Source organism: Treponema sp. OMZ 799 (assembly GCF_024181365.1).
Lineage (GTDB): Bacteria > Spirochaetota > Spirochaetia > Treponematales > Treponemataceae > Treponema_B.
The window spans coordinates 1,672,472-1,903,157 of record NZ_CP051301.1; the positions used below are offsets into that span (position 1 = coordinate 1,672,472).

The following is a 230,686-nucleotide window of genomic DNA, read 5'->3' on the forward strand; positions in this document are numbered from 1 at the left end:
AAATCTTGGGGAAGTTCCATAATGTATTTTTCGACAACGAATTCTTTTTCCGCCATATCACTGCCTGTACTGCCGATTCCGTACAGAGTTATGGGAAGACTTTTTACGCTTTCGTCAAAATAGGGAATGTATTGAGCATTGGAAACCTCATCTTCAAAATTTTTGCGGACAGAGTTAAGCACCACAATTCCGCTGTAATCGCTGTGCCCCGTTAACTTTTTAAAATCATCGGGCAAAAGGCCGGTAAAAAACACCGAGATAACCGCCTTACCGTTTTCTCTTTTAACAAGTTTACCTTCCGCCTTTTTATAAAAACCTTTCTTTTTAAATTCGTCCGACAAAAAAGTTTCGGGATACATAAACGCATATTTTTGCGTGTAAATTAAATAATCTTTTTTATCGAGCTTGTCTTGCAGGCGCTGAAAGGGCTCGGGGATTCCTTTTCTGTGGGTGCGCAAAAAAAGATAAAAATTATAGACGCTCTCAGTTTTCCAATAATTGCGCTCTACATGAAGTCCCGTTTCCATAAGCAAAATAAAAAAGATGAGGCTAAGCGAAAAGGTAACAAGGGCGGTACTCGCCTTAAAAAGAGTAAAGTTGTTTTTGCGCAATTCTTTTTCAAGGCTTTTTGCCTGCCTTTTCCGTTTCTCTTTTTTAAGCTCAAAGCCGCCTTTTAGTGCTTCGATAATGTCCATGCGGGAAAGCTTACGGGCGGGAAGGCTCGCCGAAAGCGCAACACAGATAAAAACAAAGACTCCTGCAATAAGATTCATCGTTATACTGAAATTATAGCTCGAAACAATTTGATGTTGAGCGTTTTTCTCTGTCCCCTTTATAAACTCGATAATAAGAAACGAAAGGATATTGCCCGGAATAAGGCTGAAGAAGGCCGCAGGCAGGGCTTGCTTTAAGGCTTCTTTTACCACGAGTTTTTTGAGCTGTTTACGAGAGGAGCCTATACTCTTATACATTGCAAGCGTCCGTATCTTATTGAAGGCCCAAATGCCGTAAATATTTTTAAGCATCAGCACAAAGACGAGAACCGTTCCCACCGCAAGATAGAGAGGAAAAAGCATTACCGTAAGGATTTGCTCAATAGAAATTTCATTTCGGTCAAAGGCTCCGTAAACGGAAAGAAGAAGATCGTTTACAAAAAAGATGTCGCGGTAGTCTTCGGTTTCAGGTTCTATTAAAGAAGCGAGGTCTTTTACGGTTTTATAGCCCTTCCATTTGTTTGCAAAAACAAAGGCTATGTTTGCGCTCTTTCCGTCCTCAAATGCATCGCCTAAGGCCCGTGTTTTCACAACAGGGTTTGCCGCGACGGTAGTCCTGTTATTTTTAAAAATACCGGTAATGGTAAAGGAGCGCTCTCCTTCAGGACGGAAGACTTCGCCTTTTGCAGGATATTCTCCCGCAGGCACAATCCGCTCATTACCTTCTTCGGTGCCGGTTTCGCCGGAAGTTTCGCTTTCGGCTGCCTTTCCCCCTTCCTTTAACCGCACAATGCGCTTCCCCGCGGTTACGCTCACTGTATCGCCTATTCCAAGACCGAACCTTTCTTTAAATTCCACGGAAATTATCAGCTCCGTGTTGTCTTTCGGAAAGTTTCCCTCAATCAGAGCATCGCGGGTGAGCATACTGCCTTCCGCTTCTTCAAGTGCGCATAAAACACCCTCATGCTGAATCGAAATCAAATCCCGAATGATGTAGGTTTCCTTGACGTTTTTATGGGCTGCAATGAGGCTCCGCACCTCCTGCTTATAAGACTTGCGTGTAACCGCATCGTAGGGAAAGCGTTCTTTAAAATAAGCAATCCTGTTTGAATATGAGGAGTAAGCTATATTTACAAAGAGCGAAAAAAATATGCCCGTCATCGTAACGGCGAGGAGGACTGCCCCGTTTTTTTTCATATCGCAGTTTTTTATACCGAATCTTTTCATACAGCCTCGTCCTTTACAATTTTTCCGTCCGACAACTCCACAATCCGCGATGCGGAAAGGGCGAGCCTTTCATCGTGAGTTACCATCAAAACGGTTTGATTATATGTTTTATTTGCATATTGAAGGAGGCTCATAATTTCATCGGTGTTTTTGCGGTCAAGGTTTCCCGTAGGTTCGTCCGCCAAAAGGAGGGCGGGAGAATAAATGAGGCTCCGCGCAATCGCCGCCCGCTGCTGTTGTCCTCCTGAAAGTTCGTGCGGAAAATTATTTAGCTTATTTTGTATGCCGAGCTTTTCGGTAAGATTTATCAGCCTATCCTTATCGATTTTTTGCTTGTCAAGCACAAGCGGCAAACTTATGTTTTTTTCGATGGAAAGGTTCGGAATAAGGTTATAAAACTGGTACACAAGCCCGACCTTCCGCCTCCTAAAAAGAGCAAGTTCATCTTCAGAGTACTTCGAAATATCTTCGCCTTGAATAAAAATCTTCCCCGAATCGGGCGAATCCACCCCGCCCAAAATATGAAGGAGGGTACTTTTCCCGCTCCCGGAAGAACCGACAATCGCAACAAACTCACCCCTGTCAACCGAAAGACTCACATCATCAAGGGCTTTTACCAGCGTATCGCCCGTACCGTAGGTCTTACACACATGTTCAATCCGTATAATTTCCATAAAAACCTCACAATAAAAATAATAAAAATTTCTTTTTTCGGTTAAGACAATAACATAGAAACCTTACATTTATGTGACATTTTTAAAGATCTCTATTAACTTGACAGTTGCATATTTTTATTATAGTATAAGTCAATATTTTTTGTATCTTAAACAATATATCATTATGACTAAAACTAATTTTGAGCCTGTTGACGGCTTATGTCTGACTCGTTATCCTCTTTTTTTTATTCACGGTATCGGCTTTAAAGATAATTCGAAATATTATTCTTATTGGGGTAGAATAACCGATTGCCTGCAAAATCACGGGGCTAAGGTATTTTTCAGTAACCATGACCGTATAGGAACAATACATGATAATGCCGTAAAAATTAAGGAAAAACTTGATTATATTATTAAAACCGAACACCTTGAAAAGGTGAATATTATAGCTCATTCAAAAGGAGGAATTGAAGCCCGGTATCTTATTTCTACTCTTGGAGCTGCAAAGTATACGGCTTCACTGACAACCTTTGCAAGCCCTCATCATGGGATTAAGGCTATAGATGCTGCCTGCCGCATACCCCTTTTGATGTCTGCTTTTAATCCCTTTGTTAATGTATGTTTTAAATTATGGGGTGATAAAAATCCACAATTTAAAAAGACTGTAAAAGAATTAGGCGCCGAAGATATGGAAAAGTTTAATGCCGAAAATAAAGACAATCCGCATGTACTGTATTTCAGTTATGCTGCAAAAATGAAAAATGCTTTAAGCGATCTTATATTTTTGTTGAGTTATCCGATAGTTAAATTTACGGATGGGAATAGCGACGGGCTTATCCCTGTCGAATCCGCAAAATGGGGTATTTTTAAGGGAATAATAGAAAGTGAAGGAGGAAGAGGGGTTTCACATTCCGATGTGGTAGACATCCGCCGCTCTCCGATTGGTAATCTGGATATTACCGATATCTATGTAGAACATGTACACGAACTAAAAGAGCTCGGGTTTTAGTTTATTTCTTTTGTTAGGTGTTCGCAATTGTAATATTTTACATATCCAGATAAAGCCCCAAGGCTGTCCCCTTTTCTATTATATCAAGGGCAAAGGTCCAAAGTTCCTCAGAAAAGTCTTTTATAAACTCTTTTTTATCGATGATTTGGGATTTTTTTAAATTCTTTTTGATGATATTTCGGTTATTGGTATAATAATGATTTAAAAGAGGCTGTAGGTTATCCAAGACTGCCGCATATTGGGCTTCCGGTGTTTTGCGCTCTTCGAATTCCAGCCAAGTGTTCATAAAGTCTTCTTTTTGGTCGTCAGGCAAAAGAGAAAAAATTTTATCTGCAGCTATTTTTTCATTGGTCTTAGCTTCTTCTCTTTTTTGACTATCGTACAAAAAGGTATCGCCTGCATAAACTTCAACTATGTCGTGAATTAAAAGCATCTTGAGGGTGTGAAGAAGGTCGACTTTTTCCTTACAGTATTCCGCAAGGAGAAGAGCCATAACGGCAATATGCCAAGAATGTTCGGCACTATTTTCCTGTCTTACTCCTCCGATTATACCGTTTTGCCTGTAAACGATTTTTAATTTTTCAAGCTCAAAAACGAAGCTCATCTGTTTTTCCAATCGTGAAACACTCATTTTGTTGCCTTACAATAAAAATAGCCTTAAAACTTTTTTTAATTATCCGAAATAAATTCCCTGTATTTGTCGGGATTAACCCTAAAGGCTACTATAGGGTCATCGTTATTCTTTATCGCCCTGTGTACCGCTGCCTGAGCTTCTTCTATCATCCTTCCGGAAGAAATAAGGCGTGAAGTTCTAGTGGTAATTCCTATCGAAACCGATTTCGATATATCGTATTCGGTTAAAATACTCTTCGTGCCCTTATATATTTCCTCAGCCTTTTTCATAGCCTCGTCCAAATTTGTATCTTGAAGGATGGCTGCAAAACCGTTGCTGTCAAATTCAAAAATCATATCTCTAAATTTGATAAAGTCTATTAAAAGAGCTGCAATCTTTTTTCCTATCATGCTTTCGAGGCTGAAATCATCAAGTTTCATAATAACCAAGGCTATATCCTGTTCTGATGATGCTGCCCGCCGTAATTCCGATTCCAGATATTCGGGTAAATATTCCTGCCAGCTTATTCCGGTAATGGGGGAGTAAAGACCTCTAACCTTTTCTATAGCTTCCGGATTTACAGCATCGAATGCTGATGTATTTTGAATGTCCGTATATTCTTCAGAATCGGAGCTTATATAGGCAATATCTTTTTCTTCCTTGTAATTAGATCCTGTTCCGGACTCATAAGGAAATTGCTGTGTAATTTTTAAATTATCCAGATCTTCAAGGCCGTATACTTCCTCATCTCCTGCGGTTTTAATATCTTCCATAGATGTTAAACCAGCTTCATCCTTTTCTTTTGGTTCGATGTAATCATGAGGATAAACTTCTTCTCTCAGTTCTGAATAATATTTATTTTCTGATGCTTTAGGACTTAAGTCTTCTTCATCTTGAATACGGTCTTCAAAGGTTCTTGTATTTATATCTGCATATACCCTGTCTTGAACATGAGAAAGATTTGTAAAAAGAATTATGATTATTGTTAAAATTGTTACGGCTAATATTATAAAAAAAGCACTTCTTATTCTCAAATAGATTACTGCCGGTTTTAATGTCGGGATAGAGGCAGTCAATACAAGCTCGGTATCATAGCTTTTCATTGTTTTTACATTTATTTTTCCGCTATGATTTTTTATAAATAATGAGGCCGGTTTTATAATAAAATTACCGCTTTCATCATAGCTTATCAGGTTAGAATCCTTGGGCCAAGAAATTACAATACTTTTATTAGGTTTGGAAATAACAAAGGCTTTAATTTCCAGCTCATCCGCAAGTGAATACAATCTTTGATTATATTCACTTTGGGCAAAGTTTTCTTTTTCAGACGAGATTATAATTTGTTTCGCAAAATAAGCAAATGCGGATTTTGCTTCCTCTGCACCGGTATCGGAATCCTTTATAATCCCATACACAAACCATGAAAATGTTCCTACTATAATTAATAAAGCTATTGCGGCATATATGCCAATATACATCTTTTTCATTAACTTACAGTATACTCCAGAATTTGAGATAGTACAAGTTCTAAATCGGCAAAATCCGAGATATTTTTAGATAATCTTTTACTTAAATATGCAAAATAAGGTAAAAGAGCCGTTGTTAACATTTTCTTATCCTTCAAAGCCGATTTTTTTAACCGGCTTATAAAATCTTCATATGGAAATATTGAAAACTCCTCGTTTTTCCATTGAGGGGTTGCCGAACGGCAAGGCGAATGGGCTGCCGAATTAAGGTTGATTGCCGCTTCAAAAAAATCCTTATATCCGTCTAAAAGAGCTGTCGTATAAGTGATTTTTCCGTTTTTTTCCGTTTTTTTTACCTCTGTCCTAAACATCAGCTCACAAAATTTTGTTTCTAAGGATGAAGTTTTAAAAGAACTTTTTTCAAATTGATTGGAAAGATATGTTCCGTTTGCATAAGCCTTGCCTTCCGTATAAGCAAAGTCCAAGCCTAAGAATTCTAAATCTTCAAATCCGAGCGAAAGGGCTGCCGACCTTGCCGCAAGGGCAACCGTACCGCTTGAAGTTTCCATATAAGGGAATGGAGAAAAAAATGAGGCATATTGAGCAAAGGGATGGGCACTTTTTGTAAAGAAAAAAGAGTTGCCGTTTTTTAAGAATTCCCTCGCAAGAATCGGGTTCGAGCAAAGGTCAAATATACCTACGGCGTTTTGTGTAAAAGGCTTAAAGCAATGAGCGTAAGAAATATTTTGCGGGTCCATGCTTACAAAAAAATCGGCTTCTATTCCTGCTGAATTTAAAACAGGAAACGCCGTATCTGAAGCAAAAAGAACAAGTGAATCCCTGTATTTTTTTATATTTTCCAAGGCCGGCTCAAGACCGGGGCCGGCTCCTAAAACATAGGCTTTTTTACAGGGATCTGTTTTAGGGATTATCGGGTTTATCAGAGATGCTGTCTTTAAATTCTGCATAATGTTCCGCATCCATATCTTACCGAAGGCTGCCTGCGTCGAAATATCTGCCTGTATCTTTTCTAATGAGGTTTGAATTTTATTTTCGAATTTTTTTGTTTTATCTTTGTAAAAATCTTCCCAAGGCCTTAAAATTCTTATCTCAAAATTGCCGTGTATGACAGGAATATAGGTATTGATAAATTCTTTTTCAAAATTTTCCGATTCCAATGGAGGTAAAAAAGATAGGTTATTATTTAGAATAAGACGTGAAAAATCTATTAGTTTAAATAAGCTTTTAAAATTTGAAAAACTTGCTTCGGTTACGGCACAGTGCTTTAGCTGAAAATTGTTTAAAAAAAACTCTATGTGAATGCCTGCCCCCAATCCGCAAAAAAGCACAAAATTTTCGTTTCCCGTAAAAAACCTTGATGCTTCTTTTGCCGGATCATATTTTGAATGAAGGAGTTTTCCGTTTTTTAACAAGGGAAGAGAATGGCCGGTTTTGGATATCTCCGTATCGGAAGAGTAATCCGAGCTTTCAGTGGAATTGATAATATCTTCTGCAAGTTTTAAATTTATTTTTTTTAATGCTTCTATATTTTTATCAAACAAATTCATGGTTTAAGCCTTCTAATTTGGTTTTCTAAAAAGGAGCTTATTTCGTTTTCAAGCTTTAGTTTAATTTCAGCTTCATTGCACGTATCTTTTTCTTTTAAAAATATCATATAATTTTGAAAAGAAATAAATTCGCATAGTTCTTTTTGGGGACTGTTTAATTCTTTTTCCTTTGCGCTTATTTTTATTTTATCGAAAAAGGTCTCAGTTTTTATTTCCTCTTTTATGTTTTGGTAAATCTCCGAAAGCAGGGCTTTTTTTTCGTTGAGAGATTTAAATCTCAAAGTTTTTGATTGCTTTGCCTGAATATTTTTTTTATTTGCATTTTCTTGAGTTCCTACCTGAGCCTTAAAATCTTCCCCGTCTATTGATTTTATATTCCCTATGGGAGAAAGGTTTTGTCCTATTCTAAAAAGCCGTTCAGCCCTCGGCTTAGGGAGCCGGCTAAACCATTTTTCGTAAGTTTTTAATGAGCGCAGATCAAAATTCGATATGGCTGCAAAATTGGATACAGGATCTAAGCGGCTTGCTTTAATTTCTTTTTGTTTTTGACTTTCATGGGGTGAACAATGAGAAAAGCCCTTTGATTCCTTTAAATCCAAGCCTGCAATAAAAATTTTTCCTCTCGTGTTGTCTAAGAGAAGCTCTATTGCCGTACCTGATACCGTTCCGTTTCTTTTTGCAGGAAGAGGCTCAATACCTAAGCTTGCAAAAAAAAGACTTTCAAGGGCTGAGCCGTAACTTAAAAAAAGCGAGTTATTGTTTTTTAGAATGTGGTAAGGAATTTTTGCTTCCAATGGGAAGGCTAAGGCGGTTTCTTTAAACCTCTTATCATTTAAATATTTTAAATGATTGGCAGCCCAAAATCCGCCGTCAGTCGATATACATAGATCAAGCCTCATATTGCGGCTTAAGACAGCCGGCAGTGCAGATGCTGCCGCCATGTTAAATATTCCGTTTATATTTTCAGAGTAATTATCCAATACCTCATCTAAGCTTGGGCCGGCCCCTGCAAAAAAGCAAGGTACCTCATGTCCTAAATTCCTTTCTTGGAAAAAATCCCTGTTCACAATTCTTTCGGAATATATAAAGTTATCGCCCATGTTTTTCAGCCATCTTTTTCCGAAAAAGCTTCTTGTAGCTATTACGCTTTGTATTATCTTTACGGCTTCGGATATTTCCTTCCATACCCAAGAAGCCGAATCAGGCCAAACCTTTTCTGCCGGCTTCCAAGGCAAAAACAAGGTAGACGATAAAAATTCATCGGGAATATTATTAACCAAAAAAAAAGACGGATTTCCTGAAGCGGGTCTCCAAACCCTGTCCCAAAGTTTATCCGAGTCCAAAAAATAATTATCCGTGTACCTCATTGCAATCAATTTAGCTTTAGTAAATTTTTTACGTAAAGCCGAGGCAAGATAGGATTCGCCCGGTTCCGTGATAACGATAATTTTCGGACTTCCCTGTATTGTATCTGAAAACCTCTCTGCCTCTTTTTGAGGGTTATAAGAAGAGTGTAATTTAACTTGCTTTATCATTTATCACGGCCTTAAAAAAATCTTTTATCTCGTTTATATTTTTTGAGGTTCCTGTGTAGTCCATCAAAATTTTAGAACAGATGTCTTCTCCATAAATCTTAGATAAGCTTGCCGTTATTTTTTTTGTGTAAATATCCATAGGCAGGGTTTCTGAAGAGAATATAGATGCATAAAGACAATTGTCCATACCCAAAATTGCCATATTGGATTTACCTATCAGGTTAAGAATTTTATTTATTATCGAATAATAAAGGCTTAGTTTATTTAAATCGCTTTGCAGTGTTATCCTGTCAGGAAAAACATGAAAAAATGCGATTGTCAGTAAATGGGCCGTATTATTAAGGTTTAGGGCAGATTTTATTTTAAGCATTATTGTATCTGTGCCGTATTGAAAGGGATATACAGGTCTTGCCGTTTCTATAATCTGTTTATATTGATCATAGTATGGTAAAAAATCGCTTACAAGCTTATCTGCTTTTTTAAAATCAAAGGATTCCCTATAAACATCTTTTTGCGATTTAATTAAAAATAAAAAACTTCTATTTTCTTCAACCTGATATAAAATAATGTCTGTGATACTTATATACTCCTGAGAAGAAAAGAAATTCTTTATCGATTTTAAATCCTTAGTTGTAAGGGAATACCGGTTATCTTGCTTAAAATCAAACCCGTCTATAATGCTTGAAGGTATCATGCACCTGTGAAAAGTAGTTATATCCACATTTTCGACAAAACACAGATTATAAAAATCTTCATTGGTTTTTACCAAAAATCCGCCCTTTTCTATATGAAGATTTTTAAGCAGAGAGTGAAAATTATTTTTTGCATCAAAAAAAGGTGAATGAGGCCTTTCAGTCGGTGCTCTTGGGGGCTGATAAGCTTTTATGCTTACAGCCTCCGCCTTCTGCCTCAATCCCATTAGGATATCCCCAGCTCGTCAAAAAGTCTTTTATAAGTATCAAAGTATTCCGACTTTGCAAACTCTTCAATTTTTTCTTCAGGCAGGCTTTCCAAGAGCTGATCCATATAAGTTAGAACAGACTTGATCTCATCTTTTAAATGAATAGGTAAGGTCTCTGTTTGTACTTTTTGCTCTTCGGCTGCACTCTCATCAAGTTCAAGTCTAGGGATATCCTGAGCCGCTAAATCAAGTTCTTCCGGTGAAAATACTGCATCTTCATGGTGTTCGCTTATTGTTTCAGAGATATCCTCTGATATCGACATATCTTCAACGTCTTCAGTTTCGGTTTCCACGGCTTCGGAAGATAAGGAACTGTCCTCCCAAAGAATTTCATCGGATTTTTGAATATCTTTCTCTATTGCGTTTTCAGATTCTATATCTTCAAAATCCAAAGCCTCATCATGGCCTTCTTCAATATTTTCTGTAATGGCTTCAAAACCGCTGTATTCATCACCTAAAGGAATGCTTTGTCCGTCAGGAAGTTCAAGTTCGGTGATTTTGAGGTCAAAGTCTTCTATGCCGTCTGCTTCTTCGGTATTTGAGTTTTCTAAATCAGATTCATCTAAGACTTCTTCTTCTAATTCTAAAACAGGGGTTTCCGTTATATCATCCGACATAAAGTCTTCAACTTGAATAATTTCTTCGTTTTCTTCATCCGGTTCATCTTCAATGTTTAGCTCTACATCTTCGTCAAGATAGCTGATATCATCCGTCAAATCATTGATATGCTCAGGTTCTACAGCGTTTAATAGGTCCTCGTCGGCAAAAATTTCATCATCATCTTGACTTTTTTCCTCTTTATCATCATCGAAAAAGGCTTCATCGATTTCGTCCAATGTTTCAGGAATTTCATAATCTTTTTCCGTGTTTTCTTCCGTGAAATCAGCCGTTATCAATATATTATTAAGCTCATCACCTGTAAGGGCGATTGTTTCATCTCCGTCATCATCATTAAAGAATCCGTTTTTATCGCTCTCTGCTACATCATTTAAAATGCTATCGGTTACGGTATTTTCTTGAGACTCTGAGCTGTTTGACTCTTCCAATTTTTGTTGGGTTTGAGCCATTTCAAATTTCATATTTGCGAGTTCATTTTTGATGTTTACTAATTCGCTTGCAATTTGGATTAAGATTTCGGTAGCCTTATCGTTTGCAAGAACATTGGATTGTGATGCTGCCGGTTGAGGCTTTTCTATAAATTCTTCCGGTATTTCATGATTTCCTGAGTCTAAAAGATCATTTTCAAGGGCTTCAATATCGTCAAAAAACATATCGCTGTTTTCTTCAACAACTTCCTCTATCTTTTCTTCCGGCTCTGCCGTCTCTCCCATAACACTATCCAGCATTGAGTCAAAATCATCAGCGGCTTCAACCTCTTCCATTTTTTCTTCCATCTCTGCCGGAGAAGAGTTGGCCATAATTTTTTGATTTTCTTTTCGGATTTCGTCTATATTACCGGCTTCTATTATGGTGCTCTCTATAACTAAGCCGTCATCATCTTTTTTTTCTTCTTCCGTATTTTCAGCATCTTCTGCTTCTTCAAATTCGGAAATATCGCTGAATATTTCGACATCTTCTAAGTCTTCATCCGTTCCCATAGTTTTACCTGCAAGAGATGTTATATCCGAGTATTCGTCTATGGTAATGTTAAGAGGAATTTCATCAGTTAGTTCTTCTACTTCTTCTGCATTATTTTCATCATTAGCTTCAAGTTCGTCTAAAATGTCATCAAAGTCGGAAATATCTTCAATTGTCCTTTCAGGTAAATTTTCAATATCTGAAGTTTTATTTTCTGTTGAGATTTCGCTTGCATCAGGTTCATCTGAACTTATTTCAAAGCTTTCGTTTCCTTCAAAATCTATGGCATCGCTTTCCTTTGTTTCCAAATAGTCTTCGTCAAAAGAAAGATCAAGTTTTATATTGTTATCAGGTTCAAGGTTTCCGTCTTCGTTTTTATCCTCAGTTTCATCATCCGATTCAAGGGCTTCAGCATCGCTTAGGAAGTCGTCTAAATCGAGAGTTTCAAAGTCATTTATATCGGATGTTATTTCTTCAGATTCAGTTTCTTCTTCGGCTTTCGGCATTACATCAAGACCGGTACCAAAACTATCATTTTCTTCTTCATCAATTACTACAGCATCAGATTCATCAAAAATATCGAATTCATCCCCAAAAATATCGTCATCAGAAGTAACACTTAAATCTTCAATAGGTTCTTCAGATTTATTGCTTTCTTCATTTTCGATAGTTTCAAAATTATTCAATGTTGTTAATTCTTCGAACTCTAAGGCATCATCCGGATTATCTAAATTTATGATATCATGGTCGTCAAATTCCAATACGTCTTCTTCAAAAGGATCCTCAGCAGTGTCATTTTCTATAGGCAGCATACTTTCATAACTGTCTTTATGTTCAGGTCTTTTTTTTACCCATACACCATACATATCAAGATTTGAATCATCTTCAAGTTTTACCGGAAAAACCGAATCATCCGGTTCTTCAATTTTGTTAAAATCTAATGCCATGCTATTCTCCCGTATAACTTATATCTATAATTATACTATATATCGACAGAATTTGTAAATAACCTAAATTATTTAGTCGAAATAAATTGCCAAAAAATTCAAGAAAAAAACATAAAATGCCGTTATATATTTTAGACTATGAAAATCTATTTTAGAGTGCTTATTCCCATTTTTATTACTGTTTTTGCTTACACTGTTTTGACTGTGTTTTTAGGCCCTAAGGGAATATATGCACAGCGGTTTATAGAGGTTCAGCGGGATACTCTTGTAAGCCATGTCCGCTCTCTTAGGCAAACGGGAGAGGATTTGGACAGCCTGATAAGAAATTTAACCTATGATCCTGAAACAATTGCTATTTATGCCCATGAACTGGGTTATATATATGATAATGAGGGAATAATTAAGCTTGTGAATTTTAATTCAGGCTTTGGGAAGGGGCTAAATCCGGGGACAATCTTAAAAATTGAAGCTCCGTATTTTCTTTCAGATTACATATGCAAAACAATAGCGGCATCTTTAGGGCTAATTGTTATTATTTTTCAGATGCTGGCGGTAAGAAAAGATGCTTATTTTAAAAAAAGATCCTAAATCTTTAGAAATAGCAGCCTCGTCCTTAAAAAAGGGCGAAATTATAATAGTTCCTACCGATACCGTTTACGGTTTTTCGGGTATAATGCCTTTTACAAAAGAAAAAATCATTAAAATCAAAAAAAGAGGGGCTGAAAAGAGTTTTATCAGCCTCATTGAAAAACCGCAAGATATTTTTAAATATACGGATACCTCCATTCCTCAGTTCCTATTAAATCTTTGGCCTGCTCCTTTAAGCATAATAGTAAGAGATAAAGAGGGCGGGGGTACTTCGGCTTTTAGATGCCCTGATGATGCATGGCTTAGAAATCTAATAGGAAGGACGGGTTTTCCTATTTATTCTACCAGCGTAAACTACTCAGGAGAGCCTGTTTTAAGCGATATCAGGGATATAATAAGGGAGTTTGAAGATAAGGTTTCATTGATAATTGATGGAGGAGAGCAAAAGGGCTTATCGTCTACAATCGTCAGCTTAATTGATAAGGAGCCTTGCATAATAAGACAAGGTGCTTTAAAGATAAGTTTTTAATTTTTTACCCAGCGTACTTTTTTTATAACTTCATTTACCGAAACAAGGGTGTTTCCATGATAGACTATTTCGATGTCTATTTTTTCTCCGACTAAAATCTTATTGTCTGATGAAACAAGGAATTTCCATGAGGGGGTTTTACCCATCTCTGCAGCCTTTTTGGCTATCTCATCAGGTAAATTGATAAATTGTCTTGGCAGCGGTTTCCCTGATTGATTTATTGTCAAATAGCCTTCATTCACCCTTATTTGGAGCAAGATGGTTATCCCGCTTGAAAGGAGGGCAATTCCTCTTCCTCCCCTCATAATCTCGACCCTTTCAAGTCCCTCTTCTCCCTGCCATGAGCCTGAAAGGATATCGATATTTTTAACCTCTTCTACCTCTGCATCCTCCTTAGGAGCTGAGTCCTCCAAATTATAGGTAACCGATAAATTAACCGATTTATCAAAAATATCCGATACAAGAACTCGTGAGTCCAATAGGATTAAATTAACACTTTGATAAATTTTAGATATACGTCTTGTTATTTTATCCGAAGAATTTTTCAGCATAAGTTCAAGCTGTATTCCGTTTTCCAGTCCCGTAATCTTGCCCGCAAAAACATAATCGAAACGCTGCTGGGCATCCGTTTCGGTAACCGGAGTAGAACGCATATCTACAATATCATATTTTTTTAATTCTTTTACAAAGCTGAAAATAGCATTACTGATTGTTGCTGTTGTTTGTTCCGTTATATTTTTAGATTCAAGTTTAAAAACTCCGACTGTGGGCGCCGCATATATCGCAGTTCCTATGCTGAAAGCCAGTATAGGCAGTCTTAAAAGTAAAAATCTTAAAAATCCGTAAAACGTTTTTATCTTCATTATTTACCTCTTATTTTTATCTCCCTTTGCATATCTCTTTTTATGTCTCTATCTTTTATGTCTGCCCGTTTATCAAAGGTCTTTTTACCCTTACAAACACCTAAGAGAACCTTAACGATACCGTTTTTAAAGTAAAATTCCAATGGAATAAGGGTATAACCTTTTTCCTCCACCTTTCGTTTTAATCTCTTTATTTCGTCCTTTTTTAAAAGGAGTTTTTTGGGCCTTTCAGGATCATGATTAAATATGGAAGAGTAAATATACTCCGAAATATGAAAATTTTTTACCCAGACCTCATTATCTTTAATTTCGGCAAAGGCATCCGGAAAAGAGATTCTTCCTTCTCTGAGAGATTTGACTTCCGTACCCTTTAAGACTAGACCGCATTCTATTTTTTCTTCAACGGTGTAATTAAAAAAAGCCTTTTTGTTTTTTGCTATGATTTTTACAGGTGTTTTCTCCATATCCCTATTATATTCATAGATTAGACACTTGTCAACGATAACGGAAAATGATATTATGCATTGAGGATTAATAATGACAGCAAAATACAGAAATTTTTCATATACGGCAAAGAGAGAGTACCGAAACAAGGTATTGTTTATTATTTTTTTGGTTCTTTTTGCTTTTCTTTCATATATACTCATAACATCATATCTGTTAAAAACTTATAGATTACAAACCGATACTATGTTTCCTGAAATTTCTAAGGGGGATATGGTTTTGGTTACACCCATCTATGCTCCGGCTTCAGCTAAAAGGGGGGACCTGGTTATTATCGACGGCGCATCATCGCAAAATAAGCCTTTTTTTAAATCTGCTGTAAATGCCGTTGTCGGCTTTTTTACTTTTCATCTTGTAAGACCCTTTGATTTGCAGAGTGCAGATGCTTATTCCATAAGGAGAATTGTAGGCTTGCCCGGAGATACCTTGTATATGGAAAATTTTGTATTGCACATAAAAACTAAAGATTCTAGTCATTTTTTGACCGAATTTGAGTTAGCTCAAAAAAATTATGATATTGAAGTTAAGGATCTGCCTGCTCATTGGGATTCATCCTTACCTTTTTCAGGAGCATATCCTAAGACGGTTCTAAAAGAAGGAGAATATTTTGTATTATGCGATAATAGGATAATCACTGATGATTCCCGTCTTTGGGGGGCTGTAAAAGGAGATAAAAAAATATGCGGCAAAATTATTTTAAAATATTGGCCGCTTAAAGAGTTTAAGACCTATTGATGAAAAAGGCCGGGCTTTATATCCACATACCTTTTTGCCTCCAAAAATGTAATTATTGCGATTTTTTTTCCGTTCGGGCTGACCGGTTCAAGAATATATTATCAGCTGCTTTAAGTCCCTTTGTTTTACGATTGGCTGAAGATATAAAAATTCAAGCAGATAAGTTCTCCATAAGTGAATGGGATACCGTTTATATAGGAGGCGGAACTCCGTCTCTTTTATCTCCTGATGATCTTTTTTACCTTTCATCGCAAATATTGGCCGCTCAAAGAAATTCTCCTAAAGAATTTACGGTTGAAATTAATCCTGAAGATTTAAATAAAGAATTTTTATCTGCAGCAGCCCAAGGAGGAGTTAATAGGTTTTCGGTAGGAATTCAGTCCCTTAATGATGAGGTTTTAAGAGCTTGTAAGAGGAGGGGAGAAAGAAAATTAAGCCTTTCAGCTCTTGAACTTTTGCGCACTAAAAAAGACCTAATCCTTTCTTGTGATCTAATCGCAGGACTAAATAAGCAGACCTTTGATATTCTAAAAGATGACATAGAAACCTTATTGGCTTTCAAACCTGAGCATTTTTCTTTGTACGCCCTTTGTTCAAATACAAGGGTTTCAGCCGAGAAAGATGATGAAATAGCCGAGTTATGGAGCTATGGTAAGAATATTTTAGAGAAAAATAGCTATAATAAGTATGAAGTGTCTAATTTTTCATACAAAAATTCATATAAAAGTATACATAATGAGAAATATTGGAGGTTGGAGGATTATATCGGGGTCGGTCCCGGTGCCTTCGGTTCAATTTTTTTTAATAAAGAAGCCCTCCCTGCTTCTGTAAATGCCGATGCCCATGAACATGCTTACTTACATTCACATGCTCACGCATTGAGATTTTCTGCAATTAAAAATATAGATAAATGGATGACTGCAAAAAACAGAGATGATGTTTATGAATATGAAACCATTGATGAAAAAGAATTTATTGAAGAAGCCTTTATGATGGGCTTAAGGCTAACCGAGGGGATTGACAGGTCTTTTTTTAAATCAAGATTCGGTAAGGATATTACGGTATTTGCAGGAAAAACTATTTCAAAATGGCTCAATAGGAAAGAGGCCGTTTTAACGGAAAAAAGATTTTATTTAACTGAAAAAGGTTTTCTTTATTTAAATTTATTTTTGCAGGATCTATTTCAAGAAATTGATACCTTATTTTAAAAATTTATCCGGCCTGACTTTGGTCCTTATTTTGTTCCCATATATAATTAAATTCTTTGTGTATACTTTCGAAAGCTTCAATCAGGGTAGGGTCAAAGTGTCCTCCGGATCCGTTTGCAATATGTATAACAGTTTCCTTGTGAGGAATTCCTTCTTTGTAAGACCTTTTCATTCTAAGGGCATCGTAAACATCGGCTATAGCCACTATACGCGCCGATAGAGGAATCATTTCACCTGCAAGTCTATAAGGATAGCCCCTTCCGTCCCATCTCTCATGATGGCTAAGGGTGATTTCTTTTGCCATAGGGATAGGGTAGTTTGCAAGGATTAGGGTTCCGTTAATAGTATGCTCTCTCATAACAGCCCATTCCACGTCATTAAGGGAACCTTTTTTTTGTAAGATATAATCGGGTGTTCCTATTTTTCCTATATCGTGTATAGCTGCGAGAGAAGAAATATTATCTATAAAATCGGCATCTATTTGAGGAAACAAATTCTCCTTAAACAAGACTTCGGCAAGGGCTTTCGAATAATAATTAAGCCTTTCATTATGAAAGCCTGTATCATTATCCTTTAATTTTGAGGCATTTAATAGACTTTCCATCATACCCTTATATTGGCTTAAATAAGAATTGCTTATATCTTCAAACATAACCCAGTACCCGTTGAGAGTATTATTATCAAATAAGGGAAATATGTTTGTCTTTGTATACATAGTCTTACGGTATCTTGTTTTATGCTTTAAAACTCCTGACCATGAGTAGCCTCTATTAGGGCTCCTTAATTTTGTTAAAAGGTCATCAAGGGAGGACTTTTCAAGAGTGCTTCCGAATATGTTAAAAAACGGTTTTTTTTCTATATTGTGATAACCTTCAAAAAGATGGTTTACTGCATCGCTTATGTATAGTATCAAAAAATTTTTATCCAATAGTAATGAGCAAACGGTGGGAGTAGCAAGCAGGTCTACAGCTGTTTTTAAAACCTCGGTTTTGATTTCTTGATTGTTAAAATTTATCGGATGATGCAGACTGTCAGGATCGTCTTGATAAAGGTCATCATCGAGCTCTTCCAATTCTTCTTCTACTTCATCAAGCATTTCTACTTCATCAAGAGTGAGAAAATTTTTTTCATGAATCCCTATTTCAGATTTATCTTTGTTTTTATTTTTTATCATAGGCCAAAATCCTTTAATTTCAAATAACTAATATTCTGCATCGCTCTTCCTTATATATACAGGACCCTCATGATCTTCCACTTTTTTACAGGCTTGATTTTTGATAAAACAATCAAGTAAAATTTTTGAGAAAGCTTCTTTGTCTGCTTCTATCAAGGTAATATTATTTGCATCAATAGACGCTCCGGCTTCTTCATTAAATTTTTCGGTACCAAAACCGCAAATAATCGTTTTTTTGTTTTTATCGATCAGTTTAAGAGCTTCTTGTGCGCTTATATCAAAAGCTTCCGAGACCGGTTTTTTGTTTTCAAATGCCTGCACATAAAAACAATCTCGTTTTGCATCAATAACCGATAAAAATTGATTTTTACCGCCGTATTTACAACAAAGAGCTTCCAAAATAGAAACACAAAAAAAACGGGCATTAGTTTGCAGCTGAATTGCCTTTGCCGTTGAGTAAGCAAGCCTTAAACCGGTAAAGCCTCCCGGCCCCTGAGGACATACTAAAATATCGGTTTCGTTTATAGAAAAACCTGCCTGTTGTACTGCTGTTTCTATTGCCGGAATAATCACAGCAGAATGTCTGGCTTTAGCCGGTGTAAAAACAGAGGTAAATGTACCGGCATTTCCTTGAGCGGTTATTGCAATAGATGTCCAACTTGTATCGATGCAAACGATATTCATAGATCCTCACCAAAGTCTTTGTCATTGATGATAATTTTTCTGGAATTATCATCATTTACAGTTATACCGATATAAATAGTGTTTTTGGGCAAGGCTTCTTTTACCTTTTTACTCCATTCAACCACACAAACTCCGTCTCCATATAACATTTCTTCGGTACCCAAGTCTAAAAAATCCTCAACTCCTTCAATTCTGTATACATCCATATGATATAGATGCAGCCGTCCTGAGTATTCTGATATTAATGTAAAGGTCGGGCTTGTAATGTCCTCTTCAATGTCTAAGCCTTGTGCTATACCCTTTGTAAGATAGGTTTTTCCAGCTGCCAAAGAACCGTCAAGGGCTATTACATCTCCTTTTTTTAATTTTTTTCCTATCTTTTTTCCTAAATTAATAGTGTCTTCTTCAGTCTTTGTTATAAATTCCATATTACGGTAATTTCCTTGTTTCAACTAAACGGCGGACACAGGCTTTTAACTCCATCATTATTTGTAATACAGGATAGTCTATCTTGTCTATCATCTGTACCTGTATTTCGGTTTCACCTGTAGGTTTATGTTCTACAAAAAATTCAACCTTTCCGTTTTGTTCTTTACCTAATATTGTATATACCGCCGTTCCGGCATATTTTTGCCTGTAATATATATGTGTATCTTCTTTTTCAATATTTTTTATTTCAGAAACAATCATTTTAATCTCCGGTTATTGTTCTTATTGATAATAAACCATTTCCGAGCTTTTTTACAAGCGGTGCCAGTTCATATTCGGCAATATCCGAAATTTCTACCGTATCCGTATCTTCAATAGCATTAATAATAGCATCTAAATTAGACGATATTTCGCTTTGGTATTCTCTGAGGGTCATCTCTCCTAATTTTAGATCTTCGGGGATCTCTGCAATATCGAATAATTTAGCTGTTTCATATAATTTTGCAAGGTTAACGGAAAAATCTTCGATTGCTTTGATAACTTCAACATCGTTTCCTGTTTGGACCTTGATAGGAATTTTCTCGATTTCTTCCGAATTTTTTATAAATTCATCACCAAGCCCTTTTAAAAGGCTGCGTATATCCTCTCCGCTTGTTGTAAACAGCTCAATGTCTATTTCTATTTGATGGGGATCTTGAAAAAGCTCATCAAGCTCGCTTAAAGTCAATTCTTTTCCGTTCACGCAAACTTGAGTTATAGTACTTTTTTGGTTTCGGCATTCTTGTTCTATATTTCCAAGAACATCGCCTATAGTTATTTCTTTTTCAAGTTTTAATTCAATTTCTTGTCCGTTTAATTTTACTTTCATCTTTATTCCTTATTTATTTTGATTTTGAAGTTGTTTGTTAAAATTATCCATTGTCTGAGATTGTTTTTGTAAACTTTTTAAGGTTCCATCCATTATTCCATATTTCCTCTTAAGTGCTAATTCTTTTTCGGCTAATTTTTTGTCGTAGTTTTCGATTCTTTTTTGAGAAGAGTCCATCTTTAGTTTTAAAGCGTCGGTTTTTACACCAAAGATACCGCCTCTTTGCGTATACGGATTAATGTACTCGTATACTGCATGGGCAAGTCCGGAATCTATTAAAATATCTCCGTCAGAATCAAAACCGAAAAAAAGTCTTACCTCTTCCATATTGTTGTTTAAAGCTTCATCAAGTTTTTTTTCGTCAATTTCAAGATATCCGCGAAGGCGGGACATGTCTATGCCGCCTGCATTATCGGATTTTGTAGAAACACCCAATTGAGCAAGCATAAATATTTTTGAATCATCAGCGGCCTTATATGGAGTATTTATTTTTTGTCTTAAATTGGATTTTAAAGACATCAAAGTAGAGTCGCCATACATAAGCCCCAATTTTTTTTGAGCATCTTCAACCTCCGCTTCTGAAAGATAGGTCAGCTCTTCTATAATTTCGGGCTTATTTTGCGTTAATATGTTTATTTGAGCAAAAACGCGATTATATTTGGCCACTAGTTCAATAATGGCATTTTTTACTGCTTCTACATCAGGCTTTATGGTTAGTTTTTCCTGTTTTTCCGATGATTCATGTGTATGAAGGGTTACTCCGGGAATTAAATCGTCAATGTCGTTTTTATCCCTTTTAATTTGAATACCTTCAAAATTTATTATAGCATCTTGTGCTGTCGAAACAGGGTTTACCGGAACATAATCTCCCGCAGCCTTAGGATCGAATATTTTGATGTTTTCGATAAAAACAGCCTTTTCGGTATTATTATTGTTTATTGCAAGAGCTTTTACATCCCCGTATTCAGCCAAAGGAATCGTAATTGTTTGTGTTTCGGTATTTTCAGAAAGGGGGGGCAGGGGAATAAGCACTCCTCGTGTTGATTCTAAGGCTAAAATATTCATATCAACTTTTCGATGATCTGAGGCTTCCTTAGGTTCCATTTTAGTTTTTTCAAGGCCGTCGTTTGAAGGTTCATTTTGTATAACAATACCCCTATATGAGATTGAGCCTATTTGTTCGTAAGTTTTTTCTCCCGTTTCTTCTTTTTGTGCAGAAGCTTTTGACGGTTCCTTAATTGAAACTGTAAGCTCCATGACATATTGACCTTTAGCTCTTACAGATTCTGAAAAATCTATTTTTTGAGAGGACTCAGGTCCGGTTTCAATGGAAGTAACTGAAGTTTTTATGGCAGATGTATCATTTTTTTTGATAAGTCCCATCTCAAGAGCCATCGATAGGGCATCATCGGCAAATTCCAACCTGTTTTTTGCCCCTGTTATATTGGATGAAAAGAGCAGGGATTTTGTTTCTGGTGTTATTTTTATTTCGCTGATATTTAAAATTTCTTTTGCCCTTGAGTTTACAAGGTCGATAAAACCCTTATATTTCCCTCCCTTCCAGTTTACTGATATGTTTTTTTCTCCTACCTTAAAAGTATATACCCCTTTTTTTATTTCAATATCTTTATTTACTTCTTTGGTTAAAAATTTATCTGCTTCTGCGATTTGGACAACATTAATTTTTACGTTTTGATCCTTGGCTCCTCTGGAAGCTGTCGCGGTAAAGGATCTTTCATTTGAGGATTCTGCTATTTTTTCTACAAAGGGATTATTAAAAGAATATAGGTCTCTTGCAGCATTGCGTACTTCAAGAGAAAATTTATTGACCTGTCTCCACGAATCATCCTGCAATTTTAGACGTTCGAGTTTTTCGGCTTCTCTGTCGCGAGGAATTCTTTCCTTTTTCATCAAAGCTTCAACAAGCTTTTCGTATGTACTGTTGACTCCCGGTATACTTAAATCGGACATTTAAACCCCTATTTTTCTTACTACCTAAAAAAGGGAAAATTTCCGACTAGATTGATTCATCGAATAAAAGGCCGACTGTTTCAAGTATTCTTGCCTGCAGCCGTTGTATTGCTTCAGATGGAATTTCCCTTATTACCTTGTCGGTATTTGCATCTATTACCTTAACAACAATGCGGTTTGTTTCTTTGTTTACTCTAAATTGCAATTTACGATCACACATGTCGCATAATTTTTGGATTTGTGCAACCGCTTTTGAGATTTCATTCGGGTCCACCAGCGTCTTTTGATTTTCGGCTTGTTCGGCAGCTTCCTTTTGTACTATTACATCCGATGCAGCTCTCATCGAGCCGTTAATCACTGTATCACGTTTTTGTTGTAATGCTGCTTGGTGCCCTATGCCGTTTATTTCTATACTCATAAAAACCTCCTTGGCTTTAAATAGACATCATCCGTGACATCTAAATATAGTTATAACGTTTTAAGCATCAACTCTTAGCAGTAAAAAAAAGGAAGAAGAAGGGCGCATCTTCTTTCTTCCTAAAGATTCTAAAGGCCTTTAATTTTAAGAGATGACATCCGGTTATCTCTTTTTTTATCGGCCCTTACAAGATCTGCTTCGTTATTGAAGAAGCCTGACAACAGCCTGAGGCTGTGCATTGGCCTGTGCCAACATAGCAGTTCCTGATTGGATCAAGATCTGATTCTTTGTATAGTCAACAATCTCTTTAGCCATGTCTGCGTCTCGGATTCTTGATTCGGCAGCCTGCATATTTTCGGCAGCAATTGCTATACCGTTATATGCCATTTCAAACCTATTCTGGTATGCACCAAGGTCTGCGCGCTGCTTGTTAATCTGCTTAAGAGCATTATCAAGGGCTCCCAATGCCATGTTTGCACCGTCTACAGAAGACATTGAAATCATCTTGTCTTCTCCGCCCTGTTGTGCTCCTATAATACCGAGTGCTGTAGCTGTCATTGTTCCTATGTAGATCTTTTCTCTTTGGTCCATATTTGCACCGACATGGAGCTGCATAGGTCCCGATACGGAATCTTGAGCGAAACGGCCTGTAAGGATATTCATTCCGTTGAACTGAGCATGGCTTGCGATTCTGTCTACTTCGTCAACAAGCTGTGAAACTTCAACTTGAATCTGCATCCTGTCTTCGGCTGAATAAATGCCGTTTGAGGCCTGTATAGCCAACTCTCTTAATCTCTGTATTATATCTGTCGTTTCACCTAAGTAACCTTCTGTTGCTTGAATGAAAGAAACACCGTTTTGAATATTCTGTCCGGCCTGGTTTAAACCTCTGATCTGGCTGCGCATCTTTTCGGATACGGCTAAACCTGAAGCATCGTCACCTGCACGGTTGATTCTTTCCGCACTGGAAAGCTTTTCGATGTTTTTTGCGAGATGAAGTTCGTTGACTCCTCCCTGTCGCTGTGCAAACATTGCACTCATATTGTGATTAATAATCATATGACCCTCCCTGAAGTCCTATAGTTCAGCATCCTTTGCTGAAAAATACTCCTGTATTTTATAATATTGTATAAAATTTTGCGCCTTTTACACAAATTATAAAGACAGTATTATTAACAATTTTATTCAAACTGTTAATAATACTGTAATACAGGGCTTCATAAGGGCCGCCAATCAAGGGCATTTTTTCAAAGATCGTTTAAGCGTGCAGGGGATTTCCCCTTCACGCCTAACACATTATACTCTTATAATTAAAAAAATACAAGAGTATTTTACAAATTTGTTACCTTAAAAGAGACATTACAAGCTGGCTGTTGTTATTAGCCTGAGCAAGCATTGCGATACCGGTATTTGACAAGATTTGGTTCTTGGTATATTCTACCATTTGTTTTGCCATATCTGCATCACGGATTCTTGACTCTGCAGCTTGGAGGTTTTCGGCTGCGATATCAATACCTACAACCGTCAATTCCATTCTGTTCTGGTAACCGCCAAGATCGGCTCTTTGCTTGTTGATCTTTTTTAGACCTTCATCAATGATTCCGATTCCTCGGTTAGCGGCATCTGCGGTTTCAATCGTCATAATTTTTTCGTCGCCGATATTTCGGATACCGAGGGCGGCAGCCGACATTGTGCCGATATAAACGCGCATTCTCTGATCCATGTTTGCTCCGATATGGAACCACATAGAACCGGTAACAACATTTTCACCTGTTTCGCGTGCAAAGCGGCCTGTAAGCATATTCATACCGTTAAATTGGGCTGAACTTGCAATTCGGTCAACTTCGGCAACCAACTGAGAAACTTCAACCTGAATCTGCATTCTGTCTTCAGCAGAGTAGATACCGTTTGAAGACTGAACAGCCAACTCTCTGATTCTCTGCATGATGTCGGTTGTTTCCTGCAAGAAAGCTTCGGCTACTTGAATAAAGTTAATGCCGTTTGAAGCGTTTGCAGAAGCTTGGTTTAAACCTCGAATCTGACTTCTCATTTTCTCGGAAACTGCAAGACCGGAAGCGTCATCGCCTGCACGGTTAATGCGTAAACCGGATGAAAGCTTTTCGATGTCTTTACCGATGCGTACATTGGTAACACCCTGCGTTCTCTGTGCGAACATCGCACTCATGTTGTGATTAATAATCATAAGATATTCCTCCCTGGAATAATGTGTTTATAAAGCATCCTTGCTTTATTTTGAGGATAGAAAACCCTCATTATCTATGATCGGTTTCCTGTTTCTAAAACTTTAGGCCTTTTTTAAAAAAAAAATCGAAAAAAAGATATAAATTTACTATTCATCTTCTATATCAGCGGGATCTTTTAGTATGTTTGAATCAAAAAGACGGGAAAGCTCCCTTTCCGAATACCGTTTTGATATTGAAAAATTATCTCTTACAATTTCAATGGTTTCCTTATCAAGTATTAGCTTTTTTTCATCTCTAAGATAGACAGCAAAATCTTCAAAAACGGAAAGAGGCAGCCAAGGAAAAGCTATTTCAAAGATATTAAACCATTGGCAATAGGGAAGGGTTGTCTCTCTATTTATAAGGATACCCTGATCTTTTAGTTTATCGCGTTCTTCAGGTTTAAGGGTAAACATTTTTTGATTTAGGAGTTCACAATATTCTTGAGTAGAAAAAAGAGCTCCTACCTTCCTTATTAAATCCATTTTATAAACTGAGGGTATATCCGCTAAAATAGATGCCGTAACTACGTTCATACCTTCAGATACAATTTCAAAAGGTTTTTTGCTCTCATTAGAGGCCATCTCCATAGTACGTTTGATATCGCCTTTTTCCAATAGCGGAAACAAAATTTCATCATTGTTCAAAGCTCATTCTCCCATAAACAATTTAATTATAAAAAATATTTTACCACATTATCTTAAAAAAAACAATGTAAAATTTACATTTGAGTTCCAAAGGCTTCAACAAACTTTGGAATCAAATCATCAAATTTTCCTTCTATGTACAAGCCTGATGCCTGTTTATGCCCGCCGCCGCCGAAGGAGGAGGCTATCTTGCTTACATCAATCTTATCCAAGGATCTAAATCCCACTGAACAATGGCTTGGAGATTCTTGGCGTACTATGCAGATAGCTTCAACCCCTTCCACCGTCTGAATCAGCTGGTACAATATATCGGAATCTCTGCCTTCAAGGCCGAATTCCATTAAATCATCATAAGTTTCATATGAAATAACAAGCTTTCCGTCATAATAGGTCTTCATTCTGTTTAGGATTCGAGAAATAAGGAGGCGCGATTCAAATTTTTTGCCTCCATTCATTTTCATAAAGGTTTGTTTTGGATTGGCTCCGGCTTCAATAAGCCGGGAGGCATGGGCAAAAACTTGAGCACTTCTTTCATCCAAATGTCTAAAAAATCCTGTATCTGTACAAAGACCGAAAAACAAGGCATCTGCTTCTTCCTTTGTCAATTTTTCTCCCATTTCTTCAATTATTGACTGAATTAGATAGGTTGTAGAAGGTGCATCCGGCATTATAAGAGAGGTATCGGACTTTTCCGTATTGGTAGCATGATGATCGATTATGATATACTTAAAACTTCTGATAAGATCTGCTATTTCACCTACGCGGTCAAAGCCTGAGCAGTCAAGGATTATCAGCCCTGTAGTTTGAGGGTTTATCTTATCGGAAATTTCCAGTTTATCGGTAAAAAGATTTTCATATTCCTTTATTTCGATACGCTTAAAAGGACCTGCCGACATTAAAATACAATTTTTATTTTTTCTCTTCAAAAAGAAAGACATTGCAAGACAGCTTCCAATACAGTCACCATCTGGCTCTTTATGACCTGCAATTATAAAATTCTCATATGTATTTAAAAATTCCAGCAATTTTTGCGGAACTAAAGGTTTGCTGATTGTTGAGCTGTTATTGTTATGCATGTATTCCTCATAAAATTCCTCTAAGGTACACACCTTAGAGGATATAGATAGCTTAGGTTGTGTTAGATGTTAAAATTTTAGTTCAAGACTTTCTACGCCGTCAAATTTACCGTCATATTGGTTTGGCGCTTTTAATGCACCCCATATCGGGCTTCCCAAGTCTCTGGGAGCTGCTATTTTGATGTGATCAAATTTTCCGTCTTTAAGATAAAAAGATAAATATGGGTTAACTCTGGTGTTTACCAATTCCATTTTAGCTCTACCATCTTGAGGTTCAAGCCAAGATTTCGGAATAAAGACTTCTGCATGTTTTAATCCGGCTCTTCGGTAAATAACATAAAACCCCTTTGAATGTGCAAAGATTTTTAAAATTTGCACATTTACATAGTAAACGTCTGCTTCATCAACCTTTTGTGAAAAAGCCGGGGCAATGGTAAAAAGTGAAAAAATTAGAACTAAAAAGACCAAGCTTAGTATTGATTTCTTCATATATTCCTCCAGTTACAACATTATACACATAAGTTATGAATTTTGCAAGTGTAAAATTGTAAAAACTTACAATATTGACAAAGACTTAAAAAAAATGTTATTTTCTTACTTTAATTAATAAAAATAAATTCGGGAAAAAATTATGGATAAAATTGTTTTACTTGAAGTTAATAATTCAAAACTATTGAATGAATTTGCTCTTTTACCTTTTGAGTTGTATAAGAATGATAGTTCATGGATACCGCCTATTATAAGCGAGTATAAAAAATATGTGTCGGGAACCGATAATTCTTTATGTGATGCAGGACCTCACGTAAAGATAGTTGCTCAAATCGACGGAAAAACAGTAGGCCGTATTTTGTACGGAATTGACGGTAAATTGAATGAATATAAAAAAATTCGGGTCGGTTATATTTCGCAATTTGAGTGTATTGAAGATTATGCCGTCGCCGAAAAAATGCTTGATGCTGCAAAAAAATGGTTTTTGGAAAAAGGTATGGATAGAATTAAAGGACCTCTTTCTCTTCCGGGAGGGGAAGATAACCGGGGATTTATTACCGATAATTTTGAAAACCGCACATATATAATGAATACCTATAACAAAAAATATTATAACGACTTTTTTATAAGGTTCGGGTTCGAAAAATATTGGGATTGCTATGCTTATCATGCCCGTTTTGATGATGTCGATGCAAGCCGATATGTACGATTAGCTCCTTTGGTAGAAAAGCGCTATGGTTTTCATGTAGATCATATTGACTTAAAAAAGAATGTTAAGCGGGATATAGGAGATGTTCACACAATTCTTTTAAATTCCGAACCTGAAGAATGGGAAGACTTTATGCCCATGACCCGTAAAGAAATTGATATGGTTTTAAAACAGCTGATATCTTTCGCCGATGAGGAATTGATTTTTATTGCGAGAACAGCTGATGGCAGTCCCATAGGTTTTAATGTTACTCTTCCCGATTATAATGATGTATTGAAGCACCTCAAAGGTAAGCTTTTTCCCTTAGGTATTTTTAAATTCCTTTATTATAAACGTAAAATGAGACGTCTTAGAACTTTTGTTTTATTTGTTGATCCTAAATATCGTAATAAAGGCGTTTCGGCCGCCATTTATTCACGCCTTTATCAGGCTGCAATAAAAAAAGGATATTTGGAAGGAGAAGGTTCTACTATTTGGGAATACAATATTCCCATGATTACCGACATCGAAAAAACAGGGGCAAAGAGGGATATAGTTTATAGAATTTATCAATATCATTTGAACCGATAAACGTTTTATTAAATTTACATAGTAAATGGTTTACATATTAAAAGGCTTTACATAAAATATAAATAGTATTATACTCTCAAGACATAAAATTATATTTTAAAGGATGGTTTATATGAATATACGAGATAGAGTTGCCGCTCTAAGGCAAAAAATGAAGGAGCATTCTTTAAGTGCTTATTTGATCCCTTCTTCCGATCCTCATCAGAGTGAATATTTACCCGAAAACTATAAAACACGCGAGTTTATTTCGGGTTTTACGGGATCTGCAGGAACCGTTCTTGTTACCAAGGATAAGGCTATTTTATGGACGGACGGCCGTTACTTTTTACAGGCTGAAAAGCAGCTTGAAGGATCCGGAATTGAACTTTATAAAATGATGGAGCCGGGGGTTCCCACCGTAAACGAGTTTTTAAAATCCGCTTTAAAACCGGGTGAAAAACTCGGAATGGATGGTAAGGTTGTATCTGTTTACAGCTTTGATTCTATGCAAAAAGAGCTTGGTGGTATTGAACTTGTTACAGATATCGACCTAATAGGCGAAATCTGGAAAGACCGTCCTCAGGCTGTTTTAAGTGAAGCTTTTATCTTAGAGGAAAAATACACAGGAAAATCCGCAAAAGAAAAGATTGAAGAAGTCCGCTACATGCTTACCGAAAAAAAAGCCGATTCTACGGTTATCGGAGCCCTTGAAGATGTCTGCTATCTTTTTAATGTCCGCGGAAGAGATGTAAGATGTAATCCTGTTGTTACCGCTTATGCAATAGTCGATAAAACTAGGGCAATTATTTTTATTTCGTCGAAACAGTTAACCGACGAGGTTAAATCATACTTTGCTTCTCAAGGGGTTACGGTAATGGGGTATGAAGATGTCTTTGCAGAAGCCGCAAAACTTACAGGAAAAGTTTACATAGATCCTTCAAGAACAAATGTGTATTTGTACAGCCAAATCAAAGCAAATGTTGAAAAAGGTTTAAATCTAACCTCAACGCTTAAAGCAATAAAAAATGCCGTTGAGCTTAAAAACTTCGATGACGCTATGGAAAAAGACGGCGCCGCAATGGTAAAAATCCTAAAATGGGTAGAGGAAAATGCAGGAAAAGGTATTACAGAATGGGATGTAAGCGAAAAACTCTTAAAATTCAGGGCAGAAGGCAAGGACTTTTTAGAAGAAAGTTTTGAGACCATCTCAGGCTACGGCCCCAACGGTGCCATCATTCACTATGCGCCTTCCCCTGCCGAATCTGCAAAACTTCAACCTAAGAGTTTCTTGCTTTTGGACAGCGGAGGACAGTATCTAAACGGTACAACAGATATTACTAGAACCATAAAACTTGGAGAGCTTACAGAGCAGGAAAAAACGGACTATACACTTGTTTTAAAAGCCCATATTTCTCTTGCCCGTGCCAAATTTAAGGCCGGAACTACAGGCCATGCTATCGATACCATTCCAAGAGAACACCTTTGGGCTAGAGGACGTGATTACAAACACGGTACAGGCCACGGGGTAGGTTATGTGCTTTCCGTACATGAGGGACCTCAATCGATTTCAAGCCGCTTTTTAGATGTTCCTATGAAACTTGGTATGGTAACCTCCAATGAACCCGGGCTCTATGTTGCAGGAAGTCACGGGATTCGCATTGAAAGCTTGATCGTTACTACCGAATTTGCAAAAACAGATGACGGAGAGTTCTATCAGTTTAAGACAATTACCCTCTGTCCTATTGATACGAGACCCATTGTCCCCGGAATTCTATCGGATGAGGATATTAATTGGCTAAACGAATATCACAAAGAAGTTCGTGAAAGGCTTAGTCCCTATTTGGATGAAGCCCATAAGGCCTTTTTAGTAGATAGAACTAAGGCTATTTAAGAGATTTTCTTTTAAATTTAAAAAAATCGTTTTTTTTACTCGACAAAGTATGAAAAATGATATAGAATGTTATATATTGATATAAACGATATAAGGAGTATTATTATGAAAACATTAAATTGTGATATTTGTAGAAAAGAGCTGGTAAATCCTATCACAGAAAGGACTTATTGGCATATCCGCGAATATGATGTATGTGAAGCTTGCAAAGATGCTATTGAGTTCAAATTAAGGCCTGTAGTCCGCAAGCACTTTCCTTATTCACAAGATTGGTATGAACATGAGTTCATGGCTCTGGTTGAAAAGGGAATTGCCGCAAGACGCCCATAAGAGTGCTGATTAAAAAAAGACCCGATTACATATCGGGTCTTTTTTTTCATAGCTCCATTGACATATTTTGCTTTTTTGTGTAATATTAATCTCTATTTTTTTATAAAAGAGTAAGGAGTTTTCATGTCAGGACATAGTAAATGGGCTACAATTAAACATGCCAAAGGTGCAGCTGATGCTAAAAGAGGTCAGTTGTTTACTAAATTTATCAAAGAAATTTCAATTGCTGCAAAAATGGGAGGCGGAGATCCTGCTACCAACCCGCGGCTTAGAACAGCTGTTTTAAAAGCTCGTGCTGCAAACATGCCTAAAGACAACATAGAAAGAGCAATTAAAAAGGGTACCGGAGAACTTGGTGCCGTAAACTATGAAGAGCTTTTGTACGAAGGCTACGGCCCGGGCGGAGTTGCCGTTTTGGTTGAAGTTCTAACGGACAATAAAAACAGAACAGCAGCCAGTGTTCGAAATATTTTTACAAAGAGCGGCGGAAACTTGGGAGCAACAGGTTCCGTAGCTTATATGTTTAACCGAAAAGGTGTTATAGAATACGATGCCGAAGTGGTAAGCGAAGAAGCCATCATGGAAGCAGCTCTTGAAGCCGGTGCAGAAGACATTGCGGCTGAAGACGGCGTTATTACCGTTACGACAGATCCCAACGACTTTGCCTCTGTTCTTGAAGCCTTACAGGAAAAGGGCTTTGAATCGGTGTCTGCTGCCGTTTCGATGGTTCCCGATACCTATGTAGCCTTGGATGCCGATACAACGCAAAAAGCCTTAAAAATGATCGATAAGTTGGAAGAAGATGATGATGTTCAAACCGTTTCTTCAAATATCGAAATCCCCGAAGGCTTTGAGATGCCGGAATAAGCTTTAAAAACTCTTATAAGAGAAAAGCCCTTGCAGCTTAAACGAAAATTGCAAGGGCTTTTTTATTTTACTTTAATTTTAACGGATTTTTACTTTGTTATAAATTTAAGTAAATCTATTACTCTGTTGGAATAACCCCACTCATTATCATACCACGAAACAAGTTTAAAGAATCTCTTTTCACCGGGAAGGTTGTTTTGTAAGGTTGCCTTGCTGTCATAGATTGAAGAATGAGCATCATGGATAATGTCTGTAGAAACAATTTCTTCATCACAATAGGCTAAAACACCCTTTAGATAGCTTTCTGAAGCTTTTTTGATAGCTGCATCGATTTCTTCGATGGAGGTATCTTTTTCGGTACGTATTGTTAAGTCAACAACAGAACCTGTGGGGGTAGGAACCCTAAAGGACATGCCGGTCAGCTTTCCCTTTGTAGTCGGCAGAACTTCTCCTACAGCCTTTGCCGCCCCTGTGGTTGAGGGGATAATATTTACGGCTGCAGCCCGTCCGCCTCTCCAGTCTTTGAGAGAAACTCCGTCTACCGTCTTTTGAGTTGCCGTGTAGGCGTGGATGGTTGTCATAAGACCTGTTTCAATGCCGAAGCCTTCTTTTAAAAGCACATGAACTACGGGAGCCAAGCAGTTTGTTGTACAGCTTGCATTTGAAACTACATGATGCTCTGATGCCTTGTACTCGTTTTCGTTGACGCCCATAACAAAGGTTTTAATGGGTTTTGAAGGATCTTTACTTTTTCCGGGAGCGGAAATAATAACTTTTTTTGCTCCGGCTTCAATATGCTCATAGGCCTTTTCATTTGTGTAAATACCGGTACTTTCAATTACTACCTCTATTCCGAGTTCTTTCCACGGTAATTGTGCAGGAGTCAAACCTTTTCCCGATATACATTTAATTTTGTGTCCGTTTACTACAAGCACATCATCTCCGTCAGTGCCTATTTCGGCATTCATTTTGCCTTGAACCGAATCATATTTTAGTTGATAGGCAAAATACTTTGCATCCGTTGAAAGATCAACAACTGCAACAACATCGAATTTGTCTTTCCCAAGCAAATTTTGATTTACCAAGGCTTGAAAAACAAGTCTTCCGATTCTTCCGAATCCGTTGATAGCTACTTTCATAAAAAACTCCTCATTTTTTATTTTTTTTATATTAACCTATATTAGGTCATATGTCAACTTTATTTAGGTTCATTTTGTTCAAGACCCCTTAATTAAAGTTTAATATAATACCGGCTTCAGCATTGAAAAAAAACTTTTTTACCCGGCTGCCGGCCTTTGTTAAAGAAAAAGAAAATACCGAAGCTCCAAAATTAACGAACCACTCAATATCGCTGGAAACAGAATGATTTACCCCTGTTTCCAATACAATATCGGCTATTTTTTCGTTTATTGATCCGGTCTTTTGAAAATGATCTACTCTATAAATTATATTTAAAGGGATTCTTATTCCGGACGGTTTTGAATAGGAAACCGTATAAAATCCTATATCGGATATTGAAATATGTGTTTCGTCCAAATCTTCAACAATACTCTTGTTTTTTTGACTCAACTTTATGGATGCAATTATGTTTGGAAATCTCCAGCCCAAATCAAAGTATCCGTCTTGCAAGTATACATTTTTAGTTTTTACCGATGCTAAAGGAATCGAAAAATTTGTATCCAAAGAGGTAAAAAATCCTATTGGTAATTTAAAGGATAAGGATGTTCCCAAGCCTGGCTGAAAGATGGTGCTTACATTTTTATTGTCAAATCCTGCGTTAAATACGCTCAAGGTTGGTCCTATCGAGATATTTATCATATCGGTTGTATAAGCTATTCTTCCCCAGATTATGTTCCCGATACCTAAATATCTTTGAACAGCTAATTTTCCGTTTACATTTTTACCCAGATCTTCATTTAAAATCAACTTAAAGCCGAAGTCAGGTATTTTTCCTGTAGGACCCTTTGAGTTAAAGGGTGTGTTTCCTACGTTTATAGATGCCGTAACATCAAGAGAAAACAAAATACTCACGCATGTAAAAAAAACTAAAATACCTAGTATCTTTTTCATTAGTACACCGCCTTTATTGATATTTGTGCCGTTATCATTTTTGATATATCTTTATAAAGCAAGGGATTTACAGGAAGACGAAAATCCAGTGTAAAGCCGTCTGCCCTTAGGGTATAAAAAGGACTGATTAAAAATGAGAATGGGGTTATCATTGTGGGTTTTAAGGGGTTTACCGTTCCCATCATATTGATTCCGCCTTCCATATTTTTTGTTTCAAGATTTCCAAGGCTTACATCAGCACTTAAACCGGTAAAAAAAGAATCTTTTAATGAGGGATCATTGATGCTTTGAGGAAGTAAAAAGATGGGAGACACAAAACAGGCTATGCTTGATCTTATAAAATCTTTTTTTATTCTTGCCTCGAATGATGCATAGAAGTTGGAAGTAAAGTCTTTAACATTAATATTTTCAATCTTTATTTCTGCTATACCTGATTCGGTAAAAAAGTCATAACTGTCATCTGCCTGAAAAAGCATTGCAATACCTGTTCTAAATTTTGTTTTTACCGCATTTTTTGGAAAGGATGCTCCTGCAAAAAAATCAAAGGCAAAAAAGTCAAAGGCTCCGCCTATTCTAAAATCCGACTTGATCTGAAGTTTATCTTCCAGTTTTTCATTCCAAGACAGGTATGTTCCAAGATAAAAACCTGAAAAAAAGGCTCCATAAATTCCGAACCCTGTTCCTTGTACAAAATTGCGCGGGCGGAAAGCCGAAGCAGGATGATAGCGTCTAAATTTGGGATCCGGCATCTTTACTTTAAGGTGCTCTTGTAAAATGGAGTCTGAGCCTAAGGTATCATATATTCCTGTAAATATTGCAAGAGAAAGAGGCAAATTTTGTATTTTAGGGAAATTGAGGGAAGCTCCCAAAAAGCGGAAATTTCCGTTGAATTTCGGATCTTGCGCAGGATAAAGAAAATCTATGAGCCTGTCAATGTTTGCATCAATGTTCATATCAAAGTAAAATTTATTAGACGGTTCCATCCTGAGTTTGACCAGCAGAATAGAGTCGGCTGTCATGTATGGTTTGGTAGTTAAACTGTAAAAAGTATTGGTGTTTTCAAAATAAGGAACCGAAAACCCTTGGGAAAAAACAAGGGAAGTTTTTATTAAAAAGAAGAACAATAAAAATTGTATTTTTTTACCTTTGATACTCATATTTGCATATTTTACAATAAATTTTAAAAAAAATCTAGTTAAGTTTTAAAAAAAGCTCTTATAAATAAAAAAACCGAAAAAAAGCAATTTTCTTCTTGACTAATATTGTAAATAGTATAGAATATATTGTATGAGTGATTATCTTGACATCAATAACGAAGAACTTTTAAAAGATTTTTTCAGTGAAGCTGAACAACAGGTCGAAATACTTGAAAGTAATGTTTTAGTTATAGAACAAAATCCCGAAGACCGTAATGCCGTCGATGAGATATTTAGAGCTGCTCATACTTTAAAGGGCGGATCTGCTACTGTAGAGATGACTGAACTGTCTAAATTTACGCACGCAATGGAAGATCTTCTTGATGAGATTAGAAGCGGTTCCGTTAGGGTAACTGAAGAAACGGTAGATTTGCTTTTAAAGTCCATAGATATAATTAAGCTTATGTTGGATGCCAGGGCTTCAGGTTCAATATACTCGGATGATGTGTCCGGTATTGTAAATCAATTAAGATCATTTATACCTGAAAAGACTGATAAAAAGAGCAGTAAGGCTTCAGCTCTTAAGGTTTCCGTTCCTACTTCCGCACCTCCCGTTGCTTCACCTAAAGCTCAGACTCCGGCTTCAAGTTTGGATGTCAAAGATTATTTTTCGGAATATGAAATTCTTGAATTGGCAGAGACTATTCAAAAAGGTGAAGACCTATATGCAGTCATCGTAAAATTCGATGAATCAAATTTAATGAATTCGGTAGGCGGTATTCAGGTTTTTGCTGCATTAAAAGACTACGGCAGTGTTTTAAAAACGGTTCCGGACTTTGATGCCTTATATGAAGACGAATTCCATGAAACAGTAATTTATTTTTTATCTTCGGCATCGGACAGCAAAATATTGGAAAAGGCTGCCTTTATAGGAGATGTTACTCTCTCTGCAAGTGCCGAAAGACTTCAAATCAAAGAGGAAGCTCACGAAACTTATAAGCCTGCACAGTCTGCTCCTGCAAAGGCTCCCGATGCGAGTGTTTCCGGAATAAAAGTTTCCGAAAAGGCAGAGGAAAAAGCTGTTGAAGAAGCTCAGGACCAGCCTTCTAAATCCGTAGAAAAAACTGAGAAAAAACAATCTCAACCAAGCGCTCAAGGAAGCGGACATTCTTCATCGGGTTCCATATTGCGTGTAGATGCAAACAGAATAGATTATCTTTTGAACTTGGTAAGTGAGACAGTTATAACTAAGGCTTCTTTAAATCAAAGTACAATTGAATTTACCGAACTCTACGATAAATTTCAAAATTCCAGTACAATTTACAAGGATAAAACGAGAAGACTATTGGATAAGATGCCCGAATATCTTGAAAAGATTCAGCAGGGCTATGATATTAATTCTATAAAGCAGGATGTTTTAAACGAGTACTCAAGCCTTTTGGAAGTATTCGGAGATTTTGATTCTTCAATGAAGGCAGCCGTTACAAAGTTTAAGTCTTCGTCGCAAAACTTAGGCCGTATTTCCGGCGAGCTTCAAGAAGGGGTTATGAAGATCCGAATGGTTCCCATCAGTCAGATTTTCAGCCGCTTCCCGCGTGTAGTTCGAGATCTTTCAAGAGATTTAAATAAAAATGTTCAGCTGGTTATTGAAGGTGAAGATACCGAACTTGATAAGTCGGTTGTTGAAGACCTGCTTGATCCTATAATGCACTGTGTAAGAAACTCTCTTGATCACGGTGTTGAATCTCCTGAGGTAAGAAAAAGCCTCGGTAAGTCTGAGCAAGGCATCCTTCTTCTTAAAGCCAGCAACGAAGGTAATATGATAGTTATCGAAGTTGCCGATGACGGTCATGGAATTGATGTTGAAGCCGTAAAACAAAAAGCTGTTGAACGAGGTATTTTACATCCGAATAAGACTCTTACCGATATTGAAGCCTTCCAGTTGGTTTTTGCACCCGGTTTTTCGACAAGTAAAACTATTTCGAGCGTATCAGGCCGCGGTGTAGGTCTTGATGTAGTTAAGACCCATATAGAAAAATTAAACGGAACGGTTATGGTGGAGTCCGAACCCAATGTCGGAACCCGCTTTATCATAAAACTTCCCTTGACATTGGCTATTATACAAGGGCTTTTAATTAGGGTAGGAGACGAGGTTTATTCGATTCCGATTACTTCGGTTATAGAAAGTCATAGGGTAAAACCGGATGAAATTAACCGCATAGATAATTATGAAGTTTTTAACGTCCGCGATGAGGTATACAGCCTGTTAAGGCTTAACCGCCTGTTCGGTATTACATCGGCAGAAACCGATGATGACGGGTATAATTATATAGTTGTTGTCGGAACCGAAGAGAAAAAAGTAGGTCTTATGGTAGACAGCTTGATTGGTGAAGAAGCTGTTGTAATAAAACCATTGAAAGATCAATTTACTAATTCTCCGGGAATTGCCGGTGCTTCTATTTTAGGCGACGGCTCCGTTTCGTTGATTATAGATGTTGCACAGCTGCTTGAGCTCGGCTTAAAGCAGGAAATGCAGGCTAGGGAGCGCCGCGAGGCTTCAATTTGGTAGGTTAAGGAAAGACATTATGGAAGAAATGAAAGAACTAAAGGTAAATGCAGGCTTAGGCATAGGAGATACGGATTCTCTACATGATCAGATGATTGTCGTAGATTTTAAGATGGTAACTTTTTCCCTAGCCGGTAAGGACTATGCAATAGATATTATGCGTGTTAAGGAAATAGCAAAGGCCGGAAACTTTACCTATGTACCCAATACTTCTCCATTTGTATTGGGTGTATACAACCTCCGGGGCGATATAATTCCGATAATTGATTTGCGTATTTTCTTTAATATTCCGGTACCTGCTCGCAAAAAAAATCAGCCTGAAAGTATGGTTATAATAAATGTTCAAGATCAGACCTTCGGCGTTGTAGTAGACTTTATCGATAAGGTAGTGGGTGTATCCAGCAGTACCATTCAGCCACCGCATCCTATCTTCGGTGATATAAATATCAAATATATTCACGGTGTTGTAGAAAACGGAGGCCGCTTATATATTCTGCTTGATGTAGATAAGATATTTGCCTCACGTCAACAAAAAGAAGAAGTTAAGGAAGATTTGACTCCTGTTGCGGCGAGTGTGGTAAGGGAACCTGTAAAGCTTCAGGTGGGCCAGTCTTCAGAAAATTTGGATATAAAATTCATAGGCGATACCTTATCCGCTATGGGTAAATTCTATATTTCTGCCGTTAATGAAAATTGGGTCAAGGAGAGATATTTAGAGTGGAAGGATATGCGTCCTTCAGGGAACTTGCAAATTCAATCGGAAAACGATGCCGGAGAATTTTTATCGTCTTTCTTGTCGCCTTTTACAAAACGTTTTTGGAGCGAGGCCTATATAAATGCTTATTATAAAATGCTCCCCGAAAATACTTCTTCAGTAATTAATGTTTGGTGTATAGGATGCGGTCAGGGGTACGAAGCATACAGTCTTGCTGTTTTATTAAGAATGCGTTATCCGCGTGCACATATAAAGATTTTTGCAAATGATTCGGATTTGTTGGCTATTTCGAATGCTCCTATGCTTTCGGTTCCTGATGAGGTTGCTTCCGGTATTTATGAGCCCTATATTACAAAGACTGCTTCCGGAAGTTTGACATTTTCAAAAGAGATAAAGGATATGATTCTTTTTGAGTACCATGATTGTACTCATCAAAATGCCGTTCCCGATATAGATATAATTGTTGCAAGGGATGTCTTGTCGTTTATGAATCCCAATGTTCAGAGAACCATGATAGAAGAATTTAGGGAAAAACTAAAAAATTCGGGGCTTATAATTCTGGGGCATAATGAGGCAATGCCCAAGCAGGACGGTTGGCTGCGAAACAGCTCCGGTGATATTGTAATTTTTACAAAAGAATAAATATAAAAGGATAAGGAGAAATAAATGCGTGTAGAGTATATTAATCCGTTTAGCGAAGCTGCTTACAATATCCTGTCACAAGTTTTAAGTGAGGATATAAAACGCGGCGACTTGTACCTAAAATCGACTTGTATGCCGGTTATGGGTGTCGCAGCTATTGTCGGTCTTGCCGGGGATGTTGAGGGCCGGGTTATATTTGATATGACCTTGGACACAGCTTTAAAGATTGCCTCTGCAATGAATAACGAAGAGTTGACAGAATTTGATGAGCTTGCCCGCGCAACGATTACGGAATTGGCTAATCTTATTACGGCACAAGCTGTAACAAAGCTTCATGATTTAGGATTTAAGTTTGACCTAACTCCTCCGGCTTTGTTCACAGGCGATAATATGAAGATATCCAATAACGATATTGAGGCTTTAATAGTTCCGATGACTGCCCCTCAGGGTAAAGTAGAAATCAACGTTGCAATTCGTGATCGAGTATAAGAAAATTAAAGGAGTTTTATTATGATATCAAAACAGGACTTTCCCAATATTAACGAGAGGGCACCTGAAGGGAAAAAACCGGATGGAACACCTTACAAGATTTTGGTTGTTGATGATTCTATATTTGTTACAAAGCAAATCGGACAGATATTGAATAGTGAAGGCTATGAGGTTGTTGCTACCGCTGTTGACGGATTTGAGGGCGTTGAAAAATATAAAGAACTATGTCCCAATGTTGACCTCGTAACAATGGATATTACGATGCCTAAAATGGACGGTCTAACCGCCTTAGAGCAGATAATGGCCTTTGATAAAAATGCCAAGGTTGTTATGATAAGTGCTCTCGGAAAGGAAGAACTTGTAAAAAAAGCTCTTTTGCTTGGAGCCAAAAACTATATCGTAAAGCCGCTTGACCGCAAAAAGGTTTTGGAGCGTGTCGCCGGTGTCCTAGGTATTTCCTAATCTTTATAAAAGAGGCTTAAATCTAATGGTTTAAGCCTCTTTTTTTAGTTTTATCAGTCTGTAACGCTTGTTTGCTTTTAAGATTGTATATCTATTGCTAAAACTTTCTTTGAGGGACTTTTTTAGATTATAAACATGATTGTAGATGCTGTTTTGTTTTGAAGGAATTTTTTCTCCCCAAAAAATTGTGCTTATCTCTTCATCGCTTAGCCCTTTTTGCCTGTTTATAAGTAAATGCTTTAGCAAGATTCCGGACTTTTTAGGCAGACTATAGATATAGTCCTTATTAAAATCCGGCCGTCTTTTACATTTTGCAAGAATAATTTTGAGGATTTTTTCGTTTCCTCTTATATTTTCAGGTATTAAGGAAGAGCTTACTATATTGATATTTTTTATATTATAGCAATCTTCGTGAATATAGCTGCAAATTGTAATATCCTTGTATATCTTTTTTAACAATTGAGCTTCATTTAAGCTATAATGACTTAATTCTTTTTTTGCTACAATTATTGCATCCAATTCCGGATCCAAATAATTACATATAAATTTGCTGCCGTTTTCTGCAGCAATAGTTATAATTCCATGATTTTCCAACTTTTCACACAAAAAAGCGAGAGTTTCTATTTTTCTATCAAAAACTAATACTTTCATAATACCATTTTATCGGAAAAACTATTCTATCCCTTAAAAACTTTTCAATTCCTAATGACAAACAAGCAAATAAATTGTATAATCTCTTATATGTACATGTTAAAAGGATGTTCGGGTTATGTTTCTTAAAAGTCTTGAAATTTTCGGATTTAAGTCCTTTCCCGATAGAGTAAAAATTGAATTTGCAGATGGTATAACAGCCCTCCTAGGTCCCAACGGCTGCGGAAAGAGTAATGTAGTGGATGCCGTAAAATGGGTACTTGGAGAACAATCGTCCCGTACCTTACGTGCCGATAAAATGGAAGACGTTATCTTTAACGGTACCGAAAAGAGGAATCAGCTTAATGTTGCAGAAGTAACATTGACTATAAGCAATGAAAAGGGCCTTTTGAATTTGGATTTAAGCGAAATAGCTATAAAGAGGCGTCTTTATCGTTCAGGGGAAAGCGAGTATTTTATAAATAATCAGCCGGCAAAACTGCGTGAAATTAGAGAGCTTTTTTGGGATACGGGAGTTGGGAAGGCTGCATATTCAGTTATGGAGCAGGGTAAAATCGATCAGATCCTTTCGAGCAAGCCTGAGGAGAGGCGTTATCTCTTTGAAGAGGCTGCCGGTATAACAAAATTTAAGGTAAAAAGACAGGATGCTGAAAGAAAGCTCGAAAAAACCCAAGAAAATATGAAGCAGATTGAAGCTGCTTTGGCAGAGGTACGCAGATCCTATGATACCCTGAAAATTCAATCGGAACAGACGATTAAGTACCGGGAGCTAAAGGATTCCCTTTTTGAACACGAAAGAGATATTCAGCTTTTACGCTTAAAAAGCTTTGTAGACGGACTTGCCGCAAAAAAGCAAAGCTTAAAAGAAGCCTCCGAAAAGAGAGACTCCATACAGGAACAAATTGACGGTATTCACGGACTCCTTTCCGAAAATATGGATATTGTAAACGAGATGGAAGAAAAGTTTAATGCTTACCGCACAAAGGTATTAAACTTAGCCATCGAACAAAAAGGTAAGCAGGAGCAGGTTCAAATTTACAATAAACGCCGTTCCGAGCTCAAACTAAAGTTAAATCAGCTTGAAGCAAAGACTTCTTCGACAAAAGAAAATATTGAAAACCTTGAAGATGATATTTCGGAAAAGAATGCCGATGTTTTTGAGTTTAAAAAACAGGTTTCTGCAATAGAAAAAAACGCCGAAGAGTTTGAAAAAAACATAGACTTGGCAAGCCATCAGATTACTTCAAACAAGGAAGAAGTAAAAAGACTTGAAGACGATATAAAACGGCTTGACGATATGAGAGGGGCTATGGAGCTTGAGTTAAAGTCCATAACCGAGGATATCGTTACGGAGCTTGATAAAAATTTAAGATCTGCAGGTTATTCATCTGCAAATAGGTTGGAAGCCGAAAAAGACTTGGATGGGGCCTTAAACCGTTTAAAAGTTTTAATTACCGGAAAAAAAGCTATATTTTCGGACTTTGCCTCTATAGAAAATCATTCTGCAGATGATGTAAAAAAATTCGCAGAAGATTCCGTTCAAAGTTTTTCATCCCTTTTATCTATAAGCGATGAAATTCAAAATGCTCTTGAAAAGTATAAAAAATCCTCGGCAGGCTTTATTGACGAATTTTTGGCTCCGGAAGGTATCATTACAAAAAAAAGAGCAGTCGATACCGCTATCTTGGAAAACAGGCAATCTATCGAAAATAACCGCACTAAAATTGCAGGGCTGATAGAAGAAAATAACGAGCTTTCCGTCAAGATAAACGACTACCGCAAAACCCTTGAAGACCTGCGAGTAAACAGAGCAAGGATAGATGCTCAGGCAAAAAATGCCGAAGATCAGGTTAAGCTTTTAGAGCGCCAGCTTTCTTCGGAGAAAAAAATGCTCCATGACCTTGAAAGCGAATTTTTTACCGAAGAAAAACAGTTAAAGCAAACGGAAGAAGATATTTCGGAACTTGAAGGCGAGATAAATTCTTTGGAGTATGAGGGAAGAAAGATAAGTGCCGAGCTCGAAAAACTTGAAAACGAAATCTCGATAAAAAACTCCGACCTTGCCAGCAAGAGGGGAAAGGTTGATAAACTCACTGCAGAACTTTCAAAGGCAAATTCTCTTTTGGAAAAATTCCACTTTGATCTTGCAGGGATTGAAGCCGATATTCGTAACACAAAGGAAAATTTCAGGGAAAAACATTCCAGAGAACTTATGGAATTTGAAGAAAGGATGTTTACCATTACCTCATCGGTAAACGACCTTAGAGAAAGCCTTTCTTCGATTAAGCAAAAACTTGATTCTTTGGGCAGAGTAAACTTTATGGCTCCCGAAGAATTCGAAAGCGTTAAAGAGCGTTATGAATTTTTAAATAAACATATAAGCGATCTTGATAAGGCTCGTGCAGACTTGCAGCGTATTACCGACGAAATAACGGCCGAATCTACCGAGCTTTTTTTGGACACCTACAATAAGATTAAAAAGAATTTTCATAATATGTTTAGGCGGCTTTTCGGAGGAGGAAGAGCCGAAATACGCTTAACAGATCCGAAAAATGTGCTTGAATCGGGAATAGAAATTTTTGCTCAGCCTCCGGGGAAAAAACTTGAAAATATAAGCCTTTTATCGGGCGGTGAAAAATCCATGACCGCAGTAGCCCTATTATTTGCGACTTACATGGTAAAGCCTTCTCCTTTCTGTCTTCTTGACGAAATTGATGCCGCTCTCGATGAGCAAAACGTTACCAGGTTTGTTACTACTCTCCGGGAGTTTGCAAATGTAAGTCAATACATAGTTATCACTCATAACAAAAAAACAGTTTTGGGTGCAAATGCCATGCTCGGTGTTACGATGGAAGAATCCGGTGTTTCAAAGGTTATAGCCATAAGGCTTGATAATGAAACAGAGCTTGAATCAAAAACTATAGACTTGGTTAATGAGCCCTTTGTAGAAGAAGATGTTGAACCGGAGGAGGGAATCTATATTCCGCCCCATCCGCCTAAGAGGATAAAAACCGTAAACGGTGAGGAGGAAGTTTCAGAAGAAAATGATAGACTTGAAGAGTAAGATAGGCGATATTTTTAAAAATATTCAAGAGTTTTTTTCTAATAACAGGAAGGCGGTTATTATAATTGTATGCATCTTGATTTTTATCTTAATTTTAAGCCTCTTATTGATTTTATTTTCACAAAAAAAAGATAATACATCATATTCTGAAACAAAAAGAACTGTCTTATCATCTAAAAATTCGGATTTTAAGTCCGGCAAGGTTAATGCCGACAAGCTGCAAATCATAGATGAACCCCTTTATCTTCCTCCTATTCAATTTTCACGGGAACAGCGTAAAATATGGGAAAAAGAAGAGGTTGATTATTGGTATGAACCTCCTGCCGAAAAGGATATGGAGGAACTACATAAACAGAATAAAAAACTTGCCGATAAAATACTGGAGGCTGCTCCATGAAATTTTCAATACGCTTTACATTAATTTTATTTTTGATTTTTATCTTTTTTAATTCCTGTGCAAGTACAAAAAAAAATACAGGTGAAAATTTAATTGAAGATAAAAAAACTGAAGATATGACGGGAAATGTTTCCGATACTGAAGCTCCCAAGGATTCTGAAAATCTTAAGAATTCCGAAAAGATTATAATTATGAAAATACCTGAAAACTCTCAACAAGGACAGGGTATTTTGCCTAAAAAAAATACGGATAGTCTTTTGAACAATAATGATTCACAATTGAAGCCCAAAGCCGATTCGGCTGAATCCGTTTCTGATCCTAAACCTATCACCGATAAGCCGGCATTGGAGCTTATACTTGACGGTGAAGATGAAAATGAGCCTGTTCCTTTAGCTGAGAAGCCTGAGGTAAAAAAAACCGAGACTTCTGTTCCTCCTGCTCCCGATAAGCCGCTTATAAGTGTGCCGGATAAAAAACAAGTCGTAAAGCCTGCCGAGGATCCTAATAAGACTACAAAGCCTCAAATTAAAGGAAAACCTCTGGAAAAAAACGAAACAAGTTCAGATACTGCTCCTTTAGTTGCAAAACCAGAACCTCCTGTCGCAAAAGATGAATCTGCTGCCGCAGAAGTAAAACCTCCTGTCTCAGAAGCTTCCGGTGTTAATGATAAGGATATTGTAAATGAAAAAATGAAAGAGATTGAGCCTACCCGTGTTTTTTCGGAATTTCCAAGTACCGAACCTGATGAGACAAAAGAAGAAAAAACCTCCCGTTCGGTAAAACTCTATACAGGGCAGAGACTTGAAGTTGTATACCCCGGAGAAGGCTGGGTATACCTGGGCGAATCCACGGCACAAAAGGGGGTAAAATATCAGCAAAGAAAACTGCAAAACGGTACCTCTATCTTCCACTTTGGAGCTTTAAACGAAGGCAACTATATTCTTAACTTTTCGCATTTTGATGTTTTTTCGGATAATTTTATTTCGGATTCTATCGCCGTTCATGTAGAAAAAGCAAAGACAAAGCTGAATGATACTGTTAAAGCTCCTGATTATAAAGGAAGCGTAAATATTGCAAAACTAAAACCGGCTGAAAAGAAACCTGAAAAAGATACTTCGGATTCTTCCAAACCCATGCAAGGGGTTCCGATACAAAAAGAATCTTCTTCAATAAAAAAAGATACAGGCGATTTAAAGGTTTATGATTCTCCCGATCTTTTGACCGTAACCGAAAAGCCGGAATCTAAAACAGATGAGAAAAAAATTAAATCCCCTTCCGAGTTGTTGGACATGATAAGAGGCTATATTTCTGCGGGAAATTCGGCAGAAGCCTTAAATTCGGCAGATAGTTTTTTAAAAAACTATTCCGAAAATTTGGATGAGGCCTTGTTTTTACGCGGTCAGGCTTATGAACTAAACGGACCGAATAAAAATGTAAAAAAAGCCCTGGAAGCCTACCAAACCTTAACCAAGGCCTATCCTGAAAGTAAATTTTGGGATAAGGCGGATGCAAGGATAAGGTATATCAAAAAATTCTATATCGATATAAAGTAGGGCGAGTTTAATAAACAAAATATTATTCTATTTTGTATTGTAATAAAAGAATACGCAGGGCTTCCCGGTTTGCAACTCCCAAACTTTTACAGGCCGAAGCCATATCTTTTTTTACGACAGAAGTACTTACGTGGAATTCGGCCGACAGTTCTTCATAAGTTTTTCCGTTCATAATCGAGCCTAAAATAAAGTCCTTTTGGCGTTCGGAGATACCATATTCGGCCAGTTTTAAAACACTGCCCTTGGGCGGAAGATTTACTTCGGTAGAAACTATTTCGGTAGGCGGCAAAAGATAAGAGAGGTTTGCTTCCAGTTTTTTATATAGGCATACAAGAAGTCCGAAATAAAAACCGGTCAAAGTAATTTCAAAAATAAAATATTTTATACTAAAAGAAAAATACAAACCTATACTGATAAGAAGCCAATAAATTGTAAGAGCTGTAATTTTTTGTTTATGATAGGTTATAAAATCTCCGTTTACAAAAACCATAACACAGCCTGCAACAAAAAGAAGGGTACCGATACCCACAAATCCCATGTGTGCAGTAACTCCGGCTTCCATAAAAAACATCAAATAGGTGAGAATATTATTTTTGGGTTTTATAAAAAGAATAAGACAAAAAAACAGACAAATGCAATTTATAACAAAGTCAATCCTAATAACTACGGGAAGAAACCCCGCCAGCGGAAATTGATTGGTAATATTCATCACTATTGCAGTGCTTAATACAAAAATTCCCAACAAATACATAATACGGCTTGCCGTAAAAAAACTCTTCATGGCCCCGATTATAATATTATTTAAAAAAAATGACAATACCCGATGAAAAATGTACAAGGATGTCCGTTCATTTACCGCACAGGATGTGCGGTGGTTTCCATATTTGCAAGTTTTAGCCTGTGGCTAAAACTTGAAGCTCAAAATCGGACACGGATGTCCGATTTTGAGCAGGTAACCAAAGTTCTTTTTTGGGTAACCATGGTTCTTTTTGGCGTTTACCCCCTGTTTTTTATATAATTTTGTTGTATTTTTGGGTATAATTCAAAAGACTAGGGAGAGTGAGTTTATGCATAAGTTTAAAGCTTTTTTGATTGTAATTACGGTTTTACTGCTTTTAAGTGCCTGTGATCACTTTTTTTCGGATATTGAAAGAGATCTTGAATATTGGTCATCTACCGTGCTAATTACCGGAAACGAAATTCCCGCAGCCGGAACGGACAACGAGGGGTATCTTTGTTTGCCGAGTGAGTGCGACAAGACGGTTATCTTAAAACTTACAAATCCTCAAAAATACATACTTAAAATCCCCGGTGCTCAAGGCTCGCCTTCGGACATTGTAGTCTTTGAAAACGGCGTAAAAGGTGCCGACGGTATGAATGCGCCTAGGGCAGAAATAGATTACTATTTTAGACAAACATCTTCCGACCGCATCGAATTGATATATAAAGAAGACTTTTTAAAATATTCCGAGTGGGGCAGTCAAAACTTAAGCCCTGCAATCACCCTTTACAATAAAGAAGGCCGAAAGTTTGAGCAAAAATACACATTTAAACTGCGTGCCAATACCCCGCCTCTCGCCTTAGAATACAAAGCCTTGTGTAAAACGCAAGACAGCAGCAAATGGTACTATGTACTGTGTTTTAAAGTAAGCGATATGGATAAAACCGTAAGTACGGAGCTTTTACACAAAGACATAGCATCAATTACCGTTACCCCGCAGGGCGGAACGGCTCAAACCCTTCCCCTTACCGTAAAGCCGGATAAAAGCGGCTTTAATATAGGCAATTCGGGCATTCTTTTACCTGTCGCAAGCGTGAAAAAACTGGAAGCCGGCGATGTAAACCAGGGAGTTACCATAGATGACACGCCGACAGAAAAGTGGATAATCTATTTAAAAACCGATGTACAAGTAAAAGTAGGTGCCGCAAAAGAATACACACTTAAACTGACCGACGAAAAAGGCTTAAGCTCCCCCGAAATAACGAAAAGTACGGCAACAAACAAACTGTCGCCCGTTGAGCTGTATCACAACAATAGCCCGATAACGGAAAATTCCGAGAATTCTCCGTATGAAATAAACACCAATATGGCAATTACTTTACAGGCACGGGCAAAAGAAGGGGCAAGCATAACCGGAACTATAGAAAAAAAGGTGTTGGGTTCAAACAGCTGGACTTCTGCAGGTACTGTTTCAGGCACAACACCTGCCGATTTTACCTTACCGGCTCTTGGAAATAACGAAAACGAAGCCATATACAAAATCACATTAAAAGCAAGTGCGGCGGGCTATGTCGAAAGCGAATCTAAAACCTTCTTTGTCAAATTGGTTAAACAATTCACTGTAACATTCCGCGTACAAGGCGGAAACGGAAGCCTTCAAGGTTCCTATAACGGAAACACCGAAACGGCGAGCGGAAGCAACAGCCCAAGCTTCACCGTATCGCACGGCGGCAGCGTAACCTTTGCCGCAACACCCGCTGAAGGCTATGCTGTGGATAGCTGGAGCAGCAATGTCGGTGATATTTCAACTGACAAAACAACCGCAACGCTTTCTAACGTAAGCGGCGATACAACCGTAACGGTCAAGTTTAAGAAGAAAAAAACCGTAAACAGCTCCGATTATAATGCGTGGACGTTGTTAAAAAAAGTCGTCGAAATCGCTGATCCGAACTCCACCATCACCATAGACGGTAAAATAGAGGCGTCAAGCGGCAATTCGGGCCAAATCAAAATAGATAAGACCCTCACGATAAGGGGCAAAACCGTAGACGGCAACATACTTGACGCAAACGGTCTGAGCCGCATTTTCAAAGTGGAGAACGGCGCAACGCTCTTCCTCGAAAACCTGACGCTTAAAGGCGGAAAGGCGGACGAGGCAGAAGATGCGGACAAATGCGGCGGGGCAATCTACGCAAGCAACGCAATCGTCAACATAACAGACTGTACCATTACGGGCAACAAAGCAGATACAAACGGCGGCGGCATTTATGTCGAGGGTGGAACTACTAACATCACAAACTGCATCTTTACGGGAAACACCGCAAAGAACGGCGGCGGCATCTATATGACTGACAGATCCTACCCTGTGGTAATAATCAGCGGCGGCACTATCGGCGGCACGGGTCCGAATGAGGCAAACAAAGCAACAGGAACAGACGGCAAAGGCGGCGGCATCTATGTCGGCTACCTTTGCGACTTGAGGCTGCAAGATTCTACAGGTCCCGGTGGGCAGAACGTACTGATTACCAGTAATAAGGCGGCAAAAGGCGGCGGCGTATACGCAAATTACGCAGACGTAAGTATGAAAGAAGGCACACGAATTGCGGTAGACGAGGTAAACAACGATGTGTATTTGGACAATACTTCAAGGATTAAGGTTTTCAACACCTTGACCGCTGAGGCTCCCGTTGCCCGCATTACGCCTGAATACTACAGAGAATTTCCGCCGGTACAAGTGCTTGAGGGTAATATAACAGGAGGTACACCGCAGAATTATAAAAGATTTACCGTAACGCCGGAGGGCAGCGAGCAATGGGAAGTAGACAGCGAAGGCAATCTGAAAAAGAAGAATTAGATAGAAGCCGCAATCGCCGCCGCAATCGCCGCAGCTTCTTCAATGATTTATGGTGAGAATGCTACAATTGACCACATGGCATTGGATGGCAAACTGGTACTTTATATGACAGGTAAACGTGATTACGGCATTATGCGCGTTACCGAAGTAAACAACGGAGGTGGAGTATATATTAAGTTTAATTACAAAACCTTTAGAACATATGAGAGCGATGTTCTGCAACATAGTGGTGAAGTGGTAAATGGAGGCGAGAGATTTGATTTAGATACCGGAGGATCTGGTGCCGGTGGTAATGATTTTTTTCTTGGTAATGCCGGTCAGAAGCGGTTCAAGGTTTTAGACAATGCCAAATTTTATATACTGCCTAATTAATGGGATAATTCCAATGGATAATGTGTAATTACCGATTAAAACTAAGGAGGTTTTTATGTTAAAATATTGTTTACGGGAAAACTTACTCACCCCTGCGCCGGATGATTACATGGCGCAGGTGCAGGATGTGCGCTCGTACACCCTTGACGAAATCATTGACCTTATGATGCAAAAAGGTTCAACACTCACCAAGGCTGACACAAAGGCGGCCTTGCAAGTGTACGCAGAGGTGGTATGCACCCTTATAAAAGACGGTGCTGCGCTCAACACGCCCTTACTTAACACCTCTCTAAGCATATCGGGCACCTTTAACGGGGCAGCCGACAGCTTCGACAAAAAACGGCACACCGTGCACTTAAACCTTTCGGCAGGCACCCTGCTTAAAGAAGCCGTAGGTAAAATCAAGTGCGAAAAGGTCGAAGCCGCCGACACCAACCCCTACATTACCGAAGTTACCGACATCGTATCGGGCAAGGTAAACGAAGTACTGACCGCAGGCGGCGTTGTCCAACTGGTAGGTTCCCGGCTCAAGTTTGACCCGAAAGATACGGCTCAAGGCATCTTCTTCGTCCCCGAAACGGGAGAAGCCATCCGAGCTGCCGTCATCGCCGAAAACAAACCCGCCCGCCTCATGGCAATAATCCCTGCGGACTTGCCGGCAGGCAGCTGGTACATCGAGGTAAAAACGAAGTATGCCAACGCTACAAAACAGCTTAAAACGCTAAAATCAGGCAGATTCGGCAAAGCTCTTACCCGAAGTTCATAGAGTAACACAGATTTACCCTATAAGGTAATACCGGTTTACCGCATAAGGTAACACCGGCTTACCTTATAGGGTAAGCCGCACTTACCGCATAAGGATATGGATAATGGATATATGGGTAATTGGTAGTGAGGAATGATTAAGTGGTAATGGGCAATTACACATTACCAATTAAACATTGATTACACATTAAACTACAAATTAGATTAAATGAAACAATTTAAATTAACGGCTATAGCAGTATTGCTATCGGCAATTATGATGATGATACTTTTCTCTACCTGTCTCAATGCCGGACAAGGCAAGGGCGTCGAAACAAATCGGGCCGTACCTTCCGATAAAACCTACGCAGTAGGCAATGTCAGATTTACAATGAAAAACATCGCCGCCGTAACAGACGGTATGTTGGGACATAACGATTACTGCGACAAAAACAAACCTCACGCGGTAAGTTTAAGTGCCTACCTGATAGGCGAAACTGAAGTAACGCAGGAGCTGTGGGAAGCTGTAATGGGCAGTAGACCTAGCGGCTTTAACGAAACTTCCGGTAAAGAAGCCGATCCCGCAGAAGTGCAAAAAAAGCGGCCCGTGGAGAATGTAAGCTGGTATGATTGTATAGCCTTTTGTAATGAACTGACGAAAAAGGCATCCGATTTGGGAGAAGCCGAATGTGTATATTACCTAAAAGATAATGCCGCTGAAGTATATACTATAGCCCATGCAAATGCAAAAAAAGAACCCGGTATGGACATGAGCAAAAAAGGTTTCCGCTTGCCGACAGAGGCTGAATGGGAGTGGGCTGCAAAGTGCGGCGTTGCCGGAAAATGGGCAGGAACCGATGAGGTAAGCAAACTTATAAACTATGCGTGGTACCGCAATAACAGCAATGATAAAACGCACGAGGTCAAGAAAAAAGCGCCTAACGGCTATGGGCTTTACGACATGAGCGGTAATGTTTGGGAATGGTGTTGGGACAGGGATCGGGCTTTACCTGAACGGTTGCCTGCGGACTATGCAGGTGCCGGTTCCGGCTCTTACCGCATCATTCGAGGCGGCAGCTGGCGCAACGGCACTAACTATGTCTCCCGTGCCTGCCGGGGCAACTGCCATCCCGATCTTCGCGACAGCGATATCGGCTTGCGTGTGGCTAAGTCCAAGAATTGAAATTCTGTCAATAAGCCCTTTATTCAACTACAATTTTTCTATTTCGGATTCGGAAAGTCCTGTTATTTCTTTAATTAAGACTGTATCAAAGTTTTTTAACTTCATAAGTTTTGCGGTTTCCCTTTTTGCATTGTCCTTAATATCCATTTCAAAAGTAGATAATAATCTGTATTCTTGTCTTGCCTGTTCGTTTTGTTTTACTGTTTGTATCATTTCTTCTATCCCCCTTGTAAATTCATTATTCGCTTTACCTGTTTTAAGGTATGTTAAAAAATCTTTTAATTCTTTGTCCTCAGTGTTTTTAAAAGCTTCTGCATTTATTATAACCTTTTTTATTCCGTCTTGTAAAGATGTATTTTTGTCCTCTATACAAATGTTTTCAAAGGTATAAACAGATTTATTTTTACCTATAACATCAAATAAACAGATAAAAATTATAAAGCTGTCATTTAAGTTATTATAGGAATTTCCTTTATCCAAAAAAGAAATGTCCAGGGCCGCTTGGTAAAATCTCATTCTTTTAGGTATATTCCTTTCATTGCTTACCTGCATTTCCACATCATAAAATTTACCGTTTTCTGCTTGCACCAAAACATCAAATCGTACGGATTTTGCCTGTTCATAGGTGTTAATACTGTGCTGAACCGAAACATACATTGTATGAGGATGCAGAAGGAACTATTTGGATAGGCACAAATTCTACCGGACTATATTCATATAAAAACAAACAATTTAAAGAATACGGACTTGAAAGCGGTCTTTCCAATCTTTCGGTACGTGCAATCAAAGTAGACAGAAACAATGTGATGTGGGTCGGTACTGCCGGCGGACTATTTCGGCGTACACCTGACGGATATTTTGAACATATAGACGAAAGCGACAAGAATATAGGCATTGTCTCTTTTATTATGCCTGTAGATGATAAAATTTTTGTAGGAGCCAACATAAAAGGTCTTACAGTTATTCAAAACAGCAAAATAATAAACCTTCCGTATTTGCAGGAAATAAAAGATTATACATTTTCGTCAGCCTATGACGATACCGACGGTACTCTTTGGTTCGGTACACTTAATGGAAAAATTATCAAGATAAAAAACGACTCTATACAAGAAGTTATAGAGATAGAAAACCTTGACGGTACCGGTATAAACCGTTTTTTGCGAACCATAGACGGTAATATGTATATTGCCACTAATAAGGGAATTATAACTCTCCAAGACAAAAAGGCCGAATTCTTCTCGGAAGAAAACGGTTTACCTAACAATATTGTCTCTTGTTTATGTGTAGATTTTGAAGAAAACCTTTGGGCAGGTATGGAACGAGGCGGTTTGGTAAAATTCAGCAAGGGGCGTTTTGTCGACCTTGCCAGTGCAGAATCCCTGCCTCCTTCCGCTTCAAATTCCGTTTTGGAAGATAAGGATAAAAATATATGGATAGCCAAGGATGACGGCGTTGTATGTTTAAAAAGCTCTTCACTTTCTAAAAAGCGTTCCGATGACATCGACCGTCTTATTAAAATGACTGAGGGTAACCGTGTCAGGCAAATAAGGGAAGAAGCTGACGGTTCTTTATATTTTTCTACCTATTCGGATAAGGGACTCCTTATTTTTTTTAAGGACGGCAGCATAAAAAGTATTTCAAAAAAAGAAGGCCTTGCAGGTAACCGGGTTCGCTTTACAATGCGCAGTTCAAACGGTCTTTTGTGGATAGGAACTACATCAGCTCCGGCTGTTTATTATAATGGCGTAGTGACGAATATCACCGAAGCCGACGGTCTATCAAACCTGTATACCCTGTGTGCAATGGAAAGCAGGAAGGGTACTATCTGGTTCGGTACTAATGGAAGCGGTGCAGCGGAACTTAATGTTTCTATTTCTGAAGATAGACCTAAAATTAAAGTGGAGCGCCTTTTTACAAAAGAAGAAGGCTTTAACGGTAATATCGTTTTCCGCATTATAGAAGACAAAGGCGGAAATATATGGTTTTGCACCAGTGACGGCTTAATCCTTTATAAAGACGGAAATTTTTATGATGCAAATATTGCAATAGGTCAAAAAATTATAAGTGTATACAACGCCCTATACGACAGTCAGGATAACCTTTGGCTTGTAACACCTAAGGAACTTATTTTGGTTAAGGCTCAAAAATTCTTACAGGCTGTCCTAAACAGACATCCTGCCGAGGGGCTTGTCCGCTATAACAGGCTTGACGGTCTTACCGGACAGTTATCCGCAAATGCCTGGGCACATGTAACCGAAAAAAACACCGTATACATTCCGACATTAAAAGGGGTTGCAGTTTGCGATCCGTCTTATTATGTTACAAATAAACATTCTCCTCCTGTCGTTATAGAAAACGTTATTTTGGACGGAAATGATTTTGATTTGGAAGAAAATAACTTTACAATAAAAGCTCAGGTTAAGCGTATTCTTTTTAAATTTACGGCCCTCAGTTTTACCATACCCGAAAGGGTTCGTTTTGAATACAAACTGGAAGGTTACGATGAAGAATGGAAGTCCTCAGGAACAACACGCGAAGTAGCTTACACGAACCTTTCCCCGGGACAATATGTTTTCAGGGTAAGAGCCGCCAATAATGACGGAATTATAAACGAAAACGGTGCAGGTATAGAATTTTATAAAGAGCCTTTTTTCTATCAGACAATTTGGTTTGATATTATTTTAATTCTTTTTATAGGCAGTCTTGTTTTTTCGGTTGTGCAAATAAGGATTAGATCATTAAAACGAAGGGCTAAGGAGCTTGACAAAAAGGTAAAAGAGAAGACTAAAGAGTTGGCTGAAGAAAAAGAAAAAAGCGATAAACTTTTAAGAAACACCTTACCTCTTCCCATTATAGACGAGTTAATCGAAACCGGAACTTCAAAGCCGCGAGTTTATTCTGCGGTGAGTGTCTTATTTGCCGACCTTGTTAATTTTACAAAATGGTCAAGTGCCAATTCACCCGAAACCGTTATTTCGGAGTTAAACAATATATTCACTCATTTTGACCGCATTATGGATAAATTCGGCTGTGAAAGGATTAAGACTTTGGGAGACGGCTACATGGCTTGTTGCGGTTTTAGGGGAGAAGAAGATCACGCCTTCCGTTTGGTAGATGCTGCGATTGAAATGCTCTCTGTGCTTGAATCCATCAACAAAAAAAATAAGTCTCATTTTCAGGTAAAGATAGGCATCGATTCGGGAAAGATAACGGGAGGCATCGTTGGTGTTCATAAGTATGTTTTCGATATTTTCGGAGATGTAGTAAACACGACCTTTAGGCTTGAAGCGGCAACAGCCCCCATGGCCTGTACCGTTTCCGAAAAAACGGCGGCAATAATAGACGGGCGCTATTCTCTTTTTAAGCGGCCTGCACGGGAGCTAAAAGGAAAGGGTAGTGTAACCAGTTATTATGTGCGCTACAAAGATAACGGCAATATAAAAAATTTTACCGAGCTTAAAGGCTTATATGAAAAACTGATACAGGCTTTTAAGACAAAAGATTTTGACTCCAGCCGCAATCTGATTAATCTATTTGATAAAACTGTTTTGGAGCCTGAAATGGCTCACAACATTAGGGAGATAGAAAGAGTCTTATTGAATACTTGAACCGATGTATGGCAAACCGGCTATCTTTTAAACCGCTTGACTAAACATCTTCTTTAGGTCATTATATTAAATATGGAAACAAGAAGTATTTTTAAAAACATATCGCCGATAGATCACCGCTATTCCCTCCCGCAAGGAGGGCTTTACGATGAGCTTTCGGTTTTTTTATCTGAAGAAGCAGGCATCGTTTATTGCGCCATGGCCGAAATGGCCCTTGTAAAGGCCCATCTTAAAATTGCGGAAGAAAAGAAAAGCTCTTTACTTCCTAAGTTGAGCAGCGAGTTAGAAAAAACCTTGGATGATATTGCCTTAAATATCGACCCTTCCGAAGTTTATGAAGAAGAACATAAAACCCAGCACAATATAAGGGCCTTGGTAAATGTCCTAAAGAAAAAAGTGCCCGAAGTAACGGCTCCCTTGGTTCACCTTGGGGCTACGAGTGCAGACATCCTCGACACAGCCTTTTCTATGAGGATAAGGGATGCCGTAGTAAAGGTTATAATTCCTCTTTTAAAGAAAACCGAAATCTTACTTTGCGATATAGCCGAAAGAGAAGCTGAAACGCCTCAGGTCGGGCGAACCCATGGTCAGCACGCCGTTCCGATTACCTTTGGGTATGCAGTTTCCGAATATGTAGCCCGTCTAGGTAAGTCTATTTTAAAGCTGGAAGAACTTGTAAAGGATTTACGCGGAAAATTTGCCGGAGCTGTCGGGGCTTATAATGCGGCATCTTTAATAGTATCCGACCCGATGGACTTTGAAAAAATATATCTTGATTATCTCGGCTTAAAGCCTTCAGAATATTCCCATCAGCTTGTGGAGCCCGAATACATGCTCCGTCTTCTCCTTGAAGCAAATATTGCCTTCGGCATAATTGCAAACCTTGCAGACGATCTACGCAATTTGCAAAGAACAGAGATAGGGGAGGTCTTTGAATATTTCAGTGCAACTCAGGTAGGTTCTTCTACTATGCCTCAAAAGCGTAACCCTTGGAACTCCGAACACGTAAAAAGCTTGTGGAAGACCTTTTCTCCTCGCGTGATGAGTTTTTATATGGATCAAATTTCGGAGCACCAAAGAGACCTATCCAATTCTGCAAGCCAGAGGTTTATAGCCGATTATTTAACGGGGCTTGCCTTGGCCTTTAACCGTATGAATTCCATTTTAAAGGGCCTACAGGCCGATAGGGAAAATATGCTTAAAAACCTTTTACAAGGCGGCGGAAGAGTAAGGGGAGGCGTTATGGCCGAACCCGCTTATATTCTTTTGGCAGAATGCGGTGTTTCAGATGCTCACGAGGTAATACGCAAAATTACCCTTGCTGCCGAAAATCAAAAGTTAAGTTTTTATGAAGCCTTAAAAGCCGAAGAAAAGGTCTTTGCCCTTGTTACGGAAAGATTAAAGGAACTTAACTTTGATAAGCCCGAAGAGTTTTTTGCAAACCCCGAACGCTACCGAGGCCTTGCAAACGTAAAGGCAAAGGCCTTGGCCGAAAAATACAAGAGCCTCATGTAAAAATTATTACCTTAAGTTTTTTATTTTAGCTTAGGTAAATAGGCCTTCATAAGTTCAAGGCGTTTAAGATAATAGACCCTTTCTTTTTCTGAGAGGGTCTCGATCCATTCTTTTGTAAAACGTTTTATGACCGGAGCACCCTTTTCGTTGTAGTTTGTAATCAAAACAGGCTTTGCTTCCATTTCGCTCTGCAAAATACCATCTATCTTTTTTAGTTTTAACTGCATTATTGCTGAGTCTCCGGTATATTCCCGATAATAAGCCGGATCGGCATAGTTTACCTTCCATCTTTGACCCGAAATAAAATTTCCCATCGAGTACATAAAAAAAGCCTTTTTGTTAGATTCCGTCTCGGCAAGTTCCCAGTCTTGTACGACATGAGGATGGTGAGCCCAAACTATATCAACTCCTGCATCAGCTAAACTTTTAAACCATGTCTTTTTGCTCTCTAAAACCTTAAGGCCGTATTCTGCCTCGCTTAAATGAAGAGACAGGATAAAGATATCGCAAGGGTTTTCTTCCCTCATTTTTTTTATGTATAAAAGAAGTTTTTCCCTTCCTGCCTTTGAGGGGTCCGAATAATAAAGTCTCTGCTTTGATTTACCGTGGAAGTTGACAAGCTCCGTTACCGATAAAAATAAAATCTTCCAGTCTTTTTTTTCTATTAAGACAGGTTTAAAATCTTCATCCTCTTTATTTTTTAAGCCCGAAGAAAAAAGCTCTTTATATTTGTATTCTTCTTTTAAAGCAGCAAAGCTTTTAATCGTTCCATCTATTCCTTTAATTCCCTGATCATTGGTGTGATTATTGGCAAAAGCAAAAACATCAAAGCCCCCATCTATTGCAGCCCTTAAATAATCTCTGTGTACATTAAAAAAAGGAAATGACGAAAGAGGTTTTTCCTCACATATTGGGGTTTCAATGTTTCCAAATGTTAGATCATCGTTTAGAAGTATATCCCTGATATCATCATAAATCCGGTTATAGTCCTTCATTTTAAAATTGACATCATGAGCCATAATATCGCCTGAAAAGCTCAATGTTATTTCATTCACTGAATTTTTCTGTGGAATAGCTTTTGATGTAGAATTACAAGAGAATAAAAGGATCGCCGATACAAATAAAAAATAATAAAACTTAAGATTTTTTTTCATAATTGATACAATTATACATTGACAATTGATATTATACAAGATACAATATATCAATATATTGTAATAATTGTTCAATGTTCAAGGAGGACAATGCAAATGGCAAAGTCAAAATATGTATATTTTTTTGGCGGAGGTAGCGCTGAAGGTAATGGTACGATGAAGGAAGTTTTGGGAGGCAAGGGTGCCGGCCTGGCCGAAATGACGGCTATAGGGCTTCCTGTTCCTGCGGGGTTTACTATTACAACCGAGGTTTGCGAAGAGTATTATAAAAATAACAGAAAGTATCCTGTCGAACTAAAAGCTCAAGTCGAATCTTATCTTTCAAAGTTGGAAAAAATTACCGGAAAAAAACTGGGGGATAAAAAAGATCCTCTTCTAGTTTCTGTTCGATCCGGTGCTCCCGTTTCAATGCCCGGAATGATGGAGACAATTTTAAACTTAGGCTTAAATGACCAATCGGTTCAAGGTTTGGCCGAAAAGACCGGAAATTTAAGGTTTGCCCTGGATGCTTACCGCCGATTTATTTTAATGTACGGGTCTACGGCAATGAACATTGAACGGGAAAAATTCGATAAAATTCTTGATGATGTAAAAGAAAAAAGAACAAAGAAGCGTCTTAATCTTGCTCAAACTGCAAAGGTTTCCGATACTGATGTAAACGAAGCTGAATTACAGGAAGTTATTGATAGGTCTAAAAAACTTTACGAAAAAGAAATAAAAGCTCCCTTCCCCCAAGATCCTATAAAGCAGCTCTGGGGAGCCATAGGAGCCGTATTCGGTTCTTGGATGTCCGATAAGGCCGTTACTTACCGAAGGGTTGAAAACATTGTAGGTATCAGAGGAACGGCTGTAAACGTTATGCAGATGGTCTTTGGAAACAAAGGTGATAATTCCGGAACAGGTGTTTGCTTTACAAGAGATCCTAACTCAGGCAAAAACGACTTTTACGGCGAGTATCTTTTTAATGCCCAAGGCGAAGATGTTGTTGCAGGAATCAGAACTCCCATTAAACTGGATGTTTTTGCTAAAAAGGATCCGGCTGCTTATAAAAAACTTTGCACTGCCCGCAAAATCCTCGAAAAGCACTATAAGGATATGCAGGATATGGAATTCACCGTTGAAGAGGGTGAATTGTACATGCTCCAGTGCCGAACGGGCAAGAGGCTTCCTGCCGCAGCCTTCCAGATGGCTGTAGATATGGTTGAAGAAAAACTTATAACCAAGGAAGAAGCTGTTACCCGTATTAAGGCTTCGGATATTGAAGGCGTTTTCTACAAGGCCTTGGATTATTCGAAGGCTTCCGATTTAAAAGCTGCCCATCTTGTAGACGGGATTCCCGCCGTTCCGGGAGCTGCCTGCGGTATAATCTGTCTGTCGGCAGAGGCTGCAGAAGCTGCTGCAAAGGACGGTAAAAGAGCAGTTTTAGTCCGCCATGAAACAAGCCCTGAAGATGTAGGCGGTATGCATGCCGCAGAAGGTATTTTAACCGCAACAGGCGGAAAAACCAGCCATGCCGCTGTAGTTGCCAGAGGCTGGGGAAAATGCTGTATAGTAGGCTGTGAGCACTTGAGAATCGATTACGAAAAAAAAGAAATTTCTGCCAAGGGCATAGTCTTGAAAGAAGGCGATTATATTACCTTGGACGGCTCAAAGGGCGCTGTTTACAAGGGCGAATTACCCTTGATTACTCCTAAACCTCCTGCAGCCTATAAAAAAATTATGGAGTGGGTTGATCAAATCCGCAAAATAAGGGTAAGAACAAATGCCGATACTCCTGAAGATGCAAAAATAGCTATAGGCCACGGAGCCCAAGGTATAGGTCTTTGCCGAACCGAGCACATGTTCTTTAGCGATGAGAGCAGGATACAGGCAATCCGTGAAATGATTATTGCCGAAAATAAGGAAGCAAGAGAAAAGGCTCTAAAAAAACTTCTTCCTTATCAGACAAAGGACTTTGAAGGTATCTTTAAGGCCATGAACGGCTATCCCGTAACAATACGTTTGATTGACCCGCCCTTACACGAATTTGTTCCGCATGACAAAGAAGGTCAGCAAAAATTAGCCGAAAAGCTTAATATAAGTTTTGCAAGCGTCAAAAACCGTGTAGCCCGGCTTACCGAAGCAAACCCGATGTTGGGACACAGAGGCTGCCGCTTGAGCATAACCTATCCTGAAATTCTTGAAATGCAGGTTACTGCCATTATAAATGCTGCCTGTACTGTTCAAAAGAAGGGAATTGCAGTTTTACCGGAAATAATGATTCCTCTTACAATCGATGCAAAAGAATTTAAGATTTTGGAGAAGAGGATTAGAGCTGTTGCAGACGATATCATCGAGAAAAAGGCTAAGGATAAAAAACTTAAGTACATGGTCGGTACTATGATTGAAACTCCCAGAGCCGCTTTACATGCTGACAGAATAGCAGAACATGCAGAGTTTTTCTCCTTCGGTACAAACGACCTTACACAGATGACCATAGGTATAAGCCGTGACGATGCAGGAAAATTCTTACCTGAATATGTAGACGAAAATAAGGCTGGCGTATTTAAGGCCGATCCTTTCCAATCCTTGGATCAAGAAGGTGTTGGTATCTTGGTAGCTTCCGCTATTCAAAAGGGAAGAGAAGTTAAAAAGAATTTGGAAATAGGTGTCTGCGGTGAACACGGAGGAGACTTAAATTCGGTTAAGTTTTTCTGCAGGGCAGGAATGGACTATGTTTCCGCTTCACCCTTACGAGTTCCTATAGCAAGGCTCGCTGCAGCTCAGGCTGAAGTTGAAGCTTCAAAAGCTAAAGCCGGGGCAAAAAAGCCGGCTAAGGCTTCCGAAAAGGCAAAGGCTAAAACTGCTAAAAAGCCTGCTAGAAAATAATTAATTTAAAAACACTGCACCATTGTGAATTAACAGGGTGCAGTGTTTTTATTCGTGCGGAGGGTTTAATACCCCGACGCTCTGCGTCGGGGTTGTTGATTTAAAGATTTTGGTAAAATGAGCTTGATAAAAAAATTAAGAGCCTTGCGAGGGGCCGTATGTTGTGAAGACAATCAAGACAGTATATCGTCTGCAGTTGTAAACCTTTACAGTCAAATCTTAAGGGAAAATTCCTTAGCTGAAAAGGATATAGTTTCTATACAATTTACGGTTACAAGCGATATAAGGGTTTTAAATCCTGCCTCAGCCTTGAGAAAGCATGGGCTTGCAAAAAATACGGCTCTTTTTTGTTCTTTAGAGCCCTGTATTGAAGGCTGCTTACCTAAAACTATTCGAATTTTAATTTATTATTATTCCAGGAAAAAGCCTTGTCACATTTATATGGGCGGGGCAGAGGTTCTAAGGCCCGATTTGATAAGAAATACGGATAAATAAAATAATTTTTGAAATTTTGCTTGACATAATTATAAAAATATGATATATTCCATTCTTGTCAGCGCAATGCGTTTTTGACCATGTCTCCTTCGTCTAGTGGTTAGGACATCGGGTTTTCATCCCGACAACAGGGGTTCAATTCCCCTAGGAGATGGATACCCTCGATTCGATCGAGGGTATTTTTTTAGTAATCTTAAAGCTAAAAAAGCTTTACTTGACAAAATAAAATAAATTTGTTAAACTAAAAATCTATTCAACAGTAACAATTCATCATTTTTACATATCTTTTTCGGCCCTCAGCCGGATACTGAATTTTAGAATGATATGTTAAGTTACAAAGCATAGGAGAAAAATCCGATGACAATAAGAAAAAGGAAAACTTTGCCCCAAACCTCTGAGGATACCTTGTTTGATACGGGTATTAACTCGGATGAGGACTTGAGTCTTAGTCGTTCTGACACACAGGCTGAAGACCATTTTTCGGATCTGTCCGCTGAGGCAAGTGAAATTCAAGCTGCTGCAGAACATATTGAGCAGGATGCAGCTGAAGAAGTTGTTGAAAAAAAAGTTGTTGTTCGTTCTCGAGGACGCAAAAAAACTGAAAGCTCTTCGGATGAAGCTGAAACTAAACCTGCAAAAAGAACCGGTGTAACTGCAAAAAAACGCATACCTAAAGATATTCAAGATGAAAAAGAAGAAGTCCCGCCCGCATCGGATAGCTCTTTTAAAATTATTATAAACGATCTTACAAAGATGCGTATGCATGATTTAAGAGATATGGCCATAAAATACGGTGTGCCCGAAGATGAGCTGTCCTTGATGAAAAAACAGGATGTTATTTACCACATTCTTAAAAATCATACCAATCAGGGAGGTACCATCTTCGCTTCCGGCTCTTTAGAAACCCTTCCTGACGGATACGGTTTTTTACGTTCGCCTCAAAACAGTTATTTGACAGGAACTGATGATGTCTATGTTTCTCCCAGCCAAATAAGGCTTTTTAATCTTAAAACCGGAGATACAGTTTACGGTCAAATTCGCTCTCCAAAAGAAGGGGAACGGTATTTTGCTCTTTTAAGGGTTGAGACGGTCAACTATGATGAGCCTGCAAAGTCTCAGCGCCGTATTCCATTTGATAACCTCACTCCTCTTTATCCTAAGGAAAAATTAAACCTTGAAACTACAACTCAAGAAATTTCTACCCGAATCATGAATCTTTTTTGCCCGATAGGAAAGGGTCAGCGAGGCTTGATTGTAGCTCCTCCTCGTACGGGAAAAACTATAATGCTTCAAAAGATAGCCAATGCAATCACGGCCAATCATCCGGAAGTTTATCTTATAGTTCTTTTGATAGATGAGAGGCCTGAAGAAGTTACCGATATGGAACGCACGGTAAATGCCGAGGTTATTTCTTCTACCTTCGATGAACAGGCAACCCGCCATGTTCAAGTTGCCGAAATGGTGCTTGAAAAGGCAAAACGCCTTGTTGAACACAAAAGGGATGTTGTTATTCTTTTAGACTCAATCACCCGTTTGGCGCGAGCCTATAACCAGACAATGCCTACCTCCGGTAAGGTATTATCGGGAGGTGTCGATTCAAATTCGCTTCATAAGCCTAAACGCTTTTTCGGTGCTGCAAGAAATATAGAAGAAGGCGGAAGCTTGACCATCATTGCTACAGCTCTTATTGAAACGGGCAGCAAGATGGACGAGGTTATCTTTGAAGAGTTTAAGGGAACGGGCAACATGGAAGTAAACTTAGACAGAAAACTTTCAGACCGCCGCTTATTCCCTGCTATCAATATAAAGCGCTCCGGAACTCGAAAAGAAGAGCTTTTACTAACGGAAGCGGAAATGCAGCTTATGTGGATATTGCGCAAATTCATCAGCTCAATGGATGACGCCGATATTATTGAATTTTTAATCGATAGAATGAATAAGAGCAAGAATAATGAAGCGTTCTTAAAATCAATGAATGCCGGTCTTGCACAAAAAGAATAAATATTGTATATTATAACACTACCTTGGGAGGTTTGTATGAGAAAAGATATTCATCCGAAATATGAAGAAACAACCATTACTTGTGCTTGCGGTAACGTAATAAATACACGTTCCACAGTAAAAGATATCAAGGTTGAAATCTGCTCACAGTGTCATCCTTTTTTTACAGGAAAGCAAAAGCTTGTTGACACTGCAGGACGAATTGATCGCTTTAAAAAACGATACAATATTAAAGACTGATTGTCTTTATAAGCTAAGCACGGGATTTCTCGTGCTTATGCTTTTTTTAGGATTTGATAATCCTTTCAAAAAGTTTTTATGGGAGGTTTGATAAACATTCCGGCTTGAAATACAAGCCTACATGTTTATCTTCGAGTTTTGTGCAAAGCACAAAACATCGTGTTATTGTATGTAGTTTTGCTTTTGCAAAACTACTTGAAAAAACTTTTTTCGTAAGCTGAAGCTTCCTGCAAAAAGTTTTTATGGAGGTAGTTATGGCGTGGTGGTCTATATGGCTTTTGATCGGTGTCGTGTGTATAGGCTTAGAGCTTATAATTCCAGGTCTCGTTATCATTTTTTTCGGCTTTGGAGCTGTTTTTACTTCTGCCGTTACATTGATTCCTTTTGTTGACCAAGCTCTTTGGTTACAGATAATTATCTTTGTTATATTTTCGGTTCTCTCTTTGATTTTTTTACGTAAAAAATTTACCCCTATCTTTAAGGGAACTATATTTTATTCGGATAAAAAAAGCGATAAAGCGGGGGAAGAGTTTGCCGATGTTGTTGAGGTTGTTTTTCATAACAAGGAAGGCCGAATAAAATATAAGGGTACAACCTGGAGCGCCCGCTCTCTTTCGGAAGAAATTCCTGAAGGCTCAAGGGTTAGAGTTCTAAGACGGGAGGGCCTTACCTGTATTGTTGAAAAGGTTGAAAAATAACCTTTACTCTTAAAAAGTTTTTTAAAGATATCCTTTATAATTTTTGTCCGAATATTTCTTTTTGAAGCCTTTTGCCTGTAGCTGTGCAGGCGAGTCCTCCTTCGGCTGTTTCACGCAAGGCTGAGGGCATAGAATCTCCTACTTTTTTCATGGCTATTATAACCTCGTCTACGGGGATGGCGCTTTTTATTCCTGCTAAAGCAAGTTCTGCTGCCGTAAAAGCTAAGCTTACGCCTGAGGCATTCCGTTTTACGCAGGGCACTTCAACCAAGCCTGCTACCGGGTCGCAAACAAGGCCTAGAATACATTTAATTGCAATGGCCGTTGCGTGCCCAACCATTTCGGGTGTTCCGCCGCACATTTCTACGATAGCTCCTGCAGCCATCGCAGAAGCCGAGCCGCATTCCGCTTGGCATCCGCCCTCTGCTCCCGAAATGGAAGCCGTATTGGCTATAACCATGCCGATAGCTCCGGCTGTAAAAAGAGCCATAACGGCGTCTTCTTTTTTTACATCCTTTGTTTTAAGAACAGCTCCGATTGCACCCGGGAGAATACCGCAGGAGCCTGCTGTCGGGGCTGCAACTATCTTTCCCATTGAGGCGTTTAATTCCGAAACTGCCATTGCCATTCTTATGCCGTTTGCAAGGAGGGGGCCGCAGAGAGCCTTGCCGTTTTCCGCTCTTTCGTATATTTTATAGGCATCGCCTCCCGTAAGACCGCTTGTTGAGCGGATATCGGGGTTTGTTCCCTTATCGATAGCTTCAAGCATTACGTTTAAATGCTCCTGCATTCTTTCAAAACAATGTTCCTTGCTCTCTTCAAGGAAGCTGCTTTGATCTTCCAAAATAAGATCCGAAATTCTTAAAGATTTTTCTGAAGCCCTTTGTATAAGGTCTTCTATTTTTTTATACTCTATTGTTTTTGCGTTCATTGTTTATCCTTTTAAAGTTATACCGGCTGAATTAGGATTACATCTTTTATGTGGTCTATTTGTAAAATATCTTCCTTTAATTCGGGGCCGACGCTCAAACCGTCCATTTGAAGGCACATTGTGGCGGTTCCTCCTCGGTAATCCCTTCCGATATGAATTTGAGAAATATTTATCTTGTGTTTTGCCGTTACGCTGGTTATGGCAGCTATTCTTCCCGGAATATCCTGATATTCTACCACCAGTGTCGGATTTTTACCGCTTAGCTCTACAGGCTTTCCGTTTATTTTGGTAATTAAGATATTCCCGCCCCCTATAGATGAACCTTGAACGAAAAGCTCCTTTCCGTCAATGCCTGTTACTTCAATTAAAGCGGTGTTCGGATGCGCATTAGGAATGTCTATAGGTTCAAAGGTGATGTCCAAACCTTGCTCTTTTGCAAGGGTAAGGCTGTTTCTGATACGCTCATTTTCGGGCTTCATCCCCATAATGCCTGCTGCAATTGCCCTATCGGTACCGTGACCCTTGTAGGTGTAGGCAAAGGAACCATGTAAATATACTCTTGCCTTTATAGCCGGTTCTGCAAGAAGAACCCTTGTTAAATATCCTATTCTGACGGCTCCTGCCGTGTGCGAACTGGACGGCCCTATCATAATGGGGCCTATAATATCGAAGATATCCATAATCGGCGGTATTATATAAAAAAAAATTACCGAGGTCAATATGAGGGGCAGGGCAAACGCATCAGAGTTTTATCTTCGCAAAAAACATAGGCTGTTCAACCCGCCTTTCGCCGCTATGCGTCTGCAAGAGGGGTATTCACAGCCTATTTTTTTGCTATTTTATTTACCCTCATGATGCGTTTGCCCTTTTTTGAAAAATGTGCGAAATTTTGTTCAAAATTTCGCACAGTAAAGAAGGTAACCGCTTCATAAACATTCTGGTGCGGTTGCCTGATATGAGGGTATATATAAAAACAAGAGTTAAATTATAAAAAGAGTAAAATTTATGTAATATTGTGTTGACATTTTTTTTGATGTGTTTATTATGTTTAAGACAATATTTTAAATTCTATAGGAAGATAAAAATGAAAAGATACATATTTAGTGTACTTATTATTATAATCGGGTTATTGGTTTTATTTGCTCCGTTCGGCTTTGCCCATGTATGCCCTCCAAAAGACGGAGGCGGTTTTATGAAATGCCATTGGATGGGAGAAGCCGTAAGACTTTTGGGCGGCTTGATTGCCTTATCAGGACTCGCTTTTTTTATCTGTAAAAAATCCCGCTTCGGAATATCCGTTTATAATATCGGAATCGGAGGTGTTCTGATTTTGCTTGAAACCCTTGTTATAGGCACTTGTAAGCACTCAAATATGGCTTGTAATATGTATACAAAGCCTGTAGTTATTTTATTGGCTATTACTTTAATGGCAGTAAGTGCAGTTTATGTTTTTCTTTCACGCAAGGAAAAATGCGAATAAACAAATATCGAGTAAACTAATACAAAGAAGGAAACTTATGCTTTTAAAAACAAAATCTCTTTCAAAAGCCTTCACCAGAGGTAAGACTTCTTTTTTTGCCGTAAAAAATGTCGATTTTACGATTGATGCTTCGGACTTTGTATTTATTGTTGGGCGTTCAGGCTCCGGAAAAACAACCTTTCTAAATTTGATATCGGGTATTTTGGATCCCACTGAAGGGAAGGTATTTTTTGAAGATAAGGACCTTTCTTCTATGAATGACATCGATAAAAGCTTTTACCGCAATGAAGTAATAGGCTTTGTTCCTCAGTCTTTGGCTTATTTGCCTAATCTTTCGGTTTTTGATAATGTAAGAGTTCCGTTTTTTTTGTTTAACAGGGACGGCGATAGTGAGGGACGGGCTTTAAGTCTTTTGGAACTTGTGGATATAGCTCATTTAAAAAATGAGATGCCTCAAAATTTATCCGGCGGAGAAATAAAGAGAATGCTGATAGCGAGAGCTCTTATGAATTCTCCTAAATTGCTCATTGCAGACGAACCTACAGCAAATCTTGACAAAGAAACTTCAGAAACGGTTATGAACCTTATAAAAACTGTTAATAATTTAGGCACTGCCGTTTTGATTGTAACTCACGATTCAAGAATTCTAAATGAAGACAGTATCATATATAGAATGAATGACGGAGAGTTGACTATTAGCTGATTTTTACATTTCTCATTTAATCTTAAAAAAAACTTAAAAAATATGTAAGAGAACCTTGACATTATTTTTTTGACTTGATATACTTAAATTAGATTTTGTAAGTCCATTATTACAAAATTGGAGCTAATATGTTAAAAAAACTTTATAAACATCTTTTATTATTTTTGTTTTTATTCATTTGTTTGTTTTCTATTTCAGCAAAAGAAAAAGAGGACTTGAGTTCATGGACAAAAATAGTCGAAAAAATGGAAATTCACCTGAATAATGCTTATGAATTATATACACAGGGTAAGACCCGTGAAGCTTATGATGAAGTAAATGCCGCTTATTTTAGATATTACGAATCTAAGGGAATGGAAAAGATAACGATGAGCTATCTTTCCGGTGCGAGAAAAACGGCCGTTGAGAATGCTTTCTATGAATACAGAAAAAACGTAAAAAGCGATAAAGATAACGAAATGATAAGAGCTCATAAGGATGCTCTTATTGAAATGCTCTACCATGATGCCGCTGAACTTGACGGCACTTCAAATAACAAGGGAGGAAGCGGAAAATCTGCCGCTGTTGCAACCTTTATTTCATGTTTTGTACTTATATTGCGTGAAGGTTTGGAAGCTATTTTGGTTATAGCGGCTATTATCGCCTATCTTGTAAAAACCGGAAAAAAGAAGTACATCTCTTCCGTTTATGTAGGAGCTCTTGCAGGCATATTGATAAGCATTGTGCTGGCCTTTTTATTCGGACTATTGGCAGGAGCGCAAAGCGGTATAGCTCAAGAAATTTTTGAAGGCATCGGTATGTTTGTTGCTGTAATAGTTTTATTCTATGTAAGCAACTGGATGATTTCAAAGTCCGAAACGGAAGCATGGGAAAGATACATTCAAAAGAAGGTTGAATCTTCCGTATCTACCGGCAATAAATGGGTTTTAATCTTTGCGGCCTTTATTGCCGTTGCAAGGGAAGGAGCCGAGCTTATTTTGTTCTTCCAAGGAGTTCCCGTTCAAGGAGCAAGCGGTCAAAGAGCTATGATCTTAGCTGTTGTATTATCGGCAGTAATTTTGATTGCCGTCTTTCTTGCTTTTAGGTTTTTAAGCGTAAAGCTGCCTTTGAAGCCTTTTTTTACGGTGACAAGTATTTTGATGTACATACTTTGTTTTTCGTTTACCGGAAAAGGAGTTTCGGAATTGCAGGCTGCCGGAGTAGTCGGTAAAACCATAATCCCGTGGATGCAAAATTTTGAGTTGGATTTTTTAGGCATATATGCAACCTATGAAAGTTTGATACCTCAAATAATCGTTTTAATTACGATTATTGTTTTTTCGAGCTTATATGTCAAAAAAAATAAAAAGATTCTTGCCGAATTAAAAAAGAAAGAAGAAGGCAAAGAATAATTAATTTAGGCCAAAAAAATTAAATATAAAGGAGAGTTTTTACATGAAAAAAACTTTATCTTGTATTTTTGCACTGCTTGCAATTGCTTTTGTAATTACATCATGCGAAAAAAAACCGGCAGATCAGGGAATGAAACCTGCTCCTGCCGCAGAAAAACCTGCTGCTCCTACACCTCAAGAAGAGGGCGCTGCCGGTTTTGACGAGTTCCCCATCGGCGATGAGCAGGATGCCGGAATCTTAACGGTTGCAGGTGTTTATTTTCAGCCTGTAGATATGGAACCTGCCGGTAACAGCTTGTCAAAGAACGAAGCTGACTGCCACATGGAAGCCGATATTGCCGCCAATGAAAAAGGCGCAGCATTGGGTTACGGTGTAGGCGACTTTGTTCCTTACTTACGTGTTAAGGCTTACATCCAAAAAGTAGGTTCTTCAAAGGTACAGGAAGTTGCATTTATGCCTATGAACGCCAGTGACGGACCTCACTATGGTGCTAACGTAAAATTTGAAGAAGGCTTAGGTAAGTACAACATCAAGTTTGAAATTAAAGCACCGGGAAATGATTATCTTATCCACGTCGATAAAGAAACAGGTGTTACCGGACGCTTCTGGACGGAACCCATCGTTGTTGAATGGAAAGATTTTGAATGGACAGGACCCCAGTGGTAGACTTGCCCAATCGGTAGTAGTATAATTTAATACTAACTTACTCATTTAATTTGTAACCGTCGGGGCTGAGGCTTCGGCGGTTATTTTTGGCGTTTTGGGAGGTGCATTATCTTAAAGTTTTATATAAGGGGCATTGAAGCCGGTATCGGCTTTGCCTTAGTCCTTGCAGTAGTTTTTGCTTCGTTTAGAACCCAAAGACCCGAAAAGAAAAGATATATTATTTTATTCGGTATACTTACAGGATTTATCGGCAGTATTGTTTCTGCAATATTAAGGTCTATTCCTAATTACATAAACAGAACCAATTTTGCCTTTTGGTCGATGATTCCCGTCAGTATCTTTTTTTTAATTTTAATTGTTCTTTTATTGTTTAAAGCAAAAACAAAAACTTCGTTAGTATATGAAAATGTTTTTAGTACAGCCGTCTTTTTATATACGGCATCAAGCATATTTTATTATCTTCCCGTTATTATAACTCTTTCGACAACCTTGGTTAATTACGGTGAAAGTGCCGTAAGCACCCTTGTTCTATATAGACTTATAGGCTACTTACTTGGAATAGTTTTTATTATTCTTGCAAGTCTTTCGATTTATAAAACATTGATAAAGCTATCCGATATCGAATTAAAAGTTACCGTAATAGCTTCTCTTTGTATTTTCGGAATAACTCAAATTATTGTGATTATACAGCGCCTATATTCTTTAAGAATAATTCCGCGGAATGATTTTATTTTTTGGCTTATTGCAACGGTGGTAAATAACGGAAACTTTTTCATATTTGCAGTTATTGTGTTTATAATTTTTGCTCCGATTCTTTTATGGAAAAAAAATATTAAAATTACCGAAGCATATAATAATAATGCAGAATTAAGAAAGATAAAAGCAAAAAAACGGAATGCAAAAAGATGGGCTCGATTTTCTTTAAGCCTTTTATTGATTTCGGTTTTTTCTTTATCCGTTTTGCGTTTTTATGTGGACAGGGAGGTTCCCTTATCTCCGCCTGAAAATTATACAATCGAAGACGGTATGGCTGTTATTTCTTTAGAACAGCTGGAGGACGACAAACTTCACCGCTATGAATATATAACGGAAGAAGGAATCAGCATGCGCTTTATTGCCATAAAAAAAAGTGAAGGTGCGTATGGGGTAGGCCTTGATGCCTGCGATATCTGCGGCCCCAGCGGTTATTTTGAAAGGAATAATGAAGTAATCTGCAAACTTTGCGATGTAGTTATGAATAAGGCTACCATAGGTTTTCCCGGAGGATGTAATCCTGTTCCTATTCCTTATATTGTGCATGCCGGGAATATTAAAATAAAAATATCCGACCTTGAGTCTGAGGCTCATCGTTTTAAATAGCAAAAAGTTTTTATAGGAGATGTTATGTTTTGGAGAATGATAGCCGGCTCCCTTTTTAGGCAAAAAGGAAAAATGGTAATGATAGCTTTTACGATTGCCTTAGGAGCAAGCCTTTCAACTTCTATGCTTAACACAATGCTGGGTGTAGGAGATAAGGTAAACCAAGAACTTAAAACCTATGGAGCCAATATTAATGTTGCTCATAAGGAATCTTCTCTTTTAGATGATATTTACGGGGAAGAATCCGGAAATACAAAAAAATTTTTAAAAGAAGATGAATTGTATAAGATTAAAACCATATTTTGGGCATACAATATTGTCGATTATGCGCCATTTTTAAATGTGCAAGTTGACTATGCCGGGGCGGATAAGCCTGTCCGCTTGTCGGGTACATGGTTTGATTTTTTGATAGACTTGCATACGGGGCAGGAGGTTATAACCGGAATAAGAAGAATGCGTACCTGGTGGGAGGTAAACGGAAACTGGGTTTCGGATGATGATAATTCTTCCTGCATGGTAGGAAGTCTTTTTGCGGGAAGAAACAATATTAGGGTAGGGGATGAAATTAAACTGACAAGCGCTGCAGCCTCTAAAACCTTAAAGGTCTCTGCAATCTTTAATTCTGGAAGCAATGAAGATGAGGTAATTTTTACTACCTTGCATACGGCCCAAGAATTTTTAGGAAAGACAAATGTTTGTGAAAGCATCGAGGTAAGTGCCTTGACAACTCCCGACAATGATTTGGCAAGAAAGGCTGCAAGAAGCCCTTTAAGTCTAACGATAAAGGAAATGGAAATATGGTATTGTACCGCCTATGTAAGCAGCATTTGTTATCAGATTCAGGAAGTTATAACCGATGCGGTTGCAAAGCCGATAAGACAAGTGGCAGAATCGGAAGGTGCTATTTTAAATAAAACAACCCTTCTCATGCTTTTAATTACGATTTTAAGTTTGATAGCTTCGGCCCTAGGTATTTCAAACTTGGTAACTGCAAGCGTTATGGATAGAAGGGCCGAAATCGGTTTAAAAAAAGCTATCGGGGCCAGCAATATTGCAGTTACCGTTTCGGTTTTAACCGAGGTTATGGTGATAGGAATTATCGGAGGCTCTGCCGGATATTTTATAGGCTTGGGTTTAACGCAGATAATAGGCCGAAGCGTTTTCGGTTCTGCAATTCCTCCGGCTCCCATGGTCATTCCTATTGTGGTGCTTATTATTTTTTTAATTACCCTTTTGGGAAGTCTTCCGTCGGTAAAATATTTATTAAAACTGAATCCCACGGAAGTTTTACACGGAAAATAAGAGTCCGCATTTAAGTTTTAAGGAGTTTTTAAGATATGACTAAAAATAAGATGTATTTTAAAATGATAATAAGTTCTTTAGTGCGGCGCCGTTCAAGAATGTTGGTAGCTTTGCTGGCTATTGCAATCGGTTCAACCGTTTTATCGGGCTTATTGACTATTTATTACGACATTCCGCGGCAGATGGGAACTGTGTTCCGCTCATACGGAGCAAATATGATATTTCTTCCTTCCGAAAGCGATATAAAAATAAGCAAAGAGCAAATCGATAAAATAAAAAAAGAAATAGAATCTGAAAAACTTGTAGGCTTTGCTCCTTATATTTATAAACCTGCAAAGGTAAACGAGCAGCCCTATATGATAGCCGCAACCAATCTTATAAATGCAAAGAACAATAGTCCCTATTGGCTTGTACGCGGACAATGGCCTAACGAAAAAAAAGAAGTTTTAATCGGCCATGAAATCAGTAAGGCTATAGGTTTATCCGTAGGAGATAATTTTATTGTAAACACTCCTAAGCCTGACGGCGATGTAACCGTAAACGAGTTCAAGGTTTCAGGCATCGTTACTACCGGAGGTGTTGAAGAAGAGTTTATCTTTATGAGCCTTGAAGATATAAAAAATATTATAGGCTATAACGATGTCTTCGATGTAATCGAATGCAGTATTGACGGAAACAGGGATTATCTTAATTTGATTGCCGAAAAAGTTTTAAAAAATGCTGAAGGCATTACCCCCCGTCTTGTTAAGCGTGTTACAGAATCCCAGGACACGGTTTTAAGTAAACTACAAGCCCTTGTTTGGATTGTTACAATCATCGTTTTGTTTTTGACTATGATATGCGTAACTACAACCATGATGGCTGTAGTAGTTGAACGCCGAAAAGAAATCGGTTTAAAAAAAGCCCTAGGTGCCTCCAATAAAAGTGTTGTTATAGATTTTTTGGGAGAAGCTGTTATGCTCGGCCTTATGGGAGGGGTTTTGGGAGTGGGGCTCGGCTACTTATTTGCAAATAATGTAAGTATAAGCGTCTTTGCAAGAGAGGTTTCCTTTCCCATAAGACTGGCTCCCTTTACCGTTATTTCTTCCATAGTCATCACCATTGTTTCATCCCTCTTTCCCGTAAGGGCAACTGTGGATGTGGATCCTGCTCTTGTTTTGCGCGGAGAGTAATCTTAAATTTTTAAGGAGAATTAATTTATGAATATTTTAACCTTAACCGAAATTTCTAAAATATACGGAGATCTTAAAGCCCTCGATAAAATAAATTTGACGGTTGAAGAAGGGGAGTGGCTTTCTATAATGGGACCTTCGGGTTCAGGCAAAACCACTTTGATGAATATAATAGGCTGTATGGATAAGCCTTCTTTGGGAAAGATTGATTTGGCCGGACAGGATATTTCAAAACTTTCTTCTAAAGAATTGACCATAGTCAGAAGGGATATGATAGGCTTGGTTTTTCAGCAATTTCATCTTGTAAATTATCTTACAGCCCTTGAAAATGTTATGATGGCCCAATATTATCACAGCCTCCCCGATGAAAAAGAAGCCCTTGAAGCCCTTGAAAGTGTGGGCTTAAAAGAAAGAGCCAAGCATCTTCCCAATCAATTATCGGGGGGAGAGCAGCAGCGTGTCTGTATTGCACGAGCCCTGATAAATCATCCAAAGCTCCTCCTTGCCGATGAACCTACTGGAAACCTTGACGAAAAAAACGAAAAACTTGTTATGGAAATTTTTGAAAAGCTTCACAATGCCGGAAGTACAATCATAGTTGTAACCCACGATCCTGAGGTCGCAGATCAGGCTGAACGGATGGTTGTTCTTGAGCATGGTAAGATAGCAAGAATCGAAAAAATGAGTAGGGTAAGACCTGCAAGAGGAGAGAATGTATGAAGCATTATAAAATTATTTTGGCTGCACTTTGTGTTACTTGTATTTTTTCTTGTTCAAAACCGGAAACAAAGAAAACCGTAAAATATAAAGACGGTGTCTATAAGGCTCTTTCGGGGCTTAAAGATGATTGGGGTGGAACGGCGGAAGTCGAAATAAAGGTTGAAAACAATAAGATAGTAGAATGTACCTTTTTATCCTACGAAAAAAACGGAAACCTAAAGGGCCCCGATTACGGGAAAACGGATGGTGTTATAAAGAACATGGGGCTTTATAAGATTGCCCAAGCCTCGGTTTTACGCTCGGCAGAGTACGGTCAAAAATTGGTTGAGGCTCAAAACATTGATGAGGTCGATGTAATCGCCGGTGCTTCAATTTCTTATAAACTGTTTAAGGATGCTGTTGAAACTGCATTAAAGGATGCAAAAGAAAATTAAGTATTTTTTTTGCAATGAATTTTTATGGAAAATTTACAGATAAAAAAACTGACAGTATTTGAGCTTGCAAAATTAAACATGAAGAGAAAGCCTTTTAGAACTGCAAGCTTAATTATTCTTACGGCTGTTTTAGCCTTTAGTTTATTTGCAGGCAGCTTTTTGGTAAAAAGTTTAAAAGGGGGAATGTCGTCCCTGTCGAACCGTCTGGGTGCAGATATTATTGTCGTTCCTCAAGGCTATGATTCAAAAATTGAAAGTGCCTTATTGAGAGGGGAGCCGAATAGTTTCTATTTTGATGCGGAAGTCGTGGAACGCATCAAAAAAATTGAAGGCGTTGAACTTGCATCTCCCCAGCTTTTTATTGCAACCCTTTCTGCAGGCTGCTGTTCTTTTCCTTTGCAAATTATCGGTATTGATTTTGATTCCGATTTTAATGTAAAACCTTGGCTTAAAAAACAAATAAAACTTCCTCTTTTAGATAATCAAATTGTGGTTGGAAGTAATATATCGGGAGATTATAATTCTCAAGTAAAATTTTTTAATCAGCCCTTTGTTATTGCAGGACGCTTGAGCAAAACCGGAATGGGATTCGATAATTCTATTTTTATGACAATAGAAAATGCAAGAAAACTTGCAAAAGAATATGAAAGAATTATGCAGCATCCTGTTGCGAAAGATGAAAATTTGATTTCAAGTGTTATGGTAAAAATAAACCCAAGATACGATGTAAAAGCTGTTGCTAAAAAGATAAGGGAAGAATTTAAGGGAGAAGAAATCTATCCTTTAATATCAAAAAGAATGATGACAAATATATCTTCAAGTATTTCAAGCTTGAATATCTATGTTTATATTCTTATTGCAATCCTATGGCTTCTTTCATTTATAGTTTTGGCGGTTTCTTTTTCTTCGATTTTTAATGAGCGCAAAGAAGAATTCGGAATGTTAAGGATAATAGGAAGCACCAAAAAAAAGTTATTTGAGCTTGCAGTTTTGGAGTCTCTTATTATAAGCATGTCGGGAGCGATTATAGGTACAGCTCTATCGTGTTTGATTGTTTTTTTATTTAACCGGGCAATTGTTACAGGAATGAAGCTGCCTTTTTTAAACCCTTCTTTTATTTGGATACTCGGCTGTTTTCTTTTAACATTTGTGCTTATTTCGATAATAGGCCCCCTTGCAGCCCTTAAAACCATGTACAATTTTACAAAAAAAGAACCGGCCTTATCGCAAGGGTAAAAATGCTTTAGTTCTTTTTTTTTAAGCCGATACTTTAGCTAGATGAGAGGTGTTATTATGCGTAAAGCTCTGATTTCTTTTTGTTTTATTTTTTGTGCTTTTTTTCTTTTTGCAGGCGATATTGCTACCTTTGTTAATTTAGGTTTTTCACCTGACGGAAGCAAATTTGCTTTCGGACAATACGGTTTAACAGATCAAACCTATCGTGCTTATGCAGAAATTTATGGAGTAGATGTAGCAGAAAATAAGTTTTTGCCTTCAGGCCGCTTTATAACAAGCCCTACCTCAGAGACAGCCGATAAAGACAGTAAAAATATATTTTTAAGCCTTTTAGACAGGGCTAATTTTTCTCTTTCAAAATGGAATATAAGCGATAAAAATGAAGGCAGGGCTATTTATTCGGCCACAAATTCTACAATAAACGAAACAACCTTGATCTTTAAAGATTTTGAAACCAATGATGAGTACAAGGTAATGCTCTACAAGGATAAAAAATCCAATTTAGAAGCTTCTTTTTATATTGAAGTTGAAATAATCAAACCCAGCGGCAATAAGATAAAAAAATCAACAGGTCAAAAAGGAAAGACCAGATCAGGTGTACGCGATTATGCAATCAAAAAAGTAATCATCGATAATACAAACACAAGCCTCGTCTTTGTAATCGAAAAACATCAATACGATAAAACAGGAAATTCCATCAGATATATGGTGGAGACAATTAAACTGTAAGCCTATCCTTCATCATTGACAGTAATCTTTTAATGTTCTATAATTACCCCCAAGAATAACTTTTGGGGGTATTTTTGAGTATGCACATTGTAGAAGCAAAAAAAATTACGGAAGAAGTTAAGAGGATGGCCATTGAGGCTGCCTATTATCTTCCGCAAGATGTATTAACAAGTTTAAAGATGTCGCGGGAAGCCGAAAAATGGAGTCTGGCCCGTGATACTCTCGATCAGATTATAGAAAACGCCGATATTGCAAAAAGAACGAATTCGCCCATGTGCCAAGATACGGGAATGGCCGTAATCTTTGTTACGATCGGACAAGATGTACACATTGAAGGCGGCTACATTGAAGACGCTATCAATGAGGGTGTAAGGCAGGGCTACACTGAAGGATATTTAAGAAAATCCGTTGTTGCCGATCCGGTTTACAACAGGGTAAACACAAAGGATAATACGCCTGCCGTAATTCATTATAATATTGTTCCCGGCGATAAACTTCATATTATGTTTGCAGGCAAGGGCTTCGGCTCCGAAAATATGTCCCGCCTTGCAATGCTTAAACCTTCCGACGGCCTTGAGGGGGTAAAAAAATTCATATTGGAAACTGTAGAACTTGCAGGGCCCAACCCCTGTCCTCCCATTGTTGTAGGAGTCGGAATAGGCGGCACTGTAGATAAGGTAACCTTAATAGCCAAAAAAGCCTTAATGAGACCGATGGATAGTTATAACCCCGATCCCTTCTATGCAGATTTAGAAAAAGAAATGCTTGAAAAAGTAAATGCCTTAGGGATTGGCCCCCAAGGTTACGGCGGAAAGACTACAGCTTTGCGAGTTCTAATTGAAACCTATCCTACACACATTGCAGGTCTTCCTATTTGTGTAAATATAAATTGTCATGCAACACGCCATAAGGAAGTTACTTTATAAGGGAGGATGATGAAAATGTCTGAAATGAAAAAACTTACAACACCCCTTACAAGGGAAGATTTAAAAGATGTTAAGGCCGGAGATATCGTTTTATTAACGGGCTATATTTATACAGGGCGGGATGCAGCTCATAAACGCCTATGCGAACTTTTGGAAAAGGGAGAAAAACTCCCGATAGATGTAAAAGGCTCCGTCATGTACTATGTAGGACCGAGTCCTGCAAAGCCCGGAGAGCCCATAGGTTCTGCAGGACCTACCACCAGCTACCGCATGGATGCCTATACTCCCCAGCTTTTAGATGAGGGACTCATGGCCATGGTCGGAAAGGGAAAAAGAAACGATGATGTGGTTGCAAAAATAATAGAGCATGGAGCCTGCTATTTTGCCGCTATCGGAGGAGCTGCCGCCCTAATCAAAAGCCGAATAAAATCGGCTGAGGTCATCTGCTATGAAGATTTGGGAGCTGAAGCTGTCCGTAAGCTCTATGTTGAAGACTTCCCCGTAACATGCATCATCGATTCTAAGGGGAATAACCTTTACAAGCTGGGCCGTGAAGAGTATTTAAAAAGCCTCAACTAAGGTAAATGACTAATTTACAAAAAATCAATTTAGAAATAAAGAGCCGGAAAGAAGAATTTTCGGCTCTTTTAAAAGAAAATAGTCTTATTGAAGATTCTCTTGAAAGTGTTTACGGCATCTTTGATGAGGCCGACAATTTGGCTGCCTGCGGAGGGCGTGAAAAAAATATCTTAAAATGCTTTGCCGTCAAGGATGAATTTAAGGGCCTCGGCCTTACCGATGAAATTCTTTCGGCCCTCTTAAAAGAAGCCTACGGCGAGGGCTATAAGTCTTTCTTTATATTTACAAAAAGATCAAGCGTTTCATTTTTTACGGGGGCCGGTTTTATAAGCTTAGCCTCATCGGATGATTCTGCCTTATTATATCGTGGAGAAAACACGATAGAAGATGTTTTAAAAAATGAACTTCTTCCCCTTTGCCCCGGCGATATAAGGGAAACCGAAAACGCTGCAATCGTTATGAATGCAAATCCATTTACCCTTGGGCATAGGTACTTAATAGAAAAGGCTTTAGAGCATTGCGGTACCGATAAACGCCTTTTGGTTTTTGCGGTTGAAACAGATAAAAGTTTTTTTTCTTTTCAAGACCGCTTTATGCTTATCAAAAAAAATACTGAAGACTTAAAAAATGTAATAGTGCTTCCCTCATCTCAGTTTTTAATAAGTTCTGCAACCTTTCCGTCTTATTTTTTAAAAGAAAAAACTTTGATTAGCAAAAATCAAACCCAGCTCGATGCAAGAATATTTTTAAAATATTTTGTACCTCTATTTAATATTAAAACCCGCTTTTTGGGAGAAGAACCCTTGGATCCGAGTACGGAAATATATAATCAAACCCTGTTAAATGAACTGCATCCAAAATGCGAGGTAAAAATAATTGAACGGAAAAAAACTCATAACAACAAAATAATTTCTGCAACTCAAGTAAGAAGTGCATTTCAAAATAATAGTCTTGAAGACGTCCGCTCATTTTTACCGGAAGCGACATATAATTTTCTAAGTTCGTTAAAAGAAAAAAATAATTAATACTGGAGAAAAGATGAGCCTATCCTTATTGGAAAAAAGAGAAAAGACCGATGCTTTTGAAAAAAAGCTTTTACACAGTTTCCCGTCTTCAAGCCTTGTAGTGATAAGGGCTAATATTCCGGGTGAGAAAAAAGGTTCAATCGAATCGAATTGGATTGTATACCGCATTTTTTTGGAATGTAAAAAAAAGATGAAGCCTGTCAAGATTTTTCACTCCTACACGGATGAAGAAGGTTTAATCTTTTTTTTGATTGTAGATGCCCCTCCCTTGGAAGTGAAGGCTTTAAGCATACAAATTGAAAATACCGAAGCTTTAGGCCGCCTTGCCGATATTGATGTTTTAAATACGGAAAAACTTTTTTCGCGCAGCGATTTTCCCAAAGATAATCAGAGGCGGAAATGTTTTTTGTGCGAAAAAGATGCCGTTATCTGTGCAAGAAGCCGCACTCATTCCCAAAAAGACGTTATGGATTTTATCTTAAAAAAAGTGCATAAAGATTGGTCTTACGGTAAGCCGTTTTACGGCAAGCAGCTTTCCGATAAAGAGCTTTTTGAAACTTTAGGCAATTTAACCGAGAGTTCCCTCCTTTCAGAGCTATGCCGTCCCTTGGGCTTCGGCTGTGTTACGGCTAATTCCCAAGGCTCCCACAAGGATATGGACTTTTTACTCATGCTTGAATGTATTCCCCTAATCGGGAATGCAATTAAAAATTTAAGTGCAAAAGATTGTGCTTCCTTTGAAACTTTGCGCGAATACGGAAAAAAACAAGAAAAATGCCTCTTCGATTTAACGGGAGGAGTGAACACCTACAAGGGAGCCTTATTTTTGCTTCTTATTTTGAACGCCTGCACCTTCCGCATAATAAAAGAAAAAAAATCCTTTGTCGATTTAAGCAGGGAAATATCAGCCTTTTCTCTTCCCTTAAAAAAAGATTTTGAACTTAAATCCTGTTCCCCTGCCTCTTTGCAAGCCTTTAATAATTTAGGGAGCGGGGGAGTGAGGGGCTTGGCTCTCTCAGGCTTCGCAGAGCACTTTCAAGTTTGGCTTCCCCTTTATGAAAAAGCTCTTTTAGGAAGTGAGGATTTTGCACAAATTATTGTTAAGATGATTGAAACAACTTGCGACACTACAATTATAAAACGCAAGGGGGAAAAGGCCTTACTTGAAGTACAAAAAAAAGCTCACAGTCTCCTTTACATAGAGGAATGGCCGGCTCAAGAAACCGCTGTTACCGAATTTTCTGCATGGTGCGAAAAAAACAATATCTCCACAGGCGGAACGGCAGATAAGATTATTATTTTGTATAATCTGGAGCTGATAGGGGAGATTTATAGAATGCAATAATTGAACAATAAACAAAGAAGAGGTGATTATTTTGAGTTTCTTAAATATGTTTAATAAAACAAAAAGAAAGGTAATTCCGTTGGCTTATTATTTGGATTATGAGCAAGACGGAGAGTACACTGAAGAAAATTGCAATGATGTAACATTTGCGAATCCTGATGACTTTCCGGAAAATCTTTTTGAAAGAATAATAATTATGACAAAAAGACTGCACGAAATGGGTGTATATGAAGAAAAAGAGATTGTCAGATTTATAATTCCTAAAATGCTTGACACTCTTGAAGTAGGCGGAATTTTGTCGGGTGTTTCTATATCGAATTTTGATACGGCAGGTATTGTTTTCGGAGAAAATTATGCAGGCTGGATATATAAGGGCAAAACAAAAAAAAGGAATGAAATTTTTTATAGAGTGCCGTATCAGTTAATTTTTTATCATAGCAAAAAAGAAGATAACTATTTTATTTGTAAAACAAAGGATAGGCTTGAATTAAGACAAAACAAGGTGTCCGTTACAAATTCGGAAAATAAAGAGCATATTATAAAAAATACAAAAAGCATAAGCCTAACCGAAATAGAAATGAAAGAATTAAAAGCTTCATTCTCTATATTATTTATGTTTATCAAAATGCAGATTTTACTGAAGATGAAAAAACTCGGCTACTCGGCCTTTGCAGAAAAGATCGCGGAGTATTTTTGCACATCGACAACAAAAGATGCATTTATATCCTGTGTCAATAAGTATTTTTCTTTAAGTATATCGAAAGAAGATGAACATAACTTTGTGTATGAAGACCGCTCCTTTAAGGACTTTTTATCCGAGCTTTTGGTTAGAAACAATGACTGTTTACCCTTGAGCTCTTCCTATGCAGGTATTATTAAGTGGGTGGAAGAAAAAACCGGTATAAAAATCCGCCCTAAAAAAGAGTATCATGACCATATGGAATTTATAAGTCATCTTTCCGATATTCTTGCAGCTAAAGAATACTATCTGTATTTTATGATAAAAAAAGATGTTTTTCAGCAAACAGCCCTCTTGCTAAAAAAAGAAAAGCAAGAGCCCTTGCTTGCAAAAGAACTGCATATTTTTGAACCAAATTCGAATTTCAGTTATGAAATTACAGCCCTTAGTGAGGATTTACCTGACCGCTATGCTGAAGATATTTCAATAGAAAGAAAAGTAAGAGAAAGCGCGAAAATCTTTTATCATATTATCGGAGTAGAAAATATAGATACTATGATGATGAACATTATAGGAAACCGAGTATTGGACTATGCACTTTTTCAAAATTATTATTTATCGGTAGTTTGTTCCGATGAAGGCAGGGATATTTATGATATTTTGAGTGGACTTTTATCAAGATACGATATGCCCGATTTGATAAAAAATGCATGCGATTGTGATAGTACATTGGATGCTCTTTATTTTTTGGAATTTGAAGCTGTGAATCCTGTGGACAGAGCTATACTTTATGCGCCTTTAATCAGACAAAATAAAAAGCTGCTGTATTCACTTGAAGCGGGCGATTATTTTTATCTCGGAATTATTGAAGATAATATCGAAACAAAAAAAAGCTTTATAAAATGCGTGAACAATCTTTTAGAAATGAAAGAAATTGAAAATTATGTTATCTATGATAGTGAAGATAAAGAATTGTCTGTAAATCTTCTTTCCGGAATGGACATAACAATAGACGGTAAACATATGTATACACAAAAAGATCTAAAAGAAAAATTTTATAAAGAGAATGCCGAAAATATAAGCCAAGAAGAAGCTGATAAATATCTATCAAGAATTGCGATTAAAAAAACTGAGGTAAAAATATGTATTTCAAATTATGAGGAAGAGCCGGAGTTTACAATAAAAGCGGAAAACGGGAAGTATTTTACAAATCTGGATTTGCTTTTTCAAATACACAAACAGTTGGTTGAAAAAATAGATTTCGCAAAAGTATTCGGCGATAAGATATGTATTTTAAGTTTAAGGTTAAGTGTAGCAAGAGATACATACTATCTGTTTTGGAATGCAGCATAGATGATGCCGCATAAATACTTTATCGTAAAACATAGTAATAAATAAAAGAGGTAAAAACTTTGGGGAAACTTTTACACATCAGTATGCCGGCATTTTTAGGTATTTCATTTGCTTTTGCCGCCTATTACCTGAACGGATAACCTGAGCATAGGCGAAATTTTTGTATACGGTTTGATGTTTGTGATAGCTATTCTTTTTGTAATACAGATTATCTATAAGGGTACAAAATTTCAGTCGGCAACGGCTGTTTTAGTAAGAACTGTAATTCTTGTTCCGATTATGGCTGTGTTTAATGCGAGGAAGCGTACAGGTAAAGCAATGCTTGCTTTTTTCGGCTCTTTATTGTTCTTATTGTTTTGTACAATGACATATCTTATTATCGGCTTACCTGTAAAAGCCCCTATGCTAACCATAAATGACACAAAAATAAAATTGGGACAAACCACAGTCAAAGAACTTATGAACGACGGCTTTGATATTTATATGGAAACAGGACATGCAACAATGTCGGATCATAGAAAGTTTCCTTATTCGGAGGAATTTGAAAAATATTCCGACTCAATGGACATTTCTATCGCAAAAGGTTACCATTGGCAGAGTTCTAAGATTGTCCCTTATTCCAAAGGAGTTCTGTCGAAAAACAATATGGCGATTGCCGAAATTATATTTTACGGAAGCATGAAAAAGGACATTCAGCTGCGAAATTGCAGTATCATTCATTTTACGGTAAGAAATTTTTACATTGAAAAAATGAAAAAAGAAGGAATATCCATAAAGTTAAACGGCGTAGATCTCTTTTCCAAAATTGAAACTGATACGATGAAAAAAACTTTCGCCCGTAAAATATTTAGACCAAATCAAATAGAAACGGATAAGCGTTATATAATATCATGGGACAGCCGCAGCCATCATTTGTTTTATAATTCCTATTTTGTAACTATCAATATGGACGATGATTATTTTGCGAATGATATTGAACTCGTATGCCAAATTGCAAGAGAGGCGGATTGATAAACATAAACGATTAAGTTTCTACCCAATTTATCCGATACTATGAACATGGGCAGCCTTAACATTAAGTTCAAAAGATATATTTTTATCTTGTTTTTTTCTCTTTTGGTTTTTTCGGTTTATTCTGATGACGAGATTAAGGAGTCATACGGCAGTGAGTTTTTAAAAACCGATGACGGACTTATTCCTCTTGTCCCCCTGGACAGAGTTCCCGATTCAGCCTTGGTGAGAAGAGATATTGCAAGAGATTGGCTGCTTGATTCTCCTGGGACAATAGCCCTAAAGCACTTGCAGATTGAAATAGACTCTCAAGGTAATCTTTTTAAGGTGAGGTCTGTGTATCTAAAAGAAAAAAATCTTCTTGCTGTAGTTGTAAGCCCTGTAGACACAGAGTTTTCAAACCTCGAAAAAGTTCCGCAGGGGACATGGATTTTATATAGAAACTATGAAACGGGAGCTCCTGACTGTATTAAAATTTATCCTCGCGAAAACCCTGAGCTTTATTTGAGTATAAGACCCTCATCTTCAAAAAATAAGTCCTTAATAAGTATCTGTCTTTTTAACGCCTATGTACGAAAAGATATATCTGTCGGTATTCCCTTTGAAAATTTATATTATCTGCCTCTTTTAAAACTAAAAGACATTACAAAAGATATGCTTCCCTGGGATATCTTTAATCCGCCTATTTTTTATAACGGTGTAGAAGCTGCTTCCGATACCGTTCGGGATAGATTGAAGACCTTGGTCTATATGGAAGACGGGACCTTTGATGAATTCGGTAAGCCTGTTCATCTGATGGACGGAAGGCCTCAGACCGAGGATGATATTGTTAAAGCTATTCGCCCCGATCAAAGACTTAAAGACATAAGGGGCGGGGTAAACTGTTCAGGTTTTGCAAAGTGGATAGTGGACGGAATGATTAGGCCCATAGCGGGGCAGGGAATTTTTATTAAAAGCCTTAAAACCGAAACCGATGTACCTGATACTTATTTTACAAAACCTTACAAGGAAAGAGCCCTCCATTTCGGGCTTGAATGGATACGAAACTTGGCCGCTGCCGCTTTAACTCTAAATGTAAAGCGTACAATAAAACCAATCGGTTCAGGCGTCGATGTTACAATTGAACCCTTTGCCCTTGTGCCTCCCATAAAACAAAAGAATGTGAAACAGGATTTTGCTTCGTTTAAAGGATACGAAAAAAATGCAGGTTATCAGACTCCCTATTTACAAGCTCTCCTTTATTATCTTGCAATAAGCGAGCCAGGGCATTTTTATCTTGGTGCAGTAAGCCGCGAAAAAGGAAATCCGCCCTTGCGTCAGTATCACCATATTGCAGCCTTTTTTCCTTATTTTGACGTTTTCGGGAATTTTCATATCGATGTGTATGAAAGCGGAGAAGAAACTTCGATAGAAGAATTTATAAGTCTAAACTCCGATGCCTTTACAGCCTTGGTAAGAATCAGGGCTCCCCAGCCCGGAGTATTCAATCCGTAAGTAAAAATCAACCTATTACTTGAGGCAGGGCCTTATCTCCCATCTTATTTTTTAGTAAAAAGGCTAGGGCACTTCCTATGATGAGGCCAAAAAAAAGCCCGCCTACAATTGCTTTTTCGGTGTAAAAAAAGAAATAGAAGCTTAAACTGAAAACAATGGCCATGAGGATAGGAAGGATAACCGAAGAAAGGGCTTGAATTCTTGTTTGATTTTCCTTAATTTCGACAATAACAGGGTCTCCCTTTTTTAAATTTCTGCCGCTCTTGTTTAAGGCCGTAATCTTATTTCCGCTTACGGCAAAAAGACCCGTTTCCTTGTTTTTTCCGGCAAAGCCGCAGCCCCCGCATGTTGCACAGCTTTTTACCGCATAGCAGTTTTTTTGTTTTATAGAGCAGGAGTCTTCAGTCTGTGAATTATCCAAATCTATGTTTATCTTTTCCGTATTCTTATCGATCCATACTGAGGTAACTATTCCGTTTCTTTGCAAAGTTCCGACTCCTCAAAAATTCTTTTTATTTCTATCGTGTTTCCGTCATCATCGGTTTTGATAAAAAGGCCCTGGAGGGCGGGGCGGGCCCAGGCGTCTTTTCCAAAATCGGGAAGGCAGGTTCGGTATTCCCTTATCTTATCTTCAATCGCATATCCCCCGACCGAGTTAAGGCTTCCTGTTCTGCCTGCATCCGTTATATAGGCCGTTTTATTTTCTAAAATACACTCGTCGGCCGTTTGAACCCTTGTTCCTGAGCCGATAAGGGCTGAAACCTTTCCCGAAAGTAAAAAGCCTAGGGCCTGCTTTTCGGCAGTTGCAAATGAAGAAAAATCTACAAAGATAAGATCCGCTTCTTCCTTTAATTGAGAAATAAGTTTTTCGGTTTCCGTAAAGGGATTTTCTGCCATGATCTTGTGCCGGCCTATTCTTCCGATGGCTGAAACTACAGCTATTTTTTTATTTTTCTTTAAGTTAAAAATTTTCCACCCCTGACCGGGAGATTCTGATGGAAGATTAAAGGGGCGGAGTACATGAGGCGTTTTATGGAGGTCATCCACCAAGTCTTTTTTTTGAAAGATTAAATCTCCCGAAGTTATGCAGTCAACTCCCAATTTTTTTAAATAGACGGCATGCTGCTTTCCAAGACCTCCTGAACCTGTAGCAGAGTTTGCATTGGCTATAACAAAGTCGGCCTTATATTTTTCTTTTAAATTTGAAAGTTGTGTCTTTACAAGCCAAACACCTGCCTTTCCTGTAATTTCGGCAATATATAAAATATTCATTTTTATTCTTGATAATCCATTTCTTTTAAAATCTTATTGCATTTTTCGGCTAAATTATCCATACCTAATTCAAGATAGGTGTCACGCAAATTAAACACTGCATCTCCCATTTCGGGGTCAAGGGTAACGGCCGATTCAAAGGCTCTTCTTGCAGCCTTATAGTTTTCTTTATTGAAAAGCACAGTTCCGTAATTGTTCCAAACCCGGCCGTTTTCAGGTTCCAGTTTTAAGGCGCTTTCAAAGGCTCTTTCGGCCTGATCGATGTCCCCCGTTTCAAATAGAACAAGGCCTAAAGAATCCCAGGCATCGGCCTCATAGGGATTGTATTTTAAAGATTGAAAAAGGGCAAATTTGCTGTCGTTTTGTCTTTTTGCCGCGTAGTAGCTTAAGCCGAGATTAAGCCACATGAGGCTGTTGTCGGGTTCAAGGGCAAGTCCTTTTTTTAAGCAGGCTATGGCTTCGTTATGAAAACCCTGCATCGACATGCTGACTCCCGTATCGTTAAAAAATTGAGCCGATTCTTGCATTTTCTACCTCAATATCGTGTTAAACAAATCGAATATAAGTTCTTTTGCTTCGTTTTGTTCGTAATTATTTTGAAGCTTTATCAATGAAGCTTCTACAATCTTTTTACCGTAATTTTCGGCCCTTTTTACGGCCCTTGAAGAAGAAATAGCCGAAATACACTCTTCTACGGCCGGAGATTCTATTCCTTCCTTGGCTGCCTGTTTAAATAAAAGCTTTATTTTTTCGGCGCCTCGAGGATTTTCTTCTGCATAAAAAATTACCGGTAGGCTTTTTTTGCCTTCGACTATGTCGTCTCCGCGTTTTTTCCCCGCATTTCCGTCGGTAATATTTTTAACATCGTCCAAGATCTGAAAACCTATTCCCATATCGGTCATAAGTTTTCCATATTCCAAAATCTCATTCATAGCCTTACCGGCAGCTGTAAAGCCCAACTCTCCTGCCAGCTTTGCAAGCGAGCCTGTTTTTAGGCTTATCATAGTTATGTATTCATCGATGGACGGAATGATATCGGGATTTGAATGCCAGCCTATATCCATCGACTGCCCTAAGTGAAGCCTTCTTAAATTTTGAGAATAAAGCGAGTATATTCCGGCCCTTACAGATTCGGATGTCTCATAATTGATTAGGGGATTAAGGGCTTCAAAATAGAGCCATGAGGCGGAATTTAAGGCCGTGTCAAGCCCGTATTTTATGTGAGCAGCCGGAGCCCCTCTGCGGGTTTCGGACTTGTCTTCTATATCGTCATGGACAAGGCTTGCCGTATGGCAAAACTCTATGAGGGGGGTAAGGGGGTAGGCCTTTTCGGGATCGCCTTCGGCCAATTCACATGAAAGTACGCATAGAAGGGGTCTCCACCTTTTTCCGCCCCGCTTTACCAAATCCCTTACAGGGTTAATTATATTTAAAAAAAAGTCATCGGACAAATTTGCATTTAATTCGCCGAAACTTTGAGAAATCCAAGAGGATGTTACATTTTCGGGTAAAAATAAATCAAGAGTCTTTTCGATATTTTCAAGCCGTTTGTTTAATTTACTCATCACTTCACAATATATCACAAAAGCATAAAATTGGCAATTGATTTTAAAGTATACTTTATTTAAAATTAATACCTATAGCTTTTAAAATCCTTAAATTTATGCTATAATTCAAATAATGAGGAAATAGATATGAGTACGGCAAACAGAAAATATAAGGATTCAGTTTTTGTCGACCTTTTTGCAGAAGATGAAAACGCAAAAGAAAATTTTTTATCACTATATAATGCTTTGCATGATACTTCACTTACGGCTACCGAAAGGATGAAAAATATCAGACTTGATCAAGTTTTATATATGGCATTCTATAATGATGTATCTTATCTTGTAGATAACAAAATAATAGTTTTAGCAGAGCATCAATCAACTATCAACCCCAATATGCCTTTGCGTTGCCTTGAATATATCAGCAGACTTTATGAAACTATATTTGAATCGAAAGAAAAATACAGCCGTAAACTATTAAATATTCCGACGCCCGAGTTTTATGTTTTCTACAATGGAGAAGAACCTTTTCCATGTGACAAAATATTACAACTGTCTGAAGCTTTTACAGAAAAGATAAAAGAACCTAATCTTGAGTTGACCGTGAAGGTCATCAACATAAACCGGCAAAACCGTCATCCTGTATTGGAAAACTGCAAAACTATGTATGAGTATACCGTATTTGTAGACACCGTACGGAGGTGGAAAAAAGATGATTCTCAAAACGGCTTTCAAAAAGCCGTTGAAGAATGTATAGCAAATGATATTTTGCGTGATTATTTAAAACGCAAGACTAAGGAGGTGGTGAACATGTTACTAGCCGAATATAATTATGAAACCGATATAGCCGTGCAGCGTGCAGAAGAAAGGGAAATTGCTTTTGCTGACGGATCTTATCAAGCAAAACTTGAAACTGCACGGTTGTTAAAACAGCTGGGGGATTCAACTCAGAAAATTATACAAGTTACAGGCCTTTCCGCAATGGAAATAGAAAAACTTTAAAAAATGAGCAATATGGTAACAACTGAAGAAAAAAGAATTTTAGACCTTGAAAAAACTATTAAAAGGCATCAAGACCTTTATTATAATGCCCAGCCTGAAATTTCGGATGCGGAATTCGATGCTCTTTGGGATGAGTTAAGGGAACTGGATCCTCAAAATAAACTTTTTTTTACCGTTCCTGTAGAATCTACCGACGGTTTTCCAAAGTCCGAACACATTATTCCTATGGGAAGTCAGGAAAAGGCTGCCGATCCGCCTTCTTTTGAGGCCTGGGCCTTAAAGATGCCCTTTAAAGAATATATCGTCCAATATAAAATGGACGGAGCGAGTCTTGAGCTTCAATACGAAGAAGGCCGCTTTGTGCGCGCCGTTACCAGAGGCGACGGAAAAATCGGAGACGATATAACCGAAAATGTTCTTAAAATGAAGGGGCTGATAAAAGAAATTAAGGTAAAAGGCAGTTCCGGTGCCGATGGGGCTAAACCCTTTTCGGGAGGAATCAGGTGCGAGGTTATAATGCTCCGTTCCGTTCATCAAAAATACTTTAAGGATAAGGCTAATTGCCGAAATGCCGCAAACGGGCTTATGAAAAAAAAGACCGGGGAAATGTGCGAGCACCTAAACCTCTTTGCCTATGATGCCGTCCAAGGAAGCATAGGCCGCCCCTTTACGGGAGAAGCCCCCTTTAAAACCGAATCAGAAAAACTCCTCTGGCTTAAAGAAGCGGGCTTTAATTGTGTTGAAGTAAAATACTGTAAAAGCATCGATGAGGTAATAGAATATAGGGCCCATGTTATGGATATCCGTCCTTCCTTGGACTACGATATAGACGGCCTTGTAATAAAAAACGATACAATCGATCCCGATGACATGAAAAGAGCCCGGCCCGAAAAACAGATCGCCTTTAAGTTCAGCCTCGAAGAAGCGGTTACAGTCTTAAAAGAAATCGAATGGAGCGAGTCGGGGGCAACCTATACACCCATAGCCCTTATAGAGCCCGTGCGCCTTGCAGGCACTACCGTAAAAAGAGCAAGCCTTGCAAACCCCAATATAATCAAGGCCCTCAACCTGAAAACAGGAAGCCATGTAGTGGTAACCAAGAGGGGGGAGATAATCCCGAAAATAGAAGCCCTTGCAGAAAACCCTCCGGATGCTAAGGAGATAGAATATCCCGATACCTGCTCGGTTTGCGGCACCACTCTTACCAATGAGGGAACCCGGCTTTATTGCCCCAATATGAGCTGCCCTAAGCTTATTCATCACCGAATCGAAAAATGGATAAGCGTTCTCGATATAAGGGATTTCGGCATTACCCTTATAAGAAGGCTTTTTGAGATGGGGCGGGTAAATTCGATTACGGACCTATACACCCTCAGCGTTGAAGAATTGGCGGCTATCGACCGTATGGGAAAGCTCTCTGCCGAAAAGGTATATAAGGCTCTTCATTCCAAAAAAGAAATAAGTTTAACCAAATTTATTGCAGGCTTCGACATAGAAGGAATCGGCGAAGCCATGGTCGAAAAACTTGAAGAAGCAGGTTTTGATGATTTGGATAAACTTCTTAAAGCCTCAGAAGAAGATTTCGCAAATGTTTATCAGTTCGGGCAGGTACTATCCCGTACCTTGGTAACCAATCTTTCGATTTTAAAAGATGAGATGACAGGATTGGTTGATAAGGGCTTTATAAAAATTAAGCCCCCCCTTTCGGCCGAAGAGGGGGCCGTTTTAAAAGGAATGAGTTTTTGTTTTACAGGGGAGCTTAAGACGATGAAGAGGGCTCAAGCTGAGACCTTGGTAAAAGAGAAGGGCGGAACCGTAAAATCCTCCGTTGGAAAGGGCCTAAGTTATCTTGTAACCAATACCCCGGATTCAGGTTCATCTAAAAACAAAAAGGCCAAAGAATTGGGAACAGCCATCATAACTGAAGAGGCTTTTTTAAAACTTATTGGAAAGGTGTAATTTTGCCGTTAAAGAGAAAAAAAAGGTTTTTAATTATTTTTTTATCCGTTTCTCTCTTGTTTTTTTTTATCTTCGGATTGGCAGACTTTTATAATTATCAATTAGATTCCGTCAAACAAAAACTTTCCAAATTAAATTTAAGTATTTATAATACGGGCACGGTGATAAAAACATTCGGACAAAATACCGAAACGGTCAGTGCCGTTATTTCTTTTTTTACGCCTAAGGGAGATCTTATAAACAGTTACGAAAGGGCTTGGCATGGATGGGAGCTTAATCTTGAATGTATAGTTTTTACCTTTGAGTCAGGTTCGATTGTATTTCCTTACCGCCTTTTTTCGAATGAGTCAAAGTACGGCACAGGTGTAAAACTTTTTGATTATTATAACCGAAATGGGTATCCTGCAATTTACGATTATTCTTTTTTTTCAAAGGAAGAAAGAGAGCTTATAAAAAGCCTTTACGGATATGCAGTTTTTTCCCCCTACCTTTTAAAGGTTTTTTCTTATGCAAGGATAAAAACAGTAAATTTACGTAACTTTAAACCCGATACGGAATATCTTTTGTATGCCGGATCTGACGGAGAAATCAAATTTATAAAAGGAAGCCTCTAAAAAATCGGTTTTTAAAAGATATCCAAAAATTATCTAAAATTTTCATAAAACCTATTGACAAAATTCGGTATATCGAGTAAACTCGCTTTTGTTGTCTATGCCAACTTAGCTCAGCTGGTCCAGAGCACGTGATTTGTAATCTCGGGGTCTAGGGTTCGAATCCCTAAGTTGGCTTTTATGGGGAGTTTCCCGAGCGGTCAAAGGGGGCAGACTGTAAATCTGTTGGCTATGCCTTCCAAGGTCCGAATCCTTGACTCCCCATTTTTGGGATTGTTTTAAGTCTTTTGGTAAAAAGAGCTTGAAACAATCCCTTTTTTGTTTTATACTAGTGTCATGGATAATCAATTCTGGAAAAGTGGTTTAAATTTTTCATGCACAAGATGTTCGGCCTGCTGCCGATTTGATCCGGGATTTGTATTTTTGTCCGAACTTGATCTTTCGAGATTATTGGATTGGGCAGGTATGCCGAAAGATGAATTTATAAAAGTATATTGCCGATGGGTTTCTAAGGATGATGGTTTTGAGTACCTCTCTTTAAAAGAAAAACCCAATTATGACTGTATACTTTGGAACGATGGTTGTAAGGCTTATACTGCCAGACCCCGTCAATGCTCGGATTTTCCTTTTTGGAATTCGATTTTAAGTTCAAAGGATATGTGGGATCTAAATGCCCAATATTGCCCCGGCATGGGAAAGGGTGAATTTTATTCTGCCGAAAAGATTGAAAAGATTCTTACAAGGCGAAAAGCTGAGCCCTGTATTAAGCGTAGAGTAGATTAAAATTTAAAAAAGAATTTTTGGAGTATTTATGCTGGTAAAATTTTGGGGTGTTAGGGGGTCGCTTCCGGCTCCGCTTACGCCGGCACAAGTTCAAAGTAAGATTGCTGCTGTAGTCCAAAGAATAACTCTAAAAGACTTGGAAAGTCAGGATTCAAGGGAACGATTTTTAGCCTCTCTTCCTAAATGGCTCTTTGGTACTATAGGCTCCAATACCTCCTGTGTTGAGGTTGAAACCGATGACGGTGAGCACCTTATTTTTGATGCCGGAACAGGAATCAGGGAGTTAGGAATCGATTTAATGAAAAGGCCTGACTACGGAAAAAATACAACCTATCATTTATTTTTTTCACATTTTCATTGGGATCATATACAAGGTCTTCCTTTTTTTAATCCTGCCTATGACCCCCGAAATAAGATAATTGTTTACAGTACCCGAAAAAAAGCAAAAGAATTTTTAGAAGATCAAATGAAGTATCCGTATTTTCCTATCTCCATGTTAGGAGAAGACGGCTTCGGTGCTTCTTTTGAATTTAAATATATTGAGCCTGATCAAAAATATGTTGAAATAGGCGATACAAAGATAGGCTGGCATCGCGTACGCCATCCGGGAGGATGTACAGCCTATTCCGTAATTGAAAACGGGAAAAAAATAATTTATTCCACAGATACGGAACTTCGTCCGCGAGATTTTGAAAGAAACGAACAAAACGCCGAATTTTATACGGATGCCGAGATGCTTATAATTGATGCTCAGTACACTCTTACCGATTCAATCCAAAAAGAAGGGTGGGGGCACTCTACCTTTTCCGTTGCCATAGATTTTGCAGCCGGCTGGAATATAAAAAGCATTGCTCTTTTTCATCATGAGCCTACATATCAGGATAAAAAAGTTTTTTCGCTCAAACAAACAGCCGACTGGTATAGGGACTGTTCCCGTGCTCCCGATATTGAAATTTTTATTGCTCAAGAAGGCAGGTCTTTTTTAATATGATTGAAACCGAATCCGTATCATATTTATTTTCCGATAACGAATTAAAGCAGCTGGCCTTATACCTCAGAAAAAATGCCGATTCGCTACCGAGAGTTTTGGAGCCCTTATCAGATTTTGCAGAATCCTATGTGTATGGAAAGATGACCATAGGAGAAGCAGAGGCTTTTTTTGAACAAACCAGCTTATAAAAAAGGATTTCTTTATGAAAAATAAATCAAATATTATAACAATATTATTCTGTATAATCGGTCTTGTGATTGCCGGTTCTATATTTTTCGTTTTGTCTCTCAATAGGCCTCCCCTAGAATTTTCAGAGCCACTTGTCACGTTTAAGATAAGCCGGGGTACTGCTGCAAAAAAAGTTATAAGCGATTTAAAGAGTAAAAATCTTATACGCTCAGAGCTTTATGCCTATGCTTATCTTAGGTTTAAAAAGCTTAATTTAAAAGCCGGAACCTATCAAATAAAGCCCGAAATGACGACTCAGGATATCCTGCATAAGCTGACACAAGGTTCTCAGGCCCTTAAAAAACTTACAATCCCTGAGGGCTTAACCTTAAAAAAGACCGCTCAAGTTTTTGATAATGCAGGTCTTATAAAGGCCGAAGACTTTATTGCAATAACGGAAAACTCCGAATTTTTAGAAAAAAACGGAATTAAGGCAAAAACAGCCGAAGGTTTTTTATATCCCGATACCTATTTTTTTGGAGAAGAAGACAGCCCTGAGATGATGATAAAAATGATCATAAAAACTTTTTTTGAAAAAGCTTCATCTATTCCGAATTTTCCTAAAGAGTTTAACGAAATTTATAAAAAGGTAATTTTGGCCAGCATTATCGAGAGGGAATACCAACTTCCCGAAGAAGCTCCTATAATTTCAAGCGTTTTTACCAATAGGCTTAAAATAAACATGGGGCTTCAGTCATGCGCAACCGTTGAATACATAATTACCGAAATCAAAAATAAAAAACATCCAAAGCGTCTTTTTTATGAAGATTTGGAAATTCCTAGTCCTTATAATACCTATATTCATGAAGGTCTTCCTCCCGGTCCCATTTCAAATCCGGGATTTACGGCCTTAAATGCCGCTTGCAATCCTGCAAATACGGATTATTTTTATTTTAGACTTATAGATCCGGATACCGGAAAACATGTGTTTACAAAAACTATAAGTGAACACAATAAGGCCGGAGAAGGTCTTTTATTAAAAAAAGCGGCAGGACAATAAGGTTAAATTTAGGTACTTATAGAATAAAATTATCATTTATGATATAATGATTCCTGTTCGGAGGAATTTGTTTTGAAAATTGGAGTTGATGCATTCGGATGTGATCACGGCCGCTCAGGCATAGGCTCTTATATACTGTCTCTTGTAAAGAATCTGCCTAAAAATGATTACGAATTCGAGCTTTTCGGTCCCGAACTTGATAAGTATACATATACATCCGATATAGATTATGTTTCTTTTACCGGTATAGATATTTCCGATACAAAATTTTCGGAAAAAATTTGGCATTTTAAAAATTTAAACTCTTTTATAAAAAAGCAAAGATACGATGCCGTCATTTATCCTGCAGGGGTAGATCTATTACCTCCTAGTTTTACGGTGCCGTCTATTTTGGTTATTCAAGGTCTTTTATCTGCGGATCTTGGACCTATTGCAAAAATGGGCTTAAAACGCACACTTAAAAATGCCTCAGGCCTTATAAGTCCTACAAAATATATTCAAAACGATTTGGCTCAATTCGGAGTTAAGTCTTCCGATATAAAAGTAATATATAACGGCATTGACGGGTCTCTTTTTAAACCTATTACAAATGATGAAGACAGGGTTTTAATACAGCCCTTTGCAATTCAACGACCTTATATAATTTATGCCTCCCGTATGACTCATGCCGAAAAATGCCATGTAGAATTGATAAAGGCCTTTGCATTATTTAAAAAACAAACAGGTTCTCCTCATCGCCTTGTTATTGCGGGCTCTGACGGGGATAATTCCGAGGCTGTTCATAATGCTGTAATACAATCAGGTTTTTCTTCGGATATTTTACTCACAGGTTATTTTCCTCATGAAAGTCTTCCTCCTCTTTATTCATCGGCAGACCTTTGTGTCTTTCCTTCGATGATAGAAGGAGTCGGCTTACCCGTTATTGAGGCCATGGCATGCGGTGTTCCGGTTGCTTGTGCAAGGGCCGGAGCCCTTCCCGAAATTGCCGGAGATTCAGCCCTGTTTTTTAATTCAAAAAAACCGGAGGAGATTGCAGAAGCTATTTCTTCTTTAATAGATTGCGATAAAAATGCCGTAAAACGAAAAGAAATGATAGACAAGGGTTTTGAGTGGGTAAAACAATATAATTGGGAGACTACAGCACATCAAACTATCGAATACATAGATTCTCTGTTAAAAAAATAAAATAAAAAATATATTGAAAAATATACCGTAAAATGATATAATCTTCTATCTATCGCGAGGATTTTATGAAAGAATTTTTAAATTACAATACGGTAAGAGATAACGGACTTATTCTTGCAAGAAAGATGTATGATGAGGGATATGTTCCCGATGTTATTTATGCTTCCATGAGAGGCGGTGCTTATCTGGCAAATGTGATAAGCGAATTTTTTAAAATAGCCTATAAAAATGAAAAAAAGATTTTGTATTCAACAGTTGTCGCACACTCTTATTCCGGAGTTCATAATAACTCGGAAGTTATATTAGACGGTTGGACTCTTCATCCAAGCAAACTCCCTGCCAATGCTTCAGTTTTATTGGTAGACGATATTTTCGATTCCGGTGCTACAATAAATTATCTTGTAGATGAGTTAATTAAACAAGGATTAAAAAGAGAGAATATAAAAATTGCCGTCCATGACTATAAATATTTTCATGATAAAAAAGAACAATATGAGCATCATCCGGATTATTGGTGCAGAAAGCATGATATTTATACCGAAAAAGATAACTTATGGATTCACTATATGAGCCATGAATTGGTAGGGCTTTCAGGTGCAGAACTTGAAGAAAATTATTATTCAAAAAATCCGGCTTTAAGAGATGTTTTTAAAGGAATAATAAATTGAAAAAAGTTAAGATTTATAGCATTTTTAAAATAGGCTTCATTATAGCAGCTTTTAGCTTGTTTGCTTTAGATTTAAATTGCTATGAATTGGATGAGCTTGAAATAAAACAATACTATAAAAAAGACGGGGTCAATCTTGACATAAAATATCCCGAAAGTAAGGGAAATGATGCTTTTTATCGGGCTTTTAATCCCCTCACTAATCTATATGCAAGCGGTAAACTAAAAAAAGGAGAAAGGCCTTTTTTTAATTTTGGAACAGAGCTTTGTGTTTGGGTACAAAACTCGTCAGGCAAAATGAGCAGGCCTTCTCATTTGATTATTGGGCCGCTGGAAGAAAAAAAACTTTTAAATATTTTAAGTCCTAAGGAAGGTAATTGGAATGAGATCCAAAAACTTATAATTGTGTCTCCTCCTAAGACACAAATTATATATTCCGTTGACGGAAGTGATCCCTTGGACTTCGGCCTTTTATATACAGGACCTATAAACCTTGAAAAAGAAGGAAAAATAGAGCTTAGAATAAAGGCCGTAACCGAATCGGGTGATATTACGGAGAAGATAATAAACTATGAAGTATCCCCCTCAGGACTTCCCTCTCCTAAAATACCTAAGCCGTCCTTTAATGAAGACTATTTTGATAAAGGTTTTGAGTACAATATTTTAAATTGGTATTTTTTGGAATTTAACTCCGATATGCCGGTTTATTACTTGATAAAAAAAACGGAAGAAGCAATCCCTGAGGCTTCTCAGCTTTTGAATATCTATGACGGACCTGTTTTTATTGATAGAACCCAAGATTCTATATTATACTGGGTAAAAGCAAAGGACGAAAATGTAAATAAGATCTTTTTACCTAAAAAACCTGTTTTATCCTCAGTTCCCAAAACAGCTGTAAATAGAAATATTGAACTTCAATTTGATGATGAGCGTTATACTTATTTTTTTGAAACAGGTGACGGCCATACTTATATTTATCCGGATAAACATTCTCCTCGATTTAAAAAAGACGGTTCCCATGTTTTTGATTTAGGAATAAAAGAAGAACGCTTTTTTGATGTTAAAATAAGAGCTTTCTATGGAGAGCTCTTTCATGGCGAGTTTCAGACCTCTTTTACTATAGACAAGCTGCCGCCTGAACGTCCTGAAGTGTCCTTTACCCCGCCTGTATCGCCTACAAATTCGGATGTAAAAATAAAAATTAAATCGGTTTCGGATGAGACGGTAGTTGAAATAGAACCTCCTATTTTTACCTCTCCCTCAAAAGACGAGATTGTTTTAACCGGCTCTGTAGGTGAAAAAACCGTTTACTCAGTAAACATTTACAATAAGGATGAAGCCGGCAATAAGAGTGCAAATATCAAAAAAGAGTTCATAATAGATAAAAATGCCGTATATGTAGATTATAATTATAAGATTAAAAATTCCGACGGAAATCCTTCAAAGCCTTTTTCTACTATTTATGAGGCAGTGGATTATATAAATAAGGCATCTCTATCACAAAAAAATAAGGTAAGCGGCGAAAAATGGAAGATATATGTAAGAGGGGATTGTATTTTAAATGAAGCTGTGCTTGTTACAAGAAATATAAAAATTACCTCTGCAGGTCAAAAACCTTCAATTCATTTTTCTAAAAATTCGGGTTTTGTTGTAATAGGTGCTAATTTTGAAATTGAAAACTGCAATATTTTTAGAAGGGAAAGAACTGAGGAGCCGCGTGAGGTCCCGATAATTTATGCCGATAAGGCAAGTATAAAACTCAATAATGTAAGTCTTCAAGCCTTTGAAGGCGGGCCTGTTTTAAGTTCTTTTTATTCTCATTTGGATATATCCGATACTAAGGTAATTTCGGAACAGACAAAGCACTGCCTCATATTTAGCATAAATAATTCTTCGGCCGTTTTTCAAAATATAGATTTTACAGGAACAGGATTTTCGGTTGCAGCAATTTCCGCCGGTAATTCGATTATTGAGCTTGATAATCTAAAAGCCTCACTTAGTCCGAACTTTACTGCGAGATTTTTGGAAGCTTGGAATTCCGAAATAGCTTTAGGAAGGCTTAATCTTATCCGTTTACCTGAAGCGGCACAAAATAAGGATACTGCTGTTTGGTATAATAAAAATTCAAAAATGGATATTAAAGATAAGCCCATTGTCAGAGGTTTTTCAAAATCAATTGAAAGAGAACCTTAATGTTATGCGGTATAGATGAGGCAGGAAGAGGCCCTCTTGCAGGCCCCGTTACGGCCGCAGCCGTTATCCTTCCAACCGGTTTTGATATTTCAATTTTAAAGGACTCAAAAAAATTGACAGAAAAAAAAAGAGATGAAGTGCGTAAAATCCTGTATGCCGACTCCAATGTTATTTGGGCTATCGGCTGGGCATCCAATTACGAAATAGATGAAAAAAATATTTTACAGGCAACTTTTTTGGCTATGGAAAGGGCTTATCAAGGTCTTTATTTAAGACTTCAAGAAGTATGTAAATTAAATAATACTAAATTTGCAGAACCGGATATTATTGTTGACGGTAACGCAATCCCGAATATTAAAAATTGTTCTTCGATAAAGGCTCTGGTAAAAGCTGATGATTCCGTTTATGAGGTTATGGCAGCTTCCATCTTAGCAAAGACCGCAAGGGACAGAATGATGATGCGGTACTCTTGGCTTTATCCCGAATATGGATATGAAAAACACAAGGGCTATGGTACTAAAACACACATGGAAGCAATTAGAAGTAACGGTCCAAGTCCTATTCAAAGGAAGTCCTTTTCTCTTAAAAAAATATAACGCTCTTGTATTATTTATAAAAAAATGTTAATCTGTTCGTAGTTATTACAATAAAAAAAGTGTATGAGGAGTGTAAATTGAATCCTTTTGATATTATGAAAAATGCAAAAGAAATCCAGGAGAAAATTGCTAATCTTAAAGCCGATTTAGATCAAGAAGTTGTAGAAGGTGTATCGGGCGGAGGTCTTGTAAAAATCCGTTTAAGGGGCAGTTTTGAAGTTGAATCCATATTCCTCGATCCTATCGCTGTAGATAATCGTGATGTCCCTATGCTTCAGGATTTAATTAGGGCTGCTCATAATGATGCCGTAGCAAAATTAAAAGAACTATTACAAAACAAACTGGGCCCCCTTGCAAATCTTGCCGGCGGTTTACCTTTTTAAAAATGGGGATTAAGTTTGATGAATGCTATTGATGCCGTTATAGATTCATTTTCCAGGCTTCCCGGTATCGGACATAAGAGTGCGGCCCGTATCGCTTATCATCTTTTAAAACAAGGTCCCGCAGATGCCTTTCGCTTGGCAGAAGCCGTTTCAAGCTTACACGAAAAGATTCACCCTTGTAAGGTATGCGGTTCTTATACCGAAGATGAGCTTTGCTCTATTTGTGCAGACGAAACAAGGGATAGAAGTCTTATCTGTGTAGTAGGCTTTCCTCAAGATGTAAATACAATTTCTTCAATTCCCGAATACAGAGGTTTGTTTCATGTTTTGGGAGGTCTCATAGCCCCCCTTGAAGGTGTAGGCCCCGACCAATTACATATAAGCGAGCTTATAAGACGTATTCATGAAGGCAAAATAACCGAGGTTATTCTTGCAACAAACCCTACAATCGAGGGCGATACTACAGCCCTATATATTCAAAAAATATTACAGGACCTGCCTGTTAATATAACAAGGCTTGCCTCAGGCTTACCTGTCGGAGGAGATTTGGAATATGCCGACCGCTTAACACTTGCAAGAAGTTTAAACGGCCGAATTAAATTTTAAAGGAGTAAAAAATGAATGAATCCACAATGCAGAGATTGCGCTACCATTACGAACCGAAAATCCCAAAAGTATTTGCGGAACCTTTGAGTTTGATTAAGCCTGAAAAAGGAGAGGCTACACATGCACAATCTGACCAGGCGGAATTAAAAGAAATCTTTCCCAATACTTACGGAATGCCCATTATCAGATTTGTAAAAGGAGAATCCGAAGTAGAACACAAGCCTTTAAAATTCGGGGTAATTCTTTCAGGAGGACAGGCTCCGGGAGGACACAACGTAATTTCGGGATTGTTTGATGCCTTAAAAAAAGGAAATCCAAATTCCAAGCTTTACGGATTTTTAAGCGGCCCCGAAGGTTTGGTAAAGGGGAGATATGTTGAAATCAAAAAAGCCTTAATAGATAAGTATCGAAATACAGGCGGCTTTGATATAATCGGCTCAGGAAGAACGAAGATTGAAACTGAAGAGCAGGTTGAAAGCTCAATCCAAAACGTAAAAAAATTAAAGCTGGATGCCCTTATAATAATCGGAGGAGACGATTCAAATACAAACGCAGCTTTTTTGGCAAAATACTTTATTCAGGCAAAATTAAATACAAAGGTTATAGGTGTTCCAAAAACAATAGACGGAGACTTAAAAAACCAATATATCGAAACCTCCTTCGGGTTTGACACTGCAACAAAACTTTATTCGGAACTTATTGGAAACATCTGCCGAGACGTAAATTCCGCACGAAAGTATTGGCATTTTATAAAGCTCATGGGCCGCTCTGCAAGTCATATAGCCCTTGAATGTGCCCTAAAAACCCAGCCTAATGTTTGTTTAATCGGTGAGGAGTTGGCAGAAAAAAAAGTTACCTTAAAGCAGGTTACGGATTACATTGTAGATATAATTGTAAAAAGATCCAAAAAGGGAGAAAACTTCGGGGTTGTTTTAGTTCCGGAAGGAATTATAGAATTTATCCCTGAAATGGATGAATTGATTGAAGAGATAAACGATCTTATGGCCGGAAAAACTTCAGCCTTTTCAAAGATAAAGACCTTTGCAGGAAAAAAATCTTGGCTGCAAAAACACCTGTCCAAAAAATCCTTTACACTTTTTGACAGCCTCCCTGAAAACATTTCTTTACAGCTTTTAATGGACCGCGATCCTCACGGAAACGTTCAAGTTTCCCGTATTGAAACGGAAAAGCTTTTGATAGACTTGGTAGGACGCAAATTAGCCGAAATGAAAAAAGAAGGGACTTATAACGGAAAATTCAGTACCTATGCTCACTTTTTCGGCTATGAAGGACGCTCGGCCTTTCCTTCAAACTTCGATTCGGATTATTGTTATACCTTGGGCTTTACAGCCTTCTTATTGGCCTTAAACGGTTTTTCAGGCTATATATCTTCGGTTAGAAATTTGACCGATGATGTAGAGCATTGGCTTCCATGCGGCATTCCTCTTTCAATGATGATGAATTTGGAAAGGAGAAAGGGGAAGATAGTACCTGTTATAAAAAAATCCGTAGTCGACCTAAAGGGTAAACCTTTTAAAACCTATGAAAAAAATAGGGATAAGTGGGCTATTGAAACGGTTTATAGATTTCCGGGAGCTATTCAATATTTCGGAGATCTCGAGGTTTGCGATATACCTACTAAAACCCTCTTACTTGAAAAAGGAAATTTAAAAGAAAAGAGAAAAAAAGGTAAAAAAAATATATAAAACAAAACTGCTTAACTTGACAAACAAAAACTGCGGTGGTAGAATTACTTTATATGCACATAGGAGGTGTATTAATGAAGAAATTTTTTGGTATTCTTATTTTGATGATGGTGTTATCATCTTTCATCATTTCTTGCGGAGGAGGAGAGGCTGCCGATATTAGATCTCAGACTCTAATTGTCGCTATGTCCAGTGATGCCATAACAATGGATCCGAGTGCACAAAACGATTCATATTCTGCAAATGCAATGATGCAGATGTATGAAGGCCTTATAGCCATTACTCCCGATAATGAGGTTGTTCCTGCCCTGGCCGAAAAGTACGATATTTCTGCCGACGGAATGGAATATACCTTCTATTTGAGGAAGGGTGTAAAATTCCATAATGGAGAAGAGCTTAAAGCCTCTGATGTCGTATTCAGCTATTTAAGAGCTTTTGCTTCACCTGCTGTAGCTCATATCTTTTCCGATATTGATCCAGATACCCTTAAAGCTGTTGATGACTATACTGTAAAATTTAGAATGAAGGCTCCCTATGCAGGTATTTTAACAGCCTTGTGCCACTCATCTGCTCACATAGTAAATAAAAAAGCTGTTGAAGCAGCAGGCGATCAATATGCACGAAAGCCCATAGGAACCGGCCCTTATAAATTTGTAAGTCATACAAAATCGGACAAAATAAAATTTGAAAGATATGAAGAATATCAAGGTAAAAAGCCCTATTACAAGTACCTCGAATTCCGAATTATCCCGGAACCCACTAACCGAATTATCGAGCTTGAATCAGGCGGAGCCGATATCGTATATGATGTTTCTCCCAACGATTTGGACCGATTCAAGGGCAATAATGAAATTAAACTTATCAGAAGCTTTGACTATCTAACTCAGTACATGGGAATGAACTGCGGTAAGCCGCCTCTTGATGATGTCAGAGTTAGACAGGCTGTTGCATGTGCCATTGATACCGATCAAATAGTAAAGGCTGTTTGGAAGGGCTTAGGCCGCACTGCATCAGGCCCCTATGCTCCGGCTATCCGCTATTCGATTGCAAACAAATTAAAGCCGATTCCCAGGGATGTAGAAAAGGCTAAAAAGCTTTTAAAAGAAGCCGGATATGAAAACGGATTAAAAATTCGTCTTTCAACAAATGAAAGAAAAGAACGAATCGATATGGCCGTTATCATGAAAGAACAGTTTAAGGATGTAGGTATCGATCTTTCTATCGAAGTTCTTGAATGGTCAAAATACATTGAAATGTTGGAAAAAGGCGAGCAGCAGTTATTCGAAATCGGCTGGTCTTCTGATACACCGGATCCCGATATGGTTGTTTATCCTTGTTTCCATTCAATTTCAAGAGGCCCGGGCGGAAACTATGTTTTCTTAAGCGATCCTGAACTTGACGAGCTTATCATTAAAGGCCGCCGAGTTTTAGACGGTCCCGAAAGAGCTAAGGTTTACGAACAGATTCAAGAAAGAATTATGTATTTAACACCTGCAGTATTCCAATACAACGGAGAGCAGGCTGCCGGAATAAGAAGCAATATTACAGGTTTACGTTTATCTCCATTAGGACATCACTTCTTGGGAAATATCAAACCTGCCGGTAAATAACTAAAATAAGCCGGATCCTGTTTTACAAGGGTCCGGCCTTTCTTGTTTTTATTAATTTTTCTTTCAAGTGCTTCAGTGAGGATGTAGTATGCTTAAATACATAATAAGGCGAATTCTTTTATTGATACCCGTAATGTTCGGTGTATCGGTGATAGTGTTTTCGCTTTTATATTTTACACCTGGCGATCCTGTTCGAAATAAATTAGGAACAAATGCATCGCCTGAGGAGGTTTTAAAGCTCAGAGAAAAAATGGGCTTAAACGATCCCTTTTTGGTCCAATTTGGACGCTATTTAAAAAATATTGTTTTTCGAGGAAGTTTAGGAGATTCTTATATTACCGAGCAGCCTGTAGTTTTGGAGATAGGTTCCCGTGTAGGATCTACCATAAGGCTTGCAGTTTCTTCAACCATAGTTGCAATTTGTCTCGGAATACCCTTAGGGATTATATCTGCAATAAAACAATATTCGGTTTTTGATCATATCACAATGGTTTTTGCCTTAATAGGCTTATCGATGCCTGTTTTTTGGCTTGGACTTTTGATGATTCTTTTATTTTCGGTAAAATTAGGCTGGTTTCCCTCGTCCGGCTTTTCAGGCTTTAAGCATATGGTCTTGCCTGCTTTGGCTCTGGGTGCTCAATCCGTTGCAGTTTTAACACGAATGACACGCTCAAGTATGCTTGAAACAATCCGTCAAGATTATATAAGAACAGCCAGGGCAAAGGGACAAAAAGAAAAAATTGTTGTTTTCAAGCATGCCCTCGGCAATTCTCTTATACCTGTAATTACTGTAGTAGGTATCCAATTCGGCCAGCTCATGGGCGGTGCAGTTATGACCGAAATTATCTTTTCTATTCCCGGAATAGGACGGCTCATGATCGACTCCATTAAATTGCGTGATGCTCCTGTAGTTTTAGGATGCGTTTTATTTGTTGCAGTAACATTTGCCATTGTTAATTTAATTGTCGATATACTTTATACCTATGTCGATCCGAGAATTAAAACTCAATATACATAGGAGACCGGCAAGATGAAAACAATAAAAGACAGAAAAAAACTAAACGGCTTTAGAGGCGTTTTTCATAGAATGAGTAAAAATAAGCTTGCAATGCTGGGCTTGTTTATAATTATAGTTTTGGTATTAATGGCTGTGTTTGCAGACTTTGTAGCCCCCTATACATTTGACGGCACTGATCTGGATAATCAATTTGCAGGCCCTAGTGCTGCCCATCCTTTCGGACAGGACGAGTTCGGCCGCGACATTTTAAGCCGTGTTATTTACGGTGCAAGAATTTCGTTAAAGGTAGGTTTTATATCCGTAGGTATAGCCTTGATTGTGGGTTCTTTTATCGGGGCCGTTACAGGCTACTTCGGAGGAAGAGTCGATACAACCTTAATGCGCTTTATAGATGTTTTGCAGGCTATTCCGGATATCCTTCTTGCGATAGCCATAGTTGCTTCTTTAGGCCCCGGCCTTGGGAATTTGATGATTGCAGTAGGTATTGCAGGAATTCCCGGCTATGCAAAAATAGTCCGTTCGGCGGTTATGTCCATAGTAGATATGGAATTTATCGAAGCGGCTAGGGCAGGGGGCTCTTCAGATTTTAGAATTATCTTCAAACACATAATTCCCAACTGTATGGCGCCCATAATTGTTCAAGCAACCTTGGGTGTTGCCTATGCAATATTGAATGCAGCGGGTTTAAGTTTTATAGGTCTCGGCCTTGAGCCTCCGACTCCCGAATGGGGAGCCATGCTTTCGGGAGGAAGAGCTTATATAAGAAGCTACTCTCATCTAACCTTATTCCCCGGACTCGCCATCGTTATTACAATCTTTGCCCTCAACGTTTTGGGTGACGGTTTGCGCGATGCTCTTGATCCAAAATTAAAACGATAAGGACGGCTTTTTATGGAAGAATTATTAAACATTGAAGATTTAAGTATTTACTATATAACCGAAGCAGGGGAAACAAAAGCCGTAAACAATTTAAACTTAAAACTGGGAAAGGGTGAAACCCTTGGCTTTGTAGGCGAAACGGGAGCGGGAAAAACCACTACAGCCTTAGGAATTATGAGGCTTGTACCGAATCCTCCGGGAAAAATAGTCAGCGGCAAAATTTCTTTTGACGGGGAAGATATTTTAAGCAAAACCGAAAAAGAAATGCAGGAAATACGCGGAAATAAAATTTCGATGATATTTCAAGATCCGATGACCTCCTTAAACCCTGTTATGACCGTAGGCGAGCAGATTGCCGAAGTTTTAGCCCTTCATCAAAACTTAAAAAAAGAAGAACTAAAAGAAAAAACGGCTCAAATGCTTGAAACTGTAGGTATAAAAAGGGAAAGAATCAACGATTATCCGCACCAGTTTTCCGGCGGAATGAAGCAGAGGGTTGTAATTGCCATGGCCCTTGCCTGTAATCCCATGTTAATCATTGCAGATGAGCCTACAACAGCCTTGGATGTTACAATTCAGGCTCAGGTTTTGGAACTTATGATTGAGCTTCAAAATAAGTACAATACCTCGATGATTATGATAACCCACGATTTGGGAATTGTTGCCGAAATTTGCGACCATGTTGCAATTATGTATGCAGGTTCGGTTATCGAATACGGTACTGTCGAAAAACTTTACACTGATCCGAAACATCCTTATACAAAGGGCTTGTTTGCTTCAATTCCGACACTGGATGCCGATGAAGAAAGCTTACATGTTATCAAGGGGGCTCCGCCTAACCCTGTAGACCTTCCTACAGGCTGTAAATTTCATCCGAGATGCGAGTTTGCAACCGAAAGGTGTAAATGTGAAGTTCCTAAGATGATCGATTTGGATGATTCCCACTGCGTTTCATGCTTTTTATTTGACAAAGGGGGTGAAAAATGAGCGGTACGATTCTTGAAGTTAAAAACTTAAAAAAATATTTTACCACAAAAAAAGGCCTCCTTCATGCTGTAGACGATATAAGTTTCAGCATAAACAAGGGTGAAACTCTCGGCCTTGTAGGTGAGTCCGGCTGCGGAAAATCTACGGCAGGCAGGGCAATTTTAAGATTGCATGAACCTACAGCAGGCGAGGTAATATTTGAAGGGAATAATACCCTTGAATATAAGAGCCGCAAGGATAAGAGAATGATGCGGCAGGATATGCAGATTGTTTTTCAGGATCCTTATTCTTCTTTAAATCCTCGATTAAACACCTTTGAGCTCATTGCAGACTACCTTTACGTAAACAAGGCCTATAAAACAAAGGCCGAAGTACAAAAAAGGGTAAAAGAGGTTATGAGTATTGTAGGATTGGAAGAACGTCTTGAAGACTCCTACCCTCATGAATTGGACGGCGGAAGAAGGCAGCGCATCGGTATTGCCCGGGCCCTTTCCCTAAAGCCCAAATTCATAGTTATGGACGAGCCGGTTTCTGCCTTGGATGTAAGTATTCAGGCGCAAATCTTGAACCTCTTAGCCGAGCTTCAAAAAGAATTCGGCCTTACTTATCTTTTTATATCCCACAATTTGAGTGTAGTTAAACACATAAGCGACAGGATCGCCGTTATGTATTTGGGAAAAATAGTCGAAATAACCGATTATAAATCGATATTTTCAAACCCTATCCATCCATATACAAAGGCCTTGCTTTCTGCAATTCCTATTCCGAAATACGGTTTAAAGAGGGAAAGAATAATTCTCCCCGGAGATGTTCCAAGTCCCATCGATCCGCCTAAGGGCTGCGTATTTTGCGGAAGATGTGCACACAAGATGCCCATCTGTTCCGAAGTCCGCCCTGATCTTGAAGACAGAGGAAACGGCCACTTTGTAGCCTGTCATTTAAAATAAGGCTTAGTTTTAATAAAAAAGCACCGGTTTTTTAATCGGTGCTTTTTTTGACAAATAAAATTTTTAATCGCTTTTTGCTTAAATAAAAAAGTTTATTTAAAAAACATTCCTATAAAAGCTTCTTTTTCTATGTTTCCGAAGTAGGGTGTTAAATCGACATCCGATAATTTTTGGGTTAAAACACTTTCAGAATACTCGCAGCCGTTTAAAAGCTCTTCAATATCTGCCTTATCGGCCGTACCGAAAAAGTCCCCGTGAATTTTTAAAGAATTTATTTTCATTTTTTCGACATTAAAAAATACTTCGATACTGCCTATAGGAAACCTCTCATAGTAAGAATATTCGGCCTTGGGAGAGGCTCCATAGTTCCATTCTTTGCGGGAAAACCTTTCTTCATAAATCTTCATCACGCCTTTAAGCTCTTCTTCCGAAAGCTTATATTCTACAGGCTCTTGATTTTCAACTTCAAAGATTGCTTTTAAAAGTTCATCCTTAAATTGGTCTACGGTAATATCCCGTTTTAAATAGGGCTTTATGTTTGTAACCCTTGAGCGGACGCTCTTTACACCCTTCGATTCAAGTTTTTCTTTTCTGACTGTGAGAGCCTTGGAAAGGGCTTCCATTTCAACATTAAAAAGAATGGAGCCGTCGCTTAAAACTCGTCCCTGCCATACGGATTGGGAGGCTCCTATACATTTTTGTCCGTCAATCGTAACATCATTTCTTCCTGAAAGTTCTGCATCAACTCCGATTTTTTTTAGAGCGTTTACAATCGGAATATAATATTTTTTAAAATCGATCTTTTCGTTTCCCTTTGTTTTTGTAACAAAAGAAAAGTTTATATTTTGGAGGTCTTGATATATGGCTCCTCCGCCCGTAATGCGCCTGACTACTTTTATACCGTTTTCATTTATATATTTTTCGTTTATTTCCTGATAGGTGTTTTGATTTTTACCTAAAAGAATAGTGGGGCTGTTACTCCATAAAAAAACATATTCCTCATCTTCCAAAGGAAGGTTTCTAAAGCAGTACTCTTCAAAGGCCATATTATATTCGGGGTCATGCGAATTGTTAACTATGTATTTCATGAAAAAATATTATACTAAAAAACAAATTTTATGCAAGAGTATCTAAAAAAAAAGCTTTTTAACTTTTTTTCGTCCCTCCTAGACCTTTTTATTGTTTTAACATATAATTGTTTTAACATATAGAAAAAATAATTTTTAAGGCGTAGTTATGAATTGTACTCAAAGAAAACCGGATTGGTTAAAAATAAAACTTCCCACTGGAGAACTTTCACACGAAGTATCGAACACGATTAAACTGCATAAATTAAACACAATATGTACCAGCGGCAAATGCCCTAATCAGGGAGAATGTTGGAGGTGCGGAACTGCAACCTTTATGATTTGCGGGAATATCTGTACTCGTGCATGTAAATTTTGTAATGTACCGACCGGTCTTCCCTTACCCCTAAACCCTAATGAGCCTATGGAAATAGCTCAATCTGTTGAGGCCTTAAAATTAAAACATGTAGTTTTAACTTCGGTGGATCGGGACGATATAAAAGATTTTGGTGCTTCTCATTGGGTAAAGGTTATAAAAGCCGTAAAAGAAAGAACTCCTAATGTCACGATGGAAGTTTTAATCCCCGATTTTCAAGGCCATGAAGATTTGGTATCGATGATTATCGAAGCAAAACCTGAAGTTATTTCTCATAATCTTGAAACGGTACGCAGGCTTTCTCCCCATGTCAGGAGCAGAGCTACGTATGACACCTCTCTCAAAGTTTTAAAACAAATTGCCGATTCCGGCTTGGTATGCAAATCCGGTATTATGTTGGGCCTTGGCGAAACAAGGGATGAGATTTTAGAAACCATGGACGATTTACGCAAAATAAATTGTAAGGTAATGACCATTGGCCAATACCTAAGACCCTCTGTAAAAAATATTGAGGTTAAAGAATATGTAAGGCCTGAGGTCTTTGAAGAATATAAACAAATAGGCTTGCAAAAAGGCTTTTCCTTTGTGGAAAGCGGACCCCTTGTGCGTTCCAGCTATCACGCTGAAAGGCATGTACTGAGCTGATATGACTTACTTTTTTGAAACATACGGCTGTCAGATGAATCAGGCTGAATCCTCCTCTATGGAACAGGTCTTGCTTGAAAAGGGTTGGACAGCTGCATCCGATGCCGAACACTGCGATTTACTTATAATAAACACCTGTTCCGTGCGTATAACTGCCGAAAACAGAGTTCTAGGAAGATTAGGACATTTTTCGGGTTTGAAAAAAAAGAGAAAATTTTTTGTGCTTTTGATCGGCTGTATGGCGGAAAGACTTTATACCGAAATACAGGAAGAATTTCCCCTTATCGATTACGTTGTAGGAATGTTTGAGCGGCACCTGCTGCCGCAAATTTTTGATGAAATTGAGGCTCGATTCAAAGATTCAGGTTATATGGCTGAATTTACAAACAACAATATCGAAGAAAAACCTGCATCCGGTTATTATTTTGCTCCTCTTTCCCATTCTCCTAAATCTTTTCAAAGCTATGTGCCCATTATGAACGGCTGCAATAATTTTTGCACCTATTGTATCGTGCCCTATGTTCGGGGCAGGGAGGTTTCGCGTCCTGTAAATGAGATCTTGCAGGAAATTACTGAACTTTCATCAAGGGGGGTGAGGGAAATTACCTTGCTCGGTCAAAACGTAAACTCATACAAAGGGGTAGACGGGGAGGGCAGGTTGATAAATTTTCCGGAGCTTTTACGCCTTATAGCAAGGGAAGCCGACACAACCGATATGATAAGATGGATACGCTTTATGTCGAGCCATCCTAAGGATATGTCCGATGCTTTAATAGATACAATCGCTGCCGAAAAAAGACTTTGCAAACTTGTTCATCTTCCGGTTCAGCACGGCTCCGATGCAATTTTAAAAAAAATGAACAGGATTTACACTATAGAACACTATAAAAACAGAATAAAACGTCTAAAAGAAACCATTCCCGACATAGCCTTGAGTACGGATATTTTGATGGGCTTCCCCGGAGAGACTGAAGATGATGTAAAGGCTACATTGGATTTGATGCAGGAAATAGAATTCGATTCGGCCTTTATGTATCATTATAATCCGCGTGAAGGAACAAGAGCCTTTAATTATCCTGACAGAATTCCTGAAGAAATAAAAATAGAAAGGCTCGGACGTGTCATCGACTTACAATTAAAAATTACGGCAAAAAAAATGAAGGCTAAGCTCGGTAAAAAGATAGATATCTTGGTTGAATCCCATTCGAGGAATGACAACTCTGAGCTTTTCGGACATACCGAACAAGGGGAAATGACCGTAATCCAAGACAATCCGCCTGAAAGCTTAATAGGGAATTTTGCCCATGCAGAGTTAAAAGAACTAAAGGGTAAAACTTTTAGGGCAAACCTTATATAATAAAATAAAAAGCATGGAGGAAAAATATGCGTAAATATTTTATATCGATTTTATTTATTTTTTGTGTTTTTGGGATATATTCTCAAAATTATTCTTTTGAAGTAGAAGATGACATAGCAGCTTTTACAAAAAAAAATCCTCCCGGGTATTTTATCGGCAGGGTTCAATTAATAAAAATGCCTGACGGGTTTCAAGAAATAATAGGGTATAAGGAAGTTGTTACAAAAGAAGATACAAAATTTTTGGCATCCGAAAATAAGTTGGTTGGTGTTACCCAATATGTAAACGGAAAGGAAATCTATCTATACGATATGAATGGTGACGGAAAAATAAATATTAGTGCGCCTCATCCAATCTTGCCGGCATGGGTAATAACGGATTCAAAATATAATAAAAAAAGCTCTAAAAATAATATCGATAAATATTTGGAAGATTTTTACAAGCTTTTTAATGGTAATGAAAATCCGTATACAAGTGATAAGTTAAACAAATTAATTAATAAAACAATGCAGGCAAGTACAGATATAAAAAATGAAAACAGGGATATTATTTACGGAATATTTTTATATTATGGTCTTCAATCAATAAAGAATCCCCTTATTGATTTTACAAATTTACAGATGGTATTAAACACATACTTAACGCGTTTTAATAAAGACCTTGCTCATCCATTAATTTTTTTATGGATGATAGAAACTTTTATAAATATGGGTAATTCTGAACAGGCTTCAGAATTAGTCGACAATATTGTAGATATATATCCTGATTTTATTCCTTTTCAAGTATACTTTTGGCAGCTGGAAAAGGATAAAAAAATAAAAGAACAAAAATATAAAAACTTAAAAAATAAATATTCAAAACATTGGATTGTAAAGCAGATATAGATAGCTTTTATAAACATGTATATATTTTTATACTAAGTTATTAAATTATTTATATAAAAAGTATACATCTTAATAAAATGTATTAGGTTTTTAAATGGGAAAATATTAAAGTAAAAATTACAAAAACACATAAGTTAAACTTCTTGTAAAAAGGCTTTTATAAAACTTCCTATAATGTATGTTCTGTCTACTTATGTGGAGATTTTAATGAGATTAAGTGTTTTTATTAAAAGTTTTCGCCTCCTCTTTCCTTTATCCTAAAATTTTGATATACTTTTTTAGAATCATTATGAAAAAGAGACTGTTAATTTTTTTGATTTTTATATGTGTCCTCTCTGCGGCTTTTATTTCGTGTAACAATAATAATGAAGACGAAGTTGTTTATGAGAAGATAAAACCTAAAAGAATTATAAAAAACAATATCCTAATTGTTCTTGGAAAAGATTATTATGAGAGGAAAGATATTTTAAAGTATCTTGAAAGTGAGTACGACCTTGGAAACCCCGATTCTCATGTTCAGGTTTTACCCTATTCCGATATGGTTAAAAGAAGCAGACTTCCCCGTCTTAGAATGATAAACGAGAAGATTGAAGAACAAAAAACCACAATACTTATTTCAATGGGCATACCCGAAGGCGGAGGCCGTTACCTTATTCAGGCTGCAGAAAATAATCCTAATCTTGCGATAATAAGCCTTTTGCCTATGGACGAAATTCTGCCCTTAGAAGCGGCTTCGGATATTGTAGTTGATTTTCAAATTCCTAAACAACTATTAAGTGAAGAAAAAGATTTTATTATAAGCGATGATGAGCTTATGCTATTACTTATAGCAGCAATCTTTGCCGGTGAGGATATAAACGCTCATAACAAAGACATAAAGATTTTTCCGATAGAGGAATTTCGACAGGCTTTTTTTACGGCACAGACAATATTGGGTAAGGAGCTTTTTACTGATCATTATACAATTAAACCATATACGGATTCCGATACGGGGCTTCAATCTCATAGATATCTTTTAATTTATAAGGATCTTGATGAAAGTCAAGAAACGGATATTTCGGATGATGAAGCAAATTCAGATGAAAGCGAAACGGATTCAGACGGAATTATCAATCCGGATAAACTTGAGGGAGGTGCTTAGACTGTGAGCTCTTTGGAGTACTTTGATAAAGGAATTTTTGCATCGCCTGAAGCTCTTGAAAAGCTAAAATCTGCCGAAAAAGCCCGCCTTATTTTGATCTCGGACACACACGGTAATGAAGATACTATAATTAATATCTTAGACCGTGAAGGAGCTAAATCCGATGCCGTTTTATTTTCAGGAGACGGTCTTGCAGATTTTTTAAATTATATAACAATTTCACAATATGAAAAAGAGCTTATGGATTGCATGCCTCCTGTAGCGGCCCTTGTTATGGGAAATTGTGATTCAAAAAAATATGTTTTAAATCTGGATGCAGGAAAAACAGGATCAGGCTTCGGCTTTAAAAAAAATCCCGAACAGCATTTGGAATTTTGTGAAATTATTTTTTTAGAAGTTTGCAGAAAAAAAATTCTTTTAACTCACGGTCATGAGTTCTATGTCGATTTTGAGTTAGACACTCTTTTAAATTTTTTACAAGAACAATCTTGCACTCTTGCCGTATTCGGCCACACCCATGTTCCCCTAATAGAAGAAGTAAACGGGATATTTTTGGTAAATCCCGGCTCGGCTTCAAGACCGAGAATGGGCTCAAATAAAAGTTACGGAATTTTAACAATGAGTAAAAATAAAAAGCCGTCAGTAGAATTTAAAAACTTATAAAGCCGATATTTTTTCTTCTTCCAGCTCTTTTAAAATTTTTTCATCTAATTTTATTGACAGATTTTTTTCGTGAGCCGGAAGAACGGTTCCTTTGGGTGCGTTTTTTGCTCTGCGTAAGTATTTTACCTGAGTGGTATATAGATCGGCTTGCGCATTTTTTCTTGCTTTTGAATAAAATACTGCAAGGTTTCCGGCCTTAATCAAAATAGGCAAGGGGATGCTCTTCCCTGCCCTAGCCTTTATAAAAACATAACCGCCTGCATAATCCCTTGTATGAAGCCAAAGGTCTGCTCCCTTAACAAAATGCCGTAAAAGCTCATCGTTTTCGGCGGCCGTGCGGCCTACTAAAATTGTCCAGCCTTCCGAAAAGAACTTTAATCCGGGAGCTGATCTTGTATTTTTATTTTTTTGCTGAACCGGAATTTTTTCTTTTTGAAGAATTTTTTGAATTAAATACGGATTTTCTTCAGTTTTAATTTTTTCTATCTTTTCTTTTAGTTTTTCTATTTCTTTTTCTGCCGACAGAATATCTTCTTTCAAGGCATCCAAACCTGAAACTGCTTTTTTATATTTTTCGTAGTAGAGATTCGCATTTTCTTGAGGCGTTTTTAAAGGATCCAAGCTGATACTTATTTTTGTGCCGTTTTTTGTGTAATCTTCAAGCTCAACAAAATTCATTCCCTTTTTTATCAGATGAAGGTTTGAAAAAAGCAAATCTCCTGCATTTTTTAAACTTTGAGCATTTAAAAATTCTTCTTTTTTTGCCTTCAGTTTTAAAATGGCTTTTTCGATTCTTAAAATTTTAGAGCCGTAAAGATTTTCAGCCTCGTCCAACATAGCTTCTTTTGAAGCCTTAGGTGCATTATTTATATACCAATCTTCGATGGCTGCATTAAAACTTTTCGTTTTATCATAGTCACGAACGGAATAATCTTGTTTTTTTATTTTTTGTGGAGCAGGAGTTACCCAAGTTCCCCCTGATATTTCGCCCCTATTAGGGCGGCGGTAAAAAGCGTCTATTATAAGATTATTTTCATCTGTTAAAACTATGTTTGCAGCTCCGCTCCATAGTCTTAAATATAAAAAAAACACTCCTGCACCGCTTGCAATGTGAAGGCGGATGATTCTGTCTTCGTTTAGGTGTTCTGCTTTTAATATTTTTCCACCTTTTATTCGGGACTTTAAAAGCTCCATAAAACGCATAGGCTTATCGAATTTTGGAATCTTTTTACGTGTAGAATGAAGCCGGCAAGAACCTGCATCAAGAGAAATAAAAAGAGTCATGGGTTTATCTTTGTATAGATAAAAGACCAAGGCTGTATAAGAGGGCTGAATTATCTTTTGAATAAAACAGCCCTCTAACTTTAGCTCTTCAAGTATCAGATCTATTTCTTTATTGTTTAAGGACATTAAAAACCGAATCCTTTAAAAATATCTTTTACCTTATTTTCAGCTTCTTTTTTTACCTCGTTTTGGACATCTTTTATCTTTCCTGCAGCAATATCTTTTATGCGTTTTTCGGCTTCAGCCTTCTTTTTTTCCAATATTTTTTCGTAATTTTTTACGTCATCAAGAAGTTTTTTAGCCTTATTAGCTGCAGACATAAAGGTGTCGATTTCTTTTTTGTAAATTTCTTTTTGTTCATCAAGCCATTTTTGTCCCTGCCTTATGAGCTCTGCTTTTACCTTTTCAACCTGTCTTGCAAATTCTTTTTTTAAGGCTGCGGCTATCTGATTATCGACATCTGTATCAACATCAAGTTTAAACCTTTCTCCCTTATTAATTGTAAGTAGTGTTTTTACATTAATCTTTTTAATATCCGATAAGACATTTTGGTATATTTCAAAAACAAAGGCAGGTTCAAACTTTTGAACGGTAAGAACGCTTTTCATTATTTCCATATTTGCATCGATAACCACATCCTTATTTTTCGATACCTTTACACCGCCTCCGGTTTTTAAGATACCTGTAAGAGCAGGAACGGCATCTGCAGGCGAAGGTATATCCATATCCAAGCCCTCAAACGTAAAGCCCGTATCTACAAGTTCCTTGGTATATGAACGCAAATCGATTATGCCTTCTGCAGTTTCCTTTAATTTTCCATGGGCTGCATTTAAATTGATTGTAAGCGGCAGCCCTAGCTTGTCGTAATCATTGGTTATAGCCTTTGCTGTTCCGCCGATTGTAAAAACATCTTTTTCCGGATGATGACCTGAAAGCGAAATATTTCTTATCAAGAAAGTAGGAACCGAATCTTTTCCGAATATAAAAGTCTTACCGGGAAGGCGTTCCATAGCCCTTGATTTTTGAGCTAATGTAAGCTCTTTTTCTTGTTTAGGCCGCTTTTGTGAGCTTTGTAAAAGGTCCATTCCTTGTGCAAAATAGGGATAATATACTCCCAATGTTCTTACAATAAAGGTATTTATAAGATCAGCAATAAGTTTTTTTCCGGTGTCGACATTTATGGACTTTATTTGCCCTGCGATTTTATTTAAGCGGTTTATATCGTTTTTAACCGCAGCACCTGCATCCCGTGCCATACGGTCAACATCTTTAATGTCGTTTTGAACATCGTTAAAAAGGCGGTTTGCCAAATTAAAATCATCTTGTCCTGTTTTAACCACTTTTTGAATAACTTCGATTAACTCTTGCAACTGTTTTATATCATTAATCTTATTTATATCTATGGCTATTAATTTTTGAACAGCTTCAACCGTATCTACAACTTGCTTTTCTACATCATCTTTAGTCTTAATCCATTTTTGAGCCATCGGGTCTACGGAGTTTATTATTTTCTCTGTAATTTCCGGAGTTTTAAAGGCCGCTTTTTCTCGTTCAAGAATTTTTCTCGGATCTATTTGGTCTTGAACGGCTTTTAAACCGCTGTCTACCGATATTTGCGATTGTACCTTTTTAACTTCATCATTTATAAGTTCGGTAATGGGATTAGGTTTTTTATTGGGATCGACAGGTTTTTGTTTTTTAGGCGGTAAGGCTCCTGAGGTTTTCCGTGCCGTATTCCATGTAAAACCTTCTATAGCCATATTTTCTGCAACAAATTTTCCGCGGCTTAATTCCAAAAGATTAAAATAAAAGTCTATATTTTTAATCTCGAATAAATTACGCATAGGCTGATTTTTGTTTGCAACCTTATATCCTTGAATTCTAAATCGTGTTTTAAATAAATCGAAGTCTACAAGGCTAACCTCGCATTTTGCACCGAAGGCTGCTTCGGAAGCTCCTACAACTATTTTTTTTGCCAACGCGTTTCTAAAAATATATACAAAGAATAGAACGGCAAAAACACAAGCCAGGGCAGCCAATACTGCCGGAATATTCACCCTTCCCTTTTGTCTGCCTATTTCTAAAGCTATTTTGTTTATCCGCTTTAGTTGATTTTTATCGTTAATCTTTGTCTTATCGAATTCAAAGTACTCTTTGTTTGTCTTTTCATCTATGCTCGAAACTATAAAACCTCGGATAAAATCTTTATCCGCCGGAATAAAAATCTTTTTGTAAATTTTTCGATTAAGAGATCTTTTTGTATACCGCTTTTTAAAAAGTCTTTTTACCTTTTCAAGTTTTTTTGCTTCTTTAGCAGCCTTCTTGGCGGATTTTAGTTCATCTTTTTGCAATGATTCTTTATTTTTATCTTCCATACTAGAAATTGTCCTTTATATCAGATATTTTTGTTAAATGACGAAGAATAGGTATCTTACCTAAAATACCTACCCCCTTTGCATTTCCTACAGCCGGCTGCATATATTTTCGATATTTAGCAGTTATAATTCTTGTTAAGATGTATACAGGGGTATACAGTATAAGTCCCCAAACTATACCGCCTAAAACCATTGTATTTGAAAGCTTAAAAAGAGCTACAAAGGGAATGTTTTCCAGGATTAAAAATATGGGGTGTAAAAAAGGCAGCTGCACTACCCAAAATCCTATATTATTTATCAGCACATCCATAAAAGGAGTTATAAATCCGAACAAAATAAAGGATAAAAAAAATGCACCTTTATTTATGCGGATAAAAATAGATAAAAAAAACAAGAATGTAAATGTTAGATTATTTTTAGGCAATATTGCCAAAAAAAGACCTAGGGCCGCAGCGTGGGCTATATCACCCGGATGAGCATTTGCGTTAATGGCTTTAAAAAATGAAGTTACATATTTTATCATAGAAATAAGGTTTTAAAACCTCCTCCTTTTTTCTTTAGTCTATAGCATGGAAGCTTTTTTTTCAATAGCATCAGCATATACTTTTAGATATTTTTCCGCAGCTATGGTCCATCCGAACTTTTTACCCATGGCCTTGGTTCTCATCTTTTTTATATGATCTTTTTTATTATACCATGCATAAGTTGCCCAGCCGACCGTATCATAGATGCTTTGCGGGCTCAAGTATTCAAGAACAAAACCTGTCCCCTCTCCCGTTTCTTCATTATAGTTTTCTACAGTGTCTGCAAGCCCTCCTGTTTTTCGGACAATAGGCAAGGTTCCGTAAATAAGAGAATACATTTGGTTTAAGCCGCATGGTTCATATCGTGAAGGCATTAAGAAAAAATCGCTTCCGGCTTCAATCAGATGGCTTAGTTCTTCATTATAACCTATATAAGCCCTAAAATTAGGCAATCTTTGGGAAAGAAAATTAAGCTCCTTCTCGCACCAAGATTCCCCTGCTCCTAATACAACCATTTGCAGTTTTATATCGGAACATATCTTAAAGGCCGAGCCGTACATCGGTCCGAAAAGCTCGGAAATTCCTTTTTGATCAACCAATCGGCTTATCATTCCAAAAATCGGGATAGAAGGGTCAATTTCAAGACCAAGTCTTTCCTGTAGAACAGCCTTATTTTTTTCTTTTTCTTCAAGAGTCTTAGAATTATATCGATAAGGAATATACTCGTCTTTTGACGGATTCCAGATTGAGGTATCTACCCCGTTTAAAATTCCTATCAGTTCTTTTTCCCTGTAACGCAAAATACCGTCCATCCTAAAGCCGAATTCGGGGCGTTTAATTTCTTCCGCATAGGTAGGAGAAACTGTGGTAAGCATATCCGATGAAACAAGGGCTGCTTTTAAAAAATTTATTCTATCCCAGTCTTCAAAACCTGTACTGTAAAAATCGCTCCAATCAAGACCGGTATCCGGGAAGGTATGCTTTGAATAAACACCTTGATAGCCCATATTATGAATAGTAAAAATACTTGCCGTATTTTTAAATTCGGTATTTTTTTCGGTAAAGCGTAAAAGTACGGGTACTAAGCCTGTGGCCCAATCATGGGCATGTACAATGTCGGGAATCCATCCCTGTTTTCGGCAAACTTGAAAAGCTGCATGGGCTAAAAGCGAAAATCTCTTTGTATTATCCGAAAAATCCGGCTCAAAAGAAGAACCGTAAACACCATCCCTGCCGAAGGCTTGTTCATGGTCTATAAAATAAACCTTTACCTTTGGAGAAGGCAGGTGTGACTCATAAACTCCTACCCAATGTTCATAAGGGCCTAAATGAACAGCCATTGCTCCCGGAATTTGTTTTAAGTTTTTTCGATCAATCTTATAATAACGCGGCATTACTATTCTGACATCATGTCCCTTTTTTGCAAGAGCTATTGATAAGGCTGTAACGGCATCAGCCAGTCCTCCTACCTTTGCAAATGGAACAAGCTCGCTTGTAACCATCATTATTTTCATAAGTTCCTCCATAAAAACTTTTTGTAAGGATTATCAAATCCTTACAAAAAGTTTTTTCAAGCGGTTTGTTCTCAAACCGCATACAATATAACGATGTTTGCCTGAAAGGCAAACTCGAAAATAAACAGCGAGGTAGAATTCCTACCTAGCTGTTTATTATAACTCCATAAAAACTTTTTCCTATTTAAATGATAGCATAGTTTTATTGATTTTTAAAGACTAAAAATAAAAAATCGTAACTTTATCGGTCAAAATTTTGTTGTTTTTACTGTACACTTACAAAGAACTTTTTTACCTTTTTGCAAGTGCGCAATTTGGAGGCTTTATGAAAGATTCTATCATTAAGGGCATAAAACTTATTGCCGTTTTATGTATAAGTTTTGTTTTGTTTAATGCATGTAGTCCTGCAGTAAACGAAAATCGTTTTATAAGCGTTACAGGGCGTTCTGCAATTTTAAAATCCCCCGATCAGGTTTCGATTTCTTTTTCGGTTTTTTCAAAGGATAAGGACTTATCTGAAGCAAAAAATAAAAACGATGATGCTATTTTAAAATTAAAAGAGCTTTTTGAAAAGTATAAAATTGAGCAGAAAAATATCAGCATTGAACGCGTAAATATTAACCCCAGATACAGATACAGAGATAACGGTTATCAGGACTTTGACGGCTATGAGGTTGTCCAAAATATAGCAGTCCTTCTTACAAAGATTGAAGATTACGAAGTTTTTTTAACGGATCTTTTAAATACGGGCGTAGATAGAATTTACAATGTAGGTTTTTCTGTTGCCGACATGAAAAAGCTTATGGACGAGGCAAGAGTTACGGCAGTAAAAGCCGCCGAAGAAAAAGCCATCCTCCTTTGTAAGGCAGCTCCCAATGGAGGAAAACCTCTTTCTTTAGGAAAGATAATAAGCATAAGCGAAAATCCGTCAGGAATGTCACCCCGCGGTTATACAGGAGCCTATATTGCCAATAATTTAAAAGAAGCAGCCTACGATGAGGCTGCAGACGGAAATTTTTCGCCCATGGGACAAATTGAAGTTTCTGCAGAAATAAGCATTGTTTTTGAGTTGGAATAGTCTTAGTTCCGGAAGCTTAAAAATATTACTTTTTATACTTTCACTTAATTCAAAGAAGCCAATGTTTTTAATACAAAACATTGGCTTCTTGCTTTAAAAATATACTTCCAAAACTACCCTTTGGAAAATCCCAGTTTTTCCTCTAAAATTTTAGACAAGGCTTCGGTATCGATTTCTTCTTCAATAGTGATATTAAAGCCGTTTTTTAAGAGCAAGGAGATTTTTCCGTTACTTTCAGTCTTCCAAGAATGAATCTTGTCCCATGTTAAAAAATCCCCGTAAATAAGCCCGTTTTCGTAAACACCGGCCGAGTTAGAGTACTTATATACTACAAAGAGTAAAATCAATGATTGAAGGGCAAAACCTATAATTTTGATGAGCATATTATCCTGTACCGTAAAACAAATATACATTATAGGTATGGTAAAAAGCGAAAGGGAAATATTTTGTTTATTCATAATTTTCTTTTTTTTAAACGAAATTATCTTTTTTCCAAAATATTTTTTTGATTTATTTATCGGTTTTCCCAAATTAAATAAGGGTAAAATGTGAAAAAAAATTATAAAAATATAAAATATCAGGTTTAAGATAATAAATAGGATCATCAGCTTACTCATAAACGTCTCCTTAAAGGTCCAATGAAGCTAACATCGGTTTTCCCATAATAAACTAAACAAGAAGCTTTTACAAGACCTCTTATAATTTATACTAAAGTTATAATTTTCTCCCTATTGCATAGCTTTTGTATTTTTACTATAATACTCAATTATGGAAAAAATGCAAAGAACCGTAACCTGCGGCGGCTTAAATAAGGATTTTGCAGGAAAGACTGTTGTTTTAAACGGCTGGATTCACCGAAAAAGGGATCACGGCGGTATTACTTTTTTAAATTTACGCGACCGTTACGGTTTGACCCAAGTTGTTGTAGACGATGATGCAAGCGAAGAATTAAAGGCCCTTGCAGTAAGCCTCAAACAGGAATTTTGTATAGCCGTTGAGGGGCTTGTAAGGCTGCGCCCCGATTCTATGATAAACAGGGAAATGGCAACCGGAGAAATCGAAGTTAAGGCATTAAAGATTGAAGTGCTTTCAAAAAGCGAGGTACTTCCTTTTCAAATTGACGAAAAAACAAACGCAAATGAAGATTTGCGTCTTAAATACAGGTATTTGGACTTACGTTCAAAGGCGATGCAGGAGCATATTATTTTGCGCTCCAAATTCGCCTTTGCGGTGCGGGAGTTTTTAACCTCAAAGGAATTTTTGGAAATTGAAACTCCGACCTTTATTAAGTCCACACCGGAAGGAGCACGCGACTATCTCGTCCCCTCCCGTCTTTACCCGGGAAAATTCTATGCCCTGCCTCAATCTCCGCAGATTTATAAGCAGATTTTAATGGTTTCGGGCTTCGATAAATATTTTCAGATTGCACGCTGCTACCGCGACGAAGATGCCCGCGGCGACAGGCAGCCTGAGTTTACTCAAATTGACCTTGAGATGAGCTTTGCCTCCCGCGAAGATGTTTTAAACTTGACCGAGGGCATGATGCAGTATGCTTTTAAAAAGAGCATAAATGTAGACCTTCCTAAAAACTTCGAGCGGCTAAGCTATGACGAGGCTATCGACATTTACGGAACCGATAAGCCAGATTTGCGTTTTGAAATGAAGATGCAGAACGCAGCCTTTATGGCAGAAATCGGAAACTTTGCAGTTTTCAAAGATGCTCTTTCTTCAGGCGGAGCCGTCAAGGCCTTGGTAGTAAAGGGACAGGCGGAAGCCTACAGCCGCAAAAAGATTGAAGAGCTTGAAGCCGCCGCCAAAATATACAAGGCTAAGGGTTTGGCTTGGATTAAGGTAACGGAATCCGCTTCAAAACTTGAGGGCGGTATTTCAAAATTCTTTGAAGGAAAGGAAGCGGAAATTTGCTCAAAGCTCGGAGCCGAGAAAGGCGACTTAATTCTCTTTGTAGCGGACAAATACAAGATTGCCTGCACAGCCTTGGGTGCCGTTAGAAGCAAGCTCGGAAAGGACTTGGGACTTTTAAACCCCGCCGAGTTTAAATTTGTCTGGATTGTAGACTTTCCCCTCTTTGAATGGAACGAGGAAGAAAACAAGTGGGATCCGGCTCATCACATGTTCTCGGCCCCTCAGGAAAAATATATTCCGACAATGGAAGAAAACCCCGAACCCGTAAAAGGCGACCTTTACGACCTCGTTTTAAACGGATATGAGGTAGCCTCAGGTTCGATAAGAATTCATAATCCCGAATTGCAAAAGCGTATCTTTAAGATTGTCGGTTTTGATGAAAGCGAAGCGGAAAAGAAGTTCGGCTTTTTAACCGAAGCCTTTAAATACGGAGCCCCGCCCCATGGAGGCATTGCTCCCGGTCTTGACCGCATCGTTATGATTATGGCAGGCGAAACCTCGATAAAAGAAGTAATCGCCTTCCCCAAAAACTCCTTTGCAGTAAGCCCCATGGACGACAGCCCAAGCGAAGTTGACCAAAAGCAGCTGGATGAATTGCATTTAGCGATTAAGGGATAAGGACTTTTTAATGAAAAATATTATTTTGACCGGGGATAGACCCACAGGAAAACTTCATATAGGGCACTATGTCGGTTCATTAAAAAACAGGGTTGCCTTGCAAAATTCGGGTAAATACGACGAAATTTATATTATGATTGCGGATGCACAGGCTACGACCGACAATGCGGATAATCTTGAAAAGGTTAGGTCCAGTGTTGTGGAAGTTACCTTGGATTATCTTGCCTGCGGAATCGATCCTCAAAAATCGACAATCCTTGTGCAGACTCAAATCCCTGAGCTTTGCGAGCTTACCTTTTATTATATGAACCTCGTAACCCTTGCCCGCCTTGAGCGGAATCCGACGGTAAAAAATGAGATTAAAATGAGGGGCTTTAATGCCGGTATCCCTGTAGGCTTTTTAACCTACCCTATAAGCCAGGCAGCCGATATTACCGCCTTTTTGGCAAATACCGTTCCCGTAGGCGAAGACCAAATGCCGATGATTGAGCAAACCCGCGAAATAGTCCGCTCCTTTAATTCCCTTTATGGGGAAACCTTGGTAGAACCTAAGGAGCTTTTGCCCTCGAACAAGACCTGCGGACGGCTTCCCGGAACTGACGGAAAGGCTAAGATGAGTAAGTCCCTCGGTAACTGTATTTATATATCGGACAGCCACGAAGAAATAAAAAAGAAGGTAATGGGAATGTTTACCGACCCGAATCATCTCCGAGTGGAAGATCCCGGAAAGGTTGAAGGAAACCCCGTCTTTACCTATCTTGATGCCTTTGCCCGAAACGAGCACTTCCCCGAGTTTTGGAGCGATTATTCGTGCTTGGATGAGGTAAAAGAACATTACCAAAAAGGCGGCCTCGGAGATGTTAAAATAAAAAAATTCTTAAACAATATTTTGCAGGAAGAACTTAGGCCCATCAGAGAAAAAAGGGAAGCCTTTCAAAAAGACCTCCCTTCGGTTTATCAAATCCTGATTGAAGGCACCAAAAAAGCAAGGGAAAAAGCCGCAGCTACAACCCATTCGGTACGCTCTGCAATGAAAATAAATTATTTTGAAGGAATGATAAAAAATTAAATATACATATCCATTTTCCCCTTGAATTTTATGTGTATGTGTGGTAATATCATAAGATATTGGAGGAAGAAACTATATGGCAAATGCAGGAGTCCTTAATAAAAAGGTCAAGGTTGAAAACGATAACCTCTTAAAATTAGTTACATTCCAACTTGGAGAAGAACTTTACGGTGTAGAAATTATGGACGTTGACCAAATAGTCAGGGTTCAGGATGTAAGACCTATCCCCAATGCTCCATACTATGTTGAAGGAATTTTCAACTTAAGAAGCGAAATTATTCCGGTAATAAGTCTTCATAAGAGATTTCACATAAAAAAAGCGTCCTTGGATGAGGGTGATGAATTTTTGGGAGGCTTTATAATCATAAAGATTGAGAATAACAAGATAGGCATTATCATCGACAGGGTTGCCCGTGTTGTTGATGTAAAAAAAGAAGAAATACAGCCTCCGCCTCAGATGATAGCAGGTATCGGAGCGGAATACATTAACGGCGTTGTCAGGCGTGATCCCGGCTATTTAATAATCTTGGATATTCACAGATTATTCAATCCGAAAGAATTACAAAAGATTACCAATTTATAAAAATTATGAAAATACCCGTTTACAGCTCAACTATAAGACGTTCCGAAATGGATGCAGTTCTTACATGCATGGTCGAGGAAAAAATAGGTCCCGGCGAGATGAACCAAAAACTCATTAAGCAGGTTTGCGAGGTGTTTCAAACGTCCGGAGCAGCCGCTTTAAGAAGCCCTGCCATAGCCTTAACATACGCCTTAAAGGCCTTAAACCTTGAATCAGGCTCATCGGTTATTATCTCGAGTTTGGCGCCATCTTGGCAGTATGTAGAGTTAAGCCGCCAAGGCTATAAGCCCATTGTACTTGATGTAGAAGCCGACTCCGTTTTTCCGTCCTTTGAAAGCCTTGAAAATGCCGTACAAACAGGAGGGAGAGTTCTTATCTTACACGAAACCTTGGGTTTTTTACCCGACATGGAAAAGATATTAAGCTTAAATATTCCCGTAATAGAAGATATTTCGCAAAGTGCAGGGGCGGCATATAAGGAAAAATTTGCAGGCAGCATGGGTATTTTTTCTATCTTGGGACTGGAAGAAAAAGATATTTTAACCGGAGGGGGCGGTGCCGTATTATTGGCTCCCGAAAGAAGGAACGCAATAGTTTTAAAAAAACTCTACGATGAAGCTCCTATTACAGACCAATTACCCGATATAAATGCATCCTTGGCCTTTGTTCAGCTAAAACAGATGGCAAAAAACATGGAGCAGCGTAAGGAAATGCACGAGTCCTATGTACGCTCTTTGATGCAGGGAAAGCATAAAACGATAGCTCAAAAAGAAGACACGGTAAATCCTGTTTATTCTTTTCCCGTTATTTTGAATTCGGGCGTTTCGGATGTACAAAAATATGCGGCAAAAAAAGATATAGATACAGAGCTTGCTTTTAAAAATTCGGCTGTCGAGTATTTAAAAGAAAATCAGGAAAGCCTTATAAATGCTTCTTCCCTTTTACTGAGATGTGTGCTTTTTCCGCTCTATCCGCGATTGGGAGCAAAAAAATCGGCCGAGATTGCCAGAGTACTGGCTACCCTGCCCTAGTTTCTTTATAAATCAGGCTTCGAGTTTTAAGGAATGTGAATTTTGAAAAAGGCCCTTATAGTTTTAAGTATCGAAAAACCCAATGCAAAAAAGATTTGTAAAGAAATCGAGGCTTTTTTGTCGGCAAGGGGAATCGATTCTTTTGTATACAAATATGACGGCATCTCCCATTCTCCCGAATTAAATGAGGACTATGACCTTGCAATAAGCCTCGGCGGAGACGGTACGGTTTTATTTACGGCCCGTTACAGTGCTCCCCGGCATATTCCGGTTTTTCCTATAAACTTAGGAAGGTTCGGCTTTATCGCAAATATTGAACCCAAGGAATGGGAAGGCGAACTTTTACGCCTTTTAAACGGAAAAGAGGATTTACATGAAAGGATGCTCCTTTCTGCTTCAATAAGGCGGGAAAATAAAGAAATTGTAAAATATGAGGCCCTAAACGATATTGTAGTTTCAGGCTCCGGCATAGCAAAGCTGATAAACCTGGATATTTCGTTTAACGGAATTTCATTCGGGATTTTTAGGGCTGACGGGGTTATCGTTTCGACTCCTACAGGCTCGACTGCCTATTCAGCAGCCTCAGGAGGTCCCATCTTGGATCCGGATGTCTCGGCCTTTGTTTTAACTCCTATTTCTCCCTTTTCCTTGTCGAACCGCCCCTTGGTTCTCCCCTCATCAGGGCAGATGAAGATAAAAGTTCTTCCTACAAGGGCAAAAGACACCATCGTTTCAATAGACGGACAAGAGATGGTTTCTTTAAAAGAGGATGATGAAATTATAATAAGCGAGTCTCCCAATAAGGTAAAAATGGCCGGCTGCTCTCCCGACAATTTTTACAAGGCTCTGAGATCTAAACTCGGCTGGTCGGGCTCTTCATCTTCAAAATTGAGTTGACACTAAAACTTGAATTGATTGACATTTTACCCCCTTTATTGTATTATTGTATCTTATGATTACAGTAAGCGATTTAAGTTTAAAGTTCGGCGACAGGCCGCTTTTTAAGGATGTCAATTTAAAATTTACTAAGGGCAATTGCTATGGAATTATCGGTGCAAACGGAGCCGGAAAGTCTACTTTTTTAAAGGTTCTTTCGGGCGAATTGGAGCACGATTCGGGCGAGTTCAGTATCACCCCCGGAGAGCGTATGGCAGTTTTAAGACAGGATCACTTTGCCTTTGATGAGTACAGCGTAAAAGACACTGTTTTTATGGGTTATCCTAAGCTCTACAATGTTCGAAACGAAAGAGAAGCCGTTTATGCAAAAGAAAATTTTAGTGAAGAAGACGGAATAAGAGCTTCGGAGTTGGAGGCCGAATTTGCCGATTTAAACGGCTGGGAGGCTGAAAATCAAATAGAGCAGATTCTTTCAGGTTTGGGCCTTGACGAAAACTACCATGACAGAATGATGAGCGAACTCGACGAAGGCCAAAAGGTTCGGGTCTTGCTTGCACAGGCCATCTTCGGCACCCCCGATATTCTTCTTTTGGACGAACCGACAAACGGTTTAGACCTTGAATCCATAGCATGGCTTGAAGAATTTTTAATCGAATTTCCCAATATTATAATTGTTGTTTCTCACGACAGGCACTTTTTAAATACGGTTTGTACCCATGTCTGCGACATCGACTACGGAAAAATACGTATGTATTCGGGTAATTACGATTTCTGGTACCAAATGAGCAGGATTATGCAAAGACAGGCCAAGGATCAGCAAAAGAAGCGGGAAGAAAAGATGAAGGATTTAAGAGAGTTTATCTTACGCTTCGCCTCGAATGCAGCAAAGAGCCGTCAGGCAACCAGCCGAAAAAAGGTATACGATAAACTTGCCTTAGAAGAAATAGAAGTTACAAGCCGAAAATTCCCTTATGTTCATTTTAAACCCAATCGGGAAATCGGAAACAATGTTGTCCGCACCGAAAAAATTTCTTATAAGACTCAGGACACTTCAGAAGAAAAAGGAATCCAGCTTTTAAGCGATTTTTCGTTTACGGTGAACCGAACCGATAAGATAGCCTTTGTCGGTCAGGAGCATAATTCCAAAACCGCCCTCTTCGATATTTTAACCGGAAAATTAACTCCGGACTCCGGAGACGTTTATTGGGGACAGACAGTAACCCATGCCTATCTTAATAAGGACAATGCCGAGTACTTTAATAACGATTTAAATATTACTGAATGGCTTAAACAATATTCTCCCGACCAAGATGATGCCTATGTAAGGGGCTTTTTAGGCCGAATGCTTTTTTCGGGCGACGAGTCCTTAAAGCCCGTAAATGTTCTATCGGGAGGCGAAAAGGTGCGCTGTATATTGAGTAAGCTTATGCTTTCGGGAGCAAATGTTTTAATCCTCGATGAGCCAACGAACCACCTCGACCTTGAAGCCATTACAAGCTTAAACGATGCCCTTGTGGAATTCCCCGGAGTTATTCTTTTTAACTCCCACGACCACGAATTTATTTCTTCAATCGCAAACAGGATTATCGAAATTACACCCAACGGTATAATCGACAGGATGATGAATTTTGACGACTATATAAAAGACGAACACGTCAAAAAACTACGTGAAGAATTATACGGCAACAACAAAAAGATGCAGATTTAAAAATCTATAAAAAAACAGGGAATGTAAATAGTCCTATAGTCTTGCTATAATTTCTATTATAGACATTCCCTGTTTAACAAAAATCAAACCTTACGATTGAAATTTTTCGTTTATTACATAACCTTTTCGATCCCGCTTTGGACTTCTCGGCATTTCCCATACAAAGTGATCCGTATGTAAAAGGTGATGAGCTTTATGGCTGTTAGGCTTTTCAAAATAATTTTTATAAAGGTTTTGTATATCCTCATTTTCATGCGAATACCTTACTTTTGCATTCTTATCTATAAAATAAAGATTTTGTCCGCGCTCAAAGGCCAATTCGCAGCCGTCATGTATGGGTTGACCTCCTCCGCCTACGCAGCCTCCGGGACAAGCCATAATTTCTACAAAATCATAATGTTTTTCACCGGCTTCTATAGAATCAATAAGCCGTCTGGTATTTGCAAGGCCGCTGGCTACGGCTATACGCAAATTATTCTCCTTTAAATTAAAAGAGGCTTCAATAACTCCCGACTCTTCTTGCGAGGAATTTCTTACAACCTTAAAAGCATCCGGCGAACAATTTTCTCCCATTATTGCATAATAGGCTGTACGCAAGGCTGCTTCCATAACACCGCCCGTAGCTCCGAAAATAATTCCGGCACCTGATGCCTCTTTAAAAAGATTATCAGGATCTATTTCTTTTAGGGTTTCGGGGAGAATATGAGCAGCCTTAATCATTCTTACAAATTCTCTTGTGGTAAGAACACAGTCCATATCATGTCCTGCATACTCGCCGTAAAAAAACTCCATTTCAATTTCGCTTTTTTTTGCAACACAGGGCATAATAGCAACAGAAAAAATATCCTCCGCTTTTTTACCGATTTTTTCTGCAAAATACGACTTCATAACCGCTCCGAACATTTGCATGGGAGACTTTGCGGAAGACAGATGAGAAACCAAATGAGGATATTGGCTTTTTATAAAACGAACCCATCCCGGGCAACAGGAGGTAAACATAGGCTTATCCTTTAGTTCTCCCTTCGAAAAACGTTCAATAAATTCGTATGCTTCTTCCATTATGGTTAGGTCTGCCGAAAAGCTGGTATCAAAGACATAATCGGCTCCCATGCGTTTTAGAGCATCGAATATCTTGTTTACTGAAGCCTCTTTTAGATTAACTCCCAAGTGCTCTCCCCAAGCCGTACGTATTGCAGGAGCAACCTGCACAACAACAACCTTATCGGGATCGGCTACAGCCCTCCAGAATTTTTCGGTATCGTCTCTTTCGCGTAAGGCTCCCACAGGACAATGCGTAATACACTGACCGCATAAGGAGCAATCGGCTTCGGCTATTGTTCTTGAGCCTGAAACATTTATTGTAGTTCTGGCTCCGGTTCCTTCCAGCTCCCAAATATTCAGGCTTTGAACCTTGTCGCAAACCTGAATGCAGCGCATACACTTAATACATTTTTTTGAATTTCTTATAAGAGGGAAATTCTTATCCCAAGGCTGATTTTCAAGCTGCTCCTCATATAACACATCTTGAATGTTAAGGTCGTTTGAAAGAGTTTGTAAGGCACAGTTTCCGCTTCTTACACAGGTGGCACACTTACAATCATGCTGAGACAAAATCATTTGAACGGTTCTTCTTCTGTCAAGCCTTACCTTTGGACTGTTGGTATATACAACCATCCCTTCTTCAACGGAGTTGTTACAAGAGGTTATAAGTTTTTCCTTGCCTTCCAACTCAACAACACATACACGGCAGGCAGCAATTTCATTTATTCCCTTTAAAAAGCAAAGTCTGGGTATAGGAATTCCGGCATTTGCTGCAGCTTCCATAATAGTCATGTTTTCATTCGCCGATATTTTTATATTATCTATAGTCAAGTTTACCATAATCGTTCCCGCCCTCCTTTAAATATACCAAAGCCGAAGTGATCGCATTTAAGACATCGGTTAGATTCTTGACAAGCTTCCTTTTTGCTCATACAGAATTCTACACCTTCAAAATCCTTAACCCTTTCGGATGCTTCCCTTTCTCCAAGCTCAACCCTTCCGCAAGCAAGACGGTCATCAATATTGGGAATGGGAATTTCAACATCACAGCTTATAATGTGGCTGTAGCCTAAGTATTCGTCTATATTTGCAGCCATAACCTTCCCGGCGGCAATGGCTTTTATAACCGTCGATGGGCCTGAAGCACAGTCTCCGCCTGAAAATAAGCCCGGCATTCCTTTGAATCCTCCGCTGGGCATGGTAAAAAGTTTCCCCCGATCAACAGGTATACCCGACTCTTCATAATGCTGAGTTTCGATATCCTGACCTATTGCAACGACAAGAACTTCGCAAGGAATAAAAATATCGGGTTCTCCTGTAGCAACTACGGATGCCCTACCGTCCTTTATTTTTGAAATCATCTGAGGGGTAACCCAAACACCGGAGAGTTTTCCGTCTTTTATCTCAAGTTTTGAAGGGGCTTTTAAGGTCATCATTTCGACACCTTCGGCTAGGGCTCCTTCAATTTCTGCAGGAAGGGCCGTCATATCGGCAACCCTTCTTCGGTAAAGGCAGGTAACTTTTTCGGACTTTAGACGTACTGCCGTACGCACCGCATCCATGGCAACATTTCCGCCTCCGATTACGGCTGTTTTTTTACCCGTTAAATCCATACCCTTATTCATTCCTACATCTCTAAGAAATTGAACAGCAGAAATAACTCCTTCTGCCTCTTCTCCTTCAAGGCCTAACTTTTTATCTGTTGAGGCTCCTATCGCTATAATGGTTGCATCATTATCTTTTATAAGCTCGTTTAGTTCAATATCGGTTCCTATTTTTTTACCGTAAACTACTTTAACCCCTGTTTCAATGATGGCATCGATATCTACATCCAGCCTGTCCTTAGGAAGACGGTAATTAGGTATACCGTATCGTAGCATACCGCCTAATTTGGGAAGCATTTCGTATACCTTAGTTTGATGCCCCATAAGCTGCAGATAATAAGCGGCGGTAAGCCCCGCAGGCCCCCCTCCGACTATGGCTATATGCTTTCCGGTAGAGGGTGCACATGGAGGAGGAGGAACCTTATCGGAAAATTCAACGGCAACCCTTTTTAAACCTCGGATATTTATGGCACTATCGACCATGTTCCGTCTGCACCTATGTTCACAAGGATGTTCACATATAAAGGCACAGGTAGAAGGGAATGGATTGTCCTTTCTGATAAGACGAACGGCATCGGCATACCTTTCATCCCTTACAAGAGAAATGTATCCCGGAATATCCACATTTGCAGGACAAAGAGCTACACAGGGTACAGGCTGGGTAGTTATACAGCCGCACCTGCCGTTTTTTATATGCTCTTCAAAGTCATCGCGGCAATAGATTATGCTTTTGTAAACCATATCGGCAGCTTCATATCCCAAAGCACAGTCTGCTGTCTCTCTTATCGATTTTGCAGTCTCTTCAATAAGCTTGATTGTTTCCATCTCAGCCTTTCCGTTTAGAACATCAGTTAAAATATGCTTTAACTGTAAAAGGCCTATACGGCAAGGCACACATTTTCCGCAAGTTTGGGCATGACACATTTCGATAAAGGCACGTGTTATATAAACAGGACAAAGTCCGGGAGGACTTGCTTCAATTCTATGTTGAAGGTTCTTATAAAGCTCTTCAACTATCATTTGAGATTGGTTTTGTGAAAATATCTCCAGTCGGCTCATATGCATACTCCTTTTCTAGAAAATAAGTTAAATCCGCCTTACACCACATTAATTGTACAATATGTTCGTCAAAATAGCAAGTTTTAATTTGAGAACTTATAAGATTTTTTTTTGATACATTGATTATTAGATTAGTCCGTATTTCATCGAGTAGATTAAAACCCTTATTGAAAGGCTTTCGTCCTTGAGATATTTTTTGATTCTTTCTTCGGCCCCATTCTCCATGTCTTTAATGAGATTTTCCATCTTGTTTTCAACAAGAAAATTGAAGGCTTCTTCGGCCGTTAAAAAGGAATTGACGGTTTCGATTGTTTTTTTGTCTGCACCCTGCATGGCAAGGTAGTAGACGAAGGCTTCCATGCGGGTGTCCGCGGTGCGGTTATGAGTGTTAAAAATACCTATGGAAAGTTTGGCAAATTTGCCGATATGGCCGAGCAAGGTCATGGTTTTAAGGCCTTTAGAATAGGCATAGCTTAGGCTATCCCCTATATAGTTTGACATTTTTACGGTGGGAAGGTCTATTATGGTTTTTAGTTTTTCTTTAAGACCTTCCCCATAGTTTCCCGGCACCAAGAGGATTTCTTTTTTTTCGGAATTTTGTGATATTGCGTCTATTTCAAGATAGATGGTTTTTTTTATAGCATCCTCGCTCATAGGATAGACTATGCCCTTTGTTCCGATGATAGAGATGCCTCCTTCAACGCCGATATTTTTATTAAAGGTTTTTTTGCCGATTTCGGCTCCTTGCGGACTAAAAATTTCTACATTGAACCCCTTTTCGGAAACCTTTAAAACTTCTTTTTCTATCATTTGACGAGGTACCGGATTAATGGCAGCCTCCCCTACTTCCCCGAAAAGACCTTTTTTGGTGATTCTTCCTATACCCTCTCCCCCGTCAATGATAACTTTTCCGTCATTTCTATAGGAAACCTTAGCGTGTATGTAAATGCCGTCGGTACTGTCGGGGTCATCCCCTGCATCCTTTTGCACGGCCGCCTCTCCAAAAAGAACTCCGTTTTCTTCTTTATAGGAACGGCAATGCTCTACAGGGAGGTCAAGAATGACCCCTGCAGGCGTATCTATCTCAACCGAGGTCAAAGCTCCGCCGCCCAAAATTAAGGCCGCAGCCTTAGCCGCCGCCGCCGCACAGCTCCCGGTAGTATACCCACATCTTAGTTTTTGTCCGTCTTTATCGATATATAAATCCAGTTTCATCTACGGATAGGATTATAGCATTAAAAAGGGGTTTAGAGAAGATGGCGAATTTGAGTTATATTGAAAGTTTCCCCATAAACCCAATAATTTCTCTTTCATTTCCGTTTACCGGAATTTTCTTGTATGCGTTTTCACCGAGCAGGAGGGCGGTGTTACAGACTTTGAATAAGAGTTCCAAGTCGTGGGTGATGATGAGCACTGGGACTTCTTGAGCGCAGTGTAAGATGAGCTTTGCGATTTCATCCATGCGCTTGTAGTCGAGACCGCTGGTCGGCTCATCTAAGATGATGATACGCCGGCCGCTTAAAAAAGCCGTTGCAAGAGCGAGCCGCTGCTTTTGTCCGCCTGAAAGTTCCTGCGGATGGTCAAGCCTCTTTTCCCAAAGGTCAATTATGTGCAGGTATTCAGCCGCTTGTTGCAAATAGGATTCATCTTTCCGTTTTGAAGAAGGAATAAGCTCGTTTTCTACCGTGTCAAAAAAAATCTGATAGTCAACATCCTGCATCATATAATACGCATTTCTTAAGCGCTGCCGCCGCCGCTTCCCGTAACCGATCTGCCCCTTGCAAGACACAAGCCCGCCTAAGGCTTTGCCGAGCGTAGTCTTTCCTATACCGTTTTTTCCGATAACGGCGGTAATCTCTCCTGCGTGTACATCAAACGAAAGATTTTTGATAAGTTCCCGCCTGCCGATAGAAACGCTCAAACCCTCGATATGCGTAACCGCTTGTTTCGGCAGCGAAGGGCTTTCGCAGACAAGACTGTCATAACGTATTGCCCTCAGTCCGTACCGCCTGCAATCCTCTGTTGTCAGTTCACCTTTCAAAAAGATTTTTTCGATAGTACCGTCCTTCATATAGATGAGCTTATCGTACAATTCATTTAAGAAAAACAAGCGGTGCTCGGCAATGATAATCGTTTTTCCCATCGCCTTTAAATCCCGTATCATCGCTTGAAATTGTACAATACCTTCATAGTCGAGATTGGAAGAAGGCTCATCGAAAAAAAGCAGCTTTGTGTCATAGATGAGTGTGGAAGCGATGGCGACCTTTTGTTTTTGCCCGCCGGAAAGCTCTGAAAGTTTCGCGCCTTTAAGCGATTCTATCTGCATCGTTTGAAAAGCAGTATCGGTTTTTTCGCACAGGGTTTGAAAATCCATACCGAGATTTTCTCCGGCAAAGGCAACCTCTTCCTCTGCAATGGTAGCAAAAAACTGATCACTCGGATTTTGAAACACATTGCCGATGTACTTTGCCAATTCGCCCTTTTTATAATCCAAGATGTTCTTCCCTAAAATGCGCACCTCACCGTCAAGTATTCCGCCGTAATGATAGGGAATTAAGCCGTTTAATATCCGCGTTAAGGTAGTCTTCCCGCAGCCGGAAAAACCCGTAAGCACAACGAGCTCGCCTTCTTCAATGCTCAAATCAATGGCATGGAGCGTGGGACTTTCATCATTTTCATAGGTGAAGTTTTTTATTCTTGCTTCTACTATGCCCATACGGACCTCCATAGTAAAAAAACAGCTGCTAATAAACCCACCGTATCGTACCAGCCGAAGCGCACCGGTTTATAACTCGTCTTTTTTCCTTCGTACTCAATCCCCTTTGCGATTATCGAAGAGGTCAGCGTTTCACTTACATGAAGACATTTATAAATAAGGGGAATAAGATAGAGTTCAAACGAACGGATAGGATGTAACAGGCTCAAACGCAAACCCCGCACCTTCATACCGTTTTTTATTTCGTTTAACCGTGCCGTCATTTCGTCCAAAAAGCGTAAGGCGGTAACCAGTCCTATCGAAAGAGATTGCGGCGCTTTTACCGCACGCAATGCGCTCATAATTTTTAAGGGACTGGTTAAAATCAATATCCTTCCGATGTTAAAGATAGGATAGAGCCTTAAAAATAAGGCTATCAATCCTATCAATGCTCCAGTTGTCATTCCTAAATCGACATATGCCAAGAGCTTTATCAGCAAAAATAGGCCGATGTAGGCCAAAGCCCTTTTTACGCCTTCCGTGTACGAAAATAAGAACAAAAAAAGAAAGCTCATACCGAGCAGCACATAATACATGGTCTGATTGACAAGAAACACCAAGAATGATGTGAGCAATATAAGTATAAAAAGCGTTATCGGATTCATTGACCATCCTTGAGTGTTTCTTGCCGGCTTCATTATAATACGCTCTTTTTACTGCTCTTTTCAAAGAACTTTTTGTTGATATAGGTACCGAATAAGCCTGCCAAAGATTCCAAGACGATGTTGCACGCTACCGCTATTGCGATGGCTTTTCCCGTATAAAACTGAATCATCCACTGAGCCTGTTCACTTGAAATAGATGGAGCGAACTTCGTAATTCCTTCCGCACCTAATACTTTGACAAATATAATCGGGTGCATTGCAACGACAAACATTGCAGCCGAAAAAGCGATTGAAACTTTTACATTGCTTGAATAATCGCCGATGATGAGCTCGGCAAGCACTGCCGAAACCAAACAAATCGGTATCATTATCCAATAGCCCATAAGGGTATATAACAATCCGTAGATAAGCCAAAATAAAAATGCCGTCCAGCGGTGTTTTACTTTTTTAGCCGTTATCACAAAAACAGGGCCGACTGCAAAAGCGGCAAATCCTGCAGAAGCGTATAAGGCTATGGCTCCCAGTGTTCCCGTCAGCATCGAAATTGCCATTCCGATTGCAAACCCGATAACCGTCAACACAGCTATCCGTACAATGTCTTTTAACTTCATAAAAAACCTCCAATATTTTCAATTATAACATTGTTATATTTGAATCTAAAAAAATAGATTCACTTTCTTCATTAATAATTATAAATGAGTTTTAATTCATAATTGCAATTAACCTGTGCGCATTTTTTTCCAGCCTTCATTAAAGAAGTCCGCAATTAAATAGGCATTGTGTTCTGCTTCTTCTTTTGTTTCGCAATGAACGGCAACTTCCGATAGTGCATACAGGTACGCATGGTTCAGTAAGTGAATGCCTTTTTTGGTGATTACTTGAGCAGCCTTCTTTTTTCCGTGAATCATCTCCAAGATTTTCAGGTGGTTTTCATCTTCTTTTTCTATTATTTCATCTAAAAAATGCTCATGTTTTGTTCCGTATGAACAAAACGCCAAGAGCTCGAAAATATCTTTGTTATCAAAAAAATAGGACACCATACCGACGGCTCCCTTTAGTTTTAAATCAAGAATGGATTCGATTGTTTGTTTTGTAATTACCGTTTCTTTTTTATACATTGTAAAACTTTGTTGTTTGAGCAAGCTATAATGGTACTCTATATCGGTAATAACCGGCTGCACCAATTCGGAAAAAAGAGCTTCTTTGTCTTTAAAATGACCATAAAAGGCTCCGGTCGTAACACCCGCCTGCGCACAGATTTCCCGCAGATTGGCTTTTTCAAAGCCCTTCTCTTTGAAAATCTTTTTCCCGCATTCCAGAATTTTCTTATGCGTAAAGTCAAAATCTCCGTTTCCCATTAAAAGCACCTGTCAAATATAGCTTAGTTATATTATAAGGGTTTTTAGTTTTTTGTCAATAAGGGATTCCGGATATTTTTTAAAACGAGTGAGGTTGGTTGTGGGCATGAGGATTTGCTCACACAAATTCCTGTGTCAAATTTTCAATCACAAGATCAATTTTTTCAGTTTCATCAAGTAACTTTTGTATTAAATCTTCACATTCAAATGAGAACAACATACTCCGATGCTCTGCGTCGGGGGTGTTGATTGTTATCAAATCATAAATACTCTTAATTTTATTCTTGCCTTGCTAATTGTTTTATTCCAAATATGGTTAGTAAAAAGGATACCAGCAACATAAAACAAATTGGCAGTACCTCAATCTTTCCATTTATAACTGATATTTGTAGATAATGAAGCGGTGATATATGTGCGATGGTTTTCATCCACTCTGGCATATATTCTATTGGAAATAAAATGCCTGAACAAATTCCCAACGGAAAGATAATTCCTGATGATATTCCCCATATAAGTCCTTCATTTTTAATCAATCCTGCAAGAAATATATATATTCCCATTGAAATGAAAAGTGCAACGGTGAATATAATTCCCAAATCAACTACATTAGACTTTCCGAAATCATAGTTTGCAAAATGGAGATATATACATCAAAATATTCATAAATTTTGTATTTGACAATACGGACTTAAACTTAAAGCTCCCCCGAAAAATCCCATAAACATAACTATCATTAAAATTGTATTTGAAAGCATTGCCCTATTTTGAACTATTAAACCTATCAAAATTCCAAAAAGCATACTAACTATCGGCATACTTAAAAGAATTAAAATTGACTTTAAAGGTGTTTGCATATCAAAAATTATAGCGAATAAAATTAGATTGAAAACAATCATCACTGCTGAGAATACATAGTGAGCAAAAAATTTAACCAAAACAAATTTTCGCTTATTTACAATCCTATCCCAAATATGAAGTCTTCTTTCCTCAAATACACTAAGTCCAATCAAAATTGATGCCATTAAAAGCATAAAGTTCAATTCACTCACAGCAAATTGTATTTTTGCATCTAAAATATGTCCTGTATATAGAACTATTTCTTTCGCAACATTTATCTTATGAGTAAACTGGGGACGCTGCAATAAATAATTTTTTGTTCCTTCACTCATAATTATCGGAACTTTAGACTTAAGCAAATTAAACCCTAACCTTACTTAGCAAGCCATAAAAAATTTAGTTCATTCTGCATGTCAATTTTTATACTAGAAATAAATGAATGTAAGAAATGCAAATAAAACTGCACCAATTTCTTTTTAAACGCGTGAGGTTGGTTGTGGGTATGAGAGAACTTCTTTAGTATTTGTGATTTTAAATTGAATATTTAAATGAATGTTCTATAGTTTTGGTTGTCATTTTTGAGGACGATATGAAAATTTAATCATCATATTGAACAAAGGATTTCATAACCATCAATATATCATCAGGTTGTAAAGCCCATCGATATGCAGGATGAATTTCCCAGTCAAATCCAAAATCTGTAAAAGTATTCATTAAAAACTGATTCTCTTCAAAATATTTGCGAATAATTTTATTAGGTTTATCTTTTCTAGCAGTTATAAAATTTATTTTGTACATAAATGCACAAAGCTCTTTATCACTTGCCTGTTTTCCATTTGAAAAAATAAAATTGTAATTCATAGTAATATTTTTAACTTTCTTTAATAAGTTTGCCGTATCAAATTTATATGATGCACCTGTCGTTTTTTCATGTTTTGTAGGTTTCATATTAGTTAGTAATTTCTCAATTTCTGGCAGCTCTGATCTAAACTCATTTATTGTATCTTGTAATCGTCCTTGTGAGTATATTTCAAAGACTGCATTGAATTCTTTACTTCCTATCTTTTTATTATTATTTTTCCTTGCTTCTTTGGCTGCTAGAGTGCAAAGTTTTACTAAATCACGTGGTCGTTTACGAATAAGTGAGGTAAGTAATCGATATACAGGAATCTGCGACCAATTACCACTTCCTTCAAACCGTTCTAAAAAAACATAATTGAGAATATTTGATAAATCGTGTTGATTTGAGTTTAATAATTCTTCTTCTGTAACACTACCGCCAAAAAAAGTTACAATTCTTTTTGCTAATAGAGCTAATATACTAAAATTATTCCATGTTATCCATACAACACTGCCTTCTACTTTATCTGTTGATTCATCATTTGTACGAAATAAATAATAAACATCAGTTCGTAAACTTACTTTAAAATTAACACCAGTATTTTCACGAGCTAAATCTCTTACAGCATTTAGCATCGCAGAAATACGACGTATATCACTCCTTTTACCTTCCCAACCACGATCTAAATCATCAATAAACACAACAAGCTTCTTACCTCGCAGAAAATTCTGCATAATAATTTCTTTTTCTTTATTAAGATCTATATTAGTATTGGTCTGAAATATTTTTAATATTAAGTTTACAATTGTATCACCTTTACCTTTAGTAAGAGTGAATTTATCGCTCAATTCCCTAATTGCTTTATCAACAATTATAGATGTTAATCCATGTTTCCAATTTCGTATTAGCTTAAACATATCTGCATCATCTTCGGCAATTTCAATAATGTCATCAGGAGTTAGACTCACAGTAAGAATATGATTAATATAAAGTTCTTGTTGTGCAATTTTGAATACAGCTGATTTTCCTATACCTTTATGACCTACAACAAGACGTAATGGTAAATCTGCTGTAATCTGATCATAAATATCGTTTTTAAAATAGTACTCTTTTAATCTATCTGGATTTTCATCTTCTGCGGCCTCATGTCCAAACAAATTTGCAATTTCTTCATCAGAAAAAGTTAAATTTTTATCCTGCATTCCATATAAATTCATATTATCACCTTCTATCTTAAGAATATTTCATTCAATTCTACTTTTAATTATATACCAACTAACCTCTTTTTTCAACTAGGTAACCTTTAATTCTATTGCTTTTTATTGTAAGAATAGTCAATTATACGGAATAAAATTAACCTTTAAGGAAAAAAGATCGGAACCGGAGACCACCCAAATTCTTCATTAAACATTCCCCTATTACAAATTAACTCACATCACAATCTTCCCAGCACCCTCTGCTGCATGATAAAGCCGATGAGTATCATTGTAAAATCAACGGCAGGAGCTGCCCACCACACGGCGAGGCTTCCGAATAAGTGCGGCAAAATCAGCATGGCGGGAACAAAGAGAATGAGCTGACGCAAGAGGACAATCATTCCGGCTTTTTTGGCATCGCCGATAGATTGGAAAAAGGTAAGCGTCATAATCATAATTCCGTATAAAATAAATGTAGAATAAAACAGTTTGAAATTGATAAGACCTGCTGCAATGATTTCCGGGCGTACATTGAAGATCGATAAGAGGCTTTCGGAAAAAAGCATTGCCGGAACCCACGAGAGAGCTGCAAGAAGCGTTGCCCCGTACATAAAAAGTTTCATCGTTTCCCGCACTCTTCCGTATTGCTTGGCTCCGTAGTTTGCACCGATAACCGGCTGTAAGCCCTGACTCATACCCCACAGCGGAATAAATGAAAACATGTATAGCCGCATTGTAGCGGACATTAAAATCCCCCAGTTATCGCCGCCGAAGGTAAACGCCTGTTTGAACAAAACCGTTTGTTGCACTGCAAACAAAAGCTGCATGAGCATAGCCGAACTTCCGATGCCGAACATTTCACGGTAAATTTCTTTATACTTTTTAATTTTGTGTATTTTGACAAAGGGACTTTTTTTCGCAAAATACCGCAAGGTTAAAACCGCCTGCACCATTTGCGACAGCACAGTAGCAATCGCCGCTCCCTCAATTGCGTACTCTCCCATCAAGAGCATAAAAACCGGATCCAGCAGGATATTGAGTAATGCTCCCGCTCCCATAATGAACATGGATTGTTTTAGAGCACCCTCGCCTCGCATGGTCATATTTCCGGCTTGAGCAAAGTTTACAAATACCGAACCTAAAAACACAATCCGCAAATACCGCACACCTAAATCTTTAATTGCTCCTTTTGCTCCCACCATTTCCAAAAAGTACGGAGCTGAAAGCACTCCTGCTGCCGTAATCACTAGCGAGAAAAGCAGCACCCAATAACACACATTGCCGAAGATTTTATCTACCGTTTCCGTATCACCCTTGCCTATTGCCCGCGACAAAATCGAAGCACTTCCGACACCGAGTAAGGCCGACACTGCTCCGTTTATCAGCGTCAGCGACATAGAAATACTGATTGCGGACATTGCATAATCGCCGATAATTCTTCCTGCAAATACCCCGTCCATAAACGGGTACAGCCCGATAACGACCATTCCGATTATCCCGGGAATTGCCAGCTTAAAAAGCAGCTCCCTCGGACTTTTTGTCAATAACTGTGTTTTCATATCTTGGTTCATTGTAATTCTCCTATAATTTAATTTGTAATTCGTAATGCTTAATTAGGAATTGATAACAGAATATGCTAACATTGTTATCTAAAATAAGAAAAAAGTCAAGGGGGAAAGAGGATTTTATGCTAGAAATATCCTGCTTATCAAAGTATTTCGGTTCAGTAAAATTTCATCAAGATGCTTTGAAAATTCAGAAAGGAATGCGGAATGAATGGAATTGATTTTTTAGCTGATATAAATGCTCTAATTTATCTGCTTGCCGGCAATCCCTGTATGAAACCTTATATTTAAAAAAAGATGGGATTTTCAATAATTTCAGAAATGGAACTTTTGTCATTTTCCGGAATTAGTCTTCAAGAACAAAATAATATTAAAGCTTTTTTATCTGAATGTTCAGAGCTGCAATTGACAAAAGAAGTCAAAGAAAAAACTATTGAAATCCGTAAACACTATAAAACAAAATTACCGGATGCAATTATTGCTGCAACGGCAATAGTAAATCAAATTCCATTGATTACAGCAGATAAAGTTTTTGAACAAATTAAAGAATTAAATTTAGTTTTAATAACACCTAACACCATTTAAAGGGTGTCCATAATTCCACATTCAGCCTTTTCTATATCATCTCGGCTCTGCACTCATTACAAAATAAGGTAAAGTCGGTATTAGGGTTTTCTTTTATGTACTTTGTAACGGCGGTATTTTCGGCTTCGTTTTGCATATCTTTGAGGTAATAATAATATCCCAACCTTCTTCCGACAGCAAAGTTAAGTTTGTCTTCCGCACTCATCGAAAGATACGAGTTGATAATTGCAAGCATTGTACCTTTATCTTCAGGCAGTTTTCCCCGCACTTCCAATAGTAAGTTTACAATATGCTCATTCACATAATAACTTGTAATATCGGTAAGCTGCTCGATAAAAAGTTTTTGCTCACAAACTATTTCCTCTTCCGATTGCAAATCGAACAAGCCTTTTTCGACATCCCGCCCCAATTTTGTATTCGGTTTAAATGCCGTGTGATGTACGCGAATAAATTCGGGATTAACGGCATTGATTACCTTAGCCGTTTCGATTGCATTTTCTTCGGAAAGAGATTTACCGCCGATACCGAGCAAGGTAAATTCCGATAATGTCATGCCGGCTTTCTTAGCTGCCAAGCCCGATTTTACAATTTGCTCTGCGGTTATTCCCTTGTTGATTTTTTGCAGTATCGTATCCGAGCCTGTTTCAATTCCTCGGTACAAGTGATTTAAGCCCGCCTCGCAAAGAGCTTGTAATTCGGTTTCGGTCTTTTTCAAAATGCTGTCACAGCGGGCATAGGTAGTAACCGCTTGCAGTGCAGGAAAATATTTTTTAAGCGTATGCAATATCGAAAGTAAATCCTTTGCGGGAATATTAAAGGCATCTCCGTCCTGCAAAAAGCAGGATTTAAAAAAACTTGCGCGTTCCCCGTAATAGGCAGCATATTTTTTTATATCGTCTATAACCTCTTCGGTAGAACGCACCGAAAAGCGCATCCCCTTATACAATCCGCAAAAAAAACATCTGTTCCAAGAACAGCCTCTTGTCAAACGCAACAAGAGGCTTTGATGTTCCGACGGTGGTCTTATAGGACCGAGTTCAACATCTATCATCTTGTTTTTCTAAAATGATGAGTATTGAACTATCATGTCCATCGGATTCCGCTCATCGTCATAACGGTTAGGCGATTTTGCCGCTTCTTTTCCGTAACCGATAACCAAAATGTTTACCGGAACCAAATCATCGGGAATATTGAATTCGGTACGCACTACATCGGGCTTAAAATAAGTAATCCAACAGCTTGAAAGCCCCATATCTTGAGCGCACATCATCATGTGGTCGGCTGCAATACTCGCATCAATATCCGTCATACTTGCCTTGTCAAAGGGGCGAACCCACGCCGCTTTTTTGTCGGCGCATACCACAATGGCAAGCGGTGCCCCGTGCGGAGTACATGCTTTTTGCAGCTTACTCATCGCCGCCTCGTCATTTAAAACAAGAAAACGGCAAGGCTGCATATTTGCCGCCGTAGGAGCAATACGCCCCGCTTCCAAAATACTGTTAAGCTTTTCCGTTTCAACAGCTCGCTTTTCATAACTCCTCACCGAATGTCTGCTTTTGGCGAGTTCCAAAAATGTGTTCATACAACACCTCCTAAAAAAATTAGATGAGCAATTCATCAGAGCTTATCAGCTCTGTTCTGCAAAGAAATTTATTGTACATATCCGCTAAAGCGGATTACGAATAAGAATTGCGAATATAATTTTTTACCCACTTTCGCAATGTCAATGAGAAAGTGCATATAATGATGAGAGTTTTGTGTTTACACAAAACTCTAGTTGAAGCGGAAAGTTCTATTTGCACCTGAAGCTTCAACATGCCTCCTTATATAAAAGCATTTATGATAACATTATATGCTAACAATGTTATCTAAGATAAGAAAAAAGTCAAGAGGATGGGAAAATGTTTTGTAGTAAAAATATCCTGTTTATCAAAATATGTGATTTTCAACAATCATCTTTTTTGCTCTCATAAGGATCGGAATCTCTCTATTTGCAATGAGTTTTCCTAACCTGCTGTTTGAGTATTTCTTATATTCATCTACAGCTTCTTCATAACGTAACTTTAAGGTAGATAAATGAAAGTCATCAATTTCTGTTTGCGTCATATTCTTATCTCCGAAAAATTTTACTCTGCAAAGATAATAATTGTTCAGATTATGCCTGTGAATTAAATTATAGTAATCACTGACAACTCCTATTTTAGAAAGAATATCAACTTCCGCACCCAATTCTTCTTTAAGTTCTCTTCTAATTGCATCTTCTAAATTTTCATTAGGTTCAACACCGCCGCCTGCAGTTTCAATCAGTGTTACTTTACCAAAATCATCGTCTCTTTGCACTCTTACAAAATAATAATTTTCATTATTATCAATTACAATAGCTCTTACAATTTCTCTATCATGATCGATATAAGAAAACTGCCATTCAGTATCTTGCAGTTCAATTTCAAATTCATTATTCATAAAGTTTTGTCTCAAAGTACTATCTCTTTCCTTCTATGTTTCTGTTTTTAGGAAACAATTTGTTAATCGGTATTCCGTCCTTTTAATCCTCCGGCCCAAAAACTTTTCTCCAGCCGGCGGAGAAAAATTCGGCGAGGGTTTTCATCGACTGCAAAGCATCTTCTTTTGAAAAGTTGTGCAGCACGGTTTCAAATATACAGGAAAAATAGGCGTGGGTAAGCATGTGCAATTCTTTTTCCGGAAGCCGGCGGACGGCAATGCCTTTTTTTTCAAGCAGTTCGTAGGTTTTATACATATCCTTGATTTCCCGCTTTACCATCCAATCGGTAAAATCGGCATATTTGGTACCGGATGCACAGCAGAGAACCAGTTTAAAGGATTCCAAGTGATCGAAAATATAAGAGACAAAATCTTCAAGGGCTTCAGCCGAAACCTTCCATATTTCATCGATACCGCTGTTTTCAAGCACTCCGAAGCACAGTTTTTCGGAAGCGGAATACTGCTCCTGCAAGCCCTGAACGGCAGGTTCCACCAATGCGGAAAAAAGGTCTGCCTTGTCTTTAAAGTGCCGGTAAAACCCGCCTGTGGTAACGCCTGAAAGTCTGCATATTTCCCGCAAATTGGCGCGCTCAAAACCTTCTTTTAAAAAAAGTTCTTTGCCTTTTTTGAGAATCGTTTCGTGTGTTTGTGCATAAGTTCCCGTACTCATTTTTTTTGCCTCTTTGGTAACCATGTTATCAGTATATTTAAAAGAAAAAAATTGTCAATAGGAAAAATTTTTACCGCTTGATAACCATAGCACTTAACCGTATACTAAGCCTATATATTTTACTAAAAAACTATTACCAATGCTGATTACTTTTATAAGGAAAAACTATGAATGTATACGATTTAATTGCAGAACATTACAACGACCTTTTTCCGCTTGAAACGGAAAAACTTGAATTTATACAACACCTTTGTCCGTTGCCGGGCAGATTGTGCGATGCAGGCTGTGCAACCGGTGAGCTTGCAATGGGTTTATATCAAAAAGGATATAATATATGCGGACTCGACTTAAATGCAAAGATGATTGGAATTGCAGAAAAGAAAGCTTCTTGTATCCGCAAAACAGGTGAGCTTATGTTCTATCATGCAGATATCGCCGATATTATGCAGTTCAGTAAATTTAAGGGTGTGTTGTGTTTCGGTAATACGCTTCCGCATTTGCGTGATGAAGATATTCTCCGCCGTTTTTTTAGCTCCGTGTATGGGTCATTAGAGGAACACGGCATCTTTATTGTTGAAGTTCTCAATTATGACCGCATCCTTGCTGATAAAAAAATGGACTTTAAAGATAAAGAAACAAAAGATTTTATTTTTAAGAGGCACTATGATTTTTTACCTGACGGGGATATCAGATTTACTATAGAATTTACCGATAAGCAGCGCAGTACCGCCGGTTCGGATTTTACGGTATTACATCCTCTGAAGAAGCAAATGCTTTTAGCCTTATTTAAGCAGACAGGATTTAAATCCGTTTCAGCCTATTCGGATTATACCTTTACGGAAAGCCGTGCAGAAGATTATGCCGTAGTATACACAGCAAGTAAATAAGAGATATAATCCCATAGTCTCATTTTGATAAGGAGCAGTTTATGAAAAACACAAAATATCTTTACATGGTTTTGATTTTTTTTACGATTATTGTAATAAAAGGCATGGCGGCAGAAAACAACAAAGAGTATAAAGTACTGATAGGTATGGTCTCCGACAAAGCTGTAAATCTTAAAGGAATAAAAACGCTGGTAATTGATGCTGAATTTTTTTCTAAAAAAGATATAGAACAGCTTCACAAAAACGGGAATGTTAATATATTTTCTTATTTAAACATCGGCTCTATCGAAACATTCCGCGATGATTATGAAGCATTTAAATATCTAGCTTTAGGCGACTATGAAAATTGGGATGAAGAAAAATGGATAAATGTTGCGGACAAAAGATGGCAAAAAAGAATTAAGGACAAAGCACGGCTCTTATCTCAAAAAGGCATAGACGGTTTTTTTCTTGATAATGCTGACATCTATTATCATTATCAAACACCCGAAATATATCGGGGACTTATGACTCTTTTACAGGAAATACATAAAGAAAATAAACCTATTATAATCAACGGCGGAGATACTTTTATAAGTCAGGCAATGAAGGAAAATGCTCTTAAAGGAATCGTAAACGGAATTAATCAGGAAAGTGTATTTACCGAAATCAATTTTAAGGATAACACCTTTGGAGTAAAACCCATAGAAGATAGAGAGTATTTTCTTGCCTATTTGGATCAATGTAAAACCTATGGATTTACTGTCTATTTACTGGAATACGGCCCAAGCAAAAAAATTGAAAAAGATATAAAGGCTTATTGTCAAAGCAACGGATTTATCTACGACATATCCCATTCATTGCAGCTCGATAAACTTTTTTAAGTTTGCACTTTGTCATTTTATAACAGTCTTGACATCTTGCAGTTTTTAGAGTATTATTTTCACATGGTTAAGTATTTTTTGTGTTTAACATTAGTTTCTTTGCCTTCCCCTTTTAGGCTTTGTAAAGAAACAAAAAATGTTAGCCTAAGTTTACCCCCCCCCCCATTTTCTCTATTAGTTCTAATATCTCTAACCGCTTATTTTGTTTTTCTCATATAAGTTTTGATTTTTCGAATAAAATTTTTTTTCAATCTAAAAACTTTGTTAGATTTTTAGATATGCCTGTCGAGTTTTTCATAAGTCTTTATATATTAATGACTTATGAAAAACATCGCAAGTCAAATTTAAGGAAAACCTATAAAAAACTGAAGTTTTTAGAGGTTCCTTTTTATATAAATTAATTTCTTTAAAAGGAGAAAATTAGTCATGGAAAAAACTAATTTAAAAATTAAGAAGAAATTCTTAAATCGGGCAGTATTTTTTACTGCATTGTTGTTGGTTGCAGGCATCTTATTTACAGGTTGTCCGCAAAAACCTGAGGTAAAACAGGAAACAAAGACCGGAGAGCCTATGACTCTTACTCTTAACCAAAGTCCTGAAAAGACGGTTTTGACAAAGAACAAGGTTACCATCAGCTTTACTTCAAGCACCTCTGTAAAGACTGCAAAATGGAAAAAAGGCGTACACAGCGCAAAGGATGTTTTGGCAAGCGGAACGGCAATTACCGGCAATAGTTTTGAGGTAAGCGAAAACGCTAAGTATTCCGTGGGGGTTCAGGACAATGAGGGCCGAAGGGAAGTTGAAATTATTGAGATTAGCAATATAGACAAAACACCGCCCCCTGCTCCGGCTAATTTGACTGCGGAATATAGGTTAAGCACAAAGAAGATTATTCTCAAGTGGACTGACCCTGCCGACTCAGGCTTAAAAGAGCTGCGCCTTACATACAATGTAAACGGAGCAAACGAAACTATCGAAACGATAGCGAAAGGAGTACAAACTTTTGAGCTTACAAATGTACAAGTGCAAAGCCCGCCCGCACTTTATGCCTTTAGTTTAAAGGCTGTAGACATGGCAGGCAATGAAAGTACGGCGGCTTCCGTAAACATCACGCCGTCAGAGGATGCGGAGGTTACAGGTATAAGTCTTAACCGCACCCACTTGGACACCAAGATGACGAACAGGAATATCGAAGTAACGGTAAGCGGAAGCAATTTTGATAAGCTGACTAGCCTTTTGGTTCAGATTACCGACGGCTTGACAAATTATCCGCCGGTAACGGCAGCAATCGATACAATGAACAATAAGGCTGCTGCAACCGTCCAAGCTCCTGTTCTTTCATGGTCGACAGATGAAGGAACTTTATACACCGTAAAGGCAATCGTCAACAGTGCCTTTCCTGCCGAAGCTACGGCTTCTTTTATAGTTTCAAGTCCTGCAAGAGTAACAAAGATAACGCTTACGCCTAATCAGCTTCCCTTTGGCAGTGCAGAGAAGGTAAGTGTAAAAGTAACGGGAAAAAACTTTGATATCCGAGGCCTTACAAAGATAAAGCTCTTGGATTCAAGCGGAGCTGAGGTTGCCGGAAGTACGGTAACGATTCCTGCCGATGTGGGAGATGCGGCAAGTTTTACTGCCGAGCTTCCCTTACCGCCTGAAAGCGGAGTATACACGGCAGCCGTGTACTTTGATGAGGTAAAAGAGGCAGTAACAAGTACTTTAAAGCTTTACGGTGCACCTCAAATTATGAGCATGACGATACCCAAAGCGGGAACAAGTTACGGAGGAAATAAGCTGCCTGTAACTATTACGGGGAAAAACTTTACCGCACCCGGTATAAGCGCAACAAGTTTTACCGGAATTCCTGCTTTAAGTGATGTACAAATAGTAAACGATACCTTGGTAAAGGCAAATGTGTACTGTCCTTATACGGCAGGGGAAACAAACCTTACCGTAACCTGCACGCCTGAAGGGGGTAGTCCCGCACAAGGAACGGGAAAGATTATAGTAAAAGACTATAGCGGCTACACCCTAGGAAAGATAGTCTTAAAAGATGAGAACCTTGTTTCTAAAGATGATTATACCGCGATAGACTCAAGCAATCCTCCTGTTGCAATTATTACAGGGCTAAACGGCTATGGAAGAGCAATAGGTATAGCCCTTCATATAGGCCCGTCAGGTTTAAGATGGGCAAAGATAGACAGTACCGGTTATAATACGAAGTTTGAAGGTATAATCTGTGAACCCTCTGTTGCAGGAAACGGAGCTGCTTCCACAGCAACATTTACCGGAGACATTGACGGAAGCGATAACTGGGATTATATATGCGGCATTGACCCTGAGGGGACAGCAAATGCAGCGGAAAACTATCCCGCGTTCCATTGGGTAAACCGGTATAACACAACATACGCTGCTCAGCTTGGCGGTGCAAATATTGCATGGTATATGCCCAGCCTTGCGGAGCTGTGCGGGGTGTATAAGAACCGCGAGGCAATCAATGCGAGCCTTGCAAAGATATACGGTCTCGGAAGCTCCTATGCCGATTCAAGCCTCGGCACTTCTGCCTTTTGGTCATCGTCTCAACTTTCCTACCCCTACGAACTCGCTTGGCGAGTATATTTCGACAATGGCAATGTGTACTTCAAACAGAAGTTCGATGGCTTTGGAGTTTGTTGTCTTACAGTCTTTTAACCGCTCAAGAATGTACATCCTTGTACATTCTTGAGCTTCGAGTTTTCTGCCGAAAACTCGTCAAATATGGAACCTCGGACATTCTGTCCTTTGGTAAATAATTAAACTGCCCTTATAAAACTTTCCGCAATTTATAAGGGCAATCACAAAAAGCGGAAAATTATATTTTAAGGAAAATTTTATGAACAACAAAAACAATTTTGCTTTAAATAGCAGCACAGAACATGTACATCCGTTTGAGCCCTTCGTCTCTAAAAACACAAAGACTTTAATATTAGGTACCTTTCCGGGAAAAGATTTTACGGATCCTAATAAAGAGAATGACAAAGAAGATTGGTATTACGGAACAGATCGTAACGAATTTTGGGAATTAATAGAATATGCTTTAGGCTGTAAAGAAAATTCATTAAAGAAAATGACAAGAGACGAAAAAAAAGAAGTATTGGAAAAACACAATATAGGCATAACAGATATTGTCAAAAAAGCAATACGAACTGAAAATAATAATTCAGATGAAAATCTTGAAGTTATGGAAACTAATGATCTTAACTCCATTCTTGATAAATATAAAGGCATTGATACAATTGTACTTACTTCCAAAGATATGTACAAAAAATTTTTTAAAAAATATTATGTAGAAACTGACGATGCCATTTTAAAACAAGATAAAAACAAGAAAATGGAAACTCATGAAGAGCAAGGTAAAAAAATAAATATCTATTATTATACTTTTAAAGAAAGACCAATCCGTGTTGTTCCATTGCATACTTCCGCAAGAAAAAATGTAGCAAATATATCAATAGATATAAAAAAAGCACTATATAAATATATACTTAACGATACTAAGTAATCTTACCCCGCTTAAAATCGGACATGGATGTCCGATTTTAAGCGAACCCCTTGAATTTTTACCGATTTTCTTTTATACTTCCCTGATTGTAAATTAGGAGTAGATATGGGTAAGGTAATTATGGGAGCTGAAGCTCTTGACGGATATTTAACTGAGGATGATGTAAGGCATCTTAACGAGATGAATGCTCTTTACCGGGAAGCTATTGAAAATTTTACCGTTTTGGAAAAGGAAGGCGGCGAAAAAAATAAAAAGGCCAAGGAAGAGGTTATAAGGCTCTATACCGAGATGGGGCATCTTATGCAGAATATCTGCAAGGAAATACCCCAGCTTAAAATCTTTTCCTTTGATACGGAACACGAAAGTCATGCAGAGGCTTCAAGAGTTATAGCAAAACTACGCTCTATAAAAACAGACCACAGCGAATTCTTATACTATACCCAGCGTTCCTTTGAAATGCTTTTTAAATTGGCTTATAAGGGGCATCAAAAAGATAAGAAAAATTATCTTGTAGTAAAAACCCCTGTGACGGATCCTGTTCAAAACTATGCCGTTCACAAGATAACCGACATTGACCACAAAATAGAAAATACCGTTATGTGCGTCATGCTAAGAGGGGCACTCCTCCCTTCAATGATTCTTTCAAAAGAAATCGAAGAATATTCTTCTCACGGTTATGTAACCCCCTTTGCCCTCTTTAAGATAAAAAGGGATGATTCCCGCAAAGAAGACGATATGCAGTACATCCTTGATTTGGATAAGTCCTATTTTAACTTAAAAGACTTGGACGGAAAAGATCTTATATTTGCAGATCCTATGAATGCTACGGGAGGAAGTCTTGTAACTGTTGTAAAACACCTAAAAAAACTGGGTATAAAACCGAAATCCATAAGCTGCTTCCATGTAATTTCTGCCTTAAAGGGAGCCTTGAGAATTGTACGGGCCTTGGATAACTGTACTCTTTATACCCTGTGGATGGACCCGGCCCTAAATGCTTCAGCCTATATCATGCCGGGCTTGGGCGATGCAGGAGACAGAATAAACGGAAGCGACACTGATGAAACACCTCGAAACATCATCCAGCTCCTTGCAGACTACGGCTCAAATATTTCGGGGCTATACCGCTCTCAACTAAGACAGATAGAAAAAACGGTCTTAGAAAATTAAGGGATTCAAAAAAAATGAAGAAAAATATTTTTATACTTTTTTTAGGAGTCTTGTTTTTTCTTTCATTTTCAAAAGCTTTTGCAAAGGGGGCTGTCGAAGAAGATCTCGCGGGAGAGTATTTTTCGATAGCCCAAGGCTATGCAGAGCTAAAAAACTATTCTAAGGCAGTAGATTATTACCTTAAAGCCGAAAAATCGGAAATATATAAAAATGCGGTCCAATATAATTTGGCTCAAGTTTATGCCCTTCAAAAAGATTGGGATTCTTGCCTAAAATATATTGAACCTCTTTACCAAAAAGCTCCTGAAAACATAAAACTATCTACAGCCTATGCCTATGCTCTGGCCTCATCGGGAAAAGATGAAAAGGCTCTTTTAATTTATGAAAAAATTTATTTGGAAGATAAGGAAACTCCTGAATATTTTTTTAACTATGTGAGGCTTTTAATTATAGTAAAAAAGTATGAAAAAGCAAAAGAACTATTGGACGGATCAAAAGAAAAGTTTACACAAGAAGACGATAAAAAAACTATAAATTCACTTGAAAAAGAAATTGAAAAACTTTTAAATCCGCCTGAACTTAAAAAAGAAGAAAATAAATCAAATACCGAAAAAGATAATAAAACTAAAACGGATTAATCAAAGATAGGAACTGCTTCGTAGCCTTCGCTTTTTAAGCGTATAACCATATCTCCCTTACCGTCATCTTTTACCAAAACCGAAAAAAAAGTTTCATCTCCGCGTTCTTCTTTTTTTATAAGTACGGTAAAACCTTTCTTTTTAAGCTCGTCTGAAAGCCCCTTCGCAAAATTCTCGGTTTTAAAAAAACCGGTTTGATAAAATTTTGCGGAAAAATTTCCTGTACCTTGTGACTGTTCTTGGCCTAAAGATACCTCTTCATTTTCAGCATCCGTTTCTTTAAAAGAAATATTTTTGGGCATTAGATACCAAAAAGTTTTTGGACTTAAAATAGTTTCGCCTCTTACAACACCGGCTTCAATGCTGTTAGGAAATTTTTTTAAGAGGGTATTTTCAGCCTTCTTATCTCCGTCTACCCACCAAAGGCTTAAAAGAAGAGCCGGATGAAATTCTTTAAATCGTGAATCGACAACATATTTCCTGATGTTTGTAAGAGAGGCTTCTTCATCAGATTTTAGCTTTAACCATTCAAAAAAAGTGAGGATTTTTATATCTTCTTTTGAAAAAGGTTCTTTAACCGCCGGTAATAAGCGGTTACGGCAAAGTTCTGAGGCCTCGGTGATATTATCTGCTAAAAGAAAGGCTCCTAGAGCCTTTGTTAAAATAGTTTTTTTTCCGCTTGAAGGAGAAAGCTCAGCTGCTTCAAGATAGTGTTTGCCGGCTCGTGAAAATAAATCGAACCTTTCCTCATAGTCGGCCAAAACAGATAGAGCTATAATTTTTTCATCGTTTGAAGAAATCTTTTTTATTTCGGCTTCAATAAATGAAGAAACTTCAATAGGATTTTTTTTTGTAAAACCGTTTTTGATAATCTTTTGAATGTTCTGAGGTAAGGAGTCTTGACCTATAAGGCTATGTAAAAAAAAGAGAGAGCATAAAAAGAACAATATTTTTTTTACATTAAATTTCATAAGCCCTTTTTACCTCATTTAATTTCAGAATTAGTATCGCTCATTGAAGGTTTAGATTCTTTTTTGCGCTTAAACCATGATTTTTTAGGCTTTTTTAAATCTACGGTATTTATTCCGGTACCGTCACTTGCAGTAAGGGTTTCCTTTATTTCTTTAGGCTGCTTATTTTTTTTCTTTTTGCTTCCGAAGAAAAAAGGAATGGTTAATATAAGCCCTATTAAAAACGAAAAAATATTGCTTACATAAACAGGTATATTTTCAAATGTATAAAAAATCAAAGAAACATCGCAAGAATTCTTCATATTAAAGCCTGCAAATAAGCCTAAAAACAATACTATCAATAAAAAATAAATAAGTTTCCAGTTCATATAAAAATCCTTATAAGAGCTTCGCTCAAAAGAACAGTAACATAAATTTTCAATAAAGACAACAGGGGAATAAAATCTAATTTACTCTGTTTATTTCTTTACCGGAAATAAAGGCTTTTACGTTATCGGCAGCTGTTTTTATCAGTCTTTCCCTTGCCTCAAAGGTTTGCCAGGCTATGTGGGGCGTTATAATGCAGTTAGGAGCTCTAAACAAGGGATTATCCTTAGCCGGAGGTTCTGAGCTCAAAACATCGCAGGCAAGTCCTGCAAGCCTCTTTTCTTTTAAAGCCTCAGCTGCATCTTTTTCGTTTATAAGAGGGCCCCTTCCGGTATTGATTATAATACAAGTTTTTTTTATTTTTTTTAAAGAATCTGCATTTACGATTTCTTTTGTTTCTTCAGTTAAAGGGCAGTTTAAGCTTATTATATCGGAAGAAGAAAAAAGCTCATCGATTGAAACCTGTTTTGCTTCTTCCAAGCCCTTGAGGGTTTTTGCCGAGCGGTTAAAGTAGATTACCTTCATGTTCATGGCAAGGGCAATTTTTGCGACAGCTTGACCTATGTTGCCGAAGCCGACAATTCCTAGGGTTTTATCGGAAAGCTCCCTTATATCGAAACTGTGATAGCAAAAATGAGGAGAAGAAGTCCATTTTCCGGCCATAACCTCATCACTGTGCTCTTTTACACGCCAATAAAAATGAAAAATAAGAGCAAAAACGAGTTGGGCCACACTGTCCGTGCTGTACGATGGAATATTTGTTACACAGATATTTTTAGCCCTAGCAGCTTCGATATCTACAACATTGTAGCCTGTAGCCAAGACCCCTATATATTTAAGACGAGGCAAGGCGTCCATTGTTTCTTTAGAAAAAGCAACCTTATTTGTAAGAACGGCATCGGCCTCCTTACACCTTTCAATAAGCTCATCCGCACTTGTTTTATCGTATATTGTAAGATTTGAAACAGCTTTTAACGCGTCCCAAGAAAGGTCTCCGGGATTGGAAGTAAACCCGTCAAGAATAACCAAATTTAATTTTTCACTCATAAAAGCACCTCAGTATATTTATAATTCCATATTTTTCCGAATTCGTCAAGAGCTAGTTTTGGCATAAGACAGCTTACAAAAAATTATAATATATGCTATAATACAAACAGTTAGGAGAGGCGGATAATAATCTTGAGTTTACCGTTAATTTAATTTGTAATGAAGAATGCGTAATGCGTAATTAAATTACCCATTACAAATTGAAAGAAGGAGGTATTAAATATGTTACTAGCCGAATATGATTATGAAACCGATATAGCCGTACAGCGTGCCGAAGAACGAGAAATCGCCTTTGCTGAAGGAATTGAACAAGGCTCATACAAAAAAGCTCTGGAAACGGCAGCAGCATTTAAACGGCTTGGTTTTGATATTTCTAAAATAGCTGAAGGAACAGGCTTAAGCTTAAAAGAAATAGAAGCATTATAAAATCAAATTTCTTATAAATGCGGGGATATGGTAAATTTAAAGCCACATTCATCGCGTAATTCTTGTTCAACTATGGGTAAGATGCCTTTTATTATCATAAAATAAACTCCTCATTACACCGAATATTATATCGTAAAAAAGTAGATAAGTCTATGTGTTGGAGAAAGTGTACACTAATAAATATCTCCCCTATAATTATTTAAAAAGATGCATTGACTTCATTTATTAACTCTCGTTATACAGATTTAATAATTCGCTTTGGGAAATATTAATACTATTAGCAGTAAATAAATCATTTAAGAATTTAATACACGGATATTTTTCATCTTTAGTAATGGAAGTTGCAAATTGAAAAGCTGATAAAGGCTTTCCTTTTGCATCATCATGCTTATAATTATGTGCTTCCTCGAAATTTAAATAATGAACAAATCGCCGAGCAATATTCGGATATTTTCTGTTTGACTCCTCTATCTGTTCCCATATTGTATTATTCAAAGTAAACATAGGATTGGTATTTCCTGTCTTAGTTGTTTTTTTGTCACAATCATGAACAATTACATGATTAATTCCAAAGTGAGTCAGTATTTTTTGATAAAAGGGGATATTAGCTTTTGAGCCAGTATTTAAAACGAAATACTTATTTGGCGTATAATACTTATTTATTAACTCTCTATAAATAACAGCTTCTGTATCACCTTCAACCAGTATTACGCTATCAGTAAAAAAAGATTCACAAATATGGGGATTAAATCTATTTACCATTTGTAATTTCTCTTTGTCATCATCAGAAAATGCATTAAAATGGACTTGATATGTTTTTGTTTTTCCTGTGTTATCATCTTTTACCAGACGTACAAGAGAGGCATGATGCTCATTTAAATCTATCATCATAGGCGAATGCGTTGCACACAAAAGTTGATATGGACTATTTTTTGCAAGAGCATATAACTGTTTTCGTAAGGACAATATAGCTTCCGGGTGCATATATAATTCCGGTTCTTCAAAGAGAATTAAATATTGTTTCTCTTTTCCCGATATTGCTTCAATCTTAGTTTGATATGTCGATAAAAAACTGAAAAAAGCTTGGCGTATTAATCCATGTCCATTCATTTTTAGATCAATATTTAAATTTGTTTTTTCATCTTCCTGAACTTTTAAGCCATGTGTAGATTTCAACATTTTTGATAAATCAGTTCCTTCCTCGGGTATAGGATATACAGAAAGTTTAAATTTAGAAAATACTTCAGAAAAGAAAATATTCATCTTGTCATTTAACTCTGTTATATCATCTGCATTTGATATATCATTTTTTAGTTGTTGAATTTTTTTCATAAGTTCGTCATACACATCAGAATAATCTGTCTGTAATTTTTTAATATGATTTTTACTAATTATATCATTTATATTTTTTTCTAGCTCTTCAATGGTTAAGACTGCCATAATATCTATAGCTTCAGGTGAATATTTTTTTAACAGTGTATCAAAGCCTCCAAAACCACCATCTTTATATTCTTTTGCTAAGGGATCGTAAGTTTGTTTTTGCCCCTCACTACCACTTGCTCGCAATATCTTTCTAATACGAATTTCACTTTCACTTGTTACCCATTTTTTAATCCAATCAGGATCAGCTTTATTAAGTCCGGTATCTTTAGAATCAACATTAGGCGTAACTGTATATATAGCTTCTATTTCAATATTATTATGTTCATCATGATTGTAAAAATCCTCAAGTCGGGCAAACTTTTTTTGGATCAACAAAAAATTTATAAGCAGCCAGATAACTTGATTTTCCGGCATTATTTTTACCAATCAAAAATATAATATCTGATTCATTAAAATCAATACAATTTTCTCCGCCATTTAATCCTCTGAAATTTTTAATAGTAATACGTTTTATTTTCATCCTTTAACTCCTTATAAAAATTTATAAGCATATTATACAAAAACATCAGCTATATTTCTACTATCTGTTCCACGAAAATCAATTTTATAGTATTTTCACGAGACCATCTCGTTTAGTGCTGAAACAGGTCATCGATTACGGCCGTAATAGGTGTCCTATTGTAGCTGTAATAGGTCACATATTGTAGCCGTAATATATGCCCTATTACGGAAGTAAATTATACATAACGATACCTTGATCTCATACGGAGCATTAGGATAGGCTTTTTATTAAAACCGATTTCCATCCTTTCTACCCCCGTCCCCGCTTCTTCCCTGCAAGCAGCCCTTCCGTTTTCTTTAAGTAGAGCTCGAACAAAAAAGCGGTGCGGGCGGCATCGTCGGGAAAGGCGGTTTTGCGGTAGAGTTTGTCTACAAAAGTTTCTTAATCATTTATTCATAAAAAATTATGACAGTTCTTTACCGATTTTGGTAATTTAGTAAATAATATTTTTTTCTTTCAAATAGTTTTCCAATTTGTCATCAGGTATTACTTTATCATAGGAACTTTTTACTTTTCCTAAAGCAATATCTTCAGTTAAATCAGATATAAATTTATTAAAATCAGGATTATCTTCTGAAAGCCTTTCCAAAGTATCCCAATCTATATTTTCATTATATCTAGCATTACAAATTATTTCGGATTCACTTATGCTTTCTGTATTAAGCTTTATCACTCCAATTCCAAAAGCATTAGATAATCTTTGAAGTTCATTTTTAAAATTGGGATCTTCATCTATTTTCAAACAAACTAAATACCCTTCATTAGCCCAACTTGAATTTGAAACAGCCTGAAAAAAATACTGTCTTAAGTTAGAATAATCTATATGCTTTTTCATTTCAAAAGAAAATAATTTTATAGAATTTACATTCAATGATGTTTGAAGTTTCATTGTTTCTTTTGAGTAATCTTTAAACGGAAAATAAACACCTACTAAATCAGGATGAAGCCATTCATTAGCTCCTTTTACTCTTTTTACCGAATTTTCCTGATAAATAGTTTTTGTATAACAATTAAAATGCGGATTTGAATAAACATATTTAACTAAAAGAGGATGTAAATCTCTCTCATTAAAACTACTTTCATTATTTTGTTTTAATTCTAAATTTTCTTTTTTCTCGATTTCTTTTTTTATTTCGGTTCCGCTTATATTTAAACTTCTTAAAATAAATCTTGAAGGACGCTTTGAAACTTGAACAAAAGTACTTTTTTCGCCCTTTTCTTTGGCATCTACATATAATCTTGCGCCTAATGTAGCAGCCGGAGTTTTACCGGAGCTTTTTAATTTTTTATCGAAAGAAAACTCAACTGCCTTTTCCCAAACTTCTTCCGGCGTCATTGGTTTTTTTACTTTTTCAAAAACTTCTATAATCAAATCAAAAAAAGTATATTGTTTCTCCATCTTATTCCTTTTCCATAATCAAATAAATCTAATAGCATACAAAATCCCCCTCTAAAAACATCAGTTTTAGAGGGGGATAAAGCTTCAATACTGTTTATTTACAGTCACAGCAGCAAGCCTTGTACCTTAAAACAGGTTCTCGGGCTGCCTTTGTTTCGTCTACGCGGCCGATGGGGCGTGTGTAGGGATAGCCGTGAAGCTTTTCGGGATTTGAATAAGCTTCTTTTTTGAGTTTGATCATAACTTCGGCTGTAAAGTCCAATGTGGACTTGCTTTCAGTTTCCGTAGGCTCAAACATCAAGGCTTCGTGTACGATGAGCGGGAAGTACATCGTCGGCGGATGGATACCGTCGTCGATTAAGCCCTTAGCTATGTCAAGAGCACTTACACCTGTCTCTTCCTTGATCTTGTCAAGGGTGAGAACAAACTCGTGCATACAGGTTCTGTCAAAGGCAACTTCATATTCTTTTTCAAGCTTTTTCTTTAGATAGTTTGCATTTAAGACGGCATAGCCTGAACTTTCCCTTATGCCCTCGCTTCCGAGAGTTAAGATATAGGCATAGGCACGCAAGAATACGAGGAAGTTTCCATAGAAGTTTCTAACCCTTCCGATTGAATACGGGCGGTTATAGTCTAACTTGTAGCTTCCGTCAGAACCTGTAACTACAGGAACCGGCAAGAATTCTTCAAGGAACTTTTTGCAACCGATAGGACCGCTTCCGGGACCGCCTCCGCCGTGGGGAGTTGAGAAGGTTTTGTGCAAGTTCAAGTGAACTATGTCATAACCCATGTCTCCGGGTCTTACTCTTCCCATGATGGCGTTAAGGTTAGCACCGTCATAGTACAATAAGCCGCCTGCCTTGTGAACGATTTCGGCAATTTCTTTGATATGGGTTTCAAAGAGACCGAGGGTGTTCGGGTTTGTAAGCATGAGGGCTGCCGTATCGTTTCCTACAGTCTTTTTTAATTCTTCGATATCGACGTTTCCGTCTTTATCTGAAGGAATGTTTACTATTTCGCATCCGACCATTGCAGCACTGGCAGGGTTTGTACCGTGTGCCGAATCGGGAACCAAGATCTTGTTTCGGGCATGATCGCCGCGTTTTTCGTGATAGGCTCGGATTACCAAAAGGGCTGTGAATTCTCCGTGAGCACCTGCTGAGGGCTGGAGGGAGAAGGCATCCATACCGGTAATTTCACCTAACTTTTTACCTAAATCACCCATAACTTCAACACAGCCCTTCATTGTGTGTTCAGGCTGCAAGGGATGAATATTGGTAAAGTTCGGAAGAGCGGCAACTTCTTCATTGAGCTTAGGATTATACTTCATTGTACAAGAACCTAAGGGATAAAAGCCGTTATCTACGCCGTGAGTTCTCTTGCTTAATTCCATATAGTGGCGGACAAATTCAAGTTCCGAAACTTCAGGAAGTTTTGCATCGCTTGCTCTTAAATATTTTGAATCAAGTTTGTATTCGGGTACGGTTAATTTTGCTTCGGCAAATTTATGACCCTTTACGGATTTTTCAAAAATCAATTCGCTCATTACAATACCTCCTTAATGATTTTTACGGCCTTGTCAAGGTCGCATTTGCAAAGAACATCGGTTGTGCACCAAAGAATGGCATCATCGCAAATCTTTAAACCGCCTAAAACACCGTTTTTTTCAAGGTTTGAAAGAATTGCATCGGCCTTTCCCTTTCCGTCCGTTACGAACTCATGGAAGAACTCGCCGTTATTTTTTACGGTTAAACCGATTTTTTTAAGCTCATCGGCAAAATAGTGGGCATTGCTTACGGAAACATTTGCAACGGTTTTTAATCCTTCTTTTCCGTAGGCGGTCATAAACATAGAAGCCCTCAAAGCACAAAGAGCTTGGTTAGAACAGATACTTGAGCTTGCTTTTTCGCGTCTGATATGCTGTTCTCTGGCTTGAAGAGTTAGAACAAAGGCTCTTCTTCCGTCATGGTCGGTTGACTGTCCGATGATTCTTCCGGGGATTTTTCGCATATTGTCTTCGATTGTAGAAAGGAAGCCTAGATAGGGGCCGCCTGCTCCAAGAGGAAGACCTAAGGCTTGTCCTTCACCCAAAGCAATTGAAGCACCGCATTCTTTCGGCGTTTTTAGGATTGCCAAAGAAATAGGATTGCAGCTCATTACAAACTGGGTTTTGGTGCCTTCTACCATTTTTCCTACAGCTTCACAGTCTTCGATTGTACCGAAGCGGTTGGGCTGCTGCATAATAACGGCTCCGACTGTTTCATCCAAAAGATCCTTAATCTTTGAAATATCGGTTTTATAACCGTCTTTCGGAATCATTACAAATTCGACACCGCTGTGTTTTAAATAGGTCTTAGCAATTTCGATTGAGCTGGGTTCAACACATTCGGAAATTAAAACCTTGTTTTGTTTTCGTCCCAACGACATAACTATAGCATCTGCGACTGCCGTGCCTCCGTCATAAACGCTGGCATTGGAAACATCCATTCCGGTAAGTTCGCAAATCATAGACTGATATTCAAAACCTGCTTGAAGTTCGCCCTGATTCATTTCGGGCTGATAGGGTGTGTAGGCTGTTAAGAACTCCTCTCTGGAAGCCATGTGCCTTACAGCTGCTGGGGCATAGTGGTTATAAGCTCCGGCACCTCGTAATATAGATTTAAAGACAGTGTTTTCACTGCTTAAATTTTGAAAGAACTTTTCGACTTGTGCTTGAGTCTTCCCCTCGCCTACATCAACCGTTTTACAGTCTTTGCAGTCAAAGCCGTATAAATCGTCAATCGATTTTACGCCGATGAGATCAAGCATCTCTTTTGTTTCCTCAGCGGAGTGAGGAATATAGTTAGACATAAACCCTCCTAATTAAAATAAGGCAAAACTTGAAGATAAACAGCGAGGCAGTTTTTGCCCTACTGTTTATCAAGTCTACTTACAAATACTACTTGCAGAGACCTTTGTATGCACCTGCATCCATCAATTTTGAAGACTCTCCTTTAAGTTCTACCTTAAAGAACCATGCACCGAAAGCATCTTCATTGATTTTTTCGGGAGCATCCAAGAGGTCTTCGTTTATTTCAACGACTTTTCCCGTCATGGGGCTGATGATTTCGAAAACGGCCTTTACCGATTCTACTGTAGCACAGGCCTTGTCGGCTGTAACTTCATCTCCTACTTCAGGAAGCTCGATGAATACGACATCGCCCATTTCACCTTGAGCATAATCGCTGATACCGATGATACCGATGTTTCCTTCTTTTTTGAACCATTCGTGTGATTCCAAATACTTTACATCTTCTTTAATTTCCATATCTAACTCCTATTTTATATTTTTAAGTTTTTGGTAAAAACTTATAAAACCTTTTTAATTAACCCTTAATTTCTTTTAAAAAGCTTGTAGGTACAATTTTAGCCTTGAGCTTTTTACCGCGTACTTCGATAAAGACTTCTTCATCTTTAATTCCTCGGTCAATTCTCATGTGTCCGATACCGACTTTTAACGAGGGCGAAGAAGTTCCTGTGGTAACATAACCGATTTCCTTATCTCCTAAGAAGACCTTGTCGTGATCCCGTGCAATACCGCGGTCAATCATCTTAAAGCCTTTTCTGATTTTTTTGGCTTCATTGGCTTCGAGAGCTTTTTTGCCGATAAAGTCTTCTTTTTCAAGTTTGATAAAGGGTTTTAAGGTTACTTCGGTAGCCAAGGTTTCTTCAGTCATTTCATGGCCGTACAAGGGCATTCCGGCTTCAAGGCGCAATGTGTCCCGGCAGCCTAAACCGCAAAGCTCGATTCCGAACTCTTCTCCGGCCTTCATAACCTGATCAAAAAGCTCGATAGCCCATTCTTTGGGGCAGTAGATTTCGTAGCCTTCTTCGCCGGTATAACCGGTCTGAGAAACGATTACTTCTCCCTTGGGGCATTGGAAGGTTTTAAATGTGTAATAAGCGGAGGGCATTGCTGAAGCATCAATAAACTTTTTTACCAAGGCAGGAGCATTGGGGCCCTGAATTGCAAGCTGGGCAATTTCAGGCGAGCGGTCTGTAAAGGTAACGCTCTTATCCAAATATTTTTTTACCCAGTCATAGTCCTTGTCGTGGTTTCCTGCATTTACAACCAAGAGGAATTTCTTTTGATTATAGCGGTAAACAAGGAAGTCATCGACAATTCCGCCCTTTTCGTTGCACATAAGAGTATAGCGGACGTCTCCGTCAGCCATTCCCCTAATGTCGTTCGTAATAAGAGCATTTACGGCAGCTTCGGCATTATCACCTTCAATATAGAACTCTCCCATGTGCGAAACATCGAATAGTCCTACATTGTTGCGTACAGCAAGATGCTCCTTTAAGATACCGGCGAATTGAATAGGCATTTCATATCCGCCGAACTCAACAAACTTGCCGCCTTTGGCGAGCAAAGTTTCATAATAAGGTGTTCTTTTCATCTTATTCCTCCAATTTTATTAATTTGTAATTGGTAATTTGTAATTGATAATTAACAACCATTACGAATTACCGATTATATTGTATACCAGATATTCAATAAAAGCAATAGGAAATATATAAAAAAATATTGTTTTGATTAAAAACGGCAAAGCCAAAATAAGCCTTGCCGTCAGGTTATTTCTAAAAATCTACTATGATTATTTTTTATAAATCATGTGGGTAGCCGACTTTTCGACATCTTCTACTGCTTCATAGAATGCTTCTACTACCGTCGGATGAGGATACATGGATTTTAAGATATTTTCCCTCTTTGCCTTGTTTGTTACAAGAGTTCCGATAGCACCTATCATATCTGTAGCCGAATCGCACATCATCTGACAGCCTACAAGCCTGTCTTCTTGATCAAAGAGAACCTTAATAAAGCCTACATCCAAGCCGGAAAGCACCGATTTTCCGTTTGAACCCATGGGAACCTTACCGATTTTTACGGCTATGCCCTTAGCTTCCGCCTCTTTTTCCGAAAGACCTACACCTGCAATCTCAGGTGTGGAGTATACACAGGAAGGAATAACGTCTTGCTTTTCATGTTTGGTATTGTTTACAATATTTTCGACAACAAGGTGGCCCTGATTTTCGGCATTGTGGGCAAGCATTACGTTTCCCTTTACGGCATCTCCTATAGCATAGATACCGTCGACATTTGTTTTCATGCAGGCATCTGTGATTATGCCTCTCTTATCATGCTCAATTCCGGCAGAGTCAAGGCCGATGTCTTTTATTTCTGCAATTCGGCCGATACATACGATTACGGCATCGGCTGTAATATGTTCTTCTTTTTCTTTAAGCGTGAAGGTACAGCCTGTTTTTTCGATTTTGGTAACCATGGCACCGTTTATTATCTTTACACCCTTCTTTTTTAGAACAAGGGCTTGCTGCATGGCTATATCCCTGTCAAAGGGAGGAAGGATTGTTTTTTCAAGTTCTACGATGGTTACTTCTTTTCCTAAATTGGCATACATTGTAGCGAATTCTACACCGATAACGCCGCCTCCGATTATGATGACGCTCTTAAAATCGACAGGTTCTTTTCCCAAAATATCGTCTGAGGTTAAAGCCGTTTCGATTCCGGCTATGGGAGGAGCGAATACGGAAGAGCCTGTTGCGATTATAAGATTTTTAAACTCAAGTTCTTTTCCGTCTACATTGACGGAAGATTTTGAAGTGATTTTGCCTTCGTCGTTAAAAAAATCGACCCCGGCATTTTCGATTATTTTTTCGATTCCGCCTACAAGTTTATCTATAATGGCATTTTTTTTCTCGTAGATGGAGTTTATGTCGTATTTTAAGTTTTCACCTGAAAGACCCAGGTCGTTTTCGGCAAAGCTGCCGAATACTTCGGCTGTATGAAGAAGGTATTTTGTAGGAATACAGCCCTTATTTAGACAGGTTCCTCCCAGCCTGTTTTTTTCGATAAGAGCGGTTTTTAACCCTGCCCTCCCTGCTTTTATGGCAGCAACATAACCGCCCGGGCCTCCGCCCAAAACAATTAAATCATACATACTAATCTCCTAAAGCAGCTTAAAATTTTTAAGCATTATATTTTTATCTTGTAAAGTATACACGATGACCTTAATAAAAGCAAGGGGAGTTTTGCTTTGAAAGACGATAATTTATATTCACTGGACTTTTCCCTTATTATTTAAAAACTTTATCAAAGTCTACATAATTCTTACCCGGCTCTGCTAATTTTAATATATCCTCATCAGTAAGTTGAGGAATGCGGCTTACAGCTTGGGGAAAAGGAGCAAGCCTGTTATTTTTATTTTGTTTAAAGAGCCAAGAAAAGATCCTGTTATCCTTATATGCCAACAACCAAGAACTATGAGCATTAGTTGCGGCTTTATGAGTCTCTCCCGGAAGATAAACCGTAAATTTAGGATTAAAACCTAGGTCTCTATAGGCATTTATCATTTTAGTAGTCAGCTTTATGTTTCTGATATTATCGTCAAATGCCTGCATTTCCCACATCGGGATATTAGCAAATTTGGCAACATTAGGTACAACAGTTTCTTCTACAGCAGGACCGCCTCCCACCGGATTATTTGGACCTCCGGCAACAAGTAGCATGGCCGCAAAAAAATCGGGCTTTACAATTGACATATTTGCCAACCCTTCTGCTCCGATTGATAAGCCCGTGCCATAAATCCTATCTTTGTCTATGTTAGGATAAGTTTTTTGCAAGTCTTCTACTAATTTAAAGAAAGCATCCATAACGTCTTTATCTCTCCATAGTTGGTTTTTATCTATTTGCGGAACCAAAACTACGCAGGGATAGTTTTTCTGGTTTTCAGGATAAGCCCAAATAAGAGCTCCTTCAGCCTTAGTTACACCTAAAGTCTGCCTATTATCAGAGCCTCTTTGACCGCTTCCATGTAAAAAGACCACCAAAGGAATGTTAGTATGCTGTTTTAATGTTTGCGGTATAAAGAGTCTGTATGGTAATTTTACGCCCTTATAATTAAATTCTGAAACTTTATATTTTTCCGTTATTTTGTATTCTGCAAAAATTTCTATTTCTTTTATGGCAAGCTCTTTATTTGTAAATACCAATCTAACTTTATCGGCTTCGATTGTTGGTACACAGCGATCAATTACATTTGTTGTATTATTAGTATAATTATCTGCTGTTTGCCATTTATTGCCAATAAACACTTCAAATTTTATAGCTCCCATAGGCTGCATACTATCGATTCTGTATCTGCTGATCTTCATGATCTTATCAAACCCAAAAACTATTTCCAAAGTTTTTTTACTATCGGTCCAAATGGTATCTGATTTACCGTCAACAGCCAATTTAGAATCTTCATCAGAAGATAAAATATTTTGCGATTTTAAGACTGCATTATAGATAATACCTCGTCTTATAGCCAATAATTTATCAATGGATTCTTCAATTTTTGTAATATCTAAAATAATTATATTGGCAAATAAGGCTTCATAATTAAGCTTTATTTTTGGAATAAATTTGGTATTTGTATTATTTACAATAAGGTAAATCATATCATCCGTAATAGGATAGTTCATAGATCTAAAATCATTTATAACAGCAATTAAAGAATTAGGGTCAGTATTTTCCAGTAAAATATAACTGACATTTTCCTTTTTGCCGTTAATTTTTTTTGTAAGTTCATCAATCAGATAGTCATCAAAAAAATTTCCTGCCATTACAACCAATGGATAAGTTTTCTTTTTGTCTTTTTCAGTCTTAGGACAATAGTACTTATAAGTAAGAGTTTTACCACTCTTAAATTCGGTTATCTGTTTTGCTTCAAATACTAAATTATTCGGCTTTAATTCCTCATTAATTATTTTCCCATTATTGCTCACACAAGATAATAAAATTAAAACAAATGATAAAATAATGAAACTAAAAGAACTTCTTTTCATAGATACCTCCATAAACCTTAAATGATTACAAAAACAGGCTTATAATCAGCAATTGTAAAGAGCAATAATTTCTTTAGCCGTATTTTTACAAGTCTCTCTAATAGCCTTTCTCAATTTTACATAATCATTATCTCCATCTTCAACTAAACGGACGGTATTCATTGATTCCTGCAAAAGACCGGAAAAGAAATTAATTTTTCTAATTCCTCTTTTTACAGACTCTTTTATGGCTTCATCCGGTATACCGGTTGCCCCATGTAAAACTAAAAAAGTTTCTCCAACTACAGAATGTATTTCAGAAATTAACTCAAGCTGTAGCTTAGGGGGATCCTTATACAATCCATGAGCTGTGCCTACTGCAATTGCAAGTGCCTCAACTCCTGTTTCTTGACAAAAAAATTCAGCATCCTTAGGATCGGTATATTTTTTTGTTTTGGATGAGTCAACCAAATTGGCAATTCCTTCATCTCCAATGATAGCTCCTAATTCAGCTTCTACACTGATATCCAAAGGATGGCAAATTTCTATAACTTTTTTTGTAATTTCTATATTTTCCTTCAGAGGCAAGGTAGACCCGTCAATCATAATGGAAGTCATACCGCCTTCTATAGCTTCTTTAATCATATCGAGTTGGTCCGGTTTAGCATGATCCAAATGCAATGCAATAGGAACTTTAGCTTCTTTTACCATAGCCAATAAGGAGGCCAAAAAGATTTTTCCTCCCAAGATTTCCCAATGTCTTGATGCGACACCCATAACAATAGGCCGATCAAGCTCTTCCGCGGCCAAGATACAGCCTTTTGCCATTTCTAAATCAACAGTATTAAAAGAAGCAATTCCGCCTTTGCTGTTTAAAAGCAATTTTTTTAAATTAGTTATCATTGAATACCCCCATAAAAATATTTTATCCATCGTTTTTTATTAAATCTCTTAAATAATTATTATAATCAAAAGATTCTTTATACATATTCCCATTTTCCAATGTGTTATAGAGCTTATCTCTGAATTCAAAAGTTTTTTCGTAAAGTGTAACATTATTTTTAATAGGATTAAAAATTTTTTCATTCACACTCCCCACTCTTGAAAAAGCACTTATGTGATCTTTTTCTATACCTAAAGCTACCATTGCACAAATTAAAGCTCCTTTTGCTGTAGCCTCCACCGTCGGCGGCATCCTTACCGGGAGATTAAATACATCCGCTTGAATTTGATTGTATATATCAAGTGTAGTTAAACCTCCTGCAACAATAACCTCACGGAATTTTGAAGATACTAAACTTTGAATAAGATTAAGATTTTCACCCATATCCAGAACCACAGATTCAAGTAAGGCTCTTGCCATATCGGCCCTTGTATTGGCTAATGTCAAATTAAAAAAAACGCCTTTTGCATATGGATCCCAAAAAGGTGCAGCAGCTCCTTTAAAATGAGGTAAGGCAACAATACCGTTTGCTCCTGCAGGTGAACTTTTGACCAAATTATCCAAGGTCGGATAATCTACCATTGTTGGAGAAGCTGCTTCACTATGTACAAATTCTTTACCAAACCAATGATACAAGGCTCCTCCTGTGAGAATTCCGGCTTCTACAACCCACTTACCTTTTATAACGGAGGCTGAGCAAAGTGTTTTACGCTCAGGATGAAAAACGGGCTTATCGGTATGGGTTATTAGAAAAGCGCCTGTTCCCGTATTTGCCTCTATAGAGCCTTCATTGATAACTCCCATACCTATAGCTGCTGTTTGCTGATCTCCGCCTACAATTACAACGGCTGTTTCGGGATTTAACCCGGTCATCATAGCCGTATCAATACTAATTTTTCCTACAACGTTTCCGGGAGAAACCAGTTCAGGCAATTTATCCTTGCTGATACAGGCGATCTTTAAAAGGTCTTCATTCCATTCACAAGTTTTTATATCCATCATCATAGTGCGGCATGCCTGAGAATGATCCGTTATATATTTTCCGGTCAGTTGGAAAATAACATAATCTTGAATACCTAAAAATTTATAGGTATTATAAAAAATATCAGGCTCGTGATGTTTTAACCAAAGGATTTTCGGCATTGAAAAATAAGAATCGGCTCTGAGACCCGTAATTTTATATATATCGGCTTCAGAAATTTCCTTTACTATTTTATCTATTTCTGCATAAGCAGTTTTTTCCTGCCACATAAGAACATCGCCCATAACATTATTTTTTTCATCCATACATAGAACCGAAGCTCTTTGTGCAGTAACGGCGATAGCGAGATTCTTATAATGATTTTCATTTATAATTTGAGCACATTTGCCCAAAACAAGCATCAAAGACAAGCCCCAGCTGGTAGGGCTTTGTCTTACACGCCCATCGTTATAAAAAACGGGGCTATATTTTACCTGCGAGGAAAAAAGTTCTTCACCTGCAAGGTTATAAAGTATAGCTCGAATGCTGGATGTTCCGATATCCAAAGCCACAATTGTTTCTATTTTTTCCATATTATAATCCAAGGTAAAAACGTAGTATTACGCATTGTCTAAAAAGCTGCAACAGAAGTAATAAACTTTTGTTGCAGCTAAATTAAGGGTTTACATCAAACCAGGCAGAGGAATAAAGCTTAAAATAATTACACAGATTAATCCTGTTACGCCTGCAATGGTTCCTGCCAAAGTCCAAGCCTTCATTGTATTCGGTACAGATAGATTTCCATATCGAGATACAACCCAGAATCCGCTGTCGTTGGGAAGTGATAGTCCTATACCTCCGGCACAAATAGCAAGACCTATCAGGATCGGCGACAAGCCCATTTCTGCTGCCACAGAACCTAAAATTCCAGAGGTTGTAACAAGGGCAACGGTAGTTGAACCTGTTGCAGCCCGCAAAATCTGGCTTAACAAAAAGCCTAAAAGAATCATAGGCATTCTTACATCTTGGAAAGCTCCTACCAAAAAATCTCCAATACCGGTAGCCTTAATCATATTACCGTAAGCTCCGCCGGCTCCTGTTATCATAAAAATCATACCGGCCTGTGCTATAGCTGTTATAAATACGTCTGTAATACTCCTTTTTATATAAGGCTTTAAAACAATCATGGCAAAAAGGACGGCTATCGTTAAAGCAATATTCTTATCACCTACAAAAGTCCAAAAAGACTTAAAAGCGCTATCTCCTTTTATTACCAATGATAAAATAGAACCTAAAAGAATCAAAACTACGGGGAGCAACAAGACTGTCAAAGATAAACCTATACCGGGACGATTATCGGCATGGGATTCATATTTTTCTTCTTCAGTTGACAGCTCTGCAACTGCAGGGTTTTTCTTTCCGAGGAAAGAACCGAAAAAATATCCGCCGACCAAAGCAGCCGGAATGGACACCAAAAGAGAATATAATAAAAATATTCCGAAGTCCGCACCCATGGCATTAGCAACAGCAACAGGTCCGGGAGTAGGTATTACTAGTGCATGGGTTACAATTAAACCGATAACCAAGGATGTAAGATAGGTAATATACGGCATCTTTGTTTTTCTTGACAGCTGTTTAATAAGCGGCGCAAAAATAACGAAGGCCGCATCAAAAAATACCGGAATCGAAATCAAAAAGCCTGCTATATTCATTGCTAAAGGAGCTTTTTTATTGCCTGTCTTTTTTAACAAAGAATCGGCAATTTGATCTGTAGCATTTGCCTCGGCAAGTAACTGTCCCAATACAACACCGAGACCAATAATTATACCTATTCCGCCTAAAGTGCCGCCAAACCCGCTCGAAAGAACCTTTGGAATTTGTCCCATAGGCATCCTAACCATCAGTCCCGTTAAAATTCCGGCAACCAATAATGTAATGAACGGATTTAATTTAAATTTGATAATAGACAATAAAATAAGCCCTATTGACAATAAAAAAATTAATAACAATAATGTTCCTGATACCATTTTTTTCTCCTCTTGAAAATTATGAGTATTGTGCCTTTTCCCTTACAAAACGCACACAGTAAGGGAAAAGGTTATTCGTTTTTAAATTAAATCTTAGTATATATTTTTGACACATAAGATTTAACACACCTTCTTAATCCTCTTAATTTTTTAACCAAGCTTTAAATTCAGCATTGTCCAAAACTTCAGGATTAACAATAAAATTACTATTACCTCCTTCCAATATATTTTTAATATCGTTCATTAACAAACCGGGACTGTTTGCTAAAACTTCACTGGTAGTTCCGGCTATATGTGTAGTTAATGTAACATTATCAAGCTCCATTAAAGGATTATTTTCCTCAAGAGGCTCGGATTCAAAAACATCCAATGCAGCCCCTAAAATTCGCTTTTCTTTAAGAGCAAGGGCTAAGGCATCATAATCAACCAAGCCTGAACGAGCGGTATTAATAAAGATGGCCGTTTTCTTCATAGAATCTATGCTTTTTTTGTCAATTATACCTTTTGTGGAAGGTAATAACCTGGCATGAACAGAAACTATATCCGAAGTTTTAAAAAGTTCTTCTTTTTCGACTAATTTTACTCCGAGTTTTTTTGCAACTTCTTCTTTGATATAGGGATCGTAAGCAATTACATTTACATCAAAGCCTGATAATTTTTTTGCCACAAGCTGACCGATATAACCGAATCCGATCAAGCCGATAGTTTTTCCTTTTAACTCCATCACGTTATCTGAATTAGAAAAAACCTTTCTCCATTCTTTATTTTTAATAGAAAAATGAGCTCTGGCGATATTTCGTATTTCACTTAATATCAATCCAATCGTAAAATCACTTACAGCCTCAGCATTTCGGCCTTGAACATTGAAAACAAGAACTCCCTTTTTTGTAGCAGCTTCTACATTGACATTTTCAACTCCGGCACGGCAAACTCCTATAATTTTTAAACTAGGCATTTGATCCATCATTTTTTTACTCATAGGCTGAAAAAGCCCCAACACCATCTCGCTGTCATTAGCTTTCCCGCCTGAAGCCAATACAGGATCGACCTCTTCGATTTCGGGCCCATTTTGTTCGACCTTAAGTCTTCTGTCTTGTAGATTTGCCCAAACGCTTTCATACTCCCCATAAACAACTTCCTTACAATAAGATTTTAGAATCTTATTGTATGCAGCTTCAAACAGAGGATTGGGAATCATTGCATCTCCCAATATCGCAATTTTTTTAATCATCTTAGCCATCTTCTTCTCCTTTCAAAATATTTTTAAAACTGTTTTAACAGTTTACCTCAGCTATTTCTTCATTTTGGCAACAGCCAATTGTGAACCATATATATTCTTTTTTCCCTGTTCTTTTAACCTTGCAGCAATAAATACCGTCAAAATATCGGTAATAACCACTTGTAGAATTCTACTTTTTTGAGCATCCGGTCTAAATTTCGTTTCATTGGAACAACTAAGAAGAGTTAAATCACTTTTATTTGCCAAACTGCTGTTAGGAAAACTTGTTATTGACATTACCTTTGCACCTAAACGGTTTGCATTTTGCAAACAGTCGATTAACGAAAGTGTCTCTCCGGAGTGGGATATCAAAATCAGTAAATCGTTTTTATCTATATGAACACAATGAATTGCCTGTATATGAGAGTCCTCACTTGTTACGGCATTTAAACCGAATCTTAGCAATTTGTGATACAAGTCCCCGGCCACATAACCCGAAGAACCTGCTCCAAATATACATATTTTTTTTGCTTTTAATATGGCATCTACCGCTTCAAGATAAAGAGAAGTACTATTAAGTGTAAGTAATTGTTGAATTGCAGTTCCGATATCTGCAATAACTTTTTTTATAACGGTTTCGCTGCTGTCTTCATTTTGAATTTCTTCATTATAAAGATTATTATGTTTTCCGCTGTAAATTTGAGCTAGTTTAACTCGGAAAACTTGATAAGAATGATAGCCGATTTTTCTTAAAAACCTCATTATGGTTGCTTCGCTAACCTTGCATTCTTTTGCCAAAGCAGCTATAGAAGAAAGCATAACAGTTGACGTGTTTTGTAAAACATAATCGGCAACCTGTTTTTGTCCTTTACTCAAAATGGCATAATTAGTTTTTATAAGCAAAAAAATATCCGTATCATAAATATCCACACCGCTACTCCAGTTTATGGTTTTGAACATAATCGTAGTTTTACTACGATTTAATTATACCATTGCGAAGTTTTCCTGTCAAGTTTTTTTTTAAAATTTAAATTTTACGAATATAATCAGGGATTTTTAAATCACTTTAAATATTCCCCCTCCGCGCCCCTTGCGGTTTATTTAAAATTTTCAATGATTTAGCTGATTATTAATGAAAAGAAAAAACTATTTAGAAATAAAAAAAAGCCAACTCTCGGACTTGAACCGAGTACCTGCACGTTACGAGGGTGCTGCTCTGCCGGGTGAGCTAAGTTGGCATGTTGATTTTTGATAAAGAAACTTTACCAAAAATCAACAAAAAAGTCAATAGGAAGAATTTTTAGCTTAAGCCTTGTTTATTACGTCCAAAACAGTGCCGTCGCGGTAGGTGCTTATTCCCACTACCTCAGCAGAGCGGGGCTTAACTTGAGGCTTGCCTGTAAAGGATTCTGCAATTTCCTTTAATTCTTCGATAGTTTTAATTTCAAGGTTTGTTTCGGATTTTAATTTTTTGATTAAATCTGCATGGCGCGGATTAATTGCAATACCTCTATCCGTAACAAAAACGTCTATTGTTTCTCCGGGAGTGGTTACCGTGCGTACCTTGTCTACAAGGCAAGAAATGCGGGCATTAAATAGCTTTGAAACTATTATCGAAAGCTTAGCTCCGGCTGCCGTATCGGCATGTCCGCCCGAACCTCCCAATATTATACCGTCAGAACCTGTAGTTACGTTTACGTTATAGTCCAAGTCTATTTCGCTCGCACCGAGGATAACGACATCAAGCTTTCCTGCAACGTGATCGGGATTATTGGGGTTTGCATAAAGATCGGCCGAAATCTTGTGATGATTTGCATTTTTTTCGGTGGAATCTACGGCTGAAAGATCGAAGCACTGAACATCGTAAAGGTTTTCAAAAAGCCCTTCTTCAAGCATCTTTACAAAATAGCCTGTAATTCCGCCGCAGCCGAAACTTCCCTTTATATTTTTTTCTTTCATTGCACGGTGCATTTCATCTGCAACTGCAAGAGAAATACCGCCTGCCCCTGTCTGCATACTGAATCCGTTTTTAAAAAGCCCCGAATGTTCAATCAAGGTGCGGCAGTCGCGGGCTATTTTCAAGCCGATAGGATCCTTTGTAATCTGAGTTGTTCCGCTTACGATGCCTGCAGGGTCTCCTATCCTGTCTACCTCAACAACCATGTCTACAAAGCGGCCTTCGATGTCGGGCCTTTTAACCTTTGAAACTCTTGTATCGGTAATAGCAATAGTTTTTTTTGCCATCTGTGCATCGGCTGCGGCATAACCTAGGGAGCCGCAAAACGACTTTCCTTCAGAGCCCGAAATATTTCCTTGATCGTCTACACAAGGAGATGCCAAAAAGGCTGCATCTATGGTAACCTCTTTTTCCAGAATCATTCTGGGTCTACCGCCATGGGTGGTCATAATCACGGGCTTTTTACACTTACCGTAACTTACAGCCTTGGCAACGGGGCCCGACATATAAGAGGTCATAAGCTGCGTAACCGTTCCGTCTTCCATAAGTTCAACCAAAATTTCATGGCAGGGGAAAATTGAAGAAGCCATTACGGTTAAATCTTTGATTCCTCTTTTTTGGATTTCCCTCATTACCATGTCAAGAACATAGTCGCCGTTTCTAAGGTGATGATGAAAACTTATAACCATTCCGTCATGGAGTTTAAGCTCATCAAGGGCGGAGGATAAGGTCTTCCCAAATACGGGCTTCACATTCTTTGTAAGCTCGTATTTTGCATTTTTTTTATTTACAAAGGCTCCCTTAAAAGGATTGTCTAAGCCTTCTCTTCCAAGTATGTTATTCATATCCTTTTCCTCCTTATTTTATTAAGCCCCAGTTCTTAGCCGAATCATAAAGAGCCTGAGCCCTCTTGATAACGGGTAGGTCAACCATCTTTCCCTTAAAGCTGAATACGCCTAAGCCCTTTTGCTTAGCCTCTTCTGCTGCCTGTAAAATAGCTTGGGCTCTTTCAATTTCGGCAGCGGAAGGAGAAAATATTTTATGAATCTCTTCAACCTGACGGGGATTTATAACCAAGCGGCCTGAAAAGCCTATGCTCTTACTAAAGGCTGTATCGAGCCTTAGGCCTTCGAAGTCTTCTACATCGGTAAAGGGGGTGTCGAGAGAGTCCAAGCCGTAGGCATGGGCGGCAGTCGTCAAACTAAAGCGGGCGTATTCCAGTTCTTTTGAAAGACGGGTTCTCTGAATTCCCATATCTACGGAGTAGTCTTCTCCGCCTAAAAGAAGGCCTTGAATTAGCGGTGAAGCCTTGGCTATAGAATTTACATCCATAATTCCGCGGGCAGATTCTACAAGCATAAGAAAGCTGAAATCTTTTGTTATCTTATGCTCACGTTTTATCTCGTTTATTTTTTGTTCTACCGAATGAACTGCATCGACAGAGGCCTTAGGAATTACGATTCCGTCCGGAAGAACGGGAATAATTGCCTCCAAGTCCTTTTCCCAATAAGGGGAGTCGATGGGGTTTATTCTTACAGTGATTTCGGAATGGGTAAACTTTAAAAAGGAAAGAGCATTCCGCACCAGAGTACGGGCCGAGTCTTTTTCATCAAGGGAGACGGCATCTTCCAAATCGTAAATGATGGAATCCGCTCCCAAAATATCGGCTGATACCAACATTCCCGGATTATTGCCGGGCATAAAAAGCATACTTCTTCTATTTTTCATTTGCGCGCCTCAATGCTGTTTCTACACGGGCCTTGATTGTACAATCTAAGGCACCCTTGTCTTCGATAAAGAGCTTGGCATTTTTTACTTCAAACTCATCCAATACTTCCTGCACCGTTTTTTTTATCTGTGCACCGAATTCGTTTAAAACAGAGCTTTTTAAGTCAAGTTCAAGTTTTTCGGAAGGAACAATACGGACAAGGCAATCATTTGATTGGAGTGTTCCGCAAACCGCTTCTCGTTTTATTTGCATAGATACCCCTTAAAAATTTTATATGATGAGTATTATAGCAATATCAAAAGAATAAGTCAATCTTGGGAAAAACAATACAGCTTGCATTTAATGGCTCTTACATAGTATAATTCCCCTCTAACGGAGGTCTTAATTTATGAAAGATACAATCTATGTTTTGGATGCCTATGCTCTTATTTACCGCTCTTATTTTGCCTTTATTTCAAGACCTCTTACAAACGGTAAGGGCGAAAACGTTTCGGCTATATTCGGCTTTTTTAAAAGCCTTCATTCCATATTTACCGAATACAATCCTAAGCTCTTTGTTACGGCCCTAGATTCCCTTACGCCCACATTTAGGCACGAGATGTACAAAGAATACAAGGCCACAAGGGATAAAACGCCCGATGACCTCCATGCTCAAATCGACAAAATAGAAGAAATTTTAAAAATCTTTAAAATTCCCGCAGTCCGCTGTAACGGCTTTGAGGCAGATGACGTAATCGCTTCAATATCAGCCCTCGCAGAAAAGGAAGGGCGTGAATGTGTGATTATTTCGGGCGATAAGGACTTAATGCAGCTGGTTTCAAAAACCACAACCATGTTAAAGCCGGGGAAGATTAAGGCTTGGGAAGGCTTCGGAGCCGAAAACGTAAAAGAAGAATGGGGAGTTTATCCCGGCGGAATGTTGGATCTACTCTCCCTCATAGGCGACACGGCCGACAATGTTCCCGGAGTAAAGGGGGTAGGTCCGAAAACGGCCGTAAAGCTCCTCGAAGAGTACAAAACCCTCGACGGCATTTATGCAAATACAGAAAACTTAAAAGGAGCCTTAAAAACAAAGATAGAAACAGGAAAGGAAGCGGCTTATTTTTCTAAAGATCTCATAAAACTCCGCTTCGATGTACCTATCGAAAAAGATTTAAACGCCTACTCTACTTCCCAAATGGACTATGAAGCAGCCGCCCGTCTTTTTATAAACGAAGAGCTTCCCAATATTGCAAAGCTCTATTCCGAAAAAATTATTACCGAAAAAGCACCTCTCGAGATGCTTCCGCAAGAATTAGGTGCAGGTGAAGAAATCTCCCTTCCTCAAAACAAGGGTGATTACAAACTTGTGGACGAGGCAGAAGAGCTTTTTAAAATCATAGACGAGGCCGTAAAACAAGGTCTTGCGGCCTATGACTGTGAAACCACAAGCGAAGATCCTCTAAATGCAGAAATCTGCGGCTTCTCCCTTGCTATAAAAGAAGGAGAAGCCTATTACTTTCCCTTAAAAGCACCTCTCCCTGAACTTGGAGAGGAGGCTCCCAAGCTCATAGCCTTTAAGGATGCCCAAAAGGCCGTATCAAAGCTCTTTGATTCAAAGATAACCCTCATAATGCATAACGGAAAATTCGACATTCAGGCGGCGCTTTGCTCAAACCTTGTAAAAGGTATTTCGGCAAATCTTTTTGACACAATGATAGCCGCATGGCTTTTGGATCCTGCCCGCTCTTCTTACGGAATGGATAAGCTTGCAGAAAGTGTTTTGGGTTTAAGAACAATAAGGTTTAAGGAGCTTGTAAAGGCCGGGCAAAACTTTTCGGATGTTCCGCTAAATGAAGCCTGCCCCTATGCTGCAGAGGATGCGGACATAACACTTAAATTTTATAATAAATTTTTCCCCCTCTTAAAAAAGAATAATTTGGAAAAGCTCTTTTTTGACCTTGAAATGCCCATTACAAAACTTTTAACCGAGATGGAAATAAAGGGCATCTTTTTAAAGGGAGAAGAACTTGATGCTTATTCAAAAGAATTAGGAAAAGAACTTGAAGAATGCGAAAAGGATATTTATAAACTCGTAGGTCATGAGTTCAATATAGCTTCGCCCAAACAGCTTCAAGAAGTATTATTTGAAGAAAGAAAGCTCACTCCCGGCAAAAAAACTAAGACGGGCTACTCTACCGATACCTCGGTACTCGAAAGCCTTGCTTCCGAAGACCCTGTGCCTGCAAAAATCTTGGATTACAGGGCTCTTGCAAAATTAAAATCCACATACACCGATACCCTTCCAAAGATGACCGATAAAAACGGAAGAATCCACACAAGTTTTATTCAAACAGGAACCGCCACAGGCCGCCTTTCAAGCCGTGACCCTAATTTACAAAACATTCCCATACGCGGAAACGAGGGGCGGAGGATAAGGGAGGCCTTTCAGGCTGAAAAGGGGCGGGGGCTTATCTCTGCCGACTACTCTCAGATTGAGCTTGTAATCCTTGCCCATCTTTCAAAGGATCAAAACCTTGTAGAAGCCTTTAATAAGGGTATAGACGTTCATGCCAAAACTGCAAGTTTAATCTTCGCAGTAGACATAAAGGATGTAACGCAAGACATGAGGCGCATAGCAAAGACTATAAACTTCGGGGTAATGTACGGCATGAGTGCCTTCCGTCTCGCCTCCTCTTTGAGAATTCCCCGCAAAAGGGCTGATGAGTTTATAAAGGCATATTTTGCAACCTATTCGGGAGTGTCAGGCTTTATGGCCCAAGTCTGCCAAGAAGCCGAAAAAAGAGGCTATGTTGAAACCATTATGGGAAGGAGGCGCTATCTTCCGGCTATAAACAGCAAGAACAAGATAGAAAAGGCAGGGGCTGAACGCATTGCGGTAAATACCCCCCTTCAAGGCTCTGCCGCCGACATAGTAAAACTCGCCATGCTTGAAGTCGATAAGGCCTTAAAAAAGCAAAAACTTGATGCGGCCATACTCTTACAGGTTCACGATGAGCTTATAATAGAAGCTGCCGAAAGCGAAAGAGAAAAAGTCATGGCCCTCGTAAAAGAAAAAATGGAGGGTGTAATCAAACTTTCAGTACCCCTAAGGGTCAGCATAGAATCGGGAATGAGCTGGGGGGAATTCCACTAATGGGCAGTACTCAACCGATTTTGATAGGACTTTCAGGCCCCTCTTGCTCAGGAAAAAACAAGGCTAGCTCTATTTTAGAGGAGTACGGTTTTTATTGCATAGATGCTGATGCTGTTTCAAGAGATGTTTTTGCAGAACATGAAAACGAAATTTTTAATCTCTTTCAAGCCGAAGCCGAAAAGCGCGGGATAGATTTAAAAACGGAAAAGGGAATCGATAAAAAAGCCTTTGCCCTCTTGGTTTTTTCAGATGAAGATCTATTAAAAAAACACGAAGATTTTATTCTTCCTATAATTGAAGAAAAAATATGGGAGGAGATTAAAAAAGCCTTTGCAGAAAGGCCTGAGAGACCCATTCTTTTAAACGCCCCTACCCTTCACAAGACAAGCCTTATAAAAAAATGCCGTTTTATATTGTACATAGATGCTCCCTTTATTTTGCGTCTTATAAGGGCAAAAAAAAGGGACAGGCTTCCTTTCAAAAATATTCGGTTAAGATTTTCAAAACAAAAGAAATTCTTTTCTCAATACTTTTTTTTAAATGCCGATACAATAGTAGTAAAGAACTCTTGGTCTACTGCAAGTTTAAAAAGAAAGCTTTTGCAGGAAATCAAAAAAAGAGGTTTTTGAGGTTGATTTATGGAACAGAAAAAAATTTTATGGATAGTATTGTTTATTTCGTTGTTTGCTCTAATTATCTTTGGAGTCGGTTTATACCTATATGCTCCATTCCGTAATAAAAGCACCATGACTGCAGCAGAGATATCCGATTTAGGCAGAATAGAAGCCGATAAGCCGGATACAAGTGTTGACCCTCTTCAATGGACACGAAACCCGGACTCAATTCCTCCTCTTGAGCCAGAGTCTTCAACTCTTGTAAATATTGCAAACAATATAACCGTTGTAAACGGAGAAGGACAAAAAGGAACAACGGAAACCTCAATAAATGTGAGCGATTTAACTAATACTCAAAAAGACGAAAAAACTGCAAATTTGCCTGAGAACCTTGCAGCAAATTTAAACACTAATCAGGAAGCCGAAACAAAGCCTTCTGAAACCGAAAAGCAAAATTCTTCTTCAGAGTCAAAGAAACAAAATAGCGGAGGAACTTCCGTAAAGGGGCTCTCATCAAATCCTGTTGAAAAACCTAAAACCGAAAAGAAAACAACTAAAAAAACGGAAAAACCGGCTGTCAAAAAAAGCCCCGCTCAAAAAACCGTTTCAACCCTATACTGGGTTCAAACAGCTTCTTTGACAAGCCGATTAAATGCCGAAGCCGCAAGGGATAAACTGACTGCAAAACACATGAAGGCAGAAATTTTTACCAAGGAAACGGCAACAGGTCTTACACACCGTGTCAGAGTAGGCCCCTTTAAAAATAAAACCGAGGCCGAGTATTGGCTAAAAAAAATAAAAGAAATTAAAGGTTTTGAAGGAAGTTATGTAACCCAAGACCGAAAAAAAAGCTGATTATGTCTACAAAGGTCTGTCTTGTTTTAACGGAAAAAACAATCGAAAAAACTCTTTCCGCCTTAGAAAAATACAAAAAATTTATCGATATTGCAGAATTAAGGGTTGATTATCTAAATCAAAGTGAAATACTTTATTTAAGAAATTTTCCCGAGCGGGCAGGAATACCTTGTATCTTAACCGTTAGAAGAAAATCAGATGGAGGCAATTTTACCGGCGGTGAGGGTGCAAGGATGACTATTTTTGCACGCGGCCTTGCCTTTGCAAACTCAGACCCGATAAAAAATTTTTCTTATATAGATTTGGAAAGCGATTTTGATTCATCCGGAATCGAAGAAGCTGCAAGGGCCTTTGATATTAAAATAATAAGAAGCCTCCACAGTAAACTTCCTGTAAAAAATATAGTTAAAACTTTGGAAGGCTTATGCCGTTTTGAAACCGATATTCCGAAATTTGCCTTCAGAGCAAATTGTTTAAACGATGTTTCGGAACTTTTTAAAGCATCAAAGCTGATACAAAATCAAGAGTATATTTTATCGGCAATGGGCCCCTATGGTTTATGCTCACGTATACTATCAAAAAAATTAAACTCACAAATCGTATACACCTTTACCCCCGAATATATAAAGAAAAATAAACTTGAAAAAGAACTGATAGATCCCGAAACTTTAGAAGGCCTATATCGGTTTTCTAAAATTGACAGTGAAACGGCAGTATACGGTGTAATAGGTGGAGACGTAAACACCAGCCTGAGTCCTAAAATTCATAATCAGGGTTTTAAACACAAAAACCTTAATTCGATATACATTCCCATATCTGCATTGTCATCAAAAGAAGCTTTGGATTTTGCCAATCTTCTTAACATAAAAGGACTTTCGGTTACTGCTCCTTTTAAAAGCGAGATAATACCTCAAATAAATTCTATATCGGAAGCTTCAAAATTCATCGGAGCCGTAAATACTCTTGTAAACGAAAACAAAAAATGGTTCGGCTGCAATACCGATGTTGACGGCTTTGAACAAGCTTTAATAGAATTTTTAAACGAAAAAGATTTACGCCGATATAAGGTTGCCATTATAGGAGCCGGAGGTGCAGCCCGTGCTGTTGCCGAGGTAGTTAAATCTCTTCACGGTAAGGCCTGTATCTTTAACCGGACAGCCGAAAATGCACAAAACATTGCAGAAAAATATAAATTTAAATGGGCTCTTTTAGATCCCATAAATATAAAACAGCTATCTGTTTTTTCCGGCCTAATTATTCAAACAACTAATGCAGGAATGGAACCTAACATAGATATAGATCCTCTTAGCTTTTACACCTTTAGCGGAAAAGAAAAAGTATTTGAGCTAATCTATAGACCCGAAACTACTAAACTATTAAAAAGAGCGAGGGCTGCAGGATGTCAAGTTTGTAACGGCTATAAGATGCTGGAATATCAAGCCTACCACCAATTTAAAGCCTTTGCAGGAAAGGAGTATTTGTAATGGATACATCACAGTTAAAAGAAAGAGTTGCTTATTACGCAATAGACACTCTTTTTTCGGAAGGAAAAATCTTTGACGGAATGAAAATAGGACTCGGCACAGGCTCGACAGCCATGCCTGCAGTACAGCGTCTTTCACAATTATTATCGCAAGGAAAGTTAAAAAACATCTATGCCGTGCCTACAAGTTTTCAAACCTCAATCGAATGTGAAAAATTAGGTATTCCCATCTATTCTTTAAGTTCACAAAAAATAGGAGGAACTTTAGACCTTGCCATAGACGGAGCAGACGAAATTGACCCGGAAAAAAATTTAATCAAGGGAGGAGGAGCGGCTCTGCTTAAAGAAAAAATTATAGCATACAATTCAAAAGAATTTGTTGTCATTGCCGATAACAGAAAAAAAGTTAAATCGATGGGAAAAGGTTTTGCTCTTCCGATTGAAATAATCCCTGAGGCCCGCTTAAGCATTTCAAAGACTCTTGAAGCAAAAGGTATAACGGTTGTATTGCGTGAGGGTGTAAAAAAAATGGGACCGGTTGTTACCGATAATGGAAACTTTATAATTGATGTAAGATGGCCTGATAATGCTTTTGTAGATCCTAAAGCCTTAGAGGAAGATCTAAATAAAATTACAGGCATTGTAGAAAACGGCTTTTTTACAAAAAATACACCTAGAGTATTTGTTGTAGACAAAGATGGAAATATAGAAGACTTATAAAATTTTTAAGTCTTTATAGCAGTTACAGTATAAAATTAAACCACAAGAAAAGCAAGGAAAATTTTTTATAAAAGTTCTTTACGTTTCTTGTGGGTTTTGCGTTTAAAAATAAGTATTATTTAAAAACCGTCGTAGTTTACCTTATCTTTTTCCGAATTTTCACTTTCAGTTTTTGAAGGCTCAAATCGTTCAAAATCTTTTTTCATTTCATCTACAATTTTAAGAAGATTATCTTGTTTTAAAAGCTCAATAAAATCCTCGCATTGAGCAGGAGAAAAAGCTAATCTTAAAGCAGGACAGTTGGCATCATCGTTTTCACCTATAGCCTTTGACGTTGCATTACCTAATATAAAATAAGGTTTATTTCCCGATAATAATTGATACTCAGCCCTTAGTATCGGTTCTGCATCATGAGCTCCTCCTCCAAAAAGGCCCCAAGACATAAATATTTTAGTCTTACCGAAAAAAGCTTGTTTTTTTGCATTAGCAGCACTTAAATTTTTATCGTTATAAGAAGAAAGATAAGTTTCCATTGCCTTAATTAATACTTCTCTATCTCCTTGATCCAAAAGTATTTCAACCTTATCAATCATAAATTTATGCTCAATGGATACGATATTTGTGCGCGGGAAAAAAGTAAATTTAAATTCGGTAGGTTTAATCTCCTCTTTTGTCCGTTTAACGGATCCGCCTATAAGGGTTCCCAGCTCTACAGGGGAAAAATCTCCTAAAAAATTCGGATCAGTTTTGGGAACCGTTTTACATGAACCCAAAAAAGCTAAAAGCATAATTGCACTTAAAATAAATAAAACTTTTCTATTCATTCTATAATCTCCTTAACTATATTTATATAGAATACTCAGATTAAACAATATAAATTCTATCTTAGTTACAATACCTATTGTTTTACTTCAAACATTTGAACCTGCTTGTTTAATACTGTAAGGACAATAACCGTTCCCTGGGGAAGGCCATAAGGAATGTCGCATTTTCCTCCTTGATGGTTAAAGCTTACAAGCTCTGTTCTTTTTCCGTCGGGATATACGGCATCCACTACAACTTTTACCGGATAAGGATATTTAGGTAAAGAAGGAGAATACACTCCGTAAATCATTTTTTCTGTGGATTCCGGGAATTGAAGGCCCAATTCCATTTGAGAATAAGCATCTACAGACGAATCAGCCGGCTCACTTTGACTTACAACAGCCGGATTATCCAAAGAAGAATTAACCTCGTGTTTTATTTTAAAAGAAAGTTTATTCCGGGATATTACAGAATATATATCATTAAGTTTAAATCCTTCCATGTTTGGAACGGAAACTTTTTCATTTTCAGGGCCCTTGCTTACAATGAACTCAATAAAAACGCCTTCGGATATCTTTGTATCAGGAGCAGGATTTTGCTCCAAAATTGTACCGGCAGGAATTGAACTTGATTTATACATAACAGGTTCTTTTATAGAAATCAACTGTTTACGGCCTGCCGTAAACAAGGATGCAAAATGCTGCTGCACATCGGATAAGGTTTTTCCCACATAGTTTTCTACCCTGTCTAAAACGGCTCCGCTGCTTACAATTAAATTTATCCTTTTTCCGGCTTTAACGATAGTTCCGGCAGGAGGACTTTGCTCTAAAACCTTTCCGGCATCTTCGGGGTTATCCGAAAACCTTAACTGAAGACGGGGATAGAGTTCTTTGACTTGAAGCTTAAGAACGGCATCTTCAAATTTTTCGCCTTCAATGTTAGGAACTAAAACCTGATCGGCCGTTTTCACCGATACAAAAAACACGATTGTAGAAATAAGAACAAAAAAAATGAGCATCACTAAAGAAGTAATAACTATTACTTTTCCGTTACTTTCTATACTGTCTGCAATATCACCAAGACCCATTGATTACACCATCCATATTTTAAAAATTTATGTTTCAAAACTGCCTTCCAAAAAATCGGGAGAGCCGTTTAAAAAATCTTTCCATTCAAGCTTTTTTTTAGCTTGTTTTTGCAATACCGAAACAGCAAGGATTCCCCTTCCTGTTTGAACTAAAATACCATGTTTTTTATCGATACCCGGTATTGTACCAAATTTTTTATCTTTTGTCATTTCATTTGACTCATTATCATATAAATGAGCTTCAATTATATTTATTTTTTCGCTATTTTTAAAAGTAAAACAGCCCGGCCATGGGGTAAAGGCCCTTATTTTTCTTTCTATTTCCTCAGCCGGCTTTGACCAATCTATAAGACCGTCATCTTTTTTAAGCATGGAACAGTAACTAGCCTTTGAATCATCTTGAGGTGCCGCCTCTTTTAATTTATTTTCAAAATCCGAAAGGACTTCCTTCAAAAGAGGACAGCACCTATCGGAACAATCGGCTAAAAGGCTTTCCGTAGTTTCAGAATTATTTAAAGGAACTTCAATCTGTGCAAGAATATTACCGCAGTCAGTCTGAGGCGAAATCGTTTGAATTGTAATTCCCGTAAGTCTATCCCCTGCCAATATGGCGGCAGGAACGGGAGCACAGCCCCTCCACCGGGGTAAAAGAGAGGGATGAATATTTATTCCGCCCAGAGGAAAAAGAGCCATTGTCTTAGGTCCGAATATTTTACCATATGCAAAACACACTAAAAGGTCAGGCTTTAAAGCTGCGAGTTCTCTTCTAAAATTATCATCAAGTTTTTGAGGCATCAAAACAGGAAAATCTTCAGGCAGAACACCCTCTTTTATAAGCTCTTTTACTGCAAGAGCAGCATCGGAATCCTGCATCTTTTTATTCCGCCCTGCCGGGGCCGGAGGATTAGTCAAGACCCCGCAAAGGTCAAATTCGCGAGCTATCAGATTTAAGGCCGGCACGGCACAGGAAGGAGTTCCTGCAAAAAGGATTCTCATCTCAGGCGGATCCTCTTTTTTGAAAAAAGAGCTTTTTTGTGCTCAAATCTTTCGATAGCTTCGGCTTTTTTTTCTTCGCTTAGACGGTCAATAAAAAGAACCCCGTTTAAGTGGTCGTTTTCATGCTGAATTACTCTTGCAAGAAGGCCTGAGGCCTCTATGGTTTTTATTTTGCCGTCAATGTTTAAAAATTGAACCTTTACCGAAGACGGGCGCATAACATCATCGTAGACCTTTGGTATACTCAAACAGCCCTCTTCCATCACACACATTTCCTGAGAAGTTTCGATAATTTCGGGATTTATAAAAACATATTTTTGATCATTTATAAATACAATAAAAAGCCTTATGTTTTCTCCTACCTGCGGAGCGGCCAAGCCTATACCGTTTTCTTTTTTGACGGTAACAAACATTTCATCGATTAAGCTTCTAATATTTTCATCTATTTTTTCAACCGGCTTAGAAACCTCCCTCAAAGTCTCCTCGCCTAAATGCAATACTTTCATAGAATATAATTATACAAAATAAGCTCTAAGCCGTCAACTACAGGGGAAAATATGAAAATCATATTCGTAATTGCAAATAGTCAATATTCATCGCTTTTGCTATTTTTTCCAGTGTTGCTTTTCGATTCTTTTTGGAGGTTTCCATTTGACTATAAGCAGCTTGGCTTATTCCCATTTTTTCGGCAATTTCAGTTTGTGTAAAGTTTAAGTATTCACGCCATGCCTGAATAGAACTCATATCTTCCAAATGTATTTTTTTTATTACTTCATGCGGGATTGTTTCTTTTTCGTTAAATTCTCTTACCTTATGATTACATAATGCTTGAAAAGCTTTAAAAGGGATAACCGCATACTCCGGTTTTCCGTCTTTTCCCGCTATAAATTGAACATCAATAGGTGTTGTCATCTCTTTTTTTTACCTCCTCGATTGATAGTATATGTATTTTCTCAATGTGATTAAACAGAATCCTATATCTACCGACACGCAACCGATAATCATATTTGTGATTACTTAATGCTTTTACATTTAAAACATAAGGAAAACCGGATAAAGTATCAACAGCTTCAAGAATCTGTTTCTTATCGGCTTTTTGTATTTTATCAAGTTGTTTTGAAGCTTTACGGCTCCATCGAATCGATATCATTGTTTTATTATAAGATAATTATAAGTTTCTGTCAATCATTTTTGTATTCGATTATGTTCTATTTTTCAATCCATACATCAACTTTTTTCCTTTGTACATGGCTTCGGAGATAAAAATCGGGAGGAGTTTAAAAAATTTTAAAAGCCCCTTTTTCCCTCCCCTTGCCTTCCATGCATAATCGAGCTTTGTCCAAATGGAAAACAAAAGAGGAATAAAAAACAAAAAAAGAGAAAACAAAGCGGCTGCCTTAAAGGGTAGAATTTTTTCCGGTGTCTCTTTTAATTGAAGCGAAGTTGTGGTATTAAAAAAAAGAGAGCTTATCTGCATAAGGCCGACAAGTTTTAAAACAAGAAAACTCAAGTCCTTTATGTTGCTTTCCGTTTTTAAAAGGAGTGAAAAAATATGAAGGCTTAAAAGAAGCAGACAATAAGGAAGGATGGGTTTTAAATCTTTTAATTGCTCTAAAAACGAAAAACCTATAAAACGGGCAACTAAAATAAAAAAGACCGAATAAAACGGCACATAATTAGGAAAGAAAAAAATGAGGGCCGTAAATCCGAAAAGAAAAAACAATTTTAAAAGGGGGGACATCCTATGTAAAAAACTCGTTCCCCTTCTATAAGAAAATAAGGGTCTTATATCCAAATCAAATCCTCCCTCTTTGTGTATGAAAAAAGAGGAGGTCTTATACTCCACTCTTTTAAGTTTTGATTTAGGCCGTCATCAGGCAGCCCGTCAAAAACTTTTTTTCCGCGATGAAGAACCAAAAACCTGTCGGCAAGGGCATAGCATTTTTCAAGCTCATGGCTTAAAAGAAGAATCGTATAATTTTCAGCCCTTAATTCTTTAATAAGAGCATTGACCTGCACTACCCCCTCATAATCCAAATTCGCATAGGGCTCATCAAAGATGATGACGGGAAACCTCATCGCCAAAATTCCTGCAACGCAAAGCCGCCTTTTTTCTCCTCCCGACAAGGAGCGGGAAGAATAATACCTCTTATCCATTAGGCCTGTTTTTTTTAAAGCCTCCTCCAGCCTTTTGTTTCTTTCCTCTATCGGAAGTTTTATATTTTTTAATCCGAACAGAATATCTTCTTCAGGGGTTTCGCCCAGAATCTGCAAATCGGAATCTTGAAAAACTATGCCGCATCTTTCTTTTACCTCGACAAGCCCCGATGAGGGCCTTATAAGCCCTGCAATAATCGACATGAGGAGGGTCTTTCCCGAACCGTTTGCACCCGAAATAAGAAGGAGTTCCCCCTTAAAAACGCTTAAAGAAACATCGTCCAAGGCCTTAAAATTAAACACCCCGTCAAATGAACTTTGAACAAAGGTCTTTGTTATATTCTTTAAGCTTATAATTTCTTCACTCATAATTTTATCTAAGTTTAAGATTAGGTGTTTGAAAAATACCTTGCAGAAACTGGTCTTAGCTTGTAAATCAAAAAGGAAACCAAGATCATCTTGATAAAATCCCCCGATAAATAAGGAAGACAGGCAAGACTCAAAGCCTCAAAAAGCCCCCTCCGGGTAAGCTGCATAAATCTTGCTATCCCAAAAACATAGATAAGGGCAAAGCCCGAAAAAGAAGCTGCAAGTATTTTTAAGTAGTTTATAAACTTAAAATCGATAAAAGTGCCGGTATTTTTACCGGTATTCTTACCTGAAAAACCTAAGTCCTTGGCACCCGGCTTTCGAAAAAAAAGAATTAAAAAAGCGGCTGCTGCAAGGTAGCCTATTAAAAAACCTCCCGTCGGCCCTAAAAGATGGGCTAAACCGCCTCTTCCTCCCGAAAAGACGGGAAGACCGAGCAAGCCTGCCGCCAAAAAAATTGCAGTTGAAGCCGTTCCGTAAAGTCCCCCCAAAAGCCCCGATGCCAAAATAGGCATCATGTTTTGAAGCACTATGGGAACCGGAGTTCCGGGAAGAGGAAAAGCGATAAAACCGCTTACGGCAATAAGGGCCGCAAAAAGCGGAATAAAGACCGTCACAATCGAGGGCTGAAAATTTGCACTCATATTTTCTCCAAACTAAATTGATAACCATAAAACTGTAACAGGGTAACAATTTAAGTGCCTTATGTCAAGGCCTCGCATTGCTTCAAGTTAAATCCAACCGATTCGCCTCAAAATATTTTGTCAATCTAAAACTCAAGCTGTTTTATCTGCGGAATCATTTCAAGATTTGGTTTGCGGTTGCTTATTTCGATTACCGTTAAATCATCGAGAGCGGCGATGTCTTTGCGAATTTCGCCTGCGAGACCGGAATCAACAGCAGTAAAGCAATCGTCTAAAACTACAAGTTTACTCTTACATAAAAGAGCCCTTGCAATTCCAATACGTTGGGTTTGTCCGCCGGAAACGCCTCCTGTTAAGTTACCGATTTTTGTCTCCAAGCCTTTGGGCATAGTTTCCAGATCTTTGTCTAAGCGGGTAATTTTTAAAACTTTTTGGATTTCTGCTTCGGTAATGTTTACTTCAATTTCAGAGCTGACACCGAGTAAAATATTTTCACGCAGACTTGCGTTAAAAATTTGCGGGGTCGGCGGAACATAAACGGCAAGGGGCGAAACAAAAATCGACTCGGGATTTTCTATTATTTTTCCATTTAAGATTATCTCACCGCCGGCTTTTTTAGTAATTCCCAGCATGGACTTTATCACAGAACTTTTTCCCGAAGCAACAGCACCAAAGATAAAATAATACTCCCCGCCGTGAAATTCGAACGATTTTTCTATTTTAAAATTGCTTTCGGGATACTCTACACAAAGATTTTTGACAACAATAGACCCGATATTATATTCTTGCGGACTTTTCACATCAAGCTGCTCGTCCTCGTTTTCAGCTTTTGTATAAATATCTTGAACACGCTCCAGAGAAATTTTTGTTTGTTTTACGCTGACAAAAAAATCCGAAACAGAAGATGCAAAGTTTGAAAGTGAAACAGATAAGCTGATAAAAAACGCAAGATCGCCCACAGAAAAACTAATAGTTTCGATGTTTAAAGCAATAAAAATCAACATTGCCGAAGTAATCAGCTGATGCCCCAATCTAAAAAGTGATTTAATTAAAGAGCTGCCGATATTTTCCTGAAGAGCGGCTTTCGCAGCTTTTTGATTTATATTAAAATAAGCATCTATAAAGTTTTGATTTTTATAATCGGTTTTTATTTCTTGGGTGGATTGTAATGCGGCCGTTAAAAAACCTGAAGTTGCCGCGGCAGCTTTGAGGCTGTTTTCACGCCGGCGTTCTACCTTTGGAAGCAGCAAGGTAATAATCCCAATATTCAAAGCAATTAAAAAGAGAGCAATAAATGTAAAAGTTACATTAACGGAAAACATTAACACAACCGTTACGATAGCAATAACCAGAGATGTAGAAAAATGCGGAAAAGTTCCTGTGAGTAAAGAAGAAAGTTGATCTATATCTTCACGGAATTTATAAGCGGTTTCTCCGATTGCTTCCGAAGTATCAAACTCTTTCGGCTGTAATATAATTGCCCGAAGCATTTTACTTACAAAAAGTTTTTTTATTTTTGTTCTAAAAAGCCAGCCTATATTCATAGTTATATATGCAAAAGCTGTAAACAAAAATCCGGTCGCCATCAAAATAATAATAAACCAAACACCCAATGGCAAATCAATTTTATTTTCAAAAAAAGAAAACATTTGCTTTTCGATAAATGCAGGAAACAATCCGGCAGTAAACTGAAGCAAAAAAGCCGAGACCATTGCCGCCAAGAAAAAAAACGGATGCCTCTTTATAACTTTTAAGTTAACCGATAATAAGGATTCCGGTTTAATTTGTTTCATTTGCACCTCCTTCGGAGAGTTCGGCTTTTTCTCCTTGAGATAATTTTCCATTCTCCAATAAAAATTTTACATTTGTTTTTTCTAAAGTTTCAGTTCTGTGGGCAATTATAATTGCCGTTTTGTTTTCTATAAGCTCATTAAATGCAAGCTGAATTTTTTCCTGTTCAGTGTTATCAAGTTTTGCAGTGGACTCATCCAAAATAATAATTTTACTTTGTTTTAAGAATAATCTCGCACAAGCTAAAAGCTGAGTTTCTCCACCGGAAAAATTTGCCGCTCCGTCTTCACAAATATAATCTAAGCCTCCCGGCAGAGCCATAATCTTTTCATACATTCCGCTTTTCTTTAAAGCTTCTTTTATTTGCTCATCGGAAATGCTTTCGTCAAACATGCGGATATTATCCCGAATACTTGCATAAAAAAGAACAATACTCTGACTAACATATCCGATATTTTCAGCAAGCGATTTTTGACTGAACTCATTTACCGGAACACCGTTTAATAAAATTTCTCCGGACTGAGGTTCGTAAAGCTTTAACAAAAGCTTTACAAGAGTTGATTTTCCGCTTCCCGTTCTTCCCTGTAAAGCACAATGATCTCCTGCATTTATTTTAAAACTTAAATTATCTAAAATCAAATCCCGCTCATCATAAGCAAAGGAAACATTTTTAAACTCGACACTGTATGTTTTATCATCGAGAGTTTTATTCCCGAAAGAAATATGGGGCTTTTCAATGTATAATTTAAAGACTCTATTTATCCTTGCACCAAGCCCTTGAAATGTAGTTGCATTTTGAGCGAGCATTTCAAGCGGCCATTCTAAAAGCACAAAATAATTATATAACATAAAAGTTTGACCGAGGCTTAGCTTCGCATCTTTTAGTAAATAAAACAAGAGCACAACCAAACAGGATTTTTCAATAAATGTTATAGCTTGGCTTAACATCATCGTAAAAGTAAAAAGTCTATAAAACTTTTTTTCATTTTTGAAAGATGTATCGTGTAAGCCGTCTGAGTTTGCAAGGATTTTATCTTTTGCGTTTAAGCTGTGAAGCTCTTCTCGTCCTGTAATACTTTCCGTAACAAGGGCATTAACTTCTGCCATGTTTTTCCGCACAGTTTCAAGAGAACTAGTATCTTTTTTAGATTGACGCAACATCATAATAATACTGATAACGGAACAAATAACAAAAATACATCCTAATAGAATGGAATTTAAAAAAACAATTATTAAAATTCCCAAAAGAATAATAATATTCGAAATTACATCAAGCACAAAAGTAGAAATATTATTTGAAAGAATTAATATATCGCCTTCAACACATTCTACTAATTCGCCGATAGGATTATTATGATAAAACCCCATATCCAATTGCAAAAGATTTTTTAGCATATCGGAACGCAGCGCTTTAGTTAAACTCCAAGAAAGCTTTTGCATAAAAAAATTGCGGAAAGTATTTAATACCTCTACAAAAAAAACAAATGCCAAGTAAAAAAGAGCAATTACTAAAATGCTTTTTGTCCCAAGTCCGCCTGAAACTCCGTCTATAAACTTTTGAAAAAGCTGAGGTATGTACAAAGTAAGCCCAATATGAGAAAAAAAGAATAAACATAAACTCGCAAAAAGTATTTTATGCCTAAATAAAAATTTTTTAAAATACAAAATAAACGATTTATGTGGTGTCATAATTATACAATTCCTCCGTAAGCAGTCTACCGCATTAAAAATATATTGTCAAGTTTAAGCATTGCTGCGGTCAGATTTTTAATTGGTAAATACGGATACTACAATTAATTAGGAATTAATGGAGAGCTTTTCGTTGATGATTTCATAAAAAATGGTATTTTTGGGGCAATACCTCTTACAATTTATAACTTCCATGATATTCCTCCTCTACCCATTATAAAAGTTAAAAAAATATGCTATAATTAATTCATAATTCTTAATTAAGAATTAATTTACAGGGGGTAGAAAATGTCAGATATCCGCAAGCTGCCTATAGGCCTTCAAAGTTTTGCAGATTTAAAGTTAAAAAATTTTATTTACATAGATAAGACCGAATATGTGAGTAAATTGGTTTCGGCCAATAAGGTGTTTTTTTTAAGCCGGCCGCGCAGGTTTGGAAAAAGTCTTTTTCTTTCTACCTTAAAGGCTTACTTTTTAGGTAAAAAAGAGCTTTTTAAAGGGCTCTATATCGAAGCTGCCGAACAAAAACGGGCAAAGGTTGAAAACCGCGACGCTTGGGTCAATTATCCCGTTCTCCACTTGGATTTTACAGCAAAAAACTATGCCGATGTTAAGGCCTTGAATGATATCCTTAATGCCCATTTACGCGAATGGGAAGAAGAGTTTAAAATAGAAAAAACGGAAGATGCTCCTGACGGACGCTTTAGAAATCTTATAAAGCAGATTTACGAAACAACAGGCAAGCAGGCGGTCATCCTTGTCGATGAATACGATAAGCCCCTCCTTGAAACCATGATTATAAATGAGCCCTTAAACGAAGAATATAGGCGTATCTTAAAAGGTTTTTACGGGGTAATTAAGTCTTGCGATGAGTATATCCGTTTTGCTTTTTTAACCGGAGTTACCAAATTCAGCAAGGTCAGTATATTCAGCGATTTAAACAATTTGAGGGACATCTCTCTCGAAAAAAATTATTCGGGAATCTGCGGTATTACTGCAAAAGAATTGAAGGAAGTGTTTAAGCCCGAAATTGAAGCCTTGGCAGAAGAGCGTAAACTAAACTATGAAGAAACCCTTGCTTTGTTAAAAAAGCGTTATGACGGCTACCTTTTTCATCCTCAAGGAGAAAGTGTTTATAATCCGTTTAGTTTGCTCAATGCCTTTACAAAAAAAGAAATCGGCTCTTATTGGTTTGCAACAGGAACCCCTACCTTTTTGGTCAGAACCTTGCAAAATCAAAAAGAAATTTGCATCCGCGATATTTTAGAAAATGCGGAAATGGATGAAAACTCATTGCAGGACTACAGGCCCGATATAAATAATCCTGTTCCTATCCTCTTCCAATCAGGTTACTTAACCATAAAAGATTATGATGAAAGGCTTGGCTTATATAAACTAGGCTTTCCGAACGACGAAGTAAAATACGGTTTTTTGGATAACCTTGTGCCTGCTTATACCTCTATTGCAAAGGATGCAAGCGGTTTATTTATCGGTAATTTTATCAGGGATATCGAAAAAGGAAACACCGAATCCTTTATGAAAAGAATGTACACTGCCTGTGCAGGCCTTCCTTACAGCCTTGCTTCAAAGGAAAATGTAAAGATGAGGGAAAGGGATTACCAAATAGCCTTTTATATTATTTTTACACTTATGGGGCAGTTTGTTGAAACCGAGGTGGTAAGCTCAAAAGGAAGAGCAGATTGTGTGGTTCACACCGGTGATACCATCTACATCTTTGAGTTTAAGCTGATGGGCCCAGGCACACCTAAAGAAGCCATCCAACAGATAAAAGAAAAGGGCTACGCAGAACCCTACAAGATGAGCGGAAAAAAGATAGTTCTCATCGGTGCTGTTTTTGCCGACGGCATCAACGAGGAAACAGCCGATACTTGGGAATCTTGTACTTTATTTTAAACCTCAATGCAGTATTTGATGAATTTACCCTAAAATCCCCATACTTGAAGCCTCCTCAAAAATCGGCTATAATACTCAATATATGAAATACAAAAATCTACCGGTATACGAACAAAAAGACAGAATATTGGAAATGCTTGAGCACAATCAGGTAATAGTTGTAGAAAGCCCCACAGGCTCAGGCAAGACTACACAGCTGCCGGTTATTTTACATGAAGCAGGTTACAGCCGTTCAGGTATGATAGGAGTTACTCAGCCGCGCCGTATTGCGGCCCTTTCGGTAAGCGAATTTATTTCAAAACAGCTTAAAGAACCCATGCCCAGCCTTGTAGGATATAAGATGAGGTTTGAGGACAAGACCTCAAGCGATACTAAGATAAAAATAATGACCGACGGCATTCTTTTACAGGAACTGAAGCTCGATCCTTGGCTCAGTAAGTATTCCGTAATCTTGGTCGATGAGGCCCATGAACGCAGTTTAAACATAGACTTTATCTTGGGGCTTTTAAAGCGGATAATAGCTGAACGCAAGGACTTTAAGGTAATTATTTCGTCGGCTACCATAAACACCGATCTATTTTCGATGTATTTTGACGGATGCCCGGTAATCAAAATAGATGCCATAACCTACCCCGTTACCCTTATCTTTGACCCTCCCGCGATCAAGGCCTCGACAGAAACGCAGGAAGCGGAAACGGCCCTGATGGACAAGATAGCCTCGATTGTAGGGCGCATCTTAAGCGAGGGGCGGAGCGGAGCCATCCTTGTTTTTCTTCCCGGGGAAAGGGCAATCAAGGACTGCATCGAAAGGCTTTCAAAAGAACCGTGGTACAGAAAACTTTTTATCCTTCCCCTTTACGGCCGCTTAAGCAAGGAAGAACAAGAGAGAGTTTTTAAGTCTCCCCCCTTCGGCAAAAAAAAGATTGTTATCTCGACAAACATAGCAGAAACTTCAATTACCATAAACGACATTGCAGCCGTTATAGATTCAGGGCTTGCAAAGCTTAACTTTTATAATCCCTTTACCTTTACTTCAAGCTTGGATGAAACCCTCATATCTAAGGCCTCTTGTAACCAAAGACGAGGACGAGCCGGAAGAACTCAGGAAGGCGTATGCTACCGCCTTTATACCCGTAAGGACTTTGAAACGAGGCAGCTTTATACCCTCGAAGAAATCTACCGTACAGACCTATCAGAGGTTGTTATGCGCATGGCAGAACTCGGCATCCTCGACTTTGAAAATTTCGACTTTATTTCGCCTCCCGGTAAAAAAGGCATAATAGGGGCCATAGACACCCTTAACATGCTCGATGCCCTCGAAAGCGACCGCTCTTTAAGCAGCATAGGAAAGATGATGTGTCTTTTCCCCTTGGCTCCAAGGCAGTCAAGAATTATAGTCGAAGCTATCACAAGATACCCCGACCTTGTAGAAGAGGTTTTAATCGCCGCAGCCTTTTTATCGGCAAGAAGCCCGGTCATCTTCCCCGAGGGTGAAGAAATTGAAGCCCGAAAAGCTCATGCCCTCTTCGATGAGCCCTTGGGAGACTTTGCTTCATTCTTAAAGGTTTTTAGGATGTACTCTCAAGCCCTCGATAAGGAGAGGTTTTGCAAGATTCATTATCTTGATGACAGAGTAATGGCCGAAATAGCCAACATAAAAGAGCAACTCGAACTCATCGTTTCCGATATGGGAGTGCCGATTCTTTCGGGCGGAAAAATGGAGCACTACCTTACGGCTGTAGCCAAGGGAATGATTCAGTTTGTATGCTCGGCTCAAGGAAGGGATTCTTACCGCTCCCTCACCACCGAAAAGATTTTTATTCACCCTGGCTCCTGCATGTACAAGGAAAAAGAACAGTTTATAGTTGCAGGCGAAATAGTGAGAACCTCACGCATGTACGCCATGTCTGTCTCCCCTCTTTCAAAAAAGATAATTGAAGAGGTAGCCCCTGCCCTTTTGGAAAAAAAGGATAAGAGGTCAAAAAAAGAAAAAGACGAACATAGGGCCGAGACAAAGGAAGAAAAGAAAAAGAGCGAAGAAGAAAGCGTTCTCATCGAAGGAACTCGCTATCTCATCAAAAAGATAAAGGGCAAAAAGCATCTCATCCTGCCTTGGAAGGAATTTAAACTCACTGCCGAGGCTATAAGACAAAAATATACCGAGGAAAACCAAAACGGAGCCTTGGAGCAGTTAAAAGGTTTGAGGGGAAAAATAGAAATCGGTAAAAGCGAGCTTTTATCGGGTGAAAAGATGGATTTGATTTTAAATGTAGTAAATAATTTTAATATCGAGCCAATCGAAAAAACCGCAGACGAAAAAAGATTTGAAAAACGCAAAAATTATTTTATCGAAGAGGACTTAGAAGAGCTTATAAATTCTTTAAACCTCTTATTTAGAACTACAATCGCAAAGAAAACTACAAAGCAGCTTGGCTTTATAACCCTCTTTTGCGACGGTACAGGGCACTTTTGGTTTAAAACATCAAGAGGCTTTCATACAGCCTTGCACGAATGCCTTGTTTCCCTTCAAAACCTGATTGACCTTGCAGGAGAAAATTTTAGCGAGGATCAAAAAACAATTGTCCGCAATATCTACGGAAAAATGAATAAGATGATCTAAGGAGTACTTATGTGGTGGTTAGTTGCCGTTTTAGCCGGTATTTTTTTGTTTTTATTTTTAAAAAAATCTTGGAAAGAAAATTCTCAAGGAGTCAGATTAAATGACGGCACTGCTGCAGAAGATGAAGCCTTAGAGAACATAGTCGAAATGGAAGACGCTTTTTTTGAAGCTGTACGCACAGGAAAAAAATCAATCAAATTCATGTATCTTTTTTATCAAGAAGATATAATGATAATAAAATCTCTTTTTCAAAGCGAAGGCATTCCATACCGCATGGAAAACGAGCACCTTTCTTCAATACTGGTAGGTTCAGGAGTAGCCGGAACAAATTATACTGCCTTTTATATTTTAAGAGAAGACTATGAGGATGCCTTAAAAATAGTAAAAGAATATGCCGAAAATAAGCAACTTGAAACTTCTGATAAGGACTCAACCGGCTGTATGACAAAATTCATCGACTTTATATCTGCAGCGAATTTTATCCCTAAAAAAACGGAAACATCGGGTATCGTCATATTTAAACTTGAAAACGATTAATTAAGCTCTTTTAATTTTTTTAAAAGGGATGCCGCCTGATAGTTTTTAGGATTTAACTCCAAGGCATAACCTAAAACACTCCTAGCCCTGTCATAAGCCTTTCTTTCATAAAAAATTAGGGCAATCTCATAGTGCAGCATACTCTGTCTTTGTTTATCCTTTGTCATAGTTGCTGCAAGGCTATAAGTATCCACAGCCTCCGAGGTTTTTCCCGACATATAATACATATAAGCGGAATTTACTGTAGCTGCATAAGCATAGGCAGGAACTTGAGCTGATGCTGCAAAAGAAGAAACAGCATTTTCAAAATCTCCGCTCAAAGCCGAATTTATCCCTGCATAAAAAGAATCTTCATATCTTTTTCCTATTTCACCGACACTTAGACAGGCATTAAAATCTCCGGATTGAGCAAAATACCATTTTGCATATTCCCTGATAATAGGTTCTTTTCCGTATTTTTCAAGAATCTTCCACATATCGGCCTTGACCCTAACCTTAGAAGCATAGGTCTTATCCCTTATTTGTTTGTATCTAAATTCTTCCAAAATAAATCTTGGATCAAAATCGGGAGCTTCCATTGCTCTTTTTAAAAGCTCTTCAGAGGCATAGGTCATCTTGGGAGAAGTAAAATAAGTTTCTTCCATTTTTATTGAATAAAACCCCTTAGATTCGAGATAAGCAGTAAGCTCATCTTGGGTATTTAATTCACGCAAGGAAAGATCTTCACGAACATAGCGGGCTATAACCGGATAAAAGCCCGGATATAAATCTATACATTCTATCAAAAGATCTACGCGCTCTCTTTCATCAGGAGCGGTCAAAGCTAAATCATAAAACACTATAGGAGATGCTTCGGGGCTTCTATCGGCAGCTGCCTGCCAAAAGGCCCTCGCCCTTTCACTATCTCCCTGACCGAAAGCCGCATCGGCTGCAAGCATAAGGTGAAGACGGGCATTTTCAGCTGTCTTACCTTCACCGCCGTCCTTATCTGCATAAACAAGAGAAAAATATAAATCGCCGAAAATGGAGTCAAAAACACCCAGATCATAAACAATACAGCTCCAAAAAAAAGGATGATCGGGAGCTGTATCTTGCGGAATATCATATCGTAAATGAGAAGCCTCTCTTAAACGGCCTTGTGAAGCCAAGACAAGAGCAGCATTTTTCAAAAAAATTTGATTTTTGGTTTTATCATAGGCTGCTTTTAAAAGACTAAAATCGGAATTAAAAGAATTCAAGGCAATATCCGCCAAAATAGAAGCTTCAGCTCCCAAGGAAGCATATGGGGAACCTTTTAACCTTTCACAATAAGGCAGGGCATCTTCTGATTTTCCGGAATCGATAAGGATAGAAGTTAATAGGGCCCGGAAGCTCTGCCGACTCGGGATGATTTTTTATACCTTTTTGCAGGCAGATTAAGGCATCAGGCTCTGCTCCCAGTTTTAACTGCCTTTTAACAATGCTGACATAATTTGTAGAATTTACGGCCTTTTTTTGAAGGCGTTTTAAACTCTTCAAAGCCTTAGACGAACGGCCTTCCGATATATGTGTATCAATATTAGAAAGTTCTTCCAAAAAAGCTTGCTCATCGCTTTTGAAAGAACAAGAAAAAAGTAAAAAAACTAAAAAAACAATTTTTAAAACTATCTTTTGAAGCTTCATTCTGAAATTCTAAGACTTATTTTTAATACTGTCAAGTACCGCATTTACAAATTTATAAGAATCATCGGTGCCGAAATCCCTGGCCAAATTTATAGCCTCATCTATTACAATGGGCGGAGGCGTATCTTTTTGATAGAGAAGAGAATAGACGCTCAATCTTAAAATAGCCTTATCTACGGAATTAAGACGCTCGATAACCCAATTATCCAGATTAGCCTGAATTGCTTTATCGATTTCGGTTATATTTTCGATTGTTCCTAAAACCATCATCCTAGGGAAAAGATACCTATTCGGATCATTTGTCGAGTCTTCATTTTGCCAAGAGAAATTCAATAAATCGTCAAGGACGGCTCCTCCCATATCCCAAGCAACAAGGGCTTGGAAAGCGAGAATCCGTCCTCTGCGTCTGCCTACACTCATTTAAAATCTATCGATTACCATGTAAGAAGTTTATCAAGTTCCGCATCGGTTTTTAATATTTTACAATTATCATTGGTGCGTAAACTTTCATATGTATTTTGAATAATAGATTGAACAGCATTTACAGCAAGTCCCTGAGAAAGAAGGGCTTTTATCTGATCATAAAGAGTAATTGCTGATGAGGGATCAGGAATATCACTTAAAGTCAAAATTTTGGCATCAAGTTTTTCGGTTATAACAAAAAACTGTCTGCTGTCAACCCTATCTTGAATATCGAATATGTGATTTACATCTTTGGAAAAAATTTCCATTAAAACTTCAGGAGTGGTATTTAACAACTGAGCTCCTTCTGCCGTTTTAGGTATATAACATTCTTGTGCAACATAATTACCGGCTTCTGCATTTTTCTTGATGTTGGCAATCTCTTTTATATTCTTTTTAACCTTTTTATGCAGTTCATTAATTCTATCGATTTCTTCCTTGTCTTTACCTTCTTTTTTTACGGCAACAAAAAGCATCTTGACCATATCGGGACGAACTAACTCACCTTTTTTCATTTCATAGTATGAACGTATCTGAGCATCGGTAGGTGTTGCCATTCTTACAATTTCTGCTTGGTTTTTTGAAGCTATAAAGCTTTGAATGATCAGGTTATCTTTGATAATCTTTTTGATTTCTTCAACAGTATTACCTGTTTGTTTTTTCATAAACTCGTCAAGCGATATATTTTCTTTTTGTTTTATCAATTTAGCGAATTCGCTTTCTGTTATAGGGGAATTTACTATTGCTGAAAGAGCATCGTTAAAAGCAGCATCTACTTGGGAATTAGAAATCTTTATATTTTCTTTTTCAGCAGCTTGAACTAAAAGCTTAGTTCTCATCAAACTTTCCAAAACAAGCTTTTTCTCGGAATTCGCGGCTATACTTACTCCGCCTTGAGACTCGGCAAACTTAACAAGCTTTTTAAGCTGACCCAGAGTGATAGGTTCCTTTTTTGACAGGTTTACCTGTGCAATAACCTGCAAATCATTTTGGGCCGTTAAAACACCCAAAAAGCCAACCAACATAATTGCAATAAAAACTTTCTTTTTCATTTTATCCTCATCCATTATCCCGTATGGGGATGATATATTTTAAAGAAGGCAAAGCCGAACTTTTGCCATATTAACAAATTGTAAAGCAATAAGTTACATTTAATGTTCAAGAACGGCCCTAATGCGTCTTACACCTGCAGAAGAAGACTGTTCCTTTTTTATCAAAAAAGTTCCTAGGTTTCCTGTTTTTTCTACATGAGGACCGCCGCAAACTTCCATAGAAAAGTCCCCTATTTTGTAAACCTTAACAACATCCTCATATTTTTCACCGAATAAAGCCATGGCCCCTCTTTTTTTTGCTTCTTCCAAGGGCATGACCTCCATAGTTACGGGTAGATCAGCCTTGATAGCCTCATTTACAAGACGCTCTACTTCTTTCTTTTCGGCATCAGTCATGGGTTCCGGATGAGAAAAGTCAAATCTAAGCCTTTCAGCCGTTATATTTGAGCCCTTTTGCTGAACATGATCGCCTAAAACAGTTCTTAGGGCCTTGTGTAAAAGATGGGTAGCCGTATGATAGGCTGTAGTCTGTTCTGAATGGTCGGCAAGGCCGCCCTTAAATACCTGCTCGCTTCCGGCTCTCGACAATTCCTGATGTTTTTTAAAGGCCTCATCGAATTCTTCCCTATTCACTGTCAAGCCGGATTCGGAGGCAAGTTCTTCAGTTAATTCAATCGGAAATCCGTAGGTATCATAGAGTTTAAAGGCCATCCTTCCCGGAATTACCTTTTTAGGATTTTTTAAAAGATTAGGGAGCATTTTTTCGAATTCGGCCTCGCCTTTCTTTAAGGTTTCAAGGAATTTATCCTCTTCGGCCTTGAGTTCAGTTAAAATTAAATTTTCGTTGTCTTTTAGTTCCGTATAAAATTTTGAATTTTGAGCAATGACGGCAGAAGCCGGAACCGATAAAAAGTTTCCGTCTATGCCGAGTTTTTTACCGTGTCTTACAGCACGCCTTATAATTCTTCTTAAAACATAGCCCGCCCCTATATTTGAAGGAAGCGTAGTTTTAGGATCGCCTAAGATAAAGCAGGCAGTCCGGATATGGTCTGCTATAATGCGTATTGAGGTATCGGTCTTTTCGTTATCACCATATTTTACGCCGCTCAAATCCTCGATGGACTTAATAATCGATGTAAAAGCCTCGGTATTATAAACTGAGGGCTTTCCTTGAAGCATAGCAACGGTACGCTCAACACCCATCCCGGTATCTACACATTTTCTTGTCAGCGGGGAATAGGAGCCGTCCTTGTTTTTATGATATTGCATAAAAACATTGTTCCATATTTCTACATATTTACCGCAGCTACAGCCGGGGCGGCAATTAGAACTGCAAGCATTCTTTCCTGTATCTATAAAAATTTCGGTGTCAGGTCCGCAGGGGCCGGTCTCTCCGGCAGGGCCCCACCAGTTATCTTCTTTAGGTAAAAAGAAAATCTTATCTTTTGAAACTCCCAAGCCTTCCCAAATAGAAGCAGACTCTTCATCGCGTGGAGCGTCTTCATTTCCTTCAAAAACCGTAAAGGAGAGTTTATCGACAGGAATGCCTAAGTATTTTTCATCGGTTAAAAATTCAAAGCTATAGGCGATGGATTCTTTTTTAAAATAGTCTCCCAAGGACCAGTTACCTAACATTTCAAAAAATGTCAAGTGTGAAGCATCTCCTACATCGTCTATATCGCCTGTACGGACACATTTTTGTACGTCCGTTAGACGGCTTCCTGCCGGATGAGGCTCGCCCATCAAGTAAGGGACAAGAGGATGCATTCCCGCTGTCGTAAACAAGACCGTAGGGTCATTTTCAGGTATAAGAGAGCGTCCCGATATCTCTACATGATTTTTAGTTTTAAAAAATTCTATATATTTTGAACGTAATTCATCAACCGTAATATTTTTATTCATAGGAAGATATTTTAAGGAATAAGAAAGAAATTGTCAAGAAACTTTTTAAAATTTTATAGTTTTTTAGGCTAGATTTTAATCTTACTATCTGTTAAAATGCCCTTTCTTGAGAGGGATTTTAATGGATAGTGTAAAAAAATTAAAAAACAAGCTTCCGCCCCACAATATGGAAGCAGAAAAGGCTGTATTAGGAGCTGTTTTAATAGATCCCGATGTTTTTACCTTTGTAAGACCGATCTTAGATGCCTCAGCTTTTTATTCTCCTCAGCATCAAAAGATATATAAGGCTATTTCGGAATTAGACACCCGCTCCCAAAAGGCCGATATTTTAATATTGACAGACTATCTTCGTTCTACAAATGAGCTGGACTCGGTCGGAGGAGCAAGCTACATAGCATCGCTTACGGATGAGGTTCCAAGCTCTGCAAACTACGAATTTTATGCAAAAATCGTGTTGGAAGCCGCTATAAGAAGAAATTTGCTAAAAGTTTCCAATAAAATTTCTGCAGATGTATTTGATGACAGCATATCGAGCCGAACAGTCTTGGAAGAAGCTCAAAAAAGCATCTTTGACCTTACTGAAGCCGGAAATTCGGCGACCTTTAAGTCTTTGGCTGAGGTCATAATGCCCACTTTGGAGGTTCTCCAAAAACTACACGAACGCAAGGGAGAATACACAGGTGTTCCCTCAGGCTTCGGTAATTTGGACAATATGACCTACGGATTTCAAAACTCGGAATTTATCATAATAGGAGCCCGTCCCTCAGTAGGAAAGACAGCCCTGGCCATGACCATGGCTGCCCACATAGCTATTGACGAAAAAATTCCAACAGCCTTTTTTTCTCTAGAAATGTCGGATATGCAGCTGGTACAGCGTTTGATAGCTTCAAGAGCCAAGATCAATTCAAACAGAATAAGATCTGCAAACCTGACGGCAAGAGATTTCGGCAAGGTATCAGAAACTTGCGGTATGCTCTACGAAGCTCCATTTTACCTTGTAGACATGCCTAACATGAAGCTTTTGGACTTAAGAGCCATAGCCCGACAGCTTTGCAGTCCGCCCTATAACGTAAAAATTATTTTTATCGACTACATAACCCTTATTACGGGAGAAAATGCAAGTATACCGCGCCATGAACAAATTGCCGAAATTTCCCGATCTCTAAAAAGTCTTGCCAGGGAGCTGGATATTCCGGTAGTAGCCCTTTCCCAGCTGACAAGGGATGCAGAAGGAAAAAAACCGGGGCTTGCCGATATAAGGGAATCGGGTTCTCTAGAGCAGGATGCCGATGTAGTCATGTTTTTACACCGTGAAAGAGCCGATACAAGCGAAGATGAGGCAAAACCCATTCCTACAGAACTCATTTTAGCAAAGCAAAGAAACGGCCCGATAGGCACAGTCCCGCTCTTATTTTTATCCCAATATACTACCTTCGTTACCGAAGCTAAAGAGAAATGATTTGCAGAAAAATTAAAAATTGTTCTTGACTATTGGCAGGAAAAGAAGGATAATATATTTAAGATTATTATTTTAAGGAGGTTTCTTTGAAAAAAGTAAAAGTATTACTTTTACTCTTGTCTGTTCTTTTTATCTTTTCATGTAAGTCTGCTCCCAAGCAAAAAGAAGAAAAGCCGGCTGAACCTGAAAAAACACAAGAACAAGAAGTAGTAAAAGAAGAAAAAGATAAGAAAACGGAAGACAAAAATATGTCTGATGATTACTACACAGTATATTTTGCACCGCAGACTTATCAAATCGATCCGTTTACTGCACAGAGACTAAAAGAAATAGGCGAAGATCTAAAAGCAAAAAATGTAAGGAAAATCGTCATTTACGGTCACAGTGCAAAACTGGACTCGCAAAAGGATGAAGATCGTATTGCATTACAGCGGGCAATTGCTGTTGCAAGCTATTTTCAAAAAATGAAGCTGTTTGATGCGAACAGCATAATCGTTGAAGGCAAAGGCGCTCGTGAACCGGCCCGAAGCCATTCAGAGATTACTGACCGCTTCAAAAACCGAAGAGTAGAAATTCACAGTGTTAAATAAACACTATGAAATTTAAAAAAAATCATTTTGGAGGTAATTAATGATTAAAAAAATTTTTTTTGCAGCCGTATGTTCACTTTTAGTTGTTTCAGCTTGGGCACAGGCTCCTTCTATTGTCGGAACAGATTATGTCCGACCCGCAATTCACTATGTTGAAGAAGGCACCAATTATGTAAATAGTGATGTCTTTTTTAAACTCAGATCAACCGATAAGGATACCGGTCTTGACTTTGTAGAATTTGCCTTGAATGGTGCAGCCTTTATGAGATATAAGAACCCCTTCCAACTCCTAGAAGAAGGAAAATTTGATATTTCATACAGAGGATTTGATAACAGCGGAAACTTGGAATTGCCCAAAACCTTGTCAGTAATTGTAGACAATACAGCTCCCGATACAATGATCAAGACAACAGAACCTTTGTACAATGACGGTGTAGTACTTTACTGCTCATCAAATACAAAATGGTATGTTTCTGCCGCCGACGTAGTCGGAGGATCAGGTGTAGCAGCCGGTTACATGGGAACAGATCTAAACGCTCTTAAAATGTCAGGAAATGGAAAAGAATCCGAGCAAACCTATGTTTCATTGGATGCTGAAGGACCTGTAAATCTTTATTACACAGCAATTGACAATGTAGGAAACCTTGCTCCTATTAAGTTAATCGCTGTTACTATCGACAGAACAGCACCTGTTGTAACTATTGCAAATTCTAACCGTCTTATCAACAAGGATGATGAATACTTAGTATTCCCCAGCAATAATGTTGTAGATGAAGAAGGCAGAGTTATTGTTTCTACAAGTGAAACCGTTTCATTTGCAGCACAAGACGAGATCTCAGGTGTTGATGCAATTTATGTAAAAGTAAATGACGGAGAATATACTAAGTATGTAGAACCGATCAAATTTACACAAAATGCAGTTTACAAAATCGAAGTCAAGGCTATCGATAATGTAGGTAACGTTTCTGATCCGGTCTTATACACATTCTATGTTGATCAGATTACACCTAACTCGGAGGTTGACATAATCGACAGGACCGGGAATCTTCTTCCGGCCACAACCCCCGCAAATGCCCAGTAAAAAAATTGAGGCATCACCGATCAATCGGCTTCCGATATAAGGATTACCGGTTTCCGATATAATCGGTAAGAAAAAAAAGCCGAAGTAAACGGGACCTCCCGACTTCGGTTTTTTTTTTGTAAGTTTAAGATTATGAAGTTAAAAAAGATATATTTTTTTGTTTTAATTCTCATAAATTTTTCATATGTTTTTGCAGATGCGGATTTACAGAAAACAAAAACGGAAGTTGAAGCAGAGTTAAACTATCCCTTAAATTTTAACATTTCAATATATCATTTTTTAAAATTTTATAAACTAAATACAGAATCAAGATATACGGAACTTGGTTTTAGCTTAAGCTTAAAACCTGCAAACCTTTTAGGTTCTTTTAATTTAAAATTAGCCTATATTCCTTTTGTAAATTTTATTACAAATACAAATCTAGGTACAGGATGGTCCTACCCTAGTCTAAATTTTTACGGTATTTCAGAAAATAAAAATATAAATAATTTGCAAGTTATCAAACCTTTGTATTTTTCAAAGTTTTTTTTTAGCTTACAAGGCGGGGTCGAGCTGTACTTTGATCTAAACTCGCAAATAAAAAGTGAATGGGCAAATCTTATCTTAAAAACCATCCACATTATAAATTATAAGGCTCTTATCCCTTTAAAAAATACCGATTTTTGGTTTTTCGATAATGATTTAGGAGAGAACAGAAATGGAGCCCATTATGCCGGAACATACTCGATAGAATACAATATGCCTCTTTACTTAAACACGATAAGGATAGAGCTTATTAGCTGTAAAAATCTATATAAGCCCCTTCCTTTTACCAAAAATAAAGCCGAACAATTATGGAAATTTGAGCTAAAGAATGAGTTTTTTTTTAAAGTCTCCGAAAAAACATGCATAAAACTTCAAGCGGTTTGGAAGACAGCTCCTATTTACTATAATTACAAAGATGAAGCTCATTTTACACAAAAAATAATAAACTCAAAAAAGAATATCGATATGTTCTTTGAATCCGTTGCAATCAGTCTTATATTTAAACTATAGGTTTAAAAAATCCTTTATCCGTAATTATACCTGCACAAAGTTCATAAGGCGTTATGTCAAAGGCAGGATAAAGTCCTGAAATTGAACCGCACTTAGTTTTTTCTTCATTTTTACAATCCGAAGGTAAAATCGCCGTCCTTTCTCCCATAGCATAAAGAACCTCTTCAGGGGTTCTATATTCAATTTTTACCTCTTTTGCCGAAACATAGTTTTTATCGGGAAAGCCTATTGCATAATAAGGAATGCCAAAATATTTTGCGGCTATAGCCATTTGGAGTGTACCTATCTTGTTTATTATAGAGCCGTCAAGGGTTATAACATCAGAAGCTGAAACATAAAAATCAATTTTTTTTCGCTCATAAGAAGAACCGGCATATTATCTGTAACAACAGTCGTATCAAAGCCCATGTCATAAGCCAAAGAAGCGGTTAAGCGTGCTCCTTGAAAATATGGACGGGTTTCGGCACAAAAAACCTTTATATTTTTATTAGACTCCTTAAACTTACGCAAATATCCGCCTACAGTCGTTTCACCGAAACATTGGGTTAAAATTGAAGAACCGTTTGGAACCAAGTCTGCAAAAATGGCGCCGGCTGCCGTATTTTTTTTATACCGGTCATTATTTTGGTCTACGGCATTTTGCTTTAAGGCCTTAATAATGTCATTCGAGGAGGTTCCATTTTTTATTAGAGATTCAAAAAGGCTCAATGCTTCTGCTGTAACAAACTGCATTGCCTTGCTTGTGGTCGGCCTAGCATGGGATAGAGCATAGGCGGCCTCCTTCATAAACTCAAGATATTCAGTCTTTGCAAGATTTTTACCTTCGTAAGCCGCAAGAGCCATTCCCATAGCAGCAGCCGAAAAAGGCCCTCCGCTTTGAGTTACCATATCGGCAATAGCCTTTGCAACTTCAGGATAAGTTTTGCACACACAAAATTCCGTTTTTGCAGGATAGATACGCCTGTCTAAAATACGCACCTCTCCGCATTCCTCATCAAACCAAGCAACATTTTCGTATTGCAAAAGAAAGCCTAAATTATAATCTTCACGCATTTTCGAATTTTTTATCGCTCTTCCCATTTTGTTCATAAGTTGTATAATAACTTGTTTAATATTATAAGCATTTTTTGTAATTTAGTCACTATAAAATAAAAAAATACTTATAACTCTTGCGTTTTTTAAAAAACTATTTTATAATATATATGATAGTTAAGTATATAAATAATAAACACTCTTAACTATAAATCAGTGAAAGGAGTGTAGTATGGAAACAACAAAAGAAAAGAGAAATTTAAATTTATTTAACATTTTCTCGCTAGGTTTTGGCGGAGCTGTAGGTTCCGGGATCTTTGTGCTAACCGGATTGGGTATTGCCGCTACCGGCAAATCCATATTGGTATCAATTATGGCTGGTTGTATTTTTATGCTTTTGGCATATTTTTACAATGTACTTTTATCATCAATGTTTATGTTTGAAGGAGGTGATTATAGTCAAAAAGCATTGGTTTTTAATCCTTTTTTTACAGGTGTAAATGGATATATAACATTTATTAATGGTTTTTCTGTCGCTATGTATGGTCTTGCGATGGTAAACTATGCAGGAATAGTACTACCGCAAATTATACCATACACAAAATTAATTGCAATCATAATTATTACTTTATTTTTTGCGGCAACAATAAGAGGCTCAAAGTTTATATCCACAATAAACAATATAATGACTGTAGTATTAATTGCAGCAATTGTCTTTTACATTGTATTCGGTATTCCAAAGGTAAAACCCGGATATTTCTCCGATCCTAATTTTTTTACTGATGGATTTAAAGGAGTTATTGCAGGAATAGCAATTATGGGATGGGCATGCCAGGGAACAACAATGGGCCCGATATCGGTATCGGCTGTTACAATGAAACCTAAAAAAAATATACCTTATGGTATTTTTCTTGTAACAATAGCAATTGCTATCGTTTATGGGTTAATGGGTTATGTATCGGCAGGAGTTCTTCCCATAAGCGAGGTCGCAGGCCAAAATCTCTCACTTGTAGCCGCCGAGATTTTTCCAAGATCAATTTTCATTCTCTTTATAATGGGCGGAGCTGTTTTTGCAATAGCAACATCCATGATTACCGGTATAATAATGGTTCGATATCCAATACTGAAAGTGGCACAAGCAGGTTGGCTCCCAAAATTTTTTACAAAAACAACTCAAACTGGTTATCCATGGGCTGTTTACGGTATTTACTATATATTGTCAATTTTACCGGTTTTGCTTGGGTTAAAATTAGATGCGATCGTCTCTTTGGTAATGATACCTGCTATGTTGACAAATTTATATACAAATATAAAATGTATTAAGGTAATAAGAGATTATCCGGAGCAATGGAAAAAATCTGTATTGCATATGCCTAGAATAATTATGGATATCATCTGCATACTCTCTGCACTTTGTGCGGCAATCGTTTGTTATAACTTATTTATGATGCTTTCTACAAAAGAAAAACTTTTTATGATAGGTATTATGGTCATAATATCGATCCTCTCAATTTACAATTTAAAAGCCGGAAATGTAAAAATTGAAGAATTGGAAGCAAATAAAAAGCAAATTATAGAAGATGCCTTACTTGCCGAAACGGAAGAATAGGAGGAAAAAAATGGTTTACGATTTTACAACAAAAATTTCAAGGAAAAACTCAGGTTCAGTCAAATGGGACTTAATGTATTCACAAAATCCCCAAGTTGGAAATGATGTGGTTCCTCTTTCGGTGGCTGACATGGAATTTAAAAATCCGCCGGAACTTATTGAAGGTTTAAAAAAATATCTTGACGAAGCCGTGTTAGGATATACAGGCCCAACTGACGAGTATAAAAGAACCGTAAAAAAATGGATGAAGGATAGACATAACTGGGAGATTGAAACAGACTGGATAATAAATACGGCGGGAGTCGTTCCGGCATTGTACAATGCTGTTAGGGAATTTACAAAACCGGGCGATGGAGTTATTATAATAACTCCTGTCTATTATCCTTTCTTTACGGCTGTAAAAAATCAAGAGCGCAAAATAGTAGAATGTGAACTGCTTGAAAAAAACGGGTACTATACGATCGATTTTGAAAAACTGGAAAAACTATCCAAGGATAAAAATAATAAAGCCTTGCTTTTTTGTTCTCCTCATAATCCTGTAGGCAGGGTCTGGAAAAAAGACGAACTTCAAAAAATAAAGGACATAGTTTTAAATAGTGATCTTCTGCTCTGGTCAGATGAAATTCATTTCGACTTAATTATGCCCGGCTATGAGCATACAGTACTTCAATCTATTGATGAAGCACTTGCCGACAAGATGATTACTTTTACTGCACCATCTAAAACGTTTAATATAGCCGGAATGGGTATGAGTAACATAATAATTAAAAATCCTGATATGAGGGAAAGATTCAAAAAATCACGGGATATTACAAGCGGAATGCCCTTTACAACTCTTGGTTATAAAGCTTGCGAAATTTGCTATAAAGAATGCGGAAAATGGCTAGATGAATGTATAAAGGTCATAGACAAAAATCAAAGAATCGTAAAAGAATTTTTTGAAATAAATCATCCCGAAATAAAAGCTCCTCTCATTGAGGGCACCTATTTACAATGGATGGATTTTAGAGCATTAAAAATGGATCATAAGGCTATGGAAGAATTTATGATTCATAAGGCTCAAATATTTTTTGATGAAGGCTATATTTTCGGAGACGGAGGAATAGGATTTGAAAGAATAAATCTGGCGGCTCCTTCATCCGTTATTCAAGAAACATTAGAAAGATTGAGCAAAGCATTAAAGGAACGAAAAAAATGACATTAAAAAGTAAAATTTTACCGTGAGTAAAATTTAGGCCCTCTTGTGTTTTATCCGTGAAACATAAGGGGGCTTTTTTATAAAGGCTTATTTTTACTATTAGTTTTTTCAAGAATTCGTGTATAAGCTTTTAGAATTTTATCGAAGGCAACCATTTCATCCACAGTAAAAGATTCCAAAAGTTTTTTTCGCGTCTTGACATTATCTTTATTGTCATAAGCTTTATGTTTTAAAACCGTTTCTTTAGCTTTTTCTGTAGTTCGTAAAAAAAAGACTTTACCGTCAGATTCGTTAACTTCTTTATAAACCAATCCCCATTTTATAAGTCTATGCACAATTTGAGAAATCGCACTTGATGTTCTATTCCATTTTTTTGCAAGGGCTGAAACCGTGATATTTTCATTATCGTAAATATCCGTTAAAATGTGCATTTCAATCATCGTATATTTCCTATCCGTGCCATAATCTCTTCTTATGGTATAGTAATAAGAAAAAGACAATACAAAATCATACATACCATCAACAACAGAGCTTATATTTTTGTACCTTTTTTCAATCAAATCGATGGGTTCATTATCTTCTACCCATGCATTAACTATTTCATTTTTATAAATATCTTCAAGCATTCAGAACTCCCAAGCAGCTAGGTTCAAAATTTTACGAACCGTACTTACAAAGATATCAATTTTTACAATGAATGTCAATTATTTTTATTTTTTTTATAAAAACACTTGACAAAAACAAACAAAAAGAATATACTCCCTTCTGTGAGCGGCATTTAGGTTGAATTCTGCTCATTAAATTGCAATACTTGACATTTTTTGGGTTTATGTATATTATACACACGCTCACTGTTAAGCGAGAGTGGTGGAATTGGCAGACACGCTAGACTTAGGATCTAGTGCTTCGGCGTGAGGGTTCAAGTCCCTCCTCTCGCACAATTCCACAAAAACAAAAAAGTGGAGTAGAATTGCGGGAATAGCTCAGTGGTAGAGCGCCACCTTGCCAAGGTGGATGTCGCGAGTTCAATCCTCGTTTCCCGCTTCTAAAGCGATTCGGTGAACGGATCGCTTTTTTTTTACCCTTTTGTATAAAGGGCAGTCTCAAAATCAACTCTTAAGGAAGGAAAAATGGACTACGAAAAGAACGTAACTCTTAAAGAAAAATCACATGCGGAACTTTCAGTAAAAATCAAAAAGGCTGAAGTTCAAGAAAACTATAAAAAATTGCTCAATAAATATTCAAAAGAGCTTCAAATACCGGGATTTAGAAAAGGAAAGGTTCCCGTATCGGTACTTGAAACAAAATACGGCGATGCCATAAAGGGAGATCTGGCAGGAGACCTCATTGAAGATTCTTTAAAAGAAATCTTTGAATCTCTTGATGAATATGAAAGGCCTCTCCCCTACTCCTATCCCGAACTTCAAGAAAAACCAGAATTAAAAATTGAAGAAGACTTTTCATTTACAGTCCACTACGATGTCTTCCCCAAGGTCGAAATTAAAAAGACGGAAGGCTTTACGGTTGAAGTACCTGAAGCAAGCGTTTCGGAAGAAGACATAAAAAAAGAGCTTGAAAGACTTCAAGAGCGAAATGCCCTCGTTACAGCCTGTAAAGAAGGCAGCAGAGCCGAAAAAAACCACATTGCTACAATAAATTATTGCGAACTTGACGATGAAGGTAAAACAGTTTCAGGCACTGAAAGACAAGACTTTGTATTTACAATAGGCTCAGGATTAAATATCTATAAAATTGATGATGATATCATAGGTATGAAAAAAGGTGAATCTAAGGAAATCACCAAGACCTTCCCTGAAGATGATTCAAACAAGGAGCTAGCCGGAAAAACAAAGAAGATAAAGGTAACTCTTACAGCTCTAAAATACAAGGATTTACCGGCCCTTGATGATGACTTTGCCCAAGACATAAACGAAAAGTACAAGAACTTGGACGAACTAAAGGCCGATATCAAGAAAAAGTTTGAAATAAGTGTAGAAGAAAAAATCAAGTCTTTACAAAAAAATGCTTTAACCGAACAGATGGTAAAGGAGCACACAATAGACCTTCCCGAATCTATGGTAAAGGCTGAGCTTGAATCCAGATGGATGATGATGGCCAATCAATTTAGAACCACACCTGAAGAACTTGAAAAAATGTTCGGCAAGGGCCCCCAATCAAAAGAAACTCTTTTGGAAGGCTGGAGAGAAGATTCCGAAAAGAACTTAAAAGAAAGAGTATTAATCGAAACTCTTCTTAAAGAAAAAAATATTGAAGTAAGCGATGATGAAATCGAAGCCGAATATGTACGCTTATCCGAAAGAATGGATATTGCTCTTGATGAGCTGAAAAAATATTATTCCAACCCCCGTGAAAAAGAGTACTTAAGCGAAGGCTTAAAGGAAGAAAAACTTTTTAATGCTCTTTACGAAAAATGCACAATCAAAAAAGGCAAGAAAATTACCTTTGAAGAGCTTTTAAAAGATTAAATTTCAATTTGGCTATTTTAGCCGACTATTTTAAGGATGGAAAATGAGTACACTTGTACCTTATGTAATTGAACAAACAGGAAACGGAGAGCGCAGCTATGACATATTCTCACGTCTTTTAAAGGATAGGATTATCTTTGTAGATGGAGAAATAAACGATATGTCCGCTGATTTGGTTGTAGCCCAGCTCTTGTTTTTAGAAGCACAAAATCCGGATAAGGATATCAGCCTCTATATTAATAGTCCCGGAGGTTCTGTAACTGCAGGTCTTGCTATTTACGATACCATGCAGCATATCCGCCCCGATGTACAAACAATTTGCTTGGGCCAATGTGCCAGTATGGGTGCAGTCCTTTTAGCAGGAGGAGCAAAAAACAAGCGCTATGCCCTCCCCTCCTCCCGCGTTATGATACACCAACCCTGGGGAGGAGTTCAAGGTCAGGCTGTAGATATTAATATACAGGCCAAAGAAATCGTAAGATTAAAAAAACTTACGATCAAATATTTTGCCGAAAATACAGGCAAGACGGAAAAACAGGTAGCAGCCGATATGGAGCGGGACTTTTTTATGTCGGCTGAAGAAGCCTTAGCCTACGGTATTATAGATACCGTTATGAATAGGAGAAAAGATGGCTCGAAATAGAATGAATGGAGCTTTGATATGCTCTTTTTGTAATAAGCCTGAAAGCTCGGAGAGATTCGTGGTTCCCGGTCCCGGAGGTATTGCCATCTGCGATAGATGTGTTGACCTTTGCGGAAGCTATATAAAATCCTATAAGACTATCAGGCCTGTTGACCGTACAGGGCCTATTCCTACTCCTCAAGAACTAAAAGAATATCTTGACGAATATGTAATCGGCCAAGAACAAGCAAAAAGAGTTCTATCTGTAGCAGTTTATAATCATTATAAGCGGATAATGAATCCTCCTTCACATGATGATGTGGTTATAGAAAAGTCAAATGTCCTTTTGCTGGGCCCCACAGGCTCGGGTAAAACTCTTTTAGCAAGAACCCTTGCACAAAAAATGCAGGTTCCCTTTGCCATAGCCGATGCAACAACCCTAACTGAAGCCGGTTATGTAGGAGAGGATGTCGAAAATATTCTTCTCAAACTTATTCAAAATGCAAACGGGGATATAAAGGAAGCCGAAAGGGGTATCATTTTTATCGATGAAATCGATAAAATTTCCAGAAAAAGCGAAAACGTTTCCATTACCCGGGATGTATCGGGCGAAGGAGTACAGCAAGCCCTCTTAAAAATAATAGAAGGAACCTCAGCCTCCGTTCCTCCGCAAGGCGGAAGAAAGCATCCGAATCAGGATATGCTTAAAATAGACACAACAAATATTCTTTTTATCTGCGGAGGAGCCTTTGTAGGCTTAGACAAGATAGTGGAAGCCCGAATCTCTACAAAACCCATAGGTTTCGGAGCCGAGGTTAAAAAACTTAACGAAAAGAATCTTACGGAACTGTATGATCAGGTTTCTCCCGATGATTTGGTAAAATTCGGTCTTATTCCTGAGCTGATAGGCCGAATCCCGATAAAGGTAGCCCTAAATGAGCTTACAAAAGACGACCTAACGCGCATATTAGTTGAACCTAAAAATGCCATAATAAAGCAATTTCAGGCAACCTTTAAACTTGATGATGTGGACCTTCACTTTGACAAAGATGCAATTACAGCTATTGCTCAGCAGGCTATAGACCAAAATACGGGAGCCAGAGGCTTACGTTCCATTGTCGAAAAGCTTATGCTTGATGCAATGTTTGAAGCCCCCTCCTTAAAAGGCAGAAAGGAACTTATAATCAATAAAAAAATGATAGGAAACTCGTCATCAAAACCAAAGATAAAACTTCTCGACGAAAAAACGGCTTAAAAGCAGCTTTTAAATGCTTATTTTAAGCGTTCAAATTCTCAAGCACTTATAATCTTACAAAGACTGTCGAAAGGAAAAAAACTTTCAGGCAGTCTTTTTTTATACGTTTCCTTTTGCAACCACTATAAGAAAAGAAAAAAGAACGGCCAATATTATCGATAAAAGCAATAAAAATATATCCGTAATGAATCTTATAATATTAATTTCTTTATACCGCAATATAAAAAAAATTCTAACTACAATTGCTGCAAACGTAAAAATTATAAGTAAGATACAAAGACTCATCAATACATTTAATATTATAAATAAGCTGGAGTCCAAAAAATCTTGAGAACTGCTTAGAACATAAAAAATAATAAAAGCAAAGATAGAGGCACTCAAAAACCTTATTGAGCGGTCTAAAAAGCGAATAGTAAACTGTTTATATTGGGAATGAGGTTTTATATCTTTACTATCCATAAATTTTGAAATATAAGTTTAATATGCGGATAAAATATCCGCATATTAATAAAATGTTAATTTTCCGATTCCGAATTTTGAACTGCTTCAGATAGGGCTTCTTCAGTAAGAGAATTTTCCTCTGTTGAAACTTGTTCATCAGAAGTTTCTTCATCCCTGCGGGGCCTTCGTCCTTTTTTGTCAGAGGGTTTTACAGGCTTTTCTTCAGCAATTTGAGCCTCGACAGTAAAAGAAACCTCTGCAGAGGTATTTTCATAAAGCTTTACAAGGGCCTTATGCACACCTGTGCTCTTAACGGTCTGTCCGGGAATTTCGATACGCTTTCTTTCAATATCGAAATCAAGCTTTTGCAGCTCATCAAAAAGAGTTTGAGTTGTAACGGCACCGTAAAGTTTTCCGTTAGGTCCTGCGGGCATAAGAATCTTAATTGAAAGAGCTTCAAGTCTTTCTTTAAGACCTGCAGCATCTTGGCGTTTTGCAGCCTTTTTAGCTTCAATTTCTTCTTTGCGTGATTCAAAATGAGCCAGAGTAAACTCATTACAAGGAACAGCTAAGTTTCTGGGGAAGAGGTAGTTTCGGGCATATCCCTTTGCTACGTTCTTAATATCCCCTTCTTCTCCGAGATACTTAACGTCTTCATTCAAAATTACTTTCATATACAAGCTCCTAAAAAAATATCCGCCCAATTCCGGGAGTCGGAAAGGGCTTTTTGAAATAGTTTGTTTTTAATGTAAGCAAAGATCCTAGAGCAAAAGGCTTTAGGGAGCTGCTTACATTAAAATTTCTACTCGTTCATAACGAAAGGAAGCAAGGCAACAGCTCTTGCACGTTTAATTTCAACGGCAAGTTTTCGCTGATGTTTCGCGCAAGTTCCGGTAATTCTTCTGGGAAGAATCTTACCTCTCTCGGTTATAAAGCGGCGTAAAGCATCCGGCTCTTTATAATCGATCTTTAACTTTTGTGTACAAAAGCGGCAAACCTTTTTGCGGTAAAAAGATCTACCTTTTCTTTTGTCTTCGCCTTCGCGAATATTTTCCTGCATGTTAGCTTCCATGTCTACATCATTCATTGTTTCGTCCGACATTTAAATCTCCTTAAAATGGAATATTATCCAAATCTGAATTTCCCATATCCGGCCGGTAATCGTCATAAGAAGGCTCCTGCCGTCTTTGGTAAGCAGAAGGTGCCTGATTTCCATCATTATACGAATTATTGGAACCGCCCTGATATGATCCTTGGCGTTGGGCTGCAGACTGTGATTGTCCGCCCTGACCTGTAGAGCCGCCTACAAGCTGAATATTGTTAGCAACAATTTCAACCTTGCTTCTGGTTTGCCCGTCCTGTTCCCAACGGTTCTGCCTAAGCTCACCGTCAATAGCAACCTGTTTACCTTTTACAAGGTATTGATTAAGGGCTTCACCCTGCCGGCCCCAAAGAACCACGTCAAAAAAACTTGCTTCTTCGCTCCAGTCATCGCCTGTTTTCCGTCTTCTGTTGACAGCTATAGCAAAATTACAAACAGCAATACCGGAAGACGTATATTTAAGCTCAGCATCTCTGGTTAAGCGGCCTACCAATACTACATGGTTTATATCTGCCATAAAGTCTCCTTTTTAGTCCTCTAAACGGACAAAAAGATAGGTCAGCATCTGAGTGATCAGCTTAAAACGCTTATCCAATTCAATCATCTTTGAAGGATCTGCTTCAAGATTGAAAAGAACATAGCGTCCCTTTGTCTTCTTTTTGATTTCATAAGCTAAATCCCGATCGCCGAAAGGCTCTTCAGACTTGATCTGAACACCGAAATCTGCCAGAATTGAATGTAGAGCATCTATTCCCGGTTTATAGAGATCCTCTTCAACCGGAAAAACCGTCATAAGTTCATAGTTTCTCATGTTCCCTCCTATGGACACATTTCTGAGGCCCGCATTTTCTGCGAGCCGGAGTTTTCATAGAATATCAAAAAATACTATCTTAGTCAATACCTAGTTCAGGGCAAACGTATCATAATTTTATCTTCGCAAAAAACATAGGCTGCTCAACCCGCCTTTCGCCGCTATGCGGCTGCAAGAGGGGTATTCACAGCCTATTTTTTTGCTATTTTATTTACCCTCATGATGCGTTTGCCCTTTTTTGAAAAATGTGCGAAATTTTGTTCAAAATTTCTCACAGAAGGAAGCCAACTACTTCAAAAGCATTATAGTGCGGCTACCATGATACTAAGCATGCTTTAGCACTTCATCATGCCAAAGACCATTACGAAAAGCGCAACAGTTTCGCAAAGACCTACGATAGTAATGTACTGTACAAAGCCTTTTCCTGTTTCAGCCATAGCATCGGAACCTGAGGCAGAGGCCTTACCCTGAGCAATAGCCGATGCTGCGATAGAAACACCGCAAACAAGACCTAAGCCCAATAAGAACCAATCGCTCTGGGAGGATGTAAGCATCCTGTTCATAAGCAAGAATCCGTAAAGAGTCTGCGTAAGAGGAGCACCTGCAAAGGCGACCAAACTAAAGGGAGCGGGCTTGTTATTTAAATAACAGCGCTTCCATGCACCGATTGTTGACTGACCTGCAATGGCAAGACCGATTGCAGAACCGATAGCTGAAATACCTAACGCAGCAGCAGCACCAAAAAAACCAAAAGTCATATCCTTCCTCCATCGTTAAAGGGTTCATATTTAAAGCCCGACCAAGTCAAGCCCACATGATTAGAGAATTCCAAGGTATTCAATCGAACACCGTGGACTATAACTGAAAGCACGTTCATAATATAGTTAAGACCGTGTCCGAACAATAAAAGTAAAACGCCTGCAAAGATTATTACGCCTCCTAGGGCGGGACCTGCCATCTCGTTTACGGTTGCACTTATAGCGCCTCCTGCAAGACCTACAGCCCAAAGCCTTATATAGCTCATAATATCGGCAAACACGTTTACTACGCCCAAAAGCATATTTATGATATTCTTTAAACTTTCCAGGATTGCCTGTACTATTCCTGTTGAATAGTTTACAAAGATAAAGTTTAAAGCAAAACCTACACCTATTGCAAGAAGTACGGCATTATTAATTGCATACTTTTGGGAATCTACAACAAGGTTTAAAACTACAAAATACATTCCGCCGAGCATCGAAAGAGAGCCTACATCAGCAAGGAATTTAGGAGACTTAATATTCCTAAATAAACTTACTATATGGGCTATCATCAGCTGGGTTAAACCAAGGGTAAAGCAAAGTAAGATTTGATTTTGATTGCGTATATCCTCAGGTGTAAAGTTTGCAATCGCAGGAACGGCCAGCTTTTTAAGAAAGGCCGGAACAATTTCGGTAGGCATACCGAACCAGTTACAAACCAAGGTACCCCAGATAACGGTCATAAATCCCAAATAGCCGAACATATAAAATGCTGTCGGCACCTTTTGTTTTTTTGCCTTTGTTTTTAAAATCAAAATAACAGCAATCAAGAGCAAAACGGCACCGTAGCCTGCATCTCCGAAAATCATTGCAAAGAAAATTCCGAAAAAGAGCAAGAACCAAAGAGAGATATCGGGTTCCGTATAACCGGGAACAGTCCCCAAAAAGTCTATTAAGGGAGAAATAAGGTTTACAAGCTTATTTCTCTTTATCTTTGTAGGAACGGAATCATCTTCTTCAGGATCTTGAGAAAGATAGGCCCAAGACTTTTCCTTTGCAAGGGAAGAAAGCTTAGCTTCATCTTCGCAGGGAATATATCCTGTGAGCCAAACAAGCCGGACTCTTTCCTCATCATCTTGATCCCCGAAATCTATCGTCTGCATACCGTCATGGACTATTTCAAATTGAAGCTTTTTGCTTACAACTTCATCCAAGGCATGGAGAGAGTTTAAGTATGCCGACATCTTTGTCATTTCCTGCTTGTAGGAGGCAATCTTTGCCTGTAAGCTCTTTAATTTTTCTTTTAAGGCCTTGACGGAAGTTTCGGGCAGCTTTAAGGGAATAATATCCTGCGGTAAATCCGTAGGCAGAGCATTTGTTTCGCTCCGGATTAAAAACCTCACACCGGTTTTCCCATGTCCAAGCAAAATAGTCTTAATGTCTTTGGGAAGCGAATTATATGTTTTTACCGAAGTACTTGCAGGGAAAAGATATATGCCTTTTTCCGCCAGAAAAGTGAAATCGGAAGTATTTATTTCGCCCCACTCTGCATATGATGCAATTTCGCCTGAAAGCCTTGCAGATTCTTCCATATTGCTCTTATATGAAGATGTAAGCGATAATACGGAGTCTACAAAGGTAAGAGTATCCTCCTCACTTAAAAGAGAGGGAGGCGTTACGCCTTTTTTCTCTTTTTTGGGAAGATATTCAGTCAAAAGACTCATCGCAAGAGTTATGTCGTTTTTTTCGGATCTTAACTCGTTTATAAGAGCACCGTTTGCAGGGCGGTCCTCAATGTGTACAAGGCCTAAGCTTCTTAAATCCTTTAAGGCATGCCGCTGCTCTTTTTTTAAGACTAAAAGAGTTACTTTTTTCATCGGTACAATCATAGAGCTTCATCCTTATCATGAACCTTTTCAAGGTTCTTCTTTGAAATTTTACCGCGAACAACAGCTGCAACCTGCTGATCTCCCAAATAAACCGTTATCTTCTTTATGTTTGCCCTCGTTTCGGGTATCTTAACCTTTTCAAAGAGGTTTACTCGCTGAGTGGTAGTTCTAAGCTCGGAATTCAAAAGGCGCACCTGTTCATCAAGAACCTTTGCCTCAAGGTCTAAGCTCAAAACTTCCTGCATTTTTTCGGCAGCCGTATCAACCCAAAGAGGAGTCTTATAAAGATCATATTTAGCACGTTCAAATTCTGCACCGGAAAAAACAGGAATGCTCACCCCCGCAATGTTCCCTGTTGAGGTGAGAATCTCTTTTATCTTAACCATAGAGGGTTTAAAAACATTTTGCTCGCCGAATACCGCTACCCAGTCTTCGAATTCCTGATTGAGGGCATCCCTGTGAAGCCTGACCTCTTTAGCCCGGGCTTCGATGGTGCGGATTTCGGTTTGAAGCTGCTGTTTTTTAAGCTGAAGAGTCGGCAAGTATCTTCTGTACATTTTTAAAGATTCTTTTTGATTCTTCAGCTCATTCTTTGTCAGTTTTATTGCCATAGCCTACCCTTTAGTTTGCCGGCCAGTACTTATTTACCAAGTCGGATTTAATACCGGTTTCTTCACGGGTAAAGCATTCGGCAAGAATCTTCCAGCCCAGGCTAAGAGCCTCTTCAAGCGGAATATTTACCGACAAGTCCATCATTCCCGATTCGAATTTTGCACCGTATTTTAAGAGTTTTTCGTCCCATTCGCTCATCATAAAGCCCATGGATTTTTTCTCCAAAGTGTCTTTATATGAAGCATAAAGCTTAATCATATTGTCCATAAGAGCACGGTGGTCATCCCTTGTTTTACCGTTTACGTTTTGCTTTAATCGTGAAAGACTTCCGAAGGGTTCTATTCGTCCGTTTTTAAGATAGAACTGGCCTTCGGTAATATAACCTGTGTTATCGGGAACGGGGTGTGTTACGTCGTCTCCGGGCATTGTTGTAACGGCCAAGACCGTAACCGAACCTGCATCGGCAAAGTCTACAGCCTTTTCATAGCGGGCTGCAAGCTGGCTGTAAAGGTCTCCGGGGTAACCTCGGTTTGAAGGAACCTGTTCCTGAATAATGGCTATTTCTTTCATTGCGTCTGCAAAGTTTGTCATATCCGTTAAAAGAACCAAAACATCCTTACCAGCGATGGCGAACTTTTCTGCAACTGCAAGACACATATCCGGAATCATAAGACATTCAACCGTGGGGTCAGCTGCCGTATGAACGAACATGGCTGTTCGGCTTAAAGCACCGGCCTCTTCAAGGGTGTCTTTAAAATAAAGATAATCGTCATATTTTAAGCCCATTCCGCCCAAGATAATTACATCTACTTCGGCCTGCATGGCTATTCGGGCCAAAAGCTCGTTGTAAGGCTCGCCGGAACTTGAAAATATGGGGAGCTTTTGAGAGACGACCAAGGTATTAAATACGTCGATCATCGGAATACCAGTTCTGATCATTCTGTTTGCAAGAATACGCTTTGATGGGTTTACCGAAGGACCGCCGATAGGAATCATGTTGTCCTTTAAGGCAGGCCCTGAATCTCTCGGATCGCCTGAACCGTTAAATATTCGGCCGAGCAAATCCTCGGAATAGCTTACCTGCATTTCCTTACCTAAAAAGCGCACCTCATCTCCGGTCGAAACACCGCGACCTCCTGCAAAAACCTGCAAGGAAACCAAGTCACCGTCAAGCTTATTGACTTCTGCAAGGGAGGCTCCGAAGCGGGTTTGAACTTCAGCCAATTCTCCGTATGAAACTCCGTCGGCCTTAACCGTAATAACCGAACCGTTAATCGATTCTATTTTACTATATACCTTTTTCATCTTACACCGCCTGCTTCAATAATTTTTTTGCGCTTTCATCTAAGCTATCCGCTTTTTCGGCGATGAGCTTTTTAATTCCTTCTTCATGGGATTTAAATGCATCCGAGCCCCAAGGCGAGTAGTTATAGTCGATGAACATAAGTTTAAGTTTGCTGAAATAAGAGCGGGCTTCATCCTTAGAAATAAATTTAAATGAAGAGCCTAAAATCTCAACCAAGATATTATATATATGCTGTTGGCGCTCAACCGAAACTGCATCGTCTACCTTATCAAAGGAGTTTTGCTGCAAGTAAACGGCATCGAGTAAGTCGCCTTTTAAGTAAATGATAAAGTCTTCGATACTTGTTCCTTCTTCACCTACAACCTTCATCATCTGTTCGACCTCGGTACCTCGGCGTAAAAAGCTTCTTCCGTATCTGACTTGTTCCGAAGGAAGAACGCTCGGATACTTTGACCAAGAATCTAGAGGGTGAATTGCAGGGTATTTTCGGGCATCGGATCTTTCGCGTGAAAGACCGTGGAAGGCGCCTACAACCTTTAACGTGGCCTGAGTTACAGGCTCTTCAAAGTTACCGCCCGCAGGAGATACGGTTCCTCCGATTGTAACGGAGCCCTTTGAGCCGTCGCTTAGACGGACAATACCGGCCCTTTCGTAGAAAGCGGCAATGTAGGATTCAAGATAAGCCGGGAAGGCTTCTTCACCGGGGATTTCTTCCAAGCGGCCCGACATTTCTCGAAGAGCCTGAGCCCAGCGGCTTGTAGAGTCTGCAAGCAGAAGAACGTCCAAGCCCATTTGGCGGTAGTACTCCGCTAGAGTTACCCCTGTATAAACCGAAGCTTCTCGGGCTGCAACAGGCATTGAAGAAGTATTACAGATAATTATTGTTCTCTCCATGAGGGTTCGGCCTGTTTTGGGGTCTTTAAGCTCGGGGAATTCGGTAAGAGTTTCTACAACCTCACCTGCACGCTCGCCACAGGCTGCGATAATAACGATATCGACATCGGCATTTCGGCTGGTAGCATGCTGTAAAACAGTTTTTCCTGCACCGAAGGGACCGGGAATACAATAGGTTCCTCCCTTAGCAACAGGGAAGAATGTATCCATTGTGCGCATTTTAGTTACCAAGGTTTCCGTAGGCTTTAATCGCTCTGCATAACAGTCAATCGGGCGTTTTACAGGCCACTTAAAGCTCATGGTAAGAGGTATTACATTTCCTCTTTCGTCAGTAACCTCAGCTATTGTGTCATCTACGGTATAGTCACCTTCAGGTTTTATAGATTTTAATTTATAAGAGCCATACATGTTAAAAGGAATCATGATACGGTGGGTAAAGCTGCCTTCGGGCACGGTTCCCAAAAAGTCAGCCCGCTTTAAGGTATCTCCTTCTTTAGCTGAAGGAGTAAAATGCCATTTTGCCGTTCGGGAAAGAGCGTTTAGGTAGATACCGCGCTCCAAAAAATAGCCGGCTTGTTCTGCAAGCTCGGGTAAGGGGTTTTGCAGTCCGTCATAAACTTGGCCTAAAAGACCGGGGCCCAACTCTACGGAAAGAAGATCTTCGGTGAATTCTACGATATCCCCAACCTTTATTCCCTTTGTAATTTCAAATACTTGAAGCTGAGCTATATCACCCCCGATACGGATTACCTCGCTTTTTAGTTTTTTTGAACCAACCTCAACATAGCCTACCTCGTTAAGGGTAACCAAGCCTTCAAAAGAAACGCTTATCATGTTACCGTTAATACCGACTACCTTTCCTTTTGTTTTAGTCATATCATAACTCCAAATACTATAGATAAAGCATAAATCCTAAGTTTAAAAGTCATTTTGTAGAAATTTACAAAGCAACTTTTAGATTTTATCATATAAATAAAAAATATGCAAGAAAAAAAAATCAAAAATCTTAAAAATAGAACTAAATTTTTTCGCTGTCATATTCTATAAGAGTTTTTACGGGTAAATCGCTGAGTACTTTGTTATAATTTAAAAAAGGTAGACCGACAACTCCGCAAAAACCAACCACTTCGGCACCGCCCTCTTCCAAAATTTTTCTGGCTGCGCTCAAGGTTCCGCCTGTGGCAATCAAGTCATCCAATAGAAGGACTTTTTGTCCTCTTACTACATCGGTTTTATGCACCTCAACGGCCGCCTGTCCATACTCAAGGTCATAAGAGGCTGAATAAGTTTCTCCAGGAAGTTTCCCCTTCTTTCTAATTAAAATAAGAGGTATCCCCATTTTATAGGCAAAGGGGGCAGCAAAGATAAAGCCTCTTGCTTCGATGGCGGCAACAGCATCTATTTTTTCATCCTTGTACATTTCCGTCATTTTATCAAGGCAATAGCTAAAAACTTGAGGATTTACCAAAACACCGGTAATATCATAAAAAAGAATTCCTTTTTTTGGGAAGTCAGGAACACGCCTTATGGCTGCATCTATTATTTTGTCTTTCATAAGAGACAGTCTACACCTTATTTTTGCAATGGTCAATAGGAAGATAATATTTTATAAGTGTTACTCTGTGTACATTTTGCAGATATCTCTTCCGCTTTCTTTGGCCTTATAAAGAGCAGCATCGGCAAAGGAAAGCATAGTTTCATATGAAAGTTCATTGGCCGGAATGGAGGCATAAGCTCCTAAGCTTATAGTTAAGACCTTATCCTTTGCAGCCGAATGTTCAATCTTTAAATTTTTAACTTCAATACGTAGTTTTTCGGCTATCTTCATTGTTTCGGCAGCAGAACTATTATAAAGAAGAATTAAGAATTCCTCTCCTCCGTATCTTCCGAGAAAGTCATATTTTGCTCTAAGATTTTTTTGCAAGGTTTGAGCGACACTTCGCAGCACATTATCCCCGGCTGGATGCCCATAGAGGTCATTATATTGTTTAAATAAATCTATATCTATCATTATTAAAGATATCTGCTGTTTATTATCCAAACCCTTACGCCAAAAATCTTTCCCCACTGTGTCCAGCTGTCTCCTGTTTCCGACACCTGTTAATTCGTCAACTGTAGATAAAACCGTAAGCTGTTCGTTTGCGGATATAAGATCTTTTTGTTCTTCTTGAAGTTTTTTATTGACAACCTTATACTGAAAAAGCTGACGAAGCCTGCAAGCTAAAAAGGCTAAGCCTGAACAAATTAAAATATAGGCGGCAATCATCGGCATCGAAAGCCAAAAAGGTTTTTCTATAATAAAGGTAAAAGACGTCGGCTCAGGATAGGGGTTTGAAATATCCTTTACTTTAAATGTATATTTTCCCGATTTAAGGTTAGTGTATTGAACATAGTTTTTCATATTGGCATTTATCCAATTTTTATCAAAACCTTCAAGCATAAAAACATAAGAAGGCCTTGAAAGAGGAGATAAATCCATCGATGAAAACTCAAAGCTTATATTATTTTCGGAATACTTATATTTAGAAGCTTTTTGAAGATCAATTTTAAATGCAGGAGTCTGATTTCCGTTTATACCTATAGTTCTTATTTTTACAGGAACTTCTTGTTTTTTAAAAGATAAAAGATAGTTAATATCTACGCCTAAAACACCTTCTTGAGTTCCCACAAAGCATTCATTTCCAATTGTAACTGGAACTGTTGTAAACCTTCTTTCATGGTTATAGAAAGTATAGCTGTATATAATTTCACTATTTCGATTAAATATCGTCATGCCTTTTATTGCAGTAACACATATGGAATTATTATCCATATCGGTAATGCCGGTAATAAAATTTGCGGGCAGACCGTCAGTTGAAGTATAATTTAAGATCATTTTTTTTTCGGCATCAAATATGTTAATGCCGCCGTCACTGGTTCCTATCCACAACTTACCGGAAACATCTTGAAATAATGAGGTTATTCTGTCTGAAGAAATACCATCTCTATTATTTACATCATATCGGTATATAATAAAGTCATCAGATGAAGGTCTATATTCGGCAAGCCCCTTGTTTGTTCCTGCCCAAAGTTTTTTGGAGGAATCTATCAGCAGGCTAAAAATAAGATTGCTGCATAAACTATTCGGATTTTTAGGATCATTTTTATATCTTTTAAGAATTCCGGATGAAGGTGAAAATTTAATAAGCCCTCCATCATAAGTACCTATCCATAAAAGGCCCTTATCATCGCTTGTAATGCTGTATATAATTCTTTCACCGTCTTCAATTATATTATCATTATACAGATTAACCCCGACAAAGGCATCCTTTTTTTTATCGTACTTACATAAGCCAATGTCCGTCCCGACCCATATATCTTCATTTTTATCTATGTAAAATTTAAATACGGAGTTGGAAATAATTTTAGATTCGGAATAACGATAGTGCTTCTTTTTTCCTGTGTTTACATCGTAATAAGTGATGCCGTTATTTAAAAGGCTTATCCATAAGTTCCCTTTTTTATCCTTACTCAAATCGAAGACCGAATTTTCCCTGCCGGTAACCTTATTTTCATGAAGCAATATAAGCTTTGACCACATACGCTTAGTGTCATATATATTTACTCCGCCTCCGTTTGTGCCGACCCATAATGAACCGTAACTATCTACATGTATCGAAAAAATAAAATCGTTTGAAAGATTATACGAACGCTGCTTTGAAGTATATTCTGTATAAGAATATGTATTTTTATCAAAACTTATTAAGCCTCCACCCCAAGTCCCTATCAAGAGTACATCATCAGAAAATTTGTTTGATAGGCAGGATATTTTATTGTTTGAAAATGAAAAAAGTTCTCTCTTTCCGTTTTTAGGATCAATTCGAAATAGTCCGGTATTCCAAACGGATACCCAATATATTCCGTCTTCTTCCAAAATATTATGAACAAGGGATTCCATAAGGCTGCTATCGTTTCCAAAAAGCCGTGACGGTTTAAATCTTTTATTGGGCTCATCATACTCCCACAAGCCCCCATGTGTACAGGCATATATCCGTCCCTCAGAGTCTTCATAAATATCGGCTATTCCATTGTTTCCTATGTAAAATTCGGCAGTTTGAGAAAACTCTATAACGGATCCGTCATCTTCATTTAAGATATATAAACCATCCAAACTTCCCACCCATAGGCGGCCGTGAGAATCCCTTAAAAAGCCGAAAACAATCGAGTTTGTCATATCAAAATGAGTAAAGGTCTCGGTATCGACATTAAACCTTTCAACTCCGTCAAAGGTGCCAAGCCAAAAAACATCGCTTCCGTTTTTTGCCTTTATCGGGTCCCTATATAAGGATTGGATTTGAGAGGATTGAATGGAATCTTTAGAAAAAGGAATATATTCATAATTTTTATATTTAATACCGTCATAAAAGCCGAGACCTTCTTTAGTCCCGAACCAAAGGCGTCCGTGAGAATCCTGCGAAATACCGGTAACAAATTTGGAGGCAATGGATGAAGGCTGAGAATAAAAAACAAAAACATCCTCATCAGCGAATAAATTAAAAGTAAACAAAATAAGAAAGAAAAGAATTACTTTTTTATGCACATTACCCATCCTTTATATCAAACATCAATACATGACTTAAAAAGTCTAAAACATTAAAAAGAAAAAGTCAACTGCTCATTACTAAAAGTATTAGCGCCTTTATTGACTAATATTAACCCCTATCTTTTTTAGATCTTCCAAAAAGGAAGGATAGCTTATATTAAAGCATTCGGCATCTTGAAGGATAAAATCCGATTTTTCTTTATTTTCGATACCTGCACCCATAACCGTAAGCATCATAGCTATGCGGTGATCCCCATGCGAAAAAACTTTAGCAGGTTTTAAGTTCTTTCCTCCGCTTCCTCGGATAAGTAAAAAATCCCTGCCTTCCGCAATATCTGCTCCAAGTTTTTTTAATTCTGAGGCAATTGCAGAAAGTCTGTCGCACTCCTTATAACGGCATATTTCTATATTTTTTAAAAGGGTTTCGCCATTTGCAAAGGATGCGATTGCAGAAAGAGCCGGCACCGCATCCGGAATATCGGAACAATCAAAGGTTCCGCCCTTTAAGCTTGAAGGGTAAATTTTAAGGGTTTGTGTTTTTTCTTCAAAGCGGATATCGGCGTTCATTTCTTTTAAGACCTCGACTATGCGGGAATCCCCTTGTACGTCATTTATATCTATGTTGCTTATACTGAAAGGAGAAGCTGTAATCAATGCTAAGGCAATGAGAAAGGCGGCGCTTGACCAGTCAGCCGGGATACTTGCCGAAAAGGGCGAAAGTTTTTGATTTCCGTTAAGTCTAAAGGCCTTAAAATCATCCGAAGCATCGAATTTAATACCGCAAGTTTTAAGCCAATGAAGGGTCATTTTTAAATAGGGCAATTCCCCTGCTCTTTTTAAATTTATTTGTAAAGAAGACTCTAATAAGCCGGCTCCAAGCAAGAGGCCGCTTACAGGTTGCGAAAAATCTCCTTCAAGACAGATTTTTTTTTCTTCAAGGCATGTGATTAAAGATGCTGTTCCTAAACGTCTGATGTGAGTTCCTAAAACCCGTATAGGAGCTCTTTCGGGGCTGTCAAGAAATTCGTATTTTAAACCCAGCCCCTCATAAATTTCAGTTAAGGGTTTGACAGGTCTTTTTAGAATTGACGAGTCGCCTGTTAAAACAAAGTCTGAAGGCATCAAGGAAAGAAAAGAACCTAAAAAATAAAAAAGAGTTCCGGAATTCCCGGTATCTATTTTTACGGATTTTTGCTTTTTAATCTGTTTTTTTAAGCCTTCTTTCGGAGGAAAAACAACTATATCTGCAGAAGATGTGTTTTTTTGCGCGATTTTAAATTTTACGCCTAAGGATTCAAATACCGCAATGGCCGTTTTAGTGTCTCCGCTCATAAGAAGATTTTTAATCTCGGAAGAACCTTCTGCAAATGAGGCTAAAACAAGTGCCCTCATCGAATGACTCTTTGAGGGCGGAACCTCTATCTGTACCGGAGAAAGATATGAAGATTTTTTAATCTTTAAAATCATTTTTTTAAAAGAGCTTTTAGTTCTTTTAGGCGTTCTTGGTCTTCACAGCCGGCAAGAAGCTTTATCGTTTCCTTAGCCTTTTCTTTCCGGTTTGTCTGGATATAAAGATTTGTAAGATCGAATAAAAGTTCCTCGCTTGCGCCGAATTCTTCGATAGCCTGCCTTAAGCCTACCTCGGCACGGGCATGGTCGCCTTTTTTTATTGCAAGAAGAGCTATAAGCCTATATATTCTTTCCGTAGGCGCAATATCCATAGCCTTGACCAAAAGACCGTCAGCATCGTTTAAGTAACCTATCTGAATTGAGTTTTCAGCCTTATCTGTTAAAAGGACCGGATCTTCGGGTTTTAGCTTTAAGGCTTTTTGAAACCAAATATCGGCTTCATCATATTGCTCGTCAAAGAACAAGGCATTTGCATAAACATGAAAGGCTTCGCCCCTATTTCTTTCTGCTGCCAAATCGGCCGTTCCTGCCTCTATATCAAAAAGAGGGGCACATTCCTTTAGGCGGCCTTGAAGGCGCATAACTTCTACATAGTTTTCCAAAATAACTATCTCATCCGGGAGCATATTGCGGGCTTTTTCAATTTCGATTTGTGCATCAAAAAAGGCATCTTCATCAATAGCGCAAAGAGCTTTTAAATTAAAAACCCAGCCGTTGTTAGGCTCAAGGGCTTCTGCCTCTAAAAGAGGAACAGAGCAGTCTTCCCCTATTAGATACAAGGCCTCAGCCAAGCGAAAATGATAAAGGCCGTGTTCGGGTCCAAGCTTACAAGCCTTTTTAAAGAATTTAATAGCTTCCTCAGGGTTTTCATCGTGGATAAGAAGACCGTACAAATACCATATCGTAGAATCGCTTGTCTTTGCATCACAGAGCTTTTTAAAATTAACCTTAGCTTCCCATTTATTATCTACAGCATAATAGAATTTACCGCTTAAGGCCCATGTACGCTCATCTTCCGGAGCAATACGCTCAAGGGCGTTTATTACATCGGCCATTTCATTGTATTCTTCAGAAGCCAAAAAGATTTTTCCGGCTTCAGTATAGGCTTCTATAGCCTCTGACTTCTTTCCCGCAAGATTTAATTCGTTTGCCTCATTATATTTTAATACGCCCTGTTCAGGTTTTAATGCAAAGGCCTTTGCATAGAAAGCGGCCGATTTTTCATGTTCTCCTTGAGAATTTAAAAAATGCCCCTGTAAAGAGCAAAGCAAGACCGACTTTTCAATTTCTTCAGTAGGAATATCTTTGAGAAGATCTCCTAATTTTTTCATATTTCCCGATTGGTAGTAAAGGCCGGCAAGTTCAGCCATTATTTCATAATTATCGTGTTCAATATCAAGGGCCGATAAAAATTCTTTTTCAGCTTCTTCATTTAAACGCTGAGCAAAATATATTCTTCCTGCCAAAATATGATCTTGAATACCGGGATCACGTAGTTTCCATGCCTGCTTTATTTGATAAACAGCGGCTACATATTGTCCCATAGCGTAATATGTTGAAGCAAGGTTGATATAGGCCTCAGGAGAAATAGCATCAGGATTATTGGCGGCGGAATCGGTATTTTCGACAAGGAGGGGCTGAGAAATAATTTTAAATTCGTTTAAATAAAATTTTACCTTTGAGTGCGATTCCCAGTTTTGACCGGCAAAGCCTATTTTTCCGGCAGCTTGGACAATATCGGAATCGAATTTACCAAGCCAAGTATTGTTTACAAGGACCGTTATACTTGTTCCTGCACAGATTAGTTTTATTTTAAATTTTGAACTATCAACATCGGTTAAAGGCTTTGTCCAGCCTAGGATGGGCATGGGAGTAGAATTTACAACAGCTTCAAGCCTTATCCATCCCTTGTCGGAAATAAGAAGAGAGTAAAAGGCCTTATCGCTTATATGTCTAAACACAAAGCCGGCAGCACAATAGCCTGCACTTGTATTTTCTTCAGGAAAAAAGTTATCGGTAAAAACAGGCAGCTCAATTTCGGCATCAAGCACGAAGTCCTTATACCTAAATACAGGGTTTAAGGACCAAGCATAAAGATGTTTGCGCTTAAGCTCCAAAGAGTAAGATTGTTTACCGTCAAGGTTTTCTTCAAACAAAGACCGGTAACCGTCTCCTGTTTCTTCTAAAAAACGGGCATTTTCTTTTTTAGAAAAATCGGCTTCCCATATCTCTTCTTTTATTTCTTCCGTGTCTATCGCCGGCTGAGATTTTTTGCCCTCATACTTTTTTAGAATTTTGTTCTTAAAATAATAAAAATATAATTTAAGTCGTTCCATAATGCTTTATAGAGATTACAAAAAAAACGCATTTTAGTCTAGCAGGTAATTACAATTCTATTAACAACAGCAGGTAATTACAATTCAATGCTTTCTATCTTTTTTTCCGCATATATTCCATAGGGCTTAATCAAAACTGCAAAGACAGCGGCAGGTATACCGCAAAAATATATTAAGATTACCCAGAGATAGGAATTCATGGTGAAAAATACTACAACGGCAGAAATAGCCAAAATAATCATATTAAAAAACATGATAAAAACAACATTTGTATTTTGCTTCATTGCTGCCACAGGATTATCCCAATGAAGTTTAGGATGGGCCGTATCCAAAAATAAGGAAACAAGGTTGACAAGGGCCGAAAAGCAAAGGGCTACCAAGGCCGATAGAACTATATGCAGAAGGCCGAATTTAAATACAAAGCCTGCAAAACCAACCCCTATTACTATGGCAAAAAGAGCGAAAATCATGGCATGGGCTAATTTAGCGTACATATAAGCTGCAATATCAATAGGCAGACTCTTAATAAAAGGGATAAATTTGGCATCCCTTGAAAGAGCCGTATCTGCAATGTTAGTCATAGAACCTAAAAAGCCTGCTGCAAGGCCCGTAATTACAAAGCCCGCATTTCCCTGCATAAAATCAAGTACATGAGGCGGCACATTATTTAAGTTTGTCCCCTTTGCAATACTTATAACGATTATCAATATCGGCATAAATATAATCGAAAAGGGGCCGTTTAAAAGATAAACCGGAGTACGGTTCATCATTTTAAATTCCCTCTTTAAATAGGCCATAAAGGGGCTTGAGCTTTTTATGTTTTTATGTAAAAAGGCTGAAACCTGTTTTGCTTCAAGTTTTTTTACGCTTTTTTCGTTAAAACCTATAAGGCTTTCGGTATAAAGTTTTGACATAAGACCGATGACCAAGGCCGGAAGGGCTCCACAAAGGGCAATAAGGACTACTAGATATAAAAAGCTTGTAATGGAAGCCGGTTCACTTAGTATATGGCCTACAAGTTTTATGGGAGGATAGTATAAGCCGTAATTTTGGAAGATAACAGCATTGGATTCGACTATTTTATAAAGAGCCTCAGGATCGGAACCAGCAGCCGATTGGATTATATAATTGAAGCCCAGGGCCAAGGCCATACCTAAAATTCCGTTTATAGCCATGACAACATTTTTATTTTTAAACACCTTACTAAAACGCATAATTAGGATATTAACAAAATAACAGGCGGAAATCATGGGGAGAGGAATCGCAAGGGAGCAGATGAGGGCCCAGAGATAAAATATAAGAGGCGGAGACTCCATATAGCCGTATATTCCCATCAAAACTGCAAAAAATGCAAAAGAAGTAATTAAAGAGTTAATACTGTTTGCACAAAATTTTGATGCGAACAAGGTACGAGGCTTAATTGGCATAGACAAAAACTGTTCTTCAATTTCACCGATATAGTAGGTGGAAACAGTAAGCATAAAGCCGAATAGGAGACTCATAAAAGAGATAATAACAGCCGTTACCTCAAAAAGAATACTTATATTGTTTACAGCCTGTGCCGTTCCGTATAGGCCGAAAATAAAAAAGCCGAAGATAAACAAAAACTCGGCAAAAACCACTAAAAACAAAACCGCCATGCCGAGTATCTTAGCCTTGGAATTTCTTGTTACGGTTTGACCGCCCTTCTTTTTTCTTTTTTGAATTTGAGCCTTAAAATTTTTAAAATTAAAAACCGAAGCCAAATAAATTTTAACCAATCTAAAAAAAACTTTCATAACTTTTAGCTCTCTTTAAGCGTCCCCGTTTTCAAAATCAGAAGAATATTTATCGTCAACAAGCTCCAAAAAGAGCTTTTCAAGAGAAGCGTTTTCGCCTCTTTTTTCACGCAGCTCCTGTAAAGAGCCTTCAAACATAATCTTACCTGCATTTATGATTGCAAGCCTGTCGCAAAGTTTTTCGGCTACTTCCATGACATGGGTCGAAAAGAAAACGACCTTTCCTGCGTCTGCTCTTTCTCTCATAATTTCTTTTAGGGAAAAGGCAGATTTAGGATCCAAGCCTACCATAGGTTCATCCAAGATCCAAACAGGAGGATCGGATAAGAGGCTTCCGGTAACCAAAAGTTTTTGCTTCATTCCGTGGGAAAAGCTTCCTATACTCCCGTTTAAGGCTTCATTTATGCCGAAAAGCTTGGTATACCGCTCTATTCTTTCTTGTCTTAAATCTGCGGGTACTCCATAAACATCGCCTATAAAATTTAAGTATTCGGCAGCCTTAAGCTGAGAAAAAAGTTCCGGGTTATCGGTAACATAGCCTATTCTTCTTTTTGCTTCCATAGGGTCATCGGCTATGTTTATGCCGTCAACAATTATTGCTCCGGAATCGGGATTAAGGACACCCGTTATCATCTTAATTGTAGTTGTTTTTCCGGCTCCGTTCGGCC

Annotated in this window: 209 protein-coding genes, 6 tRNA genes and 4 pseudogenes (2 of these 219 cut by a window edge); 108 read left to right on the top strand and 111 right to left on the bottom strand. The window is 38.1% G+C overall.

Going from position 1 to position 230,686, the window contains the following annotated elements; genetic code table 11:
• Together E4O04_RS07570 and E4O04_RS07575 are read right to left on the bottom strand one after the other, a co-directional pair.
• Nucleotides 1-1,940, bottom strand: partial view of an ABC transporter permease gene (locus tag E4O04_RS07570; protein ID WP_253707166.1) — the 5' portion only. The gene continues 682 nt to the left of window position 1, outside the view; 1,940 of the gene's 2,622 nt are visible here — the first part of the coding sequence; its start codon is at nt 1,938-1,940; the stop codon falls past the left edge of the window.
• Nucleotides 1,937-2,614: an ABC transporter ATP-binding protein gene (locus E4O04_RS07575; RefSeq protein ID WP_253687957.1), complete on the bottom strand. Its 678-nt coding sequence runs from the start codon at nt 2,612-2,614 to the stop codon at nt 1,937-1,939. Before E4O04_RS07575 ends, E4O04_RS07570 begins: the two co-directional genes overlap by 4 nt.
• Nucleotides 2,615-2,780: 166 nt before the next feature.
• Here E4O04_RS07575 and E4O04_RS07580 point away from each other — a divergent pair, with 166 nt between their 5' ends.
• Nucleotides 2,781-3,605, top strand: a complete 825-nt coding sequence (locus tag E4O04_RS07580) for a lipase family alpha/beta hydrolase (RefSeq protein WP_253707168.1) — start codon at nt 2,781-2,783, stop codon at nt 3,603-3,605.
• Nucleotides 3,606-3,642: 37 nt separating this feature from the next.
• On the opposite strand, the gene E4O04_RS07585 is transcribed toward E4O04_RS07580, so the two are convergent.
• Genes E4O04_RS07585 through E4O04_RS07610 form a run of 6 tightly spaced genes read right to left on the bottom strand, consistent with a single transcriptional unit; the run spans nt 3,643 to nt 12,273 of the window.
• Complete coding sequence (locus tag E4O04_RS07585) at nt 3,643-4,236, bottom strand: HD domain-containing protein (protein ID WP_253687955.1); 594 nt, start codon at nt 4,234-4,236, stop codon at nt 3,643-3,645.
• A gap of 38 nt (nt 4,237-4,274) precedes the next feature.
• Nucleotides 4,275-5,705, bottom strand: coding sequence for a diguanylate cyclase domain-containing protein (locus E4O04_RS07590; protein WP_253687954.1), 1,431 nt, complete (start codon nt 5,703-5,705; stop codon nt 4,275-4,277).
• Nucleotides 5,705-7,252: a motility associated factor glycosyltransferase family protein gene (locus E4O04_RS07595; RefSeq protein WP_253707170.1), complete on the bottom strand. Its 1,548-nt coding sequence runs from the start codon at nt 7,250-7,252 to the stop codon at nt 5,705-5,707. The genes E4O04_RS07590 and E4O04_RS07595 overlap by 1 nt, the downstream gene beginning before the upstream one ends.
• Nucleotides 7,249-8,787 (bottom strand): 6-hydroxymethylpterin diphosphokinase MptE-like protein, encoded by a 1,539-nt coding sequence (locus E4O04_RS07600; protein ID WP_253707172.1) that lies wholly within the window; start codon nt 8,785-8,787, stop codon nt 7,249-7,251. Before E4O04_RS07600 ends, E4O04_RS07595 begins: the two co-directional genes overlap by 4 nt.
• The gene (locus E4O04_RS07605) at nt 8,771-9,706 is read right to left on the bottom strand and encodes a hypothetical protein (protein ID WP_253707173.1); all 936 of its coding nucleotides are present in this window, start codon (nt 9,704-9,706) and stop codon (nt 8,771-8,773) included. The genes E4O04_RS07600 and E4O04_RS07605 overlap by 17 nt, the downstream gene beginning before the upstream one ends.
• A complete protein-coding gene (locus E4O04_RS07610) occupies nt 9,706-12,273 on the bottom strand; it encodes a hypothetical protein (RefSeq protein ID WP_253707175.1) in 2,568 nt (855 codons plus the stop codon). Before E4O04_RS07610 ends, E4O04_RS07605 begins: the two co-directional genes overlap by 1 nt.
• A 138-nt stretch (nt 12,274-12,411) precedes the next feature.
• Between E4O04_RS07610 and E4O04_RS07615 the strand changes: the two genes are divergently transcribed.
• Together E4O04_RS07615 and E4O04_RS07620 are read left to right on the top strand one after the other, a co-directional pair.
• Nucleotides 12,412-12,861, top strand: a complete 450-nt coding sequence (locus tag E4O04_RS07615; RefSeq protein ID WP_253687949.1) for a septum formation initiator family protein — start codon at nt 12,412-12,414, stop codon at nt 12,859-12,861.
• Nucleotides 12,836-13,390 carry an L-threonylcarbamoyladenylate synthase gene (locus tag E4O04_RS07620; RefSeq protein WP_253687948.1) on the top strand — a complete coding sequence of 185 codons (555 nt, stop codon included), beginning with the start codon at nt 12,836-12,838 and terminating at the stop codon, nt 13,388-13,390. Before E4O04_RS07615 ends, E4O04_RS07620 begins: the two co-directional genes overlap by 26 nt.
• Here E4O04_RS07620 and E4O04_RS07625 read toward each other — a convergent pair.
• Nucleotides 13,387-14,253, bottom strand: a complete 867-nt coding sequence (locus tag E4O04_RS07625; protein ID WP_253687947.1) for a TP0183 family DNA metabolism protein — start codon at nt 14,251-14,253, stop codon at nt 13,387-13,389. The genes E4O04_RS07620 and E4O04_RS07625 overlap by 4 nt on opposite strands.
• On the bottom strand, nt 14,253-14,717 hold the full coding sequence (smpB, locus tag E4O04_RS07630; protein ID WP_253687946.1) for an SsrA-binding protein SmpB: 465 nt from the start codon (nt 14,715-14,717) through the stop codon (nt 14,253-14,255). The genes E4O04_RS07625 and smpB overlap by 1 nt, the downstream gene beginning before the upstream one ends.
• Nucleotides 14,718-14,790: 73 nt before the next feature.
• Between smpB and lepB the strand changes: the two genes are divergently transcribed.
• Nucleotides 14,791-15,492: a signal peptidase I gene (gene lepB / locus E4O04_RS07635; RefSeq protein WP_253687945.1), complete on the top strand. Its 702-nt coding sequence runs from the start codon at nt 14,791-14,793 to the stop codon at nt 15,490-15,492.
• Nucleotides 15,492-16,700, top strand: a complete 1,209-nt coding sequence (locus E4O04_RS07640) for a coproporphyrinogen-III oxidase family protein (RefSeq protein ID WP_253707177.1) — start codon at nt 15,492-15,494, stop codon at nt 16,698-16,700. Before lepB ends, E4O04_RS07640 begins: the two co-directional genes overlap by 1 nt.
• A 4-nt stretch (nt 16,701-16,704) precedes the next feature.
• Here the strand turns inward: E4O04_RS07640 and E4O04_RS07645 are convergent, their stop codons facing one another.
• From E4O04_RS07645 to E4O04_RS07700, 12 genes are all read right to left on the bottom strand, one after another.
• Complete coding sequence (locus E4O04_RS07645; protein WP_253687943.1) at nt 16,705-17,874, bottom strand: HD-GYP domain-containing protein; 1,170 nt, start codon at nt 17,872-17,874, stop codon at nt 16,705-16,707.
• Between the two features lie 27 nt (nt 17,875-17,901).
• Nucleotides 17,902-18,558 (bottom strand): tRNA (adenosine(37)-N6)-threonylcarbamoyltransferase complex dimerization subunit type 1 TsaB, encoded by a 657-nt coding sequence (tsaB, locus tag E4O04_RS07650; protein WP_253687942.1) that lies wholly within the window; start codon nt 18,556-18,558, stop codon nt 17,902-17,904.
• Nucleotides 18,555-18,986 (bottom strand): tRNA (adenosine(37)-N6)-threonylcarbamoyltransferase complex ATPase subunit type 1 TsaE, encoded by a 432-nt coding sequence (gene tsaE / locus E4O04_RS07655; protein WP_253687941.1) that lies wholly within the window; start codon nt 18,984-18,986, stop codon nt 18,555-18,557. Before tsaE ends, tsaB begins: the two co-directional genes overlap by 4 nt.
• A 1-nt stretch (nt 18,987) precedes the next feature.
• Nucleotides 18,988-19,248: a DUF4822 domain-containing protein gene (locus tag E4O04_RS07660; RefSeq protein ID WP_253687940.1), complete on the bottom strand. Its 261-nt coding sequence runs from the start codon at nt 19,246-19,248 to the stop codon at nt 18,988-18,990.
• Between the two features lies 1 nt (nt 19,249).
• Complete coding sequence (locus tag E4O04_RS07665; RefSeq protein ID WP_253707179.1) at nt 19,250-19,855, bottom strand: hypothetical protein; 606 nt, start codon at nt 19,853-19,855, stop codon at nt 19,250-19,252.
• Between the two features lie 9 nt (nt 19,856-19,864).
• Nucleotides 19,865-21,826: a flagellar filament capping protein FliD gene (gene fliD / locus E4O04_RS07670; protein ID WP_253707181.1), complete on the bottom strand. Its 1,962-nt coding sequence runs from the start codon at nt 21,824-21,826 to the stop codon at nt 19,865-19,867.
• Nucleotides 21,827-21,872: 46 nt separating this feature from the next.
• Nucleotides 21,873-22,244: a flagellar protein FlaG gene (locus E4O04_RS07675; protein WP_002668949.1), complete on the bottom strand. Its 372-nt coding sequence runs from the start codon at nt 22,242-22,244 to the stop codon at nt 21,873-21,875.
• Nucleotides 22,245-22,445: 201 nt separating this feature from the next.
• Nucleotides 22,446-23,303 carry a flagellin N-terminal helical domain-containing protein gene (locus E4O04_RS07680; protein ID WP_253687937.1) on the bottom strand — a complete coding sequence of 286 codons (858 nt, stop codon included), beginning with the start codon at nt 23,301-23,303 and terminating at the stop codon, nt 22,446-22,448.
• Nucleotides 23,304-23,586: 283 nt separating this feature from the next.
• Nucleotides 23,587-24,447: a flagellin N-terminal helical domain-containing protein gene (locus E4O04_RS07685; RefSeq protein ID WP_253687936.1), complete on the bottom strand. Its 861-nt coding sequence runs from the start codon at nt 24,445-24,447 to the stop codon at nt 23,587-23,589.
• Nucleotides 24,448-24,594: 147 nt separating this feature from the next.
• Nucleotides 24,595-25,134: a hypothetical protein gene (locus E4O04_RS07690; protein ID WP_253687935.1), complete on the bottom strand. Its 540-nt coding sequence runs from the start codon at nt 25,132-25,134 to the stop codon at nt 24,595-24,597.
• 74 nt (nt 25,135-25,208) lie between these two features.
• A complete protein-coding gene (locus E4O04_RS07695) occupies nt 25,209-26,210 on the bottom strand; it encodes a DHH family phosphoesterase (protein ID WP_253687934.1) in 1,002 nt (333 codons plus the stop codon).
• 69 nt (nt 26,211-26,279) lie between these two features.
• Nucleotides 26,280-26,699 (bottom strand): hypothetical protein, encoded by a 420-nt coding sequence (locus tag E4O04_RS07700; protein ID WP_253687933.1) that lies wholly within the window; start codon nt 26,697-26,699, stop codon nt 26,280-26,282.
• A gap of 142 nt (nt 26,700-26,841) precedes the next feature.
• On the opposite strand from E4O04_RS07700, the gene E4O04_RS07705 reads away from it, so the two are divergent.
• The 4 genes from E4O04_RS07705 (at nt 26,842) to E4O04_RS07720 (ending at nt 31,045) form a co-directional block, all read left to right on the top strand.
• Entirely contained in the window at nt 26,842-27,978 is a 1,137-nt protein-coding gene (locus E4O04_RS07705; RefSeq protein ID WP_253687932.1) for a hypothetical protein, read from the top strand.
• Between the two features lie 112 nt (nt 27,979-28,090).
• The gene (locus E4O04_RS07710) at nt 28,091-29,848 is read left to right on the top strand and encodes an aminopeptidase P family protein (RefSeq protein WP_253707183.1); all 1,758 of its coding nucleotides are present in this window, start codon (nt 28,091-28,093) and stop codon (nt 29,846-29,848) included.
• Between the two features lie 105 nt (nt 29,849-29,953).
• Nucleotides 29,954-30,178 carry a hypothetical protein gene (locus E4O04_RS07715; RefSeq protein WP_253687930.1) on the top strand — a complete coding sequence of 75 codons (225 nt, stop codon included), beginning with the start codon at nt 29,954-29,956 and terminating at the stop codon, nt 30,176-30,178.
• A gap of 123 nt (nt 30,179-30,301) precedes the next feature.
• Entirely contained in the window at nt 30,302-31,045 is a 744-nt protein-coding gene (locus E4O04_RS07720; RefSeq protein WP_253687929.1) for a YebC/PmpR family DNA-binding transcriptional regulator, read from the top strand.
• Between the two features lie 89 nt (nt 31,046-31,134).
• Here E4O04_RS07720 and gap read toward each other — a convergent pair whose 3' ends face one another.
• The 3 genes from gap to E4O04_RS07735 form a co-directional block, all read right to left on the bottom strand.
• Nucleotides 31,135-32,184, bottom strand: a complete 1,050-nt coding sequence (gene gap, locus E4O04_RS07725) for a type I glyceraldehyde-3-phosphate dehydrogenase (protein ID WP_253687928.1) — start codon at nt 32,182-32,184, stop codon at nt 31,135-31,137.
• A gap of 88 nt (nt 32,185-32,272) precedes the next feature.
• Entirely contained in the window at nt 32,273-33,115 is an 843-nt protein-coding gene (locus E4O04_RS07730; RefSeq protein WP_253707184.1) for a hypothetical protein, read from the bottom strand.
• Nucleotides 33,115-34,272, bottom strand: a complete 1,158-nt coding sequence (locus E4O04_RS07735) for a hypothetical protein (protein WP_253687926.1) — start codon at nt 34,270-34,272, stop codon at nt 33,115-33,117. Before E4O04_RS07735 ends, E4O04_RS07730 begins: the two co-directional genes overlap by 1 nt.
• A 130-nt stretch (nt 34,273-34,402) precedes the next feature.
• Between E4O04_RS07735 and E4O04_RS07740 the strand changes: the two genes are divergently transcribed.
• The 4 genes from E4O04_RS07740 to E4O04_RS07755 are packed head-to-tail and all read left to right on the top strand — an operon-like array spanning nt 34,403 to nt 39,125.
• On the top strand, nt 34,403-36,820 hold the full coding sequence (locus tag E4O04_RS07740) for a chemotaxis protein CheA (protein WP_253707185.1): 2,418 nt from the start codon (nt 34,403-34,405) through the stop codon (nt 36,818-36,820).
• 16 nt (nt 36,821-36,836) lie between these two features.
• The gene (locus E4O04_RS07745; RefSeq protein ID WP_253707186.1) at nt 36,837-38,174 is read left to right on the top strand and encodes a CheR family methyltransferase; all 1,338 of its coding nucleotides are present in this window, start codon (nt 36,837-36,839) and stop codon (nt 38,172-38,174) included.
• A gap of 24 nt (nt 38,175-38,198) precedes the next feature.
• Nucleotides 38,199-38,663, top strand: coding sequence for a chemotaxis protein CheX (locus E4O04_RS07750; RefSeq protein ID WP_253687923.1), 465 nt, complete (start codon nt 38,199-38,201; stop codon nt 38,661-38,663).
• A gap of 21 nt (nt 38,664-38,684) precedes the next feature.
• Nucleotides 38,685-39,125 (top strand): response regulator, encoded by a 441-nt coding sequence (locus E4O04_RS07755; RefSeq protein ID WP_002668975.1) that lies wholly within the window; start codon nt 38,685-38,687, stop codon nt 39,123-39,125.
• A gap of 30 nt (nt 39,126-39,155) precedes the next feature.
• Here E4O04_RS07755 and E4O04_RS07760 read toward each other — a convergent pair whose 3' ends face one another.
• Nucleotides 39,156-39,776 (bottom strand): helix-turn-helix domain-containing protein, encoded by a 621-nt coding sequence (locus E4O04_RS07760; protein ID WP_253687922.1) that lies wholly within the window; start codon nt 39,774-39,776, stop codon nt 39,156-39,158.
• A 118-nt stretch (nt 39,777-39,894) separates the two neighbouring features.
• On the opposite strand from E4O04_RS07760, the gene E4O04_RS07765 reads away from it, so the two are divergent.
• The 3 genes from E4O04_RS07765 to bamD are packed head-to-tail and all read left to right on the top strand — an operon-like array spanning nt 39,895 to nt 44,790.
• Nucleotides 39,895-42,840, top strand: coding sequence for an AAA family ATPase (locus E4O04_RS07765; protein ID WP_253707187.1), 2,946 nt, complete (start codon nt 39,895-39,897; stop codon nt 42,838-42,840).
• On the top strand, nt 42,821-43,237 hold the full coding sequence (locus tag E4O04_RS07770; protein ID WP_253707188.1) for a hypothetical protein: 417 nt from the start codon (nt 42,821-42,823) through the stop codon (nt 43,235-43,237). Before E4O04_RS07765 ends, E4O04_RS07770 begins: the two co-directional genes overlap by 20 nt.
• Entirely contained in the window at nt 43,234-44,790 is a 1,557-nt protein-coding gene (gene bamD, locus E4O04_RS07775) for an outer membrane protein assembly factor BamD (protein ID WP_253707189.1), read from the top strand. The genes E4O04_RS07770 and bamD overlap by 4 nt, the downstream gene beginning before the upstream one ends.
• 22 nt (nt 44,791-44,812) lie before the next feature.
• On the opposite strand, the gene E4O04_RS07780 is transcribed toward bamD, so the two are convergent.
• Nucleotides 44,813-45,571 (bottom strand): helix-turn-helix transcriptional regulator, encoded by a 759-nt coding sequence (locus E4O04_RS07780; RefSeq protein WP_253707190.1) that lies wholly within the window; start codon nt 45,569-45,571, stop codon nt 44,813-44,815.
• A gap of 42 nt (nt 45,572-45,613) precedes the next feature.
• Here E4O04_RS07780 and E4O04_RS07785 point away from each other — a divergent pair, with 42 nt between their 5' ends.
• From E4O04_RS07785 to E4O04_RS07805, 5 genes are all read left to right on the top strand, one after another.
• A complete protein-coding gene (locus E4O04_RS07785) occupies nt 45,614-45,808 on the top strand; it encodes a hypothetical protein (protein WP_253707191.1) in 195 nt (64 codons plus the stop codon).
• A 49-nt stretch (nt 45,809-45,857) separates the two neighbouring features.
• Complete coding sequence (locus tag E4O04_RS07790) at nt 45,858-48,365, top strand: InlB B-repeat-containing protein (RefSeq protein WP_253707192.1); 2,508 nt, start codon at nt 45,858-45,860, stop codon at nt 48,363-48,365.
• Between the two features lie 75 nt (nt 48,366-48,440).
• Nucleotides 48,441-48,737 (top strand): hypothetical protein, encoded by a 297-nt coding sequence (locus tag E4O04_RS07795; protein ID WP_253707194.1) that lies wholly within the window; start codon nt 48,441-48,443, stop codon nt 48,735-48,737.
• A 55-nt stretch (nt 48,738-48,792) separates the two neighbouring features.
• Nucleotides 48,793-49,503, top strand: coding sequence for a DNA-binding domain-containing protein (locus E4O04_RS07800; RefSeq protein WP_253707196.1), 711 nt, complete (start codon nt 48,793-48,795; stop codon nt 49,501-49,503).
• 207 nt (nt 49,504-49,710) lie between these two features.
• Complete coding sequence (locus E4O04_RS07805; protein ID WP_253707198.1) at nt 49,711-50,664, top strand: formylglycine-generating enzyme family protein; 954 nt, start codon at nt 49,711-49,713, stop codon at nt 50,662-50,664.
• A gap of 27 nt (nt 50,665-50,691) precedes the next feature.
• Here E4O04_RS07805 and E4O04_RS07810 read toward each other — a convergent pair.
• Nucleotides 50,692-51,318, bottom strand: a pseudogene (locus E4O04_RS07810) (Rpn family recombination-promoting nuclease/putative transposase); the annotation flags it as partial.
• 2 nt (nt 51,319-51,320) lie between these two features.
• Between E4O04_RS07810 and E4O04_RS07815 the strand changes: the two are divergent.
• A complete protein-coding gene (locus tag E4O04_RS07815) occupies nt 51,321-54,272 on the top strand; it encodes an adenylate/guanylate cyclase domain-containing protein (protein WP_253687911.1) in 2,952 nt (983 codons plus the stop codon).
• Between the two features lie 72 nt (nt 54,273-54,344).
• Complete coding sequence (locus tag E4O04_RS07820; protein WP_253687910.1) at nt 54,345-55,787, top strand: lyase family protein; 1,443 nt, start codon at nt 54,345-54,347, stop codon at nt 55,785-55,787.
• A gap of 20 nt (nt 55,788-55,807) precedes the next feature.
• Here E4O04_RS07820 and E4O04_RS07825 read toward each other — a convergent pair whose 3' ends face one another.
• Complete coding sequence (locus E4O04_RS07825) at nt 55,808-56,941, bottom strand: CapA family protein (protein WP_253687909.1); 1,134 nt, start codon at nt 56,939-56,941, stop codon at nt 55,808-55,810.
• Nucleotides 56,942-57,037: 96 nt separating this feature from the next.
• On the opposite strand from E4O04_RS07825, the gene ppdK reads away from it, so the two are divergent.
• The 6 genes and pseudogenes from ppdK (at nt 57,038) to E4O04_RS07855 (ending at nt 63,243) form a co-directional block, all read left to right on the top strand.
• Entirely contained in the window at nt 57,038-59,809 is a 2,772-nt protein-coding gene (ppdK, locus tag E4O04_RS07830) for a pyruvate, phosphate dikinase (protein WP_253687908.1), read from the top strand.
• Nucleotides 59,810-59,926: 117 nt separating this feature from the next.
• Nucleotides 59,927-60,304, top strand: coding sequence for a chorismate mutase (gene aroH / locus E4O04_RS07835; RefSeq protein WP_253687907.1), 378 nt, complete (start codon nt 59,927-59,929; stop codon nt 60,302-60,304).
• A gap of 82 nt (nt 60,305-60,386) precedes the next feature.
• Nucleotides 60,387-60,458: transfer RNA gene (locus E4O04_RS07840), tRNA-Glu, on the top strand.
• 581 nt (nt 60,459-61,039) lie between these two features.
• A pseudogene (rho, locus tag E4O04_RS07845) lies at nt 61,040-62,305 on the top strand (transcription termination factor Rho); the annotation flags it as partial.
• A 36-nt stretch (nt 62,306-62,341) separates the two neighbouring features.
• Nucleotides 62,342-62,545 (top strand): 50S ribosomal protein L31, encoded by a 204-nt coding sequence (rpmE, locus tag E4O04_RS07850; RefSeq protein WP_253678984.1) that lies wholly within the window; start codon nt 62,342-62,344, stop codon nt 62,543-62,545.
• 254 nt (nt 62,546-62,799) lie between these two features.
• A complete protein-coding gene (locus E4O04_RS07855; RefSeq protein ID WP_253687905.1) occupies nt 62,800-63,243 on the top strand; it encodes an NfeD family protein in 444 nt (147 codons plus the stop codon).
• 34 nt (nt 63,244-63,277) lie between these two features.
• Here E4O04_RS07855 and sdaAA read toward each other — a convergent pair whose 3' ends face one another.
• Together sdaAA and sdaAB are read right to left on the bottom strand one after the other, a co-directional pair.
• The gene (sdaAA, locus tag E4O04_RS07860) at nt 63,278-64,174 is read right to left on the bottom strand and encodes an L-serine ammonia-lyase, iron-sulfur-dependent, subunit alpha (protein ID WP_253687904.1); all 897 of its coding nucleotides are present in this window, start codon (nt 64,172-64,174) and stop codon (nt 63,278-63,280) included.
• Nucleotides 64,175-64,191: 17 nt separating this feature from the next.
• Nucleotides 64,192-64,854, bottom strand: coding sequence for an L-serine ammonia-lyase, iron-sulfur-dependent subunit beta (sdaAB, locus tag E4O04_RS07865; protein WP_253687903.1), 663 nt, complete (start codon nt 64,852-64,854; stop codon nt 64,192-64,194).
• A 404-nt stretch (nt 64,855-65,258) separates the two neighbouring features.
• Here sdaAB and E4O04_RS07870 point away from each other — a divergent pair, with 404 nt between their 5' ends.
• The 18 genes from E4O04_RS07870 (at nt 65,259) to E4O04_RS07955 (ending at nt 83,779) form a co-directional block, all read left to right on the top strand.
• On the top strand, nt 65,259-65,654 hold the full coding sequence (locus E4O04_RS07870) for a DUF4418 family protein (RefSeq protein WP_253687902.1): 396 nt from the start codon (nt 65,259-65,261) through the stop codon (nt 65,652-65,654).
• Between the two features lie 37 nt (nt 65,655-65,691).
• Nucleotides 65,692-66,357, top strand: a complete 666-nt coding sequence (locus E4O04_RS07875; protein WP_253687901.1) for an ABC transporter ATP-binding protein — start codon at nt 65,692-65,694, stop codon at nt 66,355-66,357.
• A gap of 128 nt (nt 66,358-66,485) precedes the next feature.
• Complete coding sequence (locus E4O04_RS07880; protein WP_253687900.1) at nt 66,486-67,748, top strand: FTR1 family iron permease; 1,263 nt, start codon at nt 66,486-66,488, stop codon at nt 67,746-67,748.
• Between the two features lie 43 nt (nt 67,749-67,791).
• On the top strand, nt 67,792-68,415 hold the full coding sequence (locus E4O04_RS07885) for an iron transporter (protein WP_253687899.1): 624 nt from the start codon (nt 67,792-67,794) through the stop codon (nt 68,413-68,415).
• 321 nt (nt 68,416-68,736) lie between these two features.
• A complete protein-coding gene (locus tag E4O04_RS07890) occupies nt 68,737-69,774 on the top strand; it encodes a Fe-S-containing protein (RefSeq protein ID WP_253707200.1) in 1,038 nt (345 codons plus the stop codon).
• Nucleotides 69,775-69,798: 24 nt separating this feature from the next.
• Nucleotides 69,799-71,076, top strand: a complete 1,278-nt coding sequence (locus tag E4O04_RS07895) for an ABC transporter permease (RefSeq protein ID WP_253687897.1) — start codon at nt 69,799-69,801, stop codon at nt 71,074-71,076.
• 35 nt (nt 71,077-71,111) lie between these two features.
• A complete protein-coding gene (locus E4O04_RS07900; protein WP_253687895.1) occupies nt 71,112-72,248 on the top strand; it encodes an ABC transporter permease in 1,137 nt (378 codons plus the stop codon).
• Nucleotides 72,249-72,275: 27 nt separating this feature from the next.
• Nucleotides 72,276-72,968, top strand: coding sequence for an ABC transporter ATP-binding protein (locus tag E4O04_RS07905; RefSeq protein WP_253687894.1), 693 nt, complete (start codon nt 72,276-72,278; stop codon nt 72,966-72,968).
• Complete coding sequence (locus E4O04_RS07910) at nt 72,965-73,402, top strand: FMN-binding protein (protein WP_253687892.1); 438 nt, start codon at nt 72,965-72,967, stop codon at nt 73,400-73,402. The genes E4O04_RS07905 and E4O04_RS07910 overlap by 4 nt, the downstream gene beginning before the upstream one ends.
• Nucleotides 73,403-73,426: 24 nt before the next feature.
• Nucleotides 73,427-74,638, top strand: a complete 1,212-nt coding sequence (locus tag E4O04_RS07915; RefSeq protein WP_253707202.1) for an ABC transporter permease — start codon at nt 73,427-73,429, stop codon at nt 74,636-74,638.
• A 57-nt stretch (nt 74,639-74,695) separates the two neighbouring features.
• On the top strand, nt 74,696-75,367 hold the full coding sequence (locus tag E4O04_RS07920) for a DUF2259 domain-containing protein (RefSeq protein ID WP_253707204.1): 672 nt from the start codon (nt 74,696-74,698) through the stop codon (nt 75,365-75,367).
• An 80-nt stretch (nt 75,368-75,447) separates the two neighbouring features.
• Entirely contained in the window at nt 75,448-76,293 is an 846-nt protein-coding gene (locus E4O04_RS07925; RefSeq protein WP_253678994.1) for a fumarate hydratase, read from the top strand.
• 15 nt (nt 76,294-76,308) lie between these two features.
• On the top strand, nt 76,309-76,872 hold the full coding sequence (locus E4O04_RS07930) for a Fe-S-containing hydro-lyase (RefSeq protein ID WP_253707205.1): 564 nt from the start codon (nt 76,309-76,311) through the stop codon (nt 76,870-76,872).
• Nucleotides 76,873-76,877: 5 nt separating this feature from the next.
• Entirely contained in the window at nt 76,878-77,897 is a 1,020-nt protein-coding gene (locus E4O04_RS07935) for an adenylyltransferase/cytidyltransferase family protein (RefSeq protein WP_253707207.1), read from the top strand.
• A 13-nt stretch (nt 77,898-77,910) separates the two neighbouring features.
• Complete coding sequence (gene citX / locus E4O04_RS07940) at nt 77,911-79,242, top strand: citrate lyase holo-[acyl-carrier protein] synthase (protein WP_253707209.1); 1,332 nt, start codon at nt 77,911-77,913, stop codon at nt 79,240-79,242.
• Nucleotides 79,243-79,273: 31 nt separating this feature from the next.
• The gene (locus tag E4O04_RS07945) at nt 79,274-81,274 is read left to right on the top strand and encodes a hypothetical protein (RefSeq protein ID WP_253707211.1); all 2,001 of its coding nucleotides are present in this window, start codon (nt 79,274-79,276) and stop codon (nt 81,272-81,274) included.
• Between the two features lie 180 nt (nt 81,275-81,454).
• Nucleotides 81,455-82,285 carry a hypothetical protein gene (locus E4O04_RS07950; RefSeq protein WP_253707213.1) on the top strand — a complete coding sequence of 277 codons (831 nt, stop codon included), beginning with the start codon at nt 81,455-81,457 and terminating at the stop codon, nt 82,283-82,285.
• 42 nt (nt 82,286-82,327) lie between these two features.
• The gene (locus E4O04_RS07955; protein ID WP_371922239.1) at nt 82,328-83,779 is read left to right on the top strand and encodes a hypothetical protein; all 1,452 of its coding nucleotides are present in this window, start codon (nt 82,328-82,330) and stop codon (nt 83,777-83,779) included.
• 7 nt (nt 83,780-83,786) lie between these two features.
• Here E4O04_RS07955 and E4O04_RS07960 read toward each other — a convergent pair whose 3' ends face one another.
• The 4 genes from E4O04_RS07960 to E4O04_RS07975 are packed head-to-tail and all read right to left on the bottom strand — an operon-like array spanning nt 83,787 to nt 86,616.
• Nucleotides 83,787-84,266: a SoxR reducing system RseC family protein gene (locus tag E4O04_RS07960; protein WP_253707216.1), complete on the bottom strand. Its 480-nt coding sequence runs from the start codon at nt 84,264-84,266 to the stop codon at nt 83,787-83,789.
• Nucleotides 84,248-85,051, bottom strand: a complete 804-nt coding sequence (locus E4O04_RS07965; protein WP_253707218.1) for a TIGR00282 family metallophosphoesterase — start codon at nt 85,049-85,051, stop codon at nt 84,248-84,250. Before E4O04_RS07965 ends, E4O04_RS07960 begins: the two co-directional genes overlap by 19 nt.
• Nucleotides 85,052-85,053: 2 nt before the next feature.
• Complete coding sequence (locus E4O04_RS07970) at nt 85,054-85,578, bottom strand: tetratricopeptide repeat protein (protein ID WP_253694831.1); 525 nt, start codon at nt 85,576-85,578, stop codon at nt 85,054-85,056.
• A 3-nt stretch (nt 85,579-85,581) separates the two neighbouring features.
• Nucleotides 85,582-86,616: a polyprenyl synthetase family protein gene (locus E4O04_RS07975; RefSeq protein ID WP_253707220.1), complete on the bottom strand. Its 1,035-nt coding sequence runs from the start codon at nt 86,614-86,616 to the stop codon at nt 85,582-85,584.
• Between the two features lie 129 nt (nt 86,617-86,745).
• On the opposite strand from E4O04_RS07975, the gene E4O04_RS07980 reads away from it, so the two are divergent.
• From E4O04_RS07980 to E4O04_RS08080, 21 genes are all read left to right on the top strand, one after another.
• On the top strand, nt 86,746-87,600 hold the full coding sequence (locus E4O04_RS07980) for an RpnC/YadD family protein (protein WP_253707222.1): 855 nt from the start codon (nt 86,746-86,748) through the stop codon (nt 87,598-87,600).
• Nucleotides 87,601-87,612: 12 nt separating this feature from the next.
• Entirely contained in the window at nt 87,613-89,559 is a 1,947-nt protein-coding gene (gene ligA, locus E4O04_RS07985; protein WP_253707224.1) for an NAD-dependent DNA ligase LigA, read from the top strand.
• Nucleotides 89,560-89,561: 2 nt separating this feature from the next.
• On the top strand, nt 89,562-90,173 hold the full coding sequence (locus E4O04_RS07990; protein ID WP_253687867.1) for a hypothetical protein: 612 nt from the start codon (nt 89,562-89,564) through the stop codon (nt 90,171-90,173).
• A 99-nt stretch (nt 90,174-90,272) separates the two neighbouring features.
• Nucleotides 90,273-90,347 (top strand) — tRNA-Thr (locus E4O04_RS07995).
• Nucleotides 90,348-90,352: 5 nt separating this feature from the next.
• Nucleotides 90,353-90,434, top strand: a tRNA-Tyr gene (locus E4O04_RS08000).
• Nucleotides 90,435-90,506: 72 nt separating this feature from the next.
• Nucleotides 90,507-90,953: a YkgJ family cysteine cluster protein gene (locus E4O04_RS08005; RefSeq protein WP_253687866.1), complete on the top strand. Its 447-nt coding sequence runs from the start codon at nt 90,507-90,509 to the stop codon at nt 90,951-90,953.
• Between the two features lie 28 nt (nt 90,954-90,981).
• A complete protein-coding gene (locus E4O04_RS08010; protein WP_253687865.1) occupies nt 90,982-91,944 on the top strand; it encodes an MBL fold metallo-hydrolase in 963 nt (320 codons plus the stop codon).
• Nucleotides 91,941-92,132 carry a hypothetical protein gene (locus tag E4O04_RS08015; protein ID WP_253687863.1) on the top strand — a complete coding sequence of 64 codons (192 nt, stop codon included), beginning with the start codon at nt 91,941-91,943 and terminating at the stop codon, nt 92,130-92,132. The genes E4O04_RS08010 and E4O04_RS08015 overlap by 4 nt, the downstream gene beginning before the upstream one ends.
• Nucleotides 92,133-92,146: 14 nt before the next feature.
• The gene (gene mltG / locus E4O04_RS08020; protein ID WP_253687862.1) at nt 92,147-93,172 is read left to right on the top strand and encodes an endolytic transglycosylase MltG; all 1,026 of its coding nucleotides are present in this window, start codon (nt 92,147-92,149) and stop codon (nt 93,170-93,172) included.
• Nucleotides 93,173-93,244: 72 nt separating this feature from the next.
• A complete protein-coding gene (locus E4O04_RS08025; RefSeq protein WP_253687861.1) occupies nt 93,245-94,357 on the top strand; it encodes a glycosyltransferase family 4 protein in 1,113 nt (370 codons plus the stop codon).
• A gap of 65 nt (nt 94,358-94,422) precedes the next feature.
• Entirely contained in the window at nt 94,423-95,025 is a 603-nt protein-coding gene (locus E4O04_RS08030; RefSeq protein WP_253687859.1) for a phosphoribosyltransferase, read from the top strand.
• Nucleotides 95,022-97,217 (top strand): chitobiase/beta-hexosaminidase C-terminal domain-containing protein, encoded by a 2,196-nt coding sequence (locus tag E4O04_RS08035; protein WP_253707226.1) that lies wholly within the window; start codon nt 95,022-95,024, stop codon nt 97,215-97,217. The genes E4O04_RS08030 and E4O04_RS08035 overlap by 4 nt, the downstream gene beginning before the upstream one ends.
• Nucleotides 97,217-97,813, top strand: a complete 597-nt coding sequence (locus E4O04_RS08040) for a ribonuclease HII (protein ID WP_253707228.1) — start codon at nt 97,217-97,219, stop codon at nt 97,811-97,813. Before E4O04_RS08035 ends, E4O04_RS08040 begins: the two co-directional genes overlap by 1 nt.
• Before the next feature lie 77 nt (nt 97,814-97,890).
• Nucleotides 97,891-98,196, top strand: coding sequence for a YbaB/EbfC family nucleoid-associated protein (locus tag E4O04_RS08045; RefSeq protein WP_253687853.1), 306 nt, complete (start codon nt 97,891-97,893; stop codon nt 98,194-98,196).
• 18 nt (nt 98,197-98,214) lie between these two features.
• Nucleotides 98,215-98,802 carry a recombination mediator RecR gene (recR, locus tag E4O04_RS08050; protein ID WP_253710827.1) on the top strand — a complete coding sequence of 196 codons (588 nt, stop codon included), beginning with the start codon at nt 98,215-98,217 and terminating at the stop codon, nt 98,800-98,802.
• Between the two features lie 11 nt (nt 98,803-98,813).
• Entirely contained in the window at nt 98,814-100,508 is a 1,695-nt protein-coding gene (locus tag E4O04_RS08055; protein WP_253687852.1) for a diphosphate--fructose-6-phosphate 1-phosphotransferase, read from the top strand.
• Between the two features lie 74 nt (nt 100,509-100,582).
• Nucleotides 100,583-102,118, top strand: a complete 1,536-nt coding sequence (locus E4O04_RS08060; protein ID WP_253687850.1) for an ABC transporter substrate-binding protein — start codon at nt 100,583-100,585, stop codon at nt 102,116-102,118.
• 88 nt (nt 102,119-102,206) lie between these two features.
• On the top strand, nt 102,207-103,136 hold the full coding sequence (gene nikB, locus E4O04_RS08065; RefSeq protein ID WP_253687848.1) for a nickel ABC transporter permease: 930 nt from the start codon (nt 102,207-102,209) through the stop codon (nt 103,134-103,136).
• 12 nt (nt 103,137-103,148) lie between these two features.
• Complete coding sequence (locus tag E4O04_RS08070) at nt 103,149-104,015, top strand: ABC transporter permease (RefSeq protein ID WP_253687847.1); 867 nt, start codon at nt 103,149-103,151, stop codon at nt 104,013-104,015.
• Between the two features lie 12 nt (nt 104,016-104,027).
• On the top strand, nt 104,028-105,002 hold the full coding sequence (locus E4O04_RS08075; RefSeq protein WP_253687846.1) for an ABC transporter ATP-binding protein: 975 nt from the start codon (nt 104,028-104,030) through the stop codon (nt 105,000-105,002).
• Nucleotides 104,999-105,949 carry an ABC transporter ATP-binding protein gene (locus E4O04_RS08080; RefSeq protein ID WP_253707230.1) on the top strand — a complete coding sequence of 317 codons (951 nt, stop codon included), beginning with the start codon at nt 104,999-105,001 and terminating at the stop codon, nt 105,947-105,949. Before E4O04_RS08075 ends, E4O04_RS08080 begins: the two co-directional genes overlap by 4 nt.
• Before the next feature lie 92 nt (nt 105,950-106,041).
• Here E4O04_RS08080 and E4O04_RS08085 read toward each other — a convergent pair whose 3' ends face one another.
• Nucleotides 106,042-107,037 (bottom strand): lipoate--protein ligase, encoded by a 996-nt coding sequence (locus tag E4O04_RS08085; protein WP_253707232.1) that lies wholly within the window; start codon nt 107,035-107,037, stop codon nt 106,042-106,044.
• Between the two features lie 148 nt (nt 107,038-107,185).
• Here E4O04_RS08085 and lipA point away from each other — a divergent pair, with 148 nt between their 5' ends.
• The 5 genes from lipA (at nt 107,186) to E4O04_RS08110 (ending at nt 112,082) form a co-directional block, all read left to right on the top strand.
• Nucleotides 107,186-108,037 carry a lipoyl synthase gene (lipA, locus tag E4O04_RS08090; RefSeq protein WP_253707234.1) on the top strand — a complete coding sequence of 284 codons (852 nt, stop codon included), beginning with the start codon at nt 107,186-107,188 and terminating at the stop codon, nt 108,035-108,037.
• Between the two features lies 1 nt (nt 108,038).
• The gene (miaB, locus tag E4O04_RS08095; protein WP_253707235.1) at nt 108,039-109,394 is read left to right on the top strand and encodes a tRNA (N6-isopentenyl adenosine(37)-C2)-methylthiotransferase MiaB; all 1,356 of its coding nucleotides are present in this window, start codon (nt 108,039-108,041) and stop codon (nt 109,392-109,394) included.
• A gap of 26 nt (nt 109,395-109,420) precedes the next feature.
• Nucleotides 109,421-110,278 (top strand): hypothetical protein, encoded by an 858-nt coding sequence (locus E4O04_RS08100; RefSeq protein ID WP_253687836.1) that lies wholly within the window; start codon nt 109,421-109,423, stop codon nt 110,276-110,278.
• A 289-nt stretch (nt 110,279-110,567) separates the two neighbouring features.
• Nucleotides 110,568-111,419: a hypothetical protein gene (locus E4O04_RS08105; RefSeq protein WP_253707236.1), complete on the top strand. Its 852-nt coding sequence runs from the start codon at nt 110,568-110,570 to the stop codon at nt 111,417-111,419.
• 3 nt (nt 111,420-111,422) lie between these two features.
• Complete coding sequence (locus E4O04_RS08110; protein ID WP_253707237.1) at nt 111,423-112,082, top strand: metallophosphoesterase; 660 nt, start codon at nt 111,423-111,425, stop codon at nt 112,080-112,082.
• Here E4O04_RS08110 and E4O04_RS08115 read toward each other — a convergent pair.
• From E4O04_RS08115 to glgA, 4 genes are read right to left on the bottom strand one after another with little or no spacing between them, the layout of a single operon-like run.
• Complete coding sequence (locus E4O04_RS08115) at nt 112,077-113,492, bottom strand: NFACT RNA binding domain-containing protein (RefSeq protein WP_253707238.1); 1,416 nt, start codon at nt 113,490-113,492, stop codon at nt 112,077-112,079. The two genes, E4O04_RS08110 and E4O04_RS08115, sit on opposite strands and share 6 nt — an antisense overlap.
• On the bottom strand, nt 113,492-115,741 hold the full coding sequence (locus E4O04_RS08120) for a TIGR03545 family protein (RefSeq protein WP_253707239.1): 2,250 nt from the start codon (nt 115,739-115,741) through the stop codon (nt 113,492-113,494). The genes E4O04_RS08115 and E4O04_RS08120 overlap by 1 nt, the downstream gene beginning before the upstream one ends.
• A gap of 1 nt (nt 115,742) precedes the next feature.
• Nucleotides 115,743-116,264 carry a DUF2062 domain-containing protein gene (locus E4O04_RS08125; protein WP_253687828.1) on the bottom strand — a complete coding sequence of 174 codons (522 nt, stop codon included), beginning with the start codon at nt 116,262-116,264 and terminating at the stop codon, nt 115,743-115,745.
• Nucleotides 116,265-116,303: 39 nt separating this feature from the next.
• The gene (gene glgA / locus E4O04_RS08130) at nt 116,304-117,779 is read right to left on the bottom strand and encodes a glycogen synthase GlgA (protein ID WP_253707240.1); all 1,476 of its coding nucleotides are present in this window, start codon (nt 117,777-117,779) and stop codon (nt 116,304-116,306) included.
• Between the two features lie 325 nt (nt 117,780-118,104).
• Here glgA and E4O04_RS08135 point away from each other — a divergent pair, with 325 nt between their 5' ends.
• Nucleotides 118,105-118,857, top strand: a complete 753-nt coding sequence (locus E4O04_RS08135) for an SIMPL domain-containing protein (protein ID WP_253687813.1) — start codon at nt 118,105-118,107, stop codon at nt 118,855-118,857.
• Nucleotides 118,858-118,970: 113 nt separating this feature from the next.
• Here E4O04_RS08135 and E4O04_RS08140 read toward each other — a convergent pair whose 3' ends face one another.
• Nucleotides 118,971-119,474 (bottom strand): hypothetical protein, encoded by a 504-nt coding sequence (locus E4O04_RS08140; protein ID WP_253687811.1) that lies wholly within the window; start codon nt 119,472-119,474, stop codon nt 118,971-118,973.
• A 160-nt stretch (nt 119,475-119,634) separates the two neighbouring features.
• On the opposite strand from E4O04_RS08140, the gene aspS reads away from it, so the two are divergent.
• The 6 genes from aspS to E4O04_RS08170 all read left to right on the top strand — a co-directional run bounded on the left by aspS (nt 119,635) and on the right by E4O04_RS08170 (nt 126,686).
• On the top strand, nt 119,635-121,398 hold the full coding sequence (aspS, locus tag E4O04_RS08145; RefSeq protein WP_253710830.1) for an aspartate--tRNA ligase: 1,764 nt from the start codon (nt 119,635-119,637) through the stop codon (nt 121,396-121,398).
• Between the two features lie 10 nt (nt 121,399-121,408).
• Complete coding sequence (gene trpS, locus E4O04_RS08150) at nt 121,409-122,467, top strand: tryptophan--tRNA ligase (RefSeq protein WP_253707242.1); 1,059 nt, start codon at nt 121,409-121,411, stop codon at nt 122,465-122,467.
• Between the two features lie 76 nt (nt 122,468-122,543).
• Nucleotides 122,544-123,050, top strand: a complete 507-nt coding sequence (locus E4O04_RS08155; protein ID WP_253687808.1) for a chemotaxis protein CheW — start codon at nt 122,544-122,546, stop codon at nt 123,048-123,050.
• 5 nt (nt 123,051-123,055) lie between these two features.
• Entirely contained in the window at nt 123,056-124,081 is a 1,026-nt protein-coding gene (locus tag E4O04_RS08160; RefSeq protein ID WP_253707244.1) for a DegT/DnrJ/EryC1/StrS family aminotransferase, read from the top strand.
• 42 nt (nt 124,082-124,123) lie between these two features.
• Nucleotides 124,124-124,978, top strand: a complete 855-nt coding sequence (locus E4O04_RS08165; RefSeq protein ID WP_253687805.1) for an NAD(+)/NADH kinase — start codon at nt 124,124-124,126, stop codon at nt 124,976-124,978.
• Between the two features lie 55 nt (nt 124,979-125,033).
• The gene (locus E4O04_RS08170) at nt 125,034-126,686 is read left to right on the top strand and encodes an ABC-F family ATP-binding cassette domain-containing protein (protein WP_253707246.1); all 1,653 of its coding nucleotides are present in this window, start codon (nt 125,034-125,036) and stop codon (nt 126,684-126,686) included.
• Nucleotides 126,687-126,776: 90 nt separating this feature from the next.
• On the opposite strand, the gene E4O04_RS08175 is transcribed toward E4O04_RS08170, so the two are convergent.
• The 8 genes from E4O04_RS08175 to E4O04_RS14165 all read right to left on the bottom strand — a co-directional run bounded on the left by E4O04_RS08175 (nt 126,777) and on the right by E4O04_RS14165 (nt 135,641).
• The gene (locus E4O04_RS08175) at nt 126,777-128,567 is read right to left on the bottom strand and encodes a [FeFe] hydrogenase, group A (protein WP_253707248.1); all 1,791 of its coding nucleotides are present in this window, start codon (nt 128,565-128,567) and stop codon (nt 126,777-126,779) included.
• Entirely contained in the window at nt 128,561-130,390 is a 1,830-nt protein-coding gene (locus E4O04_RS08180; RefSeq protein WP_253687800.1) for an NAD(P)-binding protein, read from the bottom strand. The genes E4O04_RS08175 and E4O04_RS08180 overlap by 7 nt, the downstream gene beginning before the upstream one ends.
• A gap of 126 nt (nt 130,391-130,516) precedes the next feature.
• Entirely contained in the window at nt 130,517-131,605 is a 1,089-nt protein-coding gene (cbiD, locus tag E4O04_RS08185) for a cobalt-precorrin-5B (C(1))-methyltransferase CbiD (protein WP_253707250.1), read from the bottom strand.
• Between the two features lie 55 nt (nt 131,606-131,660).
• Nucleotides 131,661-133,106, bottom strand: a complete 1,446-nt coding sequence (locus tag E4O04_RS08190) for an ABC transporter ATP-binding protein (protein WP_253707252.1) — start codon at nt 133,104-133,106, stop codon at nt 131,661-131,663.
• Nucleotides 133,097-133,783, bottom strand: a complete 687-nt coding sequence (locus tag E4O04_RS08195; RefSeq protein ID WP_002678307.1) for an energy-coupling factor transporter transmembrane component T family protein — start codon at nt 133,781-133,783, stop codon at nt 133,097-133,099. The genes E4O04_RS08190 and E4O04_RS08195 overlap by 10 nt, the downstream gene beginning before the upstream one ends.
• Nucleotides 133,783-134,361: an MptD family putative ECF transporter S component gene (locus E4O04_RS08200; RefSeq protein ID WP_253682002.1), complete on the bottom strand. Its 579-nt coding sequence runs from the start codon at nt 134,359-134,361 to the stop codon at nt 133,783-133,785. Before E4O04_RS08200 ends, E4O04_RS08195 begins: the two co-directional genes overlap by 1 nt.
• 108 nt (nt 134,362-134,469) lie before the next feature.
• Nucleotides 134,470-135,108, bottom strand: a complete 639-nt coding sequence (locus tag E4O04_RS08205) for a TetR/AcrR family transcriptional regulator (protein ID WP_147623600.1) — start codon at nt 135,106-135,108, stop codon at nt 134,470-134,472.
• A gap of 278 nt (nt 135,109-135,386) precedes the next feature.
• The gene (locus E4O04_RS14165; RefSeq protein ID WP_371922287.1) at nt 135,387-135,641 is read right to left on the bottom strand and encodes an ABC transporter permease; all 255 of its coding nucleotides are present in this window, start codon (nt 135,639-135,641) and stop codon (nt 135,387-135,389) included.
• Here E4O04_RS14165 and E4O04_RS08210 point away from each other — a divergent pair.
• On the top strand, nt 135,568-135,735 hold the full coding sequence (locus E4O04_RS08210) for a hypothetical protein (protein WP_253707254.1): 168 nt from the start codon (nt 135,568-135,570) through the stop codon (nt 135,733-135,735). The genes E4O04_RS14165 and E4O04_RS08210 overlap by 74 nt on opposite strands.
• Nucleotides 135,736-135,767: 32 nt before the next feature.
• Here the strand turns inward: E4O04_RS08210 and E4O04_RS08215 are convergent, their stop codons facing one another.
• The 3 genes from E4O04_RS08215 to E4O04_RS08225 form a co-directional block, all read right to left on the bottom strand.
• Nucleotides 135,768-136,277 (bottom strand): ABC transporter permease, encoded by a 510-nt coding sequence (locus E4O04_RS08215; RefSeq protein ID WP_253707256.1) that lies wholly within the window; start codon nt 136,275-136,277, stop codon nt 135,768-135,770.
• Between the two features lie 265 nt (nt 136,278-136,542).
• Nucleotides 136,543-138,003 (bottom strand): P-loop ATPase, Sll1717 family, encoded by a 1,461-nt coding sequence (locus E4O04_RS08220; RefSeq protein WP_253707258.1) that lies wholly within the window; start codon nt 138,001-138,003, stop codon nt 136,543-136,545.
• 218 nt (nt 138,004-138,221) lie between these two features.
• On the bottom strand, nt 138,222-139,553 hold the full coding sequence (locus E4O04_RS08225; RefSeq protein ID WP_253707260.1) for an MATE family efflux transporter: 1,332 nt from the start codon (nt 139,551-139,553) through the stop codon (nt 138,222-138,224).
• Nucleotides 139,554-139,844: 291 nt separating this feature from the next.
• Between E4O04_RS08225 and E4O04_RS08230 the strand changes: the two genes are divergently transcribed.
• The gene (locus E4O04_RS08230; protein WP_253707262.1) at nt 139,845-140,132 is read left to right on the top strand and encodes a type II toxin-antitoxin system VapC family toxin; all 288 of its coding nucleotides are present in this window, start codon (nt 139,845-139,847) and stop codon (nt 140,130-140,132) included.
• A 31-nt stretch (nt 140,133-140,163) separates the two neighbouring features.
• On the opposite strand, the gene E4O04_RS08235 is transcribed toward E4O04_RS08230, so the two are convergent.
• From E4O04_RS08235 to E4O04_RS08250, 4 genes are all read right to left on the bottom strand, one after another.
• On the bottom strand, nt 140,164-141,183 hold the full coding sequence (locus tag E4O04_RS08235; RefSeq protein ID WP_253707264.1) for a radical SAM protein: 1,020 nt from the start codon (nt 141,181-141,183) through the stop codon (nt 140,164-140,166).
• Nucleotides 141,184-141,192: 9 nt separating this feature from the next.
• Entirely contained in the window at nt 141,193-141,714 is a 522-nt protein-coding gene (locus tag E4O04_RS08240; protein WP_253707266.1) for a nitroreductase family protein, read from the bottom strand.
• Between the two features lie 347 nt (nt 141,715-142,061).
• Nucleotides 142,062-142,595 carry an NUDIX domain-containing protein gene (locus tag E4O04_RS08245; RefSeq protein WP_253707268.1) on the bottom strand — a complete coding sequence of 178 codons (534 nt, stop codon included), beginning with the start codon at nt 142,593-142,595 and terminating at the stop codon, nt 142,062-142,064.
• Nucleotides 142,596-142,677: 82 nt separating this feature from the next.
• Nucleotides 142,678-143,304, bottom strand: coding sequence for a TetR/AcrR family transcriptional regulator (locus E4O04_RS08250; RefSeq protein WP_253707270.1), 627 nt, complete (start codon nt 143,302-143,304; stop codon nt 142,678-142,680).
• A gap of 167 nt (nt 143,305-143,471) precedes the next feature.
• On the opposite strand from E4O04_RS08250, the gene E4O04_RS08255 reads away from it, so the two are divergent.
• From E4O04_RS08255 to E4O04_RS08280, 6 genes are all read left to right on the top strand, one after another.
• Nucleotides 143,472-144,191 (top strand): class I SAM-dependent methyltransferase, encoded by a 720-nt coding sequence (locus tag E4O04_RS08255; protein ID WP_253707272.1) that lies wholly within the window; start codon nt 143,472-143,474, stop codon nt 144,189-144,191.
• Nucleotides 144,192-144,232: 41 nt separating this feature from the next.
• The gene (locus E4O04_RS08260) at nt 144,233-145,054 is read left to right on the top strand and encodes a glycoside hydrolase family 191 protein (RefSeq protein ID WP_253707273.1); all 822 of its coding nucleotides are present in this window, start codon (nt 144,233-144,235) and stop codon (nt 145,052-145,054) included.
• A gap of 426 nt (nt 145,055-145,480) precedes the next feature.
• Nucleotides 145,481-147,745 (top strand): DUF4959 domain-containing protein, encoded by a 2,265-nt coding sequence (locus E4O04_RS08265; RefSeq protein ID WP_253707275.1) that lies wholly within the window; start codon nt 145,481-145,483, stop codon nt 147,743-147,745.
• Between the two features lie 181 nt (nt 147,746-147,926).
• Complete coding sequence (locus E4O04_RS08270) at nt 147,927-148,595, top strand: uracil-DNA glycosylase family protein (RefSeq protein ID WP_253707277.1); 669 nt, start codon at nt 147,927-147,929, stop codon at nt 148,593-148,595.
• 105 nt (nt 148,596-148,700) lie between these two features.
• Nucleotides 148,701-149,762 carry a uracil phosphoribosyltransferase gene (locus E4O04_RS08275; RefSeq protein ID WP_253707278.1) on the top strand — a complete coding sequence of 354 codons (1,062 nt, stop codon included), beginning with the start codon at nt 148,701-148,703 and terminating at the stop codon, nt 149,760-149,762.
• A gap of 14 nt (nt 149,763-149,776) precedes the next feature.
• On the top strand, nt 149,777-150,400 hold the full coding sequence (locus E4O04_RS08280; protein WP_253707279.1) for a tetratricopeptide repeat protein: 624 nt from the start codon (nt 149,777-149,779) through the stop codon (nt 150,398-150,400).
• Here E4O04_RS08280 and E4O04_RS08285 read toward each other — a convergent pair.
• From E4O04_RS08285 to E4O04_RS08295, 3 genes are all read right to left on the bottom strand, one after another.
• Nucleotides 150,397-151,371 carry a hypothetical protein gene (locus E4O04_RS08285; RefSeq protein ID WP_253707280.1) on the bottom strand — a complete coding sequence of 325 codons (975 nt, stop codon included), beginning with the start codon at nt 151,369-151,371 and terminating at the stop codon, nt 150,397-150,399. The genes E4O04_RS08280 and E4O04_RS08285 overlap by 4 nt on opposite strands.
• 14 nt (nt 151,372-151,385) lie before the next feature.
• Nucleotides 151,386-151,739, bottom strand: coding sequence for a hypothetical protein (locus E4O04_RS08290; RefSeq protein ID WP_253687776.1), 354 nt, complete (start codon nt 151,737-151,739; stop codon nt 151,386-151,388).
• 76 nt (nt 151,740-151,815) lie between these two features.
• Nucleotides 151,816-152,784: a D-2-hydroxyacid dehydrogenase gene (locus E4O04_RS08295; RefSeq protein WP_253687775.1), complete on the bottom strand. Its 969-nt coding sequence runs from the start codon at nt 152,782-152,784 to the stop codon at nt 151,816-151,818.
• A 207-nt stretch (nt 152,785-152,991) separates the two neighbouring features.
• Here E4O04_RS08295 and E4O04_RS08300 point away from each other — a divergent pair.
• Nucleotides 152,992-153,210, top strand: a pseudogene (locus tag E4O04_RS08300) (hypothetical protein); the annotation flags it as partial.
• A gap of 225 nt (nt 153,211-153,435) precedes the next feature.
• On the opposite strand, the gene E4O04_RS08305 reads toward E4O04_RS08300, so the two are convergent.
• From E4O04_RS08305 to citD, 18 genes are all read right to left on the bottom strand, one after another.
• Nucleotides 153,436-154,965 (bottom strand): ATP-dependent nuclease, encoded by a 1,530-nt coding sequence (locus E4O04_RS08305; RefSeq protein ID WP_253707281.1) that lies wholly within the window; start codon nt 154,963-154,965, stop codon nt 153,436-153,438.
• Complete coding sequence (locus E4O04_RS08310; RefSeq protein WP_253707282.1) at nt 154,937-155,113, bottom strand: AAA family ATPase; 177 nt, start codon at nt 155,111-155,113, stop codon at nt 154,937-154,939. Before E4O04_RS08310 ends, E4O04_RS08305 begins: the two co-directional genes overlap by 29 nt.
• Nucleotides 155,114-155,588: 475 nt before the next feature.
• Nucleotides 155,589-156,527, bottom strand: a complete 939-nt coding sequence (locus E4O04_RS08315) for a COG2958 family protein (RefSeq protein ID WP_253707283.1) — start codon at nt 156,525-156,527, stop codon at nt 155,589-155,591.
• 121 nt (nt 156,528-156,648) lie between these two features.
• On the bottom strand, nt 156,649-158,100 hold the full coding sequence (gene gcvPB / locus E4O04_RS08320; RefSeq protein WP_253707284.1) for an aminomethyl-transferring glycine dehydrogenase subunit GcvPB: 1,452 nt from the start codon (nt 158,098-158,100) through the stop codon (nt 156,649-156,651).
• The gene (gene gcvPA, locus E4O04_RS08325) at nt 158,100-159,404 is read right to left on the bottom strand and encodes an aminomethyl-transferring glycine dehydrogenase subunit GcvPA (protein ID WP_253707285.1); all 1,305 of its coding nucleotides are present in this window, start codon (nt 159,402-159,404) and stop codon (nt 158,100-158,102) included. The genes gcvPB and gcvPA overlap by 1 nt, the downstream gene beginning before the upstream one ends.
• 88 nt (nt 159,405-159,492) lie before the next feature.
• Complete coding sequence (gene gcvH, locus E4O04_RS08330) at nt 159,493-159,861, bottom strand: glycine cleavage system protein GcvH (protein WP_253694759.1); 369 nt, start codon at nt 159,859-159,861, stop codon at nt 159,493-159,495.
• Nucleotides 159,862-159,919: 58 nt separating this feature from the next.
• A complete protein-coding gene (gene gcvT, locus E4O04_RS08335) occupies nt 159,920-160,993 on the bottom strand; it encodes a glycine cleavage system aminomethyltransferase GcvT (protein ID WP_253707286.1) in 1,074 nt (357 codons plus the stop codon).
• Nucleotides 160,994-161,191: 198 nt separating this feature from the next.
• Nucleotides 161,192-162,553 (bottom strand): dihydrolipoyl dehydrogenase, encoded by a 1,362-nt coding sequence (lpdA, locus tag E4O04_RS08340; RefSeq protein ID WP_253707288.1) that lies wholly within the window; start codon nt 162,551-162,553, stop codon nt 161,192-161,194.
• A gap of 136 nt (nt 162,554-162,689) precedes the next feature.
• A complete protein-coding gene (locus tag E4O04_RS08345) occupies nt 162,690-164,441 on the bottom strand; it encodes a PHB depolymerase family esterase (RefSeq protein ID WP_253707289.1) in 1,752 nt (583 codons plus the stop codon).
• Between the two features lie 45 nt (nt 164,442-164,486).
• On the bottom strand, nt 164,487-165,323 hold the full coding sequence (locus tag E4O04_RS08350) for a class II fructose-bisphosphate aldolase (RefSeq protein WP_253707291.1): 837 nt from the start codon (nt 165,321-165,323) through the stop codon (nt 164,487-164,489).
• Between the two features lie 22 nt (nt 165,324-165,345).
• Complete coding sequence (locus E4O04_RS08355) at nt 165,346-166,917, bottom strand: FGGY-family carbohydrate kinase (protein WP_253707293.1); 1,572 nt, start codon at nt 166,915-166,917, stop codon at nt 165,346-165,348.
• Nucleotides 166,918-167,007: 90 nt separating this feature from the next.
• Nucleotides 167,008-168,351 (bottom strand): GntP family permease, encoded by a 1,344-nt coding sequence (locus E4O04_RS08360; protein WP_253694753.1) that lies wholly within the window; start codon nt 168,349-168,351, stop codon nt 167,008-167,010.
• Nucleotides 168,352-168,493: 142 nt separating this feature from the next.
• On the bottom strand, nt 168,494-169,591 hold the full coding sequence (locus tag E4O04_RS08365; RefSeq protein WP_253707295.1) for a 2-hydroxyacid dehydrogenase: 1,098 nt from the start codon (nt 169,589-169,591) through the stop codon (nt 168,494-168,496).
• Between the two features lie 51 nt (nt 169,592-169,642).
• Entirely contained in the window at nt 169,643-170,500 is an 858-nt protein-coding gene (locus tag E4O04_RS08370; RefSeq protein ID WP_253707297.1) for a MurR/RpiR family transcriptional regulator, read from the bottom strand.
• Nucleotides 170,501-170,735: 235 nt separating this feature from the next.
• Nucleotides 170,736-170,808: transfer RNA gene (locus tag E4O04_RS08375), tRNA-Thr, on the bottom strand.
• Between the two features lie 67 nt (nt 170,809-170,875).
• On the bottom strand, nt 170,876-172,372 hold the full coding sequence (citF, locus tag E4O04_RS08380) for a citrate lyase subunit alpha (RefSeq protein WP_253707298.1): 1,497 nt from the start codon (nt 172,370-172,372) through the stop codon (nt 170,876-170,878).
• A 13-nt stretch (nt 172,373-172,385) separates the two neighbouring features.
• Nucleotides 172,386-173,255 (bottom strand): HpcH/HpaI aldolase/citrate lyase family protein, encoded by an 870-nt coding sequence (locus E4O04_RS08385; RefSeq protein ID WP_253687763.1) that lies wholly within the window; start codon nt 173,253-173,255, stop codon nt 172,386-172,388.
• Nucleotides 173,245-173,508 (bottom strand): citrate lyase acyl carrier protein, encoded by a 264-nt coding sequence (gene citD, locus E4O04_RS08390; RefSeq protein WP_002669237.1) that lies wholly within the window; start codon nt 173,506-173,508, stop codon nt 173,245-173,247. Before citD ends, E4O04_RS08385 begins: the two co-directional genes overlap by 11 nt.
• A 136-nt stretch (nt 173,509-173,644) precedes the next feature.
• Between citD and polA the strand changes: the two genes are divergently transcribed.
• Genes polA through rpiA form a run of 5 tightly spaced genes read left to right on the top strand, consistent with a single transcriptional unit; the run spans nt 173,645 to nt 180,064 of the window.
• Nucleotides 173,645-176,392, top strand: coding sequence for a DNA polymerase I (gene polA / locus E4O04_RS08395; protein WP_253707300.1), 2,748 nt, complete (start codon nt 173,645-173,647; stop codon nt 176,390-176,392).
• Nucleotides 176,392-177,021: a dephospho-CoA kinase gene (gene coaE / locus E4O04_RS08400; protein ID WP_253707302.1), complete on the top strand. Its 630-nt coding sequence runs from the start codon at nt 176,392-176,394 to the stop codon at nt 177,019-177,021. Before polA ends, coaE begins: the two co-directional genes overlap by 1 nt.
• A 9-nt stretch (nt 177,022-177,030) precedes the next feature.
• On the top strand, nt 177,031-177,861 hold the full coding sequence (locus E4O04_RS08405; protein WP_253707304.1) for an SPOR domain-containing protein: 831 nt from the start codon (nt 177,031-177,033) through the stop codon (nt 177,859-177,861).
• 2 nt (nt 177,862-177,863) lie between these two features.
• Nucleotides 177,864-179,345, top strand: a complete 1,482-nt coding sequence (locus E4O04_RS08410) for a type I 3-dehydroquinate dehydratase (protein ID WP_253707306.1) — start codon at nt 177,864-177,866, stop codon at nt 179,343-179,345.
• A complete protein-coding gene (rpiA, locus tag E4O04_RS08415; RefSeq protein ID WP_253707308.1) occupies nt 179,345-180,064 on the top strand; it encodes a ribose-5-phosphate isomerase RpiA in 720 nt (239 codons plus the stop codon). Before E4O04_RS08410 ends, rpiA begins: the two co-directional genes overlap by 1 nt.
• A gap of 119 nt (nt 180,065-180,183) precedes the next feature.
• On the opposite strand, the gene E4O04_RS08420 is transcribed toward rpiA, so the two are convergent.
• From E4O04_RS08420 to E4O04_RS08470, 11 genes are all read right to left on the bottom strand, one after another.
• Nucleotides 180,184-180,888, bottom strand: a complete 705-nt coding sequence (locus tag E4O04_RS08420) for a hypothetical protein (RefSeq protein ID WP_253687757.1) — start codon at nt 180,886-180,888, stop codon at nt 180,184-180,186.
• 74 nt (nt 180,889-180,962) lie between these two features.
• The gene (locus tag E4O04_RS08425; protein WP_253707310.1) at nt 180,963-181,955 is read right to left on the bottom strand and encodes a PASTA domain-containing protein; all 993 of its coding nucleotides are present in this window, start codon (nt 181,953-181,955) and stop codon (nt 180,963-180,965) included.
• A gap of 27 nt (nt 181,956-181,982) precedes the next feature.
• Nucleotides 181,983-182,951 (bottom strand): methionyl-tRNA formyltransferase, encoded by a 969-nt coding sequence (gene fmt / locus E4O04_RS08430; protein ID WP_253687755.1) that lies wholly within the window; start codon nt 182,949-182,951, stop codon nt 181,983-181,985.
• Complete coding sequence (gene def / locus E4O04_RS08435) at nt 182,948-183,457, bottom strand: peptide deformylase (protein WP_253707312.1); 510 nt, start codon at nt 183,455-183,457, stop codon at nt 182,948-182,950. Before def ends, fmt begins: the two co-directional genes overlap by 4 nt.
• Before the next feature lie 58 nt (nt 183,458-183,515).
• On the bottom strand, nt 183,516-183,863 hold the full coding sequence (locus E4O04_RS08440; RefSeq protein ID WP_253694736.1) for a helix-turn-helix domain-containing protein: 348 nt from the start codon (nt 183,861-183,863) through the stop codon (nt 183,516-183,518).
• Nucleotides 183,847-184,101, bottom strand: a complete 255-nt coding sequence (locus E4O04_RS08445; RefSeq protein WP_253707314.1) for a type II toxin-antitoxin system RelE family toxin — start codon at nt 184,099-184,101, stop codon at nt 183,847-183,849. The genes E4O04_RS08440 and E4O04_RS08445 overlap by 17 nt, the downstream gene beginning before the upstream one ends.
• 51 nt (nt 184,102-184,152) lie before the next feature.
• On the bottom strand, nt 184,153-184,746 hold the full coding sequence (locus E4O04_RS08450) for an energy-coupling factor transporter transmembrane component T family protein (protein WP_253707316.1): 594 nt from the start codon (nt 184,744-184,746) through the stop codon (nt 184,153-184,155).
• Nucleotides 184,737-185,477: an ABC transporter ATP-binding protein gene (locus E4O04_RS08455; protein ID WP_253707317.1), complete on the bottom strand. Its 741-nt coding sequence runs from the start codon at nt 185,475-185,477 to the stop codon at nt 184,737-184,739. Before E4O04_RS08455 ends, E4O04_RS08450 begins: the two co-directional genes overlap by 10 nt.
• 20 nt (nt 185,478-185,497) lie before the next feature.
• Nucleotides 185,498-186,121, bottom strand: coding sequence for a biotin transporter BioY (locus E4O04_RS08460; RefSeq protein WP_253707318.1), 624 nt, complete (start codon nt 186,119-186,121; stop codon nt 185,498-185,500).
• A 125-nt stretch (nt 186,122-186,246) separates the two neighbouring features.
• Nucleotides 186,247-187,914, bottom strand: coding sequence for an ATP-binding cassette domain-containing protein (locus E4O04_RS08465; RefSeq protein WP_253707319.1), 1,668 nt, complete (start codon nt 187,912-187,914; stop codon nt 186,247-186,249).
• Nucleotides 187,901-189,607 (bottom strand): ABC transporter ATP-binding protein, encoded by a 1,707-nt coding sequence (locus E4O04_RS08470; protein WP_371922288.1) that lies wholly within the window; start codon nt 189,605-189,607, stop codon nt 187,901-187,903. Before E4O04_RS08470 ends, E4O04_RS08465 begins: the two co-directional genes overlap by 14 nt.
• Nucleotides 189,608-189,889: 282 nt before the next feature.
• Here E4O04_RS08470 and E4O04_RS08475 point away from each other — a divergent pair, with 282 nt between their 5' ends.
• From E4O04_RS08475 to E4O04_RS08485, 3 genes are all read left to right on the top strand, one after another.
• Nucleotides 189,890-191,515: an ATP-binding protein gene (locus E4O04_RS08475; protein ID WP_253707321.1), complete on the top strand. Its 1,626-nt coding sequence runs from the start codon at nt 189,890-189,892 to the stop codon at nt 191,513-191,515.
• Nucleotides 191,516-191,597: 82 nt separating this feature from the next.
• Nucleotides 191,598-194,135: a helicase-related protein gene (locus E4O04_RS08480; protein WP_253707322.1), complete on the top strand. Its 2,538-nt coding sequence runs from the start codon at nt 191,598-191,600 to the stop codon at nt 194,133-194,135.
• A gap of 9 nt (nt 194,136-194,144) precedes the next feature.
• Nucleotides 194,145-194,672 carry a putative signal transducing protein gene (locus tag E4O04_RS08485; protein ID WP_253687744.1) on the top strand — a complete coding sequence of 176 codons (528 nt, stop codon included), beginning with the start codon at nt 194,145-194,147 and terminating at the stop codon, nt 194,670-194,672.
• Here the strand turns inward: E4O04_RS08485 and E4O04_RS08490 are convergent.
• The 5 genes from E4O04_RS08490 to E4O04_RS08510 form a co-directional block, all read right to left on the bottom strand.
• The gene (locus tag E4O04_RS08490) at nt 194,669-195,910 is read right to left on the bottom strand and encodes a tetratricopeptide repeat protein (protein WP_253707323.1); all 1,242 of its coding nucleotides are present in this window, start codon (nt 195,908-195,910) and stop codon (nt 194,669-194,671) included. The two genes, E4O04_RS08485 and E4O04_RS08490, sit on opposite strands and share 4 nt — an antisense overlap.
• Before the next feature lie 64 nt (nt 195,911-195,974).
• Nucleotides 195,975-196,334, bottom strand: a complete 360-nt coding sequence (locus tag E4O04_RS08495) for a hypothetical protein (RefSeq protein ID WP_253707325.1) — start codon at nt 196,332-196,334, stop codon at nt 195,975-195,977.
• A gap of 9 nt (nt 196,335-196,343) precedes the next feature.
• Complete coding sequence (gene nusB, locus E4O04_RS08500) at nt 196,344-196,754, bottom strand: transcription antitermination factor NusB (protein WP_253687742.1); 411 nt, start codon at nt 196,752-196,754, stop codon at nt 196,344-196,346.
• Between the two features lie 14 nt (nt 196,755-196,768).
• Nucleotides 196,769-197,848, bottom strand: coding sequence for an MOSP complex formation periplasmic protein, TDE1658 family (locus E4O04_RS08505; protein WP_253707327.1), 1,080 nt, complete (start codon nt 197,846-197,848; stop codon nt 196,769-196,771).
• A gap of 99 nt (nt 197,849-197,947) precedes the next feature.
• Nucleotides 197,948-199,750: an alanine--tRNA ligase gene (locus E4O04_RS08510; RefSeq protein ID WP_253707329.1), complete on the bottom strand. Its 1,803-nt coding sequence runs from the start codon at nt 199,748-199,750 to the stop codon at nt 197,948-197,950.
• A 121-nt stretch (nt 199,751-199,871) separates the two neighbouring features.
• Here E4O04_RS08510 and dnaB point away from each other — a divergent pair, with 121 nt between their 5' ends.
• The 4 genes from dnaB (at nt 199,872) to E4O04_RS08530 (ending at nt 203,915) form a co-directional block, all read left to right on the top strand.
• Nucleotides 199,872-201,209, top strand: a complete 1,338-nt coding sequence (dnaB, locus tag E4O04_RS08515; protein ID WP_253707330.1) for a replicative DNA helicase — start codon at nt 199,872-199,874, stop codon at nt 201,207-201,209.
• An 86-nt stretch (nt 201,210-201,295) separates the two neighbouring features.
• Nucleotides 201,296-201,799, top strand: coding sequence for an OmpA family protein (locus tag E4O04_RS08520; RefSeq protein ID WP_253687735.1), 504 nt, complete (start codon nt 201,296-201,298; stop codon nt 201,797-201,799).
• A gap of 40 nt (nt 201,800-201,839) precedes the next feature.
• On the top strand, nt 201,840-202,880 hold the full coding sequence (locus E4O04_RS08525; RefSeq protein ID WP_253687734.1) for an OmpL47-type beta-barrel domain-containing protein: 1,041 nt from the start codon (nt 201,840-201,842) through the stop codon (nt 202,878-202,880).
• 132 nt (nt 202,881-203,012) lie between these two features.
• Complete coding sequence (locus E4O04_RS08530) at nt 203,013-203,915, top strand: hypothetical protein (protein ID WP_253707332.1); 903 nt, start codon at nt 203,013-203,015, stop codon at nt 203,913-203,915.
• Here E4O04_RS08530 and E4O04_RS08540 read toward each other — a convergent pair.
• A pseudogene (locus E4O04_RS08540) lies at nt 203,905-204,968 on the bottom strand (s-methyl-5-thioribose-1-phosphate isomerase). The gene E4O04_RS08530 and the pseudogene E4O04_RS08540 sit on opposite strands and share 11 nt — an antisense overlap.
• Nucleotides 204,969-205,179: 211 nt before the next feature.
• Between E4O04_RS08540 and E4O04_RS08545 the strand changes: the two are divergent.
• Nucleotides 205,180-206,556, top strand: a complete 1,377-nt coding sequence (locus E4O04_RS08545) for an APC family permease (RefSeq protein WP_253707336.1) — start codon at nt 205,180-205,182, stop codon at nt 206,554-206,556.
• Nucleotides 206,557-206,566: 10 nt separating this feature from the next.
• The gene (locus E4O04_RS08550; RefSeq protein WP_253707338.1) at nt 206,567-207,754 is read left to right on the top strand and encodes a cystalysin; all 1,188 of its coding nucleotides are present in this window, start codon (nt 206,567-206,569) and stop codon (nt 207,752-207,754) included.
• A gap of 77 nt (nt 207,755-207,831) precedes the next feature.
• On the opposite strand, the gene E4O04_RS08555 is transcribed toward E4O04_RS08550, so the two are convergent.
• Nucleotides 207,832-208,380 (bottom strand): MarR family transcriptional regulator, encoded by a 549-nt coding sequence (locus tag E4O04_RS08555; protein ID WP_253707340.1) that lies wholly within the window; start codon nt 208,378-208,380, stop codon nt 207,832-207,834.
• Between the two features lie 232 nt (nt 208,381-208,612).
• On the opposite strand from E4O04_RS08555, the gene E4O04_RS08560 reads away from it, so the two are divergent.
• The 5 genes from E4O04_RS08560 (at nt 208,613) to clpX (ending at nt 212,117) form a co-directional block, all read left to right on the top strand.
• Nucleotides 208,613-208,692 (top strand) — tRNA-Leu (locus E4O04_RS08560).
• A gap of 34 nt (nt 208,693-208,726) precedes the next feature.
• Nucleotides 208,727-208,798 (top strand) — tRNA-Gly (locus E4O04_RS08565).
• An 86-nt stretch (nt 208,799-208,884) separates the two neighbouring features.
• On the top strand, nt 208,885-210,240 hold the full coding sequence (tig, locus tag E4O04_RS08570) for a trigger factor (protein ID WP_253707342.1): 1,356 nt from the start codon (nt 208,885-208,887) through the stop codon (nt 210,238-210,240).
• Between the two features lie 43 nt (nt 210,241-210,283).
• Nucleotides 210,284-210,883 carry an ATP-dependent Clp endopeptidase proteolytic subunit ClpP gene (gene clpP / locus E4O04_RS08575; RefSeq protein WP_253679260.1) on the top strand — a complete coding sequence of 200 codons (600 nt, stop codon included), beginning with the start codon at nt 210,284-210,286 and terminating at the stop codon, nt 210,881-210,883.
• Nucleotides 210,870-212,117 carry an ATP-dependent Clp protease ATP-binding subunit ClpX gene (gene clpX / locus E4O04_RS08580; RefSeq protein WP_253707344.1) on the top strand — a complete coding sequence of 416 codons (1,248 nt, stop codon included), beginning with the start codon at nt 210,870-210,872 and terminating at the stop codon, nt 212,115-212,117. Before clpP ends, clpX begins: the two co-directional genes overlap by 14 nt.
• A 99-nt stretch (nt 212,118-212,216) precedes the next feature.
• Here the strand turns inward: clpX and E4O04_RS08585 are convergent, their stop codons facing one another.
• The 16 genes from E4O04_RS08585 to E4O04_RS08660 form a co-directional block, all read right to left on the bottom strand.
• On the bottom strand, nt 212,217-212,576 hold the full coding sequence (locus E4O04_RS08585; RefSeq protein ID WP_253687725.1) for a hypothetical protein: 360 nt from the start codon (nt 212,574-212,576) through the stop codon (nt 212,217-212,219).
• A 56-nt stretch (nt 212,577-212,632) separates the two neighbouring features.
• Entirely contained in the window at nt 212,633-213,232 is a 600-nt protein-coding gene (gene rplI / locus E4O04_RS08590) for a 50S ribosomal protein L9 (protein WP_253707346.1), read from the bottom strand.
• A gap of 128 nt (nt 213,233-213,360) precedes the next feature.
• Nucleotides 213,361-213,630 carry a 30S ribosomal protein S18 gene (gene rpsR, locus E4O04_RS08595; RefSeq protein ID WP_371819637.1) on the bottom strand — a complete coding sequence of 90 codons (270 nt, stop codon included), beginning with the start codon at nt 213,628-213,630 and terminating at the stop codon, nt 213,361-213,363.
• A 40-nt stretch (nt 213,631-213,670) separates the two neighbouring features.
• Complete coding sequence (locus tag E4O04_RS08600) at nt 213,671-214,177, bottom strand: single-stranded DNA-binding protein (protein ID WP_253707348.1); 507 nt, start codon at nt 214,175-214,177, stop codon at nt 213,671-213,673.
• A 12-nt stretch (nt 214,178-214,189) separates the two neighbouring features.
• Nucleotides 214,190-214,471, bottom strand: coding sequence for a 30S ribosomal protein S6 (rpsF, locus tag E4O04_RS08605; protein WP_253687721.1), 282 nt, complete (start codon nt 214,469-214,471; stop codon nt 214,190-214,192).
• Between the two features lie 335 nt (nt 214,472-214,806).
• Nucleotides 214,807-215,229, bottom strand: a complete 423-nt coding sequence (locus tag E4O04_RS08610) for an ATP synthase subunit K (protein WP_002669353.1) — start codon at nt 215,227-215,229, stop codon at nt 214,807-214,809.
• Nucleotides 215,226-217,100 (bottom strand): V-type ATP synthase subunit I, encoded by a 1,875-nt coding sequence (locus E4O04_RS08615; RefSeq protein ID WP_253707350.1) that lies wholly within the window; start codon nt 217,098-217,100, stop codon nt 215,226-215,228. Before E4O04_RS08615 ends, E4O04_RS08610 begins: the two co-directional genes overlap by 4 nt.
• Nucleotides 217,097-217,711 carry a V-type ATP synthase subunit D gene (locus tag E4O04_RS08620; RefSeq protein WP_253687718.1) on the bottom strand — a complete coding sequence of 205 codons (615 nt, stop codon included), beginning with the start codon at nt 217,709-217,711 and terminating at the stop codon, nt 217,097-217,099. The genes E4O04_RS08615 and E4O04_RS08620 overlap by 4 nt, the downstream gene beginning before the upstream one ends.
• Before the next feature lie 10 nt (nt 217,712-217,721).
• The gene (locus tag E4O04_RS08625) at nt 217,722-219,017 is read right to left on the bottom strand and encodes a V-type ATP synthase subunit B (RefSeq protein WP_253687717.1); all 1,296 of its coding nucleotides are present in this window, start codon (nt 219,015-219,017) and stop codon (nt 217,722-217,724) included.
• A 1-nt stretch (nt 219,018) separates the two neighbouring features.
• Nucleotides 219,019-220,788, bottom strand: coding sequence for a V-type ATP synthase subunit A (locus tag E4O04_RS08630; RefSeq protein ID WP_253687716.1), 1,770 nt, complete (start codon nt 220,786-220,788; stop codon nt 219,019-219,021).
• A gap of 142 nt (nt 220,789-220,930) precedes the next feature.
• Nucleotides 220,931-221,467: an adenine phosphoribosyltransferase gene (locus E4O04_RS08635; protein WP_253687715.1), complete on the bottom strand. Its 537-nt coding sequence runs from the start codon at nt 221,465-221,467 to the stop codon at nt 220,931-220,933.
• A 60-nt stretch (nt 221,468-221,527) separates the two neighbouring features.
• On the bottom strand, nt 221,528-224,491 hold the full coding sequence (locus E4O04_RS08640) for a ligand-binding sensor domain-containing protein (RefSeq protein ID WP_371922241.1): 2,964 nt from the start codon (nt 224,489-224,491) through the stop codon (nt 221,528-221,530).
• A 99-nt stretch (nt 224,492-224,590) separates the two neighbouring features.
• Complete coding sequence (gene aroA / locus E4O04_RS08645; RefSeq protein ID WP_253687713.1) at nt 224,591-225,961, bottom strand: 3-phosphoshikimate 1-carboxyvinyltransferase; 1,371 nt, start codon at nt 225,959-225,961, stop codon at nt 224,591-224,593.
• Nucleotides 225,958-228,240: a tetratricopeptide repeat protein gene (locus E4O04_RS08650; RefSeq protein ID WP_253707354.1), complete on the bottom strand. Its 2,283-nt coding sequence runs from the start codon at nt 228,238-228,240 to the stop codon at nt 225,958-225,960. The genes aroA and E4O04_RS08650 overlap by 4 nt, the downstream gene beginning before the upstream one ends.
• Before the next feature lie 77 nt (nt 228,241-228,317).
• Entirely contained in the window at nt 228,318-230,018 is a 1,701-nt protein-coding gene (locus tag E4O04_RS08655) for a hypothetical protein (protein WP_253707356.1), read from the bottom strand.
• Nucleotides 230,019-230,033: 15 nt separating this feature from the next.
• Nucleotides 230,034-230,686, bottom strand: the 3' portion of a protein-coding gene (locus tag E4O04_RS08660; protein ID WP_253687710.1) for an ABC transporter ATP-binding protein. It continues 106 nt past the right edge of the window; 653 of the gene's 759 nt are visible here — the last part of the coding sequence; its start codon lies beyond the right edge, outside the window; its stop codon occupies nt 230,034-230,036.

Coding starts and splice junctions, on each gene's coding strand:
- E4O04_RS07575 (WP_253687957.1), bottom strand. CDS start 2,614: ATGGAAATTATACGGATTGAACATGTGTGTAAGACCTACGGTACGGGC.
- E4O04_RS07580 (WP_253707168.1), top strand. CDS start 2,781: ATGACTAAAACTAATTTTGAGCCTGTTGACGGCTTATGTCTGACTCGT.
- E4O04_RS07585 (WP_253687955.1), bottom strand. CDS start 4,236: ATGAGTGTTTCACGATTGGAAAAACAGATGAGCTTCGTTTTTGAGCTT.
- E4O04_RS07590 (WP_253687954.1), bottom strand. CDS start 5,705: ATGAAAAAGATGTATATTGGCATATATGCCGCAATAGCTTTATTAATT.
- E4O04_RS07595 (WP_253707170.1), bottom strand. CDS start 7,252: ATGAATTTGTTTGATAAAAATATAGAAGCATTAAAAAAAATAAATTTA.
- E4O04_RS07600 (WP_253707172.1), bottom strand. CDS start 8,787: ATGATAAAGCAAGTTAAATTACACTCTTCTTATAACCCTCAAAAAGAG.
- E4O04_RS07605 (WP_253707173.1), bottom strand. CDS start 9,706: ATGGGATTGAGGCAGAAGGCGGAGGCTGTAAGCATAAAAGCTTATCAG.
- E4O04_RS07610 (WP_253707175.1), bottom strand. CDS start 12,273: ATGGCATTAGATTTTAACAAAATTGAAGAACCGGATGATTCGGTTTTT.
- E4O04_RS07615 (WP_253687949.1), top strand. CDS start 12,412: ATGAAAATCTATTTTAGAGTGCTTATTCCCATTTTTATTACTGTTTTT.
- E4O04_RS07620 (WP_253687948.1), top strand. CDS start 12,836: ATGCTTATTTTAAAAAAAGATCCTAAATCTTTAGAAATAGCAGCCTCG.
- E4O04_RS07625 (WP_253687947.1), bottom strand. CDS start 14,253: ATGAAGATAAAAACGTTTTACGGATTTTTAAGATTTTTACTTTTAAGA.
- smpB (WP_253687946.1), bottom strand. CDS start 14,717: ATGGAGAAAACACCTGTAAAAATCATAGCAAAAAACAAAAAGGCTTTT.
- lepB (WP_253687945.1), top strand. CDS start 14,791: ATGACAGCAAAATACAGAAATTTTTCATATACGGCAAAGAGAGAGTAC.
- E4O04_RS07640 (WP_253707177.1), top strand. CDS start 15,492: ATGAAAAAGGCCGGGCTTTATATCCACATACCTTTTTGCCTCCAAAAA.
- E4O04_RS07645 (WP_253687943.1), bottom strand. CDS start 17,874: ATGATAAAAAATAAAAACAAAGATAAATCTGAAATAGGGATTCATGAA.
- tsaB (WP_253687942.1), bottom strand. CDS start 18,558: ATGAATATCGTTTGCATCGATACAAGTTGGACATCTATTGCAATAACC.
- tsaE (WP_253687941.1), bottom strand. CDS start 18,986: ATGGAATTTATAACAAAGACTGAAGAAGACACTATTAATTTAGGAAAA.
- E4O04_RS07660 (WP_253687940.1), bottom strand. CDS start 19,248: ATGATTGTTTCTGAAATAAAAAATATTGAAAAAGAAGATACACATATA.
- E4O04_RS07665 (WP_253707179.1), bottom strand. CDS start 19,855: ATGAAAGTAAAATTAAACGGACAAGAAATTGAATTAAAACTTGAAAAA.
- fliD (WP_253707181.1), bottom strand. CDS start 21,826: ATGTCCGATTTAAGTATACCGGGAGTCAACAGTACATACGAAAAGCTT.
- E4O04_RS07675 (WP_002668949.1), bottom strand. CDS start 22,244: ATGAGTATAGAAATAAACGGCATAGGGCACCAAGCAGCATTACAACAA.
- E4O04_RS07680 (WP_253687937.1), bottom strand. CDS start 23,303: ATGATTATTAATCACAATATGAGTGCAATGTTTGCACAGCGACAGGGA.
- E4O04_RS07685 (WP_253687936.1), bottom strand. CDS start 24,447: ATGATTATTAATCACAACATGAGTGCGATGTTCGCACAGAGAACGCAG.
- E4O04_RS07695 (WP_253687934.1), bottom strand. CDS start 26,210: ATGCATAACAATAACAGCTCAACAATCAGCAAACCTTTAGTTCCGCAA.
- E4O04_RS07700 (WP_253687933.1), bottom strand. CDS start 26,699: ATGAAGAAATCAATACTAAGCTTGGTCTTTTTAGTTCTAATTTTTTCA.
- E4O04_RS07705 (WP_253687932.1), top strand. CDS start 26,842: ATGGATAAAATTGTTTTACTTGAAGTTAATAATTCAAAACTATTGAAT.
- E4O04_RS07710 (WP_253707183.1), top strand. CDS start 28,091: ATGAATATACGAGATAGAGTTGCCGCTCTAAGGCAAAAAATGAAGGAG.
- E4O04_RS07715 (WP_253687930.1), top strand. CDS start 29,954: ATGAAAACATTAAATTGTGATATTTGTAGAAAAGAGCTGGTAAATCCT.
- E4O04_RS07720 (WP_253687929.1), top strand. CDS start 30,302: ATGTCAGGACATAGTAAATGGGCTACAATTAAACATGCCAAAGGTGCA.
- gap (WP_253687928.1), bottom strand. CDS start 32,184: ATGAAAGTAGCTATCAACGGATTCGGAAGAATCGGAAGACTTGTTTTT.
- E4O04_RS07730 (WP_253707184.1), bottom strand. CDS start 33,115: ATGAAAAAGATACTAGGTATTTTAGTTTTTTTTACATGCGTGAGTATT.
- E4O04_RS07735 (WP_253687926.1), bottom strand. CDS start 34,272: ATGAGTATCAAAGGTAAAAAAATACAATTTTTATTGTTCTTCTTTTTA.
- E4O04_RS07740 (WP_253707185.1), top strand. CDS start 34,403: ATGAGTGATTATCTTGACATCAATAACGAAGAACTTTTAAAAGATTTT.
- E4O04_RS07745 (WP_253707186.1), top strand. CDS start 36,837: ATGGAAGAAATGAAAGAACTAAAGGTAAATGCAGGCTTAGGCATAGGA.
- E4O04_RS07750 (WP_253687923.1), top strand. CDS start 38,199: ATGCGTGTAGAGTATATTAATCCGTTTAGCGAAGCTGCTTACAATATC.
- E4O04_RS07755 (WP_002668975.1), top strand. CDS start 38,685: ATGATATCAAAACAGGACTTTCCCAATATTAACGAGAGGGCACCTGAA.
- E4O04_RS07760 (WP_253687922.1), bottom strand. CDS start 39,776: ATGAAAGTATTAGTTTTTGATAGAAAAATAGAAACTCTCGCTTTTTTG.
- E4O04_RS07765 (WP_253707187.1), top strand. CDS start 39,895: ATGTTTCTTAAAAGTCTTGAAATTTTCGGATTTAAGTCCTTTCCCGAT.
- E4O04_RS07770 (WP_253707188.1), top strand. CDS start 42,821: ATGATAGACTTGAAGAGTAAGATAGGCGATATTTTTAAAAATATTCAA.
- bamD (WP_253707189.1), top strand. CDS start 43,234: ATGAAATTTTCAATACGCTTTACATTAATTTTATTTTTGATTTTTATC.
- E4O04_RS07780 (WP_253707190.1), bottom strand. CDS start 45,571: ATGAAGAGTTTTTTTACGGCAAGCCGTATTATGTATTTGTTGGGAATT.
- E4O04_RS07785 (WP_253707191.1), top strand. CDS start 45,614: ATGAAAAATGTACAAGGATGTCCGTTCATTTACCGCACAGGATGTGCG.
- E4O04_RS07790 (WP_253707192.1), top strand. CDS start 45,858: ATGCATAAGTTTAAAGCTTTTTTGATTGTAATTACGGTTTTACTGCTT.
- E4O04_RS07795 (WP_253707194.1), top strand. CDS start 48,441: ATGGCATTGGATGGCAAACTGGTACTTTATATGACAGGTAAACGTGAT.
- E4O04_RS07800 (WP_253707196.1), top strand. CDS start 48,793: ATGTTAAAATATTGTTTACGGGAAAACTTACTCACCCCTGCGCCGGAT.
- E4O04_RS07805 (WP_253707198.1), top strand. CDS start 49,711: ATGAAACAATTTAAATTAACGGCTATAGCAGTATTGCTATCGGCAATT.
- E4O04_RS07820 (WP_253687910.1), top strand. CDS start 54,345: ATGGAAACAAGAAGTATTTTTAAAAACATATCGCCGATAGATCACCGC.
- E4O04_RS07825 (WP_253687909.1), bottom strand. CDS start 56,941: ATGAAAAAAAATCTTAAGTTTTATTATTTTTTATTTGTATCGGCGATC.
- ppdK (WP_253687908.1), top strand. CDS start 57,038: ATGGCAAAGTCAAAATATGTATATTTTTTTGGCGGAGGTAGCGCTGAA.
- aroH (WP_253687907.1), top strand. CDS start 59,927: ATGAGCTTGATAAAAAAATTAAGAGCCTTGCGAGGGGCCGTATGTTGT.
- rpmE (WP_253678984.1), top strand. CDS start 62,342: ATGAGAAAAGATATTCATCCGAAATATGAAGAAACAACCATTACTTGT.
- E4O04_RS07855 (WP_253687905.1), top strand. CDS start 62,800: ATGGCGTGGTGGTCTATATGGCTTTTGATCGGTGTCGTGTGTATAGGC.
- sdaAA (WP_253687904.1), bottom strand. CDS start 64,174: ATGAACGCAAAAACAATAGAGTATAAAAAAATAGAAGACCTTATACAA.
- sdaAB (WP_253687903.1), bottom strand. CDS start 64,854: ATGGATATCTTCGATATTATAGGCCCCATTATGATAGGGCCGTCCAGT.
- E4O04_RS07870 (WP_253687902.1), top strand. CDS start 65,259: ATGAAAAGATACATATTTAGTGTACTTATTATTATAATCGGGTTATTG.
- E4O04_RS07875 (WP_253687901.1), top strand. CDS start 65,692: ATGCTTTTAAAAACAAAATCTCTTTCAAAAGCCTTCACCAGAGGTAAG.
- E4O04_RS07880 (WP_253687900.1), top strand. CDS start 66,486: ATGTTAAAAAAACTTTATAAACATCTTTTATTATTTTTGTTTTTATTC.
- E4O04_RS07885 (WP_253687899.1), top strand. CDS start 67,792: ATGAAAAAAACTTTATCTTGTATTTTTGCACTGCTTGCAATTGCTTTT.
- E4O04_RS07890 (WP_253707200.1), top strand. CDS start 68,737: ATGATTCCCGTCAGTATCTTTTTTTTAATTTTAATTGTTCTTTTATTG.
- E4O04_RS07895 (WP_253687897.1), top strand. CDS start 69,799: ATGTTTTGGAGAATGATAGCCGGCTCCCTTTTTAGGCAAAAAGGAAAA.
- E4O04_RS07900 (WP_253687895.1), top strand. CDS start 71,112: ATGACTAAAAATAAGATGTATTTTAAAATGATAATAAGTTCTTTAGTG.
- E4O04_RS07905 (WP_253687894.1), top strand. CDS start 72,276: ATGAATATTTTAACCTTAACCGAAATTTCTAAAATATACGGAGATCTT.
- E4O04_RS07910 (WP_253687892.1), top strand. CDS start 72,965: ATGAAGCATTATAAAATTATTTTGGCTGCACTTTGTGTTACTTGTATT.
- E4O04_RS07915 (WP_253707202.1), top strand. CDS start 73,427: ATGGAAAATTTACAGATAAAAAAACTGACAGTATTTGAGCTTGCAAAA.
- E4O04_RS07920 (WP_253707204.1), top strand. CDS start 74,696: ATGCGTAAAGCTCTGATTTCTTTTTGTTTTATTTTTTGTGCTTTTTTT.
- E4O04_RS07925 (WP_253678994.1), top strand. CDS start 75,448: ATGCACATTGTAGAAGCAAAAAAAATTACGGAAGAAGTTAAGAGGATG.
- E4O04_RS07930 (WP_253707205.1), top strand. CDS start 76,309: ATGTCTGAAATGAAAAAACTTACAACACCCCTTACAAGGGAAGATTTA.
- E4O04_RS07935 (WP_253707207.1), top strand. CDS start 76,878: ATGACTAATTTACAAAAAATCAATTTAGAAATAAAGAGCCGGAAAGAA.
- citX (WP_253707209.1), top strand. CDS start 77,911: ATGAGCCTATCCTTATTGGAAAAAAGAGAAAAGACCGATGCTTTTGAA.
- E4O04_RS07955 (WP_371922239.1), top strand. CDS start 82,328: ATGAACATGGGCAGCCTTAACATTAAGTTCAAAAGATATATTTTTATC.
- E4O04_RS07965 (WP_253707218.1), bottom strand. CDS start 85,051: ATGAATATTTTATATATTGCCGAAATTACAGGAAAGGCAGGTGTTTGG.
- E4O04_RS07970 (WP_253694831.1), bottom strand. CDS start 85,578: ATGCAAGAATCGGCTCAATTTTTTAACGATACGGGAGTCAGCATGTCG.
- E4O04_RS07975 (WP_253707220.1), bottom strand. CDS start 86,616: ATGAGTAAATTAAACAAACGGCTTGAAAATATCGAAAAGACTCTTGAT.
- E4O04_RS07980 (WP_253707222.1), top strand. CDS start 86,746: ATGAGTACGGCAAACAGAAAATATAAGGATTCAGTTTTTGTCGACCTT.
- ligA (WP_253707224.1), top strand. CDS start 87,613: ATGGTAACAACTGAAGAAAAAAGAATTTTAGACCTTGAAAAAACTATT.
- E4O04_RS08005 (WP_253687866.1), top strand. CDS start 90,507: ATGGATAATCAATTCTGGAAAAGTGGTTTAAATTTTTCATGCACAAGA.
- E4O04_RS08010 (WP_253687865.1), top strand. CDS start 90,982: ATGCTGGTAAAATTTTGGGGTGTTAGGGGGTCGCTTCCGGCTCCGCTT.
- E4O04_RS08015 (WP_253687863.1), top strand. CDS start 91,941: ATGATTGAAACCGAATCCGTATCATATTTATTTTCCGATAACGAATTA.
- mltG (WP_253687862.1), top strand. CDS start 92,147: ATGAAAAATAAATCAAATATTATAACAATATTATTCTGTATAATCGGT.
- E4O04_RS08030 (WP_253687859.1), top strand. CDS start 94,423: ATGAAAGAATTTTTAAATTACAATACGGTAAGAGATAACGGACTTATT.
- E4O04_RS08040 (WP_253707228.1), top strand. CDS start 97,217: ATGTTATGCGGTATAGATGAGGCAGGAAGAGGCCCTCTTGCAGGCCCC.
- recR (WP_253710827.1), top strand. CDS start 98,215: ATGAATGCTATTGATGCCGTTATAGATTCATTTTCCAGGCTTCCCGGT.
- E4O04_RS08055 (WP_253687852.1), top strand. CDS start 98,814: ATGAATGAATCCACAATGCAGAGATTGCGCTACCATTACGAACCGAAA.
- E4O04_RS08060 (WP_253687850.1), top strand. CDS start 100,583: ATGAAGAAATTTTTTGGTATTCTTATTTTGATGATGGTGTTATCATCT.
- nikB (WP_253687848.1), top strand. CDS start 102,207: ATGCTTAAATACATAATAAGGCGAATTCTTTTATTGATACCCGTAATG.
- E4O04_RS08070 (WP_253687847.1), top strand. CDS start 103,149: ATGAAAACAATAAAAGACAGAAAAAAACTAAACGGCTTTAGAGGCGTT.
- E4O04_RS08075 (WP_253687846.1), top strand. CDS start 104,028: ATGGAAGAATTATTAAACATTGAAGATTTAAGTATTTACTATATAACC.
- E4O04_RS08080 (WP_253707230.1), top strand. CDS start 104,999: ATGAGCGGTACGATTCTTGAAGTTAAAAACTTAAAAAAATATTTTACC.
- E4O04_RS08085 (WP_253707232.1), bottom strand. CDS start 107,037: ATGAAATACATAGTTAACAATTCGCATGACCCCGAATATAATATGGCC.
- lipA (WP_253707234.1), top strand. CDS start 107,186: ATGAATTGTACTCAAAGAAAACCGGATTGGTTAAAAATAAAACTTCCC.
- miaB (WP_253707235.1), top strand. CDS start 108,039: ATGACTTACTTTTTTGAAACATACGGCTGTCAGATGAATCAGGCTGAA.
- E4O04_RS08100 (WP_253687836.1), top strand. CDS start 109,421: ATGCGTAAATATTTTATATCGATTTTATTTATTTTTTGTGTTTTTGGG.
- E4O04_RS08105 (WP_253707236.1), top strand. CDS start 110,568: ATGAAAAAGAGACTGTTAATTTTTTTGATTTTTATATGTGTCCTCTCT.
- E4O04_RS08115 (WP_253707238.1), bottom strand. CDS start 113,492: ATGTCCTTAAACAATAAAGAAATAGATCTGATACTTGAAGAGCTAAAG.
- E4O04_RS08120 (WP_253707239.1), bottom strand. CDS start 115,741: ATGGAAGATAAAAATAAAGAATCATTGCAAAAAGATGAACTAAAATCC.
- E4O04_RS08125 (WP_253687828.1), bottom strand. CDS start 116,264: ATGATAAAATATGTAACTTCATTTTTTAAAGCCATTAACGCAAATGCT.
- glgA (WP_253707240.1), bottom strand. CDS start 117,779: ATGAAAATAATGATGGTTACAAGCGAGCTTGTTCCATTTGCAAAGGTA.
- E4O04_RS08135 (WP_253687813.1), top strand. CDS start 118,105: ATGAAAGATTCTATCATTAAGGGCATAAAACTTATTGCCGTTTTATGT.
- E4O04_RS08140 (WP_253687811.1), bottom strand. CDS start 119,474: ATGAGTAAGCTGATGATCCTATTTATTATCTTAAACCTGATATTTTAT.
- aspS (WP_253710830.1), top strand. CDS start 119,635: ATGCAAAGAACCGTAACCTGCGGCGGCTTAAATAAGGATTTTGCAGGA.
- trpS (WP_253707242.1), top strand. CDS start 121,409: ATGAAAAATATTATTTTGACCGGGGATAGACCCACAGGAAAACTTCAT.
- E4O04_RS08155 (WP_253687808.1), top strand. CDS start 122,544: ATGGCAAATGCAGGAGTCCTTAATAAAAAGGTCAAGGTTGAAAACGAT.
- E4O04_RS08160 (WP_253707244.1), top strand. CDS start 123,056: ATGAAAATACCCGTTTACAGCTCAACTATAAGACGTTCCGAAATGGAT.
- E4O04_RS08170 (WP_253707246.1), top strand. CDS start 125,034: ATGATTACAGTAAGCGATTTAAGTTTAAAGTTCGGCGACAGGCCGCTT.
- E4O04_RS08175 (WP_253707248.1), bottom strand. CDS start 128,567: ATGGTAAACTTGACTATAGATAATATAAAAATATCGGCGAATGAAAAC.
- E4O04_RS08180 (WP_253687800.1), bottom strand. CDS start 130,390: ATGAGCCGACTGGAGATATTTTCACAAAACCAATCTCAAATGATAGTT.
- cbiD (WP_253707250.1), bottom strand. CDS start 131,605: ATGAAACTGGATTTATATATCGATAAAGACGGACAAAAACTAAGATGT.
- E4O04_RS08190 (WP_253707252.1), bottom strand. CDS start 133,106: ATGGGCATAGTAGAAGCAAGAATAAAAAACTTCACCTATGAAAATGAT.
- E4O04_RS08195 (WP_002678307.1), bottom strand. CDS start 133,783: ATGAAGCCGGCAAGAAACACTCAAGGATGGTCAATGAATCCGATAACG.
- E4O04_RS08200 (WP_253682002.1), bottom strand. CDS start 134,361: ATGAAGTTAAAAGACATTGTACGGATAGCTGTGTTGACGGTTATCGGG.
- E4O04_RS08205 (WP_147623600.1), bottom strand. CDS start 135,108: ATGGGAAACGGAGATTTTGACTTTACGCATAAGAAAATTCTGGAATGC.
- E4O04_RS08210 (WP_253707254.1), top strand. CDS start 135,568: ATGCCTGAACAAATTCCCAACGGAAAGATAATTCCTGATGATATTCCC.
- E4O04_RS08215 (WP_253707256.1), bottom strand. CDS start 136,277: ATGAGTGAAGGAACAAAAAATTATTTATTGCAGCGTCCCCAGTTTACT.
- E4O04_RS08220 (WP_253707258.1), bottom strand. CDS start 138,003: ATGAATTTATATGGAATGCAGGATAAAAATTTAACTTTTTCTGATGAA.
- E4O04_RS08225 (WP_253707260.1), bottom strand. CDS start 139,553: ATGAACCAAGATATGAAAACACAGTTATTGACAAAAAGTCCGAGGGAG.
- E4O04_RS08230 (WP_253707262.1), top strand. CDS start 139,845: ATGGGATTTTCAATAATTTCAGAAATGGAACTTTTGTCATTTTCCGGA.
- E4O04_RS08235 (WP_253707264.1), bottom strand. CDS start 141,183: ATGATAGATGTTGAACTCGGTCCTATAAGACCACCGTCGGAACATCAA.
- E4O04_RS08240 (WP_253707266.1), bottom strand. CDS start 141,714: ATGAACACATTTTTGGAACTCGCCAAAAGCAGACATTCGGTGAGGAGT.
- E4O04_RS08245 (WP_253707268.1), bottom strand. CDS start 142,595: ATGAATAATGAATTTGAAATTGAACTGCAAGATACTGAATGGCAGTTT.
- E4O04_RS08250 (WP_253707270.1), bottom strand. CDS start 143,304: ATGAGTACGGGAACTTATGCACAAACACACGAAACGATTCTCAAAAAA.
- E4O04_RS08255 (WP_253707272.1), top strand. CDS start 143,472: ATGAATGTATACGATTTAATTGCAGAACATTACAACGACCTTTTTCCG.
- E4O04_RS08260 (WP_253707273.1), top strand. CDS start 144,233: ATGAAAAACACAAAATATCTTTACATGGTTTTGATTTTTTTTACGATT.
- E4O04_RS08265 (WP_253707275.1), top strand. CDS start 145,481: ATGGAAAAAACTAATTTAAAAATTAAGAAGAAATTCTTAAATCGGGCA.
- E4O04_RS08270 (WP_253707277.1), top strand. CDS start 147,927: ATGAACAACAAAAACAATTTTGCTTTAAATAGCAGCACAGAACATGTA.
- E4O04_RS08275 (WP_253707278.1), top strand. CDS start 148,701: ATGGGTAAGGTAATTATGGGAGCTGAAGCTCTTGACGGATATTTAACT.
- E4O04_RS08280 (WP_253707279.1), top strand. CDS start 149,777: ATGAAGAAAAATATTTTTATACTTTTTTTAGGAGTCTTGTTTTTTCTT.
- E4O04_RS08285 (WP_253707280.1), bottom strand. CDS start 151,371: ATGAAATTTAATGTAAAAAAAATATTGTTCTTTTTATGCTCTCTCTTT.
- E4O04_RS08290 (WP_253687776.1), bottom strand. CDS start 151,739: ATGAACTGGAAACTTATTTATTTTTTATTGATAGTATTGTTTTTAGGC.
- E4O04_RS08295 (WP_253687775.1), bottom strand. CDS start 152,784: ATGAGTGAAAAATTAAATTTGGTTATTCTTGACGGGTTTACTTCCAAT.
- E4O04_RS08310 (WP_253707282.1), bottom strand. CDS start 155,113: ATGAAAATAAAACGTATTACTATTAAAAATTTCAGAGGATTAAATGGC.
- gcvPB (WP_253707284.1), bottom strand. CDS start 158,100: ATGAGCGAATTGATTTTTGAAAAATCCGTAAAGGGTCATAAATTTGCC.
- gcvPA (WP_253707285.1), bottom strand. CDS start 159,404: ATGTCTAACTATATTCCTCACTCCGCTGAGGAAACAAAAGAGATGCTT.
- gcvH (WP_253694759.1), bottom strand. CDS start 159,861: ATGGAAATTAAAGAAGATGTAAAGTATTTGGAATCACACGAATGGTTC.
- gcvT (WP_253707286.1), bottom strand. CDS start 160,993: ATGAAAAGAACACCTTATTATGAAACTTTGCTCGCCAAAGGCGGCAAG.
- lpdA (WP_253707288.1), bottom strand. CDS start 162,553: ATGTATGATTTAATTGTTTTGGGCGGAGGCCCGGGCGGTTATGTTGCT.
- E4O04_RS08345 (WP_253707289.1), bottom strand. CDS start 164,441: ATGAAAAGAAGTTCTTTTAGTTTCATTATTTTATCATTTGTTTTAATT.
- E4O04_RS08350 (WP_253707291.1), bottom strand. CDS start 165,323: ATGATAACTAATTTAAAAAAATTGCTTTTAAACAGCAAAGGCGGAATT.
- E4O04_RS08355 (WP_253707293.1), bottom strand. CDS start 166,917: ATGGAAAAAATAGAAACAATTGTGGCTTTGGATATCGGAACATCCAGC.
- E4O04_RS08360 (WP_253694753.1), bottom strand. CDS start 168,351: ATGGTATCAGGAACATTATTGTTATTAATTTTTTTATTGTCAATAGGG.
- E4O04_RS08365 (WP_253707295.1), bottom strand. CDS start 169,591: ATGGCTAAGATGATTAAAAAAATTGCGATATTGGGAGATGCAATGATT.
- citF (WP_253707298.1), bottom strand. CDS start 172,372: ATGAATAACATACTTGGAAGAGAAGGCTTAGACAATCCTTTTAAGGGA.
- E4O04_RS08385 (WP_253687763.1), bottom strand. CDS start 173,255: ATGAAAAATAGAAGAAGTATGCTTTTTATGCCCGGCAATAATCCGGGA.
- citD (WP_002669237.1), bottom strand. CDS start 173,508: ATGCAAATAAAACGAGAAGCGGTTTGCGGAACACTCCAATCAAATGAT.
- polA (WP_253707300.1), top strand. CDS start 173,645: ATGAAAGATACAATCTATGTTTTGGATGCCTATGCTCTTATTTACCGC.
- coaE (WP_253707302.1), top strand. CDS start 176,392: ATGGGCAGTACTCAACCGATTTTGATAGGACTTTCAGGCCCCTCTTGC.
- E4O04_RS08405 (WP_253707304.1), top strand. CDS start 177,031: ATGGAACAGAAAAAAATTTTATGGATAGTATTGTTTATTTCGTTGTTT.
- E4O04_RS08410 (WP_253707306.1), top strand. CDS start 177,864: ATGTCTACAAAGGTCTGTCTTGTTTTAACGGAAAAAACAATCGAAAAA.
- rpiA (WP_253707308.1), top strand. CDS start 179,345: ATGGATACATCACAGTTAAAAGAAAGAGTTGCTTATTACGCAATAGAC.
- E4O04_RS08420 (WP_253687757.1), bottom strand. CDS start 180,888: ATGAATAGAAAAGTTTTATTTATTTTAAGTGCAATTATGCTTTTAGCT.
- E4O04_RS08425 (WP_253707310.1), bottom strand. CDS start 181,955: ATGGGTCTTGGTGATATTGCAGACAGTATAGAAAGTAACGGAAAAGTA.
- fmt (WP_253687755.1), bottom strand. CDS start 182,951: ATGAGAATCCTTTTTGCAGGAACTCCTTCCTGTGCCGTGCCGGCCTTA.
- def (WP_253707312.1), bottom strand. CDS start 183,457: ATGAAAGTATTGCATTTAGGCGAGGAGACTTTGAGGGAGGTTTCTAAG.
- E4O04_RS08440 (WP_253694736.1), bottom strand. CDS start 183,863: ATGACAACACCTATTGATGTTCAATTTATAGCGGGAAAAGACGGAAAA.
- E4O04_RS08445 (WP_253707314.1), bottom strand. CDS start 184,101: ATGATATCGATTCGATGGAGCCGTAAAGCTTCAAAACAACTTGATAAA.
- E4O04_RS08455 (WP_253707317.1), bottom strand. CDS start 185,477: ATGAGTGAAGAAATTATAAGCTTAAAGAATATAACAAAGACCTTTGTT.
- E4O04_RS08460 (WP_253707318.1), bottom strand. CDS start 186,121: ATGAGTGCAAATTTTCAGCCCTCGATTGTGACGGTCTTTATTCCGCTT.
- E4O04_RS08465 (WP_253707319.1), bottom strand. CDS start 187,914: ATGAAACAAATTAAACCGGAATCCTTATTATCGGTTAACTTAAAAGTT.
- E4O04_RS08475 (WP_253707321.1), top strand. CDS start 189,890: ATGTCAGATATCCGCAAGCTGCCTATAGGCCTTCAAAGTTTTGCAGAT.
- E4O04_RS08480 (WP_253707322.1), top strand. CDS start 191,598: ATGAAATACAAAAATCTACCGGTATACGAACAAAAAGACAGAATATTG.
- E4O04_RS08485 (WP_253687744.1), top strand. CDS start 194,145: ATGTGGTGGTTAGTTGCCGTTTTAGCCGGTATTTTTTTGTTTTTATTT.
- E4O04_RS08495 (WP_253707325.1), bottom strand. CDS start 196,334: ATGAAGCTTCAAAAGATAGTTTTAAAAATTGTTTTTTTAGTTTTTTTA.
- nusB (WP_253687742.1), bottom strand. CDS start 196,754: ATGAGTGTAGGCAGACGCAGAGGACGGATTCTCGCTTTCCAAGCCCTT.
- E4O04_RS08505 (WP_253707327.1), bottom strand. CDS start 197,848: ATGAAAAAGAAAGTTTTTATTGCAATTATGTTGGTTGGCTTTTTGGGT.
- E4O04_RS08510 (WP_253707329.1), bottom strand. CDS start 199,750: ATGAATAAAAATATTACGGTTGATGAATTACGTTCAAAATATATAGAA.
- dnaB (WP_253707330.1), top strand. CDS start 199,872: ATGGATAGTGTAAAAAAATTAAAAAACAAGCTTCCGCCCCACAATATG.
- E4O04_RS08525 (WP_253687734.1), top strand. CDS start 201,840: ATGATTAAAAAAATTTTTTTTGCAGCCGTATGTTCACTTTTAGTTGTT.
- E4O04_RS08530 (WP_253707332.1), top strand. CDS start 203,013: ATGAAGTTAAAAAAGATATATTTTTTTGTTTTAATTCTCATAAATTTT.
- E4O04_RS08545 (WP_253707336.1), top strand. CDS start 205,180: ATGGAAACAACAAAAGAAAAGAGAAATTTAAATTTATTTAACATTTTC.
- E4O04_RS08550 (WP_253707338.1), top strand. CDS start 206,567: ATGGTTTACGATTTTACAACAAAAATTTCAAGGAAAAACTCAGGTTCA.
- E4O04_RS08555 (WP_253707340.1), bottom strand. CDS start 208,380: ATGCTTGAAGATATTTATAAAAATGAAATAGTTAATGCATGGGTAGAA.
- tig (WP_253707342.1), top strand. CDS start 208,885: ATGGACTACGAAAAGAACGTAACTCTTAAAGAAAAATCACATGCGGAA.
- clpP (WP_253679260.1), top strand. CDS start 210,284: ATGAGTACACTTGTACCTTATGTAATTGAACAAACAGGAAACGGAGAG.
- clpX (WP_253707344.1), top strand. CDS start 210,870: ATGGCTCGAAATAGAATGAATGGAGCTTTGATATGCTCTTTTTGTAAT.
- E4O04_RS08585 (WP_253687725.1), bottom strand. CDS start 212,576: ATGGATAGTAAAGATATAAAACCTCATTCCCAATATAAACAGTTTACT.
- rplI (WP_253707346.1), bottom strand. CDS start 213,232: ATGAAAGTAATTTTGAATGAAGACGTTAAGTATCTCGGAGAAGAAGGG.
- rpsR (WP_371819637.1), bottom strand. CDS start 213,630: ATGGAAGCTAACATGCAGGAAAATATTCGCGAAGGCGAAGACAAAAGA.
- E4O04_RS08600 (WP_253707348.1), bottom strand. CDS start 214,177: ATGGCAGATATAAACCATGTAGTATTGGTAGGCCGCTTAACCAGAGAT.
- rpsF (WP_253687721.1), bottom strand. CDS start 214,471: ATGAGAAACTATGAACTTATGACGGTTTTTCCGGTTGAAGAGGATCTC.
- E4O04_RS08610 (WP_002669353.1), bottom strand. CDS start 215,229: ATGACTTTTGGTTTTTTTGGTGCTGCTGCTGCGTTAGGTATTTCAGCT.
- E4O04_RS08615 (WP_253707350.1), bottom strand. CDS start 217,100: ATGATTGTACCGATGAAAAAAGTAACTCTTTTAGTCTTAAAAAAAGAG.
- E4O04_RS08620 (WP_253687718.1), bottom strand. CDS start 217,711: ATGGCAATAAAACTGACAAAGAATGAGCTGAAGAATCAAAAAGAATCT.
- E4O04_RS08625 (WP_253687717.1), bottom strand. CDS start 219,017: ATGAAAAAGGTATATAGTAAAATAGAATCGATTAACGGTTCGGTTATT.
- E4O04_RS08630 (WP_253687716.1), bottom strand. CDS start 220,788: ATGACTAAAACAAAAGGAAAGGTAGTCGGTATTAACGGTAACATGATA.
- E4O04_RS08635 (WP_253687715.1), bottom strand. CDS start 221,467: ATGAAAGACAAAATAATAGATGCAGCCATAAGGCGTGTTCCTGACTTC.
- aroA (WP_253687713.1), bottom strand. CDS start 225,961: ATGATTTTAAAGATTAAAAAATCTTCATATCTTTCTCCGGTACAGATA.
- E4O04_RS08650 (WP_253707354.1), bottom strand. CDS start 228,240: ATGGAACGACTTAAATTATATTTTTATTATTTTAAGAACAAAATTCTA.
- E4O04_RS08655 (WP_253707356.1), bottom strand. CDS start 230,018: ATGAAAGTTTTTTTTAGATTGGTTAAAATTTATTTGGCTTCGGTTTTT.